Source organism: Streptomyces sp. DSM 118878 (genome assembly GCF_052936595.1).
This window is the reverse complement of the sequence record NZ_CP193622.1, coordinates 914,473-1,145,158: the sequence shown is the minus strand read 5'-3', so window position 1 is coordinate 1,145,158 and position 230,686 is coordinate 914,473. Positions and strand designations below refer to the sequence as shown.

The following is a 230,686-nucleotide window of genomic DNA, read 5'->3' as shown; positions in this document are numbered from 1 at the left end:
GGAGTCGTCGTCGCTGCCGCCCTCGACAACCCCGCCCTGCTGTTCGTCTCCCTCTTCCTCTACGGCGCCGGCACCGCGGCCAACCTCCAGGCCCGCTACGCCGGAGCCGACCTCGCCGCCCCGCGCCACCGCGCCCGCGCCCTGTCCACCGTCCTGGTAGCCACCACCCTGGGCGGCGTCGTCGGCCCCAACCTCACCGCCCCCGCCGGACACCTCGCCACCGCCCTCGCACTGCCCCCACTGAGCGGCCTGTTCCTCATCTCCAGCGCCGCGTTCGCCCTGGCCGCCCTGACCCTGCTGGTCTGGCTGCGTCCCGACCCCCTTCTGCTCGCCCGAACTCTCCCCGCCGAGCCGGAGGCACCAGAGGGCACAGGACCGGCACCCGACGTCTCGCATCCCGCAGCACACCGCCACCCCAGCCTGTCGCTGGGAGTGCTCGTGATGGTCCTCAGCCAGCTCGTCATGGTCGCGATCATGACGATGACCCCCGTGCACATGCACGACCACGGCCACAGCACTGCCGCCTCCGGCCTCGTCATAGCCCTGCACGTCGGCGCGATGTACCTGCCCTCACCCCTGACCGGAGCACTCACCGACCGCTACGGCCCCACCACGACGGCCGCCGCCTCCGGCCTGACCCTGCTGGCTGCCGGCATCCTCGCCGCCACCGCGCCCGCCGACTCCGTCCTCCTGCTCACCCTCGCTCTCATCCTGCTCGGCATCGGCTGGAACCTCGGCCTCGTCGGCGGGACCACCATCATCACCAACGCCGTCCCCCTGGCCACGCGAGCCAAGACACAAGGCACGGTCGACGTCGCCATCGCCATCGCCGGAGCCACCGGCGGCATGACCTCCGGGATCGTCGTCGCAGCAGCCAGCTACCCCATCCTCGCCCTCAGCGGCGCCGCCTTCGCCCTCGCGCTTCTCCCCGCAGTCATCGTCACCGCCCAGAAGAGCTCGCCCCGCGCACCTTCTTCGGAAGGCCGACAGGGCAGCACCGAACCCTGAGCCCGCCCAGACACTCCGCAGCAACTGAACCGCCGGGCAGCAGAAGAGCTCCGTGCCATGGCGGCCGCGGCTCCTTGCAGGGCAGCAGCAGGTTGATGGAACGGTCCTTCTCGATCGCCCGGTGGGCCGGGGGCAGGGCATGACCGTTCCCCGGTCTCCTCCTCCGGTGCGCTCGTACGGAGTCCGCCGAGTGCCCGACCCGGTAGGAACTCCTCATCCGGAATATACCCCCGGGGGTACTGGTGTTACGGTGGAAAGCAGTTACCCCCCGGGGTAATTTTCACGAAAGGACTATCCGCGTGTTCTTCGTCGACACCATCGAGCTGGAAAGTCTCGGCAACCGCAGCTACCTGGCCGGCGGTGAGAGCGCCGCGGTGGCGGTGGACCCGCCGCGCGACGTCGACCGCGTCCTGGCGGCGGCCGCCCGGCGCGGTGTGCGGATCTCCCATGTGGTGGAGACCCACATCCACAACGACTACGTCACCGGCGGGCTCGAACTCGCCCGGATCACCGGAGCCCGGTACCTCGTGCCGTCCGGCGCGAACGTCACCTTCGCCCGGGTTCCCGTGGCCGACGGCGACAGCGTGGAGATCGACCCCGGCAGCGGGGTGACGCTGACGGCGATCGCGACGCCGGGCCACACCCCGCACCACACCTCCTACGCACTGCACGAGGCGGGGCGGCCGGTGGTCGTCTTCACCGGGGGCTCGCTGCTGATCGGCACGGTGGGCCGGCCGGACCTGGTCGAGCCGCGCCTGACCGAGCAGCTGGCCCGCGCCCAGCATGCCTCCGCCCACCGCTTGGCCTCTGATCTTCCCGACGAGACGGCGGTGCTGCCCACCCACGGCTTCGGCAGCTTCTGCTCCTCGGCCCAGTCCGAGGGGGAGGAGACCACCATCGGCAAGGAGAAGAGCGCGAACACCGCACTGACCGTCGACGTGGACAGCTTCGTCGCGGACCTGCTGGCCGGTCTGGAGGACGTGCCCGCCTACTACGCGCACATGGGCCCGGCCAACGCCGCCGGCCCCGGACCGCTCGACCTGACCCCGCCCGCCCTCGCGGACGCCGACGAGATAGCTGCCCGCCTCGCGGCCGGTGAGTGGGTCGTCGACCTGCGCAACCGTGTCGCGTTCGCCGAAGGACACGTGGCCGGGTCGTTCAACTTCGAGGCCGACGGCAAGCTCGCCACCTACCTCGCCTGGATGATCCCCTGGGGCAAGCCGGTCACCCTGCTCGCCGAATCCGCCGTACAGCTCGCCGACGCCCAGCGCGAACTGGTGCGGGTGGGCATAGACCGTCCGGCCGCCGCCGCCACCGGCGCACCCGGCTCCTGGTTGCCCGCCGGACAGGCCCCGACATCCTTCCCCCGCTCGACCTTCGCGGGACTCGCTGCACGCGGCGTCGGTGATGTGGTGGTCCTGGACGTGCGCCGTGACTCCGAGCGGGCGAACGGATGGATCGAGGGCTCGGTGCACATCCCCATCCACGAGCTGTACGGCCGCCTCGCGGAGGTACAGCCCGGGACGGTGTGGGTGCACTGCGCCGGCGGTATGCGGGCCGCGATCGCCGCGTCCCTGCTGGACGCCGCCGGCCGCGACGTCGTCGCCGTCGACGACGGCTTCGACGCCGCCACCGACGCCGGCCTGCCCCTGACCACCGGCTGACGGATATCCCGCCCACCGCACGAGAAGGAGAGGAGAGAACTCGATGTTCCTCTTCCGCCGCAGCCGGCCCCGCGTCAGCGTGGGCCAGGCCCGCAGCCGCACCAGCGGCGACATGCCGGACGCCGTCCTGCTCGACGTCCGCGAGAAGCCCGAGTGGAACGCGGGCCACGCCCCCGGAGCCGTCCACGTACCCCTGTCGAAACTCGTCGCGGGAGCCGACTTGCCGGCCGAAGCCTCCGACCGTTCGCTGGTGGTGATCTGCCGCAGCGGACACCGCTCCCAGCAGGCCGCGAAACTCCTCACCCAGCGCGGAGCGCAGGCGGTCGACGTCAAGGGCGGCATGAACGCGTGGGCCGCCGCCGGACACCCGGTCCTCGACGAACGCGGGAACCACGGCCAGATAGCGTGACCGCCCTCGTTCTCGCCCTCATCGCCGGGGCCGTCGTCGGCCTCGCCCTCGGAGCCCTGGGCGGCGGCGGCAGCGTCCTGGCCGTACCCGCCCTGATCTATTTGCTCGGCTTCAGCCCGTCCGCGGCCACCACCGCCAGCCTGATCATCGTGGCCGCCACCTCCGCCACCGCCCTGTACACCCACGCACGCGACGGCCACGTCGCCTGGAGAGTCGGATCGCTGTTCGCCGCCGCCGGCATCATCCCCGCCCACCTCGCGGGGGCAGCCTCCGGCAGCGCGCCCGAAGCGGTCCTGACCATCGCGTTCTCGGTGATCGCGGCACTGGCGGCCGTGCGGATGTTCCGCCCCTCCTCCTCCCGGCCGCCGGCGCGGATACGGCCCGGCAAGGCGGCCGGGGCAGGCGCCGGGCTCGGCGCGGTGACCGGCTTCCTCGGCGTCGGCGGCGGCTTCCTCGCCGTACCGGCCCTGGTGAGCGTGCTCGGCCTGACCATGCGACGCGCGGTAGGTACCAGCCTGCTGGTCATCACCGTCAACTCGCTCGCCGCCCTGACCGCCCGAACCGGGACCGGAGGCGGCCTCGACTGGGCGCTGATCGGACCGTTCATTGGAGCGGCGATCCTCGGCGCCTGGGACGGCAAGCGCCTCAGCATCAAGGTCTCCGGCAACAGCCTGCAAAGGGTCTTCGCCGGGGTGCTCCTGGCGGTGGCCGTGTTCATGCTGATCGACGTGATCGCATGAACACCACAGCCACCGCGACCGTCAGGCCAAGGACAGGAACAGCTTCTCCAGTCGGGCCCGCATCTGATCGCGGTCACCGGCAGCCTGGCCGCCCTCGGCCATGCAGTGCTGCAAACCGGTCGCGATGATCGCGAAACCGGCCCGGTCCAGCGCGCGGGAGACCGCCGCGAGCTGCGTGATCACATCCTCGCAGTCCCGGCCCTCCTCGATCATCTTGATGATCCCCGCGATCTGGCCCTGAGCCCGTCGCAGCCGATTGAGGACCGATTTCAGCTCGTCGGCCGCCATCTCAAGCTCCACCATCCACCTCCATAAATACCCCTAGGGGTATCATACGGGATGCGGTCAACCGCTCCCCGAACCACGGAAGGACCACCCCGCACATGACCACCCCCACCGCCCTCCTCCCCGCCCAGGCCGCCGCACACCTCGACGACTACACCGTCATCGACGTGCGTACCCCCGGCGAATACGCCTCCGGCCACCTCCCCGGCGCCCACAACGTCCCCCTCGACCACCTCCACACCGCCCTGCCCGCCCTCAAGGCCGCAGCCGCCCGCGGCACCCTCCTCATGGTCTGCGCCTCCGGCAACCGCTCCGCCACCGCCTGCACCGAACTCGCCGCCGCAGACATCCCCGCCGCCACCCTCATCGGCGGCACCACCGCATGGGCCGGCGAAGGCCACACTCTCCACCGCCCCGACAACACCCGATCCGTCTGGCCCATGGAGCGCCAGGTCCGCCTCGCCGCCGGATCCCTCGTCATCCTCGGCCTCGCCGCGGGTACTCGCTGGCGCCCCGCCCGCTGGCTCTCCGCAGCCATCGGAGGCGGCCTGATCTTCTCCGCAGCCACCAACACCTGCGGCATGGCCGCCGCCCTGGCCAAACTTCCCCACAACCAGCCCCGCACCACCGACCTCCACGCCACCCTGCAAGCCCTGCAGGACTGATACAGGTCGTGTTCAGAGACGTCCCCTGCCGAGTGGGCAAATCCACCGGGGTCGCGGGTGGCGGCGATGGCGGGCCGCAGGTGTCTCGATGAATTCCCGGCCAGCCATTCCATGCTGGGGCGGATGACATCCGCGCAAATCAACGCCGGCTGGCCCGACTTGAGCGCAGTACGGCTGGGGCTCCTGCCGAGGGTGGACGCCCAGGTCAAGGTGCCGTGCTGCCAGTCGTCGTAGGAAGCCGAGGCCGGAGCGGCGTTCCGTCGGTTCTGCCAGGTTTCGCCGGAAAGTGCCTCCGACAGGAGCGGGAACAAGGACCTCAGCAATCCTCATTCTCGCTGGTCAGAGGCACTTTCTGTGTTCTGCTTACCTGACCGCCTGTCGGACAGCCCGCTTCATGGAAGCGCGAGGCTAGCGAGCCAGACGATCGAGTAGTTCGGCCAGCAGTGCGCGCTCTCCACGAGTGAGGTCGCCTGGATCTTCGCGGAGTAGCGCGCGCAACGTGAGCGCGGCACTTGCACGGGTCCTCAGGGCGTCTCCCGTCGTGGGGTTCAACACCCCGGCCAGCGCCGCCTCGCGGGCGCGTTCGGACAGCGCGAAGTCCGGCGCGGGCTGCGTGATCAACGTGAGCGTCACGCCAACGTTCGCGGCGAGGACCTGCTCGGCAGCGTCCTCCGCGGGCACCTTCAGCAGGCCCTTCGTAGCCGCTTCACTGAACCTCTCGCACAGCGCGGCGTGGGCAGGAGCGGTGACGGCACAGGGCCTTCCCGGCTCGGCGCGGCCATAGAGCAGGCCGTAGAACGACGGGTGCTCCAGTCCGAACCGCACGTGCCTGTCCCAGCCCTCGCGCAGGTCGCCGAGCGGGTCGCCGGAGCTTTCGACGGCCGTGTACTGGGTGAAGCCGTGGTTCACCACGGCGTCGATCAGGCCCTGCTTGCTGCCGAAGTGGTGGTACAGCGTCGGCGCCTGCACGCCGGCTCGTTCGCACACAGCCCTTGTGGACACAGTGCCGGCGCTCTGTAGCAACTCCGCTGCGGCGAGCAGGAGTCGATCCCGTGTGTTCTGCATGTTGCTACAGTAACTCATGTAGCGCTACATTGAGCTCTATAGCGAGAGGGGAAGTCCATGAGGACTTGGTTCATCACTGGTGGGACGCCTGGAGGGTTCGGCCTGACGTACGCCGAGGCCGCGCTGCAACAGGGCGATCAAGTGGTAGTGACCGCGCGTCGGCCATCCGAACTGCAGGAGTGGGCTGACCCGTACGGCGACCGCGTGTTGGTTCTCAAGCTCGACGTGACCGATGCAGATCAAGTGCGGGCGGCGGTCAGGACGACTGAGGAGCGGTTCGGTGGGATCGACGTGCTCGTCAACAACGCGGGCCGAGGTTGGTTCGGCTCCGTCGAGGGCGCTCGAGAAGAGATGGTCCGCCACACGTTCGACCTGAACCTGTTCGCGGTGGTCGAGGTGGTGCGGGCGGTTCTGCCGGGCATGAGGGCACGGGGCGACGGCTGGATCGTGAACATGTCGTCGGTGGCAGGCCTTGTCAGCGCACCAGGGTTCGGCTACTACGCGGCGGCGAAATTCGCACTCGAAGGCCTGTCAGAGACACTGCGTCACGAGGTCGAGCCGTTCGGGGTGCGCGTGCTCGTCGTGGAGCCGGGAGGGTTCCGCACCAAGGCCTACGCCAGCTTCCAAGACGAGCCCGTCGACGAGACCGTCGAGGCCTACCTGCCGCTGGTCGAGGGCGTCAAGGCGGCGTTCGTGGACCAGGACGGCAAGCAGGCGGGTGATCCCGTGCGCGGTGTGCAGGCCGTGATCAGTGCGATGAACGCACCCGTTCCGCCGCAGCGGATCGTGCTCGGCAATTCTGGGTACGAAACCGTTGTTGCCATGCACGAGAAGGCACTTGTGGAGCTTCGCGAGAACGAAAAGCTTTCGCGTAGCGCGGACTTCTAGTGGTGTGCCACGCCATCTCGGCTGAGTAGTGGGTCCAGGTGCGGATGAGTCAGTCAGAGGCGAGACGGTGGGTTGTTCGGTGGAGGTGTCCGAGACGGCGATCGTCAGTTCTTCTGCGGTCAGTTGCACGACCAGTCCGCAGGGGCCGGGGGCGTGCCGGTTGGCGTTGGTGACCAGCTCGCTGACGACGAGTTCCGCGTCTATATCCAAGTGAGACCGCAGAGTTCGGGGGCCGGCTGACAGGGCGTGGGTGAGGAAGGCGCGCAGGGCCTGACGTGCGTCCGCGGCGCGGGCCGCGCCATCAGCCCACACGATGCTGCAGCGCTGTGTGGGGTGCTCGTCCGGGCCCTGTTCACCTGCCGCCTGCTTCATAAGGACGCACCCGGGAGTGGACATCATTAGGGCACTCCCGACGACGGCGTGCCAATGCAGTTGATACTTTCCACGAAGGCCGTGTACGACGGGCCCGGCTACCAGGTGCGCATGTTCGGCCAGGAAGCGAACGGCTCGCATCGCCAGCATTTTCGCCGGTGTGCCCTGACTGTGGTGGGTGGGACGAGGGCGAGATTACCGATCAACTGGGATACGAGAAGCACGGCGCCGAGGGCCGGGGCAGCGGCAACTCCTGCAACGGCACCAGGGCGAAGACGGTGCTGACCGATGTGGGCCCAGAGGTCAAGGTGCCCCGGGACGTGGCGGGCACGTTCGAGCCGGCCATCGTCAAGAAGCGCCAGCGCAGGCTGTCCGGCGTGGACGAGATGGTGCTGTCGTTGTCCGCGAAGGGCCTCACGCACGGCGAGATCTCCGCGCACCTGGCTGAGGTCTACGGGGCGAGCGTGTCCAAGGCCACCATCTCCACGATCACCGACAAGGTGATGGACGGCATGGCGGAATGGTCCAACCGCCCGCTGGACAACGTCTACCCGGTCCTCTTCGTCGACGCCATCAACGTCAAGATCAGGGACGGGCAGGTCGCGAACCGCCCGGTCTACGTCGTCATGGCCGTGACCGCCGAAGGACACCGCGACATCCTGGGCATCTGGGCCGGCGACGGTGGCGAGGGCGCGAAGTACTGGCTGAGCGTCTTCACGGACCTGAAGAACAGGGGCGTTGATGACGTGCTGATGCTGGTCTGCGATGGGCTGAAGGGCCTGCCCGAGGCCGTGGAGACCGTCTGGCCGCGAACGATCGTTCACACCTGCGTCGTTCACCTGCTGAGGACCAGCTTCCGTCACGCGGCCGGCCAGGACTGGGACAAGATCGCCAAAGCGCTCAAGCCCGTCTACACGGCCCCGAGCGAGGCTGCCGCAACTGAGCGGTTCAGCGAGTTCCAGGAAGCCTGGGGCGAGAAGTACCCGGCGGTCATCCGGCTCTGGGAAAACGCCTGGGCCGAGTTCGTGCCCTTCCTCAGCTTCGACGTCAAGATCCGCAAGGTCATCTGCTCGACGAACGCGATCGAGTCCGTCAACGCCCGCATCCGCAAGGCCGTCCGGGCCCGCGGGCATTTCCCCAACGAGGCCGCGGCCATGAAGTGCGTCTACAGGGCGCTGATGAGCCTGGCCCGACTGGCAAGGGCCGCAAGCGATGGACCATGCGCTGGAAGGCACCCCTGAACGCCTTCCAGATCGCCTTCGAAAGCCGGCTCACCCCGGCCGCCAACTGACCATTACGGAAACTGGATCAGCCGTCTACTGGACACTCCCGCGGGGAACCTCAGTCAGCCGCTGCATTCCAGTCGGTTTGGAGTACTCCCTCACCTCGGTGCGGGTTGCGCTCGTAGCTCCGTCAGGGCGTTGCGCAGGGCGGGCGTGTGAGCGAGGCGGTATGCGGCCTGAATCGCACATGTCAGGAAGTTGAGGAACAGGTCGGCCACTGCCTCAACCGGGAGGGGACGGCCGGTTTTTAGCCACTCCAGGGTGATTTCGTCACAGGAAGCGCTCCATCCGAGGAGGGGCAGGTGCAGCTGTGGCTCGTCGATGTCCAGGTTCAGTGCCTTGCAGACGTCTTGGAGCCCTACCTGGCGTGCTGCGTCGAAGGCTTCCCTGGCCACATCTGTCGCCTTAGCCCGGCGCAGGATGAGGTTGCAGGCGGCGTCCTCGTGATCGCTCAGGAAGTTGAGGTGAGCGGTGAAGTGCTGGTGCAGCCGTGACACGACGGAGCCTTCCTCTGGGATGTGCGTAGCCGCGCGGAGCTGGCGGCTGATCTCCCGGATCGTCTCTGCGTAGAGGGTCTCCTTTCCGCTGAAGTGGTGGGATAGGAGCCCGTGTGCCACACCTGCGGACCGTGCGATGCCAGCGACGGTGACTTCTGCGTAGGGCTGTCGGGAGAAGTTCTCTAGTGCCGATTCGAGTAGTTTTCGGCGGGTCCGTTCTGCGGCCAACTGTCGTCTTGTGGGCGTTTTGAGGGTGTCTGACTGCTTCACGCTTGGGTCCTTCTGTGATGCGCCTTGGGTCTATCAGGGTATGCCTGAGCGCGCATCTCACAGGCTTCACTGATCGGTAGTCAATGACGTATAGTCAACAACCGTGCTGCTGACGAGAGTTGGCCGCGTGGACCCTTGGGCTGCTCAGCTGCGAAGGAGGGCGGCCGAAGTCACCCAGTGGACCGATCCAATGTTTCGCTGTGCTCTGTCGAGGAGATCCCATGACATTCAATTTTGCTGTACCTGACAAGAATGACCCGGTATGGACGTCGGCTGACGGCTTCGTTGTCCGCAACGAAGAGGGCCTCATTCGCATAACCGGAGAGGAACGTTTCTCGGTGAAGGTGACGGGCGTTCAGACCAACGGCCAGTTAGGGGTGATGGAAGGGAGCATTGCGCCGCAGTTCGGCAATGTTCCCCACACCCATAACCGGGAGGATGAGGCATTCCTCATCAAATCCGGTCAGTTCCGGTTCATCAACGGTGACCAGACCTTCGAGGCTGGGGCGGGCGACTTCGTGTACATCCCGCGCGGCACACGCCACGGGTTCAAGAACCTACTGGATGTGCCGTCGAAGTTGATGGTGTTCTACCTGCCCGCAGGCCCGGAGCAATTCTTCTTGGACCACGGGATGCGTGAGGACAACTACGATCCGGAGGCCTGGAGCCGGCGCCTCCGTACTGACAGCCTCTTGCAGAAGGCGATAGCCGGCCAAAACATCACTCTCCTTCCGCGTGAGGACGACTGGACATGAGGCCGACCCGGCGTATTGCCGGGTCGCTGGGCGCGAGAGACGGCCTGCCCTAGGTTCGCACCCGGGCGAGAACGCTACGAGCCCGTCAATCAGGAAACGACAACCAGCCACTCCGCCGCGCCTGTGTCGTACATCTGACTCTGGCCAGTGCTCCTCAGTAAGGACCAACAAATGGAACAGCGCAAAAGGGTATCTGTGAACGGGGTCGAACTGTCGGTCCTCGACAAGGGATCCGGTCCCATCGTGCTCCTTCTGCACGGGTTCCCGGAGACCTCCTACTCCTGGCGCCACCAGATCGACCCGCTGGTGGACAACGGCTACCGCGTCATCGCCCCGGATCTGCGGGGCTACGGAGACAGCAGCTGCCCAGCCTCCGTCGACGCGTACGGCATCGCACACTACGTCGGAGATCTTGTAGGCCTCATACGGAGCACAGGGGAACAGTCCGTCGTGGTCATCGGCCACGATTGGGGCGGTCAGTGTGCATGGGACTTCGCCACTATGCGGCCCGACCTCGTGCGCGCTGTGATGGGGATCAGCGCGCCTCCCGGCCGAGGCGAAGAGTCTGTTGTGCAGGCCACCAAGAAGCTGTTCGACCCGCAGGAAGGTACCTTCTACCTCACATATTTCCAGGAACCCGGACTGGCCGACGCGGAGTTCGATCAAGATGTGCGCACGACGCTGCGCAAGGTGCTGTACGGGCTCAGCGGCGACAACCCCGCCGACGATGTCGTGACCCGCTTCCTGGTGCGTCCCGGTGAGCGCATGATTGACAGGTGGGAGGAGCCGGAAGAACTGCCCCGCTGGCTGACCGAGGACGACTTGGAGACCTACGCACAGGCCTACGAGACCCACGGTTTCACGTCCGCACTGAACTTCTACCGCAACCTAGAGCGAAACTGGGAAATCACTGCGCCTTTCCACGGCATGCGGCTGCCGATGCCGGCCATGCTGCTCCTGGGCGAGCACGACGTAGTGCTCGACATGCCCGGAGTGCGGGATGCCCTGAAGGTTATGCCGCAACTGCATGCCGACTTCCGTGAGCCAGTGATCGTGCCGGGCAGCGGACACTGGGTGCAGCAGGAGAAGCCGGAGTTCGTGACCAACCAGATCCTGGGCTTCCTCAACGACCTCAAGGACTGAGCTGCTCCACCCGCTAGGGCAGCGGATCGGGCCTACGGCCTTGCGCGGAGGCTCTGCGCACAGGCGCCGACCCCCATGCAACACGGCCTTATGGTGTGCGCTCGGTGAAGGTGACACCGTCGTGCTGCCCCTAGCTGCAGACAATACCCCCGTCCGGCCGGCGTTGGGCAACGAAGCTCCGGACCGTCTCACCGATGCAGCCGAGCAGACAAAGAAGGAACGCGCTGTCTGGGAGTCGCTGAGCCGCAGCACTGACTTCGAGGACTGAACCAGATCATGAGCCAGTTGAAGAAGTCCGATAAGTCATTCGTCCCGGACATGATGTCCGGGCGGGAAGGGAGACTCGCGATGGGGCGAGTGGAGAACAAGACAGCAGTGGTCACCGGCGGTGCGATGGGCATGGGAGCCGCAACGGTCCGCCGACTCGTCGCCGAGGGCGCCAACGTGGTCATAGCGGATGTGAACGTCGAGGCCGCGGAGATCCTTGCAAAGGACCTTGGGAGCGCCGTCACGACCGAACGGCTCGACGTTCGGTCGGAGCAGGAGTGGGCCGACGTGGTCCGGGGTGCCGAGAATCGCTTCGGGTCCGTAGACATTCTGGTCAACAATGCGGGCATTGCCGACCCGGCTCCCCTGGAGGAGTGGGACGCTGCACGGCTGCAGCGCACCCTGGATGTGAACCTCATCGGCGTCTTCAATGGCATCCAGGCTGTCTCCCCGGCGATGAAGCGGGCCGGCGGTGGCTCCATCATCAACATCGGCTCCGTAGGTGCCCTGCAAGGAGTGCCCAGGATGTCCGGCTACGTCGTCTCCAAATGGGGCGTACGCGGACTGACAAAGACCGCTGCTTTGGAACTCGGAGTGCACGGAATTCGTGTGAACGCGGTGCATCCCGGCCAAACCAACACCCCCATGACCGAAGGCGTCGTATTCGACACCAGCAACATCGCCCTCGGGCGGGTCGGCCAGCCGGATGACATCGCCCGCATCGTTCTGTTCTTCGCCAGCGACGACTCCCGGTTCGTCACCGGCAGCGAAGTGGCAGGAGACGGCGGCCAGAGCGCTGGCCAGGCCAATTACCAAGGTTTGCCGCAGTAGCAAATCCGGCGGGAACCCATAGCCTCACCGATCAGCGACCTAATCCGCAACACGATGCTGCGCTTCTCCCGCGCCACGGTTGTGGAGGAGATACTCACCGGACAGCGGCAAGGCCGTGCGACCAAGCTCGGCGCCCACAAGCCCTAACCTCGATCTTGCATGACGGTCCGCCGACGGAGTCGGTGGACCGTTTCGCTTTCTGTGGTTGATGTCGGGCATGCGACAGAAGAATCCGCTGTTCAGCCGGGATTCGGCAGGAGCGCGAGCCGTTCGAGGGCGCCTGTGATCTCGTGGGTCCAGGGCCAGTGGCGGGCGAGTCGGAGGATGCGGCGTCGGCCGGTGGTGACGAGTTGGCCAGCAGCGGTGAACAGGCGGAGTCGCAGGCGGCGGGGTTCCCAGAGCCGGGCCTTGCCGGTCAGGGCGAGCAGGGGCATCCAGGCCAGCAGGTCGAGAGCGATCTGGACGATCTCCAGCCAGACCTGGTTCTGCGCGGTGTGATGCAGGGGCAGGTTGCGCAGGCCGGTCCAACGCGCGGCCCGGATGCGGTCCTCGGCGCGGGCCCGCAGCCGGTGGCGGAGTTCGAGCTCGGCGATCGGCCGGTGGGGGGTGTTGGTGGCGAAGCAGGTGATCCGCATGCCGTCCGCGTCGATCTGCATGCCGTCCGCGTCGGTTTTCCTCAACTGGGCACCGGGATAAGGTCGTTCCTTGCGGATGATCAGCCGCATCCCTTTCGGCCAGCCGGTGAGGACATCGCCGGTGAGTTCGGCGACTGGGCTTCGGCGGGATCGGCCGGGCCGCTGGGGGGAAGGTGGTGGGCGGTGTGGAGCTCTGTGTTGTTCGGCCGGCGGCGGCCTGGGTGAGACGGTTACGACGCTCAAGGAGCCCGTTCGTCCGGACCGGGTGCGGTGGGCCGGCAGGGACGGCGGTCGAGGCGAAGGTCGGCCTGCACGGTGTAGCCCTGGCGACGAAGATCGTGGACGGCCTGGCGGGTCCGGCGGGGACCGTCGCGCTCAGGGTTGTTGAGCCGGTACAGCCCGGGTTCACCGGGGACGGGCTCGAACTGCTCCCGTTCCAGGAACCAGTGGGCGAGGTATGCGGGCATGGAGGAAGTGAAGGAGGCGACGAAGCCGTGCTCCTCGTGGTCGCCGAAGGCGAAGTGGGTGCCGGGCTGCAAGGGGGTGGGGTTCTCCTCACGCTGTCGGGGCGGAGCGGTCAGTGGCCGCGGTGCGCGGCACGGCCCGCGGTGAGGGGCCAGGCCGGTGCGGTGACGGGGAGGGCCGGGTGGCGGTGGGCTGCGCTCACGCGGGCCTGGCGCAGGAAGATCTCACCGTCGGTGAGCCAGGTCTCGATGGCGGGCCATGCGTGGGCTCGGCGCTCCTGATCCGGCACCAAAAGGCCGTGGACGATCGCGTCGACCAGGGCCTCGGCATCGCTCACGGCATCGGCCAGCTGGCAGAGAGCTGCGGCGTCGCCGGGCCACGGACTGCTGGCGGGTCGGCACCGGTCGAGCACCGCCGGGGCTGGTCGACGACGGTCAGGAAGCGGCGCCAGGCATGGTTGAGGAACACCTCCGTCGCGGCGCCGAAGGCGGCGGCGCTCAGCGGAGTGGCGTTGCTGTAGCGGCCGGAAGCGTTCACGGCCTGCCAGGTGTCGCGCTCGGAGCGGATGTCCCCGAGTGCACCGGCGATGGCCGCCGTCTGGCGGGCGTGGACGGCCTGCTCGTAGGCCGGGAAGTACCGACCGGTAAGAGCCTGGGCAGCCTGCCTGGGGAACGGCGGCAGGACGATGCTGCGCGGGGCGTGGGGATCGCCGTAACCCTCGTCGAGACCCTCCGGGGCGAAAGCCCCTATCAGGTAGTCGCGTTGATGGCCGGGGTGCTCGATGAGCAGCAGCGTGGTGCCCTGCACCATGTCGGTGAGGAGCGCGGCGTAGGGGATTCGCTCGCTCTGCAGGGCGCGGCCGAGCTCGCCGCTGTCCCAGATCCAGGACACCAGGTCCTCCTGCCAGGCAGGTGGGAGTAGATCTCGACCGAGGCGTTCCACTGGCCGGGCAGGTGGCGGGCAAGGCCGCGGGCGGCGTCGCCGATGAAGCGCCGGCTGCTCGTGTGCACGCTGGTGCGGTGTCGTTTCGCGCACGCGAACAGGCCGGCCACGGTGCTCTGGTTGCCATCTGCCGACAGGTGGTAGACGCCGTCGTCGGACCGCTGAAAGCCGCTCTCGGCGAGGGCGGTGTGTGCCCACGGATACTGTTCGCCCGAGGCGACGGCGACGATCCCGGATTCTCTGCTGTGGGAGAGAACGATCTGCGCCTCAGCCACGGGCGAGGTCCTCGTGTAGGTTCCGCGAATCCGTGGTCACTCGCGGGCCCTCGACCTGGGGTGTTGGTATCGGTGAGCACTCCCCCCTGTGGACGGCGTCGTCTGGTCACGGGCAAAAGCTGATTGCGGGCGCGTTTGTTTAGTAACGCTGGGTAGTCATCGCTGTCCTACGTGCCTGGGCGCGCGGGTGTGAGTGGGGTTGGGAAATGGCTCCTCCGGCGTCGCGGCCAGCAGGTCGCGTGCATGGCGGACTGCTGGGGTTCTGGGGGAAGGGGAGCTTCAAGGGTCGCGAGGATCCCCGGTTTGGGGGCGATCATGGTCCATGTTGCGGCGGCTGGCGACCGCTTCGGGCCGGGGGCTGGGGCCGCGCCGCGACGAGAACTCCCGGCACGCTGCGGAGGAACTCCGCCTGCCTGCAGAGCTCGTGAAAAGGTCTCTGACCGGGTGCCGGAGCCGACTGGTCGTGCTTCACGATGGGGCGCCATGCTGAGGACCGCCCGAATACGTCCCGGAGGCTCCGCCCGGGGAGGTCTCGGCGGAGTGACGGTGGCCGCTGTCCGCACCCTGGTCTTCACGGTGACCAGCACGGGGCTCGCGCTCTGCGCTCATCACCTGGCATCCGGGAAGGCCCTCCCGGGGCGGAGTATTCTGCCCGCGGCCGGAATGCTGTTCCTTCTCGCTCTGCCCCTCGCCCGGCGCGGCGGAGCTCTGCCCGCGGTGCTCGCGGCCACGGGCGCGGGACAGGCGGCACTCCACCAGTTCTTCGCCGCCCTACCCGGCAGCGCCGCACCGATGGCGCCCGCGGTGCACCACCATGGGAGCGGAGCGGGCGCTCATGACGGCTGGCACGCTGACCATCACCACGCGGTGATGGTGTCGGCCGGACACGTCGTCGCGGCGCTGCCGGTGGGCTGGTGTCTGCAGCGCCGCGACGACGTGTCCTGCCAGACGGTTGTGTGGCGCCTGGGTCCCACTCTGGACCGGTGGCTGGGACGCCGAGGCCGCCGCCCGGCGGATCCCAACGACGGTGCGAGCGCCGGCGGTCGGAGCCGGCCAGCACTTCGACCATTGGATTGAGGTCGAGCCGGTGAACGTCTGGTCGCCGGTCGCCTATGCCTGTGTGGTCTCGTTGTCCTCGGCGGACTCCTGGATCTCGCCGAGCAGACGGGTGAGCACCTTCGGCTCCCGTCGGGTGCCACACCGAACAAGCGATGAGGTTGCGGTCGTCCAGTCGCGCACCCACTGTCCTGGTTTGTGACCGCAAGGCCCTCGATCCCCTTGAGCGCCGCGCCCCCGCTCCGTCGGCGGGAGCGGCTACCGGCTGTCTGCGTGGGCGTGTGTTGTGCTGCGCCGCGCGTACCCGCGCTCGCCTGAGCACTTTCTGGCCCTGCCGAGCGAATGTGGCCGACCGGGTTCACACCGTGCGGCAACTCGGAGGCCAAGCAACTGTATTGAGCGTCGAACGCGCGATCTCTGCCTCAAAGCTGATGGGTGATCTACTCCTCGTGACGGGGCGGGCGAGTCGCGGTCCTGAGTGGTGGCGTGGCTGGGTTGACGGCAGCGATGGAGCTGGCGGAGCGCGGCTTCGAGGTGACGGTGGCGGAGCCCGTCGGCTGGGGTGGCAAAGCCCGCAGTGCGTGGGTGGCGGGGACCGGCCGCGGCGGGCGGTTGGACCTGCCCAGTGAGTACGGGTTCCGGTTCTTCCCCGGGGTCTACCGGAGTCTGCCGGACACTCTGCGCCGTATCCCTGTCGACGGCAGCACGGAAGGAACCGCAGTCGGCGGACCGGGTGCTCAACGGCCCCACCACCACAGCCTGGATCGACCCGTGGACCCGTCATCTGGCGTCCCTGGGGGTGCGGCTGGAACTCGCATGGGGGGTCGAGCGGCTGGCCCTGAGCGGTCGCCGTGTCACCGGGGCCCACATGCGTGATCCGGCCGGTCGGCGGCGGGAGCCGGAAGCTGACTGGTATGTCTGCGCGCTGCCGGTCCATCGCATCGGCGCGCTGCTGGACCGCGGACGGGCGGAGGCCGACGTCGAGCTCAAGAACGTGACGGGGCTGCACACGGACTGGATGGTCGGCATGCAGTTCTACCTGGCCCAGCCGGTGCCGGTCACCCACGGCCACGTCCTGTTCCTGGACTCGCCCTGGGCTCTTACCTCGATCAGCCAGGCCCAGTTCTGGGACTGCGACGTCCCGTCCACCTACGGCGACGGGACGGTGGCCGACTGCCTGTCGGTGGACATCTCCTCCTGGGACACCCCGGCATCCTGTACGTCAAGCCAGCCCGTGAGTGCAGCCGGGCGCAGATCGCAGCCGAGGTCTGGGCGTAGCTGTGCGACGGGCTCAACGGAGCTGGTAGAACCCGCCTGCACGAGGGGTTGCTGCACTCCTGGGAGCTGGATCCGGCGGTGCGGAACCTGGACGAGCCGGGGCCGGCCGTCAACGACGAGCCACTCCTGATCAACACCACCGGTTCCTGGGAGGCGCGCCCGCGGGCGGTGACGGCGGCGGCGAATCTGTTCATGGCCGGGGATTACGTGCGCTCCCCGGTGAACCTGGCGACGATGGAAGGCGCGAACCAGGCCGCCCGCATCGCCGTGAACGCCCTGCTGGAGGCTGCCGGTGCCACCGAGGTTCCCGAGGCCGTGCACGCGAAAACCTGCCAAACGGCCGCACGGTGGCGCCGCACCGTGTCACCGTCCAGAACATCGTCGTGGAGAAGCGACAGGTTGTGCACCATCTCCACAGCCGCGGCCACCGGCACCGCCCGCCGGTCCACACCTCCCACCGCACGCGCACACGCCAGAGTGGGCAGCACGAACGTACTTACCGCCTTGACGTACGCCCTCCCCCGACCAGCCGAACTGATAGGCAGCCACCTCAGCAGCGGGCCCCTGCAGCGATCCCACCCACCGCCGCAGCTGCTTCTCGCAAGCTCGCTCGCGCTCCGCAGCACCTCATCGACCGCGCCCACCGTCAAACCCCCATCGTCCGTCAAACCCCCATCGTCAGCTCCACACGAAACCATGCTGCCCCGGCTATCGGCGGGCAGGATTCGTCCTGGGCTCCAGGATGGTGGGTCCGACAGGTGCATAACTTCGCCGCTACCTCGGCAGTGCGTCCGAGCGGGCACGAGAAGCGTCAGAAATACTGCTGCACATGAATGAACCCCTACCCACCAGCACGTCCGGCAAGTTCGCACTGTCGCGACGGCTGGTCCCCATGACCGGCCGTGACCCGGACGAGCACGGACGGACCGCCTCACCGCTGGAGCTCTTGTTCGATCTGACGTTCGTGGTCGCCGTCGGTACGGCGGCGTTCCAGTTCGCCGAGATGGTGGCCGGGGGGCATGCCGGGCAGGCGGTCATCGCGTTCGTACTGGCGATGTTCGCGATCAGCATCGCCTGGATCAGCTTCAGCTGGTTCGCCTCCGCCTTCGCCACCGACGACTGGCTCTACCGAGCCCTGACGATGCTGCAGATGATCGGCGTCGTCGTGTTCTCACTCGGCCTGCCGGCGATGTTCCACTCCGTCGAGGAGGGCAGCCACCTCGAACTGCGCGCCATGGTCATCGGCTACGTCGTCATGCGGATCGCGATGGTGCTCCAGTGGTGGCGCGCCGCCCGGCAGTCTCCCTCGTTCCACGACGTCGGCATGGCCAACATCCGCTGGACGCTGATCGTCCAGGCGGGCTGGATCGTCGCGGCCTTCGTCCACATGCCGATCGCCGTCGTCTTCGCTGCGTTCGGCGTCCTGGGCGCCCTCGAACTCGTCCTGCCGGTGCTCACACAGGGTTCCGCGGGCGGCACGCCCTGGCACCCGCACCACGTCGCCGAACGGTACGGACTCTTTGCGATCATCGTCCTCGGCGAGGGCGTCGTCGGTACAGTCGCTTCCTCCGGCGATCTCCTGGGCGGCGAGGACGGAACGCACTGGACCTGGAACGCCATCGCCGTGGTCATCGCCGGTGTCGGGCTGACCTTCGGCATGTGGTGGGTGTACTTCCTGACGCCGTTCGGCGACATCCTGGTACACCGACGCAAGCGCGGATATCTCTTCGGCTACGGCCACATTCCGCTGTTCATCGGCGTCGCCGCAGCCGGCGCCGGGCTCCACGTCGCGGGCCTGTACATGGAGCATCACGCCAAGATCTCCGGCACCGCCGTCGTCCTCGCCCTCGCGCTCCCGGTCGGCCTCTACATGCTGATGGTCTACCTCCTGCATACCCTGCTGCTGTCCACAGCCGACCGCTTCCACATCCTTCTGGTCGCCCTCACCATCGCCGTGCTGCTCACTGCGGTTCTCCTGGCCGCCGCCGGCGTGGACATCGCGGTATGCCTGCTGGTCGTCATGCTCGCGCCGTTCGTCACCGTGATCGGCTACGAGACGGTCGGACACCGCCATCAGCAGAAGATGCTGCGAGAACTTGGTGCGCAGTAGGCAGGGCGCCACTGGCGCGCCGACCGGAGTCTTGCCCACCAGACCACGCACAGCGGGCCGGGGCATCGACCGCAGTGTCCCACCGGGGACCAGCCACCGGTATGGGCAGACACGGCACACTGACGCCTCGGGAACAGGCCCGCGTTTCAGCCCTCTATACCGACGCCCTCAGGCACCGCGTCCTGCCGGCGGCCGTTGAGTTCCGCGAGCACCATCTCTCCGGCCCGCAGGAGGGCCGCAGGGGCCAGGTGCGTGAGTACCGGGACGGCGTGGTGCCAACCTTCGGCGGTGAGCGCCTCCGCCAGCAGGGCCTTGGCGCGGGGGATGTCGGGGCCCGCCGACGGGGGCAGGAGCAGGGAAGTCAGCCGGTGGAAGAGGGGCAGGATGTCGTCCCACCCCTCGAAGAGCGGTGCCGCCGCATCGGTCGGCAGGCAGGCGACATACGCCGCAAGACGTGCGCGCACCTCCGCGCGCCCGATCTCGCCGCGGCTGCGGCCGGCCTGGACCGCTGCCGTGTCGTGGTCGGCGAGCGCCATGTACGCGAGTGAGAACGCCCCTGCCTGCGGGGCGGGGATCCGTGCGTCGCCGTGCTCGTTGGCCAGGGGGTCGAGATAGTCGCGACGCGCGTAGTCGGGATCCGTTGTGGCCTCCAGCAGACAGGCCAGCATGAGGTCGACCCAGTGCGGGGTGTGATACCCGTATACGGGCCTCCACCGTTGCCGTGAAAGGTCGAGGTAGAAGCGGTAGGAGCGGGGAGACCGCTCTGTGAGCAGTTCCGTTATCGCCGAGGCACGTGCGGCGTCCCGGTGGCCGATGGCGGCGAGCAGTTCGGCGACGAGCACGAACTCGTCCTCGTGCTCGTCCTCGGTCAGGCTTCGGAGCACCTCGTCAGCCATGCGACCCGCCGCGCGCGGGGCGTGCGCCCAAAGCGCCGGTATCAGGCGAATCCTCATCCGGCACATGTAAGACTCGGAGCGTGCGCTGGTGGGCGCGTGTTCCGCGAAAACGCGCAGTGCGCTGCGCACCGCGCCGGCGCGTATGAGAGCCTGGGCGACCGCGGTGCCTGCGCCGGGGGACTCGCCCGAGTCGACGTTCCCGGGCAGCAGCGAAAGAGCACGCCGGGCAAGCCGTAGGGCGCGGAGCCGGCTTACCGGCCGCACCGCGAGGGAGACGACGCTCCAGCCACGGGCCTGCACGGCCTTGTCGGTGAGTGCGGCGACCAGGCGCTCGGCGTCGTGGCGGCGTCCCGCCGACGCCATCCCGGCCGCGAGTTCGACGAACTGATTCTGCTGGTAGAGGGACAGCTCCCGCCGCTGGCCCGGGAAGCCGTGCACAGCCAGTTCCAGCAGCCGCAGCGCACGCTCCGGGGCGTCCGTCACATGGTGCAGAGCCAGTGCCGACAACGCCTCAGCGGCGGCTTTTCGCGGGATGTCCGTCGCTGTCGCCAGCCAGGTCTCGACCTCCTCGCTCCGCCCGGCCTCAGCGAGCAGCTTGGCAACGGTCGCTGCGCCGCCGCCTTCGTAGGGGACCCCGCCGCTCCACGTGGCCGCGAGCGCGTTCCCCGCGGCTTCGGTCCTGCCCTCGCGCGCCCATCCCTCGGCCAGGTACTTCGCGATCGCCCGTTCGTCGAACATCTCGCGGGTCCCGGGCAGGGGCGCGTTGCCACGTCCCGTTTTCCGCATGAGGCGCTGCACCTCGTCCATGCTGCGCGTGGCGACCAGGGCGTAGACGGTCTCGGGTGCGCGGGCGAACCACCCGGGCGCGTGAGGCGTGTCCTCCCCCAGGGCCCGCGCCAGCAGTTGCTGCGCCGCCTCGGGGCGCGTGGGCCGCAGGGCGTTGACGGCGACGGGCACGAACCGGTGATCCGCGGGGGCCGACCTGACGAGGTCGAGCAGTGTGTCGTGGACGCGCTCTCGTTCCTGCGGGCGGTTGCAGTCCGCCCACGCCTGCGCGATGCCCGCCAGGAGTTCGGCGCGGTCCACCCGTTGGTCGACCTTGCCGAGGACGGCTTCCGCGGCGCGCAGAGGTCCGTCCATGGCCTTTGCGTCCCGGACGAATTCGGCGGCGAGGTTCACGGCCATGACGAGACCCGTTGCGTCCTCGGAGGTCGAGGGGAGGGGCAATTCCGAGAGCAGGAGGACAGCCTGCTCCTCCTGGCCGGTCGCCGCGAGCGCGCCGGCCTGTATGCCCTTCGCCCGCCACCAGGAGTGCGTCGCCGTCCTGGGGTGGAGTCCCCCGAGTTCTGCGTCGATCAGCCGTACGGCCTCCTCCGCCAGGCCCACCGCACGCCGGTCACCCGACTCGGCCACGGCACGGGCCAGCTTCGCCAGGGCGATACCCCGGTTCAGCGGGTGAAAGACGCTGCGGGCCAGCCCTGTGGCGAACCGGACCCTGCCAAGTCGTCCGTAGACCGCAGGTGCGTCCAGGTGCAGCTCCTCATTGCGGCGGGCCACCAGGTCGCCCGCCACCGCCAGTGCCGTCAGCGCGTTCAAGTCCTCCGTGCCTGACCGGCGCACGTTGTCGTGGACCGCGGAGATCTCGGCGAGGCACGCCGCGTCGTTCTGCGTCGCGGCGTGCAGCCGCGCGTGCCGCGCGGGGTCCGTGGCGAGCGCGACGGCAAGGCGGACGTTCTCGGGGCCGGTCAGTGCGGCGGCCATGCGGCCGTAGGGCTGCAACAGGTATGCCGGGGTGGTGGCCGGCCATCCCTGCCGGGCGTAGGCGGCCGCCCAGGTGTGCAGCCGTTCCCGGTAGGGCGCGAGGTCTTGGCCGAATTCCCGCCGGGCCACTACGAGCAGGGTCTCGTGGGCCAGGACGTAACCGCGGTCGCTCGTGACAAGGTCCGTGCTGTCCCCGGACAGTCCCTTCGGGACGCTGCCGCCGCGCCGCAGGATGCGGCCGAAGCGGCTGTCCAGCAGGTGGCGCAGGGCGAACTCCATTTCACCGGTGAGCCCGCACAGGTCCTCGACCTTCAGCGGTCCGCCCGCCGCGGTGAACAACGCGACCAGGTCGCGTTCCGTGCCGGCGCTGCTCAGAGCGGTGCGCAGTTCATGCCGCGCCTCGTGTTCGGTGTGCAGCGCTGCGGCGTTCGCAGTCAGGAGCAGGACCCGGCACGTCCGCAGCGGGTGGCTACCTGCGACGTCGGCCGGTACGCCGGGACCAGGCCGGCTCGTGACCAGGACACGGACGCCTGGCGGAAGACGCTCGGGCAACAGGGAGGCGATGCTCGGACCTGAACCGGTGGGCTGGAGCGACTGGTCCTCGTCGAGACCGTCGATGACGAGCAGCAGGGTGCGCCCGTCCCCCTGTGCGCGGTCGGCCGCCTGACGCAACAGCAGGCTGAGTTCCCCGCCGTGGGCGGGTGACGTGGGCCGGACCGACGGTTCGCGTCCGGCGATCGCGGCGAGCTGGTCCACGAGGGCTTCGGAGTAGGAGCGGCTGTCGGCCTGCCCGGCGTAGCGCGCGGTGACGAAATGCCAGACCGGGACCACCCCGCGCGGCGGGTGGAGGGCAAACCACGCGGCGAGTGCGGTCTTGCCCGCCCACGGCGGGCCCTGCATCCACAGGTAGGGCTCACTGCCGCCGCAGAACTCGACGAGGGACGCGAGCTCGGAGCGGCGGTCCTTCAGGTCCGTCGGCGCGAAGTCACCCAGGTAGGCGCGATAGGACTCCTGGCGGAGGTCATGCGGGGTGGGAGGTACGACGTCCGGCAGCACCTGTGGATGCAGCCGGGCCTTCAACACCTCCTCCAGGTCGTCGAGTTCCTCGGGTGCCAGGGCTTGCGCCCACCGGTCCACCCGACCGGCCGCGATGCGCCCGGGGCCGTCGGACAGGTGATGGCGGGTGACGACGCCGATCAGGTGTCTGCTGCTGAAGACGGCCGCGCCGGACATTCCCTCCCAGCCGTCCGGTGGGGGCGAGTCGACGCTGAGATCGAGGGTCCCCTCGCGCCGGTTGGACAAGGCTGCGCAGCTCGCCTGCACGTGTTCCGCGTCCCGGAAACGCGAACCGTCCTCGTCGGTACGCAATTTGAAGCGCGGGAAACCCAGAGCGGTGCAGCGGACCACGGCGTCCTGCTCGCCGAGCCGGCCGTACGAGACGGGCGCGGTGTCGCCCGCGGTGTCCTCGATCGCGAGTACGGCGATGTCGATTCCCTGATGCATCCACGCGATGCATGCCTCGACGACTCGCTCGTCGGGCAGGTCCGCCTGGAAACGGACGCGGACGCCCGACGCCCCGCCGACGACGTGCGCGGCGGTCAGCACCCGGCCGGGCGTCACCAGATACCCTGAACCGCGCCGCCCCCGACTGCCGTCGGCAGTGTCGGCGATGACCTCGGCGACGAGCGCCGCCGTCAGCACCAGGCCACCCCCGACGCGCACCGTGCCAGGCCGGTGGACGGGCCGTCAGCCGTGCGGCCGACGCGCCCGCCTGAACGCCCGTTCACCGCCCGCTCCCCGCCCCTCTCACCGCTCTCCCTCGACTTCGTCACCGCCGATGAGCAACGTTCCCGCCCCGGCCCGCCCCGGCACGGCGGCCTTCGGTAGCAGCGTGACGGTGATCCGTTGCGTCTCGGCGCGGGAGTGCCTGCCGTTGGCCGCGGTGTCGACGATCCACAGGCGTACCTTGGCGTCCGCACCCCCCTCGCGGCTGACGACAACGGTCGCCTCCACCTCGACGGGACCGAGCTCGAACCGCACCGCCTCGTCAGCGCCGTCACTCATGGCGACCGCCAGTTGGCTACGCAACTCGCCTATCAGTTCCGCTAGTTCAACCACGATCGTCCCCCTCGCGTAATGTCGACGTCAGGACGGGATCCTACAAGGGCGGCAGGTGGGCACCGACAGCCCCCCGCGCACTCGCGGCCGCCTCCGGCCGGGCGGAGGGGGCGTCCGGATCGGCATGGCAACCCGTCGACGACAAGTGCCTTCCGCCCGCGATCCCGCGGACCGGACGGGCCAGGCCGGCCTGGGCGTGCGATGAGTTTCGAGCAGTGCGGCCCACGCATCGGCATCCCCGCCACCCCGTCGGCCCCGTCCAGCGATCCGGCCGCCGAACAGGCCCAACAACGACTGAACGTGACCGGTGTTCGTGATCACCCGGAAATGCTCACGAAACTGCGGAACCTACAAGCACGTCACCCTTCGCAACGACTCCAGGTGCTTGCCGTGATTCCAGGCGAACCGACGCGCCTGCAGCTCCATGGCCGGATCGGGCAGCACCGGTGACGCCGACGAGATAGGAGTGGTCCTCTCCTTGGGGCAGCGCGGCATAGCCACCGCTCGCGCGGACAATCTCGGTACGCGCAAGGAGCGTCGTCGGTCCGATGGGAATGGTCGTCTCCGGGGACGCCCAGTGGCGCCAGACATCACCAGGGGAGCGAAAACCGGGCGGAGTTGAGCAGCGCCAGGCAATGATCGAGCGGTCGGGGTGAAGGTCGGCAGACCAACCTGCACACCAGCCCAGGTCGTGCTCCTGCGCGTAGCGGAGGCGCACGGACAACGACTGTGCGGGGAGCACGTCATCGTCGTCCGAGGTGGTCAGCCAGTCGGCGGTCACCTCGTTCATCGCGAAGTTGCGCGCAGCGCCGGCTCCCACTGGTCTTGGAAGCGCGACGACCTTCACACGGGCATCCATACGCAGGGCTTCCGGCGCATCCTCCGCAGACACGCCGTCGAGAGCCAGTACCCATTCCCACCTCACGTCCTGATCGCGCAGGCTCGCATAGAGCTTCATCAGGTACGCGATTCGGTCCGGCCGCAGCCGCATGGGAGTGACGACGGCGACTTCGGCATCAGCTGCGGAATGCACGGGTGACCTACCTTCCAGAGTCGCAACGGCTCGGGTGGCGCCAGGCAACTGACCCTCTACAGCTCCCGATTGGGTGGAACAGCGACCGATCAAGTGCGCTGTCGCGTACATGTCCGCTACGTTCAATCCCAGGTCACCGGCCATAGAGCGCCTCCGTCGGCCGGAAAACGTCGGGGTGCTCGTCCTCACTCCATCCCGCACACCAGCCGACATCGGTCGACTCCGGGTGTCTCCTCCAACTGGCCTGCAGCATCATCCGCTTGAGGCGACTCCGACCCTCGTTCTGAAACCACCAGTAAAGACCCGCAACAGATCTCGTACATCTCTGCCGCTACAGCTGCCCGATCGGCGCTGAGCGTCGTCCGGGCGGGACGTGCGGCCCTCGATGATGGCCTGTGCCTGGTCCGCCAGGTGAGGGCTCGCCTGCGACACGGTCCGTCGAAAAGGAGTGCGCGCAGACCCGGTTCCGCGCGCTCATGGAGAGTCAGCCGCTTGCCTCCACCGCCGTCTTGGATCGTGTCGCCGGCGCGGACGATGGAGGGGGCGAACTCTCGGGGCTTGATCAACGACCTTCCCTGAAGAGAATCCGCACCCGCTGTGGTTCGCCCCCGGGCGGCTCCGCGAGGAGGGCGAGACGCCCGACTACCGTTTCTCGCTCGCCAACGAGCGAACCTTCCTCGCCTGGCTGCGCACCGCGCTCGCCCTGATCGGGGGCGGGGGTGCTCTGCGCGCTGCGCGCGGTCAACCACTGGGTGCGCTGCGAGCCGGCCATGCGGCGCGGCGATGACCTGCCCGCGTCCCGCTTCCCGGCTCTGCTCGGGATGCTGGTGGCGGTGGTCGCCCTCGCCATGGTGGTGATCGTGGTGTTCGGGTGGGAGGGAGGAGCGGGGCACAGGCCGTGCCGCGGGACCCGGGGCTCCAGCCCGAGCGGACCCGCCTCGCGTGGCGGCGTACGACGCTCGCGTGCACGGTGGCCACGGCGCTCGGGGTGCGGGCGGTGCTGCACGACGGCGCGTCGGTGGCGGACGCCGTCACGTGTGCGCTCTGTCTGCTGCTGTGGCTGGGCTTCCTGGCCATCGCGCACCGCAGGATGACGGCACTCAGCACGGCCCGTCCCCGCCCGCTCGGACCGCGCGCAGCCGTGGCCGCGGCCCTCGGCGCCACGTTCCTCGCGGTGTGCGCCATAGGGATGCTCTTCACGTGAGGCGGCGACACACGACGAGAGGCCGGGCCCGCGAAGGGCCCGGCCTCTCGGACGGTGAACCGGCGCCTACCAGTAGGTGCGCGTGATCGTGTCAGGCAGGTGCCCCTGCCGCTCCCGCTCCTGGAAGATCACCGAGGCGGCCATCAGGAAAGCGCGCCGGATTCCCGGGTCCGGGTCGGGGTTCTCCACATTCCCGGCGCTTTTGTCGAGAAGCATGGCGCCGAGAGGATGTCCCTCCGCCGTGCACGGGCGGGCGACCGATCCCCCCGGGTCGATCAGGACGTTCCCGGTGACTCCTTCCGCGGTCTCGCAGGCGTAGACGGCGGAGCCCGTATCGAGAGAAGCGATTTTCTTGCACGTCAGGAATGCTGTCATCACCGGAACCCTATCCCGTCCGCCGCGGGAGCGTGCTCGTCCCACGTTCGGCCCGCGTCCAGGGTCGCCTGGTGCGCCCGGCGGTAGTTCTGGTCCCCGTGCTGCCGCATCCAGTTCGACTCGTACAACTCGTGGGCCAGCAGATCGAAATCGCTGGGGTGCGGATTTCCGTCCTGGAGGCGTTCCCGCGCCCTGGCAATGCGCGGATTCGCGTCGAATCGCATCATGCCCGCGTCGAGCTGGTGCGTCTCGATGAACAGGTGCCGGTAGATCTGGTTGATGTCGGCCGCGGAATAGCCGTGCGAGGCCGCGGACTGTGCCACCCGGTCGAGCTGGGCGTCGGCGCGGATTGCGTTATAGGCGTGGTCCGCCCACTCCAGTTCGAAGTCCATCTCGCTGCGCGGCCTACGGAAGGCCGAGCCGCCGGACTGCAGTTCCCGGTCGGTGGCCACGGCGGTCCGCCGCCACCCCGTGAGACCGCCGAATCCGGTGAGGGCGAGCTGCTGGGCGAGTTCGTCGGCGGTGTCGGCGTACAGGTCGGCGAGGGCGTCGCAGCCCTGCTGGCGGAGCATCGTCTCGGCGCGGTAGAGCCGGTAGGCGGGGCGGACGGGCAGGTACTTGTCGATGAAGGCGCCGGCGCCGCCGTTCTCGCCGGTGGCGGCGTCTTTCAGGTCCCCGAGGAACACGAACGGCGACTTGGCGACGTCGACGAAGGCGTCCTTGAAGATGCCGAGCGCCTCGCCGACGTTGTCGACCCGCTCGTTGTCCGGGTTGTCCGGGGACAGACCGCTGGGGTCGGTGAGCGCGCTCGGCACGTTGTCGGCGTAGGCGTACGCGGAGACGTACGGCGCCGTCAGGTTCCGGGCGGCCGGGTCGGGCCGGGTGAAGCGCCCTGTGGTGGTGTCGTACTGGCGGGCGTGCAGGTCGAGGTTGCCGGTGGTGGGCTCGTGCCGGGCGCCGGTGTATCCCGGGGTGCTCGCGGGCGCGCCGCCCGTGGTGGTGGCAAGGACGCGGGTGCCGAATGAGTCGTAGGCCCAGCGCTGGTGGAGGGTGCCGGTGCTGGACGTGACGTCGACCGGGGAGCCCTGGGTGTCGTGGTGGTAGTAGAAGAGCGCCCCGGCGCCGTTCTTGGTGGTGGTGGGCTGACCGAGCGGGTCGTAGCGGTAGGACTGCTTGACGGCCCAGGCGCTGTCGTACTCGGTGGCGAGGAGCGGCAGCGGCGCGTTGGGGTCCCACTGGGTGCGGGAGGTGACGTCGCTGCCCTTGCGGGTGGTGACCTGGTTGCCGCTCGCGTCGTGGTCGTAGCCGTACGTGGTGCCGCCCACGGTGGCGGCGGAGATCTGTCCGGCCAGGTCGTAGGTGTAGGTGTCGGCGCCGGCCTTGGTCCGGTTGCCCTCGGCGTCGTGAGCGTAGTCGGTGGTCGTGGTGCCGGTGGTGGCTGAGGTGAGCTGGTCGGCCGCGTCGTAGGTGTAGCCGGTGGAGGTGTCGCCGAGGTTGGAGGTCAGCCGGTTTCCGACCTTGTCGTAGGTGTAGGTGGTGGCGCGGGCGGCGGGGCAGCCGGTGGCCCAGGGCTGCGGGGCGCAGCCGGAGGTGAGCCGCCCGGCCGCGTCGTAGGAGAGGTCGTAGCCGCCGGTGCCGACGCCGGCCCGGGTGACGTCGACGCGCTCGGGCAGGCCCGCCGCGGACAGCGTGAGGGCGGTCCTTGTGACCGTGGTGCCCGCCTTGCTCGCCGTGACGGCGGTGACCCGGCCCGCCCGGTCGTAGCTGCGGTCCTCGGTCTCGGTGTTGGGCAGCGCCGACTTGAGAAGGTGGTTCGCCGGGTCCCAGGTGTACGCGGTGGTCTTGCCGTCGGCGGCCATGGTCGCGGTGCGGCCGTCGTCGTCGTACGTGTATGTGAGGGTGTTGCCGTCGGAGTACTTGCGGGTGAGCATCTGGCCGGCGGCGTCATAGGTGTAGCCGAAGCCGCGGGTCTTGGTCAGCCGGCCCACGGCGTCGTACCCGAAGTCCTCGGACATCTTGGCGTTGGCGCGGGCGGTGAGCTGCCCGGCGTCGTCGTAGCCGAAGGTCGCGTCGGGGGTGCCGTCCGAGTAGTCGGTCTTGGTGAGCAGGCCGCGCGGGTCGTAGCTGTAGGCGGTGGTGCCGCGCGGGGTGGTCTTCCCGGTGACGTGTCCCTCCGCGTCGTAGGTGTACGACGTCTTCCGCTTCAGCGGGTCGGTGACCGAGGTGAGGCGGTGCACCGCGTCGTAGCCGTAGACGGTGACGTGGCCGTTCGCGTCGGTGCGCTCGGTGAGGTTGCCGAGCTTGTCGTGGCCGTAGGCGGTGACCGCGCCGCCGGGAGCGGTGACCTTGGTGAGCTGGTCCAGGTCGTCGTAGCCGTAGGTGGTGGTGCGCCCGTCGGCGTCCTTGCGCTCGACGACCTTGTTCAGGGCGTCGTAGGCGGTGGTGGTCAGCCCGCCGAGGGGGTCGGTGACCTTGGTGGGGTTGCCCGCCGGGTCATAGCCGTACACCGTTGTGTACTGGTCAGGGTCGGCGCCGGTGGCGTTGCCGCGCGGGTCGACCGAGGTGGCGCGGCGGCCGTCGCCGTCGTAGGTCCAGCTCGACCTGTGGCCGAGCGGAGAGGTGCGGCCGGTCAGGTTGCCGTCGGCGTCGTAGGTGTACGTCGTGGTCTTGCCCAGCTCGTCGGTGCTGCTGCTGAGGCGGTTGTTCTTGTCGTAGACGGCGGTGGTCGACTTGTCTGCGGCGTCCGTAGTCCTGGTGACGTTGTCGTTGGCGTCGTAGGTGTAGCCGGTGGTGTGGCCCAGCGGGTCGGTGACCACGAGCGGCCGGTTGACGGCGTCGTAGGTCGTCCTGGTCGTCGCACCGGTGGGCCCTGTGGTCTCCGTCAGGTTGCCGGCCGCGTCGTAGCCGTACGTCGTGGTGTGGGCGGCCGGGTCGGCGCCGGAGACGTTGCCGCGCGGCGAGACGCTGCTGAGCAGCCGGCCCGCCTTGTCGTACGTGTAAGTGGTCCTGCCGCCTTCGGCGTCGGTGCGCGATGCGAGGCGTCCACTCGCGTCGTAGGTGCGGGTGAGGGACTTGCCCGCCTGGTCGGTAGTGCGGGTGAGGTTCCCCGCGCAGTCGTAGCCGAGGGTGGCGGTGTCGCCCGCCGGGTTGCGTACCGACGAGAGCTGCTCGGCGCCGTTGTACTCATAGGTGGTCGTGCGGCCAAGCGCGTCCCTGGCCGAGGTCAGCAGGCCGCGGCCGTCGTAGGTGTACTTCGTGGTGTACGCGTCCGGGGCCGCGCCGGAGACGTTCCCGCGCGGGTCGGTCCTGGTCAGGACGCGGCCAGCCTTGTCGTACGTGAACGTCGTCTTCTCGCCGAGCGGCGTGGTGACCGACGTCCGGTTGCCCGCGGAGTCGTAGCCGTAGCCGGTGACCTTGCCGCGCGGGCTTGTCATCGTCTCCAACTGGCCGAGCGCGGTGTACTCGTAGAGGGTCTTGCCGCCCGTCGGGTCCGTCGCCGACGTCAGCCGGTTCGCGGTGTACCCATACGTCGTCTTGTGGCCGCGGCCATCGGTGTGGCTGGTGAGGTTGCCTGCGGTGTCGTAGCCCCAGCTCTCCTTGTAGCCGAGCGTGGCCGGTGAGGTGCGGGTGAGCATGCGTCCCGCGCCGTCGTACGTCATCTCGGTGGTGTTGCCGCGCTGGTCGGTGATGGCGCTGGGGCGCAGCTTGCGGTCGTAGTCGTAGGTGACGCTCTTGCCGTACGGGTCGACCGTCTTCATCAGGACGTTCGCCGCGTACACGTCCGTCCACACGCCGCCGTCGGGCGCGGTGGTGTGCGACTCGCCGCTCTTGCCGTCCCAGGTGAACGTGGTGGTCCTGCCGTTCTGGTCGGTCTGGGACTTGACGCGGCCCGCGCCGTCGTAGACGTTCTCGACCTCACCGCCCGCCGGGTCGGTGTAGGACTCCAGGCGCTTGTTCGTGTCGTACGCGTACGAGGACTTCCGGCCCGCCGGGTCGGTGACCGAGGTCAGGAGACCACCGGTGTAGCCGTAGGAGACCGTGGTGCCGTCCGGCAGCTCCACCTTGGACAGGAGTCCGTCGGCGCCGGGCGTGAAGGTGGTGGTGCGGCCGCCGGCGTCCTTGACGGAGGCGAGCTTGCCCGAGGCGTGCGTCAGGTGTACTCACGTGCGGACCTGCGCAAGGTCCACGGCATCAGCGAGCCAACCCTTCAGAACCTCTGGACCGACCGGGAGAACAACGGGCACCCGCCCGTCGCGGAGATCATCGACGGCGTCATGCACTGGGACGGCGACGTATGGGCGAAGTGGCACCACGAGCTTCAGCGACAGCGCGCCACCGCGAACACCACGAACCCGCCGAAGCTCGACGGCGACCCCGAGGAAATGGTGGGCCCGGCCGAAGCGGCGAAAGTCTGCGGGTTTGCCGACTCCACCACCGTCTCCCACTACGTCAAGAACCCGCCCTAGGGATGGCCGGCACCGGACGACTGGGACGAGCTTCCGACCCGGCGCCGGCCGAAGTGGAAGCGCTGGCGGCTGTGGCAGTACCTCGCGGACCGCAAGGGACGCGGTCACGCCGGCGGACGGCCCGCTGGCCGCCGCGGACTGGCCTACCCCTACCAGGGAGACGAGCGGCTGACCCTCGCGCGTCAGGCCATCGCGGCGAACCCTGGCGCGAAGAACGCCGAGCTGATCCCCGCGCTCCAGGAGCGGACGGAGAAGACCTACTCCCGCCCGACCTGGAACCTGATCCTCAAGTCCGCCCGCGAGCATCCCGAGGAGTGACCCGTGCCCGACACCCGCTGTCCGCGCTGCGGCGGCCCGCTCGGTGAACGGCCGGCACGTTCTCGTCTGACCACTGACCGCGAGGTCTTCATCTGCACCACGTGTGGAACAGACGAAGCCGTGCGGCAAGCCGCAGGAAAGTCGCCGGTCCCGTTCGGAGACTGGGCCGCATAGCTCAGCTTGTGGGGGGGGCAACGCCCGTCGCCCCCCCCAAGCACTTCTATGCCAAGGTGTCCGTCTTGCCTGCGCAAGCCATACAGATCATGCGGAGACGAGCGACAGCCGCCCGGTATGCCTGATCATTGGCTCCCCGCGACTGCTGGAGCTCCAGTACCAGTTTCTCCAGCTCCACGAGCGCCGCGCTCGGCAGCACGAAGACTCCCGAGATGCTGACCCCTGTGTCGACCCGGTTGGCGAGCGTCTGTTGGAGCGTCTTCCAAGCCCGTTGCACCGTGAACTTCTGCTTCGTCTTGTCCTCGTCCGGCAAGACGCGAAGTTCCTCCAGCACGGTCATCAACTCCGCCGCCTGCTTGTCCAGGTCTGTCCGCAGCCGACGAGCGCGTGCCAACATTCGATGCGTGGCAGTGACGCCCGTCCCGCCGAGGGTGACCGTGGCGCCGAAGAGGGCAACCTTGTAGAGCTCCTGACCCCGTGCGTACTGAATCAGCCACAGCAGGCCAATGAGCGCGCACCACATGGTGAACACCCTCATGGGGGCGGCACGGAGCAGGCGGAAGCGAAGGTGCTCGTAAGGGAAGCGGGAGGGTTCGAGTCGGGTCCCGGTGAGTGCGTGATAGATCCAGACGAGGAATAGCAGCATCGCCGCCTGACCGCGATCTTCCGCCCCGAGCAAGAGGGAACAAGTGGTGAAGAGCACGACGAGGCCGATGTAGCCCAGCACAGGCGCAAGGACGATCCGGCTTTGGGACTTCCGTGGAAGCTCCTGGAAGCAGGGGAACAGCAGCCAGCCGGCGAGCAGTGCCGCGGGGCCACACAGCAAGGTTGAGATCATCCCGCCCGTCGGGCGGTCGAGCATCACCATCACGACGACCAGGATCGGCAGCGGAAACCCCACCAGAGTCCCGGCTGCGGCTTGCCAGGTGGACGAGTGGCCGCGTACCCACTGCTCAACGGGCAACGTCCACTGACGAAGCCACTTGGGCTCGGTCGAAGCAGCCGTATCCGTCACCTGGCACCCCCGTACCCTGCATGTTCTGTACCTCGATCGGTCCAGGCACCCTACGGGGCGGGTCCCGACAGGGGAGACCAGGGGGCAGCGATGCTGAGACTGCCTTCCTTTTCCCGCCGGTCTGACCAGCGCCGTGCACAGGCCCTCTGCCGACCGGCCCCACGAGGCCGAGGTAACAGTCCAAGCGTGATCAGGCTCCACGAGCCTGATCACGCAGGAGCGACCAGGCCACTCTGAGTGTCCTGTGCGGTTGATCTCTGCATCCGACGGGGCTGTGGCCTGGGAGATGCAGAGTGAGCTGGTCCGCTGACGAGCCGATCTGTTCAGATCTTTTTCGCGGGACTGGGGGCCTCATGTGGACGGAGACGCAAGACGGCTCGCCGTCGACTAGCCCCTGTCCGCACGATGGCGTGAACGATCGTATTTCGATTGACGTTGCACGGAGCGCCATGGTCCGATCACGCTCGGTCTCGGAGTCGAGGCCGATCACGCCTCCCATGACCACGGAGGCCATCCATAGAGGGGGACTCTTTGCTCGGCAATACATCCCGCAACGTCAAGGCGGCGCTTACCGCTGGCGTCGTTACGTCGGCTCTGCTCATTCCGACAGCTGGATCCGCTGCGGCTTCTTCGAGCGGACCGGACGTGTCGGTGAGGGCCGTTGATCCCAACACCGCCTGCAGGAGTCACGGTAAGAACTACGTCGTGCGCACGTACTTCCGTGGGCCTAACAAGTACACGTTGCGCTGCGGCACCAGAACGTGGGGTTGGAAACACATCAAGGCAGGGCACGGCTGGAACAGCTCGATGGATAGGAAGACCAGTGCCGCCATATGGTCCGGCAAGTGGAACGGGGGTGGGTACTCGACCATGACCGCTTCGTGCCCAAGTCGCGAGAAGTTCCGTACCAAGATCGGAACGCCCGCGGGTACCAACGATGTGCGGACCGCTTACCAGGTCACGAGCCTCGCCGCCAGCTGCTAGCGACTAACTTGGGATACTCGTAGACGAGATGAGAGGTGCGTATGGTGGCTCACACACCGGCTGAGCGTGTTCTGGCTCGCTCATTCACCTCCGATGATGGCGCGACCAGGTTCAATGTCACCAACCTGACGGTAGACCATCACCCGGACCGCAGCGTCACGTTGACTTACCGGCTCATCATCGAGCGGAAGGGTCACGCCGACGAGTGCTGGGTGTTCACCCTGCCATGGAGTGACAGGTCCTTTGTGGACGTGTTCACCTCGTCTGCCCCTGATCCTGAGCGTCTTCGCCAACTGGTTGAGCTGGTGCGTGGCCTTTTGGAAGAGTGGTGGGATACCAAGGGGGCCAACCGTCAGTTCGCGAAGATGGGGCGCCGGTGTCCCTGAGCTGTCTCTACGGGTTGTAAGTGAGACTCTCTGCGCGATCAAGCTCGCCATGTTCGCGGGGACCGACTGCGCCGCCCCCTGCGTGTCCCGCCGTAATGGCGCACTGGGCGGCCCTCACCTCCACCCGTCCATCCGCTCCGCCGTGCTGCCTGGGCTGCCGGCTGGCCCGGGCGTCACGAGGTGGCGAGCGGGGAGCAACCCGGAAACGCAAAAAATGCGGCCTTCGCTGCCCGGTTCGAGACCGGGTGGCGAGGGCCGCTTCGTGCTCTCAGTAGCTTGCTCGGCACTTCGAGGCCGGGCGGTCAGCGGGCCTCTTTCTGTTCCACTCGCTCGCGGGCTGTCTGGTCGAGGAGTTGCTGGTCGGTTCGCTTGCTGTGCCAGATGGCTCCTTCGATCCGATCAGAGTCCTGGGCCCAGGTGCGGTCGATGACGGGGCGGATGTGGTTGTGCCGGAGCAGGGCGGAGCCTGCCTTGCGGTTCCGGCTGAACCAGAGCGCGCTCTTCTCATGCCGCTTGAGGCTGCCGCCGTGGAGGGGAGAGAGGACGCCCTGCATCCGGGCCGGGGAGTAGGCGTGTGTGGGCGCGGAGGGCTCTCGCCAGGAGTCGACGGTGGCCCAGTGCGCTATGGCGTCGCCGAATTCGGGCTTGTCGGTGTAGGGGTAGCTGATGCGGCGATTGATCTCGTCGAGGAAGCGGAGCTGGCCGAGGAGAGTCCCGCCCGCGCGGCGGCGCCAGTGGGGCGAGGCGATGCCGCGATCCGTCGCTTCCCACGTCCGTGTCGCCCGCTGGTCGAAGCCCCTAAACCCCCTGCGGGACGTAACGTGACTGCGGGCCTGCATCGTGCGCAGACTCACCCCCAGCTCGCCTGCCTTCGCCTCGATCCGCTCCATCAGCGAACGCAGGGCCGGGTCGTACTCGGGCCGCGGCCGTGTGCCCGGACCGGCACCAGGAGGCAGGCCGTCTCGACCTCCACCATGTGCCGTTCCCATCCGTGCGCCGCCGACCGCACCGCCTCCGGCAGCACCGCCAGTAGATCCGAAGGCTAAAGCGCCGGCAGCGGATCCGTGCCGGTCAACGTGAAGTCCGGCGACGCCACCAGATACGACGCCAGCACCACCGACTCCGCCCCGCCCTGCGAGCGCAGCCGCACTGACGTCCCGGCCAGGCCAACCACCTGGTGGTCACCGTCGTCGTAAGTGATCCAGTCCCCGGGCCGCAGCACGGGGATGTTCCGTCCGGCCGTCACCGCACCGGCCCTGCCGCCACCAGCGTCCCGGCGTGCAGCGGCACCGACACATCCGCTTCCACTCGTGCGACCACAGCAGATGGAACAGCACCGGCAGCACCGCGACCGGGTCTCCCACCGCCGCGGCCCCGTCCATCAGCGCCAGCGGCTCGGCGAACACATCCCGCAGGCCGGAGGCGACCGGCTCCACCCGGTGCCGTGGCGTGCGATAGCCCGCTAGCTGTACTGATCGGAGACGTTAGTCATCTTGGCTTCGGCGACACCGGCGTTCATGGTGGCCTGGTCGAGCGAGGGCAGCCCGGGATGCCCCTCCACGCTGCCGTCGTCGATCATGAACTTGATGAAGTCGGAGCCACGGGCGAGGAGTTGGGGCACGAACGCGGCCGCTTCCGCGGGCGTGCTGGAGAACGGCATCAGGGGCATTACCGGGGGAAGATCCCACTTCGGCCGGAAGCCTTCGGGCATCAGCTCACTCGGGTGGCCACCGGGCGGTGTGATGGCGAAGCCTGAAGAGCGCACGTCAGCCAGGGTGTCGTCGTCGGCGATGGGCATCCTGTTCTCCCGGGTGTTCATCCCCTGCATCTCCAGTTCGGTCGTCACCCCGAACCTCAGGGCGAGCGCCAGGGAACCCGGGGCGGAGTGGACATGGGCGTCAATGAGCCCCGGCAGTAGCGTGGCGCCGCTGCCGTCGACGATCTCGCTGCCCTGAGGGGCGTCGCCACCGACACGGGCGATCCGCCCGCCGTCGATGACCACGGTTTGCACGCCAGTCGCCTTCTCCCCGTCGAAGATCTGCGCGCCTGTGATCGCGGTGAGCGCCATAGCGGTCGGCCTCGTTTCCTCACTCGTCCATGATTTACATATCCAGCGCTATGGAATTACCTGATGGTATGCAAATGTATGGACCGGGCCTAGACTCGGTCGCATGAGCAGCGTGTCCTTCTCCGAACAGTCGTCCGACGACCTTGCGCTGGATCAGATCGGCCCGGCGCTGTCACGGCTGCGCCGCCGTGCACCGGCATCGAGCAAGGACCTGTCCCGCAACCTCGTACTCAACGTGATCGCCGATGCGCCGGGCGAGATGACCGTCGGTGGCCTTGCTGCCGAGATGGGCGTCGCCCAGCCGGTGGCAAGCCGGACCGTCGCCGCCTGCATCACGGACGGTCTGCTGCGCCGGTCGGCGTCCCAGTCCGACGGACGCCGCACCGTGCTCGAACTCACTGAACATGGCGAGGCCGAACGCAACCGCTTCGCCGCCGAACAGCGCAAAGCGTTCGAGGAGATCACCGCTACCTGGCCACCCGAGGAGCGGATCCAGTTCGCACGCCTCTTGGCTCGATACGGAGCTGACGCCACTGCATGGTCCAGGAAACAGGTAGCAGACCGCGACTGAAAGAGCAGTGCCCCGACACTCGCATCATGGCGTGGAAGCCCTCCTCCGTGGGGCCACGTCTGCTTTGTTGAAGATCGTACTCAGTGGACGGGTGCGCCACCGAACGACACCTCGCCGGACGCCTGGTGGTGCTGCCCGACGAAGGCCCTCGACCTAGCCTTGCCGACCGAGCCGGGCGGCGTTCAGCGGCACAGTGGGCAACAAGGTCTTGCCGTCGAGGTCGGCCAGGGGCAGTGACACCGCCCTCACCTTGATCGGCCTGGGCTCGCGAGCGCTCAGCCTGCTACTTCTCGGCAGCAAGAAGACCCCGACGCGATTTTGCTGGCGACGGCCCAGATCGAACGCCGACAAGCCGTCGCTCCTTGCCCGTCGAGGGCGACGAGGGGGTCCGCGGGTCCGGCGCTCGGTGTGGGGGGTGTCACGGCGACGACGTCACCGTGGTGGATCGGCCTGATTTTTGGCCGAGAGCAGATTCGCTCCATCTTCCCTACCTGCGCCGCCAGTTGCCGAGCAGTACGTCGACTGCCGTGTGCAGGGTCGCTGCGGCCACGCCGTCGCGCAACTGCGTGGAGAGGCCCAGGAGGAAGCCGTGGACCATGGTCGTCACTCCATCGATGTCGATGTCCTCATCGAGTTCACCCGCGGCGACGCCCCGCTCCGCGCAGGCCCTGATGCGCACCCGGTCCGCTTCTCGCCGCGCCATCACGGTCTCGCGCACTCCGGCGTACTCCTGCCCCGGTGCCCGCATCGTGCCGGACAGGGCGATGAGGCAGCCGGTGGGGTGGGACAAGTCGGCCTGCATGTCGATCGAGCCGTGCAGCAGGCCGGCCACGGCCTCTCGCGGGCTGACCGTTTCGTCCTCGATGACGTCTATGGCGCCGCCCGGCCCTTTCATGTAGTGCTCGACGACTTGCTTGAACAGCCCTTCTTTCGAGCCGAAGGCGCCGTACAGGCTCGCAGAGGACAGTCCGGTAGCCGCTCGCAGCTGTGCCAGCGAGGTCGCTTCGTAACCCTGCTCCCAGAACAGCAGCATCGCGGCCTCCAGCACCGCCTCCATGTCGAAGGCGCGGGGACGGCCTGCGGACGGCACATGAACCTCCTGCATTACGGAACGGGCGTTCTGATTCGAGGAGCACTTTCCCCGCCCTCCATATTGGACCAACCGCTCCACAGGACGCCAAGGCGCCTCGAAGTCGGGGTGTCAGCGATCCCTGGCCGCCCACGCGTGACCCTCGTCACTTATGGATCGATCGGTCCATAATGGCTTGACCAGGCCGTCGGGCCAGGGCGAGTATTCCGGCATGAACGATCCAGAATGCAGCAAGGGTGGCGTCGACGTCCACGCTCCGCTGAGCCGTGCGATGGTGCTGTTGCTGGCAGTGACGTGCGGCGCTGCAGTCGCGAACATCTACTACGCGCAACCATTGCTGCCCGTGCTCTCCAAGGCACTAGGGGTCTCCGAGGGGGCCGGAGGTCTGATCGTCACCGCCTCCCAGATCGGCTACGCGCTCTCGCTGGCACTGCTGGTGCCCCTGGGCGACGTACTGGAGCGTCGTCGGCTGGTGAGCGGGCTGCTCGTGCTGAGCGCCGTCGCTCTCCTGGGCACGGCGGCAGCCCCTTCACTGGGCGCGCTGTACGCCTCGGTCGCGCTGGTCGGGGTGACCTCCGCCGTGGCGCAGATCGTGGTGCCGATGGCCGCTTCCCTGGCCGCAGACCACGAACGCGGCGCGGTGGTCGGCACGGTCATGAGCGGCCTGCTCATCGGCATCATGCTCGCGCGGACCGTCGCGGGGGCCCTGGCTGAGTTCGGGGACTGGCGGCTGGTGTTCGTCTTCGCGGCGGCCGTCATGGTGGTGCTGGCGATCACCCTGCGCCTGGTTCTGCCTCCCGTACCGCCGACCGCGACGACGCCCTACCCCCGGCTGCTGCGCTCGGTGATGACGCTGGTGCGCACGGAGTCGCTGCTGCGCAGGCGCATGGGTCTGGCGGCGGTCGGCATGGGCGGGTTCACGGTCCTGTGGACCGCCTCGTCGTTCCTGTTGGCCGGCCCCACCTATGGGTACGGCCCGGCGATCATCGGTCTGTTCGGCCTGGTCGGAGTCGTAGGAGCCGCCCTCGCGTCGGTGGCCGGCCGGCTGTCGGACCGCGGCCGCGCCCGACAGGTGACCACTGGCGGGCTGATCGTGCTGACGGGCAGCTGGGGCGTGCTCGTCCTCGCCGGCCTGGGAGGCCCGCTCGGTCTGGGTGCGCTGATGACCGGCATCGTGGCGCTCAATCTTGCACAGCAGGCACTGCTGATCAGTCATCAGAGCGTCCTGTACCGCCGCATCCCGCACGCCCGCAGCCGGGTCACCACAGCGCTCATGGTCTCCGCGTTCGCCGGCAGTACTGTGTCCTCCGCGCTGACAGCGGCGCTGTATCCGCTCGTGGGCTGGGCAGGCGTCTCCGCGCTCGGAGCGGTGATCGCGCTGATCGGCCTCGCGATCTGGTCCCTCGAACTGCTCCGCCCCAGCCCCGCGGAACCGCTCGCCGACCCGTCGGAGGACGAGGACACCCAAGCGGCCCGCGCCTGCGCTGAGCGCACCGGCGCACACGCGAAGGAGACGGCTCGTGCCTGAGGTCCGCCGTGTGGCGATCCTGGACGACTACCAGCACACGGCACACCGTTTCGCCGCCTGGGAAACCTTGCCCGAAGGTGCCCACCTCACGTATTTCTCCGAGCACTTGGGAGGGCCCGAGGAGGTGATCGCCGCACTGCGGCCGTTCGACGTGGTCGTAGCCATGCGTGAGCGCACCCCTTTCCCCGCCGAGGTGCTGGGAAGGTTGCCGAACCTGCGCCTGTTGGTGACCACGGGCCCGGCCAACGCGGCCATCGACAGGGCTGCGGCCGCGCGGCAAGGGATCGTGGTGTCCGGAACTCGCGCCGCAGGACTGACCTCCACGGCCGAGCTGACATGGGGACTCCTGCACGCCTTGACGCGCTCGATCCCCGCCGAGGACCGCAACCTGCGTGACGGCGCCTGGCAGCGCTCCGTGGGGCGTGACCTGCACGGCGCCCGCCTCGGCGTCGTCGGCCTGGGAGGTGTGGGCAGTCGCGTGGCCCAGGTCGGAGTCGCCTTCGGCATGGACGTCGTCGCCTGGAGCGCCCACCTCGATCCGGAGCACGCGAAAGGGCTGGGCGTCACCCCTGTCAGCAAGCGGGAACTGCTGGCCACCTCGGACGTGGTGACGCTCCACGTCCGGCTTTCCCCACGCACCGTCGGCCTCATCGGTGCCGACGAGCTCGCCCTCATGCGGCCGGACGCGCTGCTCGTCAACACCTCCCGGGCACCCGTCGTCGACGAGACGTCGCTGCTGGCCGCTCTGCACGCCGGAACGCTGGGCGGAGTCGCCCTGGACGTCCACTTCACCGAGCCGCTGCCCGCCGGTTCGCCCTGGCGCAATGCCCCGCGGACCGTCCTCGCCCCACACCTGGGCTACGTCACCGCCGACGCCTACGAGATCTTCTACCGCGACGCTCTCGGCGACATCCTCGCCTACGCCGCCGGCGCACCGGTCCGCGTACTCACGCCGTGACCGGGACACGCCCCGCCACCCGCCAGACCAACGATCAGAGGGACTTGCCATGACCGCCAGCGAGCAGACCACCAGCGCCCACCCGCCGCACGACGCCGCCGACGTATCGGGGGGCCGCCTGCCACATCTGTGGACGCGGACGCTGGGCGACCTCACCCTCACCTACGTCCCCGACGCCGGCGTCCACATGATCCCCACCCGGGTCTACCCCGCCTCCGCCGACGAGGACTGGGCGGACCACGGCCCCCATATGACGGACGCGGGCCACCTGGCCATGAGCTGCGGAGCACTGCTTGTCGAGCGTGGAGGGAAGCACCTGCTCCTGGACGCCGGACACGGCAGTATCTCGGGCGAGGATCCCGAACACTTCCAGCACGGTTTCGACCACGTACAGACTCTCCCCGACCACCTGAAGAGCTTGGGCGTCGACCCGGCCACCCTGGAGACGGTCGCCTTCACCCACCTGCACGACGACCACACCGGCTGGGCCCGGCCGGACGCCGTCGACGATCCGCGCAGCCTGTTCCCCAACGCGCGCTGGCTCGTAGGGACAGGTGAACTGGAGGGCCTCGACCCCGCCGCCGGCCCACGGCTCGCCGGACAGGATGAAAGGACCACAGCCGTCGCCGACGGGACCGAGATAGCCGAGGGCGTATGTGCCTGGGCGCTCCCCGGGCACACCACCGGGCACACGGCCTGGGTCCTCGACACCGGTGACGGCCGCCGGGTCGTGGCCTTCGGTGACGCCATGCACTCACCCGTCCAGGTCCAGCACCCCGACTGGGAAGTCGTCCTCGACCACGACCGGGCCGAGGCCGAGGCCTCGCGCCGCCGGCTCGTCGAATTCCTCTCCCAGGACGGTGTTTTCGGTTTCGGCGTGCATTTCGCCGACCAGCAACTCGGAACTGCCGACGCGGGCCGCTGGCGCCCTTGGGAGGACAAGACGGACAACCGGTAAGTCGCCCACCAGTAGCGGCCTCGACATGACGCACGAACCGGGGGCCGCAGCACGCCGCGGTGCGACTGCGGAGCGTCCGCGCCGGACCGTCGCGGACGCTCCGGCTCGGCGGACTGGTCTGAGCCTGTGGTCCTTCCCTCGGGCGGCGGCTGTCAGTAGGCCGGCCGGGCCGCTGCCTGCTCAGGAATTCGACTTCATGGAGGACTGGTTCGACGTCGACCGGCTGCACGGCAGCCTCGGCTACCTCAGTCCAGCCGAGTACGAAGCCGCCCTCGCGGTCTGAACGTGGGGTGCGGCAAGCCTTGCCCAGCTCAACGCGCTATGGAGAGTAGCCGTGACCGGCGCATGTACCAGTGCCGTGCGATGCTAGAGCCGAGCTGACTGCTCGGCTCCTTCGCGCAACGGCTAGAGGCGTCTTCGGGTAGGCAGCCGAAGACGCGTCGATTCGGTCAGCGTGCTGCGGAGGCGGTGTGGCGAATGCCTAACCGATTCCCGTCCAGTGGGATCGAGGGGGACGCAGCCGGATGGAAACGGGCGGGCATGTCCGTTGTTTCGGCATAGTCGAAGGTGAGAGGCGTCGTGCTGTCGGGTTCGAGCCCCACCCGCCCCACGCAGCGTCCCCGGGCAGCGTTCTGACCTGGGGAAACGTGGATTTCGGCCTCCTGCCGACTCATCGGGCCCCTCCACGCGTGGCTTGGCCGACCGGCCGAGGAGCGCTGGGTACGCGACACGCTCGACGAGGCCCGGTCCTGGGTCGCCAGGCAGCATCCGGCCCTGGACATCAGACGCATCAGCTTGAGGAGCTCGCCATCGGCCAGTACGCCTTGAGCGAAGGCGTACTGGCCGTGGTGGCGGGAATGCGGGCCGGCCAGCTGTGGCCGGCTGCTTCGGCGTGTATCTGCAGGTACAACTCGATCCGGAGCCCGGTGTGTCTTCCGAGGGCGTGGGAGCAGTCGACATCCCGCCGCAGGGCTGGAGGCCGGCGTGCGGCAGGATGCCGTCCGTCGTGATCCGCTCCTCGTGATGGGCGCGCCTGCCTTGCCCGTTGCCTCCGCCCGCCCGACAGTCCTGACCGCCTCGGGACGCGAGCGGCTCAAGAAGATGGCCTACGGCCACAAGACCGAGTACCGGCTTCGTCGACGTGCCCAGGTTGTCCTGCATACGGTCCGGAACCGCTTCAACGCCCGAATCGCCGGGAGACCGGGCTGCGTCTGGACACCGTCCGCACCTGGCGCGGCCGGATCGCCGCTCACCGGCTGCCGGCCCCGGGTGACTGAAGCGCGGTCAGTGATCCCAGACGACCGGTACGAAACGGAACGCGTTCCCGGCGACCGCCACGTGGCAGATGGATGGGAACGGCAGGTGAGTGGCGACCAGTTGCTCGCCGCTCGCCGCCAACTCCTGTAGGAGTCGGATCCGGACGCGGGCTGATTCCTCGGGGTCGTGGTCGAAGCCATTGTGCCAATCGGGGCATTCGAACCCGGGCTGGAACACGGCATCGCCGGCGAACGTCAGCCGGTCACCGCCAGACTGCAAGCGGACGATGCTGTGGCCGGGGGTGTGACCGCCAGTGCGACAGACCAATACTCCGGGCGCCACCTCGTACTCCGTCTCGAACGGCCGCAGCTGGCTGCGGTACACGTCGAGGAACCGCGATGCGGTCGTTCGAAGCACTTCCGGCACCGGTGTCGGCATGTCGGTGCGGGAGAAATCAGGCGCTTCCCAGAACTCCGCCTCGGCGGAAGCCAGGTGGACACGCAGATCCGGGCGCAGCCGGCCCCTCAGCCCATCGACGAGCAGCCCGCCGATGTGGTCCATGTGCAAGTGGGTCAGCACCACGTCGGTCACAGAGGCGGGATCAATCCCGGCGGCATCCAGCCGCATGGCCAACTGCCCGGCCCGCGGGAAGCCCGGAAACTCTGTTCCCAGACCGGAGTCGATGAGAATGGTCCGGCCGCCGCTGCGTACCACGGCCACATTCAGTGGCCAGTCGAGTACCTCCGGCGGCAGAAAGCTGTCTTGCAGCCAGGCCGCCAGGTCGGCCTTGGCGGCGTTGGTGGCCATGGTCACGGCGGGAATCGGCAGCACCCCGTCGCTGATCACCATCACGTCGATGTCCCCGACCTTCAGCGCGTAGCGCGACGGAACCAAATCGTCGTACCTCGGTGCATCGGGGTGTCCGACGGTGAACTGTCCCATGTTGTTCTCCTCTTGAGTGAAGACATCGATGGTGCGGAGGGCCGCACCGTTCAGTCATTACTCAGGACCGGACAGCAGCTGGCTTTGTGACAGCCGTCCTACTGCTCCAGCCAGAACTTGAGCCGCCCCTGGTTCGGTCAAGATCTCAGCTTGCCCCGTCGGGGGTATTGAGGATCCCCGACGGGGCAGCGAACAACACCTGGTCGACGGCGGCTACACCTCCCTGGTCCATCTGGAACAGGCAGCCCGGGAACACCGGTCACGGTCACCGGTCCACTGCCGGTGAACTCCACCCGCCTGCCCACAGGGCGCCGCTGCCGCCACCGGGGACAGCCTTCCAGAACTGCCCGGACCAGCACGGGATCCCCCGGCCGAGGTCGTGGCCGTCCGCCAGAGACTGAGCAGACGACACCAAGTTCCCCGACAGAGTCAAGCTCAGCGATATGCGCTGGGCTGACCGCTTGTTGAGTCATCTGAGAGTCATTTGACTGATGCTGGTGTGGCAGTATCTGTGCAGCAACAATCAGCTCAACCTCGACACTCACACCTACGGCAGGACGGTGGGCCTGGATGAGCGGTGCGCGTGGACTGACCGGGGAGCGTAAGCGGTGATCGGGCGGGACGAGGAACTGCGTGTCCTACGCGAGTTGCTGGACCTCGCCGCCGCTGGACACGGCACCGCATTGCTCACCTACGGGGGCGCCGGCGTCGGCAAGTCGACCCTGCTGGGTGCCGTCGACGACGAAGCCACCCGGCGTGGTTTCCGAGTGCTGCGCACCTCAGGGGTGGAGACCGAGCAGTGGCTGCCGTTCGCGGCGTTGCAGCTCCTCCTGCAACCCGCTGCGCGAGGCATCAAAGACCTGCCGGGCCCCTACCGGCAGGCTGTGAACGACGCGTTCGGTGCTACGGAGGCCGACCCGCCGATCCACCGCGTCGGACTCGCCGTACTGGAACTGCTGGCCGACGCGGCCGACCGGCAGCCCCTCCTGCTGCTTGCCGATGACATCCAGTGGGTCGATTCCTCCAGCCGGGACGTGCTCCGGTTCGTCGCACGGCGCACCGGAGACCTGCGGATCCTGATGCTTGCTGCCGCCCGGGTCGACTCCGCCGAGGAGTACGGCATGGGTGTCCACCCGGACATCCGACTGGACCCGCTCGCTCCGGGAGTCGCCGCCGAGCTGCTGGACGCGCGCGCCCCGGACCTGTCGGCGTCGTTGCGGTCTCTCGTCCTGGACCGCGCCTTGGGCAATCCACTGGCTCTGGTGGAACTGCCCAAAGCCGTACGGCACTATCGGGGGCAGCTCGGTGACCTGCCACTGACCCAGAGGCTGGAGGCCGCGTTCGCGGCACGTACCGACTCGGCGAGCGGTGAGTGCCGGGCGTTGCTGCTGGCGTTGGCCAGCGAGCCGACGGCATCGCTGAACGTCCTGTTGGACATCGCCGGCACCCTGTGCGGCTCGCCGGTTTCCCCGCACGCGCTCCAGGAGGCGATCGACGCGGGCCTGGTGGTGCTGGTCGGCCGTACCCCCGAGTTCCGGCATCCGCTGATGCGCTCGGCGGTGTACACCCGTGCTCCCATCGCCGACCGTCTGGCGGTGCACAACGCCTTGGCGGCAGTACTGGACGACAGGCCGGAGCGACAGCTCGTCCACCAGGCGGCAGCTGCCATCGGCCCCGACGACGCGCTCGCCGACCGGCTCGAAACCTTCGCCGACGCCGCGCTGGCCCGGGGCAAGACGGCGGCGGCGGTCCCAGTACTGTGCCAGGCGGCCGATCTCGCCCGGGACGCGCGCCGACGGACCGGCATTTTGGTTCGGGCGGCGGAACTCGCCGATGAGATCAACGATCGGATCACGACCCAACGGCTGCTGGACCAGGTTGACCTGGACGCACTCGGACCGGTGGGGCGGGCTCGGCTCATGGTGGTCTCCGACAGTGCCGCGTTCGAGCAGGGCGCCCCCGAGCGACGTATCCAGGACATGGTCGTGGCGGCGGCCGGCGCGTTCGACGCGGGCGCCGAGGACGTCGCCAGGAATCTGCTGTGGCGTGCCGCGGCCCGCTGCTTCTTCCAGGACGGCGACGCGCGCGTACGCGCCGGCGTCACCGCCGAGCTCGACCGCTGGAACTCCCCACCCGACGCCCCGCACGTGCTCACGGTGCGGGCGTACGCTCAGCCTTATCGATACGGAGCCGAGGTGCTGACACGGCTCGACACGATCGAATCGACCCCCGAGGGCGGCAGGGACACACATTTCCTGGGCAGCGGGGCCATGGGCCTGGGCGACGTCCCCCGCGCCGTCCGCTACCTGGCACCGGCAGTGGCCACCTGGCGGGCACAGGGACGGCTCGGACTCCTCGCCCGCTCCCTGGCCGCCAGCTATTCGCGGTCCTATCTCGGACAGCTCGACCAAGCGCGCGAAGAGTCGACCGAGGGCCTCGCACTGGCCGAGGAGACGGGCGAGTGGCTCATGTGGCTCAGCCTCAAGGCGAACGTCGGACTGGTGGCGGCCCTGCGCGGCGAGTCCGAGTACGCGGCACGGACGATCCGCGAGATGCGCGCTCACCGGCTGTTCCCCGGTATGCCGTTCGCCGCCGCGCGGGCCCAGCAGGTCGATGGCCTGCTCGCGCTCTTCGATGGCCGTCCCACCGAGGCGTACGACATCCTGGCAGCAGCCTTCGATCCGAACGACCCCCACTATCACTCGGTGTGCCGCTGGCTGCTGGTTTCTGATCTGGCGGATGCGGCCGTGGCCGCCGACCGGGTCGCGTCGGCGCGAGAACTCCTTGCCGACCTGCCGGAGCTGACGCGCGTCCTGCCCTCGGAGATGATGACGGTCGCTCACGCCTACACCACCGCGGTACTGGGCCCGGACGGGACCGCCGAGAAGGACTACGTCACGGCGCTCGCCGCGCTGCCAGCCGACTGGACGCTGACCAGGGGCAGACTGCACCTTCACCACGGTCGCCGACTGCGCCGCCGACGCCGCAACGTGGACGCCCGCAAACCTTTGCGTCTCGCCCGGGACGAGTTCCAGCGGATCGGGGCCCGACCCTGGCTGGAGCTGGCAGGCGAACAACTGCGCGCCGCCGGTGAGTCCGGCGGACAGCGGCACGCCAACACAGGCACCCAGATGTCGGCACAGGAGATCCAGATAGCGGTCATGGCGGCACAGGGGCTGAGCAACCGGGAGATCGGACAGCGACTGTTCATCTCGCACCGTACCGTCGGAGCCCATCTCTACCGGATCTATCCGCGCCTGGGGATTACCGGTCGAGGCAAGCTGGCGGCCGCGCTTGCCGCACTGGACACTGAACAGGCTGCGGCCCAAGGCGCCGACTCCCCGGAGGCGACACCGCAAGGCCCGCCACTCACCGTCAAGTGACTGATGTTCTTCGGTCCCCCGCGGGGGACAGTGGGTTCCGGGCGGGCAGCACACCACCTCGGAGGTTGCCTCCCACCGATCACTCTCCTGTCGATCTCGGCGTCGGTGGCACGGATCCGAGTCGGCCGGTGCTCCGTGATCGGAGAACGATGCGGATTCACGACGGAGGTAGAGGCGTGTCCACCCTGTCTCAGCAGATGGAGCAGCCCCGCTCCGCGAACGGGTCGATTGTGGGGCGCTGCCGTGAGCGCGACCTCCTCGATGGCCTGCTCGAAGCAGTGCGCGGCGGTGACAGCCGGGTGCTGGTGCTCCGGGGCGAGCCGGGGGTAGGGAAGAGCAGGCTGCTGGAGTACGTGACGGCCCGGGCCCAGGGGTTCCGAGTCGCCCGCGTCACCAGTGTGCAGTCGGAGATGGAACTGCCGTACGCGGGCCTGCACCAGATGTGCGCCTCCTTGACGGACCGCCTCGACCGGCTTCCCGCGGTTCAGCGCGACGCCGTCAGCGGCGCTCTGGGGATGAAATCGGAACGGGCCCCCGACAGCTTCCTCGTCGCCCTCGGCGTCCTCGGGCTGCTGTCGGAAGTGGCCCGGGACCGTCCCCTGCTCTGCGTCGTGGACGACGCCCAATGGCTGGACCGCGCGTCCATGAGGGCGTTGGCATTCACGGCGCGACGCCTGCAGGCGGAATCGGTGGCCATCGTCTTGGCGGCCCGGACGCCGGACGAGGAGACACCGGGCGTCCCGGAACTGGTCGGCCTCCCCGAATTACTGGTCAAGGGCCTGTCCGAGCCGGAAGCCGATGCCTTGCTGCGGTCCGTACTGCCTGGACCGTGGGACGAGCGCGTCCTCAGACGAGTCCTCGCCGAGTCGCGGGGCAATCCGCTCGCGCTGCTGGAGCTGTCGAAGACGTCGATGCCGGGGGCATCGGCCGACGGGTTTGGACTCCCGAGCACGCGGCCCGTCAGAGAACGCATCCGGAAGACTTACGTCAACAGGATCGCCGGGCTGCCGAAAGAGACCCGTGCATTCCTGCTCGCCGCGGCGGTGGACCCCACGGGGGAACCGGCACTGCTCTGGCTTGCCGCGCGTGAGCTGAGGATCGACCCCGAGGTCGCCACGGACGCGGTGGCGGCCGGACTGGTCCAGGTCGGGGACCGGGTCCGGTTCTTCCACCCCATGGTGCGCTCAGCGATCTACTGGTGGGCCTCGCCCGAGGAACGGCGGAGCATGCACCGCACGCTGGCCGAAGTCACGGACCCGGACGTCGACCCTGACCGCCGCGCTTGGCACGCGGCCTACGGAGCCACCGGCCCCGACGAATTCGTCGCGGCGGAACTCCAACGCTCCGCCGGCCGGGCCCAGACACGTGGCGGGTTCGCCGCCGCTGCAGCGCTGCTGGCCCGCGCGGTCGAACTCACCCCCGACCCTGCCCGCCGACGGGACCGCGCGCTGTCCGCCGCACGCGCGAGCCACGAGGCGGGCGACCCCGACCGCGCCCTGGAACTGCTCACCCTGGCCGAGACGGGCTCCGTGGACGAGCGCCAGCGCGGCGAGGTGGACCTGGTCCGGGCCCGGATCGCGTTCACCTCGAACCGGGGCGGCGAGGCTCCCCGCCTCTTGCTCAAGGCCGCTGGCCGGCTCGCCGACCATGATGCCGCGCTGGCCCGCGACACGTACCTGGAGGTCGTCAACGCGGCGATCTTCGCCGGCCCTCAAGCGTACGACGACGGGCAGTACGAAGCGGCCAGGGCGGCCCGCAGGCTTCCGGCATCGCGGCCCCCGCGTCCGACCGACCTCCTGCTCGACAGCCTGACGGTCCGCATCATCGACGGCCATGCCGCCGCCGTACCGGCACTGCGTCGGGCCCTGAGTGCCTTCAGGGAGCCGGACCTCTCCCCGGAGGAGGGCCTGCGCTGGTTGTGGCTGATCTGCGTGACAGCCGTGGGCCTGTGGGACCACGACACGATGTCCGTACTGGCCGGTCGTCACCTCCGGCTGGCACGGGAGGCCGGGCAGGCCACCGCGCTGCCGTTCGCGCTGACCATGCGCTGCGTGGTGCACGTCCTCGACGGTGAACTCGCGGAGGGCGCACAGCTGGCGGAGGAGGTACAGACGGTCGCGGAGGCCGTGGGGACGGCCGCCCCCATCTACGGCGCGCTGTTCGTCGCCGCCTGGCGCGGCCGGGAGGACGAGTGCCTGGACCTGAGCAGACGGGCCGACGAAGGGGTGGAACACCGCGGCGAAGGCGTGGGACCGGTGGTCAGCCGGTGGGCCCGGGCCCTGCTTTACAACGGCCTCGGGCGGTACGAGGAAGCGGCAGAGGCAGCCGACCTGGCGAGCCGGGAGTACGTCCAGCTGGAGATGGGCATTCCGGTGTGGTCCCTCGTCGAGTACATCGAGGCCAATGCCCGAGCCGGCGTACCCGGACAAGCCGCCGACGCTCTGGACCGGCTGACCGAGCTGACGCGAGCGAGCGGCACGGACTGGGCCAGGGGCATCGAGGCCCGTTCCCGTGCTCTGCTCACCGGGGGAGCGGGAGCGGAGGCCCACTATCTGGAGGCGATCGAAGCACTCGGCCGCACCAGCGTTCGCGGGGAATCTGCCCGCGCCCACCTCGTATACGGCGAATGGCTGCGCGACCGGGGCCGCCACGACGAGGCTCTGCGGGAACTGGGCCACTCTCATCGCCAGTTCCTGTTGATGGACATGCGTGGCTTCGCACAGCGCGCCGTAGGCGAGAGCCTTCACCGGCCCACGGAGAGCACCGAGAGCACCGAGAGTGACCTGAACCCAAGGAGGTGCAGATCGTCCGGCTGGTGCGGGAGGGACTGACCAACACCGAGATCGGTACACGGTTGTTCGTCAGCCCACGCACCGTGGAGTGGCACCTGCGGAATATCTTCGGCAAGCTTGGTGTCACCTCACGACGGCATCTGTGAGGACGGGCTCAGGCGGCTGCCCGCCGTCGCACCGGTGGCGCGCAACTCGTGCCAGGCACGTCCCGCGAAACCCTCGGCCCCCATCTCGCTGAGCAGGGCGTGGGCAGTACTCAGCTGTTCGCGCGCATCGACGCGACGGTCCGCACGGCGCAGCCATTCGCCGTAGAGGAGGTGCGAACGGGCGCAGGTGACCTTCACGTCGGTACGGTCAAGCCGCTCGATCGCTTCCCGGTACAGAGCTTCGGCGGCGCGGGACAGCCGTCCGCTGCGCACGGCCGCCTGCGGTTCCTCGGCGCCCTGTTCTGCTGCGGCGTACGCCTCCTCATGGCGGCCGAGTCCGTTGTAGAGCACCGCCTTCGCCCAGTGGCCGGAGCCGAGCGTCTCGCCCTGCCGGTCCTGGCACCGGTCCGTGTCCCGGGTCATTGCGTCGACCGCCCGGAGCGTCGCGGTCTCCCGGCCTCTCCACGGCTCGGTCAACAGGGAGAGTTGGTGGACGAGATGGCTCCTGCCCGTCGTCTCACCGATGGTCCTCACCTGAGCGATCAGCATGCGGCAGCCAGCCGAGGCTCTCCTCGATGGCGATCTCATGTGTGCGGAAGGCGGTCAGGGCCCGCAGTACCAGGGGCACGCCTGCCGCGTATCCGTCGACGGCCATCGTGGCCAGGCCGCGCAGGAGCAGACCGTTGCACTTCGGCGGCGGTCCCGGTGGCGCGACGAGGGCCACCCTGGCAATGTTCCGCAGTCCCGGACCGTTTGGTGGAGGGCTGATGGTGAGAGCGGCGTCGATCGCGTCGCGATAGGTCTCCTGCACGAGCGCCGGGTCCAGCGGTTCCATGCGCTCGGCGGCCCCGAGAAGCAACGGCAGCGCGCTGCCGGCGCCCTGCGAGGCGAAAGTGATCTGACCGCGCAGCAGTTCCACCTCGGCGAACTGACGCTCGTCCAAGGGGCTGATGGCGGCGGCATCCAGGAGCGCGAGTGCGGTGTCGTGTCGGCCGGCCTGGTACATGACGCGAGCCGCCGGGAGGGCCCTGACGCCGCGCACCGCTGGGTCGGGGGTCAGCTCTGCGGCCCGTTCCAGAAACGAGGCCGCCGCCGCGAAACCACCGCGTGCCTGCGCCCGTCCAGCCGAGCGGCTGAGTTCAGCGGCCACCGACTCGTCGGTACCGGTCGTAGCCTGGGCCAGGTGCCATGCACGCCGGTCGGGGTCGCTGCCGGGGGTCGTCGCGTCGGCCAGCGCCTGGTGCACGTGCCGAAGCTCCTCGGGGGTGGCGGCACGGTAGGCCGCCGAGCGCACCAGGGGGGGTCGGAACCGCGCCCGGATTCCGATGCTGACCAGCCCCGCCGTCTCAGCGGCCGATGCGGCGGACACCTTGACGCTCAGCAGCTCCGCAGCCCTGTTCAGCAGGGTCACGTCGCCCACCGGCTCGGCTGCGGCGATGAGCAGGAGCCGGCGCGTCTCCGGCGGCAGATCCTCGACGCGGTCGAGGAAATCCTGCTCGGTCGGGCCTGCCAGGGGCCATGCGTCAGGGCGTCCGAACCCGCCCGCCAGCTCCGCAGGGGTCAGCCCGCGGGGCAGTTCCAGCAGGGCGCGCGGGTTACCCCGTGTCTCGGCGACGATGCGATCACGGACGAGGACGTCGAGGCGGCCCGGGAGTACGGAGTCCAGCAGGGCGCGTGCGTCGTCATCCCCCAACGGTCTCACCACGAGGTGGGGCAGGTGTGCCCATCCGGACGCGACGGAGGGCTCCCGTACGGCGAGCACCAACCCGATCCGCTCGGCCCGCAGCCGCCGCGCCACGAAGGCGAGAGTCCGCGAGGACACCTCGTCCAGCCACTGGGCGTCATCCACGAAACAGAGCAGAGGCTCTTTGGCGGCTGCATCGGCGAGCAGGCCAAGCACCGCGAGGCCCACCAGGAAGTGGTCCGGCGGAGCACCGGCGCTCAAGCCGAACGCCGTTCCGAGCGCGTCGCGTTGCGGCGCGGGCAGGAGACCGATCCGGCCGAGGAACGGGAGGCACAACTGGTGCAGCCCGCCGAAGGCCAGCTCCCGCTCCGGCTCGACGCCCGTCGCCGTGACGGTCCGGCAGCCGTCCGCACCGCTCCGCCCGTGGTTCAGTAACGCGGTCTTTCCGACGCCCGCCCCGCCGCGCAGGACGAGGACGGAGCTGCGACCGGCGCGCACCGTCGCCAGGAGTTCGTCAAGCATTGCGCACTCGGCCTGCCGTCCGCGTAGACGCGTCCAGGGCTCCTCGCTCATCCCGGTGTCGCCTCGCGGAGCAACGTACATCTGACTTTCCTCTTCTCGCCTTCTCGGTCGTGGCATTACAACGGGGCGGGCGACCGTTTCCCCTTACGTGGGGGGTTCGAGGTGATGGCACGAGGAGTGAACAGTGTTTCCAGTGACGTGATGTCGCCCGTTCGGGCCGCCGCGACGAACGCCGAGATCAGACGCCGGTGTTCCCCGGCGTCGACGACCCCCCGCTGCTCAGACACAAGGTGTTTGCGCGCCCTGCTCACGATCTTCCGTACATTGATCACACTGAGGTGCAGCATCTCGGCGATGTCCGCGTACGCGTAGTCAAAGGCCTCTCGGAGGACGTACGCGGCCCGCTCCGTGGGAGACAGCTTCTCCAGGACGAGGAGCAGAGCGACTTCCAGGGCCTCGGCCCGCTGGGCGCCGGCCTCGGGGTCTTGACTGGTGTCGATGGGCTCAGGCAGCCAGGGGCCGATGTAGGTCTCCCGGCGGACCCGGGCGGACTGGGCCACGTTGATGGCGAGGCGAGTAGTGGCGCTCGACAAGAACGCCACGGGGCTCACCACCGCTGACCGGTCGGTCCGCTGCCAGCGCAGCCAGACCTCCTGGACGACGTCCTCGGCCTCGGTCTGGCTGCCCAGCATGCGGTAGGCGATACCGAAAAGGCGGGGCCGCAGCTCCACGAAGACGGAGACGGCCTCCTCCAGGGTGCCGTCCCCCTGGGACGGGTCGGGATTCATGAGCCTGTTGTCTCCGATCTTGCGGGTGGATGTCTGCGAGGCGCGCGGTCATGGGGGATGCCTCGGGCGCACAGGCGAGGACTCGGCTCCGTCAACTCGCGGCGTCCGTCGGTGTGATGGCCTCCAGGTTCGTCCACCGTGCCCATTCAGGGCGCCCTGGAAGACGCCTGGTCCACCCCCTGGCCCCCCGGCCACGTACCCCCGGGGGTCACCTCTGAGTGGCCGAGTGTGTACGTATGGTTATCATTTGGCGTGACTTCCCGTGGTCTCACTAACCCGCTGACTGGTCGGGCTACGGACGGTGGGGCATGATGGCGCAACCTGAGCCGATCAGGGGTATGGCCTTCTGACCTGCGTGGTGGTGGATGTCGCGGAACGCTCCCGGACACATGCTGCTGGGCAGAAGCCATGAGTGCGCGGTGCTGGACCACGTGGTCGCCGATGCCCGGGCCGGTCGGAGTCAGGTACTGGTCCTGCGAGGTGAGCCTGGGGTCGGCAAGTCGACCCTGGTGGATTACGTGGCACAGAGCGTGTCCGGCTTCCAAGTGCTCCGGGCCGTCGGTGCCGAGTTCGAGATGGAACTGGCCTTCGCCGGGCTGCACCAGCTCTGCATGCCGATACTTGGCCATATCGACCGGCTCCCCGGTCCCCAACGCGATGCCCTGGCCACCGCGTTCGGTCTGCGCGACGGCAGCGCGCCGGATCGGTTCCTGGTGGGGCTGGCCGTACTCAGCCTGCTGGCCGAGACGGCCGAGGACCGGCCGCTGCTGTGCGTGGTGGACGACGCGCAGTGGCTCGACCGGGTCTCCGCGCAGACCCTGGCCTTCGTCGCCCGCCGACTGCTCGCGGAGCGCGTGGCGTTGGTCTTCGCGGCGCGCCACCCGGACTTCGGGGCCGTCGATGACCCGTGGGCCGCGCTGCCGGACGTCGAGGTCGGGGGGCTGCGCGACGACGACGCGCGTGCGCTGCTGGAGTCGGTGGTCCCCGGGCGGCTTGACGAACGCGTCCGTGAGCGCATCGTCGCCGAGACCCGGGGGAACCCCCTGGCCCTGCTGGAGCTGACGCGTGGCCTGACCACGGCGGACCTGGCCGGCGGGTTCGGGCGCCCCGACGCACGGCCGCTGACGAGTCAGATCGAGCACGGTTTCGTACGGCGTATCGAGGCGCTTCCCCACGAGACGCAGCGCCTGCTCCTGGCGGCGGCCGCGGAGCCTGTGGGGGACGTGCCCTTGCTGCGACGGGCCGCAGAGCGCTTGGAGATCGATGCGGGCGCTGAGGAGGCGGCCGAGGAGGCGGGGCTGATCGAGTTCGGCACGAGGGTGCGCTTCCGTCATCCTCTGGTGCGCTCGGCGGTCTACCGCGCGGCCCCGCCCGCGGAGCGCCGGACCGTGCACCGCGCGCTTGCCGAGGCGACGGCCCCCGAGTTCGACTCGGACCGCCGCGCCTGGCACCGTGCCCACGCGGCGGTCGAACCCGACGAGGCCGTTGCCGCGGACCTGGAGCGCTGGGCCGCCCGCGCACAAGCCCGCGGCGGTGTTGCGGCGGCGGCCGCGTTCCTCAGACGTGCGAGTGAACTGACACCCGATGCGGGCAGACGCGGAACGCGGGCGGCGGCCGCGGCACGAGCCTCCTTCGAGGCCGGGGCCCCCGACGTGGCGCTTGAGCTTCTCGCCGTGGCGCAGACGCTGCAGTCGGACAAGGCCCAGCAGGCACGGCTGGCCCGGCTGCGTGCCCAGATCGCCTTCGCACGCCGTCGAGGTGCCGAGGCATTGCCGCTGCTGCTCGACGCCGCTGCCCGCCTTGAAGGCATCGACGAGGGCCAAGCGCGAGAGACGTATCTGGAAGCGGTCGGATCGGCGGTCTTCGCCGGCCGCCTCGGTGGACCTGTCGGAGTGCGCGATGTGGCAGAGGCCGCCGTCGCCGCACCACCCGGGCCGCTGCCGCCCCGGCCGGCGGACCTGCTGCTCGACGGACTCGCGACCTGGTTCGCCGGGCGCCACGTTGACGGCGCGGCGCTGCTGCGGGCGGCCCTGCTGGCGTTCCGGCGGGCCGCCGGGCGCGATGACGACGTCGAGCGCTGGCTCTGGTTGACGTGGCTGGCGGCAGGCGACCTGTGGGACGACGAGACGTGGCACGCGCTGACCACGCAGGCCGTCCACGCGGCTCGCGAGACCGGGGCGCTCAACTTCCTTCCGTTGGCCCTCTCCTACCGTGCGGCCGTCCACGTGCACGCGGGAGAGTTCGACCAGGCCGCCGAGCTGATCAATGAGTCCGGCAACCTCACCGAGGTGACTGGCAACTCACCCCTCGGCTATGCCCCGCTCCTGCTCACCGCTTGGCGTGGCGACGACGTCCGGGCGGCGGAACTGATCCAGAACGGTGTCCGGGACGCGTCCAGCTGGGGAGAGGGCCGGGCGATCGGCCTGGGCCATTACCTGCTCGCGGTACTCCACAACGGTCTCGGCCGGTACGAGGACGCAATCGTCAGCGCCGAACTGGGATGTCAATACGATGACTTGGCAGTCATAGGATTCTCCCTCATGGAACTCGTCGAGGCCGGCGTCCGCGGCGGTGCCCCGGCGGCGGCCGCGGCGGCCCTGGTCCGACTGGAGGAGCGGGCCGCCGCGAGTGGTACGGAGTGGGCCCGCGGAGTCTTGTCCAGGTCCCGAGCATTGCTCAGCGACGGCCAGGCTGCCGACCGGTTGTACCAAGAGGCCATTGGACAGCTCAGACGCAGCCGGGTGACTGTTCATCTCGCCCGCACTCACCTGGTGTACGGCGAGTGGCTCAGCCGCGAGGACCGGACCGCCGACGCGCGCGAACAGTTGGGTACGGCCTTCGACATGCTGCACGGAGCCGGAGCCGGGGCCTTCGCGGAGCGCGCGCGTCGCGGACTCCTCTCCCTCGGCGAGTCCGTGCGGAGCCATGAGACCGACGCCCATGAGGCCCTCACCGCGCAGGAAGCCCACATCGCCCGACTGGCCGCCGAGAACAAGACGAACTCGGAGATCGGCGCCGAACTCTTCATCAGCCCACGCACCGTCGAATGGCATCTGCGCAAGGTGTTCACCAAGCTGGGGGTCACTTCGCGCACCAAACTCGGCGAAGCACTGGGCGCTATCTGACACTCTCTGGATGCCACTGAGAAGTGACACCGTTGTGTACCAATCTCTCGCGAGCGAGATAGATCATGGCGATCACACCTGTGGTTGGAGCGCACCATGGACGCGAAAGGCGAAACGGGGAACGGTCGCGTGGACCTGGCGGACTGGGCCTTGACCCCCAATCCTGAACACGGGTCATGCGTTCACCCGCGCGTCTCCCGGGCGAGATGCTTGGCGGCCTTCCGCAGAGCCGCGTTCTCCGCCTCCAGCGGGGCCGGCGGCTGGGGCCGGTTCCTGCGTCGGTGTCCCCGGGGACGGCTTGCTCCGGCAGCCCTCATCCAGTTCCGCAGGGTCTCCGGGTTGATCCCCAGATCGGCGCCGACCGACCTGACCGTCGCCTCGCGCCGCGACTCGTGAACCCCCGCCCGGCCACCAGGTCGACGAACCGTCGAAAGCCGAGACTCACTCACGGGCACCTCGGCACAAGCACACGAACAACGCTCGACAGACGACCGCACAGCTGGACGAGCCCGAAACAGAGGAAGTAATCTTATGCGAACACGCACAAGCAGGCTTGCCGACGCGACCGCAGGTATCGCCCTGACGATTGGCTGCATGGGCGCCCTGGCCGGTACCGCATCTGCCTCCGCTGCTGGAGCAGCGGCCACCGGAATCACTGTCTGTAAAGACGCTTACGAGCAGAACTGCACGTCGAACGTTCCAGGCTACGTGGGCGACGTCCGCAAGCAGGTCGCCCGGATCTGCGCGACAGCATCTCGTCCATCCGCAACAGCGGTTCTCAGACCATGTGCTTCTACAGGGACAACAACTTTGAGGGCCAAGGGGTCGCAGTGCCGCCCGGCAGCAGCCCCGTCAACCTCGCCGCCACTTACGTAGGCGGCTCAAGCATGAACGACGCCATCTCGTCCTGGGCGCCCATCGGCGGTCCTCAGCCTCCTCCGGGCTCCGTCTGCTGAGGCTGCGGCGCAACGTCCCAGCGCACTGTCATCGGAGCGGGGCCCCCAGCTCAGGGTCAGGACTTCGCGCGGTAGAGGCCGCGACCGGTCCGTTCGATGCGGGACGCGCCGACGAGCCGGTCGAGGGTGCTGCGGACGGCGTTGATGTTGCCGCTGTCGGTGTCGCGTCCGAGCGCCGCCGCGACATCACGGGCGCGCACGTCGTCGCCACCGACTCGGGCGAAGTAGTCCATGATCTGTTCGGTGAGCCTGCCGTAGCTCCTCGGGTTCCCGGCCTGCGGACGAGCGTTCGGTGCCTGCGCCGCCTGCCTCTTCCCCGGCCGCCGTCGCGTCGTGGACTCCTTCTTCTCCACAGCGTCGGCGCCTGCGGTGGTCACGGCCGCATCGGTGCCGACATGTTCATCCGCACCGGTCACCGCGTCGGCAGCAGCCACTTCCGTCATCAGATCCGTGAGAGCGCTCAACGCTCGTTGTACGGAACCGAGGTGGGCGACGACGGCCGCCAGTTCCCTCTCCAGAGCGTCCCGCTGGATCTCCAGGCGGGCCAGATCCTCCTGGAGGCACTCAGCGGTGCTCTCGATGTGGTGGGCTGCGCGAGTCGCCGCGGGCATGTCTTCCTCTCATCCTCGGAGATCCTGCGCGGAAGCATACTCTTCACCACGACGACTGCCACTGTCTTGAACGCTCCACACGGTCTGCCGCCGGTGACGGAAGTGACAGTCGAAGCTGGCGCAACTTCTCCGTGGCTTCCCGTATGCGGTCGTCGAGGGTATCGATGGTTTCCCGGAGCAACTGCGCACGCGCTTCCAGCACTGCGGCCTCCGCTGCCAGGGAGACACCGGCGGAGGCAGCGGTGTCGAAGGGCTTGTGGTGGTCGTGGGGCATCAGACGTCCTTCTTCTGCCGGAGTCGTAATCGGCGCCGGGCGTCGGTGCCCGGGCGTACTACCGCACTGACCGGGCAGCCGGGGGAGTTGTGACAGCGTGCTGGCTTCAGGCCACGAGGCTTTCCAGAGGGACGCGGTCCCCGGACATCCAGAACGCGATGAACCGCCGCTCGTCGAGCGAGCTGCGGAAGACGACACGGTCGTAACCGCCCGGTTCTGTGTAACCGGTGTACTCCATCCCGAGGCAGTATCGGTCGGTGTAGAAGTACGGCAGCCGTTCGTACGCCGCTTGCCTGCCGAGCATGGTGGTCCGCGGCTGATGCAGCGCGTTGGCCCAGTGCTCGACGCGCAGGTGTCGGCCGAGTCGCGGATGCCAGGCGATGGCGACGTCCCCGGCGGCGTGGACGCCGGGGACCGACGTCCGTAGGTCCTGGTCGGACCCCGTCGACGCGGCCGCCAGTACCGGTGAGGCGCTCGATCCGCGCAAGAGGCGGGTCGACCCCGTGGTCCTTGTGCAGTGCGGCGAATACCTCTGCCGCCTCCCGACCGAGGACCTCGAGCAGGGGTAGCTACGAGTGCTCCAGCACCGTCCCCTCGGCCCCGGCGGTCCGGGCCCGCCGCAGCGGTCTCCAGACCGATCCAGCCACCGCCGACGACGACGACGATCCGGACGCCCGGCGTGAAGGCCGCCTTCAGCCGCTCACTGTCGCCCACGCGCCGCAGATACAGCACGTCGTCCAGGAGATGTAGAACGACTCCGGGATTCGCTTCTGGAAATGCGTCTTGGGGGCGCCCGCCCTGGGCCGCATCTCCACCCGGTACAGCCCGAACTCACCCACCGGGCCCGGGCCCGTCCCCCGGCCCCGGGCGGGGGACGACCGGGGGACGGGCGGTCGGTGGTGTACGACGGTGCTGCGCGCTGGGCGCGGTGGGCAACCCGTCAGCCGAACATGCCGGGCTTGTAGCCGCCGGCGGGCTGTCGGTTGATGACGTTGATGCGGTTGTACGCGTTGATGATCGCGATCAGCGAGATCAGCGCGGCGAGCTGGTCCTCGTCGTAGTACTGCGCGGCGTTCGCCCAGACCTCGTCAGAGACCCCGCCCGCACCGTCCGCGAGGCGGGTGCCCTGCTCGGTCAGTGCCAGCGCAGCCCGCTCGGCGTCGGTGAACACCGTGGCCTCGTGCCAGGTGGCTACCAGGTTCAGACGCTGCTGGTCCTCACCCGCGGCAAGGGCGTCCTTGGTGTGCATGTCGGTGCAGAAGCCGCAGCCGTTGATCTGGCTGGCCCGGATCTTCACCAGTTCCTGCGTCACGACCGGGACGGCCGCGTGCACCGCCGCGCCGGCCGAGTTCAGGTGCTTCATGACCTTGCCCGCGAGGGCGTTGCCGAAGTAGTCGATACGCGCGTCCATCAAGAAACCTCTCCACCAGGGAAACTCGTTACGGCCCAATGACCGGACTCACCGCCGGTCTGTGACACGGTCTCCGTCAGCGGGTCTAATCGGTGGGACGGATGAGGATTTCGTTGACGGCGACGCGATCGGGCTGGGTGACCGCGTAGATGACGGCCGCGGCGATGTCGTCCGGGTCGAGGGTCCGCATGGACTCCGCCATGTTCTTCGCCGCCGCCTGCATGACCGGATCGGTGATGTGGCTGGTCAGTTCGGTCGAGACGAACCCGGGCTCGATGACGACGACCCGTACGCCCTGTTCGGTGACCTCCTGACGCAGTGCCTCGGAGAAGGCGGTGATGCCGAACTTGGTAGCCGCGTAGGCACCGCTCGCCGCCGAGGAGATGCGCCCCGAGGTGGAGGAGATCTGGACCACCGCTCCCTTGGTCGCGAGAAGGTGGGGCAGGGCCGAGTGCCCCGTGTGCATCGATCCCAGCAGGTTGGTCTCCACCATCCGCGTCCACTCCGTGGTGTCCGCGCTCAGGATGGCCCCGCTGAGCACGTTGGTCCAGCGTCCACGGGACGCCGTTGTCTCCAAGGGCGTACCTCGCCACGGTGAACGGCCCGAGGACGCGGTGGCCCGGTTCTGACCGCGACGAACGTGGCAGCGGGTGCGTGACAACGAAAAGGTGTCACAACGTCTTCCCTTGCCCGGTCCGGCCGGTACTGCGAGTACCGTTCCGCTGTGCACGCGCGTCACGGTGGCGGGAGCGCTGGAGCGCCGTTCAAGAGGAGGACCCGGTATGGACCACGTCGGTGACGCCGCGCCGATTACTGAGCTGCTCGACGAGCGGCGGCATCTGCTGGAGGTCGCCCACTGGATGCTCGGCAGCCGTATCGCCGCCGAAGGAGCGATCAACGACGCGTACGGGCGGTGGTATGGGCTCTCCGATCTGGAACGGGACCGGGTGGCGAGGCCCCGGGCCTGGCTGACGCAGACCGTCGGAGGGATCTGCTTGAGACGACTGGCGGTGTCCGACGGGGCCGTGCCGGCCCCGGGCATCGGTGTACGTGGTGGTCCGGAGCTGGAGGGAGGAGTCGGGGCGGTGTTGGCGGGAGCCCTCGACTCGCTGTCACCGGTCGAGAGGGCGGCGTTCGTGCTGAACGACGTGATCGGGATGGCGCCGCGCACGGTCGCGGGCACCGTCGGGCAGTCCGAACCGGAGTGTGCCGAACTACTGGACCAGGCTCGCCGGAGTCTGCGGGCCCGCCGCGCGAAGCCCACACCGCGGCTCCGGCAGGACGCGATCGCCGGCTCGGTACGACAGGCGTGCGCCGACGAGGACGCCGGGCGGCTGGCGTCGCTGCTGGCCCCCGACGCGACCGCCTTCTACGACGGCGGGGGCAGGATCCGCACGCTGACCCGGCCGGTAAACGGCGGCGCCGAGGTCGCCCGCAGCCTGCTGACGCTGTTCGCCCGCCACCCCCGTACCACCATGGACACCCATTCCGTCAACGGGCGCACCGGCCTTGTCGCCCGCTACGACGACCAGGTCGTCGCCGTCATCACGCTCGACATCGCCGGACCCCGGGTCGTCCAGGTCTGGGTGATGCTCAACCCCGACAAGCTGCGCGCCTGGAACCAGCCCCGCGCGTGACGCGAAGCGTCACACTCTCGCATGCCGCACGGCCATATGGGTGAGCCGGACTCGTCACGATGGCGAGGACCGTGACGGCTAGGGGGAGAGGATGACGTACGTCATCGCCCAACCCTGTGTCGATATCAAGGACCGGGCGTGTATGGCCGAATGCCCCGTGGACTGTATCTACGAGGGCGCCCGCACCCTGTACATCAACCCATCGGAGTGCGTCGACTGCCACGCCTGCGAGCCCGCCTGCCCCGTCGAGGCCATCTTCCCCGAGAACGAGCTCCCGCCGCACTGGGCGCACTACGCGTCCGTCAACGCCGAGTACTTCGAGCCGACCGCCTCCGAACCCGGCGCCCAGAGCGGTGATCACTCCGTGATCGCAGCACTGCCTCGGCAGACCCTCCCTCAGGAGGCGGCGAGCGTGACGGTCGTCGGTGTGCCCTGCCACGCCATCCGCGCGTAGGGGCATAGGGAGTCGGCCTTCTCCATCAGGGAAGTGGCGACCTCCGCGTCGACACCGGGCCACGTCACCACTAGATCGACGCGCAGCAGATAACCCCCGTCCCCAGGGTCCCGCCCGAAGCCCACGGTCGCCGCCACCGAGATGAGGTCCGGGTCAAGGGCCTCCTGCCGCGCCACCAGGCTCAGCGCCCCGTGGAAGCACGCGGCGAAACCGGCGGCGAACAGCTGCTCGGGGTTGGTGCCCTGGCCGTCGCCGCCCAGCTCGGCGGGCATACGCAGATCGAGGTCCAGGGTGCCGTCGGCCGAGCGTGCCCGTCCAGAGGCCCGCCCGTGCGCGGCCACACCACCGTTTACGGTCACTGTCGTGGTGTAGATGGGCGAGAAGGAGTCCCCGTCGAATTCCTTCTCGGTCGACAGAGTGGGCAACTGGATCCGCTCGGTCACGGCATGACTCCGATGTTGTGAATACGCTTACGCCCGCGGACACAAGGTTTGGACTGCAGGATGACCGGCGAGTCACCTTGTCTGCGACGCCTACCCGTTGTGGACCCCGGAGAACGCTTGACAGTGGGTCAGTTGACGAGGGGTGGGGTATAGGCGGAGAGTTTGTCCGGATTCATCACCCACAGGATCCTGTCGATGCCCTCGGCGGACACATCAATGGACAGCAGGGCCACCGTGGTCCCGCCGGACGTGACGAGCACCGCCGGGCGGCCGTTCGCCTCGACCCAGCGAGTATCCGCCGACGGCCAGAATCGCGGCGCGAAGGCTGCGAGGTACCGGGACACGTGGGCCCGTCCGATGACCGGAATCCTGGACGCGCCGCGAATGCCGCCCCCGTCCGAGTAGTTGACGACGTCTGCGGTCAGTACGTCCTCCAGCACCGAGAGGTTGCCCGTCCGTGCCGCGGAGAGAAACACCTCCAGCAGGCGCCGGTGGGCCGCCGGGCTGACCCGCTCCCGGCGCTCGGCGGCGAGGTGCTTGCGTGCCCGGCTCACCAGCTGCCGGGCGTTGGCCTCGTTCGACTCCAGCATCTCGGCGATTCGCCCATAGGGGTAGTCGAAGGCCTGTCGCAGCACGTAGGCGGCGCGCTCCACGGGGTTCAGCTTCTCCAGGAGCATCAGCACCGCCAGTTCGAGGGCCTCGGCCCGCTCCGCGCCAAGCTGTGGATCCTGTCTGGTGTCGACCGGCTCCGGGAGCCACGGACCGACATAGGTCTCCCTGCGCACGCGCGCCGACTGGGCCAGGTTGATCGCCAGTCGAGTGGTCACCGTGGTGAGGAAGGCGGCCGGCTCATGAACGGTCGACCGGTCGGTGTTCTGCCACCGCAGCCAGGTCTCCTGCACCACGTCCTCCGCCTCCGCGGCGCTGCCCAGCATGCGATACGCGATGCCGAAGAGCTGCGGACGTGCGGAGATGAAATCCTTCGTCGCTTGAGCGAGGGTGTCGCGAGGGGCACCGGCATGCATGGAACGGTCCCTTCTGACCGGGTCACCGGCCATGCTACAAGTGGCACACCGATTCATCTTCGGTGGACGCATCGTGGTACGCACGATGTCACAGGGAGGACGGCTCTCCGTGTGCCGCGAACCAGGGCGTCGGCGTGGCACAGCCCACATGCGCGGGGTCGGACAGCAGCGCCCGGCTGCCGGGCACCACGCGATGGTGTGAAGCGGCGGCGATCTTCTGGCGAGTTCCTCCTGTACCGCCTCCGCTACCGCCTTCCCGTGGGAGATACGCCATCCGCACCCGGTCGGCCCCGACGAGGGAGACGACCACGTGGTGCTGGGCTCGATCGGTCGCCACGGACCGCAACAGGTTGCCGGTCGTGGTGCCGTAGAGCTCCGTTCTCACCGCCTCCACACGAGTCGGCGCGTCCGTGACGTCCACGATCTCAGGGGCGTCTCCTCCGCCGTGGGCCGGTACCGGGAGGCGGTACCGCACGCACGACAGGCGGCGCCTCGGGCCTGTGACATCGGGCCTGTCACAAGCGGCTCTGCCACCCGGTCAAAAGGGCGTCACCACATGTTCTGTTCACTACGATCGCCAAACGAAGGGTTTCACGTGACTGCCACCACCATCGATCGGGGATTCTCCGGTCACGTCGCCATTGTCACCGGCGCGGGCTCCGGCATCGGCCGGGCCACAGCCTTGGCCTTCGCCGAGGCCGGCGCGTACGTACTCGGAGTCGGCCGCCGTGCGGAACCGCTGAAAGAGACCGCTGCGGCCCACGACAACATCGCCGACCTGGCCGTCGACGTCTGCGCCGACGGAGCACCCGCCGAGATTGTCTCGCACGCCGTGCGAGAGTGGGGACGTCTCGACTACTTGATCAACAACGCAGGTGCCACCGCGGTCATGCCGCTGGCGGAGACCGAGAAGCAGGTCATTCTCGACCTCCTGGCGCTCAATGTCGTCGCTCCGAGCCTGCTGGCCCACGAAGCCCTGCCGCACCTGCGCCAGACCTCGGGCACGATCATCAATCTCTCCAGCACCTACGGCCATCGCCCGATGGCCGGTGGAGCCCACTACTCGGCAACCAAGGCAGCCATCGAACAGATGACGCGTAGCTGGGCCCTCGAGCTTGCCGGTGAGGGGGTCCGCGTCAACTCGGTCGCCCCCGGCCCCACGAGCACGGACGTCATGCTCCACGCCGGTCTCACTCCGGAGGCGGCCAACGACATGTACGCCTACGAGCGCGAGCGCATTCCCACGCACCACATCGCCTCCGCCGACGAGATGGCGCACTGGATCCTGCGCCTGGCCGAACCCGCCGGACGTCACGCGACTGGCCAGGTGATCACCGTCGACGGCGGACTGGAACTCATCTGACGCCCTCACCGGTGCTCCCCGCGGCACCCTCGCTCTGTCGGCACACTGCCGTCTCGCCTGCCTCGATCGCTTCGAGGCACGGACCGGCCGCACGGTTCCCTTGTCGCCGGCTGGCCGACCGGCGGCGTCCGGGTGGTCGGTGTCCTCGTACCACACGTGCAGCGAGGCGTTGGGGAGCCGTTCGACGAGCTCGGAGAGTTCGAGCCGGTGGGCGTGGTGAACGGGCGAGCGGTCGGCGTGGACGACGGTCACGGGACGGCCCGGCGACACGGTGGCCAGGTGCTCCAGCATGGCCAGTATCGGTGTGACATCGATGCCCGCCGAGGCGAGCAGGAGCGGGTTGTCGCCCTCGGGGAGCAGTAGATCGCCGAAGGAAGGGCAGGGAGACCTTCACGGTATCGCCGGGACGGGCGTACGCGTGCAGCCATGAGGAGACCTCGCCCTCGGGCACACGGCCGTCGGCGGAGCGCTCCCGTTTGACGGTGATGCGCCAGGTCTTGCGGCCGGGAGCCGTGGAGAGACTGTACTGCCGTATCTGGTGCGCCCCGTCGGAGAGCTGGGCCTCAACGCTGACGTACTGGCCGGGGACGAACGCTTCGGTGGGCGACCCGTCGGGGTGCCCCAGGACGAAGGAGACGGCGTCCGGGCTCTCTTCATGGCGTTCGGTGATCTCCATGGTCCGCCAGACGGCGCCGTCCTCGACCCGGGCCTCGGTGTACAGACGGGCCTCCATGGCGATGAGGGCGTTTGCCATGAGCCAGTAGACCTCGTCCCAGGCGGCCGCTACCGCCGGGGTCACCGCGTCACCGAGAACCTCCGAGACGGCTCCGAGGAGGTGACGGGCTACCAGCGTGTACTGATCCGCGGTGATGCCCAGCGAAGCGTGCTTGTTCGCGATGCGGCCCAGCACCGCGTCGGGGCGCCGCTGGCCTGGTTCGCACGGTCGAACAGGCCCCGCAGCAGTTCGGGACGTTCCTCGAACGTGTGGCGGTAGAACAGCTCGGTGATGGTGCCGAGGGAGGCTCCTGCAACGGGGAGCGTGGCGCGGACGACCTGCGCCGAATGACTGGAGAGCATGCTGAACTCCATGTCGGATGCGTATTTTTCGATGCGGTGCGGATGCGCCTGCCGTGCACGTGTCCGATCGATTGACCGGACAGAGGTACGAGTTGTGACACCAAGTCAGGCTCGGTCGACTACGGGAACTACCGGCCCAGGGCACCGCGAGCCGCCGTCCGAGGCCTCTTCCGTTTCGGTTCCACCAAGGAGGAGTACGTCGACTGGCTCATCCAGCGGCAGGACCCGGCCGGGGCCGAGCGCTTCATGAGTGAACTGCGGGCCGGGCCCTTCGCCGAGGACCTGGCGGCCGGCTTCGACGTGCCCATCGACCTGGCCCGGGAGATGGCGGGCCGCGTCGACGAGCCGATGCGGCCCGCGGAGTTGGCCAAGATCCTGCGAAGGCACTGGAGCACGCGGTAAGTCCTGAGCCGACGGGCGGCGGGCGTCCCGACGGGAACACCCGCCGCCCGCAGGATCAGGACCTGACCGCGCGGTACAGACCGCGGTCGGCGCGGCGGACGCGGGAGCTGCCGACCAGACGGTCGAGTGTGCTCCGGACGGCGTTGATGCTGCCGCTGTCGGTGTCACGGCCGAGAGCGGAGGCGACATCACGGGCACGTACGGCGACGTCACCGGCTTCGGCGAAGTACGCCAGGATCTGCTCGGTGAGCTTGCCGTACGTTTTCCCGCCGTCGGTACCGCTGTCACTGTTGCCGACGGCACGGGCGCGGCTGGCCGTTCTCCGGTCCACGTCAGCCTCCTCGGCCGTCTCCACCGTTGCCGCCGGTGCCGGCTCGCTGTACGGAGTCGAGGTGGGCGGTGACCGCGGCCAGTTCCCTCTCCAGCGCCTGCTTCCGCATCTCCAGCCGGGCCAGGTCCTCCTGAAGGCCCTCGGCGGTGATCTCGATGTTGCGAGCCGTGGGAGTCACGGAGACCATGTGTTCCTCTCGTTGTGTTGATCCTGCTCTCACGGCCCCCGCGCATAACTGTGGGACCGGGCCCGTTCGCGATGTCACACCCGAGCCGGTCGTCCGGTCTCCTCAAGTGAATGGCAAACAGTGTGTATCGCCCCCGCAGGAGGTGTTCGCCGCGCGAACCGCGTCCTCGCCGGCTCCGCCGAAGATTATCCGCAGGTCCAGGGGCAGCTCGATGTCCTTGGTGCGCAGAGCATCCTTGAGTTGGAACCCGTCGTCGCCGAGCGGGACGACACGCGTGGAGCGGAAGCTCATCAGAGGAAACGTTGCCGCGTCGAAGAAGTCGGGGCCCCTCAGGTGGGCGTCGCGCTCCCCGCCCCCGTGTCCATGCTGTCGGTCTGGACACTCACGTACGCCTTCGAACGCGACGGGTCGGACCCGTCGAGTAGAAGCCGGCCTTCGAAACGGTCGAATCTGCCCCGCACGTTGGAGATCATGGCGTGCCGGGCGGAGAAGCCGATCGTGCTGTGGGCCGGGTCGGCGGTGTAGGCACCAGTCACTCCCGCGTAGGAATCGGAGCGGGTGGGAACGGCCTGGTCGTGCTGGGTGGACATGGTGAGTGGCTCCTTCACGATCGCTGCTTGACGGTGACCGGGTGGGTCGGCGTCTCGGCCGTCGCCGTGCCCGGGTGAAAAAAAGGGGCCTGTCGTGCCGCAGCAGTGCGGACGACAGGCCCCACGCGCAGGTGGCGGACGCCACCCGGCGGCTCAGTGCTGCTGCGCGAGCCAGGCGCTGAACCGGGTCTCCGCGATGCGCGCGTCCGCACCGGGCAGCAGTGTCTCCTCCCGCAGCTCCGCACCGAAGTACGGGGCGTGCGCGTCGGTCACGACCGTGCGTGGGTCGTTCTTGGCAGCCAGGCCCTTGCGGATCAGTTCGTCGAGCTGGAACACGTCAGGACCGGCGACCTCCACCACCCCGTTGACGGGCGTGCCGACGGCGGTGCGGCCGACGGCGGCAGCTACGTCGTCGGAGTAGATGGGCTGGATCTTCACGGGGGCCAGGCGGACGGTGTCACCGTCGGTCGCAGACTCGGCGATGCCCTTCATGAACTCGAAGAACTGCGTGGCGTGGACGATGGAGTACGGGATGCCCGAGTCCTTGATCAGGCCCTCCTGCGCCTGCTTGGCGCGGAAATAGCCACTCTCCTGGAGCCGTTCCGTGCCGACCACGGAAAGAGCCACATGGTGGGTCACACCGGCGTTGGCCTCCGCCTTGAGGAGGTTGGTGGTCGAGGTGCGGAAGAACTCCATCACGGCGTCGTCCGCGAAGGAGGGCGAGTTCGAGACGTCGATCACGACCGAGGCACCGGTCAGCACCTCGGCCAGGCCCTCGCCCGTGAGGGTGTTGACGCCGGTGTTGGGAGCGGCCGGCACTGCCTCGTGACCATGCTCATTGAGCTTGGCGACCAGCTTCGAGCCGATGAGTCCGGTGCCGCCGATCACTACGACCTTCATGATGGGAACCTTTCGTATATGTGTTGATGTCGTGATGTTGTCCGCAAGAGGAAAGACCGGGTGGGCACGGGTTCTGTGACAGGACCATCGTGTGCCCTTGGTCCCCGCCGGTCTATTCGACGAGCTTTCCCTCGGTGGAGACCTCGGCCATGAGGGACGCGATCTCCTGGGGGACGGGGGGAATGTCCTCATGGGTGATTCCGGTCGTCGGGGACCAGACGAGATTGACGCGGAAGGCAGGGTCAATGTCGGGGAAGTCACTACGGTTGTGACAACCGCGAGTCTCCCGGCGTTCCAGGGCCGCTTCCAGGGTGGCCCTGGCCGCCAAGGCAGCCGACTTGAGGTCGAAGGCGTGGGCGAGATCCTGGAAACCGGCGATGTCGGGATGGATGCCGACGTTCTCCATGCGCTTCTCGATGACGTCCAGCTCCGCCAGACCGGCGCGCAGGCCCTGTTCGTCACGGACGACGCCGGCGTGTTCGGTCATGGTGTTGCGAATGGCGCGCTGCAGGGCCCGGACGTTCTCGGGACCGTCGGCGGCGAGCAGTTCGTCGACCTCGGCGCGGGCCTCGGCCACGGCGGACGCGCTGCGGGGCTGTGAGGTGAGCTCGTCCGAGTAGGCGGCGGCAGCCTGGCCGGTGATACGGCCGTAGACGAGGAGTTCGATGAGGCTGTTGCCGCCGAGACGGTTGGCACCGTGCAAGCCGCTTGAGGCCTCGCCGATGGCGTACAGGCCGCGTACGTCGGTGCTGTGGTCCTCGGGGCGCACCCAGACACCGCCCATCGAGTAGTGCGCCGTGGGGGCGACCTCGATGGGGTCGCGGGTGATGTCGAGCATTTGAAGTTCGAGGAGCGTCTGGTAGACCCGAGGGAGCCGCTCCATGATTGTCCGGCGCGGGAGGTGGGAGACGTCGAGCCAGACGCCACCGTTCGGAGTGCCACGGCCCTCCTTGATCTCGGTGTAGGAGGCGAGCGCCACACGGTCGCGCGTGGACAGTTCCATGCGCTCGCCGTCGTAGCGGTTCATGTACCGCTCGCCGAGAGCGTTGTGCAGGAGGCCGCCCTCGCCGCGGGCCGCCTCGCTGACCAGGGTCCCCGCAGCGTTCTCCGGCTCGATGATGCCGGAGGGGTGGAACTGGACCAGTTCCGGGTCGCGCAGGCGGGCCCCGGCCTCGACCGCCAGACGGAAGGAGTCGCCGGTGTTCTCGTCCCGCCGCGAGGAGGTGCGCCGCCAGATGCGGGTGTGTCCGCCGGCCGCGAGGATGACGGCGTCCGCGTGGACGAGGTAGCGGGTGCCGTTGCTGGGGTCGAAGCCGTAGGCGCCGAAGACGGCGCCGTCGTGCACCAGGAGACGGGTGATGTAGACGCTGTCGAGCACAGGGATGTCCAGTTGGCCTGCCCGCCGGATCAGGGTGCGCTGGATCTCCAGGCCGGTATAGTCACCGGCGAAGGCGGTACGGCGGAACGTGTGGGCGCCGAAGAAGCGCTGGGAGATCCGGCCGTCCCCCTCACGTGCGAAGGCCATGCCGTAGCGCTCCAGGTCGTCGATGCCCAGAGCGGCGCCCTGGGTGACGATCTCGGCCGTACGGGGGTCACCGAGCAGGTAACTCTCCTTGAGGGTGTCCGCCGCGTGCTGCTGCCAGCTGTCCTCGGAATCCATCGTGGCCAGGGCCGCGTTGATCCCGCCGGCGGCCAGGGAGGTGTGGGTGTCCTCCTTGGGGCGCTTGCCGACGGTGATGACGTCGACACCGGCCTCGGCCAGCTCGATCGACGCGCGCAGACCGGCCCCGCCGGTGCCGATCACCAGCACGGTGGTGGCGAGTCGCTGTTCGGGCATGGTCACGATTGCTTCCGTCGCTCTGGGTGGGTCACTGACTAGTGACAGGGGCGGACGAAAGTTTGTGACACCGTGGTCCTCGTCCCGATGTCGTGCGGTGTCACGGATCGACGGCGCACCTGGTCAGGACTGACGTGAGTACTCCCGTCGATCTCGTGCACGTCATGCTGACCGTGCTCTTCACCGTCGTAGCGGTGCACGCGCTGCGGCAGGGTGTGCGGTCCTGGAGGGCGGGACGCCGTGACGGGGGGGGACCACTTCCTGCACGGTGTCATGGCCGTGGCCATGACGGCGATGCCTTGGAGCCTCGGCCACGCGCTGTCCGGCCGGACAGCGACGGTCCTCTGTGCGGGCGCCGCTCTGTGGTTCCCGCTTTCCGCCCTCCACCGCCGTACGTCGGGCGTCGTGGCGGTGATCGCCGCCCGGCTGCCGCCCGCGGCCGGCATGGTGGCGATGGCCTGGATGCTGCGCACACCCCACGGCCGGACCGACCCGACGCCCGCCACCGTGGTCACCGTGCTGCTGACGGTGTACCTCCTGGCCTGCGCCGCACGTTCCCTGACCTGCTGCATGCCGCCGGTGAAGTCCGCCACGGTCACCGCGCACCGCGCCGCCGCGACGGATCCGTACGGTCACGTGCGCGACGGGGCGATGGCGCTGGGCACGGCCGTGATGCTGATCATGCCGCACTGAGGGTGTGTCACAGGGGACCGGCGAGGGCCTTGCCGCGCATCAGGAAGTCCGACAGGTAACCGTCGTGGGGCACTCCTGGAGCCATCCAGTGGGTCGGGGTGTCACCGACGTAGACATTGGCGATGGTGGGCTCCGCCAACAGCGCGTCGATCAGGGCGCGGTCGCGGGTGAGCGCCGAGAGCACGAGCGTGTCCCGCAGGGCGGTGGTACCGTCCGCACGGGTCCAGGGCGCCACCCACACGTTAGGGAAAGGGAGCTCGACCCGTAGCTGCGCCGCCCCCGCGGCGCCGACCTGGTGGACGGCGGGACGCAGGGCGGCACTTCCGTCACCGAGATCGTCGACGACATCGTCCGCGCCGAGCCAGGGCCGCGTCCCCGCCGCCACCGATGCCAGGTGGGCGGCGAGGGCCCGGGCCCGGTCCAGCGGGCATACCGGGAGCACCGCCCGCGCGTCCTGGGGCGGCAGACCGGGCAGTCGGGAAAGCCGCTCCGCGAGGGCCTCGGCGAGTGGCGCCGGATCACCCTCGACGTAGACGGCGGTGGCGTTGACGCACGCCGTCCCACCCTCGTCGGCGACCGAGCCGACGATCGTGTCCAGGTGCTCCCGCCAGTCGGTGTCCGCGGTGACGAGGATCTTGCTCCGGCCAGGTCCCTGCGGCAGCACCCGGGGGTCGCCGGCGTACCGGGCGACCACCTCGTCGCCGCCGTACACCACCGTACGGTCGGCTCCGCGGATCAGTGTGTCGGCGGTCCGGTGGTCCGTGGGCAGCAGCACCAGCTGGTCCTGCCGGACGCCCACCTGGTGCAGCGCCGCGACCAGGCGGTGTGGAGTGAACGGCTCCCGCCGCGACGGACGCACAGCGACGCGGTATCCCAGGGCCAGAGCCTCCAGCCACAGCCGGTGCAGTCCCGGATGGTTGCCGGAAGCGTGCACGGCGAACACCTCACCCCGCCGAGCCCAAACGGCATGCCCCGCCCCCAGGACCGGATCCCGGCGCTCGGACACTGTCCCGCGCGGTCTGCCCTGCTCGGCCGAGTGGCGGGCCAGAGCGACGAAGCGAGCCGTGCCCCGTGTCGCTGCGCGCACCACCTGCGACGGAGTGCCGGAGACGCGGCTGACGAGGTGTTCGTACTCGCGTACGCCCAGTCCACCGACGGTGCCGGTGACGAATTCTTCGCCGGCCGCCCCGAGCAGCGCGTCCACGTCGGCCGTCGGCACGGGGCCGGCCTTGCGCAGCGCGGACAGCGCCCGGTCGACGTACACCGGCGGCACCAGGCTCAGCCGTGCCACCTCTGCACCCGACACATCCGTCACCGCATTCGGCACCCGCGTCCGGTACGGCCCCCGGGGGCCCAGCGCGTCCAGGTGGACCGGCCCGGTGATCTCTTGGGTCGCCATCAGTACACGCCCTCGATCACCGTTTCGCCCCGCACCGTCGGCACCGGCGCCACGTCTGCGACGGCGTCGCCCGTCCGACCGCCGGCCGGACGGACACGCACGGCCGTGTCGCGTTCGGCGTTGTGGGGGATGAGCATCGACTTGCTGACGTGGCTGACGATCACCTGGCCCCGTTCACCGACCCCGACCCGTTCCCCGGTGCCGGGGTCGACGACAGACAGGAACACGTACGGCGACACCGGGTCGAACACGCAGGGTTGCGAGGCATTGCCACCGGCCCGTTCGAGCAGTGCGGTGAGCATCATGGTGTTGCCGTACATGCCGATGAGCGGGACCTCGGGGAAGACCTCGGTGGCCAGCAGGTGGCGGGTGTCGGGGTCCATGTGGGTGCCGCCCCAGAGGATCGCCCGGACGGAGCCGTTGATCTGCTCCAGGAGGTCGTCCTCGCGGGCGAGGCGTTCCAGCAACGGGGTGGTGGCGGCGAGCACCTCGATGCCCTGGGTCAGCAGGATCCGCCGGCACTGTTCGATGAGGTGGTCGGTGTAGGACTCGACCTCGTCGCCCCTGCCAGCCACGACCAGCTTCCGCACCCAGCGGGGGTCCATGTCGACGCTGAGTGCCGGGCCACCGAGGGAGGCCGCCGCTCGTTGCAGTACGTCTCCCACCAGGTGCGGACCGGTGGGCGCTACAGTCAGCCACTGGGCACCGACGGGCAGGCCGTGCTCCCGCAGCCGCCTGTCGACCTGCTCCGTGCTGTGCCGCACCCAGTCGTCGAGCTGGACGACCCGCTTGGGCGCCCCGGTTGTTCCGCCGCTGTCGAAGACATTGACCAGCCGGACGTCGCTTCCGTAACCCCGGGGGACCAGGTCCACCACCGGGACGTCGCGCAGCTCGTCGGTCAGGTCGGGGAAGAGCGCGAGGTCGTCCACGCCCTTGACGTCGTGCCGCGGACAGAATCCGAGCCTGCCTGCCCGGTCGAGCCAGTAGCGGGAGCCGGTCGACGGATTGAAATGCCAGCGCATGGCCGCGCGTACGAACTCGTCCGGGTCGACGTCGTCGGACGGCCCGGCGTTCAGAACGGTAGGGGACTCGTACCTCATGAAGGGTTCTCTCTCGGGCGTAGAAGATCAGGGGAGCAGGGAGGGGCCGGTCACCGGCCGAACAGCTTGATGGCTACGGCGGGTCGCCCGCCGAACCGTGGGCCAGGGCTGCGGTCCTCGCCGGGTAAGTCCGGAGACAAACCAGCAGCTGCCTGCGCCCCGCACGGCACGGCCCAAGGCCACGTGGCCCAGTGTGTTCCACGCGCCACGTCCCCAGGTGTCACGGTGGTTGAGGGCCATCACCCGCTCCAGGACCCGTTGCCAGTCGTTCGGCGTCGGACGCAGGGGTGCGAGGGTGCGGTCGGTCATGACCATGTGACCGGGCGACGCCATTCGTTGTGACACGGGTTGCCGGCTGCCGGTGGCTGAACCGCGCGCATGGTCAGTGGTTGAACGTCAAGGTCGGCGCCTGTCACAGATCCGGCGTCCACTCGGTCAGGAAGGTGGAACGGTCCCCGCGACCGGAACGACCCCGCAAAAGGCGGCCGGGCGGTTGCCCGGACAACGGTGTCATCACGGAAGGTGCGACTCAGTGTCGGAAAACTCAGAGCATGCCCACCACGGCCACCACGGGCACGGTCACGGAACCGGCGGCGAGGACGGCCCCAGCTGGACCCGGGCGGCGAAGCTGCTCCAGGATGCCGCGCCGATCACCGTTCCCGAAGGTGCCTCGGCGATGACCGTCCACGTCCGGTGGGAGCCCGGCGACCCGGGCACCCCGCCGCACCGCCACTCCGGCCCGGCCTTCGGCTACGTCATCAAGGGCGCCGTCCGCTTCGAGTTGGAGGGTGAGCCCGAGCGCATCATTGAGCCCGGCGGCACCTTTTGGGAGCCGGGCGGTGACGTCATCCACTACCAGGACGGCAACGCCCTGGCCGACGAGGCGACCGAGTTCATCGTCACCATGATGTGCGCCCCCGGCAGGCCCATGCTCGAACTGGTCGACGAGGCGGAGCTCAAGGAGCGCGCCCACCTGCGTGCCCCGCGGCCCGCTGCCTGACCCCCGGAAAACAGTGGGTCCCCGTGCCACGGGCATGGGGACCCACTGCCATCGGTTCCCGGGCGGCCGACACACCGTGTGAAACACTCTGTGTCCGCGCTCCGTCCGAGGACCGCCGTCGACAGCATCGAGCGAGCAAGCGCGGCCGTCCCGGAACCACAGCGACCGGACAACGGTGAGCGCACCGTCAGCGGATTCAAGGTGATCACCGTGGCAGCAGAAAGTGTCCTGTACCCGAGCCTCATCGTTCCGATCGGACACGTTGAACCCGTGCCCCGCCGCATCCGGGGAATGATCGGCGGCCGGGTTGTCTTCGACACCCGCAGCGCGTTGTACGTGTGGGAGTGGCAGGCCTACCCCCAGTTCAGCATTCCGGTGGAGGACTTGGTGGACGGCGTGCTCCACGACGACAAGCACACGGAGCAACTCGGTGCGGGCTCCGCGCACCGTCACACCCTCCAGGTCGGCCCGGAGACCCGTGCGGGGGCGGCGTGGGTCTGGGGAGAAGGTGCTCCAGGCGCCCTGCACGACACCGTGCGTTTCGAGTGGGAGGCGCTCGACTCCTGGTTCGAGGAGGACGAACTGGTCTTCGTCCACCCCCGCAGCCCGTACTCGCGCGTTGACGCCCTGCGGTCCAGCAGCAACGTCCGCGTGGAGCTGGACGGTGTCGTGCTGGCCGATGCCCGTGGGTGCGTGAAGCTGTTCGAGACGGGTATGCCGACCCGCTACTACCTCGACCACACGACTATCGCCTGGTCCCGGCTGCGGCACTCGGACGCGGTGACCCGATGCCCCTACAAGGGGACGACGAGCGGCTACTGGTCCTTCGACAGCGGTGCCGCCTTTCACGAGGACATCGCGTGGACGTTCGACTTCCCGACCATCCACGCCAACCGCATCGCCGGGCTGACGGCGTTCGACAACGAGCACGTCGACCTGTACATCGATGACTTCCTGCTGCCCCAGCCCGCCGACGCCACTCAGGCGACCGCCGGCTGACGGCAGCCGCCGCGTCACACATCGGCTTCCGGCCCGGTCTCATGTGGTGGAAAGTCTTCCGAAACCCACCATTCCTAAGGAGCAGATCGTGAGTGACATTACTCTGGAGCCCGCCGCGCAGGACTTCGCCGACGCAACCGCCAAGCCGCCACTGCTGTACGAACTCGGTGTCGAGGGAGCCCGCAAACTGCTCGACGACGTGCAGTCCGGGCCGGCCGGCACGCTCGACGTGGACGAGAAGTGGATCACCGTGCCGGCCGATGCCGGCGACGTACGGGTCCGCATCGTCAAGCCCGTCGGCAGCACCGGTGTCCTGCCCGTGATCCTGTACGTGCACGGCGGCGGATGGATCCTCGGCAACGCAGGCACCCACGACCGTCTGGTGCGTGAACTGGCAGTCGGAGCCCGGACGGCCTTGGTCTTCGTCGAGTACGCCCGCTCTCCTGAGGCGAAGTACCCCGTTGCCATCGAGCAGGCGTACGCGACCGCCCGATGGGTCACCACCGCGGGGGGCGAAGAGGGCCTGGACGGCTCCCGCATGGTCGTCGCCGGTGACTCCGTCGGCGGCAACATGAGCGCCGCCCTCACCCACCTGGCCAAACGACGCGGAGACGTGACCTTCCTGCACCAGTCGCTGTACTACCCGGTCACCGACGCCGGCCAGGACACCGAGAGCTACCGGGCCTTCGCCGACGGACCGCACCTGACGGCGAAGGCCATGGAGTGGTTCTGGGACGCCTACACCACCGACCCCACCGAACGCGCAGAGATCACCGTGTCCCCGCTGCGTGCCACGATGGAGGACCTCCGCGGACTGCCGCCGGCGTTCGTCGTCGTCGACGAGAACGACGTACTGCGCGACGAGGGCGAGGCCTATGCCCGCAAGCTGATCGCGGCCGGCGTGCCGACCACGAGCGTCCGTTACAACGCCACCCTGCACGACTTCATGATGCTGAACCCGGTTCGTGGAACCCAGGCCTCCTGCACGGCGATCGAGCAGGCCGTCCACGTTCTCCGCAAGGCGCTGGGCACCGACTGAACGCCCCGCGCACCCCGGCGGCATGAACCACTGCGAAAGACCATTTCCATGAGTATGCGGAAGCCGGCCGTCGTCCTCGTCCACGGCGCGTTCGCCGACTCCTCCAGATGGAACGGCGTCGTTGACACGCTCCAGTCCCACGGCTACCCGGTGATGGCCGCGAGCAACCCGCTGCGCGGGCCGGCCGCCGACAGCGACTACGTCGGACAACAGCACCCTCGGAAAGACGCTGCGCCCGGTGCCGGTCACCCTGCCTGACGGCAGCCAGGTCACCGATCTCTACATCGAGAAGAGCAAGTTCCACCTGCAATTTGCCGCCGATGTCCCCGAAGGGACCGCGGCGGTCATGGCCGCCACCCAGCGTCCCGTGACCGACGCCGCGCTGGCGGAGGGGGCCGCCGCCCCGGCATGGAAGAACATTCCGTCCTGGGTCCTCGTGGCCACCGAGGACCGGAACATCCCCCCTCGGGGCGCCCAGCCGAGGTCGCCCGCCTGATCGACGAGGCGGCACAGGCCACCGGCTGAGCAACCGGACCGCAGGATCCACGGAGGAACGAACACCGGTCCACCGACTCTGGAGCGCACCATGAACACGGACGATCTGGCCGAGCCCCGAGAGGCCTGCGCTTCTCCCCGCACCCTGAGACCCCTCCCTCCTGTCCACGAGCGCCGTTGAAGGAGCCCACCGTGACCGAACAGCCGACCCTCGTTCTGGATCCCGAAGCATCCGACCACCACGCCGAGCACAAGGCCCTGCGCAGCCGCGGCCCGGCCACTCGAGTGGACATCCTCGGCCTGACCGTATGGTCGGTCACCGACCCCGCCCTCCTCAAACAGCTGCTCACCAGCCCGCAGGTCTCCAAGGACGGTCGTGCCCACTGGCCGGCCTTCACCGACACCGTGTCCACGTGGCCGCTGGCCCTGTGGATCGCCGTCGAGAGCATGTTCACCGCCTACGGCGGGGACCACCGCAGAATGCGCCGAATGGTCGCGCCGGCCCTCAGCGCCCGTCGTATCCAGGACATGCGCCCGGTCGTCGAGGCCCTCGTCACCGCACTCCTCGACGACCTCGCGTCCCGGCCGTCCGGGGAGCCCGTGGACCTGCGCGAACATTTCGCCTACCCCCTTCCGATCGCGGTGATCGGCCGGCTCATGGGCGTCCCCGAGAGCCGGATCCAAAGCTTTCGCACCGTGGTCGACGGCGTCTTCGACACCACCCTCACCGCCGAGCAGGCCGCCACGAACACCGCCTCCCTGTACAAGGCCCTCGACGAGCTCATCGCCGCCAAACGCGCCGCACCCGCCGACGACATGACCTCACTCCTGATCGCCGCTCGCGACGACGAAGGCGACGGTGGCGGCTTCACCGACAGCGAGCTGCGCGACACGCTCCTCCTGATGATCAGTGCCGGCTACGAGACCACCGTCAACGTCATCGACCAAGCGGTCACCGCCCTGCTGACCGACCCCGAACAGCTCCGCCACCTCCGCGCAGGCCGGGCCGAATGGAGCGACGTCGTCGAGGAGACCCTCCGGCACGAACCCGCGATCAAGCACCTGCCCCTGCGCTACGCCCTCACCGACGTCCCCCTGCCCGACGGCCAGATGATCAGCCGGGGCGAGGCGATTCTCGCCTCCTACGGCGCGGCCAACCGCCACCCGGACTGGCACGGCCCGGCCGCCGACCGCTTCGACGTCACCCGCCCCACGAAGGATCACCTCGCCTTCGGCCACGGCGTCCACTTCTGCCTCGGTGCACCCCTGGCGCGCCTTGAAGTCGCCACCGCCCTGCATCTGCTCTTCGAACGGTTTCCTCACATTGAACTCGCGGTCCCAGCAGCGGAGTTGAAGCCGCTGCCCACCTTGATCAGCAACGGACACCAGACCCTGCCCGTGCATCTACGGCCCAATACTCGCTGAGTACGCGTATGCGGGATGGCGGAAGAGCCCCGTTCAAAAACAATCTGGCGCCTGCGACATTCGATGGACGTACTACGAGCTCGTAACAGGATTCTGGTTGCGTGGAACACCGAGCGTCATCATCGCGGTGATCTTCTTGGGCACTGTGGCCGTCACAACGTCGGGCGCCTGAGCCGGAGAGGGGACACCAACGTTCCGGGCGGTCTGGCGCGGCCCCTTCGGTCAGTGCAAGCGGTTGCCGAGAGGGCCGTGCGCACAGTGAACGCCAAGGTATCGTGGCGGCCGGGAGGCGGTCATGGTGAGGGGCGGAACGTGGGCCGGGCTCATCGGGCGGCGGGGCGAATGCCAGGTCCTCGACGATCTGCTCGCACAGGCCAAGGCCGGGCGGAGCGGGGTTTTGGTGGTGCGTGGCGAGGCGGGCATCGGCAAGACCGAGCTACTGAACCACCTTCTCGACCGGGCCACCGGATGCCGGGTCGTCAGGGCGGCAGGTGTGCAGTCCGAGATGGAGCTTGCCTACGCCGGGCTGCATCAGCTCTGCGCCCCCTTGCTCTCCCACCTCGATGACCTCCCTGAGCCCCAGCGAAACGCGCTGGGCACAGCGTTTGGTCTGCGGGCCGGTGACACGCCCGACCGGTTCCTGGTCAGCCTGGCCACCCTGAGCCTGCTCGCTGAAGCAGTCGGTGACGAGCCGTTGATCTGCCTGGTCGACGACGCCCAGTGGCTGGACCGTGTGTCCTCGCAGACCCTGCAGTTCGTCGCGCGCCGGCTGCTCGCCGAATCGGTCGTGCTGGTCCTGGCAGTCCGCGAGTCCGGCACCCGCGAGATCCTCGCCGACCTGCCGGAACTCCTTGTGCGCGGACTGGAGGAGCACGAGTCCCGCAGACTCCTCGACTCGGTCGCCGCCGGACCGCTGGACGCGAGCGTGCGGGATCGGGTTGTCGCCGAGGCACACGGCAATCCGTTGGCCCTGCTCGAACTGCCGCGGGGTCTGACCGCCGTCGAGATGACGGGTGGCCTCGACGGCCTGACACCCCGGCCGCTGTCCAGTCAGATCGAGGCGGGTTTCCTCCGCCGCATCCAGTCGCTCCCGGCCCAGACGCGGCAGTTGCTACTCATCGCCGCCATTGAGCCGGTCGGCGACGTCTCCCTGCTGCGGAGAGCCGCCGAGCGCCTGGGCATCTCCGTGGACACTGCCGTCACCCATGCCGAGGCGTCCGGCCTGATCACGTTCGGCACCTGGGTGCGCTTTCGCCACCCGCTGGTCCGCTCCGCGGTGTATCGCGCCGTCGGCTTCCGGGAGCGCCGGCGCGTGCACGCGGCCCTGGCCGACTCGATTGACGCGAGTCTCCATCCCGAACGCCGTGTCTGGCACCTCGCGAGCGCGACGACGGGGCCCGACGAGGCCGTCGCCGCCGAGCTGGAGGGAACCGCCGGCCGGACCTACGCCCGCGGCGGCATCGCGGCAGCGGCGACCTTCCTGCACCGGGCCACCGAACTGACACCGGACCCCATACGCCGTGGGGACAGGGCCCTGGCCGCGGCGCGGGCCAAATACCAGGCGGGCGCCTTCGACGTCGCGCGGTCACTGGTCGACGCGGCGGAACTGAGCCCGTTCGACGAGGCCGATGCGGCACGGGCGACTCTGCTGCGGGGACAGATCATGTCCGCCGCCAAGAGCGCCAGTACCGGACTGCCGTACCTGCTCGAAGCGGCCAGGCGGCTCCAGCCGTTCGACCCCCGGCTGGCCCTCCAGACGTACCGGGACGCCGCCCACGCGGCCCTGACAGCGGGCCGGCTTGCCACGGGCGGCGTCCGCGATGTCGCCGAGGCCATACTGAGTGCGCCGGGTCACGTCCCCACGGCGAGCCGTGAGGAACTGTTGCTGACCGGCCTGGCACGGGTGATCACCGAGGACTACTCCGTGGGTGCGCCGCTCCTCCTGGAGGCCGTGGCGGCCTACCGGACGGAAGAACTTACCCGGGAGGACGGCCTTGGATGGCTCCCGCTGGTGTGCCGTATGGCACACAACACTTGGGACTTCGCTTCCTGGTCCGAGCTCTCGTTACGGCTGGTCGACCTCGCCCGCGGCAGCGGAGCACTGGCCGTACTGCCCTCGGCACTCCTCCTGCGCCTGTCGAACCGGGTGTTCGCCGGGGACCTGCGCGGGGCCGACTCCCTCGCCGTGGAAGCGAGCGCGATCGCCGAAGCCACCGGCAGCAGCTTCTTCGCGCATTACGGGGCACTCGTCGTGGAGCCCTTCAAGGGACATGAGTCCTCGACCCGGCAGGCGATCGAAGCCGTCACGCAGGACCGTCTCCTCCAGGGTGAGGGCAAGGTGACGACGGCCACCCAGTGGGCGGCGGCGGTCCTCCACAACGGCCTCGGCCGGTACGAGGAGGCCTACGCCGCCGCCCAGCGCGGCTGCGAGAACCCGCAGGAACTCGGACTGTCCCTCCCGTCCCGGGTGGAGCTCGTCGAAGCGGCCGTACGACTGGGGCACACCGCGCATGCGGCCGAGGCCGCGCGGACGATCGAGGAGATGGCCCGGGCCGTACGCACCCCCTGGGCCCTGGGCATCTCCGCCGCCACCCGCGCCCTGGTGAGCGAGGGGCCGGCCGCCGACACCCTGCACCAGCAGGCGATCGAGCAGCTCGACGCGGCGGGGACCCGCATGGACAGCGCCCGCGCCCGGCTCCGCTACGGCGAGTGGCTCCGACCCGGACAACGACGCGACGACGCTCGTGTCCAACTGAACGAGGCGTACGAGATGCTCAGCGAAGCCGGGGCCGAGGCGTTCGCGGATCGCGCGCGGAGGGAGTTGCAGGCCGCCGGAACGACCGTACGCAAACGCGCCTCGGCGACCCCGGCGGCCCTCACCGCGAAGGAGGCCGAGATCGCGCGGCTCGCGCAGGAGGGGTTCACCAATCCTGAGATCGCCGCCCGGCTGTTCCTCAGCCCGCACACGGTCGAATGGCACCTGCACAAGGTGTTCGCGAAGCTCGGTGTCTCTTCCCGCAAGGAGATCGGCTCGGTCGCGCCGGACTCCGTCACGCCCAGTTCCTGACTGGCCATCAGGCGACGGATTCCTCCGGCTCCGTCAGCAGCGTGGGCACGGTGATGATCGTGAGGTGGCGGGGGAGGTGGAACTCGTCCCCTCCGCACAGACCGAGCGGCGTCGGCACCTGTGACACACGCCGTTCACAGCACTGTGCGCAGGAGCCTCCGCGAAGTGATGCCGAGCTTGACGTACACCTTCCGCAGATGCCATTCCACGGTGTGCGGGCTGAGGAACAACTGCGCGCCGATCTCGGAGTTGGTGAGCCCGTCCCTGGCCAGCTGCGCGATCTGCGTCTCCTGGGCGGTGAGCCTCGACGCGGCGTCGGTGCCATGGCGGGCCACGGTCGCACCAGTGGCCCGCAACTCGCGTACCACACGCTCGGCGAACGCACTCGCCCCGAACCGTGTGAACAGTGTGTGCGCCTCACGCAACTGCTCCCTGGCGTCGACGCGACGGCCCTGCCGGCGCAGCCACTCCCCGTACAGCAGACGCGCCCGGGCCAACTCCGCCGCGATCCGGGTGCGTCCGAGTCGTTCGATCGCCTCCTGGTACAGCGGCTCGGCCGTGTCACCCTGGGCGAGCAACGCCCGGGAGCGGGCCTGAATGCCCAACGCCCAGTTCGTCGCGGCGGCGCCGGTGGCCCGGATCAACCGGTCCAGCGCCTCCTCGGCCGCGTCATGGCGACCGCTGCGCACCGCGGCCTCCACCAGTTCGGCCAGTCCCAGGTTGGCCGTGACCAGATCGTGCGGATGCGCGCATGCCTGCCGGGCCGAGTCGAAGGCCTCCTCGTACCGGCCCATACCGTTGTGGAGCACGGCTTCGGCCCGGTGGGCGATGGACACACCGATGCCCTCACCGCGGTTCACGGCGTCCCGGATGCCGGTCTCGATCAGCGGCAGCGCTTCGCGCGCGAGTCCCCGCCATGCGGCGAGCGTCATCGCGCCGTATGGTGCGAAGCTGCTGCCCGCCGCTTCCTGGACCCGGGCGATCTCCGCGATCAGCAACGCCGCCGCATCCAGATCACCCTCGCACGAGTGGATGACGACCCGTGAGTTGAGCGCGAGTGGTAGCTCGGTCAGCGCGCCGACGGCGCGGGCCGTCCGCACGTGGCGGTCCACCAGCTCCGTCCACGCCTCGTCGTCCCACATCTCGGCCGCCAGCGTTGAGACCAACCACGACCAGCGCAGCACCTCCTCCGGGTCGGTTTCCCGGCGAAACGCGCGCACCGCCTCGCGCGCGGCGGGCACCGCGTCGCCATACCCGGCGGTGAACCTGGTGGCCAGGGCGGCCAGCAGCAGATCGGCATTACGCAGTGGCCCCGTGGCCGACTCCGAAGTCCGCTGTGCCGCCGCCGCCACCTCACGGGTGTCCGCGCCGGAGGCGAGGCGCCCCGCGAACATTCCTGCCGACAAGGCGTCCAGGAAGGTCTCCCGCGCCAGACCGGCATCTAGGGACACCAGGCGCTGCGCGGTGGCAAGCAGTAGGGGGAGCGCCTCGTCGACGCGACTGGAGGCGAAGGCGATCTGGGCCTGGAGCAGCTCCGCGCGGGCGCGGCCGTGCTCGTCCAGGCCCACGCTGCGGGCCAGAGCCAGCAGATCACGTGCCGCGGCGGGCGCACCGACGCGGAGTTTCGCGTGGGCCGCGGCGAGAGCACGCGCCGCCTTGCGCCGCGTGTCGGGTGTGAGAACGGCAGCGTGGGCGAGGAACGCGGCCGCTGCGGCGATGCCGCCTCTGGCCAGCGCCCGCCCGGCCGACGTCTCCAGCTCACCGGCAATCGCCTCGTCCGGCCGCACCGTCGCCCGCGCCAGGTGCCACGCCCGTCGGTCGGGGTCGAGGACGCGATCGGTCACCTCCGCCAGGACACGGTGGGTCTCCCGGAGCTCCGCGAGCCCGGCCGCCCGGTAGACGGCAGAGCGCAGGAGCGGGTGCCTGAAACGCACGAGAGTCCCGACGGCGAGCAGCCCCGCCATCACCGCCGGGCCGTCCGCGCCAGGTCCGATGCCCAGCCGTTCGGCGGCCCGCCGGAGCAGCGTCACGTCACCGATCGGCTCGGCGGCGGCAAGCAGCAGCAGCCGACGCGTGTCCTCCGGCAGCGACTGCACCCGCGCGAGGTAGCTCCGCTCGATGCGGCCGGTCACCGGTCCGGGACCGGGCCGGCCCAGACCGTCGGCCGATGCCGCGTCAAGCCGGCCGTGGGGGAGTTCCAGCAGCGCGAGGGGGTTGCCGCGGGCCTCGGCGAGGACCCGGTCGCGGATCCGCTCGTCCATCGGGCCGTCGGCCGCCATAGCCAGTAGCGCCCGCGCGTCGGTGGAGTCGAGGCCGTCGACCGTCAGCTCGGGCAGACCAGCGAACTCGTCGCGTCCCCGCTGCTCGCGGGAGGCGAAGACCAGTGCCAGGGGTTCGGCGAGCATCCGCCGCGCCACGAACGCCAGGGTCTGCGCGGACACCCGGTCGAGCCACTGTGCGTCGTCCACAAGGACGAACAACGGTCGCTCGGCGGCCACATCGGTCAGTAGCCCGAGTACGGCCAGACCGACCAGGAACCTGTCCGGAGGCGGTCCCGCGCTCATCCCGAACGCCGTGGCCAACGCGTCCTTCTGCGGTGGCGGGAGGGAGCCGGCCCGGTCGAGGAACGGGGCGCACAGCTGGTGCAGACCCGCGAAGGGAAGTTCCATCTCCGACTCGGCACCCGCTCCACGAGCGACGCGGTACTCCGCGACGCGCCCGGCCAGGTGATCCAGCAGAGCGGACTTCCCGATCCCGGCAACACCGCGCAGGACCAGTACGGCGCTGCGCTTGGCCTCCACCTCCGCAACCAGTGCTTCGAGTGCGTCACGCTCACGGCGCCGGCCACGCAGAGGCCGCGGCCCGTCCCCCCTGCTCACCCTGCCCCCCGCACACGGCGAGCATAACAACCGCGCACGCGGGGCCCGGCCGGGGCGCCGACGGGTCGGCCTCGTCCCGCACGGCACCGGCGCACCCACCAGAACCTCCTGGTGCACCGACAGGGCGGGTCCGGACAGCAGCCCTTTCTGTGACAACTTCGGAGGAAGATTTGGCGTGTACTCCATCACGCCGCTCGGACCCAAGGTGTCGGCCCGGCCCGGGTATGGTTGACGGCATCGTTCCGACAATGGTGCGGGAGCCCGACTTCCCCGGATCTTCCCCGAGGAGCTGCGTCGCATGATCGTCAGCCCGGTTCCCGACCTGGTCGGTCGGCAGCATGAGTGCGGGGCGCTCGACGACCTGCTGACAGGTCTCCGCGAAGGCGGGCCCCGTGCCCTGGTGATCCGTGGCGAGGCCGGCATCGGGAAGTCGGTGCTTTTGGATTACGTGGCCGCCCAGGCGTCCCCGGTGAAGGTGACCTGGGCGCACGGGATCGAGGCCGACATGGAGCTGCCCTACGCGAGCCTGCACCAACTGTGTACACCGTTCCTGGACCAGCTCGACGGACTGCCGGAACCTCAACGCGATGCGCTGCGCGTGGCGTTCGGGACGGCGGCCGGGGACCCGCCCGACCGCTTCCTGGTCGGCCTCGCCGTACTCACCCTGCTCACCCGTGCCTCGGAGACTCGGCCTGTTCTCGTTCTGGTGGATGACGCGCAGTGGCTGGACCAAGTGTCCCTGCAGACATTGGAGTTCGTGGCCCGTCGACTGCTCGCCGAGGCGGTCGCCATGGTGTTCGCGGTCCGTGACCCTGAGGGACGGACCGCGCTGGGAGGCCTGCCGACTCTGCGGCTCGACGGTCTGGACACCGCCGCCGCCGGCGAACTGCTCGAAGCCACCGTCGGGGGACGGCTGGAGAAGCGGGTCCGGGACCGGTTCGTGGCCGAGATGCACGGCAACCCGCTCGCCCTTCTCGAATTCTCTCGCGGCCGCAGCGCCGCCGAACTGGCGTACGGCCTCGACGCGTCGAGTTTCCCCAGTGTCCAGGCGCCGGTGGCCAGCCGGGTCGAACGGGACTTCGCCAGCCGCCTCGACGCGCTGCCGGCGGGCACCCGGACATTGCTGCTGATCGCGGCGGCGGAACCGGTCGGTGACGCCCGACTGCTGGTCCGCGCGGCCGCTGCACTCAAGATTGTCATTGATGCCTCACCGGCCAGGGCGGCCGGTCTGATCGAGTTGGGTGAGTCCGTCCGCTTCCGGCACCCGCTGGTCCGGTCCGCCGTCTACCACGGAGCCGAGCCCGAAGAGCGCCGGGCGGTGCACCGGGCGCTCGCCGAGGCGACGGACTCGGTCATGGACCCCGACCGGCGCGCCTGGCACGCGGCGCAGGCCGCCGACGGGCCGGACGAGAAGGTCGCCGCGGGTCTGGCACGCGCCGCCGACCGCGCGCGGCAGCGCGGTGGCATCGCCGCCGAGGCCGTACTGCTGGAGCGCGCGGCCGAGGTGACACCGGACCCGCGGCCACGGGGCCGCCGAGCCCTCGCAGCCGCAGAGGCGCATTTCTCGGCCGCTGCGCCCGACCGGGCCACGGAGCTCGCGACGGTGGCCGAACTGTGCCCCCTGAGCGGCCTGGACCGCGCCCGACTGGCGCGTCTGCGGGCCAGGATCCTGTTCGCCCGCAGCCGCAGCGACGAGGCGGCACCGCTGCTCCTGGAGGCTGCCGCGCAGTTCACCGCCGCCGGGTCCCCACTGGCCCGGGAGACGTACCTGGAAGCCATCAGTGCGACCATTTTCGCGGGCCGGGTACACGGTCCGACAGGTGCCCGCGCCATCGCCATTGCGGCCCGCGCGTCCGGAGCACCCCCCTCGGGTTCGAAGTCAGCCGACCTCCTCCTCGACGGAGTGGCCGCCGTCCTGGCGGACGGCTACGAGACCGGTGTCCCGGTACTGCGCGGTGCACTTGAGTCGCTCACCCATGAGGAACTCGGCACCCGGGAGGCGACCGTACGCTGGCTGCTGCTCGCCCCGGTCGCGCTGGAGGCGTTCATCCACTACGCCTGGGACCTGCACGCGTGGGACGCGCTGTCCAGCCGCGCGGTGCGGCTGGCCCGCGACATCGGCGCGCTCGGCGCGCTGCCACCGGCCCTCGTCTACCTCGGTGGGGTCCACATCCACCACGGCGATTTCGCCGAGGCCGACCGGATGATCGACGAAGCCGACGCGCTCGCCGCCGCGACCGGCCACGCCCCGCACCAGTACGCCACCCTCGTACTGGCCGCCTGGCGGGGCGAAGCGGACGTCGCCACCCCCATCATCGAGGAAGCCAGGCGACAGGCCGAACAACGGGGCGAGGTGTCCCTGCTGGGAGCCATGGGTTATATCCAGGGCGTGTTGTTCAACGGCCTGGCACGTTACGAGGAGGCACTGAAGGCCGCACGCACAGGCATCGAGCACGACGGGTTCAACTTCACCGGCCTGTCGCTGGTCGAACACATCGAGGCCGCCACGCGGTGCGGTGAGCTGGAACAGGCCCGCGCCTCGCTCGCCCGGCTGCTCGAACTCACACGCGCTGCGGATTCCGGCTGGGCCCATGGCGCCGCCGCCCGCAGCCAGGCCCTGCTCACCGAAGGCGACGAGGCTGACCGTCTGTACCTGACCGCGATCGAGGAGTTCGGCCGCGGCGGTGTGATTGTGGAGGTGGCGCGCACCCACCTGTTGTACGGCGAGTGGCTGCGCCGCGGCCATCGCCGTTCACTGGCCCGGGAACACCTGCGCACGGCCCACGAGATGTTCGACGGCATGCGGGCGCACGCCTTCGCCGAGCGGGCCGGCCGTGAACTGCTCGTCACAGGCGAGCACGCCCGAGTACGGGAGAACAAGCCGGCGAGCGTCCTCACCCCCCAGGAGTCGCAGGTCGCGACACTCGCCGCCAACGGCATGACGAACGCGCGGATCGGCGCGGAGCTGTTCATCAGCCCGCACACCGTGGAGTGGCATCTGCGCAAGGTATACACGAAGCTCGGGATCAACTCCCGCCGCGGGCTGACCGGTGCCCTGGCGAGCACCTCGGTCACCGAGGTCCACGGCGAGGACACGCTGCGCACCGGCTGAGTACCCAGGACCTCAGGGTCCCTACGCGGCCACGCTTTCGACCACGGACAGCAGAAACACGGTGAAGGGGCCTGTGTTCGACGGTCCCGTGATCGCGATGATCTTCGTGGACCGGGTCGGCCGCAGGCCGCTCGCCATCATTGGCTCGGTTGGCATGGTCGTCGGCCTGGCGCTGGAGGCCCGGGCGTTCTCTGCCCACCTTGTCGACGGCAAACTGCCTGCCACGCAGGGCTGGGTGGCCTTGATTGCCGCCCACGTCTTCGTCCTCTTCTTCGCCCTGTCGTGGGGTGTCATTGTCTGGGTCATGCTCGGCGAGATGTTCCCGAACCGGATCCGCGCCGCCGCGACTGGAACCTCTCCGCGTCCTACGCGATCCACACGGTATTCGCCGCGCTCTCGATCCCGTTCGTCCTGAGGTTCGCCAAGGAGACGAAGGGCAAGGCACTGGTGGAAATGGGCTGACCGACCCCCGAGTTCGGGGGCCGTCTATGCCCGTCGTAAGTAGTCCTCGGCGATCGGATCAATGCCGTCCTGCTGGCTCTGGCTGTCCTGGCGGACTGGGACGCTTCGGCCCTTACAGCTATTGACCCAAAGAACACGTTTTCCCGCACATCTGCGTCCACCCGGCATCCTCCGTCGCCCGTTCCAGGGCGCCTCATCCAAGAAGCGGCACGACCATGCGCGCATGCGCCCACATCGGCGTCAACGGCCTCGCGGTCATGGGCCGCAACCTGGCCCGCAACGGCTACGCGGTCACCGTCCACAACCGCACCCCCGCCCTCAGCCGTGGTGCTCGAGCGGGCGATGGCGGGGACCGAGGTGTTCTACCGCCTCCTGCACCAGTTCGGAGCCCTCGGAGAGGATGCCCCGCGGAATCTGCGCGAGATCCGCTACCTGGGACAACGGACCCCGGAGGAACTGATCGACCGCTACGGTCTGCGCTGCCGTACTGTCCGTGACCTGCTGGTGGACTATTTCTGTGAACGTCAGCCCGGGCTGGTACAACAGTTTGAAGTCCCTCTCTTACCACCTGGGCAAACGCTTCTGGCAGGACATCGAGCACCATCATCCCGACGTCGACAGCCTCCGCCTCGCCCCGGACGTCATCGGGCAGTGGAAGCAGAGGGTCCGCACCAAGGACAAGACCGTCACCACCCCCGATGGCCGCCGCACAAGCACCAAGGTCGAGAGGCTCGACCACCGGGACACGCTCACCCAGGTGCGGGCCTTCTACCTCGATATCGCCCAGTGGGCCCTGGAAGACCCCGGCCGCTGGGGCCCGTGGGTGGCACCGAGCCCGGTGAGAGCTGACGAGTTGGAGCACCGCAAAGTACAACGACGGCGCAAGGCCAGGATGGACGCCCGCAGCCGCGAGCGACTGCCGGTCCTGCCCATCCTCGTCCGCTCGGTCGACCAGCGCCGCAGGGACGCAGCCGCGGTACTGGAAGCAGCCCGCCATGCCGGCCCCGGCGAGGTATTCACCGCTACCGGTCAGCAACTCGTACGCGCCGTGGTTCCTCACGGAACGGCCGGCCGGATCTGGGCCGAGGACCCACACACCGGAAAACGCCGCGATCTGGGACTCGAGGACGAGCGCGCTTTCTGGACCTGGGCCGTGGCCGAGGTCCTGCGGGCCACCGGCATCCGCATCGAGGAGTTGCTGGAACTCAGCCACCACAGCCTGATCCAATACCGGCTGCCCACGACCGGTGAACTCGTCCCCCTTCTGCAGATCGTTCCGTCCAAGACGGACACCGAGCGGCCCCTGGCGACGTCGGTACGGGTGAGTATCCGGTGCGGCGGCGCTGCCGCCGAGGACCTGGAGTGGTCGTCGGTCCCGCACGGACCGCTACGGACGGCCCGGCCGTGACGGACCTTCCTCTGACCCAAGAGCAGAAGCACTACTCGGGCACGTACTGGTCCTCGACTCTGCGCGACCACGTTGCCAGAGAGACCGGTTCATCCCGGTATGCACGGCGCACTACAGGTGGGGGTGAGCACCCCAGGTAACCCTGTGCGCCCTACCTATGGCCACAGGTAACGGAAATGATGAGCGCACCGCACATGAACCAGGCGATCCGCACCCCTGTCCCTCGGCCAGGTGGACATGCGGCGGAAGGAGCTCATGGTGTTGCTTCTCATCTCCCCGGACAGTGTCGAGGAAGCCCTCGACTGTGCGAAAGCGGCGGAGCACCTCGACATCGTCGATGTCAAGAAGCCAGACGAGGGCTCGCTCGGCGCCAACTTCCCGTGGGTCATCAGGGAGATCCGCGACGCGGTACCGGCAGACAAGCCGGTGTCCGCCACCGTGGGTGACGTCCCGTACAAGCCCGGCACGGTGGCGCAGGCCGCGCTCGGCGCGGTCGTCTCCGGCGCCACGTACATCAAGGTCGGCCTCTACGGATGCACGACGCCCGATCAGGGCATCGAGGTCATGCGCGCGGTGGTCCGGGCGGTGAAGGACCATCGCTCCGACGCGCTCGTCGTCGCCTCCGGCTACGCCGACGCCCACCGCATCGGCTGCGTCAACCCGCTCGCCGTGCCCGACATCGCCGCCCGCTCAGGTGCCGACGCGGCCATGCTCGACACCGCCATCAAGGACGGGACCCGGCTGTTCGACCACGTTCCTCCGGACGTCTGTGCCGAGTTCGTCCGGCGGGCCCACACCTCCGGTCTACTCGCGGCCCTCGCGGGCAGTGTCACGCAGGCCGACCTCGGTCCGCTGACCCGCATGGGCACGGACATCGTGGGCGTGCGGGGAGCGGTCTGCGAGGGCGGTGACCGCAACGCCGGACGGATTCAGCCGCATCTGGTGGCCGCTTTCCGGGCGGAGATGGACCGGCAGGCTGGGGAGCACGGCGTCAGTGTCCCCGCCGAGAACTGACCGCCGGCATGCCGACGCCTGAGGCCGGTAGCCTCCCCGAAGGCCGGGCCGTACGTTTCTCCGTCGTCGACCCGGCCACCGGGGAGACCTTTGACGAGACCCCCGACCAGCAGCCGGGTGAGTTGGACGGCGTGACCGCCCGCGCTGAGCGAGCATGGCGTGGCTGGCGCGCCGACCCCGCGGCCCGCACCGCGGCGTTGCGGGGCGCGGCCGACGCCGTCGAGACGGCCGGCGACGACCTCGCCCGGTTGCTCGCCCGGGAACAGGGCAAGCCCTTGGCCGAGTCGTACGCGGAGGTCGCCCGTACTGCGGCCCGGCTGCGCTACTTCGCGGACCTGGCCCCCCGGACCCGCCGGATCGACGACAGCCGACCTGTGCGCAGCGAGATCCGCTGGCGTCCCCTGGGACCCGTGGCCGCGATCGTGCCGTGGAACTTTCCCCTCCAGCTCGCAGCGGCGAAGTTCGCGCCCGCGCTCGCGGCGGGTAACACCGTGGTCCTCAAACCGTCGCCGTTCACTCCGCTCGCCACCCGGATACTCGGTTCCGTCCTCGCCACCGTCCTGCCCGAGGACGTGCTGACCGTCGTCACCGGCCGCGAGCCCCTCGGTGCGCGCCTCGCGTCGCACCCGGGCATCCGTCACGTCACCTTCACCGGTTCGGTGCCCACCGGGCGGGCTGTCACCGCGGCGGCGGCGGGCTCGCTCGCCCGGGTCACCCTGGAGCTGGGTGGCAACGACGCCCCCGCCCGGCTCCACGCCGAGGTCGTCGAAGCCTTGGCTCAGCGCGCGAAGACCGTCGCCGTCGGACCCGGCCTCACGGGACGTCAGTGAGGACGGTGGGGGCGAAGAAGTATCCCGGCCCGTTCAGCCGGTGGCCGCCGGACGCCGTGCGGGCGCCGTCCGCCAGGGCCCGCTTCGTGAGCTGTTCGACCCGGGCCAGTTGCGAGGCGTTGTTGACCGGCCCCAGCCGGGTTTCGGGGCCCTACCGGAGCCTCGACGAAGCCGTCGACGCGGCCAACGGCACCGGCTTCGGGTTGGGCGGCTCCGTATGGGGCACCGATCTCGACCGGGCCGAGGCGGTGGCCGACCGGCTCGAATGCGGCACGGCCTGGATCAACCACCATGCCGAACTGTCCCTCGCCCAGCCCTTCGCAGGCGTCAAGGACAGCGGCGTCGGCGTCGCGGGCGGACCGTGGGGGCTCTACGGCAACCTCCGGCCGTTCGTCGTCCACCGCCCGCAGGAGGCGTGACGATGAGGTTCCAGGCGGCCGTACTGCGCTCGTACGATGACCCGTTCACGGTCGAGGAGGTGACCCTGCGGACGGAACTCGCCGCCGGCGAGATCCTGGTCGAGATCGCGGGCGCGGGGATGTGTCGGACCGATCTCGCGGTCCGGCGATCCGCCGGCCGCAGCCCGCTGCCGGCCGTCCTGGGCCACGAGGGCGCCGGGGTCGTGGTCCGGACGGGCAGTGGCCCTGACACCGCGGTCAACGCGGGTGACCACGTCGTGCTGAGCTTTGACTCCTGCGGACACTGTCACAACTGCCTCGGCGCGGCCCCCGCCTACTGCGACTCCTTCGCCTCCCTCAACCTCTTCGGAGGACGCGAGGAGGAAGTGCCGCGGCTCACCGATTCGACCGGGAAGGCGCTGGCCCCTCGTTGGTTCGGCCAGTCCTCGTTCGCCGAGTACGCGCTCGTCCCGGCCCGCAACGCAGTCCGGGTCGACCCCGCACTGCCGCTCGAACTGCTCGGGCCCCTCGGCTGCGGCTTCCTCACCGGTGCCGGAGCCGTACTGAACACCTTCGGCGCGGGCCCCGGCGACACCCTGACGGTCCTCGGCACCGGAGCCGTGGGCCTGGCCGCGGTGATGGCGGCCACCGCCGCCGGCGTACTGACCGTGGCCGTCGACCGGCATCCGAAACGGCTCGCCCTGGCCGAACGGTTCGGCGCGATCCCACTGCCCGCCGCCACGGCCGGCCTGTCCGAACGGATCCGGCGGCTGACCGACGGTGGCGCACAGTACGCCCTGGACACCACCGCCTCGGCCCCGCTCATCAACGACGCGCTCCAAGCACTGCGCCCCACCGGCAGCCTTGGCCTGGTGGCACGCCTCCACACCGCGCTGCCGCTCGAACCGGGCACCCTCGACCGAGGCCGCAGCATCCGCCACATCTGCGAAGGGGACGCCGTACCCGGGCTGCTGATACCCCGGCTGGCCGGGCTGTGGCGGGCCGGCCGCTTCCCCTTCGACCAGCTGATCCGCACCTACCCGCTGGCCGACATCAACGAGGCCGAACGCGACTGCGACGCGGGCCGCGTGGTCAAACCCGTCCTGCTCCCAGAGCGAACAAGCCGGCCAACGCGGCATCCCACACCGCAGACCCACCCCGTCCCAAGAGCAGACACCCCGCACTCCTCACTCCCGCCAACGGAGGACACATGACCGGCCCGGCGCCGCAGCAGACAGACCTGGACGGCGTGGACGGAGGTGTGGGCCTGACCGCCCTCCTGGTCGCCGCGGCACGGGCGATCGAGACCCACCGCCACGACAGCCTGGCCCAGGACGCCTATGCGGAACACTTTGTACGCGCCGCCCCGGCATGCACCCGCTGGCCGGTACGCATCGAGCAGGTCCCGGACGGGGACGACAACCCGCTGTGGGGGCGCTTCGCCCGCTACTTCGGCCTGCGGACCAGGGTCCTCGACGACTTCCTCCTCCAGTCGGCCCGGACGAACGCCCGCCAAGTAGTCCTGCTGGGCGCCGGGCTGGACACGCGTGCCTTCCGGCTGGACTGGCCGTCCGACCTGGTGGTCTTCGAGATCGACCGGGCGGGCGTGCTGGCCTTCAAGCAGCAGGTGCTCACCGGTCTGTCGGCCGCCCCGAAGGTGAAGCGCGTCCCCGTACCGGTCGACCTGCGCGCAAACTGGGTCACCGCGCTGACCACCGCCGGCTTCGACCCGGCCATGCCGAGCGTCTGGCTGGCCGAAGGACTCCTCTTCTACCTGCCGGGCCCCGCCGAGACGTACCTCATCGACACGGTGGACAGGCTGACCACCGGAGGCAGCGCTCTGGCCTTCGAAGCCAAACTGGAGAAGGACCTGCTGGCGTACCGCGACAGCCCGATCTACACGGCGACGCGAGAACAGATCGGCATCGACCTGCTCCACCTCTTCGACACGGGACCACGACCCGACTCCGCGGGCGACCTGACGGCCAAGGGCTGGTCCACCTCGATGCACACGCCCTTCGAATTCACCCACCGGCACGGACGAGGCCCCGTCCCTGAGGCGAACGACGCGCTGGAGGGAAACCGGTGGGTGTTCGCACACAAACCCCGGCCATGACGTCCGCAGCGCTCACGACGACGTCCGAACAAGGCCCGGCATCCCGTACCGGGCCGGGGGCTCGCCGGGATCAGGAACGACCACCCGAGCACAGGATTTGAGGGCGGGGCCCTGCCGCAGGCCCCGTCCAGTAGGACGCACCCGGGCCAAGGCGCGAGCTGGGGCGCGTCGTAACGGTCGCGGCCCGCGCCCGGGACGGCGAGTGGGTTCTATGATCACGAGCGACAGCGTCCGGGACAGTCGCTCACGGGCGGCCTCAGGCCCGGGCAGCCACCAGCTCGTCGCCCGGGATCCCAGCCATGTCCGGAGCGTAGTAGTCCTCAATGCCGGCGGCCCACGTAGCCACAGTGATGCGGTCCTCGGCGTCCGGGCCGAAGGCGTCGAAGAGCGCGTGGATGTTCGCCTTCTCGAAGCCGATCGCCGTCATCAGCGATTCGAAAAGCGGGCGCTCGATCAGGCCGTCCTTGTCGGGGTCGCCGAGCGCGGCGAGCGCCTCGGCGAACTCGGCGATCGTGGGACCGAAGCGCTTGGGATCCAGCACGAACGGACGGAACTCCTCGACGGTGATCACACCGTCGCCGTTGGCGTCCAGTTCCGTGGCCAGCACCGTCCAGTAGCGGCGGAACGCGGCCCGGATAGCGGCCTTGGCGGCGTCGTCCGATGCGGCCGCCGCCTCCAGAACACGGCCCGTCATGAGGTCGAAGTCGTTAGAGTCGATGACTCCGTTGCCATTGGCGTCGAAGAGGGAGAAGACCAGTTCGACTCGCTTGGCGGCCTCGGCTCGCATGTGTGTCACCTGTCTTCTGCGGCCCGTCGATCCCGGGCCTGGCTCAATGAGTGCTCCTACGTAACCATGCCGCGGGACAGGCGTGCCGGTGAGACGGTCTCCGTTACCGGAAGGAGTGAGTCCGCCGTTAATCAGTTCGGGCGGGTCGGGCAGACACGTGCGATCCAGGCGAGGCTGCTCACCTCCAGCCGGCGGTTCTCCGGCTCGCCGGGCAGACCGCCCCGCCCGGACCGGAGCGCTGGCCACCGCGACATCCGTCACCCTGCTCCTGCTCGCCCTACGCCTCACCACCGGCGCGCACCCCGCGCCGCACCACCCGCCCAAGAAAAACGGGGAGTTCTTGAATGACCCGCTTCGTCGTCATCGGAGCAAGCCACACGGGCTCGGTCATCATCCGCGGCCTGCGCATCAACCTCCCCGGCCACCTGCTCACCGTCGTCGAACCCTCCGGCAGGCCCCACCCAGGACCTGCGGGACGAAGGCATCGATGTGGAACCCCGGGGGCCGTCCCTTTCCCATCGGCGGTGCCTGCTGGTCAGGACGATGCCAATGGACAGTCCGACGCGGAACCTACAGCGGGGACGGCTTCATGCACCTGCGCTTCCCGAGTCGGACGACGCCGTCGTACGGCGGACATAGAGGGTGAAGTGCGCCGGGGGGTGGTCGATGGGAAGGTCGGGGCGCCAGGCGGCCAGGATCTGGGCGCTGCACTCGAACAACCCGTCGGGTAGCTCGTCGAGCGGCCACCAGGCCCAGTCGCCGATGCTCTCGTCCGGCTGGGTGGCGGGTTCGCCGTGCCAGGCGGTGACGAGGGCGCCCACGGTGACACGTACGACGTCGCCGACGTGATCGACGAGGGTGCCCAGGAGGGTGACGTTCTCGGGACGCGCGGAGATGCCGGTCTCTTCGGCCAGCTCGCGCACGACCGTCTGTTCCAGGGATTCGCCGGCCTCGACGGATCCGCCGGGCAGCTCGAGAGTGCCGCGTTGGTGGCGGCCCAGGAGCAGACCGCGGTCGCCGAGGACGATGGCGCCCACCCCGATCGCCGCGTGCGGGACGGGCGGGCGCCGTGTGCGGGGACGGCTGGTGATCTGCATGGATAGGACAGTTCTGCGCCGGGCCTGGATGAGCTGGCAGATCACGGGGTTGTCCGGCTCGGGCGCACGGAGCTGGGTGATGGCCTCCACCGTGAATCCATAGTCCGTCAGGAGGTCTTCCCACACCTGTGCGGTCAGCACCCAGGTCTGCAGCGGCAGCGGATCCATGCCCTTGAGGCCGACCGTCTCCGCGCGCGGGACCACGGCGGCGGAGGGACCGTGGCCGTGCCAGTTGGTGTGCAGCGCGGAGAAGACGAGAGGGGAGCCGGGGAGCAGTCCGGCGCGCAGCGCGGGCAGCGCGATGTGCGGGTCGATTCCGGCGAGTGTGCAGATGCCGTACGCCGCGTCGTACGGCTGAGCCTTCTGAAGGTGCTCGATCACGTCGGCATGCAGGAACTGGACGCCTGGTACGTCGCCGAAGTGTCCGGTGGCGCGCAGGTGTTGGGTGGGCGAGAGTTCGACCGCATCGACGAGTGCGCCGTGGGCCTGGGCGAGGTGGACGGCGTAGTGTCCGGCTCCGGAGCCGATGTCCAGTACCCGCTTTCCTGCGAGGGGGCCGAGCACCTCGTCGCCGGGGCCGACATCCTCCCAGAAGCCCCATCGCAGCTGTGCGGGTACGGGCGGCATGTAGGACCGGTCGAGCTGAAACTGGCCGTAGGCAGTCCAGGTCTCGGGGTTGGGGGTCTCGATGGGCACGATGCCTCCGGGGTGGTCGTGCTGGGTCAGGTGCGCGTGGTGAGGTAGGCCGGGCCTTCGCTGCGCCGGGCTAGTTCGATGGCCGAGGCAGGCGAAGGCGCGTGGCGCCAGCAGTTCTTGCCAGGTCGCGAGGTCGTGGACGGCCCACATGTCGTGCGAGGCGGGATCGAGGCGGATCCGGCTGAGCTGGTCGGTGGTCAGTCGGCCTCAGTGCTTCGCGGGCGATCCTGCCGAGCAGGGCGATGTTGGCGCCGCCCGTGGTGTCGTGCTCGCGCAGCACATTTCGCCGGATCACGTCCTGGCTCACGATCGCGACACCGCGGCCGTAGTGATCTCGCAGGCCCTGGACCACGCTCGACTTGCCCGACGCCGAGTTGCCGCGGATCACTACGAGGCGGGTGTCGGGGCGTCCGGCCGCTGTCGCAGCGGGTACGCGGCCTGGTGGGGTGCGTCGGTCATGCGGGCCAGCCCGTCTCGCTGTACAGCTCACCGTTCTGGATCTTCGCGATAACCAGCCGGGTGTAGGGAACGAGTGCGTCGGGAAGGGTGGCGGGGTCCCAGAATTTCCACTGGGTGCACTTGTCCGGCTCGCGCAGTTCCGGCTCGCCGCTCCAGGCGCGGGCGCGGAAAAACAGGCCCAAGCGGGGCGGGTTCCTGGGCTTGCCGATGTGGTGGACGACGTGGACGAGTTCGACGTCCTTGCGCTTGATGTGCAGGCCGGCTTCCTCGGCCGCCTCTCTGATCAGGCAGGCGATGGCGTTCTCCTGTTCGCAGTGGCCGGCCAGGACGTGCCAGGTGGACGGCGCGAACTCGGAGTCGGGGTGGCGCAGCCCGAGCAGCACCGTCCCGTCGGGCCGCTCCAGATAGAGGTGGACGCCGATGATGTTGGGGACCGTGCCGTGGGGTGAAGCCGGACTTTCCTCCTCGGGTTCGGGTCCGCTCTGTGTCGTCGGGTGGCTGGCAGCGTGGCGCCGTACGAGGTCGCTGGTGGTGTCGGCGATACGGAGGCGGTGGAGGTTGTCGGGGGTGAACCAGGCCAGCATCACCCCTTCCGTCAGGTGGAGGTCACGGGGATCGCCGTTCCAGCGGCCGGTGTAAATGGCGATGGGCACGGTCGCACCGGCGTCGTCGGAGGCGTACTCGGTGCCGAACGGGGTCAGGTCGGCGATGTCGAGGCCGGCTTCCTCGGTCAGTTCGCGCCGCACGGTGTGTTCCAGGGTTGCGTCCTGGGGCTCTCGGCCGCCGCCCAGCAGTGACCACATGCCCGGCTCCCAGATCTGGCCGGGGAAGTAGTCGCGCAGGTGGAGCAGGTACTCGCCGCGGTCGTTGTAGATCAGGGCGGAGGCATTGGCCCTCTCGTAGTCGCTCTCCGGCGGGAGCATGAGCAGCTTCTCGCGCAGCGAAGAAGAGGTCACCCGGTCCATGGGCCGCCACTCGATGCCGCCGACCTCTTCTTCCTGAAGCACCACCAGCGTCTCGTCCGCGGTGTGCAGGCGGAAGAGGAACCGGAGGTCGAAGTGCTGGTGGTCGGGTTCGCCTTTGCTTGGGCGGGCGTCGATGTCGTGGGTGTCGATGTCGAATGGCACCGTCTCGTAGCCGGGCCACGGCGTGACGGCCTGGGGCGGGATCCCGGTCTCCTCGTGCAGCTCGCGCAGGGCCGCTGCTGCCAGGGACTCATCAGAGGGCTCGGCGTGTCCGCCGGGGGCGAGGACTTTCCCGCTGGCCAGGTGCAGCACGTGCAGGACGCGGCCGAGCGGGTCAATGACGATTGCGCCGCAGGTGACGTGCCCGGTGAAGGTGGAGCGGCCGGCGATGTCGGTGGGACGGTCGAGGGCGTGAAGGAGGCCGTCGAGCTGCTCGCCCTCGTGAGGGTGGCGAGCGAGGTAGGCGGCAACGGTGGTGCGGATGTGGTCGTGCGACAACGGCATGGGGCTACCTCGGAGGGGCGTGGAGCGGGACGGATCGAGCCGGGTGGGCGTGCAGGTCAGGTCAGCCGCATTCCCTCTTCAGGGATCTCCTCGATGGCGGCGGCGCGAGCGGTTTGCAAGCCCCACCGCTCGCGTGCCGTCTCCGCTGCGAGCTGGGCTTGCCGCGCGCCGGGCGGGCCCCAGCCCAGCAGGGCGGCTGCCTGGGCGGGGGTGGCGAGCAGGCGGGCGAAGGGGCGGCCGGTGGCAGGGTCCACGGCCGCCGGTCCGATGGCGGTGACCCGGGCGGCCAGACGGAGCCGGGTGTTGGGCCCCACGCCGCCGTAGACCTCGCCGGTCTCATCAAGTACCCAGCCCAGTCGCGCCGGATCGGCCAGGGTGAGCTGGGCTTCCTCGGCGGCCTCGCGGTGCAGAGTGTCCTCGGGCGTCGCGTCGGTGCTCTCTACGGTGCCGCCGGGCAGCATCGGCAGCGCGCCCCGCGGGCCGGGATCGGCCATCAGGACGACCCGGCCGTCGGGGACGAAGCACCACGCCAGGCTTGCTGCACGGGCAGGTGCTCGGGGACGGGGCCGCGGTGGAGAGGGCTGTTCCACAGAGGCCGGTAGCGGACGTGGACGTCATGGCGGTCCAGCGCCGGGACGTCGAGGATGTACCGGCCGTCGGCCAGGTGAGCGGTGGCGGTGTTGCCGAGTCGGGCCCGGTAGGCGGCGAGCATGATCTGCCCGTCCACGGGGCGTAGCCGCTGCACCGCGTCCCGGGTCTCCAGGAAGGCGTACTCGGACAGCTCCTGGTGCGGCAGGCGGATCGCCTCCGCCTGGTCGGGGGTGAGGGTTCCCCCGTCGAAGACGAACCGGACCTCTCCGGGGCAGTGACTGTCGGGCTGAAGGTCAGGGTGGTGCGCGGAGAAGGAGTGGACGGCGAGTACGGCCGACAGGGGCAGATCCAGGCCCAGTTCTTCGGTGATCTCGCGCCTGCAGGTGATGTGCGGGTGTTCGCCGGGTTCGACGACGCCTCCGGGCAGCAGCCATGAGCCGTCCTCGCGGTAGGTGGGGTGCACGAGCAGGACCCGGCCGACCTCGTCGGTGATGATCGCGGCGGCGCCGAGCCACACCGCGTGCCGGGATGCGGCGTACTGCGCTGTCGGCAGAGTGGCACCCGGGGAGACGTGTTCCGAAGGGGGGATGGGAGAGGTCACGTATCTCTGCCTTCCGAGGCGGTGGGTGCAGCAGGGTTCGGGATGATCGCGGCCGGGGCGTACTGCGCGGCTTGGGCCTCGAACATGGCGGCGTACCGGCCGCGGGCGGCGATGAGTTCGTGGTGGGTGCCGTGCTCGGCGAGGTGGCCGTTGTTGAGGACGTAGATGTGGTCGGCGTGGCGGACGCCGGACATGCGGTGGGTGACCAGGACGACGGCCCGGTTCGGGGCGGCGAGGCGGCGGATGCGGTTGAAGGCTTCGATCTCGGCTTCGGGGTCGAGGGCGGAGGTCGGCTCGTCGACGATGAGGACGCCGTCCGCCGGTGATGTTGAGCTGCGCCAGTGGGTGCGGGACAGGCCGAGCTTCTGCCATTCGCCGCCGGACAGTTCGATGGCGCCGCGGAACATGCGGGCCAGCAGACTGCGCAGACCGTCGGGGAGCTTGGCGATGACGGGGCCGGCGACGGCGTAATCGACCGAAGCCGTGAGGTCCTCATCCGTCGCGGGATGGTCGGGGCGGCCGAGTTGGATGTTCATCGCGGCGGTCACGGGCCAGCGCTGGAAGTCCTGGGTGAGCAGCGAGACGCGCTGGAAGACCTGGGTGCGGTCGAGGCCGGTGAGGTCCGCCTCGCCCCAGCGCAGCGTGCCGCTCTCGGGCAGCAGCATGCCGGAAAGGACCTTCATCAGGGTGCTCTTGCCGGAACCGTTCTCACCCACCACCGCGGTGACCGATCCCATCGGCAGGGTCAGGGACACTCCGTCCAGGGCAGGCGCGTCCCGGTCGGGGTAGCGGTAGGTGACCTGGTCCAGGACGATCTTCTTGACGCGTTCGGGTACGGACGCCCCGCCGACGGGCAGCGTCCGCCGGTCAGCCTCGGCGAGGAAGCGGCCGTGGTCGCGGACATAGAGGCTCTCCTCGTGGAGCTGGTTGATGTTCATGACCAGTGCGCCCAGGCTCGCCGAGCCGGTGCGTACGGCGATGACGGCGGTCCCGGCGACGGCGAGACTCATGTGCCCGGCCATGATCAGCCAGAACATGGCTCCGTAGGTCGCGGCCATCGCCAGGCCCGACAGTGCGGAGGCCACCCATTCGGTGAGGGCTTTGCTGGAGGCGAGGCGTTCTTGCTCGGCTTCGGCGCTCTCGGCCATGCGCTCGTAGCGGCTGAGGAGGAAGGGGCCGACGGCGTGGAGGCGGACCTCCTGCGCGGCGGTGCGTTCGGTGAGCAGGTTGCCGATCAGGCGGCTGGCCCGTACGTGCTCGATCCAGCTCATCACCGACACGTACCGCTCCTGGGCCACGCGCATGGCGCCCCAGCCGCGTGGGGCAGCGATGAGGATCAGCATGGGCAGCAGCGCGGGGTGCAGTACGGCGAGGACACCGGCGGTGGTGATCAGGGAGATGAGACCGTTCAGCGCGGCGACGCAGGAGCCGATCATGCGGCGAGCGGAAGCGGGGCCCTGCTGGGCGACATCCACCAGGCGCCGGAAGTCGGGGTCGTCGATGGCTTCCAACTCGACTCTGGCCGCGGCGGCCAGGTACTGGGTGGTGGCGATCCGCTCCACCTTGGGCTCCAGCCGCCCGGCGCGGGAGGTGGACCAGGCGGCCAGGGCGGAGTTGACGACACCGATGACGGCGGCGGCCAGGAGACCGGGCAGCAGAGAGTGCAGCCGCTCTGGAGCGCTGCCGCTGCCGGCCGGCAGAGCGTGCATGACAGCGTTGACGGCGAGCAGGCCGGCGGCAGCGGCGATGCCCTGGCCGATCTCGCTGACCCCGACCGAAAGCAGGGCACGCCGGTTGGCCTGCCACGCCATGCGTAACGTGGAGCCGACGAGCGCGGGCATGGAGCGCAGCGCCGACAGCATGGTCAGGTCCAAGGCCGCGTGCTCGTGCTGGGACCAGCCCATGTCGTAGCGCAGGGGGCCGCCGAACAGCTCCTGTTCGGCGGCGGAGACCTGCGGGTCGGCCATGGTGACCGGGCCGAAGAACCTCTTCACCGGGCGCCTCCCGCAGGCCAGTTGGTGGCCCGGTAGGACGGGCCGTGGGTGAGCATGTGGAAGATCGTGGCGGTGTAGAGGTGGCAGTCCGGCGACGGTCTTTCGATGGACACCCAGAAGAGCCCTTCGTGCTTGTCCGGCTCGGCGTTGTACGGCTCGCCGCTCCAGGACTGGGCCACGAACACGGCGGTGATCCGGTCCAGGCCACGGTCGGGATCGTGGTGGTGGATCAGGCCGCAGAACTCCTGCCGGTCAGCGCTGACGAGGACCCCCACTTCCTCCTTGACCTCGCGCCGCGCGGCGTGATCGAGCGGCTCTCCGGCCTCCAGATGGCCGCCCACAACGGTGAGTTGACCCGGCGCGAGGTCGGCGTCAGGTTTGCGGCGCACGCACAGGGCGGCACCGTTGGGCCGCAGCAGGACCTGGGCGACGTCGGCGATCAGCAGGTGAGGCGCCTTGTTCACAGACGGCCCTCCTGCGACAGGCTTGCGACGGTGCGCCGGACCGGCGCGATCACGAGCGCGTCGCCGTGCCGGGGACCGTGGGTGAGCGTGCTCGCGTCGTCAGATGCGGCGGACGCTGCTACTGCCCGTTGCTCCGTCCCGGCCGGGCGGCCATAACTCTTGAGCAGGGCGGCTCTCAGTTCTCGGTTCGGCCGCGGAGGGGTAGGTGCGTGCGTCATGCCAGGCACCTCGTATCCGGTCGCGACCCACGGGCGGAAGGGGCGTTGCGGTTCGACGCGGAGTGCAGGGCGGTGCCCGAGGGAGCTGTGCCGTTTTCGAACGCGGGATGAACGAGCGCAGGGCGGCATACCGGATTCATGAGGGCTCCTTGGGGCGGGATGCGGACTGGTGAGCGGGTAACGGGCGCTTCCGTATCGCCGTAACGGGTGCAGGCGGGCGAAATCTAGAACGTCAGTTCGTATGGCGGTTCCTGGCCTTGAGTGGTCGTGTGCGGGGCTCCGTGATGCTGTGTTCGATCACTCATGTGGGTTGCGCTACCTCCTTCGGGGGATTGCCTGCTGCCGCCTTGTCGACCCGCAGAAGGCGTCTCAGCCAGTCTTCGCCGAGGGCGACGGCCTCGGTCAGGGACCGCTGGTGGTCCGCGGGCAGCGCGCCGGCACCGAGACCCGCGGCCCTGATCACCGAGCTGAGGGCAGACGCCCGATCAGCGCTGAGCGCAGCCCGAGTGGGCAGATGGTCCAGCACTTCACGCGCGGCATAGGCGTCAAGACGGGCCACGTCGGTCAGAGTCTCGCAGAGCGTGTCCGTATACGGCCCGTGGGCGCCGAGGTCCAAGGCGGCCAGACCCGCCCGGGTCTGGAACACGGCGGTGGACGGATCGGCATCGGCAAGGAGTGCGCGGGCCGCGCGCTGGGCCCGGTCGAGATCGGTCTGCGCAAGCGGTGGATGGCCGGGGTGGCAGTGGGCGCGCAGAAGCTCGGCGATGGCGCTCTCCCATGACTCCGTGGGCTGCGTGGCGTCGATCAAGTCGCGGACCTGGTCGTGCAGCCCCTGCTCCATCAGGGCCATGATCTTGATCTGGCGGCCGTCGAGGAGGCGGTTGCCGATGCCGCGGTGCTGGGCCATGGCCTCGGCCGCTTCGGTCCAGCGGCCGAGGCGGGCGAGGGCTCGGGCTCCGTCCACGAGCAGGATGACGTACAGCTCCTGGCACACCGTGCGGTGATCCTCATCCGTGCCGATGAGGGCGGACAGGTCGATGGTGCGGCCGTCGATGTCGGTCTTGTTGCGGTGCCGGGCAGCGTCGGTGAGGCAGAGCAACACGCTGTACGCCAACTCGCCCTGGCCTGCTCGGGTCAGCAGTCGGGAGAGGTTGACCAGCGGCATGAGGGACATCACGGCGATCGGTCCGCTCAGGCGCCCGGCCTCGGCGAAGACTTGGTGCTGGCGCCAGCACAGGGCCTCGGCCAGGCTGGGCAGGCCGACGTCGGAGGCGATCAGCGCGGCATAGTTGAGGACCCCACAGGTGCGGGCCGCCGAGTCGTGGTGGCTCGCACCTGCGGGCGCGACGGTCAGCCCGGTGAGGTGGTTGATGCGCTCGAGAAGCGGGAGCGCGGGCGCCTTGGTACGGCGGACCAGGGGGAGCCGGCTGGCTATCGCGGGCATCATCGGCTCAGCCCTTTCCCGTCAGACCGCTGCGGGCTGCGCTTGCGGGTGGTTCTTCGCTGCCTGGTCCAGCGCCCTGGTGAAGTGCTCGGCGCGCTTATCGCCCTCGGCCTCCTGGGCGCGGAAGCCGCCGAAGCGGTGCCAGTAACGGCGGCAGACGTCGCTGCCCATAATCGTCTCGGCGTAGAAGGGGAGTTGCCCCTCCCGCACGAAACCCAGCCTGTCGCGCAGGTCGATGATGCAGATGAGCTGGTTGGCCTTCAGCAACTGCAGGTACTCCTGGACTTCCACGTCCTCGGGAGCCCACAGCTTGGCGAGATCGAGGTCAGTGGACACCCGTGCGAGCCATTCGAACTGGTTGCGCGCGACGGCCGCCTCGTTCCGCTCCGCCTCGTTCCGCTCCGCCTGGTGCCGTGCCTCCTGCCGGAGACGGGCTGCTGCGAGTCCGGCGGTGGTGAGCGAGATGGCGGCGCCGGCGGCGAGAACAGCGGTGGTGAGCTTCATACGGCAGCGGTCCTTTCAGCTAAAGGGGTAGGTGGCCGGGCGTTGGATCGGTGAGAGGTGGGCGGGGCCCGCTGCGTCATGCGGCCCCCGCGAACACGGTGGTCGGGGAGTCGTCAGCCTGGCGAGCCGGGGCGAACCGGCGACGCACCGTCTCCAGGGCGATGGTGATCGGGGGCAGCCCGACGGTCGCCCTGCGCTGGTCCAGGGACTCCGGCGCGCGCAACGGGCACAGTGCAACCCCAGTTGCACCGACTACTAGTTGGGTCCCGAATGGTGTTTCTGACTGGAGCGTCGACCCTCTGACCGTGTTGGCCGAGCTGGGAAGCGACGATCTCGACATGCACCGACGCAAGTTGCTGGCGACCACCGCATACTCGGCCGCCGGGCTGGCCCTGCCCACCGCTCCTTGGTGGGCAGCCGCCCCAGCCACGGCGGCATCGCGCCCAGCAGTATCGTCCCGGCTGGTCACTCAGGCTGACATCGACGATGTCCGCAAACTGACAGCCTTCTACTTCGCGCGAGACCAGCAGCGCGGTGGAGCCTCGGGGCGCTCGGCCCTGGCCGGTCATCTTCGCGACGAAGCAGTGCCGCTCCTGAGCAGCAGGTTTCGAACGGAACGGCTCCGCCGCGACGCATACTCGGCTGTGGCGGAAATGACCTACCTCGCAGGCTGGATGGGGTTCGACGCTTCCGAACACCGCACCGTTCAGCGCTATCTCACCCTCGCCGCACGCATCGCGGCCGAAGCCGCAGACGGACCGCTGGGCGGCCACATCCTGCGCGCCCTCGCGCACCAAGCAGTCGACCTCGGGCACCCACACAGGGCGCTCGACCTGGCCGACGCCTCCATGGCCCGCACCCGCTACGGACAGGCCAGCGCGCGCGAGAAGGCCCTGCTCGCGATCGTTCACGCCCGAGCCCTGGCCGCCGACGGTGACCGCCCCGGCACCCTCGCTGCCATCAGCCGCGCGGAGCGGGACCTTGAGCGCGCCGACAACGAGGATGCCCCTAATCGAGTTTCTTCCAGGAAGCCTCCCTCGCCCACGAGACCGCCTGCGCTTTGCGAGACCTGGGCAACCCCCTCGACGCAGAACTGCACTTCCAGCGCAGCGTCGCCACCCGCCGTCGGCAGCAATACGCCCGCACTCACAGCGTGACCCTCGGCCACCTGGGCGCCGTCCAGGTCCAGCAGGGACATCTCGATGAAGCATGCGGCACCTGGGGACAAGCTCTCGACGCCATGGCCGGCGTTCAGTCCGGACGCGCCCGCGACGTCATCGTCCGCATGCAGAGCGACCTGTCGCCTGTCCGGCAACGCGGGGTTCGCCACGTCGCCGAATTGGACCGCCGGGCCCGGGAAATGCTGCGCGCCATAGGCTGACCACAGGGCAGGGCAGGGCAGCGGCTGCGGCCGACGGCTGCTGAACATGCGATTCCACGGGAGAGGAACGAGCGCCGATGGCGACGTACGAGGTTGAGTCGATTGCAACGGTGATCGGGGGCCACACCCGCGTCCAGGATGACTACCAGGGCGGGGTCGAATCGGTCATCCGGCTCAACGACGCGTACCCTCTCGAAACGCTGCAGGGCATCGAGGAGTTCTCCCATTTGACCGTGACGTGGCGCTTTCACCTGGCACAAGGTGAGGACGTGCAACTCCACGCCCGCAACCCCCGAGGCAACCCGCGGTGGCCGGCGACCGGAACCTTCGTTCATCGGAATCACCGGCGTCCCAACCAGTTGGCCGTCAGCTACCCGAAGCTGCTCAGCGTGGATGGCCGCGACCTTCTGGTGACGGATCTCGACGCGGTCGACGGGACGCCGGTCGTGGACCTGGCCCCGTACTTTCAGGAGATGGGGCCCCGAGGAGCCGTCCGGCAGCCGGCATGGCCGGGCGAGATGCTCGCAACCTACTGGCGTGACGCGTCGGAGCGCCCGTAGGCAGGCTTGCCGCCTTACCTCGCGCATCCGCACGGAGGCCGTCGCCAGCAGCGCGTTCGTGGGTGCGCTCGGCACGTCCGTCGTGTCCCCAGCAGCGGTGATCCGTCTGCGGAGTGGGCGCGCAGGGCCGGACAGAGCATCCAGGTCCTCTTCCGCTACTACGCCAAGTTCCTGGCCGAGGCACGGAACCACGCCAATAGCTTGATCGAGGAGTCGATGCGCCGATGGGAGGCGCCAGCGGATGACGAGGAGGGCGTCTTAGCGGGGCCTTGGCCCGGACATGCCCCGGAAGAGCTGGTCAGAGGTGGGATACCTGTGGGAGATATCGGGAGTAGGGGCGCATTTTGGCTCGCTGCCCAACTGCGGGCCTCGAAGGGCGCCTGAGGGGTGTCGTCCCTGGTCAGGCGCCCTTCTCCCGTGTCTAGAAGAAGCCGAGCTTCTTCGGCGAGTATGAGACCAGAAGGTTCTTGGTCTGCTGGTAGTGCTCCAGCATCATCTTGTGTGTTTCGCGTCCGATCCCGGACTGCTTGTATCCGCCGAACGCCGCGTGCGCGGGATACGCGTGGTAGCAGTTCGTCCAGACGCGGCCCGCCTGGATCGCCCGGCCCGCTCGGTACGCGGTATTCATGTCGCGCGTCCACACCCCTGCGCCCAGGCCGTAGAGCGTGTCGTTTGCGATCTTGATGGCGTCGTCGAAGTCGTTGAACGACGTGACCGAGACGACGGGACCGAAGATCTCCTCCTGGAAGATCCGCATGCGGTTGTCGCCCTCGAAGATGGTGGGCTGCACGTAGTAGCCGCCCGCCAACTCGCCGTCGTACTCGATCCGCTGCCCGCCCGTGAGGACCTTGGCGCCCTCCTGCTGGCCGATGTCCAGGTAGGAGAGGATCTTCTCCAACTGGTCGTTGGACGCCTGCGCGCCGATCATCGTGTCCGTGTCGAGCGGGTGCCCGGCCTTGATCTGCTCGGTCCTGGCGACCGCCGCCTCCATGAACTCGCTGTACTGCCCGCGCTGCACGAGCGCCCGCGAGGGACACGTGCAGACCTCGCCCTGGTTCAGGGCGAACATCGTGAAGCCCTCGAGCGCCTTGTCCCTGAAGTCGTCGTTCGCCGCCCACACGTCGTCGAAGAAGATGTTCGGCGACTTGCCGCCCAACTCCAACGTGACGGGCTTGATGTTCTCCGAGGCGTACTGCATGATCAACCGCCCCGTGGTCGTCTCCCCGGTGAACGCGACCTTGGCGACGCGCGGACTGGAGGCCAGCGGCTTGCCCGCCTCGACCCCGAACCCGTTGACGATGTTGATGACCCCCGGCGGCAGCAGATCGGCGACCAGACTCATCCAGTAGTGGATGGAAGCCGGTGTCTGCTCGGCGGGCTTGAGGACGACGACGTTCCCGGCGGCCAGCGCCGGCGCCAGCTTCCACGTCGCCATGAGGATCGGGAAGTTCCACGGGATGATCTGCGCGACGACGCCCAGCGGCTCATGGAAGTGGTACGCGATGGTGTCCTCGTCGACCTCGCTCAGCGTTCCCTCCTGCGCGCGGATGACCCCGGCGAAGTAGCGGAAGTGGTCGATCGCGAGCGGAATGTCGGCTGCCAGCGTTTCGCGGACCGGCTTGCCGTTCTCCCAGCTCTCAGCGACCGCGAGCTGTTCGAGATTGGCCTCCATCCGGTCGGCGATCTTGCGCAGGACGTCCGAACGCTCGGTCGTGGAGGCCCGCCCCCAGGCCGGCGCCGCCGCGTGTGCAGCGTCGAGAGCACGCTCGACGTCCTCGGCGGTACCCCGGGCGATCTCGGTGAACGGCTGCCCGTTGACCGGACTCGGGTTCTCGAAGTACTGGCCGCGCGCGGGCACCACGTACTCGCCGCCGATGAAGTGGTCATAGCGGGACTGGTAGGAGACGATCGCACCGTCGGTACCGGGCGCTGCGTAACGGGTCATCTTGACTTGCCTCCCGAGGAACGCCGCCCGCTGTCGGGCAGCTCGCGCTGGGAGGCTAAGGGCGCGGAGGTTGCGCCTACGTTGCAGTGCGCGCCCGGTGCGTGGCCGACAGTCAGCAGGGCCGGGCAGCGGGCATCCCTGTCCTGTTGAGGCCGGTACTGCCCGGTCGGGACCGGCTCGGCTTGCGGAGCCCAGCTCTTCTTGGCGGAGTTCCGGCACGCAGCCTGTTGTGCACCTGGCGGTGGGAGTTCAGGCGCACGAGGCCTGGGGTGCACGAGGTCTGGGGTGCTGCGCGCGAGGTCTGGGGTGCATGAGGCCTGGTCCGACAGCCCTTAGCACCGGCCAGAGCTGACTGACGGGCAGGGCTGTCGGGAGACAGGACGGATCACTCGGTTGTCGGCTCCGGTAGCATCGGTGACATGTCTGCTGCTTCGTGTGCGGCTTGTGCCGCAGTGACGAGGACGCTCCGCTAGCGGCGGGGCGTTCGTCTCACTTCTGTTGAACGCGTCGTCGCTTCGTGGTCGAACCGAAGCGGCACGTTGGTGCTGCTCGGAACTTCTTCTGAGCAACGGAGCACTTGGTGATTTCAGGCATCCTCTCTGCGTACCGGGACGAAGCGTCTCCAGTGCGTGCACGGCTGGTGCTGTGCTGCATGGCCCTGCTGCAGTTCTTCATCGCGGTCGACGTGACCGTGGTCAATGTCGCCCTGCCCTCGATCGGCGCCGACTTCGGCGTCGACAGTCATGCGCTGACCTGGGCGGTGGTCGGGTACACGATTACCGGCGGCGGGCTGCTGATGCTCGGCGGTCGGCTGGGCGACGTGCTCGGCAGGCGCCGCGTCCTGCTTCTCGGCACCACTCTCTTCGGTGCCGCTTCTCTGTTGGCCGGCCTCGCGCCCTCGTTCGCCCTGCTGGTCACGGCCCGGCTGTTGCAGGGGGTCGGTGAGGCGATCGCTCTTCCTGCCGCGATGTCGGTGATCGTGCTCATGTTCCCTGAAGGGCCGCGAAGGTCAAAGGCGTTGGGCGTGTGGGCTGCCGTCGCGAGCTGTGGCCTTGTCCTCGGATTCGTGCTCTCCGGGTTCCTCACCGAAATGCTCGGCTGGCGGTGGATCTTCCTGGTGTCCGTGCCGTTCATCCTGGTCGTACTCGTGGCAGCGGTCTGCCTCGTGCCGGGTGAGCGTCCCGCTGGAGCGCGATCGTTGGACCATCCCGGCTCATTTCTGCTGGTCGCGGCTCCGTTGCTCTTCACCCTCGGCGTCGTCGAGGCAGGCGAGGGAAACAACACGCGGCCATGGCTTCCGCCGATGGCTCTGGCCGGCGCGGCAGCGGCCGGGGCCTTGTTCATCAGGGTCGAACGCCGCTCACCCAATCCGCTCGTGCCACTGAGTTTCTTCCACCACCGCCCCCGGGTCTTGGCCAACCTCGCCACCGCTTTGGTGAGCGCGGCACTGTCCACCTCGTTCCTGCTGTTCACCTACTACCTTCAGGACCGGTTGGGAGCCAGTCCGCTCCAGGCCGGACTGACGATGCTGCCCTTGGCGGTGTCTCTGATCGCGGCCTCGGTGCTGGTTCCCCGATTGCTCGTACGGTGGGGCGCCCGGGCCTGCGTCCTGGCCGGGATCTGCTGCACCGCGCTGGCGATGGCCGCCATCGCCCTGGTCTCCCACTACGGGGCCACCGGTCTGGCGATGATTCCGGCCATGCTGTTCATCGCCGCCGGGATGGGTCTCGGGATCGTGGGGCTGCAGTACATCGGGGTGACCGGCGTGACCGAAGACGACGCCGGCATCGCCTCCGGTGTCCAGCGAGCCGCCGACCAACTGGGCGGCTCCACCGGGATCACGCTCTACGTCGGCATCGGGTTCGCTCCCGCCTTGGACGGCACCGACCCCTTCCTCGCCAGCAGCTTCCTGGCCATCGCCGGACTCGCCGTAGCCGGGTTCGTCACCTGGCGGATCTCCATGCCCGCCGCGGCGGCAGAGGAATCGTTCGGCTGACCTCGGACAGGGCTGCGCCCGTCCGGCCGGATGCCGGACGGGCGCAGCCCTGGACAACAGACCCGCGATCGCCAGCCGCCCAACAGAAGGCCCCGTGCCCGTGCCAGCCTGCCCTCCTTCATCACCGAACCCCTGGGGGACCAGTTCCACATGCTGATCCCGCGCCGACGGATCACTCACTCGGCGGGACGAGTGGATCGCCGGACGGGTGCATTGTGAAAGCCCGCGGAAACGTGGATCGCGGGAAATGTGACCAAGCGGTTGATGCTGGTCTAAAAGGGAAACAAGTCGGCTATGCGCCTTGCGGGTTGTTGAGCGGTCTTTGTAGGGCTGTTGGGGGTCTGTTACCGCTCGATGTCGTGAGGTTGCAGGCCTGGCCGAGAGCCGTGGAAGTCGTCGGCGTGGTCGACGGCCCATTGGGCGTACGTGTGCGCCGGCGCGCCGGTGATTTTTTCGACGATGGCGGAGGTCAGGGCCGGGACACCATTGGCGGCGGCCCACTGACTCACGATCGCCTCGGCCACGACCGGATGCATTGTTCTGCCGACTTCCGCGCGAGCCTGCTTGTCGGAGATGTGTTCAATCCGGATGGGGTGGTCGATGGCCTGGCCGATGTACTCCACCTGGCGTTGCAGCGTCAGGGACTCGGCCCCGTAGATGGTGTAGGTCTGGTGCGAGTGGCCCGGTTCGGTCAGGGCGGTGACCGCAAGTGCCGCGATGTCCTTCTCGTGTACTGGTGCCGACTGTGCGAGCGGATAGGGAAGACGGACAACGTTGTCGGTACGGATTGATTCGGCCCACCAAGTGCGAGTGTTGGTGGCGAATGTCCCTGGCCTGAGGAACGTCCAGTCCATACCGGACCGTTGGATGGCCTGCTCGATCGTGCGGTTCAGGAGGGGGACCGGGTGGTCGGCATCGGGGTCCAGGACCGACACCGACGAAAGCAGAACCACCTGCCGGATCCCCGCGGCTGCGGCCGTCGCGGCGACCTTCTCGATGTCGTAGGGCTTCTGGGGGTTGAGCATTCCGTAGAGAAACACCTTGTCGGCACCGTCGAGCACCGCGGGCAGCGTCTCGGGACGCTCCAGGTCGGCGACGACAGCTTCCAGCCCGGGCGTCCGGCCTGCGACGCCAGCTTCCAACCCTGTTGTCCGGCCTGTGGCTGCGGTTCTGCTGACTGCTCTGACGTGTTCGCCGGCGGCCAGCAGGCCGTCAGCCACGTGTCGGCCCACGTTTCCGCGAGCGCCGAAGACAACTACCACCATGACGGGATCTCCTATTGTTTGTAGGTATGAAGTGCCGCTGAATGGGCGTATCCAGTGAAAACCCGCTGTCGACCCCGGTATGTCGACAGGGCGGGACGGTTGCCATTAGGGCTGGATGTTCTCCAGGTCCTCCAGAAGGCGCGGGTGCTTCGGCTCCCAGCCGAGGGCCTGCCGGGTGTGGGCGCTGGACGAGGGCTGGTCGGCCGCGAAGATCGGGCCGAGAGGGCCGTAGGTTTCCGGCGGCACCGACTCGACTGGCAGGCCCAGCCGTCGGCCGATGACCGCAGCGATGTCACGCACCCTGTCTCCCTCATCGTCCACGGCGTGCCAAGCGGTACCGGCTTCCGGCTGCTCCAGGGCGAGCCGGAAGAGGACTGCCGCGTCGAGCGCGTGCACGGCCGGCCAACGCTGTGCGCCGTCGCCCAGGTAGCCGGACACTCCGGTCTGGCGTGCGATATCGGTCAGCAAACCGGCGAACCCGCCGGTGCCCTGGTTGTGGACCGTGCGCGGCAAGCGGACGGCCGTGCTCCGGACCCCGCGCGAGGCCAAGCCCAGGACCGCCGTGACCGCGCGACCGCGACCACCGACCGGCCCGTCGGTCGACACCGGGTCGGCCTCGGTGGAGACGCGGCCCCTCACATGGGGCGTACCCGAGGCGGTGACGAAGGGGCGGTCGCTGCCGACGAGTTCCTCGCCGAGGGCCGCGAGGGCGGCACTCTCCTCAGTGACCGCCTTTGCCAGGGCGTCGGGGCTGCTGAAGTCGTTGCTGAATGCCAGGTGGATCACCCCGTCGGACTGAGCGACGCCGGCTCGAAGGATGTCCAGATCGGTGAGACCTCCCCGGAGCGGCTCGGCGCCGGCCGCCTCGGCGGCCAGTGCGGACGCGTCGGAGCGGGCTAAGGCGAGGACGGTGTGGTCGTTGGCGAGCAGTTCGGCAACGACGGCGGAACCGATCAGACCGGTGCCACCGGTGACAAAAACGCGCATGGAACTCTCCCGGAAGTGATGGGACTTTTGTCCCGTCACTCTAGCAGGGTGATGGGACAAGAGTCCCGTCACGTATGATGGGGCCATGAGTAGGTGGGAACCAGGGGCGCGCGAACGCCTCGTCGTGGCTGCCGTCGACCTGTTCACCGAGCAGGGGTACGACGCCACGACGGTCGCGCAGATCGCCGAGCGTGCCGGGGTCACCAAAAGCACCTTCTTCCGGCACTTCCCCGATAAGCGCGAGCTGCTGGTGGCCGGACAGGAGACGCTGAGCCGGCTGCTGACCGAGGGGGTCGCCGAGGCGCCCGCTAACGCCAGCCCGCTCGAGGCGGTCGCCGCCGGCCTTGAGCGCGCCTCGAGCGCGATGGGCCCCGCCAATCGAGAACTCGCCCCTCGCCTGAAGGCGGCCGTTGCCGCCAGCGCCGAACTGCAAGAGCGTGACGCCCTCAAGAGCGTCAGCCTCGCGGCCGCGGTGACAACCGCCCTGGTCGCCCGCGGTGTGCCCGATCCGACTGCGGCTCTCGCGGGTGAGCTGGGCCTCCTCGCCTTCAAGCGGGGGTTCGCCGAATGGTCCGAGGGTGACCGTGATGCCAAGGACGAGCTCGCCGGGTACGTCCTGGCGGCCCTGGACGAGCTGCGTGCGGCGAGCGCATTGCTGGGCTGATCGGACAAAACCTCACCCGCTCATCGGCTGCTTGCGCATCGACCTGGCACTCGTCACCGCGGCCAAGATCTACGGAAGGTGACTTGCCGTCACCCTGCTGACCTCCTCCCCGCTGCCTCAGACTCAGAGGGTCGGTATGGGGGGTGATACTCGTATTGCCTTGTCGGCTGGGGTAGGGGGGCTGGTCTGGGGGCCGCCGGGCGGCTATGGCCGCGGCTGGGCGAACAATCCCTGCTTGGTTTTGTCCATACTCGGTTTCGTCCCTGCTCGGTTTCGACCAGGATGCCGCGCTCGGTCAGCCGCTTGAGTTTCAGGCGGGTGTTGTTGATGTTGTTGGGCGCGATCTCCGTGTCCATCGCCTCACACACCTGCCGTGCCCGCAGCGGAGCGTCAGCCGCAGCGAACACCGCCATGATCTGCTGGTAGGCCGGACGGTCTGGCAGCTTCGTGGCCGTCCGAGTCCGAGTCCGAGTCGGAGTCGGAGTCGGAGTGGGCGGATCGGGCAGCGCGATCAGAGTTTTACGGGTGATCCGGTGCTCCTCGGCTCCACGGTCGAACTCCTCAAGCTGCGCCGATAGTTCCTCGATGCGTCCCCGGGGCGCTTCGGCCTGCCCGGCGATCTCACGCTCCCGCTCCTCCAGGTGTGCCGGAACTCCCCAGGGTGAACTCGCCGTCGCTCATGCGCCACGCCAGGTGGGGGTGGAGACCGCGGTCAGTATCCGGGCCATCGGGTCGCATATGGCCCAGTACACCCTCGACTCGGCCGAAGTGAGCCGTGCCCGCAGTCACGTACGAGCCTGCGGTGCAGCATCATGAACCCGTTCACCTGCTCCACCACCCACCTCTTCGGCTGCGCGGAACGAACCCGCTGGCTGCTGGGTTGTGCTCCACGACTTCGATGTCGATACCCGCCCTCTGGCCGTGGTCGGTGACGCCTTGCCGGAGGTGTCGGCGGGCGCCCCGGCGGCCGCGTGCAGGCTCTGGGTGTCGAGCACCGAGCACCACCAGGCTGGGTCGGCCGCAGCCGGTGCGGGACTGGCAGAGCAGGGCGTTGACGACCTCCCGCATCTCGTAGTTGCCCCGGTGGCCGCTGACGGAGGGAGGCTGGGCCTTCCAGGAGGCGATGACGGGCTCCATCAGGGCCCATCACTCGTCGGACAAGTCGGAACCCCGCCGGTTCTTCCGTCAGTGGTTGACCCTGAGGATGACCAGGATGAGCGGGGCGCACTGTGGCTGGTGCGCGCGTCGGCGTGTCCTCCCGGTCATAGCCACGCCCAGGAGGACATGCTGCCGCTGCTCGCCGTCGTTTGCCCGGGACCGTCGAACTGGAGTACGGGCTGTCAGTCGGTGCGGAAGCCGGCCATCAACGAGGCCGGGTAGCGGCTGCCTGCGGAGCCCTGGGGGAGGACTACCCGGATACGGGCCAGGTCGGCGTCGGTGAGTTCTACGTCGGTGGCGCCGACGTTCTCCTCCAGGCGTGTGGCGCTGCGGGTGCCCGGGATCGGGACGACGTCCTCACCCTGGGCGAGCAGCCATGCAAGGGCGAGCTGGGCGGGGGTGATGCCCTTGGCGGCGGCGAGCTTTCGGAGCTGCTCGGCGGCGTTCAGGTTGTAGGCGTAGTTCTCGCCCTGCCAGCGCTCGTCCCAGCGGCGCATGTCGTCCTCGGGATACTCGGCGGCGGGCTTGACCACACCGGAGAGGAAGCCGCGGCCGAGTGGCGAGTACGGCACCAGGCCGATTCCTAGCTCTCGCAGGACCGGAAGGATCGCGTCCTCTACTTCGCGTTCGAAGATCGAGTACTCGTACTGAAGGGCTGTGACCTGGGTGACGGCGTGGGCGCGGCGGATGTACTGGGGGCCGACGTTACTCAGGCCGAAGTGCTGCACCTTACCTTCGGTGATCAGGTCACCGACAGTGCCTGCGACCTCCTCGGCCGGTACGTCGGGGTCGGAGATGTGCTGGTAGAAGAGGTCGATGCGGTCGGTCTGGAGGTAGCGGAGGCTGTTCTCGGCGACCTTGCGGATGTTCTCGGGGCGGCTGTTGACGCCGCTCCCCGGCGTCTCGCTGGCCATGTCGAAGCCGAACTTGGTGGCCAGGACGACCTCGTCGCGGAAGTTCTTGACTGCGTTGCCGAGCAGCATCTCGTTGCTGCCGGTGCCTTGGCCGTACATCTCGGCGGTGTCGAAGAAGTCGACTCCGAGTTCGTGGGCGCGGTGAATGGTGGAGGTGCCGTCCTCGTCGTTCGAGGGGCCGTAGGCCATGGACATCCCCATCACGCCCAGTCCGAGCGCGGAGACGCGCAGTCCCCGCTGTCCCAGGGTGCGGTGCTGCATGAGATCGCTCCTCGTGTCATGTCGGCAGTCGGCAACCAAACCGAACTGTTTGGTTTGAGCCTACGCCTGTCCGGAGTGCTGCGCAAAACCGAACGGTTCGGTCGCCTATCCTGGACTCATGTCTCGCTCCACCAGTCCTGGCCAGACCTCGGACGCCGCCATCGCGGGCGAGTCCGCCGACTCCACGCGCCAGCGGATCGTCGCCGCAGCCAAGGAGGAGTTCGCCCGGCACGGAATCGCCGGCGCCCGCGTGGACCGCATCGCCAAGCAGGCCAGGACGAGCAAGGAACGTGTCTACGCCTACTTCCGCAGCAAGGAAGCCCTTTACGCGCACGTCGCCGAACGCGAGACGACCGCACTCGTCGAGGCGACTCAGCTGGATCCGGCCGACCTGCCCGGTTACGCCGGCATCCTCTTCGACCACTTCGCGGCACGCCCTGACCACTACCGTCTGATCACGTGGGGCCGCCTGGAGCTGGCCGAGTCCGCAGGCAACACCACCAGCCGCCTCCAGGCCACGATCGCCGGCAAGCTCGACAAACTTCGCGACGCTCAGCGCACCGGGCTGCTCGACCCGGTCTGGGACCCGGTCGACATCCTCGCCCTGATCAACCAGATCGCCATGACCTGGGCAGGGCAGCCCGAAATCGCCGCCGCTGCCGCAGACCAGGCCGTGGACCCCTCCATCACCGCCCGCCGCGCCGCACTGGTGACTGCCGTCGAGCGCATGTTCCCTCGCCCGGACTGAGGCCAACGCCCAAACCGTTGGGGTTGAGGCACACCTCTTCAACCCCCGAAGGACTTCCGGAGCCAACCACTTAGGCAGCGGAACTTCCGACGGCTGCGCGCTCGCCCACGCCAACCGGCATGATTCGCCACTGCTACGCCCGCCTTGGAGCGCTTGGAGCGCTTGGAGCGCTTGGAGCGCTTTGGATTCGGTTTGGCGTAAACACTGCTGGGCGCGGATGAGCCCGGCCTGCCGGAACAACCCCGGCGGCGGGAGGCACCCGTCCGGTTGGGCCAGCCCCGTCCGGTTGGGTCAGCCCCGTCCGGCCGAGGCCAGCTCGGCGTCCAAGGCGCTCAGGCGGGACAGGACCGGCGGCGTTGGGCGCAGCACCGCCAGAGCCCGCCACACGTCCAGGTCGTCCTCGCCCCACGGCGTGCGGACCCAGTCCGCCAGTAGATCTGGGTCATTGCGGTCGACGAGCGCGGCCCGCAACTGCTCGGCGAGCCTGCGCCGCAGCCTGACCAGCGCCGGCGCCTGCGACTGCGGGAGCAGCGGCCCGGCATACGCGGCCGCCGCCGCCGTCACCGCACCTGCCCCCAGGCGACGCTCGACCGTGTCGACATCACACTCGACGGGCACCGCCAGCCGGTACGGACGTGACCGCAGCAGGTCCGCCCCGAGTACCCGCCGCAGCCGCGCCATCTCAGCCCGCAGCGTCACCTGAGGCACCGACTCGTCCTCGTACAGCGCGTACAACAGTTCGTCCGCGCTCAGCCCCTCCGGGTGACGGGCAAGCAGTACGACGATTTCGCTGTGCCTACGGCTGAGCCGCACCTTGCGCCCACCGGCCAGGAGCAGCGCCTCGTCCCGCCCCAGCGCGGTCAACTCCAGGGCGGTCCCGGCACGCGCTGGCGGGGAGAGCAAAGCGAGCTGCGACTCCGCGGCCCTGGCGACCGCCTGCACGAAGGCGAGGCTGTGCGGGTGGGCCAGACCGTCACCTCCAGTGATGTCGACCGCTCCGATCAGCCGCCCGGTCCGCGGATCGTGCACCGGAGCCGCCGCGCACGTCCACGGCTGCACTGTCCGCATGAAGTGCTCCGCGGCGAATACCTGCACCGGCCGCCCCACGGCCACCGCCGTACCCGGCGCGTTGGTCCCCACGTCCCCCTCCGCCCACCGCGCACCCGGTACGAAATTCATCCGTCCCGCCTGCCGCCGCGTCACTGAGTGCCCCTCGACCCACAGCAGCCTGCCCTGGGCATCGCAGACGGCCAGCAGATGTTCCCCGTCCGTCGCGAAGGTTCCCATCAACTCGCGGAACAGCGGCATCACCCTCGCCAACGGATGCTCGGCCCGGTACGCGCCGAGGTCCCCGTCCGTGAGCTCCACCGCCGCACCCGCGCCCTCCGGACTGACCCGGGCCCTCGCTGACCTGCGCCACGAGTCGGCCACGACTGAACGCACCGGTCGGATCACCGTCCCGCCGGCGGTGAACCTCTCGTGCGCCTGACGCAGCACACGCACCCGCTCGACGGGGTCGGCGCCCGGTGCCAAGGCCACCCATGGATCGGTCAAAGCGGCCTCCCGGGACGGCGATGCGATGGTGCCATCGTCGCCCCGGGGATCGGGAGCCGACAAGCGTGCCGCATGGAACAGATCTCGCAGGCTCCCGACACGCCGCGGCCAGACCGCCTCAGACGGAGTTCAGGACCGCCTCAGACGGAGTTCAAGATTGCCTCAGACGGAGTTGACCAGACGGATGTAGCGCGACCAGTCCCAGTTTGGTCCGGGGTCCGTATGGTCCGAACCGGGAACTTGATGGTGTCCGATGATGTGTTCGCGGTCTCTGGGGATGCCGTATGTGGCACAGATAGCGGCGGTCAGAGCGGCTGACCGCTCGTACATGGCGTTGGTGAAGTACTCCGGTTTGTCGACCCACCCTTCGTGCTCGATGCCGATACTGCGTGTGTTGTAGGACCAGTTGCCCGCATGCCACCCGACATTGCGGTTGCGGACACATTGGGCGATGCGACCGTCCTTGGAGCGCACCACGTAGTGAGCCGAGACCCGCTTCGCCGGGTTCTGAAAGATGGCGAGTGTGTCCGCGTACGTCTCCTGGGTGACGTGGATGATCACGTAGTCGATGGCGTACGTGCTGGGGCGGTTGGCGACGGTGTAGTTGGAGGTGCTGGCCGGCACCCATACGGCCCCCGGATAGTCAACCGCTTGGGCTCCGGCGATCGCGCGGGAGGGGGACATGAGCGCCGTCGGCACGGCAGCGGCGACCGCGCCCTGAAGCAGCCGACGCCGGCTCGGGAATCGTCTTGCTCGATCCATGACTGAACTGCCTCTCGATGGGGGGAAGGAACGGCTGAACTGCGCTGCTCTGGAGAGGGCTGCTCGACTCACTGTCGCGAGGTACTCGAGACCCCGAGGACCCCCGGAACTCGAGGACCCGAGGATCCGAGGACCTCGAGAAACCCGTGACCCGTGGGGGCTGCTTGCGACGGCTGCGGGGGCCGGGTAGGCCACGTAGACCGCTTGCGCTTGCCCGTGATGACCGTAAGCCGTGCGGGCCGTCGGCCCGTGAAGGCCACCGGCTCGTGTTGTGTAGGGGAACCTCCTCTCTCAGCGCTGGTCGGGGCGGTGGCCCGCTTGATGAGAATGTGGTGGGGACATGGTGAGAACGTGGGGCGGTCGGCCGGTCTCGGAGGGGCTGCGCGGTGGCCGACGCTCGCGCTCCCTGGACGTCGGCTCAGATGCCGCGGGGGAGCGAGGCGCCGATCTCGCGCAGGTGCGCATGCAGGCCTCGATGTGTCTCTCGCACCGGCAGCCATTCCTTGCGGATCTTGGCCACGCACGTGTAGTTGGTGTCGCAGACGTTGGCGAGCGGCGACTCCACCGTCTGCGTCGCGAACTGATAGGCATCCAGCTCGCCGAAGCCGTAGTCACGCACCAGCCACTGCACCAAGTCGAGTTGCGATATGCGGAACGCGTCCTCCAGAGGGCGTGCGGACCCGGTGGAAATGATGTGCGTGTCGGACTCCAGGCGCGGCCAAGGAGTGGCCACCCCCTTCAGAAGCTCGACGATCACCATCGTGTTCATGGCGCACTCGACGGCGACCCCGCATGTTTCCCCCTCGCCTTGCCGCGCGTGCCCGTCCCCCAGGCTCAACAGGGCTCCCTCGACATTCACGCCCAGGTAGCACGTCACCCCGACCCGCATCTCGGGCGTGTCCATGTTTCCGCCGTGAGCGTCCGGCACCAGAGCTGACCGCACCTCCAGGTTGGCCGGGGCGACACCGACTGTGCCGTGCATGGGGTCCATGGGCAGATCCTTCTCGAAATCACCGTCACGCGCGGTGAACCGAGCGGTGCGCCGATCCCGGTCGAGCTGCCAGATCCATACGGCCTCGGGCAGGGGCGGCTGGAGCGAGGCGGTGGAGTGCGTGGACGTAAGGGCGCCGAACAGCGGAACCGTCGTGGAGGCCGCCCAGTCGCGGGCCGGCTCGATGGAAACGAAGTGCACTGCGACGGTGTCACCGGGCTCCGCGCCCTCCACATAAAAGGGGCCCGTCTGCGGATTGAGGAACGGAAACTCGCAGACCTCGGAGACCAGGTCCTTCTCCGACCGCACGTTTCCGGCGAAGCAGTCCTCCGTGAACAGGTCGAGGACGGTGCCCGGAGAGACGCGCGCCATGGGCGGTGCACCACCGAACGTCCAGGCGTACTCGCCCGGTGTGGGCCGCACGGTCAGAATCCTGGGGTCGCTCATGGCTGCACTGCTCCACTCTGGCCGGATGGGCCGTCGGACAATCGGGGACCGGTACGGGAGCGCCGCGTGCGGAACGGCGGGGTGATGCTCCGGGACAGGACTCCACGCGGTCCGACGGCGCCACGGCACAGCGCTGGACTGGTCTCTCGCGACATGTGAATCCCCCGATCCGCGGGGGCGCCCTTGCCGCAAGTGCGGTGGCGCCTCGCGTGAATCACGTTACGACGCTGGCTGGTTGGGGCGGAAGGGCGGAGCTCGCATCTGTGCATGGCAGCGTGATTGTGGATATCTCGGCCACTCGTACGGGGGGGCGGGGACAGGGGGACGGGGGTACGGGAGCGCCGGGGGTACGGGAGTACGGGGGCGCGCGGCGGTTATGGTGCCCGTATCAGCCTCAGCAGAGGTGCCTGCGCGCTCAACCGCTTCTCGCGCCCGCCCTCCACCGGGTCGTCCTGCACGCCCGCGCCACCGAGTGGGCCGCGCCCAGCGGCTGCCCGTCCAGCCCCAGCGCGGATGCCATCACCCGGCAGGCCCGCCCCGCGTCGTCCAGCGAACTCCTGTTCCAGCGAGGGCAGGAGCCATGGCGCGAGGCCGGACAGCGCTCCACCGAGCACCACGGCTCGGAGGTTCAGAAGATTGACGGCGCCCGTGAGCGCGATACCCAACGCCGTGCCCGCGTCGCCCAGCGCCCGCCGTACCTGCTCGTCACCCGCGTCGGCGCGTTCCGTGAGCAGCCCGACCCGGTCCTCCCGTTCCTCCAGGCCCACGGCCCGCAGTACCGCTTCCTGGCCCGCGTACTGCTCCAGACAGCCTCACCCGCCACAAGGGCAAGCATGGCCTTCCGGTCATATCGGCACATGGGCCCAGCTCAAAGCTCACCCGCGAACCCGCACGTCCCGCGCAGCAGTCGGCCGTCGACCACCAGCGCGGCGCCCACGCCGATCTCCGCCGAGACATGCAGGAACTCCTCCGGTGTCTCCTCGCCGAGCCACAGCTCTGCCAGGGCGCGCCGAAGTTCGCTTCGTTGCCGACGGTCAGCGGTAGATCGACGGTCAGCGGTAGCTCGATGGTCAGCGGTAGCTCGATGGTCAGCGGTAGCTCGACGGGTAGGAGCGGGGCGAGGTCGATGTCGTGCCAGCCGAGGTTGGGCGCGCGTACCAATGGCGCACCGGCACCACCCCGACGGTCTTCCTGCAGCGGTGCGGTCATGCCTCGGTCGACTCTCACTCCCCGTTGGGCGCCCTGTCCAAGAGCGGCGTCGCGTCGGAGAGCACCCCGGAGATCCGGGACAGCGTCTCTTCATCCCGTTCCACGGGGTCGAGCACCGGCCCCTCGGCGGTGCCCCACCGCCGGGCGATGGCCGCCGGATCCTCGCCGGTCAGTACGCCCGCCGCCTGCGCCGCGGCGCCGAGAGCGACCAGCTCCTGAGCTTGGGGAACCTGCACGGGGCGCCCGGAGAGACGCCCTACGGTGTGCTGTCACGCCGCTCCTCGCGCGCCGCCGCCGATCAGCAGCAGCGGGGTCGACCTGTCGGCGTCCGTATCGAGGACCAGATCGAGCGCACCGAGCAGCGAGTGCACGGCCCCGTCGTACGCGGCCTGCAGCAACTGGCCCGGCGTCGTGTCGTGCCGCAGCCCATGCAGCAGCCCGGAGGCGCGCGGCAGGTCAGGGGTACGCTCTCCGTCCAGATATGGCAGGAGTGTGGCGGTTCCGCCCGGAGTGACCTCCTCACGGTCCAGGCTCAGCAGGGCGGCCACCCGGTCGACGGCGAGTGTGCAGTTGAGCGTGCAGGCCAGCGGCAGCCAGTCGCCTCGCGCGTCGGCGAAGCCCGCGACGGTACCGGTCGAGTCCGTGGGGCGGCGCTCGGACACCGCGTACACGGTGCCCGAGGTGCCGAGGCTCAGCACCGGAGTGCCGGGACGCAGCCCGAGTCCGATGGCGGCCGCCGCGTTGTCGCCGGTGCCGGGAGCGACCAGCGTGCCCTTGGTGAAGGGGAGTTCGCCGCCCCGTACGGTTCCTACGACCTCTCCGGGGCGGGCCACGCGCGGGAGCAACGCTGGATCAAGGCCCACCATGCCGAGGATTTCCTCGTCGTACGTCTCCGGACCCGACGCCCACCAGCCTGTGCCGGAGACGTCGCCGCGGTCGGTCGTGCCGAGCCCCGTGAGGCGTTCCGTGAGGTAGTCGTGGGGGAGGCGCACGGCGGTCGTGGCGCGGACTGCCGCCGGTTCGTGCTCGACGAGCCAGGCCCACTTCGCCACGGTGAAAGAGGGCCCCGGCACGCTTCCGACACGGTCCGCCCACACCTTGGGGCCGCCGAGTCGCTCAAGGAGGCTCCTGGCCTGCGGGGCGGAACGTACGTCGTTCCACAGCAGGGCCGGCCGGACCGGAGCGCCGTCGCGGCCGAGCGTTACAAGACCGTGCTGCTGGCCGCCGACCGACACGGCGGCCGCCTCCCGCGCGGCGGAGCCGCACTGATGAAGAGCCACGCACAGCGCGTCCCACCACTCCCGGGGGTCGCTCTCGCGACCCTCGCCCGTGCTGACCCGGTGCGGGGCCTGGCCGCTCGCCACGATGTGGCCGGTGGCCGCATCGACGACCAGGGCCTTGGTGGACTGCGTGGACACGTCCACGCCGACGACGAGAGGCCCTTGGACCGATGGCGCTGATGACATGCCGGTCTCCGTTCTTGCGGCTCTTTCCGGTACTACCCCGGAGTTTCCTCCATGACCTTCCCAGTGGGGCCCTCGGACGCCCACCGTCGGTCACGCGGAGCCCGACCGCTGCCACCTGCCTGAGCCGGACGCGCCGACGCCGCCTCCCCGGAGGGGCAAGAGGCGGCGTCGGCATGCACTGGTCCGATCAGTGCGTGTGCGGCACAGTGTCCCTGATCATCCCCCTTCAGCCAGGCCGCGCTGGCAGAGCTGATGTATTCGCTGTCCCCATGGCGAACCCGAGTGGCTCGTGCTGCCAGGCCTCCCTGATCCGAACGTGCTCTACGGTCGACGATGACGTGGCCGCACTCAATCGCTGAGGAGGGGGAGTGTGCGTGCCGGTGTTCCCGGCGCGCGGCCGGCGGAACGGAACGCGCCGGTGGGCGCCGCCGGGAGCGCCTTGCGGCTCAGCCCTCCGCCTTACTCGCCATACTCTCTGCCGCTTGCCGCCGCCAGGGCTGTCGCGGGATCGTGGGCCGCGGGCCCTGCCGGGGTCCATCGGCCGCGTTCTTTTCGGTAGGGCCACCAGCGACCGTCACGGCCATGACGCAACTGTGCGTCCGAGCCGACCACGGTCCAGTGGTTGTGCGCGGCCCGCAGAGGCGGCCGCTCGTCCTCGTCCCAGGCCGCGTCCAGTGCGGCACGCGCGCGTGCCAGCGCCTCGCCCCCCGGTGTCCACTCCTCTTCCAGTACGTGCAGGGCGGCCCGGCCGCCCAACCGCCAGGCTCGCACGGCGAGCGCGAGACCCTCGCGACCGCGTGCGGACACCGCCGCGAGCCGGTCTTTGACTTCGGTATGCGGCTCAGCGGCGGCCAGTCGCACGGCATCCTCCTCCGCGGTCAACTCGGCCTCCACGGTGTGCCGCTCATGGCCGGGGGCCAGTGCCTCGGCCAGCAGCCGATGTGCCTCCACTGCCGCCTGCGCCGCCAAGAACTCGATCGCCGCCACGTCGAGGCCCGCGCCCGGCTCCGCCTCCGTGTCGAGCGTCGGCGGCAGGCCGGGCCCGGAGGGCAGTTCGGGCAGAGCCGGCAGCGGAGGCAGGATGTCCCCCTCCGCGTACGCCTCAGCGGCGCTGACGCCCTCCTGGACGGCATCCTGGGATGCCGCACCGCGCTGTGGCGCGTCGGGGATGCGCGCGACGCTGCGTACCTGGAGCTCGTCGAGGAGTTCGCGCTCCCCGCGCCCCCGCATCAGCAGGAGGACGAACGGGTCCTGGTCGAGCAGACGCGCCACCTGGTAACACAGGGCGGACGTGTGCCCGCAGTGGTCCCACGCCTCGCAGTCGCACTCGGGCTCCAGATCGCCGATCCCCGGCAGCAGGTCGACACCGGCCGCCGCGGAGTCCTCCACCAAGTGTGGCGGCATGTCCCGGTCCAGGAGTGCCGCGATGTGCCCGGCCCGCTCGATGGCCATCTCCGTGAAGCGGTCCCACTCCTCCGCGCTGAGCTGTTGGAGCAGCACATCGGAGCGGTGCGGTGTGCCGTCGGCGTCCTTGACGACCGCCGTGATCCGGCCGGGCCGCACGGAGACCGCGCCCACGGCGCCCGCACGCGCGAGCTTGCGCCCCGCTTTGAGCTGGGCGTTGTCGAGCGCTGTGTCCTCGAGCGCCTTCAGCCATGCCTGCCCCCACCAGCTCTGCGCGAAGCCCCGCCCGTGTGCGGGCGGCAAGGCCGCGAACGTGCGCTCATGGGAGGGCCCGCCCACGCGCGGGTCATCGTTTTCGGTCTCGTACGTGTCCGAGTCGTCATGGATGTCACTCATCGCGTGTCCCCTCGCAGCTCCACCAGGTCCGACAGTTCGGCATCGGTCAGCTCGGTGAGGGCGGCCTCGCCCGCACCGAGGACGGAGTCCGCCAACTCACGCTTGCGCAGCAGCATCGCGGCGATGCGGTCCTCGATCGTGCCCTCCGCGATCAGCCGGTGCACCTGCACCGGCTGTGTCTGCCCGATGCGGTACGCGCGGTCGGTGGCCTGTGCCTCGACGGCGGGGTTCCACCAGCGGTCGTAGTGCACGACGTGCTCGGCATGCGTCAGGTTCAACCCGGTTCCGGCCGCCTTCAGGGACAGGAGGAAGACCGGCACCTCGCCGTCCTGGAAGCGCTGCACCATCGCCTCGCGCTGTGCGACCGGCGTCCCGCCGTGCAGGAACTGCGACGGGACACCGCGGTCCGCGAGGTGCCGCTCGATGAGCCGCGCCATCTGGACGTACTGCGTGAAGATGAGCACGCCGGCTTCCTCGGCGAGGATCGTGTCGAGCAACTCGTCGAGCAGTTCCAGCTTGCCGGAGCGGCCCGCGATACGCGGCTCGTCCTCCTTGAGGTACTGCGCGGGGTGGTTGCAGATCTGCTTGAGCGCGGTGAAGAGCTTGACGATCAGTCCGCGCCGCGCGAACCCGTCGGCTCCCGAGATCTCCGCCAGAGTCTCGCGGACGACTGCTTCGTAGAGGCCCGTTTGCTCCTGGCTCAGGGATACGGCCCGATCGGTCTCCGTCTTCGGCGGCAGCTCCGGAGCGATCCCCGGGTCCGACTTGCGTCGACGCAGCAGGAACGGGCGTACGAGCTGACCCAGCCGCTCGGCCGCGCCGGGGTTCGAGCCGCCTTCCACGGCCTGGGCGTAGCGCGTACGGAAGGTGCCGAGCCTGCCCAGCAGTCCGGGAGTGGTCCAGTCCAGGATGGCCCACAGTTCGGAAAGGTTGTTTTCCACCGGCGTACCGGTGAGCGCCACACGCGCGCGTGCCTTGATGGTCCGCAGCTGCTTGGCCGTCGCCGAGTACGGATTCTTCACGTGCTGGGCCTCGTCGGCGACCACCATGCCCCAGGGTGTCTGGCCCAGCTTCTCCGCGTCGAGCCGCATCGTGCCGTAGGTGGTGAGCACGAACTCGCCGTCGGTCAGACCCTCCAGGCTGCGCTGGGCGCCGTGGAACCGTCGTACGCGTGTGCCGGGCGCGAATTTGTCGATCTCGCGCTGCCAGTTGCCCATCAACGACGTCGGGCAGACCACCAGTGTCGGGCCCGCGGATTCCTTCTGTGCCTGGCGGTGCAGATGCAGTGAGATCAGCGTGATGGTCTTCCCCAGACCCATGTCATCAGCGAGGCAGCCACCGAGGCCGAGCGAAGTCATCCGTGCGAGCCAGTTCAGACCACGCAGTTGGTAGTCGCGCAGGTCCGCGGCGAGAGCCTCGGGTTGCCCGACCGGCTGCATGGCCTCCGGCTCCGCGAGGCGCTCGCGCAAGGTGGCGAGCCACCCCGTAGGCTCCACGTCGACGTGTCGGCCCTCTACCTCGGTCGTGCCCGTGAGGGCGGCACTGAGGGCGTCGATCGGGGTGACCTTACGGTCCCGTCGGTTGCGTGCGCGGCGCACCTCTTCGGGGTCGATGAGCACCCACTGGTCACGCAGGCGCACTACAGGACGGTTCGCCTCGGCGAGCCGTTCGAGCTCCTCGCGGGTCAGCTCCTGGCCGCCCAGCGCGAAGCGCCAGTTGAAGGCGAGCAGTGCGTCGGCGGAGAGGAACGAGGGTGCGTCCGTGACCAGTCTGTCGGGGTTCCTTCCGGTGCCGTCCTGTCCGTCGTCCGGCGGGCCGATGACGGCTCGTGCGGTCAGGCTGCGCGCCAGCTCCTTGGGCCAGTGCACTTCGACGCCCGCCACCGCGAGCATGCGTGCCCCCTCGCCCAGCAGCTCGGTGACCTCTTCGTCGGCGAGCTCGATCGCGTCAGGCACGGTGGCCGAGAGCAGTGGGGCGAGCGGCGGCCACGCGCGCGTGGCGCGGCGCAGTGCGAGGAGCGCGTCCATCTTCGAGCGCGCCCCGAAGGCCTGTTCCGAGGCCCCGCTCCCGGTCCACACCTCGGCGGCGTCCGCGACGAGCGAGGGATCACTGACGCTGTGCAGTTGCAGCACCGCGCGGAAGGGCAGCCGAGTGCCGTCGTCGGCAACGGAGGCAAGACCCGGGATCTCTACCCGCAACGAGATCCGGACCCCCGCGTCGTGCCCGGCGGCGACATCTGTCGCCCAAGCCCGCTGCTCGGGAGCGCGCTGCGGCTTCCGTCCCGCGAACACGGGCCCACCGGCAGCCAGGGCCGCGGCGGGGGAGCGCGGCAGCGTGTCCGCCACGGCATCGAGGAACTGCCGCAGCAGACGCTCCGGCTCTGGCAGCCGCAGTGGCGCGTCACCGCCCAACGGCAGGGCGTGGGCCGCCGGTTGCATCGCCGCGGCCAGTTCACGCAGTCGCCGCACGTCCTCGGCTCCCAGGGGCCCGGCACGCCAGGCGTCGTGATCACTGCTGGTGAGTCCCGGCAGAAGCAGGCCACGGGCGGCGAGTTGCAGGGCGAGCACTCCGGCCGTACCCCAGAAGCGGGCCGTCGGATGGGCCTCCGATGAGGCACGCGCGCGTGTGAGGACCGGCAGCGCGTCACGTACGGAGAGGAGAAGCGCGGGTGCAACGACGAGTTCGACGCCATCGTCGCCTCGGACGGCGATGTCCACGTCCTCCGTGGTGCCTACGGAGGACGAAGGCGGCTCGTTGCCGTCCGGGCTCCAGAAGGCCACCCGACCGCCGCGTGCGGGGTCGGCGGGTGCGAAGAGGACGGAACAGCGCGACAGTTCTGAGATCTCGGATGGGGAGACGACGGGGAGCCTCTGCACAGGGATGGCGCATTCCTCAAATTTGACTACTGAGACCGGAGCGGCTGAGAGTACATGACGGTTGGGGGTGTGCGGAAGTGACTCATGGGTGATCCCGATCACGTCGGCGTGTGGTGGAGCCATCCCCCCATTGCGGCGGTGCTGACCCCCGCCCGGACCCGGGTGGTGGCGCCATGGCCGCTCCTGGACACCGGTCCGTACGCTTCAACGCGTCAGACCCTCGATACGGAGACCGGAGACCCAATTCATGCCCCAGGCCGCAGCAGTAGCGGAACGCTCCCCAGGACCCCCAGGCAGGCAGCCCGCCGGAAGCGACTTCGCGCCCCTCCTGCGTACCGCCAAGGAGCAAGGCCTTCTGGATCGCCGCATCGGCTGGTACGCGCGCACCATCGCGATCAACGCCATCGCGCTCACGGCCATAGGCGTCGCGATGTACTTTCTGGGTGACTCTTGGTGGGTACTGCTCCTCGCCCCCATGCTGTCCGTCCTGTGCGCCCGCACGGCGTTCATAGGGCATGACGCCGGGCACTCACAGATCACGGGCAAGCGATCCGTCAGCCGCGCCATCGGTCTCATACACGGCAACCTCTTGCTCGGGATGAGCTCATCCTGGTGGAACGACAAACACAACAGGCACCACGCCAACCCCAACCACATCGAGAAGGACCCCGACGTCGCCGCCAACATCCTCGTGTGGACGAGCAAGCAGGCCAAGGTCCGTGAGGGCTTCCGTCGTTGGCTCACCCGCAACCAGGCCTGGCTCTTCTTCCCGCTGACCCTCCTCCAGGGCGTCGCCATGAAGATCTACGGCTTCCAGGACCTGCGCCGCCAGCCGCCGCGTGAGCGCTTGGTGGAAGGCCTCCTCCTCGTCGTCCACTTGGTGGGCTATGTCGCGCTGTTGATCACTGCCATGCCGGTCGGTCACGCCCTGGCGTTCGCCGCCGTGCACCAGGCACTGTTCGGCCTGCACCTCGGTCTTGCCTTTGCCCCGAACCACAAGGGCATGGAGATGCCGGATCCGGACGGCGAACGCTTGGGTCACCTGCACCGCCAAGTGCTGACTTCACGCAACATCCGCGGCAATCCGGTCATCGACTGGTTCCTCGGTGGACTGAACCACCAGATCGAGCACCACCTGTTTCCGAGCATGCCCCGTCCTCACCTGCGGCTCGCCAAACCGGCCGTGCGGGCCCACTGTGCCGCCGTGGGCATTCCCTACGCGGAGGCCCGGTTCGTCGACTCCTACCGGCAGGTGCTGCGCCACATGTACGAGGTCGGTGAACCCCTGCGGGCCGAGTAGACGGGCAGTTCGGGAACCAGTAGGGGCAGGACTCAGGGATGTCTCAGGGTCGCGGTGCGGAACTGAGTCGGTGCCGACGCCGTTTTCCCAGACAGAGAGCGGCAGCAGCCGCGAAGGAGGCGACGCACATGTCGAAGAACGCGAAGATCGCCGTTGGTGGCGTGGCGGCCGGGATCATCCTGATGATCTGGCTGCCGTGGTGGGCCGCACTTCTGATCATGCTCGGGATCCCCGCGGCCGCTTATCTGACGCTCGATTCCGGGCAGCGGCGCAGGCTGCGTCGTGTCACACGCAAGGAGATAGGCCACTGAGGCTTCTTGGGCTGTGAGCCGTGAGCCGGCGCCCGCTTCGCTCGCGGGGCGCCGGTGCCGATTGTCCGAGGAAGTGGCGGCCCAGCTCACGAAGGGCGGACCGCCAGCTTGTCGAGGGCTTCCAGGAGAGCGGGAAGTTCCGGCCCGCGGCCAACCGGCAGCACTTCACCGGGTTCCTCGTCCAGCAGGACGAACGCGATGTCGTCGGTCCGCGCGACCATGGACCAACCGGGCCCGTCTGCGCGCAGAGTGCGGGCGTCCCCTGAGGCGAAGGAGGAGCGGACCCGCCCCAGAGGCGGTGGGGAATCCACGTACGCACGGGCTTCCCTCAGCACGCGTCGGACGCCGGTCAGCGGTGCCTCGTCCGGGTGGCTGGAAGGCTCCGGCAAACCGCCCGTTGCGAAGTCGGCCTCGTCGATCTGTTCCCGCCAGGCCGCCCACTGCAGCGCTATCTCGTCGGCGCCCAGCCGCCGTTGAGCCGGTCCCCAGGTGTCGGACGGTGGCGGCGCGAGCGGCTTTCCGTCGTCGGCCTCCGGGTTCGGTTCCGGATCGTGCGGTGCCGGGACGCCCGGGGCCGCGACGGCGACCGCGAGGGGCCAGCCGGGCAGTGCGGTGACCACGGTGCGTTCGTCGGGGGACAGGTCGTACTCCATGCCGCAGTCCCAGGACGCGATCGCCACGGCCACCAGGGAGACGTCGTCGATGACGACCGTCCACCGTGCTCCGCCGCCGTCCTGGCCCAGGACCAGCCCGTATCCCGCGGCGAGCGGCGCGAGGCCGAGCGCCGCGCACGCCTCGGGATAGTCGTCGCCCAGCACGCTGGGAAACTTCGCGGGTGTCAGCAGTACCGCGGTCAGCACGTACAGCGCGTCGTCATCGGCGTCGACGGCCTCATCCGTCCCGGCCATGCCTGCCTCCCCATCGCTTCATCCGTCGGCGCACCCTAACCAGTCGCCCCAGAGGTCGTCGAGAGGTGGTTGATCAGGAAAACCACCGACGACTGGCCATGTCAGTCGACTCTCGGCGTGCAGGGGCGGCGGGCGAGGGCTCATGCGGCGGGCAGTCCCATGAGCGAGCGGGCCACGTCCTGGGGTGACTCGTCGCGTTCCCGGGCGAGGGTGATGACTGCTCGGCAGGCCAGCTCACTGAGGCCGAACGACAGGGCCTCCGGAGAGACCCACTGCCTGGCTCGGTCCATCTCGTCCTGATCGTCCTCGGCGCAGGCCGCGGCGTAGACAGCGGCCGCCTCGAAGAGGTTGTGTGTGCGCTTCTGTCCCCCGGCGGGTTGTGCACCCCGCTCATCGGCAGGTTTGTCGGCACGCCAGAACTTACGGAGCTTGTCGATCACTTTGGACTACCTTCTCCCGGGCGCGGCTTCCCGCCGTTGAAGGCCGACAGGGCCTTACCCCAACGTAGAGTGAGTGCTCCGGTGACAGAAGGGGGACTTCGCGGTGAAGCGTTTCCAGCGGCTGGAGCAGATCAGGCGTCTCGACCCGGAGAAGGACTTCCTCGAGATCTATCGGCTCACCGCGACGTTCGAATTTCCGTGGGACTACACGCGCGCACTCGAACTGGCCCTCTACCGCACCTACGCCGTCCCCAGCATCGGCCGTCTGCTCGCTCGCACAGCCGAACTGACGGACCGTACACAGAAGAGATACGACGACACGGCTCTGCTGCTGGATGCCGTCATGGAGCACGGTTTCACCAGCGAGGAAGGCCGGACCGCGATCCGACGCATCAACCAGATGCATCGCAGCTACGACATCAGCGATGACGACATGCGCTACGTACTGTGCACGTTCGTGGTGACGCCCAAGCGTTGGATCGACGCCTACGGCTGGCGCCGGCTCTCACGCCACGAGATGGCCGCCGCGGCCACGTATTACCGCACGCTCGGGCAGCACATGGGCATCAGAAAAATCCCGACGTCGTACGCCGAATTCGAGAGATGCCTGGACGAATACGAAGCAGCTCACTTCGGCTGGGACCAAGGAGGTCGAGAGGTGTCCGACGCGACCCTCGACCTGATGGCGTCGTGGTACCCGCGCGCGGCGGCGCCCATGGTGCGCACCGCCACTCTCGCCCTCCTCGACGAGCCCTTGCTGAGGGCGTTCCGCTATGAGCGGCCTGGTACCGCAACTCGTTCGCTGGTCAGGGGTGCGGTGCGGCTCAGAGGGCGTGCGGTACGTCTGATGCCTCCTCGCAAGGCACCGCATTACGCGCGGCAGAACTGGGAGATCAAGGGTTACCCGAACGGCTACGAGCTTGCCCGACTCGGGTCATTCCCGGTGCCCGGCGTCCGGGGGTGCCCGGTACCGCACGGGAGCGGCTCAGGGAGCGGCCCCGCTGCCGAGTGACGTCAATGTCGAGCGCAGCCATTCCAGTTCGGCTTGGCTGGTCGCGCGGGCGATCGTGAGGATGCCGCGCCGGAAGGGATCGTCGAGCTCCTCCGCCCGCAGCGGCCGCTCCCCGTCGTAGAAGAAGCTGGCGGGCTCCTCCAGAAAGGCCAGCCTCCTGCGCAGGACGGTCGCCTGGGCCGCCGCGTCGTCCAAGTGCCGGAGAAAGGCGAGGAGCGCGAACCAGCGGTTCTCGTCGGTGATGTCCCCCTGCGCAGGTTCCGCGAGGCGCTTGCGCAGCTCCTGCCTGCCGTCCGGGGTCAGGTTCAGAACGTGGCGCGGAGCGGCCACCGCCCCCGGCTGTGTCTCCCGCACCAGCAGCCCTGCCTTCTCCAGGCGCTTGATGGCGGGGTACAGGGTGCTCTCGGCGACGGGCCGTACGTGGCCGGTCAGTGCGGTGATGCGCTTGCGCAGCTCGTAGCCGTGCAGAGGGGCGTCGTAGAGAAAACCAAGGATGGCCAGTTCGAGCATGGCCCGCATTCTGCCGCATCCCTCCCTTGAAGCGGTGTACATCAGCTACGCAATACATCGGTGCCGATGTATTGTCGGTACTCGTTCCGCATGGGCGGGCGGTGGCATGGCGGCACGGCATGGGAGAGGAGCTCGACGATGCGTGAGGCACAGTTCGACGTTCGGGGCAGTCGAGTGCGATGGACGGAGGTCGACGGCGCTGAAGTCGCACGGGTATACGTACACGGTCTCGGCGCGGCGTCGACGGTCTACCACGCGCATATCGCCGCCAGGCCCGAATTGGCGGGACGGCGTTCGCTGTTCGTCGACCTTCCTGGGCACGGCATCAGCGACAGGCCCGCCGACTTCGGCTACACGCTGGAGGACCACGCGGACGCGCTGGCCGCGGTTCTCGACGAAGCCCGTGTGGCCGGAGCGGAGATCATCGCGCACAGCATGGGCGGTTCCGTCGCCATTGTCCTGGCGCACCGGCGCCCCGAGCTGGTCTCACGCCTGGTCCTCACGGAGGCCAACCTCGACCCGCATCCGCCGGCGACGGCGGGCAGCAGTGGCATCGCCTCCTTCGAGGAACGCGACTTCGTCGAAAACGGCGGCTACGCGCGCGTGCTGGAAAAGGTCGGCCCCATCTGGGCAGCCACCATGCGCCTGGCCGATCCCCGAGCCCTGCACCGCAGTGCCGTCGGTCTCATCGCGGGCACGCGACCCACGATGCGCCGGTTGCTCGAAGGGCTGTCCGTCGAGCGGGTCTACTTGCAGGGAGCGTCGAGCGGCGACCTCGCGGGCCGCGATGCCCTGGAGGCATCCGGAGTCCGGGTCATGACCGTGCCGGACGCGGGGCACAACGTCATGTTCGACAACGCCGACGCGTTCGTCACCGCGATCGCAGGGCGCCGCTGACCGCCTCACGGAGGCTGATCAGGGCGAGCCGACAGGCGCGTCACTCAACCCGCGCGTACAGCGAGGGCGAGGAACCGCGCGTCCTCGTCGACGTACGACGTCATGCGCCAGCCCGAGCGTGCGAGCAGCGGCCCGAGATGGGCCTCCGCCCGCAGGTCGCCCGGTGTGATCTGCCGGCCCTGTCGTGCCGCGAGTGCCGCCCGGCCGATCGGGTGGAAGAGGGCGAGCAGCCCGCCGGGGCGCACTACGCGCTGCAACTCCGCCAAGTTCTCCGCCGGCTGCGGGAGATGCGAGATCAGGCCGGCACCGAAGACGGCGTCGAGCGATTGGGTAGCCAGCGGCAAGCGTGCCACGTCGGCGAGCAGCAACTGCCCGTCGCTGCCCCTTCCCGCCTGCCTGGCAGCCTCCAGCATCGCGGGAGTCAGGTCGGCGCCCAGGACCGCCCCCGAAGGCCCCACGGCGTCTCTCAGGGCCGGCAGGGCGCGCCCTGTGCCGCAGCCCGCGTCCAGCACCCGGTCGCCCTCACGGAGGCCGAGCTCGGCGACCGCGGTTCGATACGCGGGACCGTCGTCGGGAAAACGGGCGTCCCAGTCGGCCGCTCGGGCCGTGAAGAATTCCTGGACCTTTGTGTGGTCGTCACTCATGCGACCCATGATTGCGCAGAGCAGAGCAGAGCAGAGCAGAGCAGCACAGCACAGCACACGCGCGTTGGGCGCACTCGTTCGAGCGTGGCGCGGTCGTTCAAGGCTCTCTCTCTGTCATATTTCATCAGCTTTCGAAATGCGCCCCCGATGGCCGCCCCCGGCCGGACTAGCGTCCTTGGGCCATGGGACACCTGGACCACGCCACCTTCGGCTGGCTGACCCCCGTGCTGTCGTACGCGATGGCTTGCATCGGCGCAGCCCTGGGGCTGCGCTGCACCGTCCGCGCGCTGAGCGCCTCGGGGCGCTCGCGCAGGAACTGGCTCCTCACCGCCGCCTCCGCGCTCGGCACCGGCATCTGGACGATGCACTTCGTCGCGATGCTCGGTTTCGGGGTCACGGGCACGGAGATCCACTACAACGTACCGCTGACCATCCTGAGCCTCTTGGTGGCCATGATCGTCGTGGGGGCGGGGGTCTTCGCCGTGGGGTACGGCCGTGAGCGTGCACGTGCCCTCGCGCTCGGCGGACTCACCACGGGCCTCGGCGTCGCGAGCATGCACTACTTGGGCATGGCGGCGCTGCGCCTGCACGGAGAGGTGCGGTACGACCCGGTGCTCATCGGGCTCTCCGTGGCCATCGCCGTCGTCGCGGCTACCGCTGCCCTGTGGGCCGGACTCAACATCAGGTCACCCCTCGCTGTCGCGGGAGCGTCGCTGGTCATGGGTGGGGCGGTGACCAGCATGCACTACACCGGGATGCTGGCGGTGAGCGTGCGGGTCGCCCCCTCCCAAGAGGCCCTGTCCGGAGCCACGACGATGCAGTTCATCTTTCCCTTGGCCGTCGGACTCGGGTCGTACCTCTTCCTGACGTCGGCCTTCGTCGCGCTCTCCCCGACCGCGGGTGAGCGGCAGGCCTCCGCTTCCGCGCAGCGCCCGGTCGAAAGCGTCACCCCGTAGCCGCGTCTCTGCAGCGAGCACTGGAGCACCCACATTCCCCAGCCGAGGGAGGCGGCCATGCGGACGCCCCGTAAGACCTTCGACACCACCGACGGCGAAGCCCCCGTACACCCGGCACGCGGTCGCCGCGCTCATGCGGGGCCGCCCGCCGACGAGTACGTCGACGAAGAGGAACGGTTCATCAAGCCGGCGACGGAAAGCGAGCGATCGGCGGCAACGGCACCCACGCGCGGGGGAGGTTGGCGACCACGGCCTCGCACCGTGCGCGCCAAGATCGTGTGCCTGCTGATGGTGCCTGTCGTCTCGCTGCTCGGTCTGTGGGCGTACGCGACCGTCAGCACGGCTCAGGACATCGCGCACCTGCGGCAGCTGCAACGCGTGAACACGGAAGTACGGGTGCCCATCGAGGCTGCCATTTCGTCGCTCCAAGCTGAACGCGTGGCCGCCGTGCGCTATGCGACAGACCCTGACACCGAGCGCGGAGAGGCCTTGGAGAAACGGGCGGCGCGCACCGACCGTGTCGTGGCGAAGCTACGCCTTGGGGATGACAGGACGGTTGCTGACGGAGCGGGCCTTCCGCAGGGGGTGGCGGACCGTCTCGCCACGTTCGTGACCGGAGCCGGTGACCTGACCTCGTTGCGGGCCGACGTGCTGGAGCGCCGCACAGGGTGGGACACGACCTACGAGGAGTACACGAAGACGATCTCGCAGGCCTTCGGAGTGGCGGGCGCGCTCACCACGATGCGGGACGCCGAACCGGGCTCCTACGCGCGCGTGCTGCACGAATTCTCCGGGGCCGGTGAAATGCTGGCGCGCGAGGATGCCGTGCTTGCCTCCGCACGGCTCACCGGACTCCTGGACGGCGAGCGGCTCAGGCTGTTCACCGGGGCTGTCGACACCCGCCGTTCGCTGACGGAAACAGCGGTGGCGGACCTGCGGGAACCCGAACGAGCGGCCTGGCGCGACCTTGAGGAGGCAAGTTCGTACGCCGACGTTCGGGCTGTCGAGGACAGAGTGCTGGTCGCCGAGCCCGGCCGAAAGGCCGTCGCCGCGGCCTCCGCGGAAGCCTGGGGCGAGGCACACGCAACCGTGCGGGACAAGCTTCGGGCGATCGGGGTCGGAGCGGATCGCCGGGCCTTGGGCCGGGCCGACCCGTTCACCCACGGCGTGCTCACGTCGGCCGGCGCGGCCGTACTTCTCGGCCTCGCTGCCGTGGCCGCCTCGCTCGTCATCTCCGTACGCATCGGCCGAGGCCTGGTCGTCGAACTGGTCAGCCTGCGCAACGGCGCCCTGGAGATCGCCCGCCGGAAGCTGCCGCAGGCCATGCGGCGTCTGAGGGCCGGCGAGGAGATCGACATCTCTGCCGAGGCGCCGCGGGGAGCACCCGCGGAGGACGAGACCGGGCAGGTCTCCGAGGCGCTCGCCACCGTCCACCGGGCAGCCCTGCGCGCAGCGATCGAGCGCGCGGAACTCGCGAGCGGGATCTCCGGCGTGTTCGTCAATCTGGCCCGGAGGAGTCAGGTTCTGGTGCACCGGCAGCTCACCCTGCTGGACACCATGGAACGCAGGGCCGACGACCCGGAGGAGCTCAGCGATCTCTTCCGTCTCGACCATCTGACGACCCGGATGAGGCGCCACGCGGAAAGCCTGATCATCCTCTCCGGTGCGGCGCCGGGCCGGGCCTGGCGCATGCCGGTCTCCCTGACGAACGTCGTGCGTGCGGCGGTCTCCGAAGTCGAGGACTACGCGCGCGTGGAGGTACGCCAGCTGCCCGCCGCCTCGATCCTCGGGACAGCGGTAGCCGACCTCACCCACTTGCTGGCAGAACTCGTCGAGAACGCGGCCCAGTTCTCTCCTCCCCACACCAAGGTGCGGGTGATCGGTGAACCGGTCGGAAACGGCTATGCCCTGGAGATCGAGGACCGCGGGCTCGGCATGGGGCCGGAGACGCTCGCCGAAGCCAACCGCCGCATCGAGCAGTCAGAGGCGGTCGACCTGTTCGACAGCGACCAACTGGGCCTCTTCGTGGTCAGCAGGCTCGCGGCTCGCCACGGCATCAAGGTGCATCTGCGGACGTCGCCCTTCGGGGGCACCACCGCGGTCGTGCTGCTTCCCACCCCGCTGCTGCACAGCCCGGCGACGGAAAGTGCGCAGTCTCGCGTGGAGCACAGGACGGCTTCGGAGAAGGAGTACGCACGCGTGGCCGTTCCCGGACGACCCGTGAACGGCAGTTCCGTTCCCGCCGCCGCACCCCGTCCGGCCCTGTCCGCAGCGGCGGAAGCACCACTGCCGGGCGTCACCGCCCTCCGGCCGCACCGGGCTGGGGAAGACGCGTATGAGGGCACGGGCGGCGGCTCACGACCGGACGACGCCACGACAGTCGACGTCGACGTCGACGTCGACGATGCCGACGCCGGCGCACCGGACTCGGCGAGCGCACTGCCCCGCCGAGTACGTCAGGCGAGTCTCGCCCCGCAACTGCGCGAACGTCACGCCGACGCGGGCGACGCGGGCGACGCGGGCGACGCGGGCGACGCGGGCGACGCGGGCGACGCGGGCGACGCGGCGAACACCGGCGAGCGCAGCCCGGAACAGGTCCGCGAGCGCATGACCGCCTTCCGCGACGGCTGGGCACGCGGCGGCGGCCGGCCTCCGGGCATCGTCGGCGCGGTCCCCGGCACGGCGACGCCCGCACCGCGCAGGGACAGCAGCGAAGGAGACCCCGCATGATCCAGGACCAGAGCATTCCCGCCGGAGGCACCGGAGAACTCGACTGGCTGCTCGACGACTTGGTACTGCGCGTCGGAGAGGTGCGACACGCGGTGGTGCTGTCCAACGACGGCCTGCCGGTCGGCGCCTCGACCGCTCTCACGCGTGAGGACGCCGAGCACCTGGCCGCCGTCGCGTCGGGCTTCCACAGCCTCGCCAAAGGGGCGGGCCGGCACTTCGGAGCCGGGGGAGTGCGCCAGACGATGGTCGAGATGGACGACGCCTTCTTGTTCGTCGCAGCCGCCGGAGACGGTTCCTGCCTTGCGGTGCTCAGTTCGGCCACGGCTGACATCGGCCTTGTGGCGTACGAGATGGCTCGCCTGGTCAAGCGGGTGGGCGAGCACCTCTACACCCCGGCCCGCGTCACGGCACGCCCACCGGCAGTCGGATGACCGGGGGCGGCGCGTAGTCATGAACGAGGATTCGAACAGCATTCAGTACCAGCAGGGCAGTCAGTGGTACGACGGCGAGGCGGGGCCCCTCGTACGGCCCTACGCGGTGACGGGCGGGCGGACCGCCCCGGGACCGAGAGGCGTCCGCTTCGACCTGATCGCCCTTGTGACGCTCCAGGACGTCGCCGCGGTGATGGCCGGCGACGACACCGCCCTCGGCCCCGAGCACCGGGTGCTCATCGATCTGTGTCGCGTCGAGACGCAATCCGTCGCCGAACTCGCCGCCGACGCCGATCTCCCCGTCGGCGTGGTCAGAGTGCTCCTCGGTGACCTGCTGGAAATGGGGCATGTCGAGATCAGTCGGCCGGTGCCGCCCGCACAGCTTCCCGACGAAATGATCCTTCGAGAGGTGATCAATGGTCTCCGAGCACTCTGACACCGAAGGCGGCCAGACCGCGGCCATGGCGCTGAAGATCCTGGTGGCCGGTGGCTTCGGGGTGGGCAAGACCACTCTGGTCGGCGCGGTAAGTGAGATCCGCCCCCTGCGCACCGAGGAACTGCTCAGCGAGGCTGGGCAGATGGTGGACGACACCGAGGGCGTCGACCGGAAGACCACGACGACCGTCGCCATGGACTTCGGCCGCATCACCATCAGGGCCGGTCTTTCGCTGTACCTGTTCGGCACTCCCGGGCAGGACCGTTTCTGGTTTCTGTGGGACGAGCTGTCGCAAGGCGCCCTCGGAGCCGTCGTCCTTGCGGACACCAGGCGGCTCGAGGACTGCTTCCCCGCCGTGGACTACTTCGAGCACCGTCATATCCCCTTCGTCGTGGCAGTGAACTGCTTCACGCAGACGCGGGCGTATGGCGCGAAGGAGGTCTCACGGGCCTTGGACCTCGACCGCGGAACCCCCGTGGTGCTGTGCGACGCACGGGACCGAGACTCGGGGAAGGAGGTGCTGATACGGCTGGTCGAGTACGCCGGGCGGATGCATACCGCCCGGCTGCTCGACTCGGTGGGCTAAACCGTGTGGGCTTTCAGTCGGCGACTTTGTCGTATGCGAGCACCTTGTCGATGCGCACGCGCACCAGAAGTTCACCGGGCACGCCGTTGCGCTCGCCGAACTCCTCGGCCCGGTCCTCGCCCATGTAACGTGCGCCGATCCTGGCTGCCCAGTGCTGGACCTGGTCGAGTTCCTCGATCAGGTCGGCACGGCCCTGCAGTACGACGAAGGCGAACGGCGGCTGGTCGTCGTCCACGCAGAGGGCCAGGCGGCCGTCACGGGCGAGGTTGCGGCCCTTGACCGTGTCCTTACCCGTGTTGAACACCAGGTCGTCTCCGTCGAGAAGGAACCAGATCGGCGCTAGGTGCGGGCTGCCGTCGGCCCTGACGGTCGACAACTTGCCGGTTCGCGTGCCTTGCGAGACGAATGCCCGCCATTGGTCATCGGTCATCTTTTGTGCCATGCCCCCATCATGCTTGCCGGGGCGCCGGTCGTGGGGAAGGCTGGCGGGTCAGATCCTCCAGCCAGGAGGACCGACTCGGGGAGACAGGAACGATGGCACAGAGCACGGGGCTTGGCTGGCTGCTGGATGACTTGACGCACCGGATGGAGCATGTTCGTCATGCGCTGGTGCTGTCCAACGATGGACTGGTGACCGGTGCCAGTTCCGACTTGGCGCGCGAGGACGCGGAGCACCTGGCCGCAGTCTCCTCGGGGCTGCACAGCCTCGCCAAGGGGTCTGGGCGTCACTTTCACGCGGGCAACGTCCGTCAGACGATGATCGAGTTCGATGACGCCGTCCTCTTCGTCACCGCGGCCGGCGACGGCAGCTGCCTCTGCGTTCTGAGCGCGGCGGAGGCTGACATCGGCCAAGTCGCCTACGAGATGACGTTGCTCGTCAATCGTGTCGGAGAGCATCTCGCCGTGGGGGCTCGACAGCCCGAGCGCACACCCGTCGTGGACCTCTGACCAGCCTTGACGCTGCCCTGTCAGGAGTTATCCACAGGCTCAGCGAGAGTCGTGACGATCGGGCTACGGTCTTTCCCGAGAGCAGACACATCTCACGGGGGAGAACCACCATGACGGACGTCATGACCACACAGCCGGCCAACGCGGCGGCGGCTCCGCCCTCCGTCGCGCTGAGCGGTGCGGCAAGGGAACTGGGTTTGAAGCGCAGCGAGTTCGATCTCGCCGTACTGCTCGGGCGCGTACGGACCGTCGCGGACCCGACGGGGACGCAGCGCCGTGTCACCCGCGCAGAGATCGACCGCGTACGCGGCAGCGAGCGCTTCCCCGAGGCTTTGCGGGAGAGCGTCAGAGTCATGGGCACCACGGAAGCCGCGGAGCTCATGGACATCACCACGGCCCGGTTCACCCGGCTCGCCCGCGCCGGATTCCTGACGCCAGTAAAATTTTACCTGAACCGGTATCGGGCGATCGTCTGGCTTTATCTCGCCGAAGAGCTGCGGCACTTCGCGGAGGGCGAGGTGCACGGCGTCCTCCTCACCGGCCGCTTGCCCGAACCGGTTCGGGTGCGCCTGGACGACGGGCAGGACCTGCGGGCACGCAATTGGCGGAGCCGGCATGCGGGTTTCCTGCTCCGGCAGAGCGAGGATTCATGGCAGCGCGTGGCCGCCATGGCCTCACTCCTCGATCAGGTGCAACTGACAGACATCGTCAAGGACCCCTACGAACGGGCATACCTCAGCCGGCTTATGCCCGCGCCACGCACCCATGGGGCACCTGATTCGCCCACCGCGCTGATCGTCGGACGGATCATGACCGCGGACGATCCTGAGGAGCTCCGATGGCTGCGCGCCAGCCTGCTGCTCGGCCTGGCCCAGGCACGGTCGGAACGCCCGGCGCCCCGGCCCGCTCCCGCGCCGGCCGCTGCGGTCGCTGCGGCCGAAGCGGCGTCGGTTCGTGCCCAACCCGAGCACCGGAGTGACGACACGATCGACGTTCTGGATCGCGAGCCACGCGGCCTGAGGAAATGGTTGCGCCGACGGCAGGTGTAGGCCAGCGGTGTATGCGGCAGCCTGCCGTGCTGCCTACGTCTCGCCGGTATCCGTATTCATCCGTATCACTGAGCGGTGCTGCTCAGTGATGTCAGATCGTTGCGTCGAGATCTTTCGTGTACTCCTCGATAGCGGGCCGATAGCCCTCGACTTCCGGGTCGTTGCTCGTGGCGACCAGCAAGGTCAGAAGCAGTTGCATCGCGTCGTGCGTCCGCCCGACGTTGTACAGCGCCATGGCCAGGAACGTCTTGATCCCATTGTCGTCAGGGAACTCGGCCGCCGCGCCGCCAAGAGTCGCGACGGCTTCCTCGTAGCGCCCCAGGATCCGGTAGGTGCTGCCCAGACCGAGCAGGGCCCCACGGCGATCGTTGCCCGAGAGCGCCTCTCCCGCGAGGGCCCGCTCGTAATACGGCACCGCCTCCGCTTCCAGGCCGAGCGTGTCATGCACCCACGCCGTCTGGTACGCCACCTCCTCGTCCGCCGGGAACAGGGCGGCAAGCTTCACGAGCTGCTCGCGGGCCTCCTCGCGGCGCCCTGCCTCGCGTAGGCGCACAGCCTCACGAAGCAACCGATCCCTGTTCTCGCTCGTATCCGCGTTCATGTGCTGGTCCCCACCATCCGACTCACCTGCGTTTTCGTACCGACGAATCACTTGCCCCATCCCGCTGAACGGAGACACACATGCGCATCCTCCACTACTCGGTGCGCGCCCAGGGCTCACAGTCCACCGCGATGGGTTCCAGCGTGGTCAACGCCTTCTTCGTCACGCGTGGGGTCGGAACAGGCCTTCCTGCACCACGGATACGAGCAGCCGGCCGTCGGTGTCGTAGATACGGCCGCGGGCGAGGCCGCGGCCCCCCGTGGCGATGGGGGACTCCTGGTCGTACAAGAACCACTCGTCGGCGCGGAACGAGTGATGGAACCACATGGCGTGGTCAAGCGAGGCCATGTCAAAGCCGCGGGGGCCCCAGAGCGGCTCGACCGGGATGCGCACGGCGTCGAGGAGCGTCATGTCGCTCGCGTAGGTGAGGGCGCAGGTGTGCACGAGCGGGTCGTCGCCCAGCGGACCGACGGCGCGCATCCACACCGCGCTGCGGGGTTCGGCGTCCTGGACCTCCTCGGAGGTCCAGCGCAGCCGGTCCACGTAACGGATGTCGAAGGGCTGGCGCCTGGCCATGCGCTCCCACTGCTCGGGGAGCGCGCCGAGGTGCTCCTTGATCTCCTCGGCGACGGTCGGCAGCGACTCAGGGTCAGGAGCGGCGATGCGCGGCGGCAGCTGGTGTTCGAAGGCGCCCTGTTCGGGCTTGTGGAAGGAGGCGGTGAGGTTGAAGATCGTGCGGCCCTGCTGGACGGCGGTGACACGGCGCGTGGTGAAGGAGCGCCCGTCCCTGACCCGCTCGACCTGGTACACGATGGGCACGCCCGGACGGCCGGGGCGCAGGAAGTACGCGTGCAGCGAATGCACCGGGCGGTCGCCCTCCGTGGTGCGGCCCGCAGCCACCAGGGCCTGCCCGGCGACCTGCCCGCCGAACACCCGCTGCAAGGACTCCTCGGGGCTGCGGCCCCGGAAAATGTTGACCTCGATCTGCTCCAGGTCCAGCAGATCGACCAGCCGTTCGGCGGGGTTGCTCATGACGCTACTTCGACTCCTGTCCGGGACATGCGTTTTCTCGGGGTATTCAGAGCTGGCCGACGTCCGTGACGCGGACGATGGCACGGCCCTCCTCGTCGGAGGCCGCGAGATCGACCTCCGCGCTGATGCCCCAGTCATGATCGCCGTTCGGATCTGCGAACGTCTGGCGGACGCGCCACAGGCCGTGCTCCGGGTCCTGCTCGATGGACAGCAGCTTGGGGCCGCGCGCGTCGGGGCCGGTCCCGAGATCTTCGTACTCGTCCCAGTACTTGTCCATGGCCTCACCCCAGGCGTCCGCGTCCCAGCCGGACTCGGCGTCCAGCTCGCCCAGCTCCTCGACGTGGTCGAGGGCGGCCAGCTCGACCCTGCGGAACAGCGCGTTGCGCACCAGGACGCGGAAGGCGCGGGCATTGGCCGTGACCGGCTTGACCTGGTCGGCCCTCTCCTGGGCCTCCTCGGCCGTCATGACCTCGGGGTTGGCCAGCTGCTCCCACTCGTCGAGGAGGCTGGAGTCGACCTGACGGACCATCTCGCCGAGCCAGGCGATCAGATCCTCCAGGTCCTCGGACTTGAGGTCGTCCGGGATGGTGTGTTCCAGGGCCTTGTAGGCACTGGCCAGGTAGCGCAGCACGATGCCTTCGGTGCGGGCGAGTTCGTAGAAGGAGGTGAACTCGGTGAAGGACAGCGCCCGCTCGTACATGTCACGGACGACGGACTTCGGGGACAGCGGGTGGTCGCCGACCCACGGGTGGCTCGTCCGGTAGGTGTTGTAGGCGTGGAAGAGCAGCTCCTCCAGCGGCTTGGGGTAGGTGATGTCCTGGAGCCGCTCCATCCGCTCCTCGTACTCGACACCGTCCGCCTTCATCAGCCCCACAGCTTCGCCGCGCGCCTTGTTCTGCTGGGCTGCGAGGATCTGGCGCGGGTCGTCGAGGGTGGATTCGACCACGGAGACCATGTCGAGGGCGTACGACGGGGAGTCGGGGTCGAGGATCTCGAAGGCCGCGAGGGCGAAGGTCGACAGAGGCTGGTTGAGCGCGAAGTCCTGTTGCAGGTCGACGGTCAGGCGTACGACACGGCCCGTTGCGTCCGGCACGTCGAGCTTTTCCACGACACCGCCGGCCAGGAGGGAACGGTAGATCGCGATGGCGCGACGGATGTGCCGCAGCTGCGCCTTGCGCGGCTCGTGATTGTCTTCCAGAAGGTGACGCATCGCCTTGAAGGCGTTGCCGGGGCGGGCGATCACGGACAGCAACATGGTGTGCGTGACGCGGAAGCGGGAGGTCAGCGGCTCCGGCTCGGAGGTGATGAGCTTCTCGAAGGTGCCCTCGGTCCAGCCGACGAAGCCCTCCGGCGCCTTCTTGCGGACCACCTTGCGGCGCTTCTTGGCGTCGTCGCCCGCCTTGGCGAGTGCCTTCTCGTTCTCGATGACGTGCTCGGGTGCCTGCGCGACCACGAGGCCCGCAGTGTCGAAGCCCGCACGTCCGGCCCGGCCGGCGATCTGGTGGAATTCCCGCGCGCGCAGGGTGCGGACCCGGCTGCCGTCGTACTTGGCGAGCGCGGTGAAGAGGACGGTGCGGATCGGGACGTTGACGCCGACGCCGAGAGTGTCTGTACCGCAGATGACCTTCAGAAGGCCGGCCTGGGCGAGCTTCTCCACCAAGCGGCGGTACTTGGGCAGCATGCCGGCGTGGTGCACGCCGATGCCATGGCGCACGTACCGCGAGAGGTTGCGGCCGAACTTGGTGGTGAAGCGGAAGTTGCCGATCAGGTCGGCGATCTTGTCTTTCTCCTCACGCGTGCACATGTTGATGCTCATCAGCGACTGGGCGCGCTCGACGGCCTGTGCCTGCGTGAAGTGCACGATGTAGACCGGAGCCTGCTTGGTCTCCAGAAGCTCGGTGAGGGTCTCGGTGATCGGCGTCAGCCGGTACTCGTACGACAGTGGCACGGGGCGCGTAGCGGAGCGGACCACCGCGGTGGGGCGACCGGTGCGGCGCGTGAGGTCCTTCTCGAACATGCTGACGTCGCCGAGCGTCGCCGACATGAGGATGAACTGTGCCTGCGGCAGTTCGAGCAGCGGGATCTGCCAGGCCCAGCCGCGGTCCGGCTCGGCGTAGAAGTGGAACTCGTCCATCACGACCTGGCCGACGTCGGCGTCCTTGCCGTCCCGCAGGGCGATCGAGGCGAGGACCTCGGCCGTGCAGCAGATGACGGGGGCGTCGGCGTTGACGGACGCGTCGCCCGTGAGCATGCCGACGTTCTCGGTGCCCAGGAGCTTGCACAGGTCGAAGAACTTCTCCGACACGAGCGCCTTGATGGGGGCCGTGTAGAAGGTGACCTTGTCTTGGGCGAGGGCGGTGAAGTGGGCGCCGGCCGCCACCAGGCTCTTGCCGGAGCCCGTGGGAGTGGACAAGATCACGTTCGCCCCGGAGACCACCTCGATCAGCGCCTCCTCCTGGGCCGGATAGAGAGTGATCCCCTGATCCACGGCCCACGTGGAGAAGGCTTCGAAGAGGGCATCTGGGTCGGCATCCGGCGGCAGCTGATCGATAAGGGTCACACCCCCATCTTGCCTTCCTTCTCACCGGATCAGGGAACCGGTGATTCTCGCGAAGATCACGAACGCTACGCTGTGTCGCCAACGTGGCATCAGAACATGGGAAACGGGGCGGGCGGCAGCGATGATGGGACCGGCACACTCACTGTCGGGAGCGGCGGCCTGGCTCGGGGTCGGCGCGGCCGCGGCGGCCGCGGGACACACGATGCCCTGGCCGGTCCTTCTCGTGGGAGCGCTCATTTGTGCCGGGGCGGCCCTCGCGCCCGACCTCGATCACAAGTCGGCGACCATCTCGCGAGCCTTCGGGCCCGTCTCGCGGGGCCTGTGCGAAATTGTCGACAAACTCTCGTACGCCGTCTACAAGGCGACACGGAAGGCGGGCGACCCACGTCGCTCGGGCGGCCATCGCACACTCACCCACACCTGGCTGTGGGCGGTGCTGATAGGCGCCGGCGCCTCGGCCCTGGCGATCTTCGGAGGACGCTGGGCGGTGCTCGCGATCCTCTTCGTCCACATGGTGCTCGCCATCGAAGGGCTGCTGTGGCGGGCGGCGCGTGGGTCGAGCAGCGATGTACTGGTATGGCTGCTCGCCGCCACGAGTGCGTGGATTCTCGCAGGCGTCCTCGACAAGCCCGGCAACGGTTCGGACTGGTTCTTCACCGCACCAGGCCAGGAGTACCTGTGGCTCGGCCTGCCGATTGTGCTCGGTGCGCTGGTGCACGACATCGGGGACGCGCTGACGGTCTCCGGATGCCCGGTGCTGTGGCCCATCCCCATCGGCCGCAAGCGCTGGTACCCGATCGGGCCGCCGAAAGCACTGCGCTTCCGGGCCGGCAGCTGGATCGAGCTGAAGGTACTGATGCCGGTGTTCATGCTGCTCGGGGGAGTGGGCGGCGCGGCCGCGCTCAACGTCATCTGAGGCGGGGCCGGCCCTGCCCGCACGGCGGCCACCCGAGCCGAGCGTCAGCTGTCGGACCGGCTCTCTTCCTCGCCGGGAGGCGGTCGAACCCCGGAGGTGACGGGGTGGTCGCCATGCCAGGAGTGCCAGAGGGCGGCGTACGCTCCGTCGGCCCGCACGAGGTCGTCGTGAGGGCCGAGCTCGGTGACGCGGCCGTTCTCCATCACCGCGACGCGGTCCGCGTCATGAGCGGTCTGCAGGCGGTGAGCGATGGCGATCACGGTCCGGCCACGCAGGACGGCCGCGAGAGCCCGCTCCGTGTGCCGTGCCGTCGCCGGGTCCAGGAGCGCCGTCGCCTCGTCGAGTATCAGGGTGTGCGGGTCGGCGAGCACGACACGGGCCAGAGCGAGCTGCTGTGCCTGCGCGCCGTGCAGCTGGTGGCTGCCGGAGCCGAGCTCGGTGTCGAGACCGTCCGGCAGGTCGGTGGCCCACTCGGCACCGACGGCGCCGAGAGCGGCGTCCAGCTCGGCGTCCGCGGCGGACTCGGCCGCGATCAGCAGATTGTCCCGGAGCGTGCCGTGGAACACATGGTGTTCCTGCGTGACGAGGACGACCTGGCGGCGCAGCCGGTCGGAGGGCAGATCGGCGATCGGAACCCCGCCGACGGTCACCGAGCCCTTGGTCGGCGTGTCGATGCCCGCCAGGAGCCGGCTCAGAGTGGTTTTTCCGGCACCGGAGGGGCCGACGACGGCGAGACGTTCGCCGGGGCGGACGGACAGGTCGACGCCTTGGAGGACGTCGGTGTCGCCGGTATAGGAGAACCAGACGCCTTCGACGTCGATGCCGTCGTCCTTGGGGGTGAGGGCGCTGGGGGCGGCTGGTTCAGAGGGAGTGGCGGCCAGGCCCTCGACTCTGGCGAAGGAGGCACCGCTGCTCTGCAGCTCCTCGACTCGCTGCAAGATCGTGTCCAGCGGCTGGGAGAGCTGGCGAAGGTACAGAGCCGCGGCGACGACCGCGCCGAGGCTCACCGTGCCGTGGGCGTGCAGAGCACCGCCGATGACCAGCATGCCGACCACCGGGATCACGTACGAGGTGTCGACGGCGGGGAAGAGGACGCTCCGCAGGTACAGAGTGCGCTCTTGGGCGGCGACACAGCGCTCGATCTCCCTCTCACTGTCCGTGATGCGCCGCTCCCGCAGGCCGAAGGCCTCGATGGTGCGGGCTCCGGACGCGGTGGCGGCGAGCACCTCGGCCAGCGCGGAATGCGCCTCGCCCTGGTCGAGGTAGGCAGAGCGCGCACGACGCAGGTACCAGCGGGTGGCGAACCAGATGCCCGTCAGGCCGAGCACCCCGCAGGCGCCGAGCAGCGGATCGAGCAAGAACACGGCACCGATGATGAACAGCGCCTGCACGGCTGCGACGAAGACATCGGGGCCGGTGTCCCGCAGTGTCTGACCAGTGGTCGCGATGTCCGACGTGCCGCGTGCGGTCAGGTCGCCCGCGCCGGCACGTTCGACGACGGAGGAGGGCAGGGCCAGCGCACGGTCGACGAACTGTTCGCGGATACGGGCGAGGGTGCGCTCTCCGAAGCGATGGCCGAGGTAGCGGGCGTGGCGCGCCAGGAGGAGCTGGGCGACGGCTCCGATGAGGATGCCGAGGGCGAGACGGTCCACGGCGTCGACGCCTCCGCCGTCCTTCACCGTGTTCACGACGCGGCCGAGGAGCCACGGGCCGACGAGGCCCGCAGCCGCCGCCAGCACATTGAAGAAGAGCATGGCGGCGAAGGCCCGGCCGTCCTGCCGGATCAGTCGCAAGGCGGCGTGGTGGACCTGGCGAGGGCCGGCGACAGGCAGCGGGGTAGCAGCGGCCTCGGGTGCTTCACCGCTGCGGGGCGTCGTCATCGGAGGGCCTCGTGAGTCGGCTCGGGGGAGGGGCGGGGGTGCTTGCGGTCGCCTGGTTTGCTTTGTGCGTCCGTATCGGCCGCCGTTGCGGCCTCCTCTTCAGCGGCGTCTTTCGCCGGCTGCTTATCCGTGGCGACGCTCATCCCTATGTCCGTGGCCCCCGCGGCTTCCACCGCCGCGGACTCCTCGGTGTCGCGCGACACCAGACGGCGGTAGGCCGGGTGACGCGACAGGAGGTCGGCGTGGCGGCCCACGGCGGCGACACGGCCGTCGACCAGGTGGTAGACGACGTCGGCCTGGTCGAGGACGAGGGGAGAGGTGCTGGTCACGAGCGTTGTGCGGTCGGCGCGAGCCGCGCGGAGACCGGCTGCCATCTTGGCCTCGGTGTGAGCATCCACCGCGGATGTCGGTTCGACCGCCAGGAGCACCTCGGGGTCGGCCAGCAGAGCCCGGGCCAGACGGATGCGTTGCCGTTGACCGCCGGAGAGATTGTGCCCCTGGGCGTCGAGGCGGGCATCGAAGCCGCCGGGCAGGCCGAGCACGATGTCGTGGGCCACGGCGGCGTCGACCGCGCGGGTGAGGGCGTGCTCGTCGGGTGTCCAGCGACCGGAGAGCGCCGCACGCAGCGCACCGGCGAACAAGTCGGCTTCGTTGTCCGCGACGAGAATGCGCGCGCGGACCTGGTCCAGGGGGACGGCGTCCAGGCGGACCGTCCCCCAGGTGACCGAGCCAGGGGCGAATCGGCCGAGGCGGTCGACGACCTCCGTGGCCTCGGAGGTGTGGGTACTGGCCAGCGCCGTGAGGACGCCGGGTTCTACCTTCACCCCGGAGAGGCGGTCGTGAAGGACGGCCGGTGCCTCGGGAGCGTTGACGGTGCCCTCGCGGGCATCGGAGGTCTCGCCCGAATCATCGAGCTGCTCCGAAGCGCCGCTCTTCATCTCGTTCGCGGGCGCCGCCGACCACGTCTCCGGCTCGAGGTTCAAGAAGTGCACGACCCGGCGGGCCGAGACGAGGCCACGCCCGATGTCGTAGCCACTCTCGATGAGGGACGACACCGGGACCACGAGGACGGCGACGTAGCCGTAGACGGCGATCAGTTCGCCCACGGTGATGGTGCCCTGGGCCGCCATGCGGGCGGCGAGCCAGGTCACGGCGGCCAGGAACAAGGTGGGCAGACCAATGCCGAAAGCCTGGATCCAGCTCATGGACGAGCCGACCCGGTAGCCCTCGTCCCGCAGTTCTCGCGAACCCGACCGGTAGCGGGCGGCGAAGACCTGCTTGCCACCCAGACCATTGAGGACCCTGAGCCCGGCGGCCAGGTCCCCGAGCACACCGGCCAGTGCGCCCTGCCGCTCCCGGTACGCGGTCTCGGCCCCCTGCAGCCGGCCGAGGAACGGCCCGACGAGCAGGGCGATCAGAGGCACGCCCAGCAGCACCACCACGGCCAGCAGGACGGAGAACGACAGAAGCAGGGCGGCGACGACGAAGTAGGCGATGACCGCACCCACCCCAGGGCCCGTGACGGTGAGGGTCGAACCGATGACACCCACGTCGGAGTGGCCGATCGTGACGACCTCGCCCGTCGAGACACGACGGGGCAGAGCCGCGCCGAGCCGGGTGGCGTGGTCCATCACGACACGCACGGTTCGGAAGTAGGCGTCGAGCCGGATACGGGTCATGGTGCGGTGCCGCAGGATCCCGAGCCAGGCGTCGAGGATTCCGACGCCGAAGAGGACAGCGGCCCAGCCGATCAGTGCACCCTGGTCTCCGGGGCGGAGCCCGTCGTCGATGGCACGTGCCAGGACGTACGGGGGAAGCGTCAACCCGACCATCCACGCGCTGCCCAGCAGCGTGCCGAGAGCGACCCGCTTGGGCTGGCTCGCGATCACCCACCAGAGGTAGCGCGCGGGGCCGCGTCGGTCGGGGGTGCCGGGTTCCGTGGTCGGTGCAGCCATGCACGTACCCTAACTACGCCTGGTAGGCCGGGAGTAGGCGGCTCACCTCGCGGTAGGCGGCCTGCTCCTGGCGCGGAGCAGGCCGGTCCCAATGAGCCCGCACGGGACGCGAAAGCGATCGGCGCCGGACCGAGGCCGCCGCGCCCGCGCGCGACGGCGAAGCCGCGGCCCGTAACCGAGTTGACGCCCCTAGCCGTGCCAAGACCGCCACAGGGCGGCGTATGCGCCGTCGGCGGTGACCAGTTGGTCGTGGCTGCCGAGTTCGGTGATGCGGCCGTTCTCGACCACAGCGATGACGTCCGCGCCATGGGCGGTGTGCAGGCGGTGGGCGATCGCCACGACCGTACGGCCGTCCAGGACACGAGCGAGAGAACGCTCCAGATGCCGTGCCGCGCGCGGGTCGAGGAGCGAGGTCGCCTCGTCCAGGACCAGCGTGTGGGGGTCGGCGAGCACGAGCCTGGCCAGGGCGATCTGCTGGGCCTGGGCGGGCGTCAGCGCGAAGCCCCCCGAGCCGACCTCGGTGGCCAGGCCCTCGTCGAGGCCGCGGGCCCAGTCGGCCGCGTCGACCGCTCCGAGCGCGGCCCACAGTTCGGCGTCCCGCGCGCTGGTCCGTGCCAGGAGGAGGTTGTCGCGCAGGGAACCCACGAACACGTGGTGCTCCTGGTTGACCAGTGCCACATGGGCACGGACTTCCTCGGCCGGCATGGCCGACAGCTCCGCGCCCCCCAAGGTGACCTGTCCGGTGCGCGGTCCGTAGATGCCGGCGAGCAGCCTGCCCAGCGTCGACTTGCCCGCGCCCGACGGACCGACCAGGGCGACGCGCGAGCCGGGTTCGACGGCGAGGGACACCTCGCGGAGGACATCGACGCCTTCGCGGTAGCCGAAGTGGACGTCGTCGGCGTGGACGTGGCGCCCTTGCGGGGTGACGGAGGCGTCACCGGCGTCGGGTTCGATGTCGCGGACGCCGACGAGACGGGCCAGGGAAACCTGGGCGACCTGCAGTTCGTCGTACCAGCGAAGGATGATCCCGAGGGGGTCGACGAGCATCTGCGCGATCAGGACACCCGTGGTCAGTTGACCGACGCCGATCCAGCCCTGCAGCACGAAGACGCCGCCGATCATCAGCGTCGAGCAGAGCACGGTGGTGTGGGTGAAGTTGATGACGGGGAAGAGGACCGACCGCAGGTAGAGGGTGTAGCGCTCCCAGGCGGTCCACTCCTTGACGCGGCGTTCCGAGAGTTCGATGCGGCGTGTGCCGAGCTGGTGGGCCTCGATGGTGCGGCCCGCGTCGACGGTCTCGGCGAGAGCGGCTGCCACGGCGGCGTAACCGGCGGCCTCCGAGCGGTAGGCGGCGGGTGCCCGCTTGAAGTACCAGCGGCAGCCGACCACCAGGAGCGGGACGGCGACGAGCACGGCGGGTGCCAACGGCGGTGCCGTCACGATGAGTCCGCCGAGCAGCAGCGCAACCCACACCACGCCGATCGCGAGCTGCGGCACGGCCTCACGCATGGCGTTGGCGAGGCGGTCGACGTCGGTGGTGATGCGGGAGAGCAAGTCACCCGTGCCGGCCCGCTCCAGGACTCCGGGCGGCAGCCCGACGGACCGCACGAGGAAGTCCTCCCGCAGGTCCGCGAGCATCCGCTCGCCGAGCATCGCGCCGCGCAGCCGCACCTCGCGTACGAAGTAGGACTGCACGACGAGGGCGAGCGTGAACAGGCCGATGGTTCGTTCCAGATGAAGGTCACGGGCGTTGTGCGAGACCTTCTCCACCAGATCGCCGAGCAGATAGGGGCCGACCATCGAGGCGATCACGGCGAGCGTGTTCACCGTGATGAGCAGGACGAAGGCCGTGCGGTGGCGCTGGAACAGCTCACGGACGTAGGTGCGTACGGTCGTGGGCGCGCCGATGGGCAGGGTCTCCGCCGTCGTGGGGGCCGCCGGGTCGTACTCCGGTGGCGCCAGGCCGATCATGCGGTCTCCTCGATGTTGCCGGCGGTCGCCGTGGCGGTCGCATTGGCGGCTGCCGTCGCGGTTGCCGTGGCGGTGTTGATCTTGGGCTCGAAGTCAGCCTCGAAGCCGGGGTCGAACTCGGCGAAGCTGCCCTCGGTCGCGGCGGTGTGCTCGTCGTCGGTTTCGCGGGTCACGACCGCGCGGTACCGCGGTTCGCCGTGCATCAGTTCACGGTGTGTGCCCACCGCTGTGACCTCGCCGTCGGCGAGGAACACGACACGTTCGGCCCGGTCCAGGAGAAGCGGGGACGACGTGAGTACCACGGTGGTCCGCCCCGACCGTAGTTGGCGGATACCGTCGGCGACCCGGGCCTCGGTGTGCGAGTCGACTGCGGACGTCGGCTCGTCGAGCACCAGCGTCTCGGGGTCGGTGACCAGTGAGCGGGCCAGAGCGAGGCGTTGGCGCTGGCCTCCGGAGAGGGAGCGGCCGCGTTCCGTGAGGTGGGCGGCCATCGGGTCGTCGCTCACCGACGCCTGGGCCAGTGCGTCCAGGACGTCCGAGCACTGTGCCGCCGCGAGGGCCTCGGCGGGGGCGACGTTTCCTGATGACGGTACGTCGAGGAGGGCGTGCAAGGTGCCGGAGAGCAGGACGGGGTCCTTGTCCTGCACCAGTACGTGGGTCCGGGCGTCGGAGAGCGGCATGTCGTCCAGCGCGTCGTCGCCGAGGCGAACGGACGGCAGGTTCGCGGCTCCGTCGAAGGTGGGGTGGCCGCCGAGACGTTCGGCGAGCCGTCCGGCTGCGTCGGGGTCGCCGCAGACCACGGCGGTGAGACAGCCGGCCGGGGCGAGGAGGCCCGTCGCCGGGTCGTACAGATCTCCGGGGTGCCGGGCGCCGCCGGACAGGGTTCGTTCGCGGCGGTGCTCGGGCGGCTGCTCACCCGCGGGCGGCGACACGACAACTCGCCGCGCAGGGGCTTCTACCGCTTCATCGCCTTGCGTCGGAGAGTCCGCTGCCGGCTTGCCTTGCGCGGGCGAGTCCGATGGTTCGGCCCCGGTCTCGGTCAGCCTGGCCCCGGACTCCGACGGTCCGGCCGCGGACTCCGACAGCCCGGTCTCGGGCTCCGACCGCCCGGTCCCAGCCTCCGACCGTCCGCTTGCGAATTCCGTCCGCTCCAGTGCGAGCACCCGTGCCGCCCGCTTGGCGCTGGGGCGGGAGAAGGAGTACGCCATGGCGATCTCCTCGAAGTGTCGCAGAGGGTAATTGAGCATCATGACCGCGCTGTAGACCGTGACCAGTTCGGCGACGGTGATCCGGCCCTCTCGGGCGAGGTGCACCCCGTGCCAGACGAGCACGATCAGCAGCAGCCCCGGCAGCAGGACCTGCGTCGCCGAGATCACCGCCCACATCCGGGCGCTGCGGACCGCGGCCGTCCGGACCTCTTGCGAGGCGCGGCGGTAGCGGTCCAGGAAGAGTTCCTCGCCGCCGATGCCGCGCAGGACCCGCAGCCCGGCGACGGTGTCGGAGGCCAGTTCCGTGGCCCGGCCCGCCTTCTCGCGCTGGAGATCGGCGCGATGGGTGGCTCGGGGCAGCAGGGGGAGCACGGCGAGGGCGAGCACCGGGATGCCCACCGCGACGACGACGCCCAGCGCGGGCTGGTAGACGAGGAGGCCGACGCAGACCAGAAGGACCGTGAAGGCGGCTGCGGCGAACCGGGACAGCGCTTCGACGAACCAGCCGATCTTCTCCACGTCACCCGTGGATACGGATACGACTTCACCGGCGGCCACCCGCCGGGTCAGTACGGAGCCGAGCTGGGCGGTCTTGCGGGCGAGCAGTTGCTGCACGCGGGCCGCGGCGGTGATCCAGTTGGTGATCGCGGTGCGGTGCAGCATCGTGTCGCCCACCGCGATGGCGAGGCCGAGGTTCAGCAGCAGCGCGCCCGCGAGCGCGAGGCGTCCGCCTGACCGGTCGAGTACGGCCTCGATGGCGATGCCGACCGCGTAGGGCAGGCCCGCGATGGAGCCGAAGTGCAGCAGGCCCCAGGCGAAGGATTTGAGTTGTCCCCCGAGTTGGTTCCGGCCCAGCCACAGCAAGAAGCGCGGACCCGACCGGACATCGGGGACGCCGGGGTCGGGATAGGGAAGATCGCGAATCTGCATGACGTCCCAGCAGTCGAGAGCGGTGACCGTCGGCTCCGTCGAGACGGGCTTCGAAGGCGACGACATGGGCCATGCCGCGGGCGAGTACGCACGCGAGATCGCTGCCGAGGTCGCAGTCGAGACCGGAACGAGCCGGAACGGACGGCGGTAACAAACCGTGAAAGGTTCACCTCATTCGGTGGTCCGAAGCAAACGGTTTTCCGTCCTGGAGTAAAGAATCGGCCCCTTCTTCGTGTGGAGGACGGTGCTGGGCGAGAGTGCCGCGGGCCGAATGCGACCATGGGCGGATGCGTATAGCCGGTGCGGTGCGAACGGTGGTCGCGGCGGCGGCCTGCGGTGTTCTTCTGACGTCCTGCGGGAGCGGCGACGCCCCCGCGTCCGGACAGGCCAAGGGCGCGGAGCGCGGGGACGGCTCCCCAACACGGGCCGCTGACGCCAAGCGGATCCCCGATGTGGGTGACGGTCTCCAGTCGAAGATCCCCAAGGACTCGCGTCAGGTGGTCGCGGTCTACGGCGACGGCGAGAACTCCGCCGAGTCGACCGTCGTCCTCTACACAAAGTCCGGCAAGACAGACACCACTTGGGAGAAGGACCGCAGCTGGCCCGCGCACAACGGCAAGAAGGGCTGGACCGTCGATCACCACGAGAACGACAAGCGCAGCCCGGTCGGCGTGTTCACGCTCAGCGACGCGGGCGGTGTCCTCGCTGACCCCGGCACCAAGTTCCCGTACACGAAGTCCGTGTCCATGCAGGCGCCGCACTACTGGCCCGAGACGCATTGGCATGACTTCGACTACGTCATCGCGATCGACTACAACCGCGCCAAGGGCACCCCACCCAACGACCCGACGCGTCCGCAGGGACAGACCAAGGGCGGCAGCATCTGGCTGCACATGGACCACGGCAGCGGTACGTCGGGCTGCGTCAGTCTGTCCAAGGCGGGCATGGCTTACCTGCTGCGCACGCTGGACCCGAAGCAGCATCCGGTCGTGGTGATGGGGGACAAGGCGAACCTCGCGGCGTAAGGCCGACCGCGCGCTGTGCAAAGCCCTCGTTGCCCCGACACCCCATTGCGGTGATCGGCCGCGGCCGCATAGAACACCCCCATGAGAAGACGCGTCATGTCCATGTTCATCGGGGTGGTCGTCGCCGCAGGCACGCTCCTCGGCACGGCCCCGTCCACGGCCGCCACGGCGACCCCCGTCCCGCCCGAATTCGGCACCGACTGGCACGACCCCGTCACCGCCGCACCCGCGGTGAAGAAGCCGCACACGAAGTCCTGTGCGGTCACCGTCGCCGAGGCGCAGTTCAAGGACTTCACGCCCTACACCGGTGATTACGCGCCGCCGCGCGGATGTGGTGACCGCTGGGGCAAGGTGGTGCTGCGCCTGGACGGCAAGGTGAAGGGCAGGCAGTACGACCGGCTCGGATACCTCCGTATCGGCGGCGTAGAAGTGCTCCGTACGTCCACGCCGGAGCCGTCCGCCGACGGCATCACCTGGTCCGTGGAGAAGGACGTCACCCGCTACAGCGAGACGCTGCGGCAGAACCGAAGCGTCGAGATGCTCATCGGCAACGTCGTCAACGAGACGTACACCGGGGTCATCGACGTCAAGGCGACGCTGACGTTCTACGAGCGGGACAAGGACACAGGCGCCACGCCTGACAAAACTGGTACCGGGTCCAAGCCCGAGGGCTCCGGTACCGGGTCCAAGCCCGAGAAAGCTGATGCCGGGTCCAAGCCCGAGAAAGCTGGTGCCGGGTCCAGCGGCGCGGTGCCCGACCGTGTGCTTCCCCTCGGCGACGACTCCAGCCTCACCACCCCGCGCAACAGCGAGCGCATCGTCGCCGAGGTCTACGCGACCGGCTCCGGCGGCGGCTGTGAGGAGTACTGGTATCTGACGGTTCCGGATGCCGCGCCCTACTCCTGCAAGGCCGACCAAGGCCCCTACCGCGAGGTGCAGGTCAAGGTGGACGGCCAGTTGGCGGGCATCGCCGCGCCGTTCCCGACCGTATGGACGGGCGGGTGGTCCAACCCCTTCCTCTGGTACGTGATCCCGGGGCCCCGTGCCTTCGACATCAAGCCCATCGAGTACGACCTGACACCCTTCGCCGGGCTCCTCAACGACGGACGGCCGCACAAGGTCGAGGTCTCCGTCGTCGGTGTGCCCAAGGCGCAGACCGGCTGGAGCGTCCCCGTCAATGTCCTGGTCTGGCAGGACGAGCGGAGCGAGCACGTCACTGGCAAGCTGACCAGGCATGACGTGGGGCCCCTCGCGAACGATGCGACCTACACCCCGGCTTCTACCACAGGGAGCGCGCACCGCCTCGACACGAAGGGCGGTCACCGCCTCACCGTCTCCGGCCAGGTGAACACCTCGCACGGCCGTGTCACGACGAGCGTGACGCGGGCCCTCAAGAACACGTCTGTACACCGGTGGACCGAAGGGGAGGCGCTGGACGCGCTCAAGGCGACCTGGTTCGATCGCGAGACGGTCACGGTGAACGGCCGCGCGGTGCGGACCGACCGTACGTACACGATGGACGGCACCACGACGCTGGGCGTCGGCGACCGGCTGCGCACCGAGATCTCTCTCGGTGACCGAGCCGAGAGCGTCACCGTCCACGGCGGACGGCGCACCGGCTGGTCGATGACCGACGACCGTTACGACGGGGACGCCACGTACACCGCCAACGTGCCCCGCGAGGAGCGCCACGCGGTGGGCACCTCCCGCGAGCGCTACCGGCAGTACGGCGACGGCGGCTGTCACGACCGGACGTTGGCCACCGAGCAGGGCGCCCTGACGGTCGACCGGCGCCGCTGCTGAGCGACCCGCGACCGCGACCGCGGCTGACTGCGACCGCGACTGACCGCGACCGCGGCCCCAGCCCCGGCCCGGCAGCCGGACCAGCGGCGGTACGTGCACGACCGCCGCTGGTCCCGGTCCCTCACTCCGGCCCCGTAAAGACAACTCGGCGGCAGCTACTCCTTCGGCTTCTCCGAGTCCATCCCCGGGCGCGCCTTCTTCCACAGTCCGCGGGTGAAGTCGGGTATCGCCTGCGGTGCGCCCTTCGCCTTGATCGAGAGGTGGCTCAGCGGCACGGGCGACGTCCACGTCGCGGCGTCGTACACGTCGAAGTCCGGGACGAGGCCGAGCCGCATGGTCTGCATCAGCCGGAAGATCATGATGTAGTCCATGCCACCGTGGCCACCCGGCGGGTTGGAGTGCTCCTTCCACAGCCAGTGGTCGAAGTCGGCGTACTCGGCGAAGTCGCCCCACTCGTCGTTCGTGTGGTCGGGCTCGATGTAGATGCGCTCCGGGTAGTCCTCGAAGAGGCCCTTGGTGCCCCCCAGGCTGTTGATGCGGCTATAGGGGTGGGGCGTGGAGACGTCATGCTCCAGACGGATCACACGGCCCTTCGCCGTCTGCACGAGGCTGATGGTGCGGTCGCTCTCGATGTACGTCTCCTTCCAGCTCGGGTCACCCGCGGGCATGTGCGCCTCGCGGTACTGGGCGAGGCTGAGGGCGGGCGTGCCGAAGCTGGAGATGTGGGTGACACGGTCGCCGCGGTTGACGTCCATGTAGTTGGCGACGGGGCCGAAACCGTGGTTGGGGTAGAGGTCGCCGCGGAGCCGGGTGTGCCAGAGGCGGCGCCACGGGCCTTCGTAGTAGTCGGCGTCGAACATGAGACCGCGCAGATCGTGGTTGTACGCGCCCGCACCGTGCAGGAGGTCGCCGAACTTGCCCGCGTGGGCCATCCGCAGGACACGCATCTCGTTCTTGCCGTAACAGCAGTTCTCGAGCTGTATGCAGTGTCTGCGCGTCCGTTCCGACAGGTCGACGAGCTGCCACAGCTCGTCGAGGCGCAGGGCGATGGGGCACTCCACGCCGACGTGCTTGCCGTTCAGCATCGCCGACTTGGCCATCTCGAAGTGGAAGTCCCACGGCGTCGCCACGTACACGAAGTCGATGTCCCCGCGCTCGCACAGGTTCTCGTAGTCGTGATCGCCCTTGGTGTACGTCGCCGGGGCCGGCTGGCCCGCGGCGGTGACCTTCTTCGCGGCGGCCGCGGTCTTGTCCTTGACCGGGTCGCAGAGGGCCACGACCCGTACGCCCGGGATGGCGAGGAACAGGTCGATCATGGAGCCGCCGCGGTTGCCGAGGCCGATGATGCCGACCCTGACCGTGGAGCGACGCTCGAACGGCACCCCGATCATCGTGCGGCCCTTTCGGGCAGGAGCCTTGGCCGTGTCCTCGGCGGCCGAGGCGGCATCCGACGCAGCGGCGGCCGGCACGGTGCCGGGCGCGTCGGCGTGCGCCGTGCCGCTCGCGAAGGCGCCGATGCCCATCCCCGCCCCGGCGAGGCCCGCCGTGCGGAGCACCGCGCGGCGCGAGTGGCCGTCTCCCGTCGTGCCCTCCGTAAGGTCGTCGGGGGTTGCGCTGTCGGGAGTCGGTGTCGCGTTCTCTTCGTGCATCGGACCTCCGTAGCTGAAAGGCGGCTGGTCTCTACCACTGGGGCGGAAGCCACCCTGTTAGGGCTGCTACGGCGGCGCAAGGGGCGGAAGTGGCCAGGAACTTGGACTTCCGCCATGACTTCATGGACTTCCGGAGGCACCGGCTCCCATCACCACGGCGCCACGGCTCCGAGCCCACCACCGGTCACGGACGCGTCGCGCGCTCCAGCTCAAGCAGCGCGGAGTAATACCCGCGCCCCGTCGCATGGTCCATGCCGATCTCACACATGCGGTTCGCCGAGAGATGCGCCTCGAAGGGGCGGTCCGCGATCTCCGCGGCCTCCTTGCGCGTGGCGGACTCGGTCAGCTCCTTGTGGAGCATGCCGCGGTCGCCCGCGAAGGCGCAGCACCCGGCGTCGTCCGGCACGGTCACTTCGTCCGCGCACGCCTCGGCGACGGCGCGCAGTTGCTCCTCGTCGCCGAGATGCTGCATCGAGCAGGTCGGGTGGAGGACGGCGGAGCCGATCCTGCGGTGCACGGTCAGGTGGGGGAGCAGCTCGTCGGCCGCCCAGACGATCGAGTCGACGACCGTCAGCTCACGGTGGAGCGCACGGTTCTCGGCGGTCAGATACGGCACGACCTCGTGTGCGATGCCGAGCGTGCACGACGAGGCGTCGACGACCAGCGGCAGACGGCCGCCCGCGGTCCAGCCCCAGGCCGCCTCGACGATGCGGTTGGCCATGAGCCTGTTGCCGGCTTCATAGCCCTTGGAGTGCCAGATCGTCGCGCAACACGTGCCCGTGATGTCGTCCGGGATCCACACCGGCCTGCCGGCGCGCGAGGACACGGCGACGACCGCTTCGGGCAGGGAGCGGTCGCCCGGCCCGCCGAAGATGCGGTTGACGCACGCCGGGTAGTACACGGCCGACGCCCCCACGCGCGCGGTACGCGGCCGTTTGCGTGCGGCGGCCCCGGGGATCTGCGGCAGCCACTCGGGGACGAGGTCGGGGCGGACCGCCTTGCGGGCCGCACGGGTCACCGCGGTGAGCAGCCGGTCGCTGATGCGGTCCGCGGCGGCCACGGCGAGCCGTGCGGAGGCTTCGACGGCCTTGAAGTTCTTCGCGGCCAGCGCGGCCGTCCGCTCCTCGCGGGGCGAGTGCCGCGCGTGGCGGAAGTCCTTCATCAGGGCACCCGTGTCGATGCCGACCGGACAGGCCAGCTTGCAGGTCGAGTCTCCCGCACAGGTGTCGACGGCGTCGTAGCCGTACGCGTCGACGAGGGCGTCCTCGACGGGGGAGCCCGCGGGCTGGCGCATCATCTCGCGGCGCAGCACGATGCGCTGGCGCGGCGTCGTGGTGAGGTCCTCGCTCGGGCAGGTCGGTTCACAGAAGCCGCACTCGATGCACGGGTCCGCGATGAGCTCCACCTTCGGGATGGTCTTCAGGCCGCGCAGATGCGCCTTCGGGTCGCGGTTGAGGACGATGCGCGGGGCGAGTACGCCGTCCGGGTCGATGATCTGCTTGGTGCGCCACATCAGCTCGGTGGCCTCAGGCCCCCATTCGAGCTCCAGGAAGGGTGCGATGTTGCGGCCCGTGGCGTGCTCGGCCTTGAGGGAGCCGTCGAACCGCTCCACGGTCAGGCGGCAGAACTCGTCCATGAAGGCGGCGTAGCGCTCCACGTCGGAGGGCAGGCCCGCGTCGAAGGCGAGCAGGAAGTGCAGGTTGCCGTGGGCCGCGTGGCCCGCGACGGCGGCGTCGAAACCGTGCCGGGTCTGGAGCTCCAGGAGTGCCTCGCAGGCCTCGGCGAGCCGTCCCGGCGGCACCGCGAAGTCTTCCGTGATCAGTGTCGTCCCCGAGGGGCGGGTGCCGCCGACGGCGGTGACGAAGGCCTTGCGCGCCTTCCAGTAGCCGCCGATGGTCTTCGCGTCGCGCGTGAACGTGTTCGTCACGGACGGCACGGGCGTCACCAGTTCGAGCCCCTCCAGAGCCTTGGCCGCGGCGGCCTCGTACGCCTCACGCGTGGCCTCGTCCGGGGCGCGGAACTCCACCAGGAGAGCGGTCGTCGACTTCGGCAGCTCGGCCCAGTCGGCGGGCACCCCCTGAACACTGACCGAGGCCCGCAGGGTGTTGCCGTCCATCAGTTCGACGGCGAGCGCGCCCGCGGCGTTGAACACCGGGACCGCCGCGGCGGCCGCGGGCAGCGAGGGGAAGAAGAGCAGCGCGGTGGTCGTGCACCGGTCCAGCGGAAGCGCGTCGAAGACGATCTCCGAGATGAAGCCGAAGGTGCCTTCGGAGCCGACCATCAGACCGCGCAGGATCTCCACGGGCGTCGAGCCGTCGAGGAAGGCGTCGAGGCGATAGCCGTTGGTGTTCTTGATCTGGTACTTCGCGCGGATACGGGCCACGAGGTCGGCGTCCGCCTCGATCTCCCGCTTGATCGCGAGGAGGCCCTCGCACAGGTCGGGTTCGGCGTGAGCCAGCGCTTCGTCGGCGTCCGGGGCGGCCGTGTCCACGACCGTGCCCGAGGGCAGGACGAAGGTCAGTGAGGCGACCGTGCGGTAGGAGTTGCGGGTGGTGCCCGCCGTCATGCCCGACGCGTTGTTCGCGACGACGCCGCCGAGGGTGCAGGCGATGGCGCTCGCCGGGTCGGGGCCGAGGACCCGCCCATACCGGGCGAGCGTGGCGTTGGCGCGCACCACCGTCGTACCGGGGCGGACGCGGGCCCGCTCGCCCGCGCCGAGCACCTCGATGCCGGACCAGTGCTTGCGGACGTCGACCAGGATGTCCTCGCCCTGCGCCTGGCCGTTCAGCGAGGTGCCCGCCGCACGGAAGACGACCTCGCGGCCCTTGCCGTGCGCGTACGAGAGGACCGCCGACACGTCGTCGATGTCCTCGGGGACGACCACGACCTGCGGCAGGAAGCGGTACGGGCTCGCGTCCGACGCGTACCGCACCAGGTCGGAGACCTTGGTCAGGACTTTCTCCGCACCGAGCAGCGCGACCAGGTCGGAGCGCAGCGGCTCCGGGGTGCCGGTGGCCCGTCCGTCCGGCACGCGATCGGCTGCCGGGCCTGTCTCACGCGTCGTCGGGCGCAGGGCGTCCTGTCCGGGTTCCAGCAGCGGCATGGCTCTCCTCGGCGGTGACGGTCACTCGTCGGGCAGCGGTACGGGCGTGCTCAGCAGCGCCGGACATCCGGAACCTCGAACAACGCGTTCAGCAGGCCGCCCAACTGTGCCCGCTGCTCCGTGTCCAGTGGAGCCAGGATGTCCTCCGCGGCGGCCCGGCGCGCGCGGCGCAGCTCACCGAGGGCCTTGAGGCCGGTATCGGTGAGCTCGATGCGGATCACCCTGCGGTTGGTGGGATCGGGCACGCGGCGCACCAGCTCGCCCGCCTCCAGGCCGTCGACCAGCGTGGTCACGGCGCGGGGGACCACTTCCAGGCGCTCGGCGAGGTCTGCCATGCGCGGCGGCGTCTCGTAGTGCGCCAGAGTGCGCAGCAGGCGGGACTGCGCGGGCGTGATGCCGACCGGCACCAGATGGCGTTTCTGGATCCGCTGCAGCCTGCGGGTCAGCCGCAGCAACTGTTCGGCGAGCAGGCCGTCGGGGTCCGGGGTGTCCATGCGGGAACTTTACCAGGACCTTGTGCATTGTGAGTATAGGTAACAGTGAGCTATGCTCCACGAGTCATCATCGGGGCACGCCTGTCGACCGCCGTCCCTCGATCGCCGGTCACTTCCGTCGACCGCCGTCCAGCATCGGAAAGGAGCCCATGCGCCACGACGAACCCACCTGGACGCCGCCACCTCAGGCCCCCGGCCAGGAACCGCCGCGCCAGATGCGCCGAATCCTCCGCCTCTTCCGTCCCTACCGTGCCCGCCTCGCGCTCGTGGGCCTGCTGGTCTGCGCCGCCTCCCTGGTGTCGGTCGCCACCCCCTTCCTGCTCAAGGAGATCCTCGACACCGCGATCCCCCAGGGGCGTACGGGCCTGCTGAGCCTGCTCGCGCTCGGCATGATCCTCAGCGCGGTGGTCACCAGCGTCTTCGGCGTCCTGCAGACCCTGATCAGCACATCCGTGGGGCAGCGGGTCATGCACGACCTGCGCACCGCGGTCTACGGCCGGCTGCAGAGCATGTCCCTGGCCTTCTTCACCCGCACCCGCACGGGCGAGGTCCAGTCCCGGATAGCCAACGACATCGGCGGCATGCAGGCCACCGTCACGTCCACCGCGACGTCCCTCGTGTCGAACCTGACGAGCGTGATCGCCACGGTCGTCGCCATGCTCGCCCTCGACTGGCGCCTGACCGTCGTCTCGCTGCTGCTGCTCCCGGTGTTCGTATGGATCAGCCGCCGCGTCGGCCGCGAGCGCAAGAAGATCGCCACACAGCGCCAGAAGCAGATGGCCGCGATGGCCGCGACGGTGACCGAGTCGCTCTCCGTGAGCGGCATCGTCCTCGGCCGCACGATGGGCCGTGCCGACTCGCTCACCAAGTCCTTCGCCGACGAGTCCGAGCGCCTCGTCGACCTGGAGATCCGCTCGAACATGGCGGGCCGCTGGCGGATGGCCGTCATCTCGATCGTGATGGCCGCCATGCCCGCCGTCATCTACTGGAGCGCGGGTCTCGCTTTCCAGATGGGCGGCCCGACGGTCTCCATCGGCACGCTCGTCGCCTTCGTCTCGCTCCAGCAGGGCCTGTTCCGCCCGACCGTGAGCCTGCTCTCCACCGGTGTGCAGATCCAGACCTCGCTCGCGCTCTTCCAGCGCATCTTCGAGTACCTCGACCTGGACGTCGACATCACCGAGCCCGAGCACCCCGTCCGCCTCGACAAGATCAAGGGCGAAGTGCGCTTCGAGGACGTCGAGTTCCGCTACGACGAGAAGTCCGGGCCCACGCTCCAGGGCATCGACGTGGCGATACCCGCCGGCGGCAGCCTGGCCGTGGTCGGGGCGACCGGCTCCGGGAAGTCCACGCTGAGCCACCTCGTGCCCCGGTTGTACGACGTCACGGGCGGCCGCGTCACCCTCGACGGGGTCGATGTGAGGGACCTCGACTTCGACACCCTGGCCCGCGCGGTCGGCGTGGTCTCCCAGGAGACGTACCTCTTCCACGCCTCGGTCGCCGACAACCTCCGCTTCGCCAAGCCCGACGCCACCGACGAGGAGCTGATGGCCGCGGCTCGTGCCGCGCAGATCCACGACCACATCGCGTCGCTGCCCGATGGGTACGACACCGTGGTCGGCGAGCGCGGTCACCGCTTCTCGGGCGGTGAGAAGCAGCGGCTCGCCATCGCCCGCACCATCCTGCGTGATCCGCCGGTCCTCATCCTCGACGAGGCCACCAGCGCGCTGGACACCCGTACGGAGCGGGCGGTACAGGAGGCCATCGACGCCCTCTCCGCCGACCGCACCACCCTGACCATCGCTCATCGGCTCTCCACGGTCCGGGGCGCCGATCAGATCGTCGTTCTGGACGGCGGGCGTACCGCCGAGCGGGGTACGCACGAGGAGCTCATGGAACGCGACGGGCGTTACGCCGCCCTCGTCCGCCGGGACGCTCAACTGGAGCCCGCGACATGAAGATATGCAAAGAATGCCCCCATTTGCGGGTTAACGTTCCGACATGCAGATCAAGATTCCGCGCGGGGGCACGAGACGGGGCACGAGGCGGGGCAGGAGACGGTGCACGAGACGGGGCATGATTCGACTGACGCGACGGGGGCGCATCGCCCTGATCGCGGCCGGAGCCGTCGTGGCGGCCACCGCCGTGGCGGTGCCACTGCTACTGCCGGAGGATGACGCGCGGCCCGAAACCCTGACCATCCCGGAGGGCTGGCGCTCGGGTCAGGTGTACGAGGCGGTGGACAAGGCCTTGCGGGTCCCCGCGGGTACCACGAAGCAGGCGGTGCCCAAGGCCGGGCTCAAGCTTCCCGCCGACGCGGGCGGCAACCCGGAGGGGTATCTCTTCCCGGCGACCTATCCGCTCAGTGCCCGGTCGACACCGGCGTCCGTGCTCTCGTACATGGTGAACACCGCGAACAAGAAGTACGACGGCGGCAGCGTCACGGCGGGCGCCGACCGCAACGCGGTGAATGTCTACCAGACGGTCACCATCGCCAGCATGATCGAGGCGGAGGCGGGGTCCAAGGAGGAGATGGGCAAGGTGGCCCGCGTCATCTACAACCGTCTCGACCAGGGCATTCCCCTACAGATGGACTCCACCGTCAACTACGCCCTCAACCGCTCCACGCTGATCACCAGCGACCGCGACACGAAGGTCAACAGCCCTTACAACACCTACGCGCGCATGGGCCTGCCGCCCACACCGATCAGCAACCCGGGGAAAGCGGCGATTCGGGCCGCAGCCAACCCACCGGCGGGGGACTGGCTGTACTTCGTGACGGTGAAGCCGGGCGACACGCGCTTCACGGCGGACTACGAGGAGCACCAGCGGAACGTCAAGGAGTTCAATGAAGTGAGCAAGCAGAGCTAGTGAGCAAGCAGAGCTGACGACTGGGCCGGGACCGGGCCGAGGGCGCCGGTGGTGCGCGGGCCCGAGGGTAAAACAACTGGCGAGCCCGTGTCCGTAGGGACCACCATGAGGCGCATGAGTGACCCAGCGGAGCGATGGAGCCAGGCGAGCGTCTACCCCGACATGTGGGCCGACCCGGACGACGACCCCCGTGGCAACGGAGGAGGCACCCCGGACGGCGAGCTCGCGACGCTGCTGGACTTCCTGGCGAACTACCGCCTGACCCTGCGGTTGAAGTGCGAGGGCTTGGACGCGGAGCAGTTGGCCCGTAGGTCGGTTCCGCCGTCGACGATGTCGTTGCTCGGCCTGATCCGGCACCTCGTCGAGGTGGAGCGGGACTGGCGCAGCTGGATGACCGAAGGCGACCCGGTGCCGAAGCTGTACGGCGAGCGGGACGCGGACTTCGACGGCGCCGTCGCGGACCCGGCGGAGGTCGACGCCGCGTTCGCCGACCTGGAGCGCGAGCAGGCCGCGACCGACGCCGCGCTGGCCGAGCACAAGGACCTGGGCGAGCGTGTCGGCAAGGACCGGGTCGCGGTCCGCGAGCTGATGGTGCACAGGATCGAGGAGTACGCCCGCCACTGCGGGCACGCCGATCTGCTGCGCGAGTGCGTCGACGGGCGGGTCGGCCAGTAGACCTCACTCAGCCCGCCGCGGCTGCCGCAGCCGCAGCCGCTACCGCACCGGCACCGGGCCCAAGCCGCCGCCAAGGCCGGGCACCGGTCCCGCTCAGACCGCCGCCGGCACCGGGGCCCCGCTCAGACCGCCGCCGGCGCGCCCGTAAGTAGCTGCTGGATGTCGCGTACGGCGGCTCGGCCCGCTCGGTTGGCGCCGATCGTGCTTGCCGACGGGCCGTAACCGACCAGGTGGACGCGGGGATCGGCGGCTGCCCGCGTGCCCTCCATGCGGATGCCGCCGCCCGGCTCACGCAGGCGTAGGGGCGCCAGGTGGTCGATCGCCGCGCGGAAACCCGTCGCCCAGAGGATGACGTCGGCGTCGACCCGGCGACCGTCGTCCCACGCGACGCCGGTCGGCGTGACGCGGTCGAACATCGGCAGCCTGTCGAGGACCCCGGCGGCCCGCGCCGCCCGGATCGCGTCGTTCACGGGGAGGCCGGTCACCGACACCACGCTGCGCGGCGGCAGGCCCTGGCGTACGCGCTCCTCGACCATGGCCACGGCCGAGCGGCCCCAGTCCTCGTCGAACGGGCCCTCGCGGAAGACCGGCGGACGCCGGGTGACCCAGGTGGTCTCCGCCGCGAGGGGAGCGATCTCCATCAGGTGCTGGGTGCCCGACGCCCCACCGCCGACAACGATCACCCGCTGTCCCGCGAAGGCCTCCGGCCCCGGGTAGACGGCGGTGTGCAACTGCCGTCCACGGAACGTCTCCTGCCCCGGATAGCGGGGCCAGAACGGCCGGTCCCACGTGCCCGTGGCGTTGATCAGCGCGCGCGTCGACCACGTGCCCGCCGAGGTCTCCACGAGCAGCCGCCCGCCGTCGCCCTCCCGCACCGCGTCGACGTCGACGGGGCGACGCACCCGCAGATCGAAGCGGTCCTCGTACGCGGTGAAGTACTCCCCGATGACCTCCGAGGACGGCCGTGCGGGGTCGGCGCCGGTCAGCTCCATGCCCGGCAGCGCGTGCATGCCGTGCACCTTGCCGTACGTCAGGGAGGGCCACCGGAACTGCCACGCGCCGCCGGGCCGGGGCGCGTGGTCGAGGACCACGAAGTCCCGGCCCGGTTCGAGGCCCGTACGCCGCAGGTGGTAGGCGCTGGACAGGCCCGCCTGCCCGGCGCCGATGACGACGACGTCCACTTCGTTCGCCGCCGGGCCGCCCGCTGCTTCTCGTACCCCGATGTCGTTCACGTTTCTACTAACTCCCCGGGGTCGCCGGATCTTCCCTGCGTCTCCGGCTCTCGCAGACCGAGGGATCATCCTTGGTCTCCACCGTCAGGAACGACAGGACCTCGTCGCCGATGTTCTTCAGGTCGTGCAGGTGATGGCGGCCCCCGGCCAGGGAGAAGACCAGGGTCTGCCCGCGCTCGTACGAGATCTCACGTGACGTGCCGTCGGCGGCGTGCTGGCGGGCGCGGCCGCCGGTGAGGGCGATCCAGGTGTAGTCCAGGACGTGCCGGTGCACGGGTATGCGCTCACCCGGCAGCAGATGCGTCTCCCAGACCCGCACCTGGTCGGTCTCGTGCACCAGCTTCTGGCCGATGCCGTCGTGGTGGCTGTTGGCGTCGAACTCCGCGTGCAGCGGCGCGCTCCAACGGTCGTACCCGTCGGCGACGACGGTGCTGGTCAGGGAGGTGTCGGGAGGAGAATCGTTGTCCATGAACCGGGTCCTTTCGGCCTTTCGACAGGCGACAGGTGTGTGCCGCTCGACAGGCGACAGGTGTGTGCGGCGCCTTCATGCGTGCGGGCTGTGCCTCGATACGTGCGCGACCGATCACAAGGTGCGCGACCGATCACAGCGCCGCGGTGAGCGCGTCGAGCAGGGTGTCGTTGGCGCGGCGCGTGCCGATGGAGACGCGGCAGGTGGACGGTATGAGGCGCCCGGTGTCGGCGACGATGATGCCCGCGCCGCGAAGCTGCTCCATCACGTACTCGTGCTTGTGGAGCCGGACCAGCAGGAAGTTGGCCTCGGTGGGGAAGACCCGCTCCACCGCCGGGTGCGCGGCGAGAGCCGCCGCCATCCGCTCGCGCTCGGCGCGGATGAGCCGGATGGAGGCCGTCACCTTCCGGGAGTTGGTCAGCCGGTCGCGTACCGCACGCTGGGAGGCGTCGGTGAAACCGAAGGGGACCTGCACCCGCCGCAGGGCGTCGACGAGGCCGGGCCCGGCCAGGGCGATGCCGCAGCGCGCGCTCGCGAGCCCCCACGCCTTGGAGAGGGTCCGCAGCACGATGAGGTTGTCATGCTCCTCGACGAGCCCGGCGTAAGACGGGTTCTCACTGAACTCGACATAGGCCTCGTCGATCACGACGAGCCCCTTCGTGCGCGTGATCAGGTCGAGGACCTGCCCACGGTCGAGCCTCGTACCGACGGGGTTGTTCGGATCACACAGGATGGTCACCCGGGGATCGGCCGCCAGGATTTCCTCGACGTCGATCTCGGACAGGTCCTCGCCCCGCAGCGGTGACTCGACGACGGGCAGCCGCAGCAGGCGGGCGAAGTGGGCGTAGAGCTCGAAGGTCGGCGGGGTGACGCACACCCGCTCGCCGGGCGACGCCAGCGCGACCAGCAGCAGCATGACGGCGTCGACGGCTCCACTGGTGAAGAGCAGATGGCCGGCGCCGAGCGAACCGAGGCCCTCCTGGCCAGGCAGTTTCCCGACCCGGGAGAGGTACGTACGAGCCAGCTCCGCCGTGTCCAGATGGGGATAGCGGGCCTCGGCGCCGAGAAACGGGTTGGTGTTGCCCGACAGGTCGACCATGTCGAACCGCGGCTTGTCACGGAACCGGGCGGGCCCCGGCACCGGAACCGTCGCGACGGGCGGCGCCGCGAAGCGCGACAACTCCGATGGGGCACCCACCTCCTCCGGCGCCGCGAGCCCCTCGGCGCGCACCCAGTGGTCCAAGGGGACGAACAGGTCGGCCCCGAGCCGGCGCATGCGCTCGGCGTCCCCCCGGCCGAGGTGCACCCAGTCGAGCCCGAAGCGCCGCGCGTCGAGGCAGAGCCGGTACACGGCCGCCAGATACAGGTTGTACCGGGCGAGGGGGTCGTCGCGGTCGGCGGCCTGCGTGAGGAGGTAGACGCCTCGGCCGCTGTGGGACCTGACCAGGAGCCCCGCCTGCACGACGGTGCTCCCGCGACGCCGCACGAACAGCTCGGTGCGGTCCGCCAGCGAGCCGCGGGCCCACGCGTCTAGGGCCTCGGCCCCGTACGGGTGGTGGCCGGCCCCGTACAGGTAGTGGGCGACGGCCCCGTACGAATGGTGGCCGGCCCCGGCGCGTGTCGCGCGGCGCCGGTGGAGTTCCACGAAGGCGTCCTTGGCCCAGGACTCCGTGTCGAGCCTGGTCAGAGGTATGCGTTCCCACGTCGCAACCTTGGAGACCGCGTGCTGACGGCGGCGGAGATCGCGGAGCTGGCGTGCGCCCACACGGTCGCGCAGGATGTCGTCGACCTCGCCGGTCAGCCGGACGACGCATTCGCTGCCCGCGGCGAAGGGCACGAGACCGGCGGCCCGCAGCGCGCCCGCGTCATCGGTGCGGCGCACATGGGGCACGAGGAGCTGCGGCACGTCCAGGGACCGCGCGTCGCGGGCCAGCGCGTCGAGAATCCGGCCCGTGGGCGCGGGGCTGGACGGGCCGTACAGGGCGCCGCCGCCCACGAGGGTGGGTCGCTCAAGGACCGAGGTGTCGACCGCGTCCCGCAGAACGCCGAGCCGCGCGAGCCGGGCCACGGGCTCCTCGGAGCCGAGGGCGGCGCTCAGCACCTGCCGCAGCGCGTCGAGATCCGCGGGCCTACGCATGCCGGGCCCCCTCGCCCCGGAGGCCGTACCCGCGCTCGGCGGCGTACTTCTCGATGCGGTCGCGGTACTCCTCGTACAGCTCGGCCAGGGTCCGGGCGATGCCCTCCCGCCAGCCGACGGAGCAGTCACCGATGAGCGAGCGGCGCCTCTCGTGGTCGAACACCGCCGTCTCGCGGCTGTAGTCGCCGCGGTCGAGCAGGACCGGCACCCCGGTGAGTTCGGACATGTACTTCAGCAGGTCGGTCATGCCCACCTCCTCGTCACCGCCCCAGTTGAGGACGCGGGCCGGCGCCTGCGCCGCGCCCCACAGCAGCGGCACCTGCCGGACGAGGTCGTCGGCGTGCAGCAGGTTGCAGTAGTTCTGCCCCTCCAGGGGCACCGCGCACGGCTTGCCCGCCCGCATCTGATTGAAGAGGATCATGGGTACGCCGCCGTGGCCGTGCACCCCGTAGGCGATGTTGAGCCGGGCGATGACCGACGGCAGGCCGAGCGCCTCGCTCAGGCCGCGCACCACGCCCTCGGCGGAGAGCTTGGCCACGGGGTATGTCGGCAGCCAGGGCGCCGCCCCGCCGAGAGGGTCGCTCTCCCGGTAGCGGTGGGTGCGGTCGGCCCGGTTGTAGACCACTCCGGAGGACACGTACAGGAACGCCTCGGCCCGCGAACAGTGTGTCATCAGCCGGGCGGTGCCCACGGCGTTGACGCGGGCCGTCTCATCGAAGTCGGCGCCGTCGCCGCGGTGCACGGCGGAGTGCAGTACGTGGGTGAAGTCGCGCGGCAGCTCCGCCAGGTCACCGGCCGCCATGTCCCAGGTGAAGGTGCGCGCGCCCCGTTCCTCCAGGGCCCTGCGGGCGGTGTGGTCCCCGAAGCGGCCCAGGCACCACACCTCGTTGTCGGGAGCGAGCGCTTCGGCGACGGGCCTCGCGACCTGCCCGGTCCCGCCGGTGACGAGAATCTTCTTGCCATGCATGACTCTGACCGTCCTTAACGGTGTGCGTCTGTGCGACGAGCGGTGTGTGACGAGCGGTGTGCGTTGACTGTGTGCGACGAGCGTCGGGTGTCATCGGCCGAGCGCGTGGGTCAGCTCGCGTCGCAGTGTCGCCTGGAAGGTCCGTACGTGCTGCGGGCTCATCAGGGTGTAGTGCTCGCCGTCGACCTCGATGTACGTGTTGGGGCCGCGGGTGAAGTCGTCCCAGTGGCGCAGCCGGCCCTCCAGCCACTCCTGCTTGGTGCCCTTCAGGGGGGTGCAGTAGAAGACGTGCGCCCGGTCCACCGAGCCCGAGGGTTCGTAGGTGCGGCCAAGGTGCACCATGCTCTGCGCCAGGTGGACCCAGCGGGTGAACCGGCGCACGGTGAGGTCGAGTTCGGTGAGCCTGCGCCGTGGTGCCTGGTCGATCAGGTACGAGAGCTGCTCCGCCTCGGGCAGGGGCGCGAGCTTGGCGGTGAGGCCCTCGATGTCGGCGGGGTCGATCAGTTCGAGGAACAGGGCCAGGTTGATCGCCCCGTCGGTGAACGTGATCTCGTTCATCCGGTCGGAGATACTGGGCGGCAGATTGAAGACGCCCACGAACTTGACCTCACCACCCGCCGCTTCGAGGCGCTTGGCGATCTCGAAGGCGACGGCGGCGCCGTAGGAGTAGCCCGCGACGGCGTAGGGGCCGGTGGGCTGCGTCCGCCGGATCGCCTCCACGTAGGTGGAGACCATCTCGTCGAAGGACCCGAAATGGGTCTCGCCCTCTCCGAAGCCCCGCGCCCGCAGGGCGTAGAAGGGCCGCTCGCCGGTGAAGTACTGGGCGAGGTTGATGAAGACGAGTATCTCTCCGAGGCCCGGATGCACGCAGAACAGCGGGGTCCCGTCGCCGGTGACCTGTAGTGGCACCAGCGGGTCGTAGGCGGAGTCCCCGGCGGCTTCGCGCCCGGCGCCGAGGCTACCGGCCAGTGCGCGGACGGACGGAGCCTGGAGCAGGGTCGACATCGGCACGTCGTCGATGCCGAACGCGATCTGTATCTCCAGTTTCAGCCGCAGCACGTCGAGTGAGGTGCCGCCCAGGTCGAAGAAGCTGGCGGTCACCGGGACCTTCGCGGTGTTCAGGACGCGGGCGTAGATCTCCGCGAGCGCGGTCTCGACGTCCCCCTCGGGAGCCACATGGCGGCCGAGGAAGCGGGTGCTCACCTCCTCGGCGCGGTGAACGGCCCCGGCGAGGCTGCCGTCCTCCACGGCCGTGCGCAGCCGTGACCGCTGGACCTTGCCGAGGTTGCCTCGGGGGATCTCGGCCTCGGTGACCGGCAGGATCAACTGGGGGCGGAAGCCCCAGTGCATCACCGTCGAGCTCCGGATGGCCACGATCGCCTGGTACACGGCTGTGTCGTCGGTGAGGTCGCCCGCCGGTGCGAACGCGACGGCGAGCTGCTCCGAGTCGGCTCCCTCGGGCCGGATCGGGAAGGCCGCCACCTGGCCGCGCCTGATCTCGCCCAGCTCGTCGAGGACGGTCTCCAGGTCATGGCTGTAGTAGTTGACGCCGTTGACGATGATGGAGTCCTTCGTCCGGCCCACCAGCGTCAACCGGCCCGCCGCGTCGAGCCGCCCCAGGTCACCGGTGCGGAACCAGCCGTCGGCGGTGAAGGCCTCCGCGGTCGCCTCGTCGTTGTTGAAGTACCCGTCCGTCACCATCGGGCCACGCAGTTGCACCTCACCGGGCTCCGCGCTGCCCGGCCGGCCGGTGGCTGCCAGGATCTTCCCGGAGCCGTCGGCGATACGGATGCGCAGGCCGCGCACGGGACGGCCGAGCGGCGGGAACTCGGCCTCCGGGTCGCGGTCGGTGAAGTCGCGGTTGAAGACGCTGCCCGCGCACGTCTCGGTCATCCCGAAGGCGGGCACGATCACGTCGTCGCGCAATCCGTACGCGGAGAGGGTGTCCAGGAATTCCCGGACGGTGGCGGTCACCGTGGCCTCGCCACCGGAGATGATGTGCCGGATTTCGGACAGGTCCACTTCCTGCCGGGAAGGCGGCCGGTGGTCGAGCGCTTGATTGATCTGCCCGAACAGGAAGTTGGGCGTGAAAGTCACCCGCACGCGATGCGCCGACAGCAGCCTGAGGAATTCGACGGGATCGGCGAGGACTGTGGCCGGGTCCGTCATGACTTGGTCGGCACCGTTGAACATGGGCAGCAGATGCGCCTCGATCGCGGCGATGTGATCGGTGGAGATCCAGTTCAACGACGTGTCGTCGGGGCCGAGTTCGAGCGCTTCCGCCTTCCCGGCCTGCGCCGCGAGGAGATGGGCGTGGGTGAGCCTGACCGCCTTGCTCCTGCCGGTGGAACCGGAGGTGAGCATCAGCAGGGCGAGATCGCCGGGGGCGGGCGCGTGGGTCCACTCGGCAGCGGGGGACGCGTGGTCCAGTTCCTCAGCGGGGGACGTGTGCTCCAGCTCCTCCACCGTGACGGTTCGCAGGCCGTCATCCGGCAGGTCTCCGTGGCCTCCCTTGGCAGTGATCACCAGGGGGTCCGCCAGGAGTTCACGCAGATGGCGCAGTTGGGCCCGCCACCGGGGCGGGTCCGCGGGCGGCGCGACGGGGCACGGCACCACACCGCTGAGCACGCAGCCCCAGAAGGCGCGGAAGAAGGTCGCGGGGCCGTCGGCGACGATCAGCACTCGGTCGCCGGGGGCCACGCCCTGACCGCGCAGCCCCCGCGAGATCCGCTCCGCGGACTCCCGCAGCTCGGCGTAGGAGAGGAAGGAGCCGCCGACGAACGTCACACCGCGCGAGGTGTGGCGGGCCGCGTCATCCAACAGTTCGGGAAGCGTCGAGAAACGGGGCTGATCCATGAGTGATGAATTCGACATGATGGCGAAAGCCTCCGATCGGGAGGGGCGGAATGTGAGTGATTCCGTCGCTGGTCACGGTGAATGCATGCTGATGGGCGCAATGGCTCCGGGTGGGATGAACCGCGGTATCGTCCACGCATGGTGAGGGGCGGGCACCGCGAGATTGTCGCGGAAGCTCCCGTAGATTGCACACGAATACGCCGCACGGAGAGCGTGACGCCCTCTGGTCGCGACCGTTCAGGCGCGGCTTCTTATCCGCCGCCGATTTCGTTGAAGCGCACGATCTCCTGGATCGTCTTCTGCAGTTCGAGCTCGTCCGGGTCGGATACGACGGCCTCTCCGACCCTGCCGTACGGGCCGACCGGAGCGTCGGGCGAAGAGTCGTACTGCAATTCGTCGAACCGGAAATTACGTGCGAAGTCTTCCTGGGTCAGCTCGCTGCCGGGAAAGCGGCGCAGCAGCATGTATCCGTAGAAGCGGTCCGGGGTGCGTTGTGTCAGATCCTGGGCCGGCTCCTCGCCGAGCGCCAGGCTGATCTCGACGTCGAACAGGTCGACGCCGTGGGTCAGCTTGTTCACGCGCGGGGAGAGGGCGCCGGGAAGGCGAATGGCGCATTCGCCGAAGGTCAGGCCGGTGTCCTGATGGAACGCTTCGAGATGGAACACGCAGTCGGGTGCGGCGAGGCTGCCGAGCACCTCCCCGGCGAGGGCCTCCGCACGCTCGAAGAGCGTTTCGTGCTGCCGCCGGTCCAGTACGTGCGCGGCGAGGACGCCGCCCTCGACGGCGCTGAGCGGGGCGGTGTGATAGCTGCTCATGGAGTACCAGCGCAGGCCGCCGTCCCGCCAGACGCCGTCGACGTAGACCTCCGGGGCATCGACGAACGACTCGGCGACGATCCCCACGTCCGACGGGCCGGGCACGGCCTCCAGGGCCCGGGCGTACTCCTCCGGCGAGCGCACGACGCTCGTACGGACCGAACCGGCTCCGGTGGCGGGCTTGACGACGAAGGTGTCTCCCAGGTCGTCCACGAGTCCGGCGTACGAGGTATCACTCGTCACGTACCGGCAGCGTGCGCGCCGGACGTGGTCCGGCAGTCTGCTCTTCTGGAGGTACTTGTCCCGGAAGTAGAGGGTCGCCGCGGGATCGGAATGCCCCGGCAGGCCGAGGTGCTGTCGCAGGAAAGCGGCGCCGAAAACGCCCATCTCGTGGACGCTGAGTACGCCGGCGACGTCGTCGAGCGGGATGGAGAGGGCCGCCCGCAGGATTTCCTGGGCGTTCTCCATGTCATTGACGAGCTTGTAATTCTTTTCCCTGGGTGGGTTGGCCGGCGGCTGGACGATATAGAAAGGGTCGAGCCCCCGGCTGTGCAGTGCGCGGTCCAGATCATTCCGATAGCCGATGACAATAAGTGCCGTCATTCATGTTCCCCCGAATTGCGGCCAGCCAGAACTGTCGAGAAAGATTCACCGTACCGCCACCCGGATTGGGTGGCACTGTCAACGCATTGGCATCGTGTCACAGGTAAAGAGGGATGTGGATATGGAGCAGCATGATCCTTTGTGCGTCACGGTGTGAGGTGGGTCACAAAACGCGCTTTGCGATGCCCGGTTTGGGAATCGCTCATGACGTTTCTGGTCATCGGGGTGTATTCACCGCGCTGGCCATATATGGCGCCACATAAGAAAAGTCGGGTCGGCGGCAAGGCGCCCGGAGGCAGAGTGGGGGAGGATGGGGGCATGTCCGATGCGTTCACCACCCGAGTCCTCCGGGTCACCACCGGCTCCACCGAGACGGTCCATGACCTGACCCGCGACTGCGAAGCCTTCCTGAGTGAGGTCGCGGCCGGCCGTGACGGCCTCCTGAACCTCTTCGTGCCGCATGCCACGGCGGGCCTCGCGATCCTGGAGACCGGCGCAGGCAGCGACGACGACCTCCTCGCCGCGCTGCACACCCTGCTCCCGGCCGACGACCGCTGGCAGCACCGCCACGGCAGCCCCGGCCACGGCCGCGACCACGTCCTGCCCGCGCTCGTGCCGCCGCACGCGACGCTACCGGTGATCGGCGGGAGCCTGGAGCTCGGGACGTGGCAGTCGGTGTGCCTCGTGGACACCAACGTCTCCAATGTCAACCGGCAGGTTCGGCTGAGCTTCCTGGGCTGATCAAGATCATCCTGGGTGTGACCGCGCCCTGCTCAGGCCGGGCAACGCGGGCTCGAACACCGCGTCCGACCACATCACCGCCGCCCGGCTGGTCCTGGCGCAGCTCCCGCCGCGGCACGAATCGTTCGACACCGCGCCGGAATCCGCTCCCGCCCCGGCTCCCAGGCTCCTGAGCCGTCTGGATCTCGCGGTCCGGCGCGTCCCTCGGCCGGTCCTGCCCCCGGCACGTACATCGCGGGCCCCAACCGTTGCCGGTGGGGCCCGCGTGGCGCACTGGAGCGGGAAGAGCGCGCCGGCGTCAGTACGCGGCGGCGGGGCGGAAGAATTCCGGCAGGTCGTCGGGGGGAGCGCCGTGGTTCCAGGCGAACAGCACATGCCCGGCCACGTACGCGAGATAGGCCACGTTGGTGGCCCCGGCCACCGCCAGCAGCCGCAGCCAGGTGCTGTGCCGCCACGACAGATCGCCGACCCCGCGCTCCATCAGCCTCTCGCCCCGCTCGTTCACCGAGAAGCGAAGCATGGCCAGGGTGGCGAAGTAGGCGCCCGCCACGACGACTTCGTACAGCGGGAACTGGTACCAGGAGCCGCTGAACAACGTCAGCGCCGGAGTGGCGCCCGACCAGATGAAGAAGCCGAGCAGCGGGAAGAACGACTCCGACGCGACGGTCAGCAGCATCCCCAGAAGGAAGGCGAACCCCACCAGCCGGATCCGGCGGATCTCGGGACGGCGGTTGGCCAGCCACTGCACGCCGGCGCCCACCGCGACGGCCGCGATCACGGTTCCCATCCCGGCGACGAGCGCGTGCAGCGGCATCTCCGCCTGCTGATGCGGCCCCGGCCCCTGCCAGCCGGGTACGTACGGTCCCCAGGAACTCGACGCCAGGAACTGGTTGGTGTTCACGGTGACCACCGGATCGAACCAGTTCACCAACGGGTCCTGCCAGGCGCTGAGCACACAGCCGCCGACCAGCAGCAAATCGAAGGTCGCCCGCCCCTGAGCGCGCGAGTCCCGCACGTATTGGCGGGTGAGCAGCACGACCGGCACCACCGTGCTGAGCGGCACGACCAGCCCGATCACCTGCCGGGTGGTGCTGAACTGGTGATCCCCGTCCGCCTTGTCGATGCCCGTGCCATCGGCCACCCAACTGGCCAGGACGTACACCTGCAATACGACGAAGAACACCCCCAGGCACGCCCAGATCACCACCGGCGGAGGACGACGCGCCCCACGGCGCGGGGCGACGGGCGCCGGATCGGGGCCCGGCCGCGCCCGCTCCTGCTCGGGCAGGGAGGGCGTACGTGCCGGGTCCTTCGTGTCGTCAGCCTCCGGGACGGAGGCCGGGTGATTGCTGCTCATACTCTTCCTTTCGGGTGTCGGCGCGGATCAGGTGTCGGCGCGGATCGAGTGCCGGTGCGGAATGGGTGTCGGGGCGGCATGGGTGCCGGTGCGGCACGGGTGTCGATGTGTGCGGAATGGGAGTCGGCGCGGAACGCGGAGTCAGCCGACCGCCGCGCTCAGAACGTGGCGTCGAGCCAGCAGTCCACCGACTCGGCGGTTGCGGCGGCGTGTTCCTGCATGATGGTGAAGTGATCGCCGGCGACATCCTGGGCGATGTGCGGCAGTTCCCAGGAAGGCCGCCACTCTTCCCCGGACGAGGTGTCCGACATCGCGTCGGCGACCCGGTCGACACCGCGGAGGCACAGCGTGGGCGCGGAGATCTCCTTCGGCGCGTAGTTGGAGAAGAGCCGCAGGTAGCAGCCCATCGCGGTGAGCCGCACATCGTCCATGCGGAGCCCGTAGACCCGCTCCGTCTCGAACATGCCGTTGGCGAGCTCCCGGGCGACGGGCACGATGGCCGCGCTGCCGTACGTGTAGGTGTCGATGAGCACCACGGCGGCCGGTGGCGTCCCCCTGGCTTCGAGGTGACCGGCGAGCGCGTGCGCGACCAGCCCGCCGCCGGAGTGCCCGACGAGCACGAACGGTGCGTCCCCGGCGCACTCCAGGGTGAGCTGGGCCTCGAAGTCCAGCAGCGCGGTCATGGACGCCGGGGTGTTCTCACCCGCGGTGAACCCGGGCAGGGGAAGGAACCACATGTCCCGTACGCCACGGAAGTACGACGCGAAGCGCGCGTACTGGTTGGGGCTGGCCACGGCGGCCACGGTGGGCAGGCAGAACAGGCTCGGCCGCACCGCCCCGCGCGCCAGGCGCATCGGGCGCGGCGCCGGTCCCATCTCCGCCACCGAGGCGAACCCGGGACGGAAGTAGGACGCCGCCCGCATGAGCTGCATGGCCCGTGGCACCTCGTCGATGTCGTGCGCGCGCCGGAACAGCGCGGCCAGCGAGTGCGGCCCGATCCCGGCGGCCTCCGTGGCCTCCGTAGCCTCTGCGGCATCCGCCGCCTCCGCGGCCTCTGGAGACTGCGCAACGCCCGGCGCCGCTGTGCCGTTCATCGCCGCGGCCGCCGGTCGCGCGCCGCCGCCCACCGGGTCCGCGCCGCCCGGCTCGGCCCGCGGGCCGGGGATGTTCAGCGTGGCCCGCAGGTGGCGGGCCATCGCCGAGGGGGTGGCGTGGTCGAACAGCAGCGTCGCCGGCAGCCGCAGACCGGTGTCTTTCGCCAGCCGCTTGCACAGGTCCAGCGCCGTCAGCGAGTCGAAGCCCGCCTCCAGGAATTCCTGCCCCGCAGTGATCGCCTCATGGGACGAGTGGCCGAGGGCGGCCGCGGCGTGGGTGCGGACCAGGTCGAGCAGGGCCGCGCTCTGCTCGGCGTCGGCCAGCGCGGCCAACTGGTGCCGGAGCCGGGCCGGTGCGTCATCGTGCTCGGTGCCCGCGCGGGCGCTCCCGGCCCGCGCCGCGTCGACGACTTCCGGGATGTCGGCGATCAGCCGGCTGGGGCGGACGGAGGTGAACGCCTCGGAGAAGCGCCCCCAGTCCATGTCGGTGACCGTCACGAACGTCTCGTCGTGGTCGAGCGCCTGCCGCAGGGCGGCGACGGCCAGTTGCGGGTCCATCGCCCGCACCCCCCGGCGGGACAGCCGCTCAGCGGACACCGCCTCCGCCGCCATACCGTCGCCCGCCCAGGCTCCCCAGGCGATGGACGTAGCGGTGAGCCCGATGCCGCGCCGAAGATGTGCCAGCGCGTCCAGGAAGGCGTTCGCGGCAGCGTATCCGCACTGATCGCCCCCGCCCCACACGCCCGCTCCGGAGGAGAACAGGACGAAGGCCGACAACGGCGTGTCCCGTGTCAACTCGTGCAGGTGCCACGCCGCCCCGGCCTTCGGCCGGACGGCATCCGCGAGACCGTCGACCGTGGCCGCGGCCACCGACGCGTAACTCCCCACGCCCGCCGCGTGGATGACGGCCGTGAGGGGGTGCTCGGCGGGAATGTCCGCCAGCAGCCCGGCGAGGGCCTCGCGGTCGGTGGTGTCGCAGGCGGCGATGGTGACCCGGGCGCCGAGGGCGGTGAGTTCGGCGCGGAGCTCACCGGCGCCCGGAGCATCAGGGCCGCGGCGGCCGGCCAGCAGCAGGTGACAGGCGCCGTCGGCGGCGAGCGCACGGGCGACGTGCGAGCCGAGGGCGCCGGTGCCACCGGTGATGAGCACCGTGCCCTCCCGGTGCCAGGACCCGCGCGCCGGCCGGTCGGGCAGCGGGGCGCGGGTCAGCCGGGCGGCGAGGACGCCCTCGGCTCGTACGGCCAGTTGGTCCTCGTCGCTCCACGGGTGGGTGGCGCTGACGCCGGTGGTGGCGTGGCGCAGCGCGGCGGTGAGGTGGGGGAGAGGAAGGGAGGTGGAGGCGGGGAGGTCGATGAGGCCGCCCCAGCGGTCGGAGTGCTCCAGCGCCACGACCCGGCCGAGGCCCCAGACCATGGCGTGACCGGGCTGGGTCAGGGCGTCGGCCGGGTCGGTGGACACGGCGCCGGTGGTCACGCACCACAACCGGCCGGCGACATGGGCGTCGCCCAGGGCTTGGACCAGGGTGAGGGTCGCGGCCGTGCCTGCGGGCACGGTCGGCTCGGCGGACGACGGTCCCTCGGCCACCGCGAGCAGGGAGAGCACACCGGTGATGTCCTGTTCGGCGGCCATGGCCCGCAGTTGCTCGGACAGTGCCTCCCGGTCGACGGCATCCGCGTCGACCCGAGCCACGCGCGTGGCCACGCCGAGACCGTCCAGCGCCTGAAGGCATGCGGTCACCGCCGGGCCGTCGGCTTGGCCCGTGGGAACGACCACCAACCAGCCGCCGTCGGCCGCGGGAGCCTCCAGCGCGTCGGTGGTGGGCGCGGTGGGCGCGATGGGCGTCGGCAGGAGCTTCCAGGTGACGGCGTAACGCCAGGCGTCGACGGCGGACCGCTCCCGCTGCTGCCGGTGCCACGCGGACAGTACGGGAAGTACGGCGTCCAGGCCGGCCCGCCGCTCGGCGTCCTCCAGGGACAGCGCCTCCGCGACAGCGGCCAGGTCCTGCCGTTCGACCGCCTCCCAGAACTGGGCCTTCGCCCCGCTCTCGGCCACCACCGGCCCCGTACCCGCCGCCGCGGTCGTGGCCGTGGCCGTGGCTTGCCCCGCCAACCAGTACCGCTCGCGCTGGAACGGATACGTGGGCAGCTCCACCCGCCGCCCCCCGGCCCCGTCGAACAGGCGGCTCCACGCCACGGGCAGCCCGTGCGCGTACGCCTCGGCGATCGAGGCCAGGAATCGGCCCGGCCCCTCCTCACCGCGCCGCAGGGTGCCGACGACGATGGGCTGAACGGCATCGGTATCCGGACGGGAATCGGCCCCGGAGTGAGCCGCGGCCGTGAGGACGTCGTGGATCGCGTGTGTGAGAACGGGGTGCGGGCTGACCTCGACGTAGGTCCGGTGACCTGACGCGTCGAGGGCGCGCAGAGCGTCGTCGAAGCGGACGGGTTGGCGGAGGTTGTCGTACCAGTATCCGGCGTCCATGACGGGTTCGGTGACCCACTGGCCGGTGACGGTGGAGAGCAGCCCGACGGCGGGTGCGGCCGGAGTGACCGAGACGGCACGGAGGTCGGTTTCGACTGCTTCGACGTGGGGGCTGTGGGAGGCGTAGTCGACGGGGATGCGGCGGGCGCGGATCTTGTGTTCGGTGCAGTGGGTGAGGAGTTGGTCGATGGTGTGGGGGTCGCCGGAGACGATGACGTTGTGGGGTCCGTTGACGGCGGCGATGGAGAGCTGTCCGGGCCAGGCGGTGAGGTGGTGGCGGGTCTGTTCTTCGGAGAGGGTCACCGAGGCCATGGCGCCTTGGCCGGCGAGTTGGGCGAGGGCTTGGCTGCGCAGGGCGATGGTGGTGGCGGCGTCGGTGAGGGTGAGGGCTCCGGCGATGTGGGCGGCGGCGATTTCTCCCTGGCTGTGGCCGATGACGGCATCGGGGTGGATGCCGCAGGCCTGCCACATGCGGGCCAGTGCCACCATGACCGCGAACAGCACCGGTTGCACGACATCCACCCGCTCCAGCCCCGGGGCGTCGGCGGTTTGGCGGAGCACGTCGGTCAGGGACCAGTCGACGTGGGGTGTGAGGGCTTGTTCGCAGGCGGCGATCTGCTGGGCGAAGACGGGTGAGGTGTCCAGGAGATCGGCTGCCATGCCCGCCCATTGCGAGCCCTGGCCGGGGAAGACGAAGACGGTTTTGCCGGTGTCGTGGGTGACGCCGGTGATGACCTTTGCTGCTGGTTCGCCGGAGGCCAGCGAATGGAGGCCGCCGAGGAGTTCGTCGCGGTTTCGGCCCAGTACGATGCCGCGGTGGTTGAAGCGGGTGCGGGTGGTGGCAAGGGACCGGCCGACGTCGAGTGGTTCCAGTTCGGTACGGTCGCGCAGGTGTGTCTGGAGGCGGGTTGCCTGCTCGCGCAGTGCGTTCTCGCCCTTTCCGGAAAGTAGCCAGGGCACCACCACGGGCCTCAGTACCACGGGCTCCGAATCCTGGTCGTTGGCCGCGTGGGGCTCTTCGGTCTCCGGCTCGGTGCCTGGCTCGGCGGGCGCCTCGGTGCTGGGCTGAGGTGCTACGGGAGGTTCTTCGAGGATGAGGTGGGCGTTGGTGCCGCTGATGCCGAAGGAGGAGACGGCTGCGCGGCGGGGGTGGTCGGTGCGGGGCCAGGGTTGGGGCTCGGTGAGGAGGGACACTGCCCCGCTGGTCCAGTCGACGTGTGGGGTGGGTTCGTCGATGTGCAGGGTCTGGGGCAGGGTTTCGTGCCGCAGTGCCATGATCATTTTGATGACGCCGGCTACGCCTGCTGCGGCTTGGGTGTGGCCGATGTTGGACTTGAGTGATCCGAGCCATAGGGGGTTGTCTGTGGTGCGGTGTTGGCCGTAGGTGGCCAGGAGTGCTTGGGCTTCGATGGGGTCGCCGAGGGTGGTGCCGGTGCCGTGGGCTTCGACGGCGTCGATGTCGGTGGGGGTGAGGTGGGCGTTGGTGAGGGCTTGGTGGATGACGCGTTGTTGGGCGGGGCCGTTGGGTGCGGTGAGTCCGTTGCTGGCGCCGTCTTGATTGGTGGCGCTGCCGCGTACGAGGGCGAGGATGGGGTGGCCGTTGCGCTGGGCTTGTGACAGTGGTTCGAGGAGGAGCATGCCGGCACCCTCGGCCCACCCCGTGCCGTCCGCGCCGGCCGCGAACGCCCGGCACCGCCCATCCGGTGACAGCCCCCGATGCCGACTGAACTCCACCAGACCGAACGGTGTGGACATCACTGTGACGCCACCGGCCAGAGCCATGGAGCACTCACCGGTGCGCAATGCCTGGCAGGCCAGGTGCACGGCCACGAGGGAGGAAGAGCAGGCGGTGTCGATGGTGACGGCCGGGCCTTCCAGCCCCAGAGCGTAGGACAGCCGACCGGAAGCGACACTTCCGGCGGTTCCATTGCCCACATAGCCCTTGAGGTCTTCCGGAACGATCTCCGCCCGTGCGGCGTAGTCGTGGTAGATCACGCCGGCGAACACACCCGTGGTGGTGCCTTTGAGCTGGGTCGGATCGATTTCCGCCCGCTCGATCGCCTCCCAGGCGGTCTCCAGCAGCAGTCGTTGCTGCGGGTCCATCGCCAGCGCCTCGCGCGGCGAGATCCCGAAGAAGCCCGCGTCGAAGTCGGCCGCTTCATGCAGGAACCCGCCCTCGCGGACGTACAGCGTGCCCGGGTGGTCGGGGTCCGGGTCGTACAGCTCCGCCAGATCCCAGCCGCGGTCTGTCGGGAACCTCGCGATGGCGTCGGTGCCCGTCGCGACCAGGTCCCACAACGCCTCCGGAGACGCCGCTCCCCCGGGGAAGCGGCAGGCCGTCCCCACGACAGCGATCGGCTCCTGGTGCCTCGACTCGGCCTGCACAAGGCGCTGCCGCGTCTCGTGGAGGTCGGCCGTCACCCACTTGAGATACTCCACGAGCCGTTCTTCATCCGCCATCTGCAATCAACCCCACTCCGCGTGTCAGTAGCTCTTCGGGATCAGCTGGTGGTGCGACCGAGCTGTTTGTCGATGAATTCCAGAACCTCGGTTGCAGACGCCGCGTGGATCCTTTCGGATACGGCACTGACGTGAGCTTTTTCCTGTTGGCCGATCAATTTCGTGAGAATTCCTTGCAGTCGCGTACTCACCGTCGTCCGGTCCTCTTCCGCGTTGAGTGACGTCGCGGCTTCTTCCAGCGCGTCGAGCTGATCGAGCAGCCGTACGGCAGGGCTCTCGGCCTCCGGGAAGAGTTGGGTGTGGAGGTGGTGGGTGAGGGTGGTGGGGGTGGGGTGGTCGAAGAGGAGGGTGGCGGGGAGTTGGAGTCCGGTGGTGGTGGTGAGTCGGTTGCGGAGTTCGATGGCGGTGAGGGAGTCGAAGCCTGTTTCGGTGAAGGCGCGGTCTTTGTCGATGGCTTCGGGGTGGGGGTGGCCGAGTACGGCTGCGGCGTGGGTGCGGATGTGGTGGAGGAGTGTGGTGAGGCGTTGGGTGGTGGTGAGGCCGTTGAGGGTGTGCTGGATGGTGGTGCCGGTGCCGGTGCCGGTGCCGGTGCTGGTGTTGCGGTTGTTGGGGTGTTTGGTGTGGGTGGTGGTGAGGTTTTGGAGGAGTGGGGGGAGGGTGTTGGTGGTGGCTTGGTGGTGGAGGGTGGTGTGGTTGAGGTGGATGGGGATGAGGTGGGGGTGTGGTGTGGTGTGGGCGGTGTCGAGGAGGTGGAGTCCTTGGTGGTCGGTGAGGGGGTGGATGCCGGAGCGGTTGATGCGTTGGTGGTTGGTGGTGTCGAGGTGTTGGGTGAGTTGGCTGGTGGTGGCCCAGAGTCCCCAGGCGAGGGAGTGGGCGGGTTGGTGGGTGGTGTGGCGGTGGTGGGCGAGGGTGTCGAGGAAGGTGTTGGCGGTGGCGTAGTTGGCTTGGCCGGGTGCGCCGAAGGTGGCGGCGGAGGAGGAGTAGAGGGTGAAGTGGGTGAGGTCGATGTCGCGGGTGAGGTGGTGGAGGTTGAGGGCGGTGTCGACTTTGGTGCGCAGGACGGTGGTGAGGCGTTGGGGGGTGAGGCTGGTGAGGATGCCGTCGTCGAGGGTGCCGGCGGTGTGGTAGACGGCGGTGAGGGGGTGTTCGGCGGGGATGGTGTCGAGTGCGTGGGTGAGTGCGGTGGGGTCGGCGGTGTCGCAGGCGGTGATGGTGACGTGGGCGCCGTGGTGGGTGAGGTCGGTGTGGAGGTCTGTGGCGCCGGGGGCGTTGGGGCCTTGGCGGCTGAGGAGGAGGAGGTGGCGGGCGCCGTGCTGGGTGACGAGGTGGCGGGCGAGGAGTGAGCCGAGGGTTCCGGTGCCGCCGGTGATGAGTACTGTGCCGTGCGGGTCGGGTGCGGGGGGCGGGGGCAGTGTGAGGACGATTTTGCCGGTGTGGCGGGCCTGGCTGAGATACCGGAAGGCGTGAATGCCTTGGCGCACGTCCCACGTGGTCAGGGGGAGCGGCTGGAGCGCTCCGGTCTCAAACAGTGTGAGTACTTCGGTGAGCATGTTGTTCAGTCGTTGCGGTTCTACATCGCCGAGTTCGAAGGCGTGGTAGTTGACGCCGGGGTGGGTCTGGGCGATCTGGTGGGGGTCACGGAGGTCGGTCTTGCCCATTTCGAGGAAGTGGCCGCCGTGGGGGAGGGTGTCGAGTGAGGCGTCGATGAAGTCGTGGGTGAGGGCGTTGAGGACGGTGTCGACGCCGTGGTGGTGGGTGGTGGTGAGGATGTGGTGGCGGAAGTCGAGGGTGCGGGAGGAGGCGATGTGGTCGTCGTCCAGGCCCATGGCGCGCAGGGTGTCCCATTTGGTGGGGTGGGCGGTGGCGTAGACCTCGGCTCCGAGGTGGTGGGCGAGTTGGATGGCTGCCATGCCGACGCCGCCGGTTCCGGCGTGGATGAGGATGGTCTGGCCGGGGTGGAGGTCGGCGAGGTCGATTAGGGCGTAGTAGGCGGTGAGGAAGACGACGGGGATGGCGGCTGCTTGCTGGTAGGTCAGGTGGTCGGGGATGGGTGCGAGTGATGTGCGGTGGGTGATGGCGGTGGGTCCGAAGGCGCCGGGGATGAGGCCCATGACGCGGTCGCCGGGGGAGAGGTCGGTGACGTCGGGTGCTGTTTCTACGACGGTGCCTGCGCCTTCGACGCCGATGGGTCCGGCGTTGGGGATCATGTTGAGGGTGTTGAGGACGTCGCGGAAGTTGAGTCCTGCGGCTCGTACTGCGATCCGGACCTGTCCGGAGGTCAGGGGTTGGGTGGCTTCGGGGAAGGGGATGAGGGTGAGGTTGTCCAGGGATCCCTTGTCGGGGCAGTCCAGTCGCCAGTGTGTGCGGTCGGTGGGTGGGGTGAGTGTGGGGGTTTGGGATGTGCGTTGGAGTCGTGGTGCGAGGAGGGTGTTGGTGCGGAGGGCGAGTTGGGGTTCTCCGGTGGTGAGTGCGGTGGTGATGGCTTGGGTGGGGGGTGTGGTGGTGTCGAGGTCGATGAGGTGGAAGCGGTGGGGGTGTTCGGCTTGGGCGGTGCGGATCATGCCCCAGATGGGGGCGTGGGCGAGGTCGGGTGCGGGGTCGTGGGGGGCGGTGGTGAGGGCGTGCTGGGTGACGATGATCAGGGGGGTGTCGGAGAGGCGGGGTTCGGCCAGCCATGCCTGGACCCATGCCAGAAGCCGTTGGGCGACGGTGTGTACGTCTCGTGCGGTTTCCTGGGCCGCCGCGATCGCCTTGGATGGAGGCTGAACACCACTGCTGCCAGTACTGCTATCGCCACTGCCGGCACCGGTACTGCTATCGCTGGTGCTGGGGTGGTGTTCGTTGTCGGTGTGCCAGTGGTGGACGTTGAGGATGGCGGTGCGGGGTGGGGTCGTGCCGGTGTCCAGGGAGTGGATCAGGGCTGTCAGGTCGTCGTGGGTGTCGACAGGGACACCGGCGGTGGTCAGTGCGGCGGCGACGCCCAACGGATCGGCATCCACCACAGCCCAACGCTCACCCTCGGCGACACAGGCGGCCGGTGATTCCGTGGCGAGCGCCGTCCACTCGATCCCATAAAGATGGTCTTCCGAAGCGACCGGGCGGGCCGCCTGCAACTGTTCGTAGGTCACTGGACGGCTGACCAGATTGCCGACGGTGATCACGGGGGCGCCGCTGCCATCGGTGATCGCGAGCGCCACTGCGTCCGGCGCGGTGGGCGTCACCCGTACGCGCAGAGCGCTCGCACCAGTGGCATGCAGGGTCACGTGCTGCCAGGAGAACGGAAGCCGACTGTCCTGCCCGTCCGCGGATGCCTCTGCCGGAGTCGTCAGAGCGGTGGCCTGCACGGCAGCGTCGAACAGGGCGGGGTGTACACCGAAGCGGTCAGCGTGCCGCGCCTGTTCCGCGGGCAGCGCGACCTCGGCGAAGACCTCGTCGCCAAGTCGCCAGGCAGCGCGGAGGCCTTGGAAGGCGGGGCCGTACTGGTAGCCGTGACGGTCGAGTTGGTCGTAGAGATCGGTGATGGTGAGCGGCTCCGCCCCGGGCGGCGGCCATGTCGCGTTCTGCGGCGCTCCGGTGGGGGCGTCCGTTGGGGCCTCGGTGGATGCGGCCTCTTTGGCGAGGATGCCGGTGGCCTGGCAGGTCCAGGACGAGTGCTCATCAGAAGCCTCGTCGTGGGGTGGGGTGGTGCGTGAGTGGATGGTGAGGGTGCGTCGTTGGTTGGTGTCGGGTGGGTTGATGGTGAGTTGGAGTTGGGTGTCGGTGTGGTGGGGGAGGGTGAGGGGGGTGTGGAGGGTGAGTTCTTCGAGGTGGGGGTGGTCTGTGTGGGTGGCGGCGTGGAGGGCGAGTTCGACGAGGGCGGTGCCGGGGAGGAGGACGGTGTCCATGACGGCGTGGTCGGCGAGCCAGGGGTGGGTGGTGAGGGAGAGGCGTGCGGTGTAGATGTGGGTGTGGGTGTCGGCGAGTTGGACGGTGGCGCCGAGGAGGGGGTGGGTGGTGGTGTGCAGTCCTGCGGCGGTGACGTCGCCGGTGGGGGCCGGGGTGTCGAGCCAGTACCGCTGGCGTTGGAAGGGGTAGGTCGGCAGGTCGACCCGGCGGGAGGCGGCGCCGGCGAGTACGGGCTGCCATGTGACGGGCAGGCCGTGGGTGTGGGCCTCGGCGAGGGAGGCCAGGAACCGGCGGGGGCCGTCCTCGTCCCGGCGCAGGGTGCCCATCACGACGGGCTGAGTGGCCCTCCCACCCCCGTTCGCACCGGCTGGTTCGGCCCCGTGGGCCGTCGAGTCGGCTGTGTCGTCGGCGGTGTCGTGGGTGTCGTGGGTGTCGTGGATGGTGTGGGTGAGGACGGGGTGGGGGCTGGTTTCGATGTAGGTGTGGTGGCCTTGGGTGGTGAGGGTGTTCAGGGCCTGGTGGAAGTGGACGGGTTGGCGGAGGTTGTCGTACCAGTATCCGGCGTCCATGACGGGCTCGGTGATCCACTGGCCGGTGACGGTGGACAGGAGAGGGATGCGGGGTGCGGCGGGGGTGAGGTGGGCCAGGCTCTCGCGGATCTGGGTTTCGACTGCTTCGACGTGGGGGCTGTGGGAGGCGTAGTCGACGGGGATGCGGCGGGCGCGGATCTTGTGCTGGGTGCAGTGGGTGAGGAGTTGGTCGATGGTGTGGGGGTCGCCGGAGACGATGACGTTGTGGGGTCCGTTGACGGCGGCGATGGAGAGTTGTCCGGGCCAGGTGGTGAGGTGGTGGCGGGTTTGTTCTTCGGAGAGGGTCACCGAGGCCATGGCGCCTTGGCCGGCGAGTTGGGCGAGGGCTTGGCTGCGCAGGGCGATGGTGGTGGCGGCGTCGGTGAGGGTGAGGGCTCCGGCGATGTGGGCGGCGGCGATTTCTCCCTGGCTGTGGCCGATGACGGCATCAGGGTGGATACCGCAGGCCTGCCACATGCGGGCCAGTGCCACCATGACCGCGAACAGCACCGGTTGCACGACATCCACCCGCTCCAGCCCCGGAGCATCAGGGGCCTGGCGGAGTACGCCGGTCAGGGACCAGTCCACATGCGGGGCCAACGCCTCCTCGCAGGCGGCGATCTGCCCGGCGAACACCGGCGAGGCATCCAGCAGATCGGCCGCCATACCCGCCCACTGCGAACCCTGGCCGGGGAAGACGAAGACGGTTTTGCCGAGGGGGCCGACGGCCCCGGTGATGACCTGCGCTGCTGGTTCGCCGGAGGCCAGCGAATGGAGGCCGCCGAGGAGTTCGTCGCGGTTTCGGCCCAGTACGATGCCGCGGTGGTTGAAGCGGGTGCGGGTGGTGGCAAGGGACCGGCCGACGTCGAGTGGTTCCAGTTCGGTACGGTCGCGCAAGTGCGCCTGGAGGCGGGTCGCTTGCTCGCGAAGCGCGTTCTCGCCCTTTCCGGAGAGCAGCCAGGGCACTACCACGGGCCTCAGCACCACGGGCTCCGAACCCTGATCGTTGGCTGTGTCGGCACCCTCGATCCCGGGCCCGGCGGGCTCCTCGGCGCTGGGCTGAGGCGGCGCTGCGGGAGGTTCTTCGAGTACGAGGTGGGCGTTGGTGCCGCTGACGCCGAAGGAGGAGACGGCCGCGCGGCGGGGGTGGTCGGTGCGCGGCCAGGGCTGGGGTTCGGTCAGCAGTGACACTGCCCCGCTGGTCCAGTCGACGTGTGGGGTGGGTTCGTCGATGTGCAGGGTCTGGGGCAGGGTTTCGTGCCGCAGTGCCATGATCATTTTGATGACGCCGGCTACGCCTGCTGCGGCTTGGGTGTGGCCGATGTTGGACTTGAGTGATCCGAGCCATAGGGGGTTGTCTATGGTGCGGTGTTGGCCGTAGGTGGCCAGGAGTGCTTGGGCTTCGATGGGGTCGCCGAGGGTGGTGCCGGTGCCGTGGGCTTCGACGGCGTCGATGTCGGTGGGGGTGAGGTGGGCGTTGGTGAGGGCTTGGTGGATGACGCGTTGTTGGGCGGGGCCGTTGGGTGCGGTGAGTCCGTTGCTGGCGCCGTCTTGATTGGTGGCGCTGCCGCGTACGAGGGCGAGGATGGGGTGGCCGTTGCGCTGGGCTTGTGACAGTGGTTCGAGGAGGAGCATGCCGGCGCCCTCGGACCATCCCGTGCCGTCCGCGTCGGCCGCGAACGCCCTGCACCGCCCATCCGGTGACAGCGCCCGTTGCCGACTGAACTCCACCAGACCGAGCGGTGTGGACATCACTGTGACGCCGCCGGCCAGGGCCATGGAGCACTCTCCGGACCTCAGGGCCTGACAGGCCAGGTGCACGGCCACGAGGGAGGAAGAGCAGGCGGTGTCGATGGTGACGGCCGGGCCTTCGATACCGAGGGTGTACGCAACGCGGCCGGAGGCGATGCTGCCGGATGTGCCGCTTCCCACATAGCCTTCGAGCTCTTCGGGAATGGTCTGCATTCGTGCGGCGTAGTCGTGGTAGATCACGCCGGCGAACACGCCCGTGTGGGTGCCTTTGAGCTGGGTCGGATCGATTTCCGCCCGCTCGATCGCCTCCCAGGCGGTCTCCAGCAGCAGTCGTTGCTGGGGGTCCATCGCCAGCGCCTCGCGCGGCGAGATCCCGAAGAAGGTCGGGTCGAAGTCGGCCGCGTCGTGCAGGAATCCGCCCCCGCGAATGTAGAAAGTGCCGGGCTTCTCGGGGTCGGGGTCGTAGAGCTTGCCGATGTCCCAGCCTCGGTCGGTCGGGTATTCGCCGATCGCGTCGGTGCCCGCCGCGACCAGATCCCACAACGCCTCCGGAGAAGTAGCCCCTTCTGGGAAACGGCATGCCATTCCCACCACCGCGATCGGCTCCTGTGCCGACACGGCGGGGCTCTGCGTCGACGGGGCCGCCACCTCGCACTTGTCGCCCAGGAGTTGGGTGTGGAGGTGGTGGGTGAGGGTGGTGGGGGTGGGGTGGTCGAAGAGGAGGGTGGCGGGGAGTTGGAGTCCGGTGGTGGTGGTGAGTCGGTTGCGGAGTTCGATGGCGGTGAGGGAGTCGAAGCCTGTTTCGGTGAAGGCGCGGTCTTTGTCGATGGCTTCGGGGTGGGGGTGGCCGAGTACGGCTGCGGCGTGGGTGCGGATGTGGTGGAGGAGTGTGGTGAGGCGTTGGGTGGTGGTGAGGCCGTTGAGGGTGTGCTGGATGGTGGTGTTGTTGCCGGTGCCGGTGCCGGTGCCGGTGCCGGTGCCGGTGCTCGTGTTGCGGTTGTTGGGGTGTTTGGTGTGGGTGGTGGTGAGGTTTTGGAGGAGTGGGGGGAGGGTGTTGGTGGTGGCTTGGTGGTGGAGGGTGGTGTGGTTGAGGTGGATGGGGATGAGGTGGGGGTGTGGTGTGGTGTGGGCGGTGTCGAGGAGGTGGAGTCCTTGGTGGTCGGTGAGGGGGTGGATGCCGGAGCGGTTGATGCGTTGGTGGTTGGTGGTGTCGAGGTGTTGGGTGAGTTGGCTGGTGGTGGCCCAGAGTCCCCAGGCGAGGGAATGGGCGGGTTGGTGGGTGGTGTGGCGGTGGTGGGCGAGGGTGTCGAGGAAGGTGTTGGCGGTGGCGTAGTTGGCTTGGCCGGGTGCGCCGAAGGTGGCGGCGGAGGAGGAGTAGAGGGTGAAGTGGGTGAGGTCGATGTCGCGGGTGAGGTGGTGGAGGTTGAGGGCGGTGTCGACTTTGGTGCGCAGGACGGTGGTGAGGCGTTGGGGGGTGAGGCTGGTGAGGATGCCGTCGTCGAGGGTGCCGGCGGTGTGGTAGACGGCGGTGAGGGGGTGTTCGGCGGGGATGGTGTCGAGTGCGTGGGTGAGTGCGGTGGGGTCGGCGGTGTCGCAGGCGGTGATGGTGACGTGGGCGCCGTGGTGGGTGAGGTCGGTGTGGAGGTCTGTGGCGCCGGGGGCGTTGGGGCCTTGGCGGCTGAGGAGGAGGAGGTGGCGGGCGCCGTGCTGGGTGACGAGGTGGCGGGCGAGGAGTGAGCCGAGGGTTCCGGTGCCGCCGGTGATGAGTACTGTGCCGTGCGGGTCGGGTGCGGGGGGCGGGGGCAGTGTGAGGACGATTTTGCCGGTGTGGCGGGCCTGGCTGAGATACCGGAAGGCGTGAATGCCTTGGCGCACGTCCCACGTGGTCAGGGGGAGCGGCTGGAGCGCTCCGGTCTCAAACAGTGTGAGTACTTCGGTGAGCATGTTGTTCAGTCGTTGCGGTTCTACATCGCCGAGTTCGAAGGCGTGGTAGTTGACGCCGGGGTGGGTCTGGGCGATCTGGTGGGGGTCACGGAGGTCGGTCTTGCCCATTTCGAGGAAGTGGCCGCCGTGGGGGAGGGTGTCGAGTGAGGCGTCGATGAAGTCGTGGGTGAGGGCGTTGAGGACGGTGTCGACGCCGTGGTGGTGGGTGGTGGTGAGGATGTGGTGGCGGAAGTCGAGGGTGCGGGAGGAGGCGATGTGGTCGTCGTCCAGGCCCATGGCGCGCAGGGTGTCCCATTTGGTGGGGTGGGCGGTGGCGTAGACCTCGGCTCCGAGGTGGTGGGCGAGTTGGATGGCTGCCATGCCGACGCCGCCGGTTCCGGCGTGGATGAGGATGGTCTGGCCGGGGTGGAGGTCGGCGAGGTCGATTAGGGCGTAGTAGGCGGTGAGGAAGACGACGGGGATGGCGGCTGCTTGCTGGTAGGTCAGGTGGTCGGGGATGGGTGCGAGTGATGTGCGGTGGGTGATGGCGGTGGGTCCGAAGGCGCCGGGGATGAGGCCCATGACGCGGTCGCCGGGGGAGAGGTCGGTGACGTCGGGTGCTGTTTCTACGACGGTGCCTGCGCCTTCGACGCCGATGGGTCCGGCGTTGGGGATCATGTTGAGGGTGTTGAGGACGTCGCGGAAGTTGAGTCCTGCGGCTCGTACTGCGATCCGGACCTGTCCGGAGGTCAGGGGTTGGGTGGCTTCGGGGAAGGGGATGAGGGCGAGGTTGTCCAGGGATCCCTTGTCGGGGCAGTCCAGTCGCCAGTGTGTGCCGTCGGTGGGTGGGGTGAGTGTGGGGGTTTGGGAGGTGCGTTGGAGTCGTGGTGCGAGGAGGGTGTTGGTGCGGAGGGCGAGTTGGGGTTCTCCGGTGGTGAGTGCGGTGGTGAGTGCGGTGGTGATGGCTTGGGTGGGGGGTGTGGTGGTGTCGAGGTCGATGAGGTGGAAGCGGTGGGGGTGTTCGGCTTGGGCGGTGCGGATCATGCCCCAGATGGGGGCGTGGGCGAGGTCGGGTGCGGGGTCGTGGGGGGCGGTGGTGAGGGCGTGCTGGGTGACGATGATCAGGGGGGTGTCGGAGAGGCGGGGTTCGGCCAGCCATGCCTGGACCCATGCCAGGAGCCGTTGGGCGACGGTGTGTACGTCTCGTGCGGTTTCCTGGGCCGCCGCGATTGCCTTGGACGGAGGCTGAACACCACTGCCGGCACTGTCACCGCCAACGCAGGCACCGCCACTGCCGGTACTGCTATCGCTGGTGCTGGTGGGGTGATGTTCGTTGTCGGTGTGCCAGTGGTGGACGTTGAGGATGGCGGTGCGGGGTGGGGTCGTGCCGGTGTCCAGGGAGTGGATCAGGGCTGTCAGGTCGTCGTGGGTGTCGACAGGGACACCGGCGGTGGTCAGCGCGGCGGCGACGCCCAACGGATCGGCATCCACCACAGCCCAACGCTCACCCTCAGCGACACGGGCGGCCGGTGGGTCCAGGACCTCGGTCCATTCCACGTGGTACAGATGGTCGCCGCCGACCGGACGAGCTGCCTCCAACTGGGCATAGTTGATCGGGCGAGTGACCAGGCGCCCGATGGTGGCCACGGGGGCGTTGGTGAGATCTGTGATGGACACGGCCACGGCATCCGGGCCGCGGGGAGTCACCCGTACCCGCAAGGCGGAGGCGCCCGTGGCATGGACGGTGACATGTTCCCAGGAGAACGGCAGCCGCCCGCGGCTCGCGTCTTCCGGCGACTCACCTTCGTCCACGACGGTGAAACTGACGGCGTGCAAGGCGGCGTCGAAGAGGGCAGGGTGCAGGGTGTAGCGGCCGGCCTCATGCGCGTGGCTCTCGGGAAGCGCCACCTCGGCGAAGATCTCGTCACCGTCACGCCAGGCAGCGGTCAGGCCCTGGAAGGCGGGGCCGTAGGCGAAGTCGCGGCTGGCCAAGCGCTGGTAGAAGTCATCGGTCGGTAGCCGCTGGGCACTAGTGGGAAGCCAGGGCCCGTCGCCACCCGCGTCGGATGCGGGCTCATCGGCGTTGTCCGCGGCCAGGATTCCGGTGGCATGCTGACGCCAACCAGTGTCCTGCGCCGTGTCCCCATCCGCTTCATCGTGGGGTGGGGTGGTGCGTGAGTGGATGGTGAGGGTGCGTCGTTGGTTGGTATCGGGTGGGTTGATGGTGAGTTGGAGTTGGGTGTCGGTGTGGTGGGGGAGGACGAGGGGGGTGTGGAGGGTGAGTTCTTCGAGGTGGGGGTGGTCTGTGTGGGTGGCGGCGTGGAGGGCGAGTTCGACGAGGGCGGTACCGGGGAGGAGGACGGTGTCCATGACGGCGTGGTCGGCGAGCCAGGGGTGGGTGGTGAGAGAGAGGCGTGCGGTGTAGATGTGGGTGTGGGTGTCGGCGAGTTGGACGGTGGCGCCGAGGAGGGGGTGGGTGGTGGTGTGCAGTCCTGCGGCGGTGACGTCGCCGGTGGGGGCCGGGGCGTCGAGCCAGTACCGCTGGCGTTGGAAGGGGTAGGTCGGCAGCTCGACCCGGCGGGAGGTGGCGCCGGTGAGTACGGCCTGCCAGGTGACGGGCAGGCCGTGGGTGTGGGCCTCGGCGAGGGAGGCCAGGAAACGGCGGGGGCCGTCCTCATCGCGGCGTAGCGTGCCCAGTACCACCGGTGAGACAGTCCCCCCGGCACTCTCCGCCCTCTCGGCCCCCACAGCACCGGACCCGCCGCCCGCACCCGTATCCACACCCGCACTGCCACCCGCGCCATCGCCAACGGCGTCGGTGCCGCCACCGGTGGCGGTGTCGTGGGTGTCGTGGATGGTGTGGGTGAGGACGGGGTGGGGGCTGGTTTCGATGTAGGTGTGGTGGCCTTCGGCGGTGAGAGTGCACAGGGCCTGGTGGAAGTGGACGGGCCGGCGGAGGTTGTCGTACCAGTATCCGGCGTCCATGACGGGCTCGGTGATCCACTGGCCCGTCACGGTGGACAGGAGAGGAATACTGGGTGCGGCCGGAGTGAGATGGGCCAGGCTCTCACGGATCTCGCCTTCGACTGCTTCGACATGGGCGCTGTGGGAGGCGTAGTCGACGGGGATACGGCGGGCGCGGATCTTGTGTTCGGTGCAGTGGGTGAGGAGTTGGTCGATGGTGTGGGGGTCGCCGGAGACGATGACGTTGCGGGGTCCGTTGACGGCGGCGATGGACAGTTGTCCGGGCCAGGTGGTGAGGTGGTGGCGGGTCTGTTCTTCGGAGAGGGTCACCGAGCACATGGCGCCTTGGCCGGCGAGTTGGGCGAGGGCTTGGCTGCGCAGGGCGATGGTGGTGGCGGCGTCGGTGAGGGTGAGGGCTCCGGCGATGTGGGCGGCGGCGATTTCTCCCTGGCTGTGGCCGATGACGGCGTCGGGGTGGATGCCGCAGGCCTGCCACATGCGGGCCAGTGCCACCATGACGGCGAACAGCACGGGTTGTACGACATCCACCCGCTCCAGCCCCGGAGCATCAGCAGCCTGGCGGAGCACGCCGGTCAGGGACCAGTCCACATGCGGGGCCAACGCCTCCTCACAAGCGGCGATCTGCCCGGCGAACACCGGCGAGGCATCCAGCAGGTCGGCCGCCATACCCGCCCACTGCGAACCCTGACCAGGAAAGACGAACACCGACTTGCCCGCCAGCCCGGTGGCGACGCCGGTGACCACGTGTGCGGAAGGGACGCGGGCGGCCAACTGCTCAAGCCCGGCGAGCAGTGTCGCCCGGTCGCGGCCGAGGACCACCGCACGGTGTTCGAACGGCGTCCGAGTGGTGGTGAGGGACCAGCCGACATCGCGCGGAGCCAGCTCCGGGCGGTCGTTCACATGGTTCCGCAGGCGCGCCGCCTGTTCCCGGAGCGCGCCCTCGTCACGTCCCGAGACCAACCACGGGATGGTCTCCGCCTCCAATACCGGCTTGGGCTCCGCATCGCCGCCCCGGGCGGGCGGTGTCTGGCCCGCGGCCCGACTGCCGGGTGCCGGGGGCTGTTCGATGATGATGTGGGCGTTGGTGCCGCTGACGCCGAACGAGGAGACGCCGGCGCGGCGCGGCCGGTCCGCGGCGGGCCACGGCCGCGCCTCGGCGAGCAGGTCGAGGGCTCCGGTGGACCAGTCGACGTGCGGGGTGGGCGCGTCCACGTGCAGGGTCCTGGGCAGGGTCTCGTTGCGCAGGGCCATGACCATCTTGATGATGCCCGCCACCCCTGCGGCGGCCTGGGTGTGGCCGATGTTCGACTTCACCGACCCGAGCCACAGGGGTCGTTCGGCGGACCGGTCCCTGCCGTACGTGGCCAGCAGGGCCTGGGCCTCGATGGGGTCGCCGAGAGTCGTGCCGGTGCCATGGGCCTCCACCGCGTCGATGTCGGCCGCCGTGAGCCCGGCGTTGGCCAGGGCCTGGCGGATCACCCGTTGCTGGGCGGGGCCGTTCGGCGCGGTCAGGCCACTGCTGGCCCCATCCTGGTTGACGGCACTACCGCGTACCAGGGCCAGTACCGGGCGGCCGTCGCGCTGGGCCTGGGACAGCGGCTGAAGGAGCAGCATGCCCGCGCCCTCGGCCCACCCCGTACCGTCCGCGCCCGCCGCGAACGCCTTGCACCGCCCGTCCGAGGCCAGTCCCCGCTGCCGGCTGAACTCGACGAATCGGAACGGCGCGGCCATCACCGTCGCCCCACCCGCCAGGGCCATGGAGCACTCCCCGTTGCGCAGGGCCTGGCAGGCCAGGTGCAGCGCCACCAGTGACGACGAGCACGCCGTGTCGACCGTGAGTGCCGGACCCTCCAGACCCAGGGTGTACGCCACCCGGCCCGACGCGACGCTGCTCGCGCTGCCGGTTCCGAGGTAGCCCTCAAGGCCGTCCGGTACGTCATGGAGCCGTGCGGCGTAGTCGTGGCCCGCGTAGCCGACGAAGGTTCCCGTCCGGCTGCCCTTGAGGGTGACCGGGGAGATACCGGCTCGTTCGATGGCCTCCCAGGCCGTCTCCAGCAGCAGCCGCTGCTGCGGGTCGGTGGCCAGTGCCTCGCGCGGTGAGATGCCGAAGAAGGCGGCGTCGAACTCGGTCGCGTCGTGGAGGAAACCGCCCTCACGGACATAGGACGTGCCCGGGTGGTCCGGGTCCGGGTCGTACAGTCCCGCGAGGTCCCAGCCGCGGTCGACCGGGAACCCCGAGATGGCGTCCCGGCCCGCGGCCAGGAGCTCCCAGAACGACTCCGGGGACGCCGCTTCGCCCGGGAAGCGGCAGGACATGCCCACGATGGCGATCGGCTCCGCGGACGCGGCGATCAGGTTCTGGTTTGTGCGTCGAAGCCTTTCGATCTCTCTGAGGGATGCCCGGAGGGCTTCGGCGACCTTCTCGTCAGCTGAAGTCACCACGATGTGAATTCCCTCTCCATGTGAGAAACAGAAGGCTTCAGACGCCATGCCGGTAGGGCACGCGGCGCGCAAGAAATCGGCACGTCGACCTGGTCTCGCGATGACGTCACGCGGGGCTTCTATTCTTTCCGTACTGCCCCCGCGTATTCGCCGTACGCGAGACGCGCACCGCACTATGCCGAAACTGTCGCCGGGCGAGGTCGCTCGATCCCCGAAAAACCGCTCATCATGTGCCGGTCATTTTCCGCGTTTCGGCCGCACCTCGGTGCCGAGGCATGAAGATGCCGCAGAACCCCAGAGACGCTTATCAGATTGGCCGTGTGAGAGCGCCTTCGCAAGTCCTCTATCCGGTAGAAAAATTCCGGCATTCGTACGCATGTGGCAACACTGGGAAGAATGAATTCGATTGTGAATCGTAAATGATCGATTGAGGCAGCGGATGACCGAATGAGGTGGTGGGTGATAGGCGGGTGTGCAGGGGTGAACAGATGTGCACCGTTCCGATGCCGATAAATGGGCGCTCCGCACGGGTTCGGGGAAGGGGAAGTAGGGGACCCACAAAGGGCGGATAAGGGTTGAGGTCCTCGACCGCGATGGATAAGGTGAATCCCTGTATGGTCTGTGAGCACGTGGCGTCGGCGCATGACGGGGCCTGACAACGTGTGGGATCTCGTGATACCGGCCATAAGGCCCGATGGGCCTGCTCGCAAAGGAAAACATTCCTCTCGTGGACTTCCCGTGAAGTCCGGGCCGAAAGGCCTCTGCCGATCTCAGACGTCTTCACCGACGCGTCCACCGGCGCGTTCACCGGCGCGTTCACCAGCGCGTCCAAACGGTGCTTCCGCCGGAACGACGTGCCGGAACGACGTGCCGGGAATGACGTGCCGGGAATGACGTGCCGGAACGACGTGCCGGGGCATCGTGCCGGAACACGCTTTCGTACGGTGCGCAGTCCGCGACGGTTCTCCCGGCCCGCCCGCGAGCTTCCCCGGTACGGCCGGCCCCAAGGGCAGCTGAGCTGTCCCGCCCCAGAACAGTGTGAACACAGGAGGGCTCGATGACGGACACGGACTTTCCCACCGGCCACGAAGTCGGTGTGCTGTACGACCAGATCCACCCCTTCGCCGATCGGCTCTTCGTCGGGCAGAACATGCACTTCGGCTACTGGTCGGGCCCCGAGGACCAGAGCACCGCCCAGGAAGCCCAGGACCGGCTCACCGACATGATGACCGAACGCGTGCGGCTCACCCCCGCCGGCCGGTTTCTCGACATCGGATGTGGCCTGGGGGGCCCGACCCTGCGCTACGCCCGGGCCACGGGAGCCCACGTCACGGGCGTCACGGTCAGTTCCTGCCAGGTGGCTGCATGCGAGGAGCAGGCGCGCGCCGAAGGGCTCGAGGACCGGGCGGAGTTCCACCTCGCGGACGCCACCGACAGACTGCCGTTCGACGACGAATCGTTCGACGCCGCCTGGGCGCTGGAGAGCTTCCCGCACATGGACCGGGCCGCCGCACTGCGGGAGATCGCCCGCACGCTCCGTCCCGGCGCCCGGTTGGCCCTGACGGACTTCCTCCGGCCCGAGGAGAACACCGAGAACCTCACCGGCATGCTGGAGGACGTGCGACAGCAGTGGATGATCACGCTGGTCAGCCACGACGAACTGCTGTCGCTGCTGGAGGCGGCCGGATTCGATGTCGAGGAGAGCCTCGACATCAACGCGAACACGGCCCGCAACGGGGAGATGCTCGCCCGGCAGCTGAGCGAGACCTACGGCGAGCAGGTGATGGAGGACCTCCCGGGAGCGGGTGATGTCCCCGGGACGTACGTGCTGCTCACCGCCAGGAAGCGTTGAGAGGTCATCCCCCTGCGGCGTGGACCGCGGCGCGGACTGCGGCGCGGACTCAACTCGCGACAAAAGCTAAGGAGTTCAGAGGCGATGGTGCAGGAAACCGGCGCGGTGGCTCCCGTACTGTGGATGCTCCGGGCGGCCGGCAAGGACGCCCTGGCGGCCAGAGCGGGCTCCCTGCGGCAGTACCTGGCGACCCGGACCGACTGGCGGCCCGCGGACGTGGGCCGCACGCTCGCCGGGGCCACGCTCGACGGATCGGCCTCGGACGGGATGACGCGCGCGGCGCTGGTCGCGGAGGACCGCGACGGCTTCCTGGAGCGGCTGGCGGCTCTCGCCGAGGGGCGCGGGGCGCTCGGCCTGGTCGAGGGCCGGGGCACCGCGGGCCCGATCGCCTTCGTCTTCCCCGGCCAGGGCGCCCAGTGGCCCGGCATGGCCCGCGAACTGCTCCACGCCGCACCGGAGTTCCGTGACCGGATGGACGACTGCGCCCAGGCGCTGGAACCGTTCATCGACTGGTCGCTCATGGACGCGGTACGCGGCGACCCCGGCGCACCCGGCCTGGACCGCGCGGATGTCGTGCAGCCCGCCCTGTTCGCCGTGATGGTGTCCCTGGCCGCGTTGTGGGAGGGCCACGGTGTGCGGCCTGACGCGGTCCTCGGCCACAGCGTGGGCGAGGTCACGGCCGCCGCCGTCTCCGGCGCCCTGTCGCTGGAGGACTCCGCGCGCGTGGTGGCGCTCTGGAGCCAGGCGCAGGCGACGCTCGCGGGGCGCGGCGAGATGGTCTCCGTGCTGGCCTCGGTGGACGAGGTGGAGCCCCGGCTGGCGCGCTGGGAAGGCGGCCTGGTCATCGCCGCGGTCAACGGCCCCCGGTCGCTGATCGTCTCCGGAGACGCCGACGCCGCGGCGGAGCTGCTGACGGACCTCACCGCGACCGGAGTGCGCGCCCGCACGATCACCGTGGGGCTCGCGGCGCACTCCCCGCACATCGACGAGATCCTTCCGCGCTTGCGCACGGACCTGGCACCCATCCGGCCGCGCCCCGCATCCCTCCCGTACTACTCCGCACTGGCCGGAGACCTGCTCCCGGACCCTCGGCTCGACGCCGACTACTGGTGCCGCAACCTGCGCGGCACCGTGCGGTTCGAGGAGGCCGCCCGGGCCCTGCTGCGCGCCGGGTACGGGGTGCTGCTGGAGGTCAGCCCGCACACCGTCCTGACCTCCGCCCTCCAGGCCGGCGTCGAAGCGGCCCGCAGCGACGCCCTCGTCTGCGGAACGCTGCGCCGGGACCAAGGCGGCCACGCCCGATTCCTCACCTCGCTCGGGGAACTGTGCGCCCACGGTGTCACCCCCGACTGGGAGCGGGTGTTCGCCGCACACCCCGGGCCCGGGACGGAACCGCCGCTGGACCTCACGGCCTTGAGCGCGTACGACCCGGTGACCGCCGGAGTCCCGCTGCGGGACCGGCTGGCCGGACTGCCGGTCGGCGAGCAGCGCGCGGAGCTGCTGGCACTGGTGGGCCGCGAGGTCGCGGCGGTGCTGGGGAACCCCGGCGCGGTGAGCGCCGACCGGGCGTCAGTCCCCTTCCTCGAACTGGGCGTCGACTCCGTGACAGCGGTGGAGCTGCGCCATCGGATCGTCGCGGCGACGAGCGCCCCGTTCCCCGCCACGGTGGTCTTCGACCACCCGACGCCCGCCGCGCTCGCGGAGTTCCTGCGCACCGAGCTCACCGGCGCCCCCCAGACCCCCGCCTACCCGGCGGCGGCCCAGGCCGGCACCCCGCAGGACCCCGCCGAACCGGTGGCGATCGTAGGCATGGCATGCCGCTATCCCGGCGGCGTCGCCAGCCCCGACGAGCTGTGGCGGCTGGTGTCCGACGGCATCGACGCCGTCACGGCGTTCCCGGCCAACCGTGGCTGGGACATCGCCGGCGCGTACGACCCGGAGCCGAGCGTCCCGGCCCGCTACTACCAGCGCGAAGCCGGTTTCCTCCACGATGTCGATCAGTTCGACGCCAGGTTCTTCGGCATCTCGCCGCGCGAGGCGCTGGCGATGGACCCCCAGCAGCGGCTGCTCCTCGAAACGGCGTGGGAGGCCGTCGAACGGGCGGCCATCGAGGTGCCTTCGCTGCGCGGCAGCCGGACCGGAGTGTTCATCGGCGCGATGACCATGGACTACGGTCCCCGCCTGGACGAGGGCGCCGAATCCGCCGGCCACCTGCTGACCGGCAACACCGGCAGCGTCGCCTCCGGGCGGCTGGCCTACACCCTGGGCCTGGAGGGTGCGGCGATCACCGTGGACACCGCCTGCTCCTCCTCACTGGTCGCCCTGCACCTGGCCGTTCAGGCCCTCCGGCACGGCGAATGCGGGCTCGCGCTCGCCGGAGGCGCGACGGTCATGTCCACGCTGGGCATGTTCGTGGAGTTCTCCCGGCAGCGGGCACTGGCCCCCGACGGCCGGTGCAAGGCGTTCGCCGCCTCGGCCGACGGCTTCGGTCTCGCCGAGGGCGCGGGCATCCTGCTGCTGGAACGGCTGTCGGACGCCCGGCGCAACGGACACCCCGTGCTCGCGGTCGTCCGCGGATCAGCGGTCAACCAGGATGGCGCGAGCAACGGCCTCTCGGCACCCAACGGGCCATCGCAACAACGCGTCATCCGGGAGGCACTGGCCAACGCGGGAGTGGAGCCGGCCGAGGTGGACGCCGTGGAGGCGCACGGGACCGGCACCAAGCTCGGCGACCCGATCGAGGCCCAGGCCCTGTTGGCTGCCTACGGACAGGGCCGCCCCGCCGACCGGCCGCTCTGGCTCGGATCGCTGAAGTCCAATCTCGGCCACACCCAGGCCGCCGCCGGTGTGGCAGGCGTGATCAAGATGGTGCAGGCCATCCGCCACGGAGTGCTGCCCCAGACCCTGCACATCGACGAGCCCTCCCCCTACGTGGACTGGTCGTCCGGGGCCCTCAGGCTGCTCGGCGAACCGAGGCCCTGGCCGTGCCACGGCCGCCCCCGTAGGGCGGGCGTGTCGTCCTTCGGCATCAGCGGCACCAACGCGCACGTGATCCTGGAGCAGGCCCCACCGCAGCCCACCACCCCCACGGCCGGGAAGGAGGCCCCGCCCGCGGTGCTCACCCCGTCACTCGTGCCATGGCTGCTCTCCGCCAAGACCGAGGAGGCGCTGCGCGAACAGGCGCGCCGACTCCTCAGCGCCCTGCTGTCCGATGCCGCGCCGGGTGCCGGAGCACCTCACCCCAGCACCCGGCCCTGATCCGCCGCCGCCCGAGCCGACGCGCGGCGGATCACCGTACGGTTCAGCGGTCCCCCGGCTCGGCGGACACGTCCCGGCAGCGGCGGGGAGGCGCCGGCTGCTCCGGGGCCGTCGGCAATGGTTGCTCCGGGGCCGCCGGTAATGGTTGCTCCGGGGCCGCCGGTAATGGCTGCTCCGGGGCCGCCGGTAATGGCTGCGCAGAGGCGCGTTCGGCGGCCCCCGCTGAAGCCCCCGAGGAAGCCCCCGCGGCCCTCCGCTCGCGTACGTCCCGCGCCGCTCCCCGGTGGGCATCGGCGTGCCCCCGCCCGGCGTCGTCCAGCCTCCAGAACTGCTGCGCCCAGCGCCGCATCAGCATGATGGGCCCATCACCCGCGGCGATCTTCGGAAGGGCGGTGGGCCGCCGGTTCTCCCAGATCAGGTAGTCCTGCTTCACCTGCCTCTTGGTGACGAGGCTGACCAGGTGGGAGAGGGCGGGTGCGAGCGCGGCTCCCGCCCGCGAACCGATCCTCGCGGACGTCGTCAGCCTGAGCCGCACCCGACCTGGTTCCTCCGGGGTGAGCGCCGCGGCCTGCGCCAGTTGCAGGTCGAACGCCGGAACCGACACCACCGAGGAGACGAGCCCGACGCCGCTGCACGTGAACTCCGCGCTGCCGCGCAGCTCTTCGAGGAACCGGAGCCGGTGCAGGTACCTCTCCTTGAAGAACCCCAGTTCCCCGACGCCCGTGAGGTCCACCGAGACCCTCATGTACGGGCCGTCGGGGACCGTCGAGACCAGATTGACCGCCGTGTTGTGCACGGGCCCGAAGTGCCCGGTGTCGACGAGGTTCTCGACCAGGTCCTCCGGATTGCCGGCCGAGGCGATCTGGAACGCGGTGGGTTTGGTGAATCCGTCGGTGGGGAGCCGCACGGGCTCCCAGGTCGGCGGTGCACCACCGGCGTGACGCCAGGCGAAGATCAGGCCGTTGGCCTCGAAGGTGGGGATGAGGGCCAGCGAGGCCCGGGGCGGCGGCTTCCCGTACGGCGTACGCACACAGTCGCCCGAAGGACCGAACGCGAAGTGGTGGAAGGGGCAGACGATGTCCTCCCCGGCGACCAGCCCGCCGTGCCCGAGGTGGGCCCCCAGGTGTGGACAGTACGGGCGGGTGGCGCGCAGCAGGCCGCCTCCGGTGCGGTAGACGACGACATCCTCACCCGCGAGCCGCCCGGTGAAGACCCGGCCGGTCGGCACCTCGTCGCTGCACGCGACGGGGAACCAGCCGTTGGGATAGCGATCTGTCTCAGTGGACATCGTGTTGCTCATTCCCTTCTGGCTTCTCGTACGTTCTGGTTTCTCGTACGTTCTGGCTTTTCGTACGTCGATCAGCGCGCACGCATGGGGGGTTGGCGGTCCTGCGCGGACCGCCTTGCGTACGCGCCGTCAGTGGCGGCCGGGAACGCTCCCGGCCAACTGGCTCAGAGGTCGCTTTCCGGGTCGGAACCCGGTGCCTCAAGGGCCATGTCGACAAGGCTGTCGAGATCCATGGAGTCGAGAACCCCCGCCGGGGCGTCCTCGGCCGGAGCCGGAAGGGACGCCTCCCCGCGTACGTCGGCCAGCCGCAGCAATGGCTCCAGCAGCCCGGCCGCCCGCAACTCGCCCAGCGGGATGGACGCCATGGCCGCTCGGACGTCGCTCTCGCGGCGCACGGGGAAGTCGATGGTGTCCTGTCGGTCGCTCCCGTTGCGGGCAGCGGCCGGGCAGAGGTCGGAGAAGGCGGCACTCAGCACATGGCGGGCGAGGGCGTCGGGGGCGGGGTAGTCGAAGATCAAGGTGGCCGGCAGTCGCAGGCCGGTCGCCGCTGTCAGCCGGTTCCGCAGGTCTACGGCCGTCAGGGAGTCGAAACCCGACTCCAGGAACCCCCGATCCGCCGGTACCGCCTCGGGTGTGCGATGCCCCAGGGCGGTGGCGGCCTCGCCCCGGACGAACTGCAGCACCGCGGGCTCCCGCTTGTCGGGCGGCAGCGCGCTGAGCCGCCGGCGCAACGTGTCCGACGGGTCGGTGGGCGCGGCTTCCTCGGACGCGGTGATGTGGGCACGCGCCTCGGGGAGCTCCGAGATGAGGGGATGCGGGTGGGTGGCGGTGAGGCTCGGGACGAGGTCGGCCCAGTCGATGTCGGCGATGGTGACACAGGCGCCGTGCTGGTGCGCGCGCTGAAGGGACGCGGCGGCGAGACCGGGCGGCAGCGGAACGAGGCCCTGGCGCGGCGCGGGCCGGCGGGAGCCGGTGGAAGCGGCCATGCCGGCTTCGGCCCACGGCCCCCACGCGACAGAGACCGCGGGCAGGCCCGCGGCGCGGCGGTGGTGGGCGAGGGCGTCGAGGTAGGCGTTGGCGGCCGCGTACCCCGCCTGACCGGGACTGCCCCAGGTGGCCGCGGCCGACGAGAAGAGGACGAACTGGGAGAGGGGAAGACTCCGGGTGAGGTGATGGAGGTTGTCGGCCGCTTCCTTCTTGGCCCGCAGCGTGTCCGCCACCTGTTCTGAGGTGGTGTTGGCGAGAGTGGCGTCGCTGAGGACGCCCGCGGCGTGGACGACGGTGGTCAGTGGGAGGTCGGCGGGGATCTCCGCGAGAACCTGGGTGAGGGCGTCCCGGTCCGCGGCATCGCAGGCGACGACGGTGACGCGCGCGCCCGACTCGGCCAACTCGGCGCTGAGTTCGGCCGCGCCGGGAGCGTCCGAGCCGCGGCGGCTCACCAGTACGAGGTGCGGGGCACCCTCGGCGGCGAGGCGCCGGGCGACCTGGGCCCCGAGAGCGCCGGTGCCGCCGGTGATCAGAGTGGTGCCCGCGTAGTCCCAGGCCGTCGGAGCGACCGGCGGCGGGGGAGCGGCATGCCGGAGACGCGGCGTGTGCAGGCCCTGAGGACGGACGGCCAACTGGTCCTGCCGGTCGGGGTGAGAGCCGGGAACGGTGATGTGCCGGAGCGCGGTCGCGAGCAGAGTCTCGGCACATCCGGCCGCGGCGGAGTGATCGATGAGGCCGCCCCACTGGTGGGGCTGCTCAAGGGCGGCGGTACGGCCAAGCCCCCACACGAGAGCCTGCGCGGGCTGGTTGAGCGGGTCCTGGCTGCTCACGCTGACGGCGCTCTGGGTGACACACCACAGCGAAGCCGCCGACCGCGCGGCGCCGACAGCGTGGAGGAGCGCCAGGGTCGCGTGCGTACCGACCGGGAGCGCGGGGTGCGCGGGGTGGGGCTCTTCGATGAGAGCGAGGAACGACAGGATGCGGGTCGGCGCCGGTACCGAGGCGGCGAGTCGGTCGGCGAAATACTCCCGATCGGCGGTCGGGTCGACGGCGAGGACCTGGTGGGGAACGTCCTGGCGGCGGAGAGTACGGAGCCAGTCGGTGACCGGTGCGCTGTCCGCATGGCCCTCCGGCACGACCAACAGGAACTGGTGGTCGGCCGACGGGCCGCTCGAAAGCGGCGGGGACGCGGGGGCGGGCTTCCAGACGACGTCGTAGCACCAGCCGTCCATGGTGGAGCACTCGCGCTGCCTACGGTGCCACTGCGAGAGCATGGGCAGCACGGCGCCGAGACTGGAGTGCTGCTCGGTGCCCTGCGGCTGAAGGGCCTCCGCCACGGCTGCCAGATCCTGCTGCTCGATCGCCTCCCAGAACGGGGCCTCTCCCGCGCCCCGAGCCACAACCGAGCCCGCACCGGGGAGCACGGGGGGAGCCTCCAGCCAGTAGCGCTGGCGTTGGAAGGCGTAGGTGGGCAGTTCTACCCGGCGGGCGCCGGTGTCGGCCAGGGTCTTGTCCCAGGCGACCGGCATGCCGCGTACGTGGGCGTGGGCCAGGGCGTTCAGGAGCGTGGCCGCCTCGGGGCGGTCGCGGCGCAGGAGGGGGGCGATGACTGGGGGGTGGGCGGTTGGGGTGCTGATGGTTGTGTTGGTGGTGGTGTGGGTGAGGGGGGTGAGGGTGGCGTCGGGGCCGAGTTCGAGGTAGGTGGTGGTGTGGTGCTGGGTGAGCCAGTGGAGGGCGTCGTGGAAGCGGACGGTGGTGCGTGCCTGGTGGGTCCAGTAGCGGGGGGAGCGGGCCTGTTCGGTGGTCAGGGGCTGTCCGGTGAGGTTGGACAGGACGGGCAGGGTGGGGGTGTGGCGGGTGGTGTGTTCGATGATGGTGTGGAAGTCCTCCAGCATGGGGTCGATGTGGTGGGAGTGGAAGGCGTGGCTGACGCGCAGGGGTGTGGTGCGGTAGCCGGCGTCCTGCCATTGCCGGCGCAGGGTGGTGAGGGTGTCGCTGTCGCCGGAGACGACCATGGCGTGTGCGGTGTTGACCGCTGCCAGGGACACCTGTCCGTGGTAGGGGGTGAGGGCGTGGGTGACGGTGGCTTCGTCGGCTTCCACGGCCAGCATGGCCCCGCCCGCGGGCAGGGCCTGCATGAGGCGGCCGCGGGCGGCCACCACGGTGCAGGCGTCCGCCAGTGACCACACGCCGGCCACGTGGGCCGCGGCCAGTTCACCCACCGAGTGGCCCAGGAGGTAGTCGGGGCGCACCCCCCAGTGTTCCAGCAGCCGGAAGAGCGCCACCTCCACGGCGAACAGGCCGGTCTGGGTGTACAGGGTGTGGTCCAGGAGTGCGGCCTGGGGGGTGCCGGGCTCGGCCCACACCACCTCCCGCAGCCGGTACTCCCCCACTCCCTCCAGCTCACCCTCCAGGTGCTCACACACCTCGTCCCACACACGGGCGAAGACGGGGAAGGCCTCGGCCAGCCCGCGCCCCATCCCCAGCCGCTGCGCACCCTGCCCGGTGAACAACAACGCAACCCGACCCCGGCCGCCCCGGCCCTGCCCCCTCCCGGCACCGCCGGCGGCGGTAGTGCCGGTGGTGCCGGTGGTGCTGGTGGTGGTGCCGGTGATCACGTGTGTGCCGTCCGCATCTCCGGCGGCGAGTTGTTGGAGTGCGTGCAGCAGTTCGTCCGCGTCGTGGCCCAGGATGACTGCACGGTCTTCGAAGCATGCCCGGCCGCCGGCCAGGGACCAGCCCACGTCCACCGGCTGCCAGTCCGGCCGGTCGCGCAGGTGCGCCCGCAGCCGGGCTGCCTGTTCCCGGACCGCCTGCTCACCACGCCCGGAGATCACCCACGGCACCACCGGCAGGCAGGCGAGAGCGGGCATGAGGGCGGGTGACTGAGCAGGGTCGGGCGTGGGTGCGGGGTCGGTCGGTTTGTCGGTGGTGGGGGCGTCTTCGAGGATGAGGTGGGCGTTGGTGCCGCTGACGCCGAAGGAGGAGATGGCTGCGCGGCGGGGGTGGTCGGTGCGCGGCCAGGGCCGGGGTTCGGTCAGCAGGGACACTGCCCCGCTGGTCCAGTCGACGTGTGGGGTGGGTGCGTCCACGTGCAGGGTCTTGGGCAGCAGTCCGTGCCGCAGGGCCATCACCATCTTGATGACACCGGCCACGCCTGCCGCGGCCTGGGTATGGCCGATGTTGGACTTCAGCGACCCGAGCCACAGGGGGTTGTCCGTGGTGCGGTTCTGGCCGTAGGTGGCCAGGAGTGCCTGGGCTTCGATGGGGTCGCCGAGCTTGGTGCCGGTGCCGTGGGCCTCGACGGCGTCGATGTCGGTCGCCGTCACACCGGCGCTGTCCAGGGCCTGCCGGATCACCCGTTCTTGTGCGGGACCGTTCGGAGCGGTCAGTCCGTTGCTCGCCCCGTCCTGGTTGACCGCGCTCCCTCGTACCACTGCCAGCACAGGATGCCCGTTGCGCCGTGCCAACGACAACGGCTCCAACAGCAACATCCCCGCACCCTCAGCCATGCCCGTGCCGTCCCCACTGGCGGCGAACGCCTTGCACCGCCCGTCCGGGGCCAGCCCGCGCTGCCGGCTGAAACCGATGAACACGCCCGGCGACGAGATCACCGTCACCCCGCCGGCCAGGGCGAGGGAGCATTCGCCGTTGCGCAGCGACTGACACGCCAGGTGCAGCGCCACCAGCGACGACGAACACGCGGTGTCCACGGTGACCGCCGGACCCTCCAACCCCAACGTGTAGGACACCCGGCCCGACACCACGCTGGCCAAGTTGCCGGTCATGAGGTGGCCCTCGGAGACCTCGGGGGTCTGCGGCCAGCCCGCCGCGTAGTCGTTGCCCGTCGAGCCCGTAAACACACCGGTCTGGCTGCCTTTGAGGGTGGTGGGGTTGATGCCGGCGTGTTCGAGTGCTTCCCAGGCGGTTTCCAGGAGGAGTCGTTGTTGGGGGTCGGTGGCCAGTGCTTCGCGGGGGGAGATGCCGAAGAAGGCGGGGTCGAAGTGGGCTACGTCGTAGAGGAAGCCGCCTTCGCGGGCGTAGGAGGTGCCTGGTTGTTCGGGGTCGGGGTCGTACAGCGCGTCGAGGTCCCAGCCGCGGTCGGTGGGGAATCCGGCGATGGCGTCGTGGTTGGTGGCGAGCAGGTTCCACAGGGCTTCGGGGGAGGAGGCTCCGCCGGGGTACCGGCAGGCCATGCCCACCACCGCGATCGGCTCCGTCGACGCGGCGGAGTGAGCGGCGGCCGAGGGAGCGGCGGTTGTCGGTGCCGACAGCGCCCGGCTCCGCGTACCGCCGATCGCCTCGGAAAGCCGCGCCACCAGGTGTTCGGCGAGAGCCGTGGGGCTGGGGTGGTCGAAGACGAGCGTGGCGGACAGCCGCAGCCCGGTGGCCGTGCCCAGGCGGTTGCGCAGCTCCACGGCGGTGAGCGAATCGAAGCCCGACTCCGTGAAAGCGCGGTCCGCGTCGACCGCGTCGGGCGTCGGATGCCCGAGGACGGCTGCCGCCTGCGCGCGTACGACGTCCAGGACAGCCTCCGCGCGCTCCGGACCCGCGAGCCCTGACAGGCGTTGGCGCAGCCCCGCGCTCGCGCCCTCGGTACGCGTCCCGGAAGCCCGGCGCGTGGCGCTCGTCAGCTTGCGCAGCAGCGGCGCGTCCTGCGTCCGCAGTGCCGCCATGTCGAGGCGCATCGGCAGCAGCAGTGCCTCGTCCCTGCCGACAGCCGCGTCGAACAGCGCCAGACTCTGGTCGACGGGGATGGGCGTGATGCCCGCCCGTCCCGTCCTGGCCAGGTCGGCGCCGGCCAACCGGGCCGCCATCCCCTCCGGCTGCTCCCACACGCCCCAGGCCAGGGAGATGGCCGGCAGGCCGTCGGCTTGCCGGTGCTGCGCCAGAGCGTCCAGGAAGACGTTGGCCGTCGCGTAGTTGCCGATGCCCGGCCCGCCGAAGACGCCGGACGCCGAGGAGAAGAGAGCGAAGTGCGCGAGGTCGATGTCACGGGTGAGGTGGTGCAGGTTCAGGGCGGCGTCGACCTTGGTACGGAGGACGGTGTCGAAACGGGCGGGCGTGAGGCTGGTGAGGATGCCGTCGTCAAGAGTGCCCGCGGCGTGGACGACGGCGGTCAGCGGATGCTCGGTGGAGATGGCCGCGAGCACGTCGGCGAGGGCGGCCGGGTCGGCGGCGTCACAGGCGGTGAGGGTGACGTGGGCACCGCACTCGGTGAGTCGGGCGCGGAGTTCGGCCGCGCCCGGAGCCTCCGGGCCCCGACGGCTGAGCAGGAGGAGATGCCGCGCACCGTGCTGGGTGACCAGATGCTGGGCGAGAAGGCTGCCGAGGGCGCCGGTGCCACCGGTGATCAGCACCGTTCCGTCCGGGTCGGCCGACCATCCCGTACGCGCGGTGCTCGCCGACCCCGCACGCGTGGCGCGTACGAGGCGGGGGGCGTGGGCGGTCCCGCGCCGGAGGGCCATCTGGGGTTCGCCGCTGGTGGCGACGGTCGGCAGTTGGGAGGCGCTGTCGGTAGCGGTAGCGGTGCCGAGGTCGAGGTCGGTGCCGAGGTCGAGGTCGAGGTCGAGATTGGGGTTGGGGTCGAGTTCGAGGTCGACGAGTTGGAACCGGTCGGGGTGTTCGGCCTGGGCGGAACGGACCAGGCCCCAGACCGGAGCCAGCGCCATGTCGGGCACGGGATCGCCGGAACCGGTGGCCACCGCGCCGCGGGTGACGATGACCAGCCGCGTGCCGGCGAGGCGGGGCTCGGCCAGCCAGGCTTGGAGCCGGTCGAGCAGCTGGTACGCCACGGCTCGAACCCGTGCCGCCGTCTCCCGCGCGGCCGGAAGGAGGCCCGCACCGTCGCGGCTGCCGCCGTCGTCCTGCGGCGCGCCTTCGATGGTCCGCTGCCCGTGGACGCCGTGGACGCCGTGGACGCCGTGGACGCCGTGGACGCCGAGGACGGCGGTGCGTGGCGGTGGCGCGCCGGCTTCGACCGCGCGTACGAGCGCGGCGATGTCGTCATGGGTCTCGACGAGGGTGCCTGCGGCGTGCAGGGCGTCGGCCAGGCCCAGCGGGTCACCGTCGAGCACGGCCCAGCGGTCCTCGCCGACGGGGTCGGCAGCCGGGTCGGCGGGCACCGGGACCCAGTCGAGTCGGTACAGGTCGTCGTGCGGGGTGACCGGGCGAGCGGCGCTGAGCTGTTCCGGGGTGATCGGGCGGCTGATCAGCCCCTCGACGGCGGCGACCGGAGCGCCGGACGCGTCGGAGACTGAGATCGCCATCTCGTCCGGGCCGAGGGGGCGCAGTCGAACGCGCCAGACGTCCGTTCCGGAGGCCCGCGACCACACCCGGCGCCACAGGAAGGGCATGCGCGCGGACTCCGCCGAGTGGGCATCGGCGACGCTGGGAAGAAGCGTGGCCTGGAGGGCGGCGTCGAGCAGAACCGGATGCAGCTGGTACGCGCGCTTGTCCGCGTGCTCCTCGGGAAGGGCGACCTCGGCGTAGACGTCCGCGCCGTGCCGCCAGGCGGCCCGCAGACCCTGGAAGGCCGGGCCATAGGCGAAGCCGCGATGGGCGAGGACCTGGTAGAGGTCGTCTGTCGAAACGGGCTCGGCGTGGGCGGGAGGCCAGGTTTCGCTCAGCGGGGAGTGGCTCAGGTCGTCCTCGGCATCGGCACCGGCGGGAGCGAGGGTGCCCGCCGCGTGCAGGCGCCAGATGTTCTCCTCGACGGGGTGGCCGGGATCGTACGCGCGCGAGTGGATGCTCAGGGAGCGGCATCCGTCATCGTCGGGTGGGTCGAGGGTGAGCTGGAGTTGGGTGCCGGTGTGCTCGGCGAGGACGAGCGGAGCGTGGAGGGTGAGCTCTTCCAGCTCCTGGCAGTCGACCTGGGCACCGGCGTGGAGCGCGAGTTCCACGAAGGCGGCGCCGGGGAGGAGGGTGGCGTCCATGATGCTGTGGTCGGCCAGCCAGGGGTGGGTGGCCAGGGAGAGACGCCCGGTGAACACCCGCCCGTCGTCCGGGAGATGGACGACCGCACTCAGCAGCGGATGCTCGGTGGACTCCAGGCCCGCCGCGCCGACGTCGCCCACAGCGGCAGCGCTCGTGAGCCAGAAGTGCTCATGCTGGAAGGGATACGTCGGCAGGTCCACACGGCGCGGATCGGTTCCGGCGAAGAGCTTCTCCCATGTGACGGGCAGGCCGTGGGTGTGGGCCTCGGCGAGGGAGGCCAGGAACCGGCGGGGGCCGTCCTCGTCCCGGCGCAGGGTGCCCATCACGACGGGCTGAGTGGCCCTCCCACCCCCGTTCGCACCGGCTGGTTCGGCCCCGTGGGCCGTCGAGTCGGCTGTGTCCTCGGCGGTGTCGTGGGTGTCGTGGATGGTGTGGGTGAGGACGGGGTGGGGGCTGGTTTCGATGTAGGTGTGGTGGCCTTGGGTGGTGAGGGTGTTCAGGGCTTGGTGGAAGTGGACGGGTTGGCGGAGGTTGTCGTACCAGTATCCGGCGTCCATGACGGGCTCGGTGATCCACTGGCCGGTCACGGTGGACAGGAGGGGGATGCTGGGTGCGGCGGGGGTGAGGTGGGCCAGGCTCTCGCGGATCTGGGTTTCGACTGCTTCGACGTGGGGGCTGTGGGAGGCGTAGTCGACGGGGATGCGGCGGGCGCGGATCTTGTGTTCGGTGCAGTGGGTGAGGAGTTGGTCGATGGTGTGGGGGTCGCCGGAGACGATGACGTTGTGGGGTCCGTTGACGGCGGCGATGGACAGTTGTCCGGGCCAGGTGGTGAGGTGGTGGCGGGTCTGTTCTTCGGAGAGGGTCACCGAGCACATGGCGCCTTGGCCGGCGAGTTGGGCGAGGGCTTGGCTGCGCAGGGCGATGGTGGTGGCGGCGTCGGTGAGGGTGAGGGCTCCGGCGATGTGGGCGGCGGCGATTTCTCCCTGGCTGTGGCCGATGACGGCGTCGGGGTGGATGCCGCAGGCCTGCCACATGCGGGCGAGTGCCACCATGACGGCGAACAGCACGGGTTGTACGACGTCCACCCGCTCCAGCCCCGGGGCATCAGCGGCCTGGCGGAGTACGCCGGTCAGTGACCAGCCGACGTGGGGTGTGAGCGCTTGTTCGCAGGCGGCGATCTGCTGGGCGAAGACGGGTGAGGTGTCCAGGAGGTCGGCTGCCATGCCCGCCCATTGCGAGCCCTGGCCGGGGAAGACGAAGACGACCTTCCCCGCCGAAGCCTCCGCCTTCCCTGCGACCACCCCTCCAGTTGGCTCGCCGGCTGCCAACCGCCGCAATCCCGCGATCAGTTCGTCCCGGTTACCGCCGAGGACGACTGCGCGGTGCTCGAAGGTGGTGCGGGTGGTGGCCAGGGACCAGGCGATGTCGGCAGGTGGGAGCTCGCTGTGTTGGTGGAGGTGGGTGTGCAGGCGCTGGGCCTGGGCGCGCAGGGCTTCGTCGGTACGGGCGGAGAGCAGCCAGGGCAGTACTGGTGAGCGCAGGACGCTTTCCTGCTGGGTGTCGTCCTTCTCGCCTGGTGCGGGGTCGGCCGGTTCCTCGGTGGTGGGGGGTTGTTCGAGGATGAGGTGGGCGTTGGTGCCGCTGACGCCGAAGGAGGAGACGGCCGCGCGGCGGGGGCGGTCGGTGCGCGGCCAGGGTTGGGGCTGAGTGAGAAGCGACACGGCTCCGCTCGACCAGTCCACGTGGGGCGACGGCGCGTCGATGTGCAGGGATTCGGGCAGCGATTCGTGCCGCAGCGCCATGACCATCTTGATCACACCCGCCACACCGGCCGCGGTCCCCGTATGACCGATGTTCGACTTCACCGATCCGAGCCATAGGGGGTTGTCTGTGGTGCGGTGTTGGCCGTAGGTGGCGAGGAGTGCTTGGGCTTCGATGGGGTCGCCGAGGGTGGTGCCGGTGCCGTGGGCTTCGACGGCGTCGATGTCGGTGGGGGTGAGGTGGGCGTTGGTGAGGGCTTGGTGGATGACGCGTTGTTGGGCGGGGCCGTTGGGTGCGGTGAGTCCGTTGCTGGCGCCGTCTTGGTTGATGGCGCTGCCGCGTACCAGGGCGAGGACGGGGTGGCCGTTGCGCTGGGCTTGTGACAGTGGTTCGAGGAGGAGCATGCCGGCACCCTCGGCCCACCCCGTGCCGTCGGCGTGGGCGGCGAAGGGTTTGCAGCGGCCGTCGGGGGCCAGACCACGCTGGCGGCTGAACTCCACGAACACACTTGGTGTGGCGATCACTGTGACGCCGCCGGCCAGGGCCATGGAGCACTCTCCGGCCCGCAATGCCTGGCAGGCCAGGTGCAGCGCGACGAGCGACGACGAACACGCGGTCTCCACCGTGACCGCCGGGCCTTCCACGCCCAAGGTGTAGGCCACCCGGCCGGAGGCGACGCTTGTCATGTTGCCGGTCAGCAGGTAGCCCTCGACGCCGTTCGGGGCGGCATCGAGGCGCGGTACGTACTCCTGTGCCGCGATGCCCGCGAAAACGCCGGCCTGGCTTCCCTTCAACGAGGTCGGGTCGATGCCTGCCCGTTCCACGGCCTCCCAGGCGGTCTCCAGGAGCAGACGCTGCTGGGGGTCCATCGACAGGGCTTCCCGGGGTGAGATGCCGAAGAAGGCCGGGTCGAAGTACCCCGCCTCACGCAGGAAACCGCCCTCCCGGACGTAGGTCTTGCCCGGCTGGTCCGGGTCGGGGTCGTACAAGCCGTCCAGGTCCCAGCCCCGGTCGGTGGGGAAGTCCGATACCGCGTCGGTGCCTGATGCCACCAGATCCCACAACGCTTCCGGAGACGACGCGCCCCCCGGGAAACGGCAGGCCATGCTGACGATCGCGATCGGTTCCTCCGCCGTCGCACCGACCGCGGTCGGTGCGGGTCGCGCCGCGACGTCGTGCGTGCCCAGCAATCGCGTACGGAGGAACTGCGCGAGAGCGACGGGGGTGGGGTAGTCGAAGACCAGGGTCGAGGGCAGCGCTAGCGCTGTCGCCGCGCGCAGCCGGTTGCGGAGATCGACAGCGGCGACGGAATCGAAACCCGCCTCCTTGAAAGCGCGGTCGCCCCGTACCGCCTCCGCGGAACTGTGCCCGAGTGTCGCCGCAGCGTGCAGGCAGACCAGATCGGTCAGCGTCTGTGTCTGCTCGGCCTGGGTCCGACCGGTGAGCTTGCGTTGCCACTCCAGCGAGGCGAGCGAGGCGTCGGAGCTGACGCTGTGCTGCTCCGCGGACCGCAGGGCTTCTTGCGCCTCGGGTACGTCGCTGATCAACGGGCTCGGACGTACGGACGCGACGCGCGGCGCGAAGCGCTGCCAGTCCAGTTCGGCGATGATGACCGCCGTGTCGCCCTGGTCCAGCGACTGGCGCAACGCGCCGAACGCGAACTCCGGGTCCAGACGCGGCATTCCCGTGTGGCGATGTTTCCTGTCGGGATCCGCGTGTGCGGTACCGCTGCCGCTCTCCGGACTGCTGACTGATGTGTCCCATTCGCCCCAAGCGATCGAGACGGCGGGCAGATCGGCCGCCCGCCGATGGTGGGCCAAGGCGTCCATCTGAGCACTGACGGCTGCGGAGCACGCATGATCCGTACCCCCGAAGGTGCCGACGGACGAGGAGAAGAGCACAAAGGCGGACAGGGGAATGGCGCGTGTGAGCTCGTGCAGGTGCCAGGCGGTCTGGACTTTGGCGTGCGTCGCCGAGGCGAGTTGGTCGGGGGCGAGGGTGCTGATGGGTCCGTGGTGCCCCGTCCCTGCCGCGTGGATGACGGTGGTGAGGGGGCGTTCGGCGGGAACGGCGGCAAGGACGTCGGCCAGGGCCTGGCGGCTGGTGGTGTCGCAGGCGGTGATGGTCACTTCCGCACCGAGCGCGGTGAGCTCCGCGTGCAGCTCGGCCGCGCCGGGAGCATCGGGGCCTCGACGGCTGAGGAGAAGGAGATGGGGAGTGGTGCGGGTGGTGTTGTGGGTGGCGCTTGGGGTGGTGTTTGGGTGGTTGTGGTGGGTGGTGGCGATGTGGCGTGCGATGTGGGTGCCGAGGGCGCCGGTGCCACCGGTGATCAGGATGGTGCCGTCGGGCTGCCAGGGCTGTGGGGTGGTGTGTCCGGCGGGGGGTCCGGTTGTGGTGGTGGGTGGGGTGTGGGTGAGGCGGGCGGTGGTGATGCCGTGGGCGCGTACGGCGAGCTGGTCTTCGCGTGGTTGGTGGGGTGCGGTGGGGGTGGGGGTGAGGGTGTGGTGGAGGGTGGTGGTGAGGTGGGTTTGGGTGGTGGGGGTGAGGGTGGTGGGGAGGTCGATGAGGCCGCCCCAGTGGTGGGGGTGTTCCAGGGCGGCGACGCGGCCCAGGCCCCAGATCATGGCCTGGTCGGGGTGGGTGAGGGGGTCGGTGGCGGGGTGGGTGGTGACAGCGCTGGTGGTGACGCACCACAGGCGTGCGGGCAGGCCGGCGTCGTGCACGGCTTGCAGGAGGTGGAGCGTCGCGCACAGCCCCGCGGGCACAGTGGGCGCATCGGTGTGGACGCCGGTGGCCAGGGCCAGCAGGGACAGGACCCCCACCGGCGGAACACCACCCGCCCCAGCGCCGGGGCTGGCCCCGGTGCCGGTGTCGGTGGCTGGGGTGAGGTGGGTGGTGAGGTGGGTGGTGAGGTCTTCGCGGTGGGTGGTGGTGGCGTCGACTTCCAGGATGTGGGTGGTCTGCTGCAGGTCGTGGAGTGCTTGCAGGCATGCGGTGACGGCCGGGTCGGTGTCCGTGCCCGCGGGAATGACGACCAGCCACGTCCCCCGCGCCGCGGCGGTATCGGGCCCGGCGGAATCGGGCCGGGTGGGGGTGGGGAGGGGTTTCCAGGTGAGGTGGTAGCGCCAGGTGTCCAGGGTGGCGCGTTGGCGCTGGTGCCGGCGCCAGGTGGCCAGGGCGGGCAGGAGGGTGTCCAGGCCGGTGCGGTGTTCCTCGCCGGGGGGCAGGGCCAGGGTCTGGCTGAGTGCGGCCAGGTCGCCCCGCTCCACCGTCTCCCAGAACCCGGCCTCCGCCATCTCTTCCGCGCCCGGCCCTGCCCGGCCGTCCGCGGGATGGGGGGCTGGGGCATCGAGCCAGTACCGCCGGCGCTGGAAGGGGTAGGTCGGCAGCTCGACCCGGCGGGAGGCGGCGTCGGCGAGTACGGCCTGCCAGGTGACGGGCAGGCCGTGGGTGTGGGCCTCGGCGAGGGAGGCCAGGAACCGGCGGGGACCTTCCTCATCCCGGCGCAGCGTGCCGATGGTGAGGGGTTCGATGGTTGGTTCGGCCCCGTGGGCCGTCGAGTCGGCTGTGTCCTCGGCGGTGTCGTGGGTGTCGTGGATGGTGTGGCTGAGGACGGGGTGGGGGCTGGTTTCGATGTAGGTGTGGTGGCCTTCGGCGGTGAGAGTGCGCAGGGCCTGGTGGAAGTGGACGGGCTGGCGGAGGTTGTCGTACCAGTACCCGGCGTCCATGACGGGCCCGGTGATCCACTGGCCGGTCACGGTGGACAGGAGAGGAATACGGGGTGCGGCCGGAGTGAGGTGGGCCAGGCTCTCACGGATCTCGCCTTCGACTGCTTCGACATGGGCGCTGTGGGAGGCGTAGTCGACGGGGATGCGGCGGGCGCGGATCTTCTGCTCGGTGCAGTGGGTGAGGAGCTGGTCGATGGTGTGGGGGTCGCCGGAGACGATGACGTTGTGGGGTCCGTTGACGGCCGCGATGGACAGCTGTCCGGGCCAGGTGGTGAGGTGGTGGCGGGTTTGTTCTTCGGAGAGGGTCACCGAGGCCATGGTGCCTTGGCCGGCGAGTTGGGCGAGGGCTTGGCTGCGCAGGGCGATGGTGGTGGCGGCGTCGGTGAGGGTGAGGGCTCCGGCGATGTGGGCGGCGGCGATTTCTCCCTGGCTGTGGCCGATGACGGCGTCGGGGTGGATGCCGCAGGCCTGCCACATGCGGGCCAGTGCCACCATGACGGCGAACAGCACGGGTTGTACGACATCCACCCGCTCCAGCCCCGGAGCATCAGCAGCCTGGCGGAGCACGCCGGTCAGGGACCAGTCCACATGCGGGGCCAACGCCTCCTCACAAGCGGCGATCTGCCCGGCGAACACCGGCGAGGCATCCAGCAGGTCGGCCGCCATACCCGCCCACTGCGAGCCCTGGCCGGGGAAGACGAAGACGGTTTTGCCGGTGTCGTGGACGATACCGGTGATCGCTTGTCCGGCCGGTTCCGCTGTCGCCAGGTGTTGCAGTCCTTCGGTCATGTCACTCCGGTCGCGGCCGAGGACGACTGCGCGGTGCTCGAAGGTGGTGCGGGTGGTGGCGAGAGAGCGGCCGACGTCGAGCGGTTCCAGTTCGGTACGGTCGCGCAAGTGCGCCTGGAGGCGGGTCGCCTGCTCGCGCAGCGCGTTCTCGTCCCGCCCGGAGAGCAGCCAGGGCACCACCACAGGCCTCAGCACCACGGGCTCCGAATCCCGGTCGTTGGCCGCGTCGGGCTCTTCGGTCTCCGGCTCGGTGCCTGGCTCGGCGGGCGCCTCGGTGCTGGGCTGAGGTGCTGCGGGAGGTTCTTCGAGTACGAGGTGGGCGTTGGTGCCGCTGACGCCGAAGGAGGAGACGGCCGCGCGGCGGGGGTGGTCGGTGCGGGGCCAGGGTTGGGGTTCGGTCAGCAGGGACACTGCCCCGCTGGTCCAGTCGACGTGTGGGGTGGGTTCGTCGATGTGCAGGGTCTGGGGCAGGGTTTCGTGCCGCAGTGCCATGATCATTTTGATGACGCCGGCTACGCCTGCTGCGGCTTGGGTGTGGCCGATGTTGGACTTGAGTGATCCGAGCCATAGGGGGTTGTCTGTGGTGCGGTTTTGGCCGTAGGTGGCGAGGAGTGCTTGGGCTTCGATGGGGTCGCCGAGGGTGGTGCCGGTGCCGTGGGCTTCGACGGCGTCGATGTCGGTGGGGGTGAGGTGGGCGTTGGTGAGGGCTTGGTGGATGACGCGTTGTTGGGCGGGGCCGTTGGGTGCGGTGAGTCCGTTGCTGGCGCCGTCTTGGTTGATGGCGCTGCCGCGTACGAGGGCGAGGATGGGGTGGCCGTTGCGCTGGGCTTGTGACAGTGGTTCGAGGAGGAGCATGCCGGCGCCTTCGGCCCAGGCTGTGCCGTCGGCGTGGGCGGCGAAGGGTTTGCAGCGGCCGTCGGGGGCCAGACCACGCTGGCGGCTGAACTCGACGAAGCCGGTGGGGGTGGACATCACGGTCACGCCGCCGGCCAGGGCCATGGAGCACTCTCCGGACCGCAATGCCTGGCAGGCCAGATGCATGGCCACCAAGGACGACGAACACGCGGTATCGACCGTGACCGCCGGACCCTCCAAACCGAAGGTGTACGACAGCCGGCCTGACATGACACTGGTCGCGTTCCCGGTCACCAGGTAACCCTCGACGCCATCCGGAGTCTCAGGGAAGCGGGGCGCGTACTCCTGTGCTGCGGCACCTACGAAAACACCGACTTGACTTCCGGAGAGTGAGGCCGGGTCGACGCTCGCTTGTTCGATGGCTTCCCAGGCGGTCTCCAGCAGGAGTCGTTGTTGGGGGTCCATGGCCTGTGCCTCGCGGGGGGAGATCCCGAAGAAGGCCGGGTCGAAGTCGGCGGCGTCGTGGAGGAATCCGCCCTCGCGGACGTAGGACGTGCCCGGCTGGTCCGGGTCGGGGTCGTAGAGGCCGTCGAGGTCCCAGCCGCGGTCAGTCGGGAAGGGAGAGACGGCGTCGGTGGCCGTGGCGACCAGATCCCACAGGGCCTCGGGCGAAGACACCCCTCCCGGATAACGGCACGCCATCCCCACCACCGCAATCGGCTCATCGGGCATGGGTGTAGGAACGGTCAGGGGGGAAGCCGGATTGCCCGGGACACGAAGAAGCTCAGCAGCGAGAAAAGTGGCCAGTGCGGCGGGGGTTGGATAGTCAAAGGCCAAGGATGCGGGCAGTTGCAGCCCGGTCGTTGCGATGAGTCGGTTGCGCAGTTCGATGGCGGTGAGGGAGTTGAAGCCGAGGTCGGTGAAGGCGTGGTCGGTGTGGATGGTGTGGGGTGTGGTGTGGCCGAGGCTGGTGGCTGCGTGGGTGCGGATGAGGTTGAGGAGGGTTTGGTGTTGTTGGGTGGGTGTGAGGTGGGTGAGTTGGTTGCGGAGGGTGTCGGCGTTGGTGGGGGTGGATGTGGGTTGGAGGGTTGTGGGGATGAGGTGTTGGAGGAGGGGGTGGGGGGTGGTGTGTTGGGCTTGTTGGTGGAGGGTGGTGTGGTTGAGGTGGATGGGGATGAGGAGGGGGTGGGGGGTGGTGTGCGCGGTGTCGAGGAGGTGGAGTCCTTGGTCGTCGGTGAGGGGGTGGATGCCGGAGCGGTTGATGCGTTGGAGGTCGGTGGCGTTGAGTTGCGCGGTGATGGTGCTGGTGGTGGCCCAGAGCCCCCAGGCGAGGGAGTGGGCGGGTTGGTGGGTGGTGTGGCGGTGGTGGGCGAGGGTGTCGAGGAAGGTGTTGGCGGTGGCGTAGTTGGCTTGGCCGGGTGTGCCGAAGATGCCGGAGGAGGAGGAGTAGAGGGTGAAGTGGGTGAGGTCGATGTCGCGGGTGAGGTGGTGGAGGTTGAGGGCGGTGTCGACTTTGGCCCGCAGGACGGTGGTGAGGCGTTCGGGGGTGAGGCTGGTGAGGATGCCGTCGTCGAGGGTGCCGGCGGTGTGGTAGACGGCGGTGAGGGGGTGTTCGGCGGGGATGGTGTCGAGTGCGTGGGTGAGTGCGGTGGGGTCGGCGGTGTCGCAGGCGGTGATGGTGACGTGGGCGCCGTGGTGGGTGAGGTCGGTGTGGAGGTCTGTGGCGCCGGGGGCGTTGGGGCCTTGGCGGCTGAGGAGGAGGAGGTGGCGGGCACCGTGCTGGGTGACGAGGTGGCGGGCGAGGAGTGAGCCGAGGGTTCCGGTGCCGCCGGTGATGAGTACTGTGCCGTGCGGGTCGGGTGCGGGGGGTGTGGGTGGTGGTGTGGTGGTGAGGGGGGTGAGGTGGGGGGTGTGGGGGGTGCCGTGGCGGAGGGCGGTTTGGGGTTCGGTGGTGTGGAGGGTGGTGGTGAGGTGGGTGGGTGTGTGGGTGTGGGGGTGGGTGTCGAGGTCGATGAGGTGGAAGCGGTGGGGGTGTTCGGTTTGGGCGGTGCGGATCATGCCCCAGATGGGGGCGTGGGCGAGGTCGGGTGCGGGGTCGTGGGGGGCGGTGGTGAGGGCGTGTTGGGTGACGATGGTCAGGCGGGTGTCGGAGAGGCGGGGTTCGTTGAGCCAGGTGTGGAGCCAGGCGAGGAGGCGTTGGGCGACGGTGTGCACGGCGGTGGCATCGCGTCGGGCCCTGTCCTGGGGCCGGTCGCCGTCACGGCAGGCACCACCGGCATCGGAGACGGTTGAGGATGTGGGTGTGGTGGGTGGGGTGTGCCAGTCGTGGACGGTCAGGAGGGCGCGGGTGGGGGGTGGTGTGTTGTCGAGGGTGTGGATGAGGGCGTCGAGGTCGGTGTGGGTCTCGGCGGTGGGCAGAGCGGTGGCGAGGTAGAAGGGGTCCTCACCGATGACGGCCCACCGCTCCTCGGAGGATTCGATGGCGGCGAGTGCGCTGGGAGATGCGTCCGGTTGAGGGGTCCATTGGAGACGGTAGAGGTGGCTGTCGGGAGTAGCGGGCCGAGCAGCTGCGAGTTGCTCAGAGGCCAGGGGGTGGGTGGCCAGTTCTTCGGTGGTCGCGACGGAGGTGCCAATGGCGTCGGCGAGCCAGTAGCGCTGGCGTTGGAAGGCGTAGGTGGGCAGTTCTACCCGGCGGGCGCCGGTGTCGGCCAGGGTCTTGTCCCAGGCGACCGGCATGCCGCGTACGTGGGCGTGGGCCAGGGCGCTCAGGAGCGTGGACACCTCCGGGCGGTCGCGGCGCAGGAGGGGGGCGATGACTGGGGGGTGGGGAGGGGGAGTGCTGGTGCTGATGTCGGTTGTGCTGCTGCTCGTGGTTTCCGTGCTGGTGCTGGTGCTGGTGCTGGTGCTGGTGGTGGTGTGGGTGAGGGGGGTGAGGGTGGCGTCGGGGCCGAGTTCGAGGTAGGTGGTGGTGTGGTGCTGGGTGAGCCAGTGGAGGGCGTCGTGGAAGCGGACGGTGGTGCGTGCCTGGTTGGTCCAGTAGCGGGGGGAGCGGGCCTGTTCGGTGGTCAGGGGCTGGCCGGTGAGGTTGGACAGGACGGGCAGGGTGGGGGTGTTTCGGGTGGTGTGTTCGATGATGGTGTGGAAGTCCTCCAGCATGGGGTCGATGTGGTGGGAGTGGAAGGCGTGGCTGACGCGCAGGGGTGTGGTGCGGTAGCCGGCGTCCTGCCATTGCCGGCGCAGGGTGGTGAGGGTGTCGCTGTCGCCGGAGACGACCATGGCGTGTGCGGTGTTGACCGCTGCCAGGGACACCTGTCCGTGGTAGGGGGTGAGGGCGTGGGTGATGGTGGCTTCGTCGGCTTCCACGGCCAGCATGGCCCCGCCGGGGGGCAGGGCCTGCATGAGGCGGCCGCGGGCGGCCACCACGGTGCAGGCGTCCGCCAGTGACCACACGCCGGCCACGTGGGCGGCGGCCAGTTCACCCACCGAGTGGCCCAGGAGGTAATCGGGGCGCACCCCCCAGTGTTCCAGCAGCCGGAAGAGGGCCACTTCCACGGCGAACAGGCCGGTCTGGGTGTACAGGGTGTGATCGAGGAGTGCGGCCTGGGGGGTGCCGGGCTCGGCCCACACCACCTCCCGCAGCCGGTACTCCCCCACCCCCTCCAGCTCACCCTCCAGGTGCTCACACACCTCGTCCCACACACGGGCGAAGACGGGGAAAGCCTCGGCCAGCCCACGCCCCATCCCCAGCCGCTGCGCACCCTGCCCGGTGAACAACAACGCAACCCGCCCCCGACCCCGGCCCTGCCCCCTCGCGCCGACGGCGGCGTTGCCAGTGGTGCCGGTGATCACGTGTGTGCCGTCGGGCTGTCCGGCGGCGAGTTGTTGGAGTGCGTGCAGCAGTTCGTCCGCGTCGTGGCCCAGGATGACTGCACGGTCCTCGAAGCATGCCCGCCCGTCGGCCAGGGACCAGCCCACGTCCACCGGCTGCCAGTCCGGCCGGTCGCGCAGGTGCGCCCGCAGCCGGGCCGCCTGCTCCCGGACCGCCTGCTCACCACGCCCGGAGATCACCCACGGCACCACCGGCAGGCAGGCGAGAGCGGGGGCGGATGTGGGTGCGGGCGTGGGCGCGGGGTCGGTCGGTTCGTCGGTGGTGGGGGCGTCTTCGAGGATGAGGTGGGCGTTGGTGCCGCTGACGCCGAAGGAGGAGATGGCTGCGCGGCGGGGGCGGTCGGTGCGCGGCCAGGGCCGGGGTTCGGTCAGCAGGGACACTGCCCCGCTGGTCCAGTCGACGTGTGGGGTGGGTGCGTCCACGTGCAGGGTCTTGGGCAGCAGTCCGTGCCGCAGGGCCATCACCATCTTGATGACACCGGCCACGCCTGCCGCGGCCTGGGTATGGCCGATGTTGGACTTCAACGACCCGAGCCACAGGGGCTCTTCGCCAAGGCGTTCCTGACCATAGGTGGCCAAAACTGCTTGGGCCTCGATCGGGTCCCCGAGCGTCGTCCCTGTTCCGTGCGCCTCCACGGCATCGATATCGGCCGCCGTCAGCCCCGCGTTCGCCAGGGCCTGCCGGATCACCCGCTGCTGTGAAGGACCGTTCGGAGCGGTCAGGCGGCCGCTGGCTCCGTCCTGGTTGACCGCGCTCCCTCGTACCACCGCCAGCACAGGGAGGGCTTGACGCTGCGCGTCCGAAAGTCGTGCCAGTACGACGATTCCGGAACCTTCTCCCCAACCGGCGCCGTCCGCACAGGCGGCGAACGCCTTGCACCGCCCATCGACGGCCATTCCGCGCTGTCGGCTGAACTCCACGAACACACCCGGCGTGGCCATCACCGCGACCCCGCCTGCCAGGGCGAGGGAGCATTCGCCGTTGCGCAGCGACTGACACGCCAGGTGCAGCGCCACCAGCGACGACGAACACGCGGTGTCCACGGTGACCGCCGGGCCCTCCAACCCCAACGTGTAGGACACCCGGCCCGACACCACACTGTTCGAGTTTCCGGCCAGCAGGTACCCCTCCAGCTGCTCGGGCAACTTGCTGGGGTGTGGCGCGTAACCCTGAGGGCTGGCGCCGGCGAACACGCCCGTCTGGCTGCCTTTGAGGGTGGTGGGGTTGATGCCGGCGTGTTCGAGTGCTTCCCAGGCGGTTTCCAGGAGGAGTCGTTGTTGGGGGTCGGTGGCCAGTGCTTCGCGGGGGGAGATGCCGAAGAAGGTGGGGTCGAAGTGGGCTACGTCGTAGAGGAAGCCGCCTTCGCGGGCGTAGGAGGTGCCTGGTTGTTCGGGGTCGGGGTCGTACAGTGCGTCGAGGTCCCAGCCGCGGTCGGTGGGGAATCCGGCGATGGCGTCGTGGTTGGTGGCGAGCAGGTTCCACAGGGCTTCGGGGGAGGAGGCTCCGCCGGGGTACCGGCAGGCCATGCCCACCACCGCGATCGGCTCCGTCGACGCGGCGACAAGCCGCTGGTTCTGCTGCCGAAGGCTCTCGTTCTCCTTGAGCGATGCTCGGAGTGCTTCAACGACCCTGCCATCGGGTGACGTCATCATGGTCTCCAAACCCGAAACGCAGTCGACATGGCGGTGCCACAGGCCAGACGGCGTGGACGTTTTTTGAGGTTGCTGGGAGCTGCGAGAGGCCCCGATAACACAAGGGCAGCGCGGGGTCGAATCCTGAAGGCGGCGTGATTGCGCTGTATCAGGAAACAGGAAATTGACCCTAGATGTGCGGCTGTATTCGATTGCTCGAACCTGAGGGTAGGCGGACTTGGGGAGCGGCTGATATGGAACCCCGCGTCATACCGCTCAGCCCCCCTTACTTGTGCCGCAAGTCTTACCTGTGCCGCAAGTCATGATCATGGCGCATGCCCATAGCGGAGGGCGTCTATGTCCGCCCTCCTGCCGAGGATCTCAGAATATAGATTATTCAGGTAGGGGAGACGGGGGCAACCCCTACTGGGTGATTGATGATCCCCTGCAAGGGCTCCGAAGGTGCCGGGAAGTAGGAGAAAAGATTCGGAGTTCGATGATCGACGTTGCGTTCGAGATATTCCAGAGCGAAATGGTCAGGCCCAGGATTCCTCTGAGCTGGGGAGATGTCGACTCATTCGGATGTGCACGGCCATGCAGAAGAACGTGCATACGTATTGTCCGTCGAACGCCGGTGCTGCGGCCAAGGGATGGGGTGATAGGTCCGGAGTGGGGTTGAGGCGCACCATCAGCGTCGGTAACGTAATGCTTCGTGCTTGCCCGTATACGCGATGCCATACGTCGGGCGCGAGCCTCATGAGGCGGCGGCCTTGCGATGTGAGAAGTCCCGCCAGGCTGCAGTGATTCTGGATCGTTGCCGACGGAATGTCAGGTCTGACAAACCCGATCGCTTGGTGAGGACTGCTCGTTCTAGTGGAACGCTATCGTGTGGTTTCTTGCCGAGATGTGGCGGGAAATAGAAGCATTCCGAACGGCTCGTATTGCGGGCAGGGGGATAAGAGGCGATGAGGCTTTCCTCTGTTGCGTCGGAACCTTCGATCCCTGGCTGCCGAGCTTTCTCAGGGCGGGTTCATCGGGATCGGCCTGCCCCAGCGATCGTCGTCCGGCCGAAGCCAGTTCTCCCGTATACGGGTACTGCCAATGACACACCGCCTGGCTGAGGGCCGGCGACCGCATCGGGGGCGCAGGCGGTAGCGCGGGGCTCCGATTTCTGACGCTGACAAGAGGGGCGAGGGTCGAGAGATGAGCAAGCAGGGGCAGGGGCAGGAGCAGGGTCAGTGGGAGTCGGCAGAGAGTCGTTTCACTGGTGAGCACCGCGAGCGCTGCACTCCCGCCGTGTCAGCCGGCCTTCAGCACGCCAAGACTACTGAGGCTGCTGAGGCCGCCAAACCGTTGCCGTCCGACGAGCCGATCGCTGTGGTGGGGATGGCATGTCGGTACCCGGGGGGAGTCTCGTCTCCTGAGGCGCTGTGGGAATCGCTGGTGGGGGCGGACACCGCGATGTCCGGCGCTCCGACTGATGGGATCGGAGGCCTCGAAGGACGGAACGTACCGAACCCGCGGCGACCGGCGCCCTCTTCGGCGTACGAAGGTGAACACCCGGGTACCGACGATGCGTTGGGGTCGACCCATCTCGGGGCCGGGACATCCCCGCGGCCGACGTCGGAGGCGAGCCGCCATCAGCTGCTGCTGCACCTTGTCCGCCAGGCGGTAGGGCAGGCGGATATCGAACCGATCGCGCTCCGAGGCAGTCACCTCGGGATTTTCGTGGGAGCTACCTCGTTCGTGGGAGCTGCCTCGGATGATCGAGCTGTGGACGACCACGCGGCGCCGGTCGGTGACGGTGCCTCGTTGCCGGTCGGCGACGTGGCCGGCGACGCCGCCAGCCAAGTGGCACAGACCTTGGGGGTGGAGGGGCCGAGCGTCGGCTGTGACACAGGAGACTCGTCCTCCTTGGTGGCGCTTCATGTGGCGTGTCAGGCGCTGCGGTTGGGCGAATGTTCCATGGCCGTGGTCGGCGGGATGGCGGCGGCGACCGCGCCAGGCGCGTGGGTGGCGGACGGCGGAGAGGACGAGCAGGACACGGACGGGGAGCGGCGTACGGCATTCGTGTCTCAGCCCCGGGCCGGTGGCGCGCAGGGTGAGGGCGCGGCCGTGCTGTTGCTGGAGCCGTTGTCACGAGCGCGGCGCGATGGCCACCAGGTGCTGGCGGTGGTACGGGGAAGCGCGGTGTGCCAGGTCGATGTTGGTAATGGCTCGTCCGCCTCGGGCACCCTCTCGCGGGAGGCAACGATCCGTCGGGGCCTCAGCGACTTGGGACTGGTGGTGACCGATGTCGACGCCCTGGAGCTGCACGGCGCGGGCATGGTGCTGGACGATCCGACCGATGCTCAGGCGCTGCTGACAGCCCACGGTCAAACGCGTACCGCTGAGCTACCTCTGTGGTTGGGATCGGTTGAGCAGGCCCTCGGTCGTACGGGGGCCGCGGCTGGTGTGCTGGGCGTGGTCCGAATGATCATGGCGCTACGGCACGAACTGCTGCCCACGACGTTGCGTGTCGGCGTGACGGTTTCGCTTGCCGACTGCCCCACCGATGCGCGGCCGTGGCCTCGCGCCCACCGGCCTCGTCGTGCGGTCGTGGCTTCCTGCGGCGTGGGGGAGGCCAACGCCTACGTGATTCTTGAGCAATCTCCCGTCGACGGCGTAGAACCAGCCGATCATGCCGATCATGCCGATCACGCCAGTCCTGTCGATCACGCCGATCACGCCGATCACGCCGGTCCTGTCGAGAAAGGCGTGAACGAGTGCGTGTCGGCCCCGCAGGCAGGAATGGCCCCGACACCGGATCAGGCGGTACTGCCCTCGGTACTGGCGTGCCCTGATTCGGTGCCAAGCGGTGTCGCCGATTCGGAGCCATGGGATGTCGGATGGTCGCTGGCCACCACGCGTACCACCTTCGAGCACCGTGCGGTCGTCCTCGGCCGCGACCGGGATGAACTGATCGCGGGGTTGCGACGGTTGGCAGCCGGCGAGCCAACTGGAGGGGTGGTCGCAGGGAAGGCGGAGGCTTCGGCGGGGAAGGTCGTCTTCGTCTTCCCCGGCCAGGGTTCGCAGTGGGCGGGTATGGCAGCCGATCTGCTGGATGCCTCGCCGGTGTTCGCCCAGCAGATCGCCGCCTGTGAGGAGGCGTTGGCCCCGCATGTGGACTGGTCCCTGACCGGCGTGCTCCGCCAGGCCGCTGATGCCCCGGGGCTGGAGCGGGTGGACGTCGTACAACCCGTGCTGTTCGCCGTCATGGTGGCACTGGCCCGCATGTGGCAGGCCTGCGGCATCCACCCTGATGCCGTCATCGGCCACAGCCAGGGAGAAATCGCCGCCGCCCACATCGCCGGAGCCCTCACCCTCACCGACGCCGCCACCACCATCGCCCTGCGCAGCCAAGCCCTCGCCCAACTCGCCGGCCAAGGCGCCATGTGCTCGGTGACCCTCTCCGAAGAACAAACCCGACACCACCTCACCACCTGGCCCGGACAACTCTCCATCGCCGCCGTCAACGGACCCCACAACGTCATCGTCTCCGGCGACCCCCACACCATCGACCAACTCCTCACCCACTGCACCGAACACAAGATCCGCGCCCGCCGTATCCCTGTCGACTACGCCTCCCACAGCGCCCATGTCGAAGCAGTCGAAGGCGAGATCCGCGAGAGCCTGGCCCACCTCACTCCGGCCGCACCCCGTATTCCTCTCCTGTCCACCGTGACGGGCCAGTGGATCACCGGGCCCGTCATGGACGCCGGGTACTGGTACGACAACCTCCGCCGGCCCGTCCACTTCCACCAGGCCCTGTGCACTCTCACCGCCGAAGGCCACCACACCTACATCGAAACCAGCCCCCACCCCGTCCTCACCCACACCATCCACGACACAGCCGACACCGCCACCGGTGGCGGCACCGACACCGTTGGCGGTGGCGCGGGTGGCAGTGCGGGTGTGGATACGGGTGCGGGCGGCGGGTCCGGTGCTGTGGGGGCCGAGAGGGCGGAGGGTGCCGGGGGGACTGTCTCACCGGTGGTACTGGGCACGTTGCGCCGCGATGAGGAAGGCCCCCGCCGGTTCCTGGCCTCCCTCGCCGAGGCCCACACCCACGGCCTGCCCGTCACCTGGCAGCCCGTGCTCACCGGCGCTGCCTCCCGCCGGGTCGAGCTGCCGACCTATCCCTTCCAGCGCCGGCGGTACTGGCTCGATGCCCCGGCCCCCCATCCCGCGGACGGCCGCGCACGGCCGGGCGCGGAAGAGACGGCGGAGGCCGGGTTCTGGGAGACGGTGGAGCGGGGCGATTTGGCCGCACTGAGCCAGACCCTGGCCCTGCCCCCCGGCGAGGAACACCGCACCGGCCTGGACACCCTCCTGCCCGCCCTGGCCACCTGGCGCCGGAACCAGCGCCAACGCGCCACCCTGGACACCTGGCGCTACCACCTCACCTGGAAACCTCTCCCCACCCGGCCCGATACCGCTGCGGCGCGGGGGACGTGGCTGGTCGTCATTCCCGCGGGCACGGACACCGACCCGGCCGTCACCGCATGCCTGCAAGCACTCCACGACCTGCAGCAGACCACCCACATCCTGGAAATCGACGCCACCACCACCCACCGCGAAGACCTCACCACCCACCTCACCACCCACCTCACCCCAGCCACCGACACCGGCACCGGGGCCAGCCCCGGCGCAGGGGCGGGTGATGTTCCGCCGGTGGGGGTCCTGTCCCTGCTGGCCCTGGCCACCGGCGTCCACACCGATGCGCCCACCCTGCCCGCGGGGCTGTGCGCGACGCTCCACCTCCTGCAAGCCGTGCACGACGCCGGCCTGCCCGCACGCCTGTGGTGCGTCACCACCAGCGCTGTCACCACCCACCCCGCCACCGACCCCCTCACCCACCCCGACCAGGCCATGATCTGGGGCCTGGGCCGCGTCGCCGCCCTGGAACACCCCCACCACTGGGGCGGCCTCATCGACCTCCCCACCACCCTCACCCCCACCACCCAAACCCACCTCACCACCACCCTCCACCACACCCTCACCGCTACCGAACCCCGCCAACCACGCGAAGACCAGCTCGCCGTACGCGCCCACGGCATCACCACCGCCCGCCTCACCCACACCCCACCCACCACCACAACCGGACCCCCGGCCGGACACACCACCCCACAGCCCTGGCAGCCCGACGGCACCATCCTGATCACCGGTGGCACCGGCGCCCTCGGCACCCACATCGCACGCCACATCGCCACCACCCACCACAACCACCCAAACACCACCCACACCACCACCCCCCACCTCCTACTCCTCAGCCGTCGAGGGCCCGACGCCCCCGGCGCGGCCGAGCTGCACGCCGAGCTCACCGCCCTCGGTGCGGAAGTGACCATCACCGCCTGCGACACCACCAGCCGCCAGGCCCTGGCCGACGTCCTTGCCGCCGTTCCGGCCGAGCGTCCCCTCACCACCGTCATCCACGCGGCAGGCGTGGGGTTGACGGCGCCTCTTGTGGAGATGGGAGTGGAGGATGTGGCGGCGGTTGCTGATGCGAAGGTGGTGGCGGCGCGGTATCTGCATGAGTTGACGCGGGATGTGCCGGTGTCGGCTTTCGTGGTGTTCTCGTCGGGTGCTGGGGTGTGGGGCGGGGGTGGTCAGGGTGGTTATGCGGCGGCGAATGCGTTTTTGGATGGGCTGGTGGCGTACCGGCGTGGTGTGGGTTTGTGTGGGACGTCGGTGGCGTGGGGTGCGTGGGGTGGTTCGGGGATGGCGGTGGAGGAGGGGTTTGCTGAGCGGATGCGGCGTCGGGGTGTGCGGGTCATGGAGCCCGGTTTGGCTGTGGCGGCGTTGTGGGATGCGGTGGAGCGGGGTGAGGGGTGTGTGACGGTCACGGACATGGACTGGCCGCGGTTCGCCCGGGCGTTCACCTCGGTGCGTCCCTCCCCGTTGATCAGTGATCTTCCCGAGGTCGTTGCTGTGGGCGAGCGGCCGGGGGAGCGGGGTGAGGCAGCGGACGCGGAGCGGGATGCCACGGCGGGGCTGCGGCAACGACTGGGCGAACTCACCCCCGCGGAACAGGACGAGGCCCTCCTTGACCTCGTACGCACCCACGCCGCAACCACCCTCGGACAGGCCACCCACGAGGGCATGGAGGCGGAACGCGCCTTCAGGGATGTTGGGTTCGACTCGCTGACGGCTGTCGAGTTGCGTAACCGGCTGCGTACGGCCACGGGACTCGCACTGTCCACCACCGTGGTGTTCGACTACCCCACACCCTCCGCCCTCGCCCACCACCTGCGCGAAGAACTCCTGGGGCGCCGGCCTGCCATCACCATGCCCGCATTGCCCACGTCGGTCACCGACGAGCCGATCGCGGTGGTAAGCATGGCCTGCCGGTACCCGGGCGGCGTCACGTCGCCTGAGGCGCTGTGGGATCTGGTGGAGGCAGGTGGGGACGCGGTCTCGGAGTTCCCGGCTGATCGCGGCTGGGACTTGAAGGGCTTGTACGACCCCGACCCGGAGAAGGTGGGCAAATCCTACGCGCGCGAGGGGGGCTTTCTGCGAGACGCCGCGTGCTTCGACCCGGCGTTCTTCGGCATCTCCCCGCGTGAGGCGTTGGCGATGGACCCGCAGCAACGGCTGCTGATGGAGGTCGCTTGGGAGGCCCTGGAGCGAGCGGGGATCGATCCCACGTCGCTCAAGGGCAGCCAGACGGGGGTCTTCGCCGGTTCGAGCGGTGGTGACTACGCCACGTTCCTGAGCAAGGCTCCGGCGGAAGTCGAAGGGTACCTGCTGGCGGGTAATGCCAGCAGTGTGGTGTCGGGCCGGGTGTCCTACACGTTGGGGTTGGAGGGCCCGGCGGTCACGGTGGACACCGCGTGTTCGTCGTCGCTGGTGGCGCTGCACCTGGCGTGTCAGTCGCTGCGTAACGGTGAGTGCTCCCTCGCTCTGGCCGGCGGGGTCGCGGTGATGGCCACGCCCGGCGTCTTCGTGGAGTTCAGCCGGCAGCGCGGGCTGGCTCCTGACGGGCGGTGCAAGGCGTTCGCTGCTGGGGCTGACGGCACCGGCTGGGCCGAGGGCGCGGGCATGGTGCTGTTGGAGCCGTTGTCGTTGGCGCGGCGCAACGGACATCCTGTGCTGGCGGTGGTACGAGGGAGCGCGGTCAACCAGGATGGGGCGAGCAACGGCCTGACGGCTCCGAACGGTCCTTCGCAGCAGCGGGTGATCCGGCAGGCCCTGGCGAATGCGGGGCTGGTGGCGGCCGATATCGATGCCGTGGAGGCGCACGGGACAGGGACGACGCTCGGGGACCCGATCGAGGCCCAGGCGGTGTTGGCCACCTATGGTCAGGGACGTCTTGGCGAAGAGCCCCTGTGGCTCGGGTCGTTGAAGTCCAACATCGGGCATACCCAGGCCGCGGCAGGCGTGGCCGGTGTCATCAAGATGGTGATGGCCCTGCGGCACGGACTGCTGCCCAAGACCCTGCACGTGGACGAACCCACCCCGCACGTCGACTGGACCAGCGGGGCAGTGTCACTGCTGACCGAACCCCAGCCCTGGCCGCGCACCGACCGCCCCCGCCGCGCGGGTATTTCGGCCTTCGGGGTGGGAGGGACCAACGCTCACCTCATTCTTGAGCGACTTTCCCACCCCGAAGGAGAGCAGGCGGCGGCAGCTGATCCAGACGTTCCCGCGACGGGAACGGAGTCGGCCGTATCACCGCAGACGAACCCTGCCACCTGCCTGCCGGTGGTGCCGTGGGTGATCTCCGGGCGTGGTGAGCAGGCGGTGCGGGAGCAGGCGGCCCGGCTGCGGGCGCACCTGCGCGACCGGCCGGACTGGCAGCCGGTGGACGTGGGCTGGTCCCTGGCCGGCGGCCGGGCATGCTTCGAGGACCGTGCGGTCGTCCTGGGCCACGACGCGGACGAACTGCTGCACGCACTCCAACAACTCGCCGCCGGAGAAGCGGACGGCACACACGTGATCACCGGCACCACCACCGCCGCCGGCGGTGCCGGGAGGGGGCAGGGCCGCGGCCGGGGGCGGGTTGCGTTGTTGTTCACCGGGCAGGGTGCGCAGCGGCTGGGGATGGGGCGTGGGCTGGCCGAGGCCTTCCCCGTCTTCGCCCGTGTGTGGGACGAGGTGTGTGAGCACCTGGAGGGTGAGCTGGAGGGAGTGGGGGAGTACCGGCTGCGGGAGGTGGTGTGGGCCGAGCCCGGCACCCCCCAGGCCGCACTCCTGGACCACACCCTCTACACCCAGACCGGTCTGTTCGCCGTGGAAGTAGCCCTCTTCCGGCTGCTGGAACACTGGGGGGTGCGCCCCGACTACCTCCTGGGCCACTCGGTGGGTGAACTGGCCGCCGCCCACGTGGCCGGCGTGTGGTCACTGGCGGACGCCTGCACCGTGGTGGCCGCCCGCGGCCGCCTCATGCAGGCCCTGCCCCCCGGCGGGGCCATGCTGGCCGTGGAAGCCGACGAAGCCACCATCACCCACGCCCTCACCCCCTACCACGGACAGGTGTCCCTGGCAGCGGTCAACACCGCACACGCCATGGTCGTCTCCGGCGACAGCGACGCCCTCACCACCCTGCGCCGGCAATGGCAGGACGCCGGCTACCGCACCACACCCCTCCGCGTCAGCCACGCCTTCCACTCCCACCACATCGACCCCATGCTGGAGGACTTCCACACCATCATCGAACACACCACCCGAAACACCCCCACCCTGCCCGTCCTGTCCAACCTCACCGGACAGCCCCTGACCACCGAACAGGCCCGCTCCCCCCGCTACTGGACCAACCAGGCACGCACCACCGTCCGCTTCCACGACGCCCTCCACTGGCTCACCCAGCACCACACCACCACCTACCTCGAACTCGGCCCCGACGCCACCCTCACCCCCCTCACCCACACCACCACCACCACCGACAGCGGTACCCCAACCGCAACCACCGACAGCACCAGCACAGCCACCCCAACCGCCCACCCCCCGGTCATCGCCCCCCTCCTGCGCCGCGACCGCCCCGAGGCAGCCACGCTCCTGAACGCCCTGGCCCACGCCCACGTACGCGGCATGCCAGTCGCCTGGGACAAGACCCTGGCCGACACCGGAGCCCGCCGGGTGGAATTGCCGACCTACGCCTTCCAGCGTCAGCGTTACTGGCTCAGTGCTGCTGGTGGGGTGGGGGATGTGGTGGCGGCGGGGCTGGAGGCTGCCGAGCATCCGCTGCTGCAGGCGGCGGTTCCGCTGGCTGATGGTGACCGGTATGTGTTCACCGGGCGTCTCGGGCTGTCCACGCATCCGTGGCTGGCCGACCACACCATTCACGGCACGGTTCTTCTGCCGGGTACCGCTTTCGTCGAACTCGCCCTGCACGCCGGGGCCCGGGCTCACTGTCCCCATCTGAAGGAACTCACTCTTCATGCTCCGCTG

General features: G+C 69.6%; 144 protein-coding genes and 19 pseudogenes (2 of these 163 running past the window's edge). 74 read left to right on the top strand and 89 right to left on the bottom strand.

Annotation, left to right across the window (positions count from 1 at the left end; all coding sequences use genetic code 11):
• From ACRAKF_RS04745 to ACRAKF_RS04730, 4 genes are all read left to right on the top strand, one after another.
• On the top strand, positions 1–1,008 hold the 3' portion of the coding sequence (locus ACRAKF_RS04745; protein ID WP_447035535.1) for an MFS transporter. Its footprint begins 330 nt before the window's first position; the window shows 1,008 of its 1,338 coding nt (coding positions 331–1,338); its start codon lies beyond the left edge, outside the window; the stop codon is at positions 1,006–1,008.
• A gap of 299 nt (positions 1,009–1,307) precedes the next feature.
• A complete protein-coding gene (locus ACRAKF_RS04740) occupies positions 1,308–2,672 on the top strand; it encodes an MBL fold metallo-hydrolase (protein WP_447035534.1) in 1,365 nt (454 codons plus the stop codon).
• Between the two features lie 43 nt (positions 2,673–2,715).
• Entirely contained in the window at positions 2,716–3,081 is a 366-nt protein-coding gene (locus ACRAKF_RS04735; protein WP_447035533.1) for a rhodanese-like domain-containing protein, read from the top strand.
• Positions 3,078–3,821, top strand: a complete 744-nt coding sequence (locus ACRAKF_RS04730; RefSeq protein ID WP_447035532.1) for a sulfite exporter TauE/SafE family protein — start codon at positions 3,078–3,080, stop codon at positions 3,819–3,821. The genes ACRAKF_RS04735 and ACRAKF_RS04730 overlap by 4 nt, the downstream gene beginning before the upstream one ends.
• A 21-nt stretch (positions 3,822–3,842) precedes the next feature.
• Here the strand turns inward: ACRAKF_RS04730 and ACRAKF_RS04725 are convergent, their stop codons facing one another.
• Positions 3,843–4,121, bottom strand: coding sequence for a metal-sensitive transcriptional regulator (locus ACRAKF_RS04725; protein WP_190167802.1), 279 nt, complete (start codon positions 4,119–4,121; stop codon positions 3,843–3,845).
• 83 nt (positions 4,122–4,204) lie between these two features.
• Between ACRAKF_RS04725 and ACRAKF_RS04720 the strand changes: the two genes are divergently transcribed.
• Positions 4,205–4,771: a rhodanese-like domain-containing protein gene (locus ACRAKF_RS04720; protein ID WP_447035531.1), complete on the top strand. Its 567-nt coding sequence runs from the start codon at positions 4,205–4,207 to the stop codon at positions 4,769–4,771.
• 408 nt (positions 4,772–5,179) lie between these two features.
• Here ACRAKF_RS04720 and ACRAKF_RS04715 read toward each other — a convergent pair whose 3' ends face one another.
• Positions 5,180–5,836 (bottom strand): TetR/AcrR family transcriptional regulator, encoded by a 657-nt coding sequence (locus ACRAKF_RS04715; protein ID WP_447035530.1) that lies wholly within the window; start codon positions 5,834–5,836, stop codon positions 5,180–5,182.
• 57 nt (positions 5,837–5,893) lie between these two features.
• On the opposite strand from ACRAKF_RS04715, the gene ACRAKF_RS04710 reads away from it, so the two are divergent.
• On the top strand, positions 5,894–6,724 hold the full coding sequence (locus tag ACRAKF_RS04710) for an SDR family NAD(P)-dependent oxidoreductase (RefSeq protein ID WP_447035529.1): 831 nt from the start codon (positions 5,894–5,896) through the stop codon (positions 6,722–6,724).
• Positions 6,725–7,287: 563 nt separating this feature from the next.
• Positions 7,288–8,387, top strand: a pseudogene (locus ACRAKF_RS04705) (IS256 family transposase); the annotation flags it as partial.
• A 90-nt stretch (positions 8,388–8,477) separates the two neighbouring features.
• On the opposite strand, the gene ACRAKF_RS04700 reads toward ACRAKF_RS04705, so the two are convergent.
• Positions 8,478–9,146, bottom strand: a complete 669-nt coding sequence (locus ACRAKF_RS04700) for a TetR/AcrR family transcriptional regulator (RefSeq protein ID WP_447035528.1) — start codon at positions 9,144–9,146, stop codon at positions 8,478–8,480.
• A 221-nt stretch (positions 9,147–9,367) separates the two neighbouring features.
• On the opposite strand from ACRAKF_RS04700, the gene ACRAKF_RS04695 reads away from it, so the two are divergent.
• The 3 genes from ACRAKF_RS04695 (at position 9,368) to ACRAKF_RS04685 (ending at position 12,142) form a co-directional block, all read left to right on the top strand.
• A complete protein-coding gene (locus tag ACRAKF_RS04695; protein ID WP_447035527.1) occupies positions 9,368–9,901 on the top strand; it encodes a cupin domain-containing protein in 534 nt (177 codons plus the stop codon).
• A 171-nt stretch (positions 9,902–10,072) separates the two neighbouring features.
• On the top strand, positions 10,073–11,044 hold the full coding sequence (locus tag ACRAKF_RS04690; protein ID WP_447035526.1) for an alpha/beta fold hydrolase: 972 nt from the start codon (positions 10,073–10,075) through the stop codon (positions 11,042–11,044).
• 276 nt (positions 11,045–11,320) lie between these two features.
• Positions 11,321–12,142 carry an SDR family NAD(P)-dependent oxidoreductase gene (locus tag ACRAKF_RS04685; RefSeq protein ID WP_447035525.1) on the top strand — a complete coding sequence of 274 codons (822 nt, stop codon included), beginning with the start codon at positions 11,321–11,323 and terminating at the stop codon, positions 12,140–12,142.
• Positions 12,143–12,381: 239 nt separating this feature from the next.
• Here the strand turns inward: ACRAKF_RS04685 and ACRAKF_RS04680 are convergent.
• The 4 genes and pseudogenes from ACRAKF_RS04680 to ACRAKF_RS04665 all read right to left on the bottom strand — a co-directional run.
• Positions 12,382–12,912: pseudogene (locus tag ACRAKF_RS04680) on the bottom strand (transposase); the annotation flags it as partial.
• Positions 12,911–13,316 (bottom strand): annotated as a pseudogene (locus tag ACRAKF_RS04675) (hypothetical protein); the annotation flags it as partial. The pseudogenes ACRAKF_RS04675 and ACRAKF_RS04680, both read right to left, overlap by 2 nt.
• Before the next feature lie 38 nt (positions 13,317–13,354).
• Positions 13,355–13,579, bottom strand: coding sequence for a hypothetical protein (locus tag ACRAKF_RS04670; RefSeq protein WP_447035524.1), 225 nt, complete (start codon positions 13,577–13,579; stop codon positions 13,355–13,357).
• Positions 13,576–14,133 (bottom strand): hypothetical protein, encoded by a 558-nt coding sequence (locus ACRAKF_RS04665; RefSeq protein ID WP_447035523.1) that lies wholly within the window; start codon positions 14,131–14,133, stop codon positions 13,576–13,578. Before ACRAKF_RS04665 ends, ACRAKF_RS04670 begins: the two co-directional genes overlap by 4 nt.
• Positions 14,134–16,001: 1,868 nt before the next feature.
• On the opposite strand from ACRAKF_RS04665, the gene ACRAKF_RS04660 reads away from it, so the two are divergent.
• Both ACRAKF_RS04660 and ACRAKF_RS04655 read left to right on the top strand, forming a co-directional pair.
• A complete protein-coding gene (locus ACRAKF_RS04660; RefSeq protein WP_447035521.1) occupies positions 16,002–16,391 on the top strand; it encodes an FAD-dependent oxidoreductase in 390 nt (129 codons plus the stop codon).
• Entirely contained in the window at positions 16,384–16,923 is a 540-nt protein-coding gene (locus ACRAKF_RS04655) for a hypothetical protein (RefSeq protein WP_447035519.1), read from the top strand. Before ACRAKF_RS04660 ends, ACRAKF_RS04655 begins: the two co-directional genes overlap by 8 nt.
• 73 nt (positions 16,924–16,996) lie before the next feature.
• Here ACRAKF_RS04655 and ACRAKF_RS04650 read toward each other — a convergent pair whose 3' ends face one another.
• Positions 16,997–17,491 carry a polyprenyl synthetase family protein gene (locus ACRAKF_RS04650; RefSeq protein WP_447041812.1) on the bottom strand — a complete coding sequence of 165 codons (495 nt, stop codon included), beginning with the start codon at positions 17,489–17,491 and terminating at the stop codon, positions 16,997–16,999.
• Positions 17,492–17,622: 131 nt separating this feature from the next.
• Here ACRAKF_RS04650 and ACRAKF_RS04645 point away from each other — a divergent pair, with 131 nt between their 5' ends.
• A complete protein-coding gene (locus ACRAKF_RS04645; protein WP_447035518.1) occupies positions 17,623–18,903 on the top strand; it encodes a low temperature requirement protein A in 1,281 nt (426 codons plus the stop codon).
• A 146-nt stretch (positions 18,904–19,049) separates the two neighbouring features.
• Here ACRAKF_RS04645 and ACRAKF_RS04640 read toward each other — a convergent pair whose 3' ends face one another.
• The 3 genes from ACRAKF_RS04640 to ACRAKF_RS04630 all read right to left on the bottom strand — a co-directional run bounded on the left by ACRAKF_RS04640 (position 19,050) and on the right by ACRAKF_RS04630 (position 24,711).
• Positions 19,050–23,282: a trypsin-like peptidase domain-containing protein gene (locus ACRAKF_RS04640; RefSeq protein ID WP_447035517.1), complete on the bottom strand. Its 4,233-nt coding sequence runs from the start codon at positions 23,280–23,282 to the stop codon at positions 19,050–19,052.
• Between the two features lie 84 nt (positions 23,283–23,366).
• On the bottom strand, positions 23,367–23,678 hold the full coding sequence (locus ACRAKF_RS04635; protein WP_447035516.1) for a trypco2 family protein: 312 nt from the start codon (positions 23,676–23,678) through the stop codon (positions 23,367–23,369).
• Positions 23,679–24,009: 331 nt separating this feature from the next.
• Positions 24,010–24,711 (bottom strand): glycosyltransferase family 2 protein, encoded by a 702-nt coding sequence (locus tag ACRAKF_RS04630; RefSeq protein ID WP_447035515.1) that lies wholly within the window; start codon positions 24,709–24,711, stop codon positions 24,010–24,012.
• A gap of 595 nt (positions 24,712–25,306) precedes the next feature.
• Here ACRAKF_RS04630 and ACRAKF_RS04625 point away from each other — a divergent pair.
• Together ACRAKF_RS04625 and ACRAKF_RS04620 are read left to right on the top strand one after the other, a co-directional pair.
• Positions 25,307–25,592, top strand: a pseudogene (locus ACRAKF_RS04625) (YidH family protein); the annotation flags it as partial.
• A gap of 17 nt (positions 25,593–25,609) precedes the next feature.
• On the top strand, positions 25,610–25,915 hold the full coding sequence (locus ACRAKF_RS04620) for a DUF202 domain-containing protein (protein WP_447035514.1): 306 nt from the start codon (positions 25,610–25,612) through the stop codon (positions 25,913–25,915).
• A 66-nt stretch (positions 25,916–25,981) separates the two neighbouring features.
• Here the strand turns inward: ACRAKF_RS04620 and ACRAKF_RS04615 are convergent, their stop codons facing one another.
• Together ACRAKF_RS04615 and ACRAKF_RS04610 are read right to left on the bottom strand one after the other, a co-directional pair.
• The gene (locus tag ACRAKF_RS04615) at positions 25,982–26,290 is read right to left on the bottom strand and encodes a hypothetical protein (protein WP_447035513.1); all 309 of its coding nucleotides are present in this window, start codon (positions 26,288–26,290) and stop codon (positions 25,982–25,984) included.
• Complete coding sequence (locus ACRAKF_RS04610) at positions 26,290–30,351, bottom strand: RHS repeat-associated core domain-containing protein (protein ID WP_447035512.1); 4,062 nt, start codon at positions 30,349–30,351, stop codon at positions 26,290–26,292. Before ACRAKF_RS04610 ends, ACRAKF_RS04615 begins: the two co-directional genes overlap by 1 nt.
• A 93-nt stretch (positions 30,352–30,444) precedes the next feature.
• Between ACRAKF_RS04610 and ACRAKF_RS04605 the strand changes: the two genes are divergently transcribed.
• Positions 30,445–30,756, top strand: coding sequence for a hypothetical protein (locus tag ACRAKF_RS04605; protein WP_447035511.1), 312 nt, complete (start codon positions 30,445–30,447; stop codon positions 30,754–30,756).
• A 538-nt stretch (positions 30,757–31,294) separates the two neighbouring features.
• On the opposite strand, the gene ACRAKF_RS04600 is transcribed toward ACRAKF_RS04605, so the two are convergent.
• Positions 31,295–32,263: a hypothetical protein gene (locus ACRAKF_RS04600; RefSeq protein WP_447035510.1), complete on the bottom strand. Its 969-nt coding sequence runs from the start codon at positions 32,261–32,263 to the stop codon at positions 31,295–31,297.
• Positions 32,264–33,288: 1,025 nt separating this feature from the next.
• Here ACRAKF_RS04600 and ACRAKF_RS04595 point away from each other — a divergent pair.
• Positions 33,289–33,633 carry a hypothetical protein gene (locus ACRAKF_RS04595; protein WP_447035508.1) on the top strand — a complete coding sequence of 115 codons (345 nt, stop codon included), beginning with the start codon at positions 33,289–33,291 and terminating at the stop codon, positions 33,631–33,633.
• 302 nt (positions 33,634–33,935) lie between these two features.
• On the opposite strand, the gene ACRAKF_RS04590 is transcribed toward ACRAKF_RS04595, so the two are convergent.
• Positions 33,936–34,523 carry a hypothetical protein gene (locus ACRAKF_RS04590; RefSeq protein WP_447035507.1) on the bottom strand — a complete coding sequence of 196 codons (588 nt, stop codon included), beginning with the start codon at positions 34,521–34,523 and terminating at the stop codon, positions 33,936–33,938.
• A gap of 152 nt (positions 34,524–34,675) precedes the next feature.
• Complete coding sequence (locus ACRAKF_RS04585) at positions 34,676–34,879, bottom strand: hypothetical protein (protein ID WP_447035506.1); 204 nt, start codon at positions 34,877–34,879, stop codon at positions 34,676–34,678.
• A 64-nt stretch (positions 34,880–34,943) separates the two neighbouring features.
• Here ACRAKF_RS04585 and ACRAKF_RS04580 point away from each other — a divergent pair, with 64 nt between their 5' ends.
• Positions 34,944–35,099, top strand: a complete 156-nt coding sequence (locus ACRAKF_RS04580; RefSeq protein ID WP_447035505.1) for a hypothetical protein — start codon at positions 34,944–34,946, stop codon at positions 35,097–35,099.
• A gap of 26 nt (positions 35,100–35,125) precedes the next feature.
• Here ACRAKF_RS04580 and ACRAKF_RS04575 read toward each other — a convergent pair.
• Positions 35,126–35,701: pseudogene (locus tag ACRAKF_RS04575) on the bottom strand (amidohydrolase family protein); the annotation flags it as partial.
• Between the two features lie 103 nt (positions 35,702–35,804).
• Between ACRAKF_RS04575 and ACRAKF_RS04570 the strand changes: the two are divergent.
• Positions 35,805–36,272 carry a MarR family winged helix-turn-helix transcriptional regulator gene (locus ACRAKF_RS04570; RefSeq protein ID WP_447035504.1) on the top strand — a complete coding sequence of 156 codons (468 nt, stop codon included), beginning with the start codon at positions 35,805–35,807 and terminating at the stop codon, positions 36,270–36,272.
• Positions 36,273–36,425: 153 nt separating this feature from the next.
• On the opposite strand, the gene ACRAKF_RS04565 is transcribed toward ACRAKF_RS04570, so the two are convergent.
• On the bottom strand, positions 36,426–36,623 hold the full coding sequence (locus tag ACRAKF_RS04565) for a hypothetical protein (protein ID WP_447035503.1): 198 nt from the start codon (positions 36,621–36,623) through the stop codon (positions 36,426–36,428).
• 136 nt (positions 36,624–36,759) lie between these two features.
• The gene (locus ACRAKF_RS04560; protein ID WP_447035501.1) at positions 36,760–37,362 is read right to left on the bottom strand and encodes a TetR/AcrR family transcriptional regulator; all 603 of its coding nucleotides are present in this window, start codon (positions 37,360–37,362) and stop codon (positions 36,760–36,762) included.
• Positions 37,363–37,573: 211 nt separating this feature from the next.
• Between ACRAKF_RS04560 and ACRAKF_RS04555 the strand changes: the two genes are divergently transcribed.
• Genes ACRAKF_RS04555 through ACRAKF_RS04540 form a run of 4 tightly spaced genes read left to right on the top strand, consistent with a single transcriptional unit; the run spans position 37,574 to position 41,089 of the window.
• The gene (locus ACRAKF_RS04555; RefSeq protein WP_447035500.1) at positions 37,574–38,890 is read left to right on the top strand and encodes an MFS transporter; all 1,317 of its coding nucleotides are present in this window, start codon (positions 37,574–37,576) and stop codon (positions 38,888–38,890) included.
• Entirely contained in the window at positions 38,883–39,848 is a 966-nt protein-coding gene (locus ACRAKF_RS04550) for a D-2-hydroxyacid dehydrogenase family protein (RefSeq protein WP_447035499.1), read from the top strand. The genes ACRAKF_RS04555 and ACRAKF_RS04550 overlap by 8 nt, the downstream gene beginning before the upstream one ends.
• Before the next feature lie 49 nt (positions 39,849–39,897).
• A complete protein-coding gene (locus ACRAKF_RS04545; protein ID WP_447035498.1) occupies positions 39,898–40,806 on the top strand; it encodes an MBL fold metallo-hydrolase in 909 nt (302 codons plus the stop codon).
• Between the two features lie 25 nt (positions 40,807–40,831).
• On the top strand, positions 40,832–41,089 hold the full coding sequence (locus ACRAKF_RS04540) for a hypothetical protein (RefSeq protein ID WP_447035497.1): 258 nt from the start codon (positions 40,832–40,834) through the stop codon (positions 41,087–41,089).
• Positions 41,090–42,090: 1,001 nt separating this feature from the next.
• Here the strand turns inward: ACRAKF_RS04540 and ACRAKF_RS04535 are convergent.
• The gene (locus tag ACRAKF_RS04535) at positions 42,091–43,005 is read right to left on the bottom strand and encodes an MBL fold metallo-hydrolase (RefSeq protein WP_447035496.1); all 915 of its coding nucleotides are present in this window, start codon (positions 43,003–43,005) and stop codon (positions 42,091–42,093) included.
• 608 nt (positions 43,006–43,613) lie between these two features.
• Here ACRAKF_RS04535 and ACRAKF_RS04530 point away from each other — a divergent pair.
• The 3 genes from ACRAKF_RS04530 to ACRAKF_RS04520 all read left to right on the top strand — a co-directional run bounded on the left by ACRAKF_RS04530 (position 43,614) and on the right by ACRAKF_RS04520 (position 49,326).
• Positions 43,614–46,388: an ATP-binding protein gene (locus ACRAKF_RS04530; protein WP_447035495.1), complete on the top strand. Its 2,775-nt coding sequence runs from the start codon at positions 43,614–43,616 to the stop codon at positions 46,386–46,388.
• Between the two features lie 176 nt (positions 46,389–46,564).
• Positions 46,565–49,219: an ATP-binding protein gene (locus tag ACRAKF_RS04525; protein WP_447035494.1), complete on the top strand. Its 2,655-nt coding sequence runs from the start codon at positions 46,565–46,567 to the stop codon at positions 49,217–49,219.
• Complete coding sequence (locus ACRAKF_RS04520) at positions 49,186–49,326, top strand: helix-turn-helix domain-containing protein (protein ID WP_447035493.1); 141 nt, start codon at positions 49,186–49,188, stop codon at positions 49,324–49,326. The genes ACRAKF_RS04525 and ACRAKF_RS04520 overlap by 34 nt, the downstream gene beginning before the upstream one ends.
• Here ACRAKF_RS04520 and ACRAKF_RS04515 read toward each other — a convergent pair.
• The 3 genes and pseudogenes from ACRAKF_RS04515 to ACRAKF_RS04505 form a co-directional block, all read right to left on the bottom strand.
• Positions 49,309–49,860 (bottom strand): hypothetical protein, encoded by a 552-nt coding sequence (locus ACRAKF_RS04515; protein WP_447035491.1) that lies wholly within the window; start codon positions 49,858–49,860, stop codon positions 49,309–49,311. The genes ACRAKF_RS04520 and ACRAKF_RS04515 overlap by 18 nt on opposite strands.
• Complete coding sequence (locus ACRAKF_RS04510) at positions 49,844–51,583, bottom strand: AAA family ATPase (RefSeq protein WP_447041811.1); 1,740 nt, start codon at positions 51,581–51,583, stop codon at positions 49,844–49,846. The genes ACRAKF_RS04515 and ACRAKF_RS04510 overlap by 17 nt, the downstream gene beginning before the upstream one ends.
• A gap of 110 nt (positions 51,584–51,693) precedes the next feature.
• A pseudogene (locus ACRAKF_RS04505) lies at positions 51,694–52,320 on the bottom strand (sigma-70 family RNA polymerase sigma factor); the annotation flags it as partial.
• A 389-nt stretch (positions 52,321–52,709) separates the two neighbouring features.
• Here ACRAKF_RS04505 and ACRAKF_RS04500 point away from each other — a divergent pair.
• Positions 52,710–55,445: a helix-turn-helix transcriptional regulator gene (locus ACRAKF_RS04500; protein ID WP_447035490.1), complete on the top strand. Its 2,736-nt coding sequence runs from the start codon at positions 52,710–52,712 to the stop codon at positions 55,443–55,445.
• Between the two features lie 182 nt (positions 55,446–55,627).
• On the opposite strand, the gene ACRAKF_RS04495 is transcribed toward ACRAKF_RS04500, so the two are convergent.
• Positions 55,628–56,041: a transposase gene (locus ACRAKF_RS04495; protein ID WP_447035489.1), complete on the bottom strand. Its 414-nt coding sequence runs from the start codon at positions 56,039–56,041 to the stop codon at positions 55,628–55,630.
• Between the two features lie 87 nt (positions 56,042–56,128).
• On the opposite strand from ACRAKF_RS04495, the gene ACRAKF_RS04490 reads away from it, so the two are divergent.
• Positions 56,129–56,401 (top strand): peptidase inhibitor family I36 protein, encoded by a 273-nt coding sequence (locus ACRAKF_RS04490; protein WP_447041810.1) that lies wholly within the window; start codon positions 56,129–56,131, stop codon positions 56,399–56,401.
• 56 nt (positions 56,402–56,457) lie between these two features.
• On the opposite strand, the gene ACRAKF_RS04485 is transcribed toward ACRAKF_RS04490, so the two are convergent.
• The 5 genes and pseudogenes from ACRAKF_RS04485 to ACRAKF_RS04465 form a co-directional block, all read right to left on the bottom strand.
• Positions 56,458–57,012: a hypothetical protein gene (locus ACRAKF_RS04485; protein ID WP_447035488.1), complete on the bottom strand. Its 555-nt coding sequence runs from the start codon at positions 57,010–57,012 to the stop codon at positions 56,458–56,460.
• 43 nt (positions 57,013–57,055) lie between these two features.
• Complete coding sequence (locus ACRAKF_RS04480) at positions 57,056–57,286, bottom strand: hypothetical protein (protein WP_447035487.1); 231 nt, start codon at positions 57,284–57,286, stop codon at positions 57,056–57,058.
• A 130-nt stretch (positions 57,287–57,416) separates the two neighbouring features.
• A pseudogene (locus ACRAKF_RS04475) lies at positions 57,417–58,027 on the bottom strand (FAD-dependent oxidoreductase); the annotation flags it as partial.
• 199 nt (positions 58,028–58,226) lie between these two features.
• On the bottom strand, positions 58,227–58,697 hold the full coding sequence (locus ACRAKF_RS04470; protein WP_447035486.1) for a carboxymuconolactone decarboxylase family protein: 471 nt from the start codon (positions 58,695–58,697) through the stop codon (positions 58,227–58,229).
• Positions 58,698–58,782: 85 nt separating this feature from the next.
• Entirely contained in the window at positions 58,783–59,274 is a 492-nt protein-coding gene (locus tag ACRAKF_RS04465) for an SDR family NAD(P)-dependent oxidoreductase (protein WP_447035485.1), read from the bottom strand.
• Between the two features lie 205 nt (positions 59,275–59,479).
• Between ACRAKF_RS04465 and ACRAKF_RS04460 the strand changes: the two genes are divergently transcribed.
• On the top strand, positions 59,480–60,334 hold the full coding sequence (locus tag ACRAKF_RS04460; protein ID WP_447035484.1) for an RNA polymerase subunit sigma: 855 nt from the start codon (positions 59,480–59,482) through the stop codon (positions 60,332–60,334).
• A 91-nt stretch (positions 60,335–60,425) separates the two neighbouring features.
• Complete coding sequence (gene fdxA, locus ACRAKF_RS04455; RefSeq protein WP_447035483.1) at positions 60,426–60,788, top strand: ferredoxin; 363 nt, start codon at positions 60,426–60,428, stop codon at positions 60,786–60,788.
• Here the strand turns inward: fdxA and ACRAKF_RS04450 are convergent.
• The 3 genes from ACRAKF_RS04450 to ACRAKF_RS04440 all read right to left on the bottom strand — a co-directional run bounded on the left by ACRAKF_RS04450 (position 60,731) and on the right by ACRAKF_RS04440 (position 62,677).
• Positions 60,731–61,231 (bottom strand): Ohr family peroxiredoxin, encoded by a 501-nt coding sequence (locus tag ACRAKF_RS04450; protein ID WP_447035482.1) that lies wholly within the window; start codon positions 61,229–61,231, stop codon positions 60,731–60,733. The genes fdxA and ACRAKF_RS04450 overlap by 58 nt on opposite strands.
• Positions 61,232–61,359: 128 nt before the next feature.
• A complete protein-coding gene (locus tag ACRAKF_RS04445; RefSeq protein ID WP_447035481.1) occupies positions 61,360–62,256 on the bottom strand; it encodes an RNA polymerase sigma-70 factor in 897 nt (298 codons plus the stop codon).
• A gap of 88 nt (positions 62,257–62,344) precedes the next feature.
• The gene (locus ACRAKF_RS04440) at positions 62,345–62,677 is read right to left on the bottom strand and encodes a hypothetical protein (RefSeq protein WP_447035480.1); all 333 of its coding nucleotides are present in this window, start codon (positions 62,675–62,677) and stop codon (positions 62,345–62,347) included.
• 174 nt (positions 62,678–62,851) lie between these two features.
• Here ACRAKF_RS04440 and ACRAKF_RS04435 point away from each other — a divergent pair, with 174 nt between their 5' ends.
• The gene (locus ACRAKF_RS04435) at positions 62,852–63,619 is read left to right on the top strand and encodes an SDR family NAD(P)-dependent oxidoreductase (protein ID WP_447041808.1); all 768 of its coding nucleotides are present in this window, start codon (positions 62,852–62,854) and stop codon (positions 63,617–63,619) included.
• Positions 63,620–63,724: 105 nt separating this feature from the next.
• On the opposite strand, the pseudogene ACRAKF_RS04430 reads toward ACRAKF_RS04435, so the two are convergent.
• Positions 63,725–64,696, bottom strand: a pseudogene (locus ACRAKF_RS04430) (FAD-binding oxidoreductase); the annotation flags it as partial.
• 246 nt (positions 64,697–64,942) lie between these two features.
• On the opposite strand from ACRAKF_RS04430, the gene ACRAKF_RS04425 reads away from it, so the two are divergent.
• Positions 64,943–65,098 (top strand): hypothetical protein, encoded by a 156-nt coding sequence (locus ACRAKF_RS04425; protein ID WP_447035478.1) that lies wholly within the window; start codon positions 64,943–64,945, stop codon positions 65,096–65,098.
• 55 nt (positions 65,099–65,153) lie between these two features.
• Here the strand turns inward: ACRAKF_RS04425 and ACRAKF_RS04420 are convergent.
• From ACRAKF_RS04420 to ACRAKF_RS04405, 4 genes and pseudogenes are all read right to left on the bottom strand, one after another.
• A pseudogene (locus ACRAKF_RS04420) lies at positions 65,154–65,616 on the bottom strand (hypothetical protein).
• A gap of 102 nt (positions 65,617–65,718) precedes the next feature.
• A pseudogene (locus ACRAKF_RS04415) lies at positions 65,719–66,089 on the bottom strand (YceI family protein).
• A gap of 270 nt (positions 66,090–66,359) precedes the next feature.
• Complete coding sequence (locus ACRAKF_RS04410) at positions 66,360–67,106, bottom strand: SDR family oxidoreductase (protein WP_447035477.1); 747 nt, start codon at positions 67,104–67,106, stop codon at positions 66,360–66,362.
• Between the two features lie 112 nt (positions 67,107–67,218).
• Positions 67,219–68,943 (bottom strand): L-aspartate oxidase, encoded by a 1,725-nt coding sequence (locus tag ACRAKF_RS04405; RefSeq protein WP_447035476.1) that lies wholly within the window; start codon positions 68,941–68,943, stop codon positions 67,219–67,221.
• A 240-nt stretch (positions 68,944–69,183) separates the two neighbouring features.
• Here ACRAKF_RS04405 and ACRAKF_RS04400 point away from each other — a divergent pair, with 240 nt between their 5' ends.
• Positions 69,184–69,636, top strand: a complete 453-nt coding sequence (locus ACRAKF_RS04400; protein ID WP_447035475.1) for a DUF5134 domain-containing protein — start codon at positions 69,184–69,186, stop codon at positions 69,634–69,636.
• Between the two features lie 7 nt (positions 69,637–69,643).
• Here the strand turns inward: ACRAKF_RS04400 and ACRAKF_RS04395 are convergent, their stop codons facing one another.
• Both ACRAKF_RS04395 and ACRAKF_RS04390 read right to left on the bottom strand, forming a co-directional pair.
• A complete protein-coding gene (locus ACRAKF_RS04395; protein ID WP_447035474.1) occupies positions 69,644–71,035 on the bottom strand; it encodes an aldehyde dehydrogenase family protein in 1,392 nt (463 codons plus the stop codon).
• A complete protein-coding gene (locus tag ACRAKF_RS04390; protein WP_447035473.1) occupies positions 71,035–72,135 on the bottom strand; it encodes a phenazine antibiotic biosynthesis protein in 1,101 nt (366 codons plus the stop codon). Before ACRAKF_RS04390 ends, ACRAKF_RS04395 begins: the two co-directional genes overlap by 1 nt.
• Positions 72,136–72,667: 532 nt before the next feature.
• On the opposite strand from ACRAKF_RS04390, the gene ACRAKF_RS04385 reads away from it, so the two are divergent.
• The 6 genes and pseudogenes from ACRAKF_RS04385 (at position 72,668) to ACRAKF_RS04360 (ending at position 80,160) form a co-directional block, all read left to right on the top strand.
• Positions 72,668–73,135, top strand: coding sequence for a cupin domain-containing protein (locus ACRAKF_RS04385; RefSeq protein WP_447035472.1), 468 nt, complete (start codon positions 72,668–72,670; stop codon positions 73,133–73,135).
• Positions 73,136–73,345: 210 nt separating this feature from the next.
• Positions 73,346–74,134, top strand: a complete 789-nt coding sequence (locus tag ACRAKF_RS04380) for a DUF427 domain-containing protein (RefSeq protein ID WP_447035471.1) — start codon at positions 73,346–73,348, stop codon at positions 74,132–74,134.
• Between the two features lie 88 nt (positions 74,135–74,222).
• Positions 74,223–75,173, top strand: coding sequence for an alpha/beta hydrolase (locus ACRAKF_RS04375; RefSeq protein WP_447035470.1), 951 nt, complete (start codon positions 74,223–74,225; stop codon positions 75,171–75,173).
• 48 nt (positions 75,174–75,221) lie between these two features.
• Positions 75,222–75,698, top strand: a pseudogene (locus ACRAKF_RS04370) (hypothetical protein).
• Between the two features lie 162 nt (positions 75,699–75,860).
• On the top strand, positions 75,861–77,093 hold the full coding sequence (locus ACRAKF_RS04365) for a cytochrome P450 family protein (protein WP_447035469.1): 1,233 nt from the start codon (positions 75,861–75,863) through the stop codon (positions 77,091–77,093).
• A gap of 295 nt (positions 77,094–77,388) precedes the next feature.
• Positions 77,389–80,160: a helix-turn-helix transcriptional regulator gene (locus tag ACRAKF_RS04360; RefSeq protein WP_447035468.1), complete on the top strand. Its 2,772-nt coding sequence runs from the start codon at positions 77,389–77,391 to the stop codon at positions 80,158–80,160.
• 134 nt (positions 80,161–80,294) lie between these two features.
• On the opposite strand, the gene ACRAKF_RS04355 is transcribed toward ACRAKF_RS04360, so the two are convergent.
• Positions 80,295–83,012, bottom strand: a complete 2,718-nt coding sequence (locus ACRAKF_RS04355) for an AAA family ATPase (protein WP_447041806.1) — start codon at positions 83,010–83,012, stop codon at positions 80,295–80,297.
• A gap of 325 nt (positions 83,013–83,337) precedes the next feature.
• Between ACRAKF_RS04355 and ACRAKF_RS04350 the strand changes: the two genes are divergently transcribed.
• The 5 genes and pseudogenes from ACRAKF_RS04350 to ACRAKF_RS04330 all read left to right on the top strand — a co-directional run bounded on the left by ACRAKF_RS04350 (position 83,338) and on the right by ACRAKF_RS04330 (position 89,865).
• Positions 83,338–86,151 (top strand): helix-turn-helix transcriptional regulator, encoded by a 2,814-nt coding sequence (locus tag ACRAKF_RS04350; RefSeq protein ID WP_447035467.1) that lies wholly within the window; start codon positions 83,338–83,340, stop codon positions 86,149–86,151.
• 82 nt (positions 86,152–86,233) lie between these two features.
• A pseudogene (locus tag ACRAKF_RS04345) lies at positions 86,234–86,613 on the top strand (MFS transporter); the annotation flags it as partial.
• Positions 86,614–87,160: 547 nt separating this feature from the next.
• A complete protein-coding gene (locus ACRAKF_RS04340; RefSeq protein WP_447035466.1) occupies positions 87,161–88,021 on the top strand; it encodes a hypothetical protein in 861 nt (286 codons plus the stop codon).
• 258 nt (positions 88,022–88,279) lie between these two features.
• Entirely contained in the window at positions 88,280–89,035 is a 756-nt protein-coding gene (locus ACRAKF_RS04335; protein WP_447041805.1) for a (5-formylfuran-3-yl)methyl phosphate synthase, read from the top strand.
• An 8-nt stretch (positions 89,036–89,043) separates the two neighbouring features.
• Complete coding sequence (locus tag ACRAKF_RS04330; protein WP_447035465.1) at positions 89,044–89,865, top strand: aldehyde dehydrogenase family protein; 822 nt, start codon at positions 89,044–89,046, stop codon at positions 89,863–89,865.
• On the opposite strand, the gene ACRAKF_RS04325 is transcribed toward ACRAKF_RS04330, so the two are convergent.
• Complete coding sequence (locus tag ACRAKF_RS04325; protein WP_447041804.1) at positions 89,849–89,974, bottom strand: aldehyde dehydrogenase family protein; 126 nt, start codon at positions 89,972–89,974, stop codon at positions 89,849–89,851. The two genes, ACRAKF_RS04330 and ACRAKF_RS04325, sit on opposite strands and share 17 nt — an antisense overlap.
• On the opposite strand from ACRAKF_RS04325, the gene ACRAKF_RS04320 reads away from it, so the two are divergent.
• Genes ACRAKF_RS04320 through ACRAKF_RS04310 form a run of 3 tightly spaced genes read left to right on the top strand, consistent with a single transcriptional unit; the run spans position 89,922 to position 92,379 of the window.
• Positions 89,922–90,284, top strand: a complete 363-nt coding sequence (locus tag ACRAKF_RS04320) for an aldehyde dehydrogenase family protein (RefSeq protein WP_447041802.1) — start codon at positions 89,922–89,924, stop codon at positions 90,282–90,284. The two genes, ACRAKF_RS04325 and ACRAKF_RS04320, sit on opposite strands and share 53 nt — an antisense overlap.
• A 2-nt stretch (positions 90,285–90,286) precedes the next feature.
• On the top strand, positions 90,287–91,477 hold the full coding sequence (locus ACRAKF_RS04315; RefSeq protein ID WP_447035464.1) for an NAD(P)-dependent alcohol dehydrogenase: 1,191 nt from the start codon (positions 90,287–90,289) through the stop codon (positions 91,475–91,477).
• Positions 91,474–92,379, top strand: a complete 906-nt coding sequence (locus ACRAKF_RS04310; RefSeq protein WP_447035463.1) for a class I SAM-dependent methyltransferase — start codon at positions 91,474–91,476, stop codon at positions 92,377–92,379. Before ACRAKF_RS04315 ends, ACRAKF_RS04310 begins: the two co-directional genes overlap by 4 nt.
• 256 nt (positions 92,380–92,635) lie before the next feature.
• On the opposite strand, the gene ACRAKF_RS04305 is transcribed toward ACRAKF_RS04310, so the two are convergent.
• The 10 genes from ACRAKF_RS04305 to ACRAKF_RS04260 form a co-directional block, all read right to left on the bottom strand.
• Positions 92,636–93,166: an EF-hand domain-containing protein gene (locus ACRAKF_RS04305; RefSeq protein ID WP_447035462.1), complete on the bottom strand. Its 531-nt coding sequence runs from the start codon at positions 93,164–93,166 to the stop codon at positions 92,636–92,638.
• A 587-nt stretch (positions 93,167–93,753) separates the two neighbouring features.
• The gene (locus tag ACRAKF_RS04300; RefSeq protein WP_447035461.1) at positions 93,754–94,959 is read right to left on the bottom strand and encodes a bifunctional class I SAM-dependent methyltransferase/NUDIX hydrolase; all 1,206 of its coding nucleotides are present in this window, start codon (positions 94,957–94,959) and stop codon (positions 93,754–93,756) included.
• Between the two features lie 455 nt (positions 94,960–95,414).
• A complete protein-coding gene (locus ACRAKF_RS04295; RefSeq protein ID WP_447035460.1) occupies positions 95,415–96,887 on the bottom strand; it encodes an NUDIX domain-containing protein in 1,473 nt (490 codons plus the stop codon).
• Between the two features lie 56 nt (positions 96,888–96,943).
• Positions 96,944–97,381 (bottom strand): NUDIX domain-containing protein, encoded by a 438-nt coding sequence (locus tag ACRAKF_RS04290; protein ID WP_447035459.1) that lies wholly within the window; start codon positions 97,379–97,381, stop codon positions 96,944–96,946.
• Positions 97,381–98,079 carry an NUDIX domain-containing protein gene (locus ACRAKF_RS04285; RefSeq protein WP_447035458.1) on the bottom strand — a complete coding sequence of 233 codons (699 nt, stop codon included), beginning with the start codon at positions 98,077–98,079 and terminating at the stop codon, positions 97,381–97,383. Before ACRAKF_RS04285 ends, ACRAKF_RS04290 begins: the two co-directional genes overlap by 1 nt.
• A complete protein-coding gene (locus tag ACRAKF_RS04280; RefSeq protein ID WP_447035457.1) occupies positions 98,076–100,073 on the bottom strand; it encodes an ABC transporter ATP-binding protein in 1,998 nt (665 codons plus the stop codon). Before ACRAKF_RS04280 ends, ACRAKF_RS04285 begins: the two co-directional genes overlap by 4 nt.
• Positions 100,070–100,537 carry an NUDIX domain-containing protein gene (locus tag ACRAKF_RS04275; protein ID WP_447035456.1) on the bottom strand — a complete coding sequence of 156 codons (468 nt, stop codon included), beginning with the start codon at positions 100,535–100,537 and terminating at the stop codon, positions 100,070–100,072. The genes ACRAKF_RS04280 and ACRAKF_RS04275 overlap by 4 nt, the downstream gene beginning before the upstream one ends.
• 519 nt (positions 100,538–101,056) lie before the next feature.
• Positions 101,057–102,202: a hypothetical protein gene (locus tag ACRAKF_RS04270; RefSeq protein WP_447035455.1), complete on the bottom strand. Its 1,146-nt coding sequence runs from the start codon at positions 102,200–102,202 to the stop codon at positions 101,057–101,059.
• Between the two features lie 18 nt (positions 102,203–102,220).
• The gene (locus tag ACRAKF_RS04265) at positions 102,221–102,703 is read right to left on the bottom strand and encodes a DUF6082 family protein (RefSeq protein ID WP_447035453.1); all 483 of its coding nucleotides are present in this window, start codon (positions 102,701–102,703) and stop codon (positions 102,221–102,223) included.
• Positions 102,704–102,779: 76 nt separating this feature from the next.
• Entirely contained in the window at positions 102,780–102,926 is a 147-nt protein-coding gene (locus ACRAKF_RS04260; RefSeq protein WP_447042304.1) for a hypothetical protein, read from the bottom strand.
• Between ACRAKF_RS04260 and ACRAKF_RS04255 the strand changes: the two are divergent.
• Positions 102,865–104,084, top strand: a pseudogene (locus ACRAKF_RS04255) (Tat pathway signal protein). The gene ACRAKF_RS04260 and the pseudogene ACRAKF_RS04255 overlap by 62 nt on opposite strands.
• A 77-nt stretch (positions 104,085–104,161) precedes the next feature.
• On the top strand, positions 104,162–104,644 hold the full coding sequence (locus ACRAKF_RS04250; protein WP_447035452.1) for an SAM-dependent methyltransferase: 483 nt from the start codon (positions 104,162–104,164) through the stop codon (positions 104,642–104,644).
• 421 nt (positions 104,645–105,065) lie between these two features.
• Here the strand turns inward: ACRAKF_RS04250 and exaC are convergent, their stop codons facing one another.
• A complete protein-coding gene (gene exaC / locus ACRAKF_RS04245) occupies positions 105,066–106,589 on the bottom strand; it encodes an acetaldehyde dehydrogenase ExaC (RefSeq protein ID WP_447035451.1) in 1,524 nt (507 codons plus the stop codon).
• 652 nt (positions 106,590–107,241) lie between these two features.
• Between exaC and ACRAKF_RS04240 the strand changes: the two genes are divergently transcribed.
• Positions 107,242–108,585 carry an MFS transporter gene (locus ACRAKF_RS04240; RefSeq protein WP_447041801.1) on the top strand — a complete coding sequence of 448 codons (1,344 nt, stop codon included), beginning with the start codon at positions 107,242–107,244 and terminating at the stop codon, positions 108,583–108,585.
• A gap of 344 nt (positions 108,586–108,929) precedes the next feature.
• On the opposite strand, the gene ACRAKF_RS04235 is transcribed toward ACRAKF_RS04240, so the two are convergent.
• Positions 108,930–109,850 carry an SDR family oxidoreductase gene (locus ACRAKF_RS04235; RefSeq protein ID WP_447035450.1) on the bottom strand — a complete coding sequence of 307 codons (921 nt, stop codon included), beginning with the start codon at positions 109,848–109,850 and terminating at the stop codon, positions 108,930–108,932.
• 105 nt (positions 109,851–109,955) lie between these two features.
• Positions 109,956–110,837, bottom strand: coding sequence for an SDR family oxidoreductase (locus tag ACRAKF_RS04230; protein WP_447035449.1), 882 nt, complete (start codon positions 110,835–110,837; stop codon positions 109,956–109,958).
• Positions 110,838–110,922: 85 nt separating this feature from the next.
• Here ACRAKF_RS04230 and ACRAKF_RS04225 point away from each other — a divergent pair, with 85 nt between their 5' ends.
• Positions 110,923–111,501 (top strand): TetR/AcrR family transcriptional regulator, encoded by a 579-nt coding sequence (locus ACRAKF_RS04225; protein WP_447035447.1) that lies wholly within the window; start codon positions 110,923–110,925, stop codon positions 111,499–111,501.
• 1,340 nt (positions 111,502–112,841) lie between these two features.
• Here the strand turns inward: ACRAKF_RS04225 and ACRAKF_RS04220 are convergent.
• A complete protein-coding gene (locus tag ACRAKF_RS04220; RefSeq protein WP_447035446.1) occupies positions 112,842–113,834 on the bottom strand; it encodes an aldo/keto reductase in 993 nt (330 codons plus the stop codon).
• A 118-nt stretch (positions 113,835–113,952) separates the two neighbouring features.
• Between ACRAKF_RS04220 and ACRAKF_RS04215 the strand changes: the two genes are divergently transcribed.
• Positions 113,953–114,582 (top strand): TetR family transcriptional regulator, encoded by a 630-nt coding sequence (locus tag ACRAKF_RS04215; protein ID WP_398659258.1) that lies wholly within the window; start codon positions 113,953–113,955, stop codon positions 114,580–114,582.
• 291 nt (positions 114,583–114,873) lie between these two features.
• Here the strand turns inward: ACRAKF_RS04215 and ACRAKF_RS04210 are convergent, their stop codons facing one another.
• The 7 genes and pseudogenes from ACRAKF_RS04210 to ACRAKF_RS04180 form a co-directional block, all read right to left on the bottom strand.
• The gene (locus ACRAKF_RS04210; protein ID WP_447035445.1) at positions 114,874–116,136 is read right to left on the bottom strand and encodes a GAF domain-containing protein; all 1,263 of its coding nucleotides are present in this window, start codon (positions 116,134–116,136) and stop codon (positions 114,874–114,876) included.
• 162 nt (positions 116,137–116,298) lie between these two features.
• Positions 116,299–116,898, bottom strand: a complete 600-nt coding sequence (locus ACRAKF_RS04205) for an N-acetylmuramoyl-L-alanine amidase (protein WP_447035444.1) — start codon at positions 116,896–116,898, stop codon at positions 116,299–116,301.
• Positions 116,899–117,316: 418 nt separating this feature from the next.
• On the bottom strand, positions 117,317–118,336 hold the full coding sequence (locus ACRAKF_RS04200; protein ID WP_447035443.1) for an acetamidase/formamidase family protein: 1,020 nt from the start codon (positions 118,334–118,336) through the stop codon (positions 117,317–117,319).
• 415 nt (positions 118,337–118,751) lie between these two features.
• Positions 118,752–119,497, bottom strand: a pseudogene (locus ACRAKF_RS04195) (ROK family protein); the annotation flags it as partial.
• Positions 119,498–119,559: 62 nt separating this feature from the next.
• Positions 119,560–121,011, bottom strand: a pseudogene (gene xylB / locus ACRAKF_RS04190) (xylulokinase).
• Positions 121,012–121,470: 459 nt separating this feature from the next.
• Positions 121,471–122,811 carry an SWIM zinc finger family protein gene (locus ACRAKF_RS04185; RefSeq protein ID WP_447035442.1) on the bottom strand — a complete coding sequence of 447 codons (1,341 nt, stop codon included), beginning with the start codon at positions 122,809–122,811 and terminating at the stop codon, positions 121,471–121,473.
• Entirely contained in the window at positions 122,808–125,687 is a 2,880-nt protein-coding gene (locus ACRAKF_RS04180; protein ID WP_447035441.1) for a DEAD/DEAH box helicase, read from the bottom strand. The genes ACRAKF_RS04185 and ACRAKF_RS04180 overlap by 4 nt, the downstream gene beginning before the upstream one ends.
• A 247-nt stretch (positions 125,688–125,934) precedes the next feature.
• On the opposite strand from ACRAKF_RS04180, the gene ACRAKF_RS04175 reads away from it, so the two are divergent.
• Positions 125,935–126,987, top strand: a complete 1,053-nt coding sequence (locus ACRAKF_RS04175) for a fatty acid desaturase family protein (protein ID WP_447035440.1) — start codon at positions 125,935–125,937, stop codon at positions 126,985–126,987.
• Between the two features lie 128 nt (positions 126,988–127,115).
• The gene (locus ACRAKF_RS04170) at positions 127,116–127,298 is read left to right on the top strand and encodes a hypothetical protein (protein ID WP_447035439.1); all 183 of its coding nucleotides are present in this window, start codon (positions 127,116–127,118) and stop codon (positions 127,296–127,298) included.
• A gap of 86 nt (positions 127,299–127,384) precedes the next feature.
• Here the strand turns inward: ACRAKF_RS04170 and ACRAKF_RS04165 are convergent, their stop codons facing one another.
• Both ACRAKF_RS04165 and ACRAKF_RS04160 read right to left on the bottom strand, forming a co-directional pair.
• Positions 127,385–128,206 carry a hypothetical protein gene (locus ACRAKF_RS04165; protein ID WP_447035438.1) on the bottom strand — a complete coding sequence of 274 codons (822 nt, stop codon included), beginning with the start codon at positions 128,204–128,206 and terminating at the stop codon, positions 127,385–127,387.
• A 140-nt stretch (positions 128,207–128,346) separates the two neighbouring features.
• Positions 128,347–128,646, bottom strand: coding sequence for a hypothetical protein (locus ACRAKF_RS04160; protein WP_447035437.1), 300 nt, complete (start codon positions 128,644–128,646; stop codon positions 128,347–128,349).
• Between the two features lie 103 nt (positions 128,647–128,749).
• On the opposite strand from ACRAKF_RS04160, the gene ACRAKF_RS04155 reads away from it, so the two are divergent.
• Complete coding sequence (locus tag ACRAKF_RS04155; RefSeq protein ID WP_447035436.1) at positions 128,750–129,658, top strand: oxygenase MpaB family protein; 909 nt, start codon at positions 128,750–128,752, stop codon at positions 129,656–129,658.
• On the opposite strand, the gene ACRAKF_RS04150 is transcribed toward ACRAKF_RS04155, so the two are convergent.
• Positions 129,632–130,168: a PadR family transcriptional regulator gene (locus ACRAKF_RS04150; protein ID WP_447035435.1), complete on the bottom strand. Its 537-nt coding sequence runs from the start codon at positions 130,166–130,168 to the stop codon at positions 129,632–129,634. The genes ACRAKF_RS04155 and ACRAKF_RS04150 overlap by 27 nt on opposite strands.
• 138 nt (positions 130,169–130,306) lie before the next feature.
• On the opposite strand from ACRAKF_RS04150, the gene ACRAKF_RS04145 reads away from it, so the two are divergent.
• Positions 130,307–131,065: an alpha/beta fold hydrolase gene (locus ACRAKF_RS04145; protein WP_447035434.1), complete on the top strand. Its 759-nt coding sequence runs from the start codon at positions 130,307–130,309 to the stop codon at positions 131,063–131,065.
• A 44-nt stretch (positions 131,066–131,109) separates the two neighbouring features.
• On the opposite strand, the gene ACRAKF_RS04140 is transcribed toward ACRAKF_RS04145, so the two are convergent.
• Positions 131,110–131,709 carry a class I SAM-dependent methyltransferase gene (locus ACRAKF_RS04140; protein WP_447035433.1) on the bottom strand — a complete coding sequence of 200 codons (600 nt, stop codon included), beginning with the start codon at positions 131,707–131,709 and terminating at the stop codon, positions 131,110–131,112.
• Positions 131,710–131,891: 182 nt separating this feature from the next.
• Between ACRAKF_RS04140 and ACRAKF_RS04135 the strand changes: the two genes are divergently transcribed.
• The 5 genes from ACRAKF_RS04135 to ACRAKF_RS04115 are packed head-to-tail and all read left to right on the top strand — an operon-like array spanning position 131,892 to position 136,848.
• Positions 131,892–132,665 carry an MHYT domain-containing protein gene (locus tag ACRAKF_RS04135; RefSeq protein WP_447035432.1) on the top strand — a complete coding sequence of 258 codons (774 nt, stop codon included), beginning with the start codon at positions 131,892–131,894 and terminating at the stop codon, positions 132,663–132,665.
• 57 nt (positions 132,666–132,722) lie between these two features.
• A complete protein-coding gene (locus ACRAKF_RS04130; protein ID WP_447035431.1) occupies positions 132,723–135,395 on the top strand; it encodes a sensor histidine kinase in 2,673 nt (890 codons plus the stop codon).
• Positions 135,392–135,826: a roadblock/LC7 domain-containing protein gene (locus tag ACRAKF_RS04125; protein WP_447035430.1), complete on the top strand. Its 435-nt coding sequence runs from the start codon at positions 135,392–135,394 to the stop codon at positions 135,824–135,826. Before ACRAKF_RS04130 ends, ACRAKF_RS04125 begins: the two co-directional genes overlap by 4 nt.
• 19 nt (positions 135,827–135,845) lie before the next feature.
• Positions 135,846–136,262 carry a DUF742 domain-containing protein gene (locus ACRAKF_RS04120; protein ID WP_447035429.1) on the top strand — a complete coding sequence of 139 codons (417 nt, stop codon included), beginning with the start codon at positions 135,846–135,848 and terminating at the stop codon, positions 136,260–136,262.
• Positions 136,243–136,848 carry a GTP-binding protein gene (locus ACRAKF_RS04115; RefSeq protein ID WP_447035428.1) on the top strand — a complete coding sequence of 202 codons (606 nt, stop codon included), beginning with the start codon at positions 136,243–136,245 and terminating at the stop codon, positions 136,846–136,848. The genes ACRAKF_RS04120 and ACRAKF_RS04115 overlap by 20 nt, the downstream gene beginning before the upstream one ends.
• Before the next feature lie 13 nt (positions 136,849–136,861).
• On the opposite strand, the gene ACRAKF_RS04110 is transcribed toward ACRAKF_RS04115, so the two are convergent.
• Positions 136,862–137,290 (bottom strand): PPOX class F420-dependent oxidoreductase, encoded by a 429-nt coding sequence (locus ACRAKF_RS04110; protein WP_447035427.1) that lies wholly within the window; start codon positions 137,288–137,290, stop codon positions 136,862–136,864.
• Between the two features lie 92 nt (positions 137,291–137,382).
• On the opposite strand from ACRAKF_RS04110, the gene ACRAKF_RS04105 reads away from it, so the two are divergent.
• A complete protein-coding gene (locus tag ACRAKF_RS04105) occupies positions 137,383–137,796 on the top strand; it encodes a roadblock/LC7 domain-containing protein (RefSeq protein ID WP_447035426.1) in 414 nt (137 codons plus the stop codon).
• Positions 137,797–137,906: 110 nt separating this feature from the next.
• Positions 137,907–138,845, top strand: a complete 939-nt coding sequence (locus ACRAKF_RS04100; protein WP_447035425.1) for a DUF6397 family protein — start codon at positions 137,907–137,909, stop codon at positions 138,843–138,845.
• 91 nt (positions 138,846–138,936) lie between these two features.
• Here ACRAKF_RS04100 and ACRAKF_RS04095 read toward each other — a convergent pair whose 3' ends face one another.
• The 3 genes from ACRAKF_RS04095 to ACRAKF_RS04085 all read right to left on the bottom strand — a co-directional run bounded on the left by ACRAKF_RS04095 (position 138,937) and on the right by ACRAKF_RS04085 (position 143,038).
• Positions 138,937–139,446 carry a tetratricopeptide repeat protein gene (locus tag ACRAKF_RS04095; RefSeq protein WP_447035424.1) on the bottom strand — a complete coding sequence of 170 codons (510 nt, stop codon included), beginning with the start codon at positions 139,444–139,446 and terminating at the stop codon, positions 138,937–138,939.
• Between the two features lie 162 nt (positions 139,447–139,608).
• Positions 139,609–140,478, bottom strand: a complete 870-nt coding sequence (locus ACRAKF_RS04090) for an acyl-CoA thioesterase (RefSeq protein ID WP_447035423.1) — start codon at positions 140,476–140,478, stop codon at positions 139,609–139,611.
• Positions 140,479–140,524: 46 nt separating this feature from the next.
• Complete coding sequence (locus ACRAKF_RS04085) at positions 140,525–143,038, bottom strand: DEAD/DEAH box helicase (RefSeq protein ID WP_447035422.1); 2,514 nt, start codon at positions 143,036–143,038, stop codon at positions 140,525–140,527.
• A 121-nt stretch (positions 143,039–143,159) separates the two neighbouring features.
• Between ACRAKF_RS04085 and ACRAKF_RS04080 the strand changes: the two genes are divergently transcribed.
• On the top strand, positions 143,160–143,954 hold the full coding sequence (locus ACRAKF_RS04080; RefSeq protein ID WP_447041800.1) for a metal-dependent hydrolase: 795 nt from the start codon (positions 143,160–143,162) through the stop codon (positions 143,952–143,954).
• Positions 143,955–143,998: 44 nt separating this feature from the next.
• Here ACRAKF_RS04080 and ACRAKF_RS04075 read toward each other — a convergent pair whose 3' ends face one another.
• From ACRAKF_RS04075 to ACRAKF_RS04060, 4 genes are all read right to left on the bottom strand, one after another.
• On the bottom strand, positions 143,999–145,834 hold the full coding sequence (locus ACRAKF_RS04075; protein ID WP_447035421.1) for an ABC transporter ATP-binding protein: 1,836 nt from the start codon (positions 145,832–145,834) through the stop codon (positions 143,999–144,001).
• Positions 145,831–147,789: an ABC transporter ATP-binding protein gene (locus ACRAKF_RS04070; protein WP_447035420.1), complete on the bottom strand. Its 1,959-nt coding sequence runs from the start codon at positions 147,787–147,789 to the stop codon at positions 145,831–145,833. Before ACRAKF_RS04070 ends, ACRAKF_RS04075 begins: the two co-directional genes overlap by 4 nt.
• 189 nt (positions 147,790–147,978) lie before the next feature.
• Positions 147,979–149,760 carry an ABC transporter ATP-binding protein gene (locus ACRAKF_RS04065; protein WP_447035419.1) on the bottom strand — a complete coding sequence of 594 codons (1,782 nt, stop codon included), beginning with the start codon at positions 149,758–149,760 and terminating at the stop codon, positions 147,979–147,981.
• Positions 149,757–151,898, bottom strand: coding sequence for an ABC transporter transmembrane domain-containing protein (locus ACRAKF_RS04060; protein ID WP_447041798.1), 2,142 nt, complete (start codon positions 151,896–151,898; stop codon positions 149,757–149,759). The genes ACRAKF_RS04065 and ACRAKF_RS04060 overlap by 4 nt, the downstream gene beginning before the upstream one ends.
• 287 nt (positions 151,899–152,185) lie before the next feature.
• On the opposite strand from ACRAKF_RS04060, the gene ACRAKF_RS04055 reads away from it, so the two are divergent.
• A complete protein-coding gene (locus ACRAKF_RS04055; RefSeq protein WP_447035418.1) occupies positions 152,186–152,923 on the top strand; it encodes a L,D-transpeptidase family protein in 738 nt (245 codons plus the stop codon).
• Positions 152,924–153,004: 81 nt separating this feature from the next.
• Complete coding sequence (locus ACRAKF_RS04050; RefSeq protein ID WP_447035417.1) at positions 153,005–154,726, top strand: peptide-N4-asparagine amidase; 1,722 nt, start codon at positions 153,005–153,007, stop codon at positions 154,724–154,726.
• Between the two features lie 155 nt (positions 154,727–154,881).
• Here the strand turns inward: ACRAKF_RS04050 and ACRAKF_RS04045 are convergent, their stop codons facing one another.
• From ACRAKF_RS04045 to ACRAKF_RS04035, 3 genes are all read right to left on the bottom strand, one after another.
• Entirely contained in the window at positions 154,882–156,375 is a 1,494-nt protein-coding gene (locus ACRAKF_RS04045) for a Gfo/Idh/MocA family oxidoreductase (protein WP_447035416.1), read from the bottom strand.
• 184 nt (positions 156,376–156,559) lie between these two features.
• The gene (locus ACRAKF_RS04040; RefSeq protein WP_447035414.1) at positions 156,560–159,478 is read right to left on the bottom strand and encodes an FAD-binding and (Fe-S)-binding domain-containing protein; all 2,919 of its coding nucleotides are present in this window, start codon (positions 159,476–159,478) and stop codon (positions 156,560–156,562) included.
• Positions 159,479–159,528: 50 nt separating this feature from the next.
• Positions 159,529–159,972 (bottom strand): MarR family winged helix-turn-helix transcriptional regulator, encoded by a 444-nt coding sequence (locus ACRAKF_RS04035; RefSeq protein WP_447035413.1) that lies wholly within the window; start codon positions 159,970–159,972, stop codon positions 159,529–159,531.
• 149 nt (positions 159,973–160,121) lie between these two features.
• On the opposite strand from ACRAKF_RS04035, the gene ACRAKF_RS04030 reads away from it, so the two are divergent.
• The 3 genes from ACRAKF_RS04030 (at position 160,122) to ACRAKF_RS04020 (ending at position 163,515) form a co-directional block, all read left to right on the top strand.
• Positions 160,122–161,927, top strand: a complete 1,806-nt coding sequence (locus tag ACRAKF_RS04030) for an ABC transporter ATP-binding protein (RefSeq protein WP_447035411.1) — start codon at positions 160,122–160,124, stop codon at positions 161,925–161,927.
• A gap of 118 nt (positions 161,928–162,045) precedes the next feature.
• A complete protein-coding gene (gene mltG, locus ACRAKF_RS04025) occupies positions 162,046–162,840 on the top strand; it encodes an endolytic transglycosylase MltG (RefSeq protein ID WP_447035410.1) in 795 nt (264 codons plus the stop codon).
• 105 nt (positions 162,841–162,945) lie between these two features.
• Complete coding sequence (locus ACRAKF_RS04020; RefSeq protein WP_447035409.1) at positions 162,946–163,515, top strand: DinB family protein; 570 nt, start codon at positions 162,946–162,948, stop codon at positions 163,513–163,515.
• A gap of 122 nt (positions 163,516–163,637) precedes the next feature.
• Here ACRAKF_RS04020 and ACRAKF_RS04015 read toward each other — a convergent pair whose 3' ends face one another.
• The 6 genes from ACRAKF_RS04015 to ACRAKF_RS03990 all read right to left on the bottom strand — a co-directional run bounded on the left by ACRAKF_RS04015 (position 163,638) and on the right by ACRAKF_RS03990 (position 172,594).
• Positions 163,638–164,747, bottom strand: a complete 1,110-nt coding sequence (locus ACRAKF_RS04015) for an NAD(P)-binding domain-containing protein (protein ID WP_447035408.1) — start codon at positions 164,745–164,747, stop codon at positions 163,638–163,640.
• A 7-nt stretch (positions 164,748–164,754) separates the two neighbouring features.
• A complete protein-coding gene (locus ACRAKF_RS04010) occupies positions 164,755–165,216 on the bottom strand; it encodes a hypothetical protein (RefSeq protein ID WP_447035407.1) in 462 nt (153 codons plus the stop codon).
• Between the two features lie 133 nt (positions 165,217–165,349).
• Positions 165,350–167,353 carry an aminotransferase class I/II-fold pyridoxal phosphate-dependent enzyme gene (locus ACRAKF_RS04005; RefSeq protein ID WP_447035406.1) on the bottom strand — a complete coding sequence of 668 codons (2,004 nt, stop codon included), beginning with the start codon at positions 167,351–167,353 and terminating at the stop codon, positions 165,350–165,352.
• Positions 167,346–168,320, bottom strand: coding sequence for an NAD-dependent epimerase/dehydratase family protein (locus tag ACRAKF_RS04000; protein WP_447035405.1), 975 nt, complete (start codon positions 168,318–168,320; stop codon positions 167,346–167,348). The genes ACRAKF_RS04005 and ACRAKF_RS04000 overlap by 8 nt, the downstream gene beginning before the upstream one ends.
• Positions 168,321–168,410: 90 nt before the next feature.
• Positions 168,411–171,176 (bottom strand): alpha/beta fold hydrolase, encoded by a 2,766-nt coding sequence (locus tag ACRAKF_RS03995; protein WP_447035403.1) that lies wholly within the window; start codon positions 171,174–171,176, stop codon positions 168,411–168,413.
• A 251-nt stretch (positions 171,177–171,427) separates the two neighbouring features.
• Positions 171,428–172,594 (bottom strand): ATP-grasp domain-containing protein, encoded by a 1,167-nt coding sequence (locus ACRAKF_RS03990; protein ID WP_447035402.1) that lies wholly within the window; start codon positions 172,592–172,594, stop codon positions 171,428–171,430.
• Between the two features lie 318 nt (positions 172,595–172,912).
• On the opposite strand from ACRAKF_RS03990, the gene ACRAKF_RS03985 reads away from it, so the two are divergent.
• Complete coding sequence (locus ACRAKF_RS03985) at positions 172,913–173,335, top strand: secondary thiamine-phosphate synthase enzyme YjbQ (RefSeq protein WP_447035401.1); 423 nt, start codon at positions 172,913–172,915, stop codon at positions 173,333–173,335.
• Positions 173,336–173,633: 298 nt separating this feature from the next.
• Here ACRAKF_RS03985 and ACRAKF_RS03980 read toward each other — a convergent pair whose 3' ends face one another.
• The 3 genes and pseudogenes from ACRAKF_RS03980 to ACRAKF_RS03970 all read right to left on the bottom strand — a co-directional run bounded on the left by ACRAKF_RS03980 (position 173,634) and on the right by ACRAKF_RS03970 (position 194,280).
• Positions 173,634–174,692: a spirocyclase AveC family protein gene (locus ACRAKF_RS03980; protein ID WP_447035399.1), complete on the bottom strand. Its 1,059-nt coding sequence runs from the start codon at positions 174,690–174,692 to the stop codon at positions 173,634–173,636.
• Positions 174,693–174,886: 194 nt separating this feature from the next.
• Positions 174,887–180,727: pseudogene (locus ACRAKF_RS03975) on the bottom strand (type I polyketide synthase); the annotation flags it as partial.
• Between the two features lie 41 nt (positions 180,728–180,768).
• Positions 180,769–194,280 carry a beta-ketoacyl synthase N-terminal-like domain-containing protein gene (locus tag ACRAKF_RS03970; RefSeq protein ID WP_447041797.1) on the bottom strand — a complete coding sequence of 4,504 codons (13,512 nt, stop codon included), beginning with the start codon at positions 194,278–194,280 and terminating at the stop codon, positions 180,769–180,771.
• 1,060 nt (positions 194,281–195,340) lie between these two features.
• Between ACRAKF_RS03970 and ACRAKF_RS03965 the strand changes: the two genes are divergently transcribed.
• Positions 195,341–196,135, top strand: coding sequence for a methyltransferase domain-containing protein (locus ACRAKF_RS03965; RefSeq protein WP_447035397.1), 795 nt, complete (start codon positions 195,341–195,343; stop codon positions 196,133–196,135).
• An 84-nt stretch (positions 196,136–196,219) separates the two neighbouring features.
• A pseudogene (locus ACRAKF_RS03960) lies at positions 196,220–199,339 on the top strand (beta-ketoacyl synthase N-terminal-like domain-containing protein); the annotation flags it as partial.
• 97 nt (positions 199,340–199,436) lie between these two features.
• Here ACRAKF_RS03960 and ACRAKF_RS03955 read toward each other — a convergent pair.
• A complete protein-coding gene (locus tag ACRAKF_RS03955; RefSeq protein WP_447035396.1) occupies positions 199,437–200,681 on the bottom strand; it encodes a Rieske 2Fe-2S domain-containing protein in 1,245 nt (414 codons plus the stop codon).
• A gap of 164 nt (positions 200,682–200,845) precedes the next feature.
• Positions 200,846–221,275 carry a type I polyketide synthase gene (locus tag ACRAKF_RS03950; RefSeq protein ID WP_447035395.1) on the bottom strand — a complete coding sequence of 6,810 codons (20,430 nt, stop codon included), beginning with the start codon at positions 221,273–221,275 and terminating at the stop codon, positions 200,846–200,848.
• A 1,185-nt stretch (positions 221,276–222,460) separates the two neighbouring features.
• Between ACRAKF_RS03950 and ACRAKF_RS03945 the strand changes: the two are divergent.
• A pseudogene (locus ACRAKF_RS03945) lies at positions 222,461–223,714 on the top strand (beta-ketoacyl [acyl carrier protein] synthase domain-containing protein); the annotation flags it as partial.
• Positions 223,715–223,741: 27 nt separating this feature from the next.
• Here ACRAKF_RS03945 and ACRAKF_RS03940 read toward each other — a convergent pair.
• On the bottom strand, positions 223,742–223,993 hold the full coding sequence (locus ACRAKF_RS03940) for a hypothetical protein (RefSeq protein WP_447042303.1): 252 nt from the start codon (positions 223,991–223,993) through the stop codon (positions 223,742–223,744).
• A gap of 144 nt (positions 223,994–224,137) precedes the next feature.
• Here ACRAKF_RS03940 and ACRAKF_RS03935 point away from each other — a divergent pair.
• Positions 224,138–230,686, top strand: a pseudogene (locus ACRAKF_RS03935) (type I polyketide synthase) (its annotated part continues 14,340 nt past the right edge of the window); the annotation flags it as partial.

What these genes read in the sequence shown, in the direction of transcription:
- ACRAKF_RS04735 (WP_447035533.1), top strand. Translation starts at nt 2,716, where the DNA reads ATGTTCCTCTTCCGCCGCAGCCGGCCCCGCGTCAGCGTGGGCCAGGCC.
- ACRAKF_RS04720 (WP_447035531.1), top strand. Translation starts at nt 4,205, where the DNA reads ATGACCACCCCCACCGCCCTCCTCCCCGCCCAGGCCGCCGCACACCTC.
- ACRAKF_RS04715 (WP_447035530.1), bottom strand. Translation starts at nt 5,836, where the DNA reads ATGCAGAACACACGGGATCGACTCCTGCTCGCCGCAGCGGAGTTGCTA.
- ACRAKF_RS04710 (WP_447035529.1), top strand. Translation starts at nt 5,894, where the DNA reads ATGAGGACTTGGTTCATCACTGGTGGGACGCCTGGAGGGTTCGGCCTG.
- ACRAKF_RS04695 (WP_447035527.1), top strand. Translation starts at nt 9,368, where the DNA reads ATGACATTCAATTTTGCTGTACCTGACAAGAATGACCCGGTATGGACG.
- ACRAKF_RS04690 (WP_447035526.1), top strand. Translation starts at nt 10,073, where the DNA reads ATGGAACAGCGCAAAAGGGTATCTGTGAACGGGGTCGAACTGTCGGTC.
- ACRAKF_RS04685 (WP_447035525.1), top strand. Translation starts at nt 11,321, where the DNA reads ATGAGCCAGTTGAAGAAGTCCGATAAGTCATTCGTCCCGGACATGATG.
- ACRAKF_RS04655 (WP_447035519.1), top strand. Translation starts at nt 16,384, where the DNA reads ATGCGTGATCCGGCCGGTCGGCGGCGGGAGCCGGAAGCTGACTGGTAT.
- ACRAKF_RS04650 (WP_447041812.1), bottom strand. Translation starts at nt 17,491, where the DNA reads ATGGTTTCGTGTGGAGCTGACGATGGGGGTTTGACGGACGATGGGGGT.
- ACRAKF_RS04645 (WP_447035518.1), top strand. Translation starts at nt 17,623, where the DNA reads ATGAATGAACCCCTACCCACCAGCACGTCCGGCAAGTTCGCACTGTCG.
- ACRAKF_RS04615 (WP_447035513.1), bottom strand. Translation starts at nt 26,290, where the DNA reads ATGACAGCATTCCTGACGTGCAAGAAAATCGCTTCTCTCGATACGGGC.
- ACRAKF_RS04595 (WP_447035508.1), top strand. Translation starts at nt 33,289, where the DNA reads ATGGTGGCTCACACACCGGCTGAGCGTGTTCTGGCTCGCTCATTCACC.
- ACRAKF_RS04590 (WP_447035507.1), bottom strand. Translation starts at nt 34,523, where the DNA reads ATGGAGCGGATCGAGGCGAAGGCAGGCGAGCTGGGGGTGAGTCTGCGC.
- ACRAKF_RS04570 (WP_447035504.1), top strand. Translation starts at nt 35,805, where the DNA reads ATGAGCAGCGTGTCCTTCTCCGAACAGTCGTCCGACGACCTTGCGCTG.
- ACRAKF_RS04555 (WP_447035500.1), top strand. Translation starts at nt 37,574, where the DNA reads ATGAACGATCCAGAATGCAGCAAGGGTGGCGTCGACGTCCACGCTCCG.
- ACRAKF_RS04545 (WP_447035498.1), top strand. Translation starts at nt 39,898, where the DNA reads ATGACCGCCAGCGAGCAGACCACCAGCGCCCACCCGCCGCACGACGCC.
- ACRAKF_RS04540 (WP_447035497.1), top strand. Translation starts at nt 40,832, where the DNA reads ATGACGCACGAACCGGGGGCCGCAGCACGCCGCGGTGCGACTGCGGAG.
- ACRAKF_RS04535 (WP_447035496.1), bottom strand. Translation starts at nt 43,005, where the DNA reads ATGGGACAGTTCACCGTCGGACACCCCGATGCACCGAGGTACGACGAT.
- ACRAKF_RS04510 (WP_447041811.1), bottom strand. Translation starts at nt 51,583, where the DNA reads ATGAGCGAGGAGCCCTGGACGCGTCTACGCGGACGGCAGGCCGAGTGC.
- ACRAKF_RS04500 (WP_447035490.1), top strand. Translation starts at nt 52,710, where the DNA reads ATGCTGCTGGGCAGAAGCCATGAGTGCGCGGTGCTGGACCACGTGGTC.
- ACRAKF_RS04495 (WP_447035489.1), bottom strand. Translation starts at nt 56,041, where the DNA reads ATGCAGCCAATCGTCAGGGCGATACCTGCGGTCGCGTCGGCAAGCCTG.
- ACRAKF_RS04485 (WP_447035488.1), bottom strand. Translation starts at nt 57,012, where the DNA reads ATGCCCGCGGCGACTCGCGCAGCCCACCACATCGAGAGCACCGCTGAG.
- ACRAKF_RS04480 (WP_447035487.1), bottom strand. Translation starts at nt 57,286, where the DNA reads ATGCCCCACGACCACCACAAGCCCTTCGACACCGCTGCCTCCGCCGGT.
- ACRAKF_RS04470 (WP_447035486.1), bottom strand. Translation starts at nt 58,697, where the DNA reads ATGGACGCGCGTATCGACTACTTCGGCAACGCCCTCGCGGGCAAGGTC.
- ACRAKF_RS04460 (WP_447035484.1), top strand. Translation starts at nt 59,480, where the DNA reads ATGGACCACGTCGGTGACGCCGCGCCGATTACTGAGCTGCTCGACGAG.
- fdxA (WP_447035483.1), top strand. Translation starts at nt 60,426, where the DNA reads ATGACGTACGTCATCGCCCAACCCTGTGTCGATATCAAGGACCGGGCG.
- ACRAKF_RS04445 (WP_447035481.1), bottom strand. Translation starts at nt 62,256, where the DNA reads ATGCATGCCGGTGCCCCTCGCGACACCCTCGCTCAAGCGACGAAGGAT.
- ACRAKF_RS04425 (WP_447035478.1), top strand. Translation starts at nt 64,943, where the DNA reads ATGAGTGAACTGCGGGCCGGGCCCTTCGCCGAGGACCTGGCGGCCGGC.
- ACRAKF_RS04410 (WP_447035477.1), bottom strand. Translation starts at nt 67,106, where the DNA reads ATGAAGGTCGTAGTGATCGGCGGCACCGGACTCATCGGCTCGAAGCTG.
- ACRAKF_RS04405 (WP_447035476.1), bottom strand. Translation starts at nt 68,943, where the DNA reads ATGCCCGAACAGCGACTCGCCACCACCGTGCTGGTGATCGGCACCGGC.
- ACRAKF_RS04395 (WP_447035474.1), bottom strand. Translation starts at nt 71,035, where the DNA reads ATGGCGACCCAAGAGATCACCGGGCCGGTCCACCTGGACGCGCTGGGC.
- ACRAKF_RS04390 (WP_447035473.1), bottom strand. Translation starts at nt 72,135, where the DNA reads ATGAGGTACGAGTCCCCTACCGTTCTGAACGCCGGGCCGTCCGACGAC.
- ACRAKF_RS04360 (WP_447035468.1), top strand. Translation starts at nt 77,389, where the DNA reads ATGGTGAGGGGCGGAACGTGGGCCGGGCTCATCGGGCGGCGGGGCGAA.
- ACRAKF_RS04350 (WP_447035467.1), top strand. Translation starts at nt 83,338, where the DNA reads ATGATCGTCAGCCCGGTTCCCGACCTGGTCGGTCGGCAGCATGAGTGC.
- ACRAKF_RS04330 (WP_447035465.1), top strand. Translation starts at nt 89,044, where the DNA reads ATGCCGACGCCTGAGGCCGGTAGCCTCCCCGAAGGCCGGGCCGTACGT.
- ACRAKF_RS04315 (WP_447035464.1), top strand. Translation starts at nt 90,287, where the DNA reads ATGAGGTTCCAGGCGGCCGTACTGCGCTCGTACGATGACCCGTTCACG.
- ACRAKF_RS04310 (WP_447035463.1), top strand. Translation starts at nt 91,474, where the DNA reads ATGACCGGCCCGGCGCCGCAGCAGACAGACCTGGACGGCGTGGACGGA.
- ACRAKF_RS04305 (WP_447035462.1), bottom strand. Translation starts at nt 93,166, where the DNA reads ATGCGAGCCGAGGCCGCCAAGCGAGTCGAACTGGTCTTCTCCCTCTTC.
- ACRAKF_RS04295 (WP_447035460.1), bottom strand. Translation starts at nt 96,887, where the DNA reads ATGCCGTTGTCGCACGACCACATCCGCACCACCGTTGCCGCCTACCTC.
- ACRAKF_RS04290 (WP_447035459.1), bottom strand. Translation starts at nt 97,381, where the DNA reads ATGGCCGATCCCGGCCCGCGGGGCGCGCTGCCGATGCTGCCCGGCGGC.
- ACRAKF_RS04270 (WP_447035455.1), bottom strand. Translation starts at nt 102,202, where the DNA reads ATGATGCCCGCGATAGCCAGCCGGCTCCCCCTGGTCCGCCGTACCAAG.
- ACRAKF_RS04265 (WP_447035453.1), bottom strand. Translation starts at nt 102,703, where the DNA reads ATGAAGCTCACCACCGCTGTTCTCGCCGCCGGCGCCGCCATCTCGCTC.
- ACRAKF_RS04250 (WP_447035452.1), top strand. Translation starts at nt 104,162, where the DNA reads ATGGCGACGTACGAGGTTGAGTCGATTGCAACGGTGATCGGGGGCCAC.
- exaC (WP_447035451.1), bottom strand. Translation starts at nt 106,589, where the DNA reads ATGACCCGTTACGCAGCGCCCGGTACCGACGGTGCGATCGTCTCCTAC.
- ACRAKF_RS04240 (WP_447041801.1), top strand. Translation starts at nt 107,242, where the DNA reads ATGGCCCTGCTGCAGTTCTTCATCGCGGTCGACGTGACCGTGGTCAAT.
- ACRAKF_RS04235 (WP_447035450.1), bottom strand. Translation starts at nt 109,850, where the DNA reads ATGGTGGTAGTTGTCTTCGGCGCTCGCGGAAACGTGGGCCGACACGTG.
- ACRAKF_RS04230 (WP_447035449.1), bottom strand. Translation starts at nt 110,837, where the DNA reads ATGCGCGTTTTTGTCACCGGTGGCACCGGTCTGATCGGTTCCGCCGTC.
- ACRAKF_RS04225 (WP_447035447.1), top strand. Translation starts at nt 110,923, where the DNA reads ATGAGTAGGTGGGAACCAGGGGCGCGCGAACGCCTCGTCGTGGCTGCC.
- ACRAKF_RS04220 (WP_447035446.1), bottom strand. Translation starts at nt 113,834, where the DNA reads ATGCAGCACCGCACCCTGGGACAGCGGGGACTGCGCGTCTCCGCGCTC.
- ACRAKF_RS04215 (WP_398659258.1), top strand. Translation starts at nt 113,953, where the DNA reads ATGTCTCGCTCCACCAGTCCTGGCCAGACCTCGGACGCCGCCATCGCG.
- ACRAKF_RS04205 (WP_447035444.1), bottom strand. Translation starts at nt 116,898, where the DNA reads ATGGATCGAGCAAGACGATTCCCGAGCCGGCGTCGGCTGCTTCAGGGC.
- ACRAKF_RS04200 (WP_447035443.1), bottom strand. Translation starts at nt 118,336, where the DNA reads ATGAGCGACCCCAGGATTCTGACCGTGCGGCCCACACCGGGCGAGTAC.
- ACRAKF_RS04185 (WP_447035442.1), bottom strand. Translation starts at nt 122,811, where the DNA reads ATGAGTGACATCCATGACGACTCGGACACGTACGAGACCGAAAACGAT.
- ACRAKF_RS04175 (WP_447035440.1), top strand. Translation starts at nt 125,935, where the DNA reads ATGCCCCAGGCCGCAGCAGTAGCGGAACGCTCCCCAGGACCCCCAGGC.
- ACRAKF_RS04170 (WP_447035439.1), top strand. Translation starts at nt 127,116, where the DNA reads ATGTCGAAGAACGCGAAGATCGCCGTTGGTGGCGTGGCGGCCGGGATC.
- ACRAKF_RS04165 (WP_447035438.1), bottom strand. Translation starts at nt 128,206, where the DNA reads ATGGCCGGGACGGATGAGGCCGTCGACGCCGATGACGACGCGCTGTAC.
- ACRAKF_RS04150 (WP_447035435.1), bottom strand. Translation starts at nt 130,168, where the DNA reads ATGCTCGAACTGGCCATCCTTGGTTTTCTCTACGACGCCCCTCTGCAC.
- ACRAKF_RS04145 (WP_447035434.1), top strand. Translation starts at nt 130,307, where the DNA reads ATGCGTGAGGCACAGTTCGACGTTCGGGGCAGTCGAGTGCGATGGACG.
- ACRAKF_RS04140 (WP_447035433.1), bottom strand. Translation starts at nt 131,709, where the DNA reads ATGAGTGACGACCACACAAAGGTCCAGGAATTCTTCACGGCCCGAGCG.
- ACRAKF_RS04135 (WP_447035432.1), top strand. Translation starts at nt 131,892, where the DNA reads ATGGGACACCTGGACCACGCCACCTTCGGCTGGCTGACCCCCGTGCTG.
- ACRAKF_RS04130 (WP_447035431.1), top strand. Translation starts at nt 132,723, where the DNA reads ATGCGGACGCCCCGTAAGACCTTCGACACCACCGACGGCGAAGCCCCC.
- ACRAKF_RS04125 (WP_447035430.1), top strand. Translation starts at nt 135,392, where the DNA reads ATGATCCAGGACCAGAGCATTCCCGCCGGAGGCACCGGAGAACTCGAC.
- ACRAKF_RS04120 (WP_447035429.1), top strand. Translation starts at nt 135,846, where the DNA reads ATGAACGAGGATTCGAACAGCATTCAGTACCAGCAGGGCAGTCAGTGG.
- ACRAKF_RS04115 (WP_447035428.1), top strand. Translation starts at nt 136,243, where the DNA reads ATGGTCTCCGAGCACTCTGACACCGAAGGCGGCCAGACCGCGGCCATG.
- ACRAKF_RS04110 (WP_447035427.1), bottom strand. Translation starts at nt 137,290, where the DNA reads ATGGCACAAAAGATGACCGATGACCAATGGCGGGCATTCGTCTCGCAA.
- ACRAKF_RS04105 (WP_447035426.1), top strand. Translation starts at nt 137,383, where the DNA reads ATGGCACAGAGCACGGGGCTTGGCTGGCTGCTGGATGACTTGACGCAC.
- ACRAKF_RS04100 (WP_447035425.1), top strand. Translation starts at nt 137,907, where the DNA reads ATGACGGACGTCATGACCACACAGCCGGCCAACGCGGCGGCGGCTCCG.
- ACRAKF_RS04095 (WP_447035424.1), bottom strand. Translation starts at nt 139,446, where the DNA reads ATGAACGCGGATACGAGCGAGAACAGGGATCGGTTGCTTCGTGAGGCT.
- ACRAKF_RS04090 (WP_447035423.1), bottom strand. Translation starts at nt 140,478, where the DNA reads ATGAGCAACCCCGCCGAACGGCTGGTCGATCTGCTGGACCTGGAGCAG.
- ACRAKF_RS04080 (WP_447041800.1), top strand. Translation starts at nt 143,160, where the DNA reads ATGATGGGACCGGCACACTCACTGTCGGGAGCGGCGGCCTGGCTCGGG.
- ACRAKF_RS04075 (WP_447035421.1), bottom strand. Translation starts at nt 145,834, where the DNA reads ATGACGACGCCCCGCAGCGGTGAAGCACCCGAGGCCGCTGCTACCCCG.
- ACRAKF_RS04070 (WP_447035420.1), bottom strand. Translation starts at nt 147,789, where the DNA reads ATGGCTGCACCGACCACGGAACCCGGCACCCCCGACCGACGCGGCCCC.
- ACRAKF_RS04065 (WP_447035419.1), bottom strand. Translation starts at nt 149,760, where the DNA reads ATGATCGGCCTGGCGCCACCGGAGTACGACCCGGCGGCCCCCACGACG.
- ACRAKF_RS04060 (WP_447041798.1), bottom strand. Translation starts at nt 151,898, where the DNA reads ATGCAGATTCGCGATCTTCCCTATCCCGACCCCGGCGTCCCCGATGTC.
- ACRAKF_RS04055 (WP_447035418.1), top strand. Translation starts at nt 152,186, where the DNA reads ATGCGTATAGCCGGTGCGGTGCGAACGGTGGTCGCGGCGGCGGCCTGC.
- ACRAKF_RS04050 (WP_447035417.1), top strand. Translation starts at nt 153,005, where the DNA reads ATGAGAAGACGCGTCATGTCCATGTTCATCGGGGTGGTCGTCGCCGCA.
- ACRAKF_RS04045 (WP_447035416.1), bottom strand. Translation starts at nt 156,375, where the DNA reads ATGCACGAAGAGAACGCGACACCGACTCCCGACAGCGCAACCCCCGAC.
- ACRAKF_RS04040 (WP_447035414.1), bottom strand. Translation starts at nt 159,478, where the DNA reads ATGCCGCTGCTGGAACCCGGACAGGACGCCCTGCGCCCGACGACGCGT.
- ACRAKF_RS04035 (WP_447035413.1), bottom strand. Translation starts at nt 159,972, where the DNA reads ATGGACACCCCGGACCCCGACGGCCTGCTCGCCGAACAGTTGCTGCGG.
- ACRAKF_RS04030 (WP_447035411.1), top strand. Translation starts at nt 160,122, where the DNA reads ATGCGCCACGACGAACCCACCTGGACGCCGCCACCTCAGGCCCCCGGC.
- mltG (WP_447035410.1), top strand. Translation starts at nt 162,046, where the DNA reads ATGATTCGACTGACGCGACGGGGGCGCATCGCCCTGATCGCGGCCGGA.
- ACRAKF_RS04020 (WP_447035409.1), top strand. Translation starts at nt 162,946, where the DNA reads ATGAGGCGCATGAGTGACCCAGCGGAGCGATGGAGCCAGGCGAGCGTC.
- ACRAKF_RS04010 (WP_447035407.1), bottom strand. Translation starts at nt 165,216, where the DNA reads ATGGACAACGATTCTCCTCCCGACACCTCCCTGACCAGCACCGTCGTC.
- ACRAKF_RS04005 (WP_447035406.1), bottom strand. Translation starts at nt 167,353, where the DNA reads ATGCGTAGGCCCGCGGATCTCGACGCGCTGCGGCAGGTGCTGAGCGCC.
- ACRAKF_RS04000 (WP_447035405.1), bottom strand. Translation starts at nt 168,320, where the DNA reads ATGCATGGCAAGAAGATTCTCGTCACCGGCGGGACCGGGCAGGTCGCG.
- ACRAKF_RS03995 (WP_447035403.1), bottom strand. Translation starts at nt 171,176, where the DNA reads ATGGATCAGCCCCGTTTCTCGACGCTTCCCGAACTGTTGGATGACGCG.
- ACRAKF_RS03990 (WP_447035402.1), bottom strand. Translation starts at nt 172,594, where the DNA reads ATGACGGCACTTATTGTCATCGGCTATCGGAATGATCTGGACCGCGCA.
- ACRAKF_RS03985 (WP_447035401.1), top strand. Translation starts at nt 172,913, where the DNA reads ATGTCCGATGCGTTCACCACCCGAGTCCTCCGGGTCACCACCGGCTCC.
- ACRAKF_RS03980 (WP_447035399.1), bottom strand. Translation starts at nt 174,692, where the DNA reads ATGAGCAGCAATCACCCGGCCTCCGTCCCGGAGGCTGACGACACGAAG.
- ACRAKF_RS03965 (WP_447035397.1), top strand. Translation starts at nt 195,341, where the DNA reads ATGACGGACACGGACTTTCCCACCGGCCACGAAGTCGGTGTGCTGTAC.
- ACRAKF_RS03955 (WP_447035396.1), bottom strand. Translation starts at nt 200,681, where the DNA reads ATGTCCACTGAGACAGATCGCTATCCCAACGGCTGGTTCCCCGTCGCG.
- ACRAKF_RS03950 (WP_447035395.1), bottom strand. Translation starts at nt 221,275, where the DNA reads ATGACGTCACCCGATGGCAGGGTCGTTGAAGCACTCCGAGCATCGCTC.